Raw genomic sequence first — 230,686 nt, 5'->3', positions numbered from 1 at the left:
TTCTCGAGCCACGCCATTTGATACATATAAGGTTCAAGCATGCCGTCTATCGGAACAAATTCCAGCGGTGAGGTATAAACTTCTTTGCCACCCATGCTCCGACTCGCTCCAAGTAAGGTCGGTGGTAAGGCATCTTTATTGAAATTAGGGGGAGTTGAGAATTTATAGTTACCTTGGGGATCGTACAGTGCAATGCCGAGTAACTCAGGAATATGTTTTACTAGATCTTGCCAGTTTTCCTGCAATTTAAGTTGTTGCTTGGCGGTAGGATTGCTTAAGTATTGTTTTAGCAGTTCCCCATTGGCGAAAATTTGGGTTCGAAATTGCTGAAAAGACACTTTATCTGCGATCAATGAGCCTATGGTTTGCAGTTCACTGTATCTTTGCGTTGCCCACTCTTCTTGCAGGCGTCGTTCACCTAAAGTAATGATTAAGTGAGTTAAAATAATCATGCCAATCACCAGCATAGAAAGCTGGCTTGCAATAGCGAGTAAGCGTTGATGCGACCAATAGATCCCTTGAGTTAAAGAGAGCAGTGGCGCAGCGGGATACGTGCTTGGGTTATTCTTCAGCATGAACCGATTATGAGTGGGTGAACTGTTAATTTCGCTATGTTAACACGAAAGAATTGTTACGACAGTGCCAAGTTACTCAGCAAGATTCCTTGAGTAAAAGTTAAGACGATTCACACATGTACCACTCACGTAATCGACAGTGTTATCTGCTTGGGTGTTTGAGTCGATTTTGGCTGTATTAGAATGCCGTTTAGCCTAAGGCGCCTAATATGCGATGCTTGAATTCGCAGCCGTAGGACTCAACTTGTTCACGACAGATGTCGATATCAACACCCGCTAATCCTTCGATGGCCGAAACTTGTACCGTTTCAATATAGTGTGGCGCTAATGCGATGAAAGCATGTACGGCGGCATAAGAACCGGCGAGTTTGGGGCGACAATGTTCCATATAGGCGGCTTCATTATCCGCATTAAGGGAAATGGATAAACTATCAACGCAGTTGGCCAGTTCCGGCAAAATATTGCGCCTATGGACTAAATTACCTAAACCATCGGTATTAATACGTACTCGTCCGCCTCTTTGCTTAATTTCTTTCGCCACCGCCAGCAAGGTTGGAAGATTTAAGGTCGGTTCGCCATAGCCACAAAACACATATTCTTCGAAGTCTTTAACATCGCCAAGCAGTGGAATAATTTCTTCGGGCTTAGGTTGGTGACACAGTGCCAGTTGATATTCGTGGATCTGTTTACTGCCATTATGTTTTGGACAAAACGCGCAGCGCAGGGTGCAGCGACCCGTAATATTAAGGTAGCGACTGCGACGAATATCATAGACAAGCGTTTCAGTCGCACAGGTTTCATTTGTGCAAACTTCATCTGTTATGTGACCGTTCGCTAGGGTTTCTGTGGTGACAACTTGTGGTTTATCAATATTTTGCTTGTGCAGATGCTCAGACATAATGATGGGTTTCATTTTAACGATAGCTGACGACTTAAACACAGTGTAGCGAAAGCCTGATGCGATAACTGTCAACTAGATCGCAACTTGAAAGCTCAAGCCACTCGTAGCAGACTCAAAATGACATAGATGATTAAGAGGTTATTGACTCGCACAGAGGATTAAAAAGAGAGCCTAAGCTCTCTTTTTAAGGTTCAAGACATTGATTAACTGCTTCTAGTTAACTTCCTATAGATAGTCTTTTTTATAGTCAGTGGGGACCGGCGGCTCTAAATGCTCAGGTGTAAAGTCCACTTCATGGTCTTTTTTAGGCTGCCACCACCAATGGAAGAAGCGGCTGCTAGTGCGCTTAATGTCGTCGAGTATGATGTACAGCAAGGGCACTAAAATTAGCGTCACAAGGGTCGAGAACAGGATACCGAAGGCGAGGGATGTCGCCATAGGGATCACTATTTGCGCCTGCAAACTACGCTCGAGAATAATAGGCACTAAGCCGACGAAGGTGGTGAGTGACGTCAGGATGATCGCCCTAAAACGATAACAGCCTGAATCGACCGCCGCCTGCCTGACCGATTGCCCTTGCTCCCGCGCACGGTTCACAAAGTCCACCAAAATCAAGGAGTCGTTCACTACCACTCCCGCTAATGCCACTATGCCGCAGAGACTTAACACGCTCATCGCGAGTCCCTGAATTAAGTGACCAAACAGGGCGCCGATAATCCCGAAGGGGATCACAGACATGATGATTAACGGCTGACTGTAGGATTTAAGTGGCACGGCCATCAAAGCATAAATGGTGAACAGCGCAAAGAAGAAGCCTTGCATCAAACCGACCATGGCATTCTGTTCATCCAAACTGCCACCGTCCAGTGCAGTTTGGATTTTAGGGTACTTGGCCTGCAATTGTGGCAGGTAATCTTTTTGGATTTCTTGCACTACTTTTGAAGGTTCAACGATGTTTTTGTTGGCATTTGCCGTGATGGTGATCGCTCGCTTACCGTCAACACGGGTAATTGAGGCGTAGGATTCACCTTTTTCAATTTGTGCCACAGTCGAGAAGGGAACCGAAGTGCCCGTTGGCGTGCGGATCAGCATATTTTCCAGATAACCCACAGTACGGCGCTGCTCTAATGGATAGCGCACCATTACCTTGATTTCTTCTTTATTACGTAAAATCCGTTGGGCTTCGTAACCGTAGAAACCATAACGTACTTGGCGGGCTAAATCGGAAAGGGTCAGGCCAAGGGCTTCTGCTTCTGGGCGTATCTTGAGGCGAATTTCATGGCTGCCCGATGAAAAGTTGTCGGCAATATCGTACACGCCTTCATAGCTGGCGAGTTTTTGCTTCAACTCTTTAGAGGCTGCGGACAGCTCATCGAGGTCACTCGAGGTCAGTCTGAAGGAAATATCGCCACCAGCATCGTTTGTGCTCGCGTTAAAGCTGAGTTTTTTAACCGACAAAAGCTCGGGTAATTGTTCACGCCACGCGGCAGCAATCGTCACGCCATCGACTTCCCGGTCTTCACCTTTCGTCAGTTCGGCAAAAATGAAGGCTGAGGTACGGGAGCTCATATTGATAAAGCTGTGCTTCACCACTTGATAACCGTTATCTTTCTCCATTTTTTCGTTCATCTTGTACAGGGCTTCTTCTATGCTCTGTACCACTTTTAAGGTGTTACCTTCGGAGCTGCCTTCATCCATTTCAAGTTCAACTTGAATAAAGTCTGAGGGAATGTCTGGGAAAAATACCCAGCGCACTTTGCCACTGGCGACTAAGGCAATCGACAGAATCAATACACCGATAAAGGCCGCGACCACGTTGTATCTGTGTTTGATACAGCGCTCGAGGAAGTTGCGATAGCTGTGGTGAATAAAGTATTGCACTCTGTCGTTAAAATTGGCTTTTAGGTGGCCAAAGAATCCCTTTGGTGCGCCAGGTTTTTTAAACTTCATGTGCGCTAAATGCGCTGGCAGAATGAACTTAGACTCTACCAATGAGAAGGCTAAACAGAGGATGACCACCATACCGATGGATTTCCAGATAATCCCCATAGGGCCAGAAACCATTAACATGGGAATAAATGCCGCAATTGTAGTTAAGACCCCGAAGGTCGCGGGCATCGCCACTTTTTGCGCGCCGCGGATCACGTTCTCAACCGAGTGACCGTGGCGTTCGACCTCTGTGTAGGCACTCTCGCCGATGACAATGGCATCATCCACCACTATTCCGAGCACCAAGATAAAAGCGAATAGGGTCAACATGTTGATCGTCATGGAGAAAGGTTCGAGCGGCATGACCAACATAGTGCCGAGGAAACAAACAGGTATTCCCATCATGACCCAAAATGCTAACTTCAGATCGAGGAACATGGCTAAGATGATAAACACCAACAAGGCACCGTAAAACATGTTTGACATCATCATGTCTAAGCGGCCCTGGAGATAGTGGGTCATATCACCCCAAGTATCGAGTTGAGCGTTAGCTGGCAGTGTGGCGCGGCGCTGCTCGACGTACTGTTTAACTTGGTCTGCAATGTCTAAGGCGTTTTGATCATCAATGCTGGTGACTTCAATAATCGCAGCGGGCTTGCCGTTAAAGCGGGTATATTCCAAACGTTCTTCAAAATCATCTTTGATGGTCGCCACTTGTGGCAGCATCACGCGGCTACCGTCGGCGCGAGTTGTGACGACTATATTGGCAAAGTCATCGCCCGTGTAGGCTTGGCCTTTGGTGCGCAATAGGATATCGCCATCTTGAGCACGAATAGAGCCACCTGGTAAGTCTAAGGAGGAGTTTTGCACTGCTAATGCGACCTGCGAGAAGGTCAAACCGTATTCTCTTAACTTATTCTCAGAAACTTCAATACCGATTTCATAATCGCGCACCCCTGTGACTTTCGCACGGGTTACAGCGGGGAGTTGGGTTAAATCGTCACGCACCGACTTAGCCAATTCTTTCATATCGTGGAGTGTCATATCGCCATAAACAGACACCCAAATGACGTTATTCTCTGGCTTGATTTGAGAGATATTCGGTTTTTCGATGTTCACTGGGAAGGTTGAAATTGCATCTAACCGCAGTTTGGCTTCATCGAGAATGGTCTGCACTTCGTAACCGTCTTCAACTTCAACGGTAATCGAGCCAACGCCTTCGCTAGCCACAGAAGTCACTTTCTTGATGCCGTTGATATCTTGGATGGCTTCTTCAATCTTGATATTGATGCCTTCTTCGATTTCCTGTGGCGCCGCACCTGGATAGGCGACGGAAATATTTAATAAATTGAGTTCGAAAGAAGGAAAAACTTCTTTATTAATCAAAATACTGCTGAACAGGCCGCCGATGAGCAGAACACACATTAATAAGTTCGCGGCCACACTGTTGCGGGCGAACCAAGCTAAGATCCCTTTTTGAGTGTCCATTATTTGACTCCAGCGGTCGCAAGACTCGATTCAGGAGTATTTTCTTTTGGTGTCTCAGTGGGCAATGCCGCTTCACCTAAGATTTTGACCATTTGCCCATTTGCCATACTGTTAAAGTGGGTCGTAGCGACGCGTTCGCCCGTTTTTAGACTGTCTTTGATGAACACATTTTCTAAATCACTACGAACCACATTTACTTGGCGCATTTCAATGATATTTTTGTCGCTGACTAGGGCGACTTGGTCGTTACGAACCACATGGCGGGGTAATTTAACTATGCCATCGACAGTGCGGCCCTTGATGACTGCATTGACGAAGCTGCCGTATTTAAGTGGTAAGCTACCTGGCACTTTATTCGCGCGCAGATAGGGATCTTTGATTTCTGCGACTAAATACACCATGCGATTTTCGGCATCGATAACACCTTCACTGCGGATAATATTGCCTTCCCAAGTATTTTCTTTGCCCGCCAAAGAGGCGCTAAGCGTGACTTGGGTATCGGGATTATCGACAGACTCTAAATAGGCTAAATCATCATTAGAAATGGGTAAGCGGATTTCGGCAACGCGAGTATCGTAGAGTTCACCTAGATTAGTGCCTAAGCTAACGTATTGACCTAAATCGACATTTCTAACTTTGATTATGCCGTCAAAGGGCGCACGAATAACTGTGCGCTCAAGATTACGTTGGGCGCGCGCCAGTGCTGCTTGTGCATATTTTACGTTAGCTTGTTCTTTTTTGAGTTGCGGGATACGTAGACCTAACTCAGGGGGCAAGCCCTTGTCGTAGCCTTTGAATTCGATTTTAGCGACTTCACCACGGGCTATTTCTTCGTTCAGTGCGGCGGTGGCTTGGGCCAGCGTCGCTTCGGCTTGCATTAAGTCAGCCTCGTAATCTGAGGGCTCGATTTGCGCTAATTGGTCGCCTTTCTTGACTATGCCACCTGCAACAAAATGAGGGGAAATAGTGAGCATTCTGCCTTGAACTTCGGTCACTAGTTGGGTTTTATACTTTGGGGTAACCACGCCGTAGGAAGGTAAGTTTAGCGATACTGTTTGCTGAGTCACTTGCGTGACATCAACGATAGGAATGGGCATCTCTTCAGGTTTTTGTTCTGGCGCCTCCTTCGTTTGCATTAATAAGGCTGCGCCAAATACAAACAGCAGCAGAATAAGAAAAGGAGACAGTCTCCTCAGTAGGGTCTTCATCATATAATGGTTAAATCCATGCTAATCGCGTAATGGGGTTAAAGTAGCAGAGTCGGCCACGCCAATAAATTTATTTTTGTAAATTAAATGTTTCTAAAAGTGATGCCGCGACAGATATGCTCATCATGCATCGATATTTGGGCGAAAATTAGAGCAGAAAGGTGATGAAAGGTTCAGTTAGGTAATTGGAATATATTGAAATAAGAATGAATACGTATTGGGGTTAACGGCTCTAAATCCGCCGCATTTCATTCTATATAATTAAACATAGCAGGATATTTTTAGTAAAATCACCCATGTAAGTTATATTTTGGTAATAAAAAAGCCGCATATAGCGGCTTTAGTTTGGTGAATTTAAGCGGGTGTTACTTTTTCTTACGGGCGATTTTACTCGCTTTCTTTGCCGCTTCTTTCTTGCTCGTTTTCTTCGCAGCTTCTTTCGCTTTCACTTTGGCTTTTTTCTTACCCGGTGTGCGCGCTTCTTTATTCTTTGGACGCAGCTCTTCGATCACGCGGCGTTTCAACGGTTGCTCGATATAACGCTCGATTTTACCAACGATACGCATGTCGTGGGCTTCGGCAAGCGAAATCGCGGTACCTTTTGCGCCAGCGCGGCCAGTACGGCCAATGCGGTGGATATAAGTGTCGGCAGAACGTGGCATATCGAAGTTGATCACATGGGTGATATCGTCGATATCGATACCGCGTGCAGCCACATCGGTCGCCAACAAGACATTGACTTCACCTTTAGTAAAGCGACTTAAGGCTTGGAAGCGTTTCTTCTGTTCCATATCGCCACGCATAAAGGCGCAGGGAATACCGACTTTAAGTAACTGGCCTTCTAGGCTAGAAACGATGTCGCGGGTTTTCACAAATACGATAGTCCGTTTGACATCCTCTTGGCGTAGCAGATGACACAACAGCGCAAATTTATGCTCTTTATCATCGGCTAAGTGGATCCATTGGTGGATCTTGGCTTTTTCACTGCGAGGGGCTTCAACATCGATTTCAATCGGGTCGTTTAACACTTCACGGGCAAAACGTTGTACACCGCCGCCTTCTAAGGTGGCAGAAAACAGCATGTTCTGTTTGCGGCCTTGGGCCTCAATAGCAATGGCTTGCACCACAGAAGAGAAGCCCATGTCTAACATGCGATCGGCTTCGTCGATAATTAAGATATCGACTTCTTGTGCGTTGAAATTGCCTTTGTCTAAATATTCCATCAGGCGGCCTGGGGTCGCGACCAGAATATCGACGTTGCCTGCTAAGGCTTCTTCCTGTGGTCCATAAGGAACGCCACCAGTAACGATAGCAATATCTAAACCTTGGCCCGTGGCTAGGTGACTCGCATAACGGTGGATTTGGCTGGCTAACTCACGGGTTGGCGTGAGGATTAGCACTCTTGCTTGTCCAGCAAAACGACGGGGAAAATCGATCAAATGTTGTAGCGAGGGCAGTAAAAAGCTCGCTGTTTTACCTGTTCCTGTCGGGGCGCGCGCAAGAATATCTTTTTGCTCTAGGGCGTAAGGAATCGTTTCTTGCTGAATCGTAGTGGGTGAATGATGCCCCATGGCATTAAGCGACTCTAATAAGCTAGGGTCAAGCTGGAAATCTTCAAATTGCATGCGCAGCGTCTCGACGGATAATAGCGAAGCATTATAAAGGTTATGGCGGTTAACTTAAATAACTTATCTAGATCTCCTGTGTTTATCTTCTGTGTCAGTAAAGTTTTATGGTAATTGGCATAAGTTAATTACTTTTAGGTCAATGTATTAGCATTTAATTTGTGGGAAATTGGACCTTTCGTTAAATTTGCCAAACTTAGCGAGCTTTACTTAACTTGTCAGGATTGGACTCGATATCAGTATTTAAGGTAAAAATCTTGGATCAATTGCACCATGGTTTGTGTGTATTGGCCAGAACGTTCACGAATAGTGATATCACTGAGCTTTGGAGCCATTTGTGGATGAGTCTTGTGGGCGAGTACGCAGAGTACTCGATTAGCGCTTTTCCCTACAATGCTGATAAGGTTGGTTATTTCAATCAAATTGAGCTGAGAGTGCGTTAATATTTCGTCGAAACGGGCCATACTCTGCATTGGTAATATGAGACTTGCCTTTCCTTGCGGTGCTAGGCACACATGAATGGCATCGAGTAGTGCGGTAAAGCTTAAGCTATCTGTGTGACGGGCCATAGCGCGCTGGGATTGTATCGCTTGCGTGCCTTGCTCAAAATAGGGGGGATTACAAATTATGTGATCAAAATACCCTTGATACTCAGTTTGTTGGCAAAAGTCTTGGATGCTGCAATTAACTAAGGTCAGTCGATTGGCCCAAGGACTATTGTGGAAGTTATGTTGGCAAGCATGGGCGGCATTGGTGTCTAATTCGACACTGGTGATATGTGCTTGACTGCGCTGAGCTGCCATTAAACTGAGTAAGCCGCTGCCTGCGCCTATATCTAAGATTGATTTCGCGGTGGTCAGTTGTGCCCATGCCCCAAGGACGACGCTGTCTGTGCCTACGGCCATGCCGCAATTCATGTCATCGATATGAAATTGTTTAAAAGTGAATGCCATGGGGAGTTAATTTTGCCGTTCTAAAGTGATTTAGGCCCAATATTGGGCGCGCAATATTCTAATTCTAGCCTTCGTTTTTAGCTAATGTTTTTAAACAGTCGCATCTGTCCTAGCTGTATGAATTTGTGTCGCCAAATCATTTACTATTTTACGTGGCAATACTTATTTCACTTAATTAACGCTTTAATTTATTGCCTTAGAAACCTTTTATTAGCAGTTAATTAGCATTATTTCGCTTTTTTTGCCTGAACGGACTTGTTGTCTTGTATTGATGCTTTAAGTCTGGTATTAGTTTCGCCCCCATTTTTAATCACTTTTAAGATTAACGGATAGGTAAACGAGTTTGTTGGTGAATTAGTCGTCAGTTAGGCTACATAAACGTTCGCCATCGTTTATAAACTCGGCAGATATCGAACATATTTACCACGGAATTGTGTAAACATAGATTTGCACTCCGGATGGGCTTTGTTTTAGCTATGGCTAATCGACACATAATCACTTAAGTTTGTAAAAAAACAATAAGACAAGATGGGGCTTCCAGTGCAAGACAATCAGATGAGTATCGGAGATACATTAGGCTTAGGTTTTATGACCTTTGCGTTCTTTTTAGGTGCGGGAAACCTAATTTTTCCACCATTCGCGGGTATGTTAGCGGGCGAAAATATGCCCCTCGCCATGTTGGGTTTTTTGATTACCGCCGTAGGTTTACCTTTAGTTGGACTGATTGCTGTCGCTAAGGCTCAAGGTAAGGTTATGGCTATGCTGCCAGTATTTGCAGCAACGACATTGGCCGTCGCGATTTACATTATTATCGGCCCTGCTTTTGCTGCGCCGCGTACGGGATTAGTGGCTTACGAGATTGGCGCTAAGCCATTTATCGATGACACCACGGCAACGTTTTTGCTGGGCAGTTTAGAATTAAACCTGACGCAACTGCTATACACATTAGGTTTCTTCGCTGTCACTATGTTGCTGGCGCTTTTCCCTGGTAAGTTGCTCGATAGCGTAGGTAAAGTATTAACGCCTATTTTATTGATTTTGTTGGTCGGATTAGCCGTTTCAGTGCTGTTTTTACCTGCATCCGAAGTAGGCCAAGCTGTGGGGGATTACCAACAGCATCCGCTGACCAAAGGTATTTTGGAAGGCTATAACACTATGGATACGTTAGCATCCTTGATGTTTGGTATGTTGATTATTGATATCCTGCGTAAAAAGGGCATTGACCAACCCAGTGATCAAACTAAGTATCTAATCCGTGCAGCCTTTATTGCCGCCGCTGGTTTAACTTTTGTGTATGTGTCCTTGTTCTTTTTAGGTGCAACCGCTGGCGACATCGCTATCGGCACTAAAAATGGCGGCGAAATATTAACAAATTACGTGACCCGCGAGTTTGGGGAGCTAGGCTCAGTCTTGTTGTCATCAGTCGTGACTTTAGCTTGTTTGACCACTGCGGTTGGACTGGTGAGTGCGTGTTCTGAGTTCTTTAATGAGCTAATGCCTAAACTGTCTTACCGTTTCCTCGTGATCTTTTTAAGCTTGATATGCGCTGTGATTGCGAACGTGGGCCTAAGTCAGTTGATTGCTATTAGTATTCCCGTATTAATGACGATTTATCCTGTGGCTATTGCTCTTGTGGTTGTGACTTTCCTGACCGCTTATTTTGCGAATCCACAGTTTGCACATCGTGCAGTACTGAGCGTGGCACTGTTTTTCGGCATCTTCGATGGTCTTAAAGTGGCAGCGAAAAGTTTGACTGACGCTGATGGTCAAGCCATGAATGGCTTAGCACAGGGCTTTATCCATATAGTGAATGTTATGTCTCCAGTGTTATCTAAGCTGCCACTCTATGAAGAAGGTATGGCTTGGTTATTGCCGACCATTGCGACGATTGCACTGTGTTTAGTATTCGGTCGTGGCCGTGGTCAAACGGCTGCAGCCTAGGCTTTGCATTCGAGTTCTCGTCTTTATGCTTAACTCAGTTAAGCTTATGCAGGCTTAGACATATTTAAATTAATATCAACGGCGTATCATTTGATTACGCCGTTTTTTTATGGAGTATTTGTGCCTAAAACCTATATGCCAGATCCACTTATCGATGCTTTTCTTGATGATCTTTGGTCAAGCAAGGGACTGAGTGATAACACGCTATCGGCCTATCGTACCGATTTACGCCATTTTGATCGTTATCAAGGTCAGCAAGGCGTGACGTTACTCGCGGTTTCTCAGGCCGATGTTAGGGCATATCTGGCCTTTAGAGTTGAGCAGAATTTTGCGCGTACCAGTAGCGCTCGGCTGCTCAGCAGCTTACGGCGTTTCTATACTTATCTGGTGCAGACCAAGCAGATTTCAGCCGATCCTATGGCCTTAGTCGAGTCACCTAAGTTAACGCGCCATTTGCCGGATTCTCTGAGTGAGTCGCAGGTTGACCGTTTACTGTCTGAGCCCAATGTGGATGATGCCGTCGAATGCCGTGACAAGGCAATGCTAGAGCTTTTGTATGCAACTGGCCTCAGGGTGAGTGAACTTGTCGGCTTGACCATGGAGCAAATGAGTTTGCGCCAAGGCTTAGTACGTATTGTGGGCAAGGGTGGCAAAGAGCGTCTTGTGCCGCTGGGGGAATTGGCTATTACCGAAGTGGAGGGCTACATGAAATTTGCTCGCCAAGAGTTGCTCGGTAATAAACAATCTGATGTGGTATTTCCGTCGAAACGCGGGCAGATGATGACGCGGCAAACTTTTTGGCATCGGATTAAACTTTATGCTCTGCGTGCGGGGATTGAAACTGCATTATCACCGCACACTTTACGACATGCTTTTGCCACTCATTTGCTCAATCACGGTGCCGATCTGCGGGTTGTCCAACTGTTATTAGGTCACAGCGACTTATCGACGACACAGATTTATACCCATGTCGCACGGGCAAGATTGCAGGAATTGCATCAACAGCATCATCCTAGAGGCTAAAAAAGGATTTAGTTACAGCATAAATTTGCTTTCCGCGCGGCTTGTCTGTAACTTTTTGCCCCTATACAGGGTCTATTGAATATCTCGAGTTAGAACGGCCCCAATATCTCGTTGTAGCGACACAATTTATAGGATGTCCCATGAAGTTGACCCCAGCATTATCCTTAGTTTTTGCCCTCCTAGTTGCACCACTTGCCAGCGCTGCCACTGCGACGTCTCCCGATACCGCTGCGATTAAGCAAAAACTCGGTGAGATGTTAGATGTTGAAGTCATTTCTATGCAGGACTCACCAATTGAGGGCTTGTATCAAGCCATGACTAACCGCGGCGTGCTCTATATTAGCCGTGATGGTTCAAAACTATTCCACGGTAGTGTGTATGATATCGATAAGGGCATGAAAAACTTAACCGAAGCCGCATTAGCGGGTCCGCGTTTAGAAATGATGAAGCCGCTTGAAGAGAATATGCTTGTCTATAAAGCGAAAAACGAAAAACACGTGGTCACTGTATTTACCGATGTTAGCTGTGGTTATTGCCGTAAACTGCATAGCCAAATGTCTGACTACAATAAACTTGGTATCACAGTGCGTTACTTAGCTTTCCCGCGAGCGGGTGTGCCGTCAGCTAATGCCGACGAGATGCAAGCTATCTGGTGTGCTAAAGATCCATTAAAAGCTATGACTGATGCTAAAGCGGGCAGCAAAGTTGCCGCGGCAACATGTGATGCTAAAATTGCTGAGCAATATGCTTTAGGCACAACCTTTGGTGTTAATGGTACGCCTGCAATCGTATTAGAAGATGGCAATATGATCCCTGGTTATCAACCGCCTGAAGACTTATTACGCACCTTAGAGGCACGTCAGTAACAGCCTAAAATGTAAAATTTATCCCACGAAAGGTGAGCTTAAGGCTCACCTTTTTGTTATCTTATTGCCACGATTTCATGAGAGTTTGAGTCCCTTGATCCATAAGATAGTCCGTCGCCCAACCGTTGATGATAGCCATTTACCCGCTCATCTTTCGCCGCTATTGAAACAGCTTTACGCTCGCCGTGGTGCGCTAACCCACGAATGCGAGCTTGTCCTTAAGGGTCTATTAAGACCTGAAACCATGAAAGGGTTGCCCGAAGCCGCGGCGCTTATCGCCGATGCAATGCAGGCGAATAAGTCGATTCTGATCGTGGGTGACTTTGACGCAGACGGCGCGACCTCAACCAGTGTGTGTATGTTGGCACTGCGGATGATGGGCGCGGTGAAAGTGGATTATTTGATCCCCAATCGCTTCGATTATGGTTACGGCTTAAGCCCTGAAATTGTTGCAGTTGCGGCTTCCAAACAGGCTGAGCTACTCATCACAGTTGATAATGGTATTTCATCAATTGACGGTGTTGCGGCGGCCAAAGCCTTTGGGATGCAAGTGGTGATTACCGACCATCATTTACCCGGCCATGAGTTACCCGCTGCCGATGCGATAGTGAACCCTAACCAACCGGGCTGTCCATTTGCCAGCAAATCGATAGCGGGTGTCGGCGTGGCCTTTTATTTGATGACGGCATTAAGGGCTGAATTACGGACGCGAAACTGGTATCAAACCCATGGTATTGCTGAGCCTAATTTAGGCACACTACTCGATATCGTTGCCCTTGGCACCGTTGCCGATGTGGTGTCACTCGATGCCAATAATCGTATTTTGGTTGAAGCAGGTTTGCAGCGCGTGCGAGCTGGGCGTTGCCGTGTGGGGATTACTGCGTTGCTTGAAGTGGCGAAGCGAAATCCGGCGCGCATTGTCGCATCTGACTTTGGTTTTGCCGTGGGCCCAAGACTGAATGCCGCAGGCCGGTTGGATGAAATGGCACTTGGGGTCGAAACCTTACTCTGTGAAGACATGATGTACGCGCGGCGTATGGCGGCCGAGCTCGATGGGTTAAACCAAGAGCGTCGTGAGCTGGAAGTCGGCATGCAGCAGGAAGCCTTAAAAAGCCTAGAGCACTTAAAGCTTAACGAAGCCGAGTTACCTTGGGGGATTGCTTTATTTCAAGAGGATTGGCATCAAGGCGTGATCGGGATTTTGGCCTCGCGCATTAAAGACAAATACCATAGACCCGTGATTGCCTTTGCCGATGCGGGCAATGGTGAAATTAAAGGTTCTGCGCGTTCGATCAAAGGCTTGCATATGCGCGACTTATTGGAGTTAGTGAACACTCGCCATCCGGGACTGATTATCAAATTTGGTGGTCATGCAATGGCGGCGGGTTTATCGCTCAAAGCGGGCAGTTTTGCGACATTTGCTAAAGCCTATGATGATGCGGTGCGTGAGCAGCTTAAACCTGAGTTGTTAACGGGCGAGCTTTGGTCCGATGGCGAACTCACTCCCGCAGAGTTGAATCTTGAAATGGCTCAGTTACTGCGTAATGCGGGGCCTTGGGGACAAGCTTTCGAAGAGCCGTTATTCGATGGTTACTTTACGATAGTGCAACAACGTCTTGTCGGTGAGCGTCACCTTAAGCTCGTACTCGAAACCCAATGCGGCACTGTGATGCTCGATGCCATTGCCTTTAATGTGGATTTGCATACTTGGCCAGATGCGACGATTAATCATGCCCGTGTTGTGTATAAACTCGATGTGAATGAGTATCGCGGCAATTTTTCGCTGCAACTTATGGTTGAGCAAATCGAAGCTATGTAAGCTTCTGATGACAAGGAGTGAAGTTGAAATCATTATCCGATAAAAAAATCCGCCAGCTACTTAAGCGTTTTGCTTGGATATATGTTGTCTGCTTAAGCATACCGTTTATCTCAACCTTACTCACCACTAAGGCTCAGGGGCAAATGCTACTTATGGGGATTTGGCCAGCAGCCTCCTTGTTTTACTTTCTCGCTTACCGTTATTTAGCTAAATCCTTTAAGTATGAAATCAATCGTCACTTAGCCTTTAGTTATCATGGCGGTGGCACTTTAGCGGGGGCTTTGTATTCGTTAGCTAAAGTGGTGTTATTAGCGATGGCATTTATGATATTTATGAGTGCCAATAACACCTGAACTGACGTTAACGGAAAATTTCGGAGAAAGGAAAATGCAGCAGGAAACAGGATACAGAGTCAGTACAGACCAAGCTGAAATGAATCTTGAGGTTATCCATGGCTTTATTAGTAATAGCTATTGGGCGCAGGGCATGCCAAAGGCGCTGCTACAAAAAGCGTTAGCCAATAGCCTGTGTTTTGGGGTATTTGATAAGGACAATCAACAAGTGGCTTTTGGCCGCTTAATTACAGATAAAGCCACTTTTGCCTATCTTGCCGATGTGTTTGTACTTGAGTCGCACCGCGGCTTAGGTTTAAGCAAGTTGATGATAACAGCGATTCTTGAACATCCTGAATTACAAGGTTTAAGACGGATAATGTTAGCCACCCGCGATGCCCATGGACTCTACGCCCAGTTTGGATTTAAAGCGGTCGATACGCCTGAAATGCTAATGCAAATTAGGCCTGCTAAGCCTTATCAATGCCTTAGTTAACATCAAAAAAATAGCCAGCAAATGCTGGCTATTTTTGTGCGTTAGCTTTGATGTCTGTTGACGAGTTAAGCCTTAAGCGGCTTTGGTCGCGGCGGTTTCTTCATCGCTGTGGCGAATTAAGTAATCAAATGCGCCCAGTGATGCGGTCGCGCCGCTGCCCATGGCAATGATAATTTGTTTGAAAGGTGAGTTAGTGACATCACCTGCGGCAAAAATACCTGGGACTGAGGTTTGTCCGCGCTCATCGACTATGATCTCGCCCCTTGGGGTTAAATCGATCGTGCCCTTCAACCATTCCGCATTCGGTACTAGCCCAATCTGCACGAAGATACCTGCAAGTGCGACATGGTGACTCTCGCCAGTGGCTCTGTCTGTGTAGTTCAGGCCATTAACCCGAGTACCATCGCCTGTCACTTCAGTGGTCATGGCTTGGGTAATGATTTTAATGTTACCCATAGAAGCCGCTTTACGTTGCAGTACATCGTCGGCGCGCAGGGTTTTATCAAATTCCAGCACAGTCACATGTTCTACTATGTTCGCAAGATCGATAGCCGCTTCGATACCTGAGTTACCGCCGCCAATCACCGCCACACGCTTGCCCTTAAATAACGGGCCGTCGCAATGCGGGCAGTATGCGACACCTTTGCCGCGGTATTCTTTCTCGCCGGGGACGTTCATTTCACGCCAGCGTGCACCTGTGGCTAACAATACGGTACGGCTACGTAATTTCGCGCCGCTTGCCAATTCAAGCTCGAACAAGCCATCGGTGCCTAACGACACAGCTTTTTGGTTGTCCATGATGTCGACTTCGTAGTCTCTTACATGGGCTTCAAGGTTTGCTACTAGTTTTGGACCTTCGGTCGCTTTGACCGAAATAAAATTCTCGATACCGACGGTTTCAGCGACTTGTCCGCCAAACTTGTCGGCAACAATACCGGTGCGAAGTCCTTTACGTGCTGCATAAATGGCTGCTGCTGCGCCGGCTGGGCCACCGCCAACGACTAAGACTTCGAATGGCGCTTTTTCATTAATTTCATCGGCCTTACGGCTTGCGGCATTGGTATCCAGTTTATTGAGGATCTCGCCAATGCTGATACGGCCGGCTGCAAACACTTCGCCATTTAAGTAGACAGAAGGCACAGCCATAATGTTTTTGCTGGTTACTTCTTCTTGGAACAGGGCACCGTCGATCATCACGTTGGTGATATTCGGGTTAATAGCCGCCATCATGTTCAGTGCCTGTACTACGTCTGGGCAGTTTTGGCAGGTCAGTGAGACGTAAGTTTCAAAGGCATATTTGCCTGGCAGATTGCGGATCTGCTCAATAATATCATCGCTGAGTTTGATTGGGTGTCCACCCGTGTGCAGTAATGCCAGCACGAGTGAGGTAAATTCGTGACCCATAGGCAGACCAGCAAAGCTGATTTGCGTATTAAGCTCTGGGTTAATCACTGTCATCGCTGGGATGCGTTCGCCCTGAACTTCTTTCAGGCTCACCAGAGAAGATAGGCTGACAATGTCTTGCGCTAAGCTTTTTAATTCTTGAGACTTTCTACTTTCATCTGCAGACACGACAAGTTCAACTGGTCTCTTGAGGTTTTGCAGATAGGTTTGCAGTTGATTTTTTAAATTCGCATCTAACATGTGATGACTCCAAAATCGCTTAAAAGGGAGAAAGAGGGGGCCAGTCTAGGCCCTTGCAGGGGCGGGCTTAATCCTTTGCTGCGTGGCGCTACAACTGTGTCCGCTGTAACGCCAATCAGCTTGGGACGCTAGACTGGCGGGGTTGACGCTTTGCAGGCTAAATTAGATTTTGCCAACTAGGTCTAAAGACGGTGCTAATGTTTCGTCACCTGGTTGCCATTTAGCTGGGCAAACTTCGCCATCGTGAGTAGCAACATATTGAGCTGCTTGAATTTTACGAACTAGCTCTTGAGCGCTACGGCCGATGCCTAAATCGTGAACTTCGCTGACCTTGATTTGGCCTTCTGGGTTAATCACGAAAGTACCACGTAGTGCTAAACCGTCTTCTTCAATCATCACGCCGAAGTTACGGCTGATAGTGCCTGTTGGGTCAGCCAGCATTGGGAAGTTGATCTTCTTGATGGTGTCTGACGTGTCATGCCATGCTTTGTGAGTGAAGTGAGTGTCAGTTGATACTGAGTAAACTTCAACACCCATTCCTTGCAGTTTTTCGTAGTGATCAGCCATGTCGCCTAATTCAGTTGGGCAAACAAAGGTAAAATCTGCTGGGTAGAAGAAGACAACAGACCATTTACCTAACAGGTCTTGTTCAGTTACTGGAACGAACTCACCATTGTGGAATGCAGTGGCTTTGAATGGTTTGATTGTGCTGTTGATAATTGATTGAGTCATTTTATGCTTCCATTTAGTTGATGATGGCTTAAGTTCATAACGAGGACATTTGCTTGCGTCCTGTCGATGTGAAGCATATTACCGACTCGATTAAAATTAAGATAACGGATAAAAACTATTATCTTAATCGGTTTAGTCGAATGACGATGCGATTAGGTCGGACTCAATCGGTTTTTCTGCGACTGCTGCGGGTTTGGCGTGACTGGGTGTAGTTTGGGTTTAGCCTGCTGGTCTTTGGTCTTTGGTCTTTGGTCTTTGGTCTTTGGTCTTTGGTCTTTGGTCTTTGGTCTTTGGTCTTTGGTGATTGAGATAAGATAAATTTCGAGCATAAAAAAGGGATATCAATGATATCCCTTAAAGTGTAAATACAATTAAAACAAGATACTGAGGTTCTAGGTTCTAGGTTCTAGGTTCTAGTTTCTAGTTTCTAGTTCTGTGCTTTGGGTTGAGTTAACCAAGTGCTGAGTAAGCGCACGCCGTAACCTGTTGCGCCCGCAGGCACAACAGCGGTATCAGTGGCGGTTAAGGCATTACCTGCGATATCGAGATGTGCCCAAGGCTGTTCGCCCGCAAAGCGTTTTAAGAACATGGCCGCAGAGGAAGCCCCCGCGCTGCCTTCTTTACCTGTGTTTGTGAGATCCGCGATAGTGGATTTAAGCTCATCCGCATAGGCTTGATCTAACGGTAAGCGCCAGACCTTTTCGCCAACCTGTTGACCAGCATAAGTTAGCTGCTGCACTAAAGGCTCAGAATCGGTAAACAAGCCTGCGTAAACATTGCCTAACGCACTCACTTTTGAGCCTGTCAGTGTCGCAACATCGATAATCACTGATGGCTTATAATTTTCTCTGGCATACCAGAGGCCATCGGCCAGCACTAGGCGACCTTCGGCATCGGTATTGAGCACTTCAACGGTGAGACCTTGGGCGGTTTTAATCACATCACCTGGGATCATTGCATGACCCGATACCATGTTCTCCGCCATGGGCATAATCGCCACTACGTTGACTGGCGCTTTTTGAATCGCCATGGCTTTAATAGTGCCAAGCACAGTGGCTGCACCTGCCATATCTGACTTCATCCGCGCGATTGAAGTACCTGTCGCCTTAATATTGTAACCACCCGAGTCGAAGGTGATGCCTTTACCGACCAGTGCGATTGGCACGTCTTTGCTACCAGGCCAATGGGCGACCACTAACTTAGGTGGGCGCTCGCTGCCTTTACCTACAGCAGCTAAGGCGCCCAGTTGTAGACGTTCGATATCTTTGGCTTCTAATACCGTGACTTTAACGCCGAGGGATTTGAGCTTTCTGGCTTCGTTAGCAAAGCTGTCGGGATACATAATGTCTGCAGGTGCGTTTGTCAGATCGCGCGCTAAAAACACACCTGCTTCAACCGCTTGCAGATTTTTATGGTGTTTTTGGTTGCGACTTAAATCATCGACAGCGATTTGGTAATTCTTCTCGGCACGGGGGCTCGCTTTGAACTGAGTGTAGCGATAACTGCGTAGTTCAATTCCGTGTGCAAGCTCAGAGGCAAATAGCGGCGCGGCAGTTAAGCCTTGGGTGAGTACACGCACTGTAGCTTGGGGAACCGTATCGAGTTTGGCCGCAACATTGCCACCGATGGTATTAATGTCACCGGGCGTTAAGTTTTTTGCATCGCCAATGCCGACCAGTAAGACCCGTTTAGCATCAATTTCGCTGGGTACCAAAATCTCGAGGATTTCCCCCCGTTTGCCGGAAAAAATATTATCCGCCGTTGCTAGGTTTAATTGATCTTGGGTCGACTGAGGTAAAAAGTCGATCCCATAGGTAGTGGAGTCAGCACTTTGGAATAGCACTAATGTATCTGAATTCAGTGAGCTACGAGTGTCAAAACTAAAACTTTCGGCGTTAGCATTGAGAGAGTTAAGGCACGCCAGAGCCATAACGCTTAACATCAATTTATTATTATTTTTCATGGTGACAGCTCATATCATGGAAGTGTGAGAAGAATATCAAAGCTCAGCCTTAGGGTTAACTAATTTACGCTATTTTGCTGATATTAGTATTAAATCCAAGGCCCAAAGCGTGTCAATGATCGATCAAGGGCAAAACCCAATTGTTGCGATAAAGATTGAGCACTACTTTTAAGGGCCGAGGTGCCTAAAAGCTGTGGCGATTGGCTCGCAAAAATCACCCAATTACCGCCGCCTGTGAGACAAGCGTTCACATGGGCAAAGTGTTGTTGTAAGTCGGCTAACAACTCGCGATTTTGGCTATGTTCTTTCCAGCAGTTCAGCACTAAATACCCATTGGGTTTGATGAGGTTAGTGCATTGCTCAAGGAATATTGGCGAAAGCTGCCCTGTTTCAACGCCTTTGGCTGTGTAAATATCGGCAAAAATTACATCCACTTTTTTATGATCGCCAGCAGCTAAAAAAGCAATAGCATCATCATTGATAAGATTGAGCTTTTTACCTATCGGCAGCTGAAAATAGCGCTTAGCTAACTCAATCACCGCGGGGCGTAATTCCACTGCTGTTAACTTTATTGCCGCATCGAAATTGCGCAGTGAGTGAATAATCGAGCCGCCGCCTAAACCTAAAACAATAGCGCTCTTGGGCTTACAAAATAGTAAAACCAACAACATGGCTTGCACATAAGTGTGCTGGGGAATATGGGGCGCCGCCTTGAGGATCTTACTCTGCTCATCGTTATCCCCAAAGGACAGGATCCGTGAGTCGTCGTAATCGATTACACGAATCGGGCCTAGTGCGTCTTGGGTTTCATGTAAGAGGGTCGAATCGGCCATATTGGATTAATTACTCGGTTTAGCTGTTTGGCTTGTTTGCACGGGCTATAACTGCTCGCGCAAAAAAGTTAGAATTCAGACAGTTTTAGTTAATTGAGCCGCTATTATGACAAATCAAATCCTGCTTGCCTGTATTTATCTTGCAGTGTTTCTCTTTTTACAGCGCGCCTTAACCCATTGGGTTAGAAAACTCGCGCAAATGAAGCAAGTGAGTGTTGCACGGACCAGTTTAGTGACCCGTTTTATTTCCTATGTGATGTTTTTTATTACCTTGTCACTGATGGCGGTCTCGCTCGGACTGGGCTATCAGGATGTGTCGCTATTTGTGTCATCCGCCTTTGCAGTAATGGGCGTAGCATTGGTTGCTCAATGGTCGATATTGAGTAATTTAACCGCTGGCGTGCTGATCTTTTTCGTGTTTCCCTACCGTATCGGTGAACGTATTAGAGTGGTCGATAAGGATGAAGATATTAGCGGCGTGATCATCGAAATCGCTTTATTCCATGTGCTGATCCATCGCGATAACGGCGATACCATCACTTATCCTAATAACCTCATGCTGCAAAAGGCAGTGTTAAAGCTGGCCGATCAAACCCCCTTAGCCGAACGTCAGGCGTTACTCGAAGGCAAAAAGAAGTTTGATCCTGAGTAACAAAGGATATAGATACATGGTCATTGAAGAAGATGTTGGCAAATTGATTGATACTGAACTTTATAGTTCATTACTCGTCTATGCAAAAAAGAATAGCAAAGTAAATGTGAATGAATGTGATCTACCTAAAGTGTTATTAGCCTATGATGCACAAAAAATAAACGCCGCCGAGTTTTCTATTTTAGAGATGGAGAAGATAGTGTCATCGAACATGCCACTATTTACTCGTTTCTTCGATAAAAAAATAGATACTTTTATTGATGCACCAGATGAGCAAGAGAGCAATGATGATGTTATCGCAACACTGCCTTTTTATAAAAATTTCTTGGTGATATACATTATTGAGTTCTGCCTCTTAATTGAAAAGCAAGATGAACTAGAACGTTATCTTAAAAAAATAAGAGTACCAGGCAGCAAAAAATATTCACGAAAATTAAAGGAGATAATGACTGCTTTGTAATTGAGAACAGTCAGAGTAATACGTGTATATAATTTTGAAAAAACTTGATAGATCTGACCATGGTTGGCAACCTTAGTTATTTGGAGTTCGCATGTTTGCAAAGTCAATAACCATTTTTCCTTTTGGTGATATTTCAGGAAAAGGTCAATCAAAAATCTGGGAAAGGAAGTTAGATATACCTTATTTAGGGGATGGCTTTCTCATACGTATTTGGGGGACAAAAGAGGGACCAACAGTATCCCAATGTGAGGCATTCGATAAACTCATCAATAATGCAGAGCAGATTAGAAAAGATGCAACTGCTAGGATTATTTATTTCCTTACCTCTTCTGACATTGTTCCTGCAGAAATCCAACTCTCCTCATCCAATGTTTGGGCATTTTTGTTGCCATGCTTGATCGAAGTTCATGCAAATAATGAATACAGCCTTGGTGTTGGTAAGCTAGGTTCAAATGCCATTACTATTGGATATGATATTTCTTGGGGTGAAGGTTTTCCCCTTTTACAGATAGGTGTTTTAGATGGCTTTATCGATGAAATATATTCCGAATAGTGATTATCTGCTTTTTACTAGCAGTTTAATATATGAAAGGATGAATCACTAAAACCATAATATTAGTTAAGGTTTTAGTGATTCATTTGATTTTAAAAAGTTAGATCGTTAGGTGTATTTTTGGCAACCCTAAACGCTATTTTAACGAGGCGATAAAGGCTTCAGACTTTTGGCGGTAGGATTCTTCAAATGCAATGATAGCAGCTATGATACCAGAGCCCAAAAGCACTTGTAGAGAGGGGATAAGAGTAGCTATGCCCACTGTCGACCAAAAGTTAAGGCTAAATCCACGTGTCATCCAAAACTGACTCGCTAGGCCAATTAATGAAAGCACGACGGCTAATAACGAAACAACGGTTGTTACTCGGGTAATCATTAATAGTAATGCTAAGTTTTTTGAGGATAAATTTTTATAGGGTTTCATTTTTTACTCTTTCCTTAAGTATTTAATATCTTGTATGTTTAATTTATAAACTAGTGAAGCACTCTTTGAAAAAACGCTACCGCTTGCAGGTACATTTGCAGTGCGAGTGCGGGATCATAGCGTTCGCCTTCATCACGCATAAAGGCGTGTTGGGCGTTGACCTCAAGCCAAGTGAAGTTACGGTTCAGCGCCATTAATTGCTGGTGGATTAGAACACGGCCTTCCGCGGATACGTGGGGATCTTGCTTGCCGAACACTAACACTAATTCCCCTTGAATATCACCGCTGCGGCTCAATGAGTCATTGCCGTAAGCGCAGGGTAGGGTGTTGGAATGAATGTCGGTAGGATAAAGGCAAAATGCACCTAAAATAGCGGGGTTGAGTGCGGCGCGGTAGGCTAAGTGGCCGCCGATACACACGCCCATAGAGCCAACTTTGCCATTGCAGTAAGTTTGTTGAGTGGCAAAATCGATCAGTGCTTGGGTATCGCTATCGTGGTGTTCTAGGGGTTTGGCAAATTTATCAGCGTTACCTTTGTCTTTACCCGGTTCATCGTAGGCGAGCACTGTGCCTAAAGGATTGAGCTCATGGAACACTTCGGGTACTAACACCACAAAACCGTGGCCAGCAAGAATAGTAGCGGTGCGGGCGATGGGCGCAGTTTGCTGAAATATCTCGGAATAAAAGATGATACTTGGGAATATTCCCTGTGCTTCTGGGCGATAGATATAGGTGCGCATTAGCCCTGAAGGTGTGGAGATATCCTGAATTTCCTGAGTCACTAACATATTTATATTCCTCTATGAGGCTTCAAACGTTGAAGCCTCACTTTAGCAGTCAGGATTTTATCTGTCAGTTAAAACAATTCGTTACCAGATAGCTCACCTGCATATAGTGCTTTTATATTGCTCAAGGTCGTTTTGGCAATGGCGCCTAGGGCTTCTTCGGTGAGGAAGGCTTGGTGACCCGTGAAAATCACGTTATGGCAGGCTGATAAACGACGGAATACATCGTCTTGAATAATTTCATTCGATTTGTCTTCGAAGAACAGGCCCTTTTCGTTTTCATATACATCTAGCCCAAGCGAGCCGATTTGTCCCAGTTTTAATGCTTCCATTGCGTCGAAAGCATTGAGTAAACCACCGCGGCTGGTGTTGATCACCATGACACCGGGTTTCATCTTGGCGAAGCTGGCTTGGTTTAGTAAGTGACGGTTATCCGCGGTCAACGGGCAATGCAAGCTGATGATATCGCTGTTGGCATAAATAGAGTCGAGATCTTGATATTCAACATTCAGCGCGATGACAGCCGGATTGATAAAGGGATCGAAGGCAATGACTTTACAACCAAAACCGAGCAATACCTTGATGGTTGCTACGCCGATTTTACCTGTACCAATCACGCCGACGGTTTTGCCGAACATGTTAAAGCCGACTAAGCCTTCGAGGGAGAAGTTGGCATCGCGGGTGCGTTGGTAAGCTTTGTGGATTTTTCGATTCAGTGTCAACATCAGTGCGACTGTATGTTCGGCCACGGATTCAGGAGAATAAGCTGGTACGTTAACGACTTGCATGCCTAAGCGTTTAGCGGCAACTAAATCGACGTTGTTAAATCCAGCGCAGCGCATGGCGATAATTTTTGTGCCACCCTTAGCGAGTTCGACCAGAACTTCTTCACAGAGTGAATCGTTGACGAAGGCGCAGACAATTTCAAAACCTTCGGCAAGCTTCACTGTTTGCATGCAGAGGCGATAATCGAAGTACTCAATTTGTGCACCAAACGCAGCATTTGTGCGGTTAAAGTGCTGCATGTCGTAATGTTTTGCGCTAAAAAATCCAATTCTCATTTCAGTCACCTAACGGGTTTGCTGATGTAATTATCTGGCAAAGAGTGTAAGTGAGTTAGGGCTTTTTGTCCTTAGCCTTAGAAAATTCCCCGTTAAAAGAGTGAGCTTTATCATCAATTGGGAATAAAAAAAGCGAGCCCCTGACGGCTCGCTTATTGATTGACTGCTTTTACTTGAAGTGTTCAAGCTAGGGCTCTCATATTGAAAGTCGTACTATTATGAGCTGAGGGTTAGTCCTTTAACCCTCCGTTATTGCATTTTACTTTTTGTCTTTAGCGTATTTAGCTGCAGATGCACCCGCGATACGGCCATAAGTAACGATATCGGAAATAGCATTACCACCTAAGCGGTTAGCACCGTGAACGCCACCTGTGACTTCACCTGCTGCATATAAACCATCAATAGGCTTGCCCGTTTTTTCACTCTTCACTTCGGCTTTAGTATCGATCACAACACCACCCATAGTGTGGTGAACTGCTGGCGCGATTTCGAGAGCGTAGAAAGGTGCAACAACTAATTCACGTGGTAAATCAGGACGTTCAAATTGAGCATCTTTACCTGATTTAACAAAGCCATTATAAGCTTTCACTGTTTTAGCGAGTTCGGCTGCTGGAATATCCAACTGTTTAGCCAGATCTTCAATTGTTTTGCCTTCTTTAACAATTTTCAAGTGCACATAGCCTTCGATAGCTTTTAAGCTCTTACGGATAGAGTCATCGAATACCAAATAAGCACTTTCGCCTTTTTGTTGCAGAATCGCGGCAGACGCTTTGTCACGGGTGGTGATTTCGTTCATAAAGCGGTTACCTTCACGGTTAACCACGATCGCACCGTTACCACGTACCGCTTCGGTGATCATTACACCACCAGCAGGTGAATAAGTTGGGTGAGCTTGAATAAATTCTAAGTCACGAGTTGCAGCACCCGCTTGCAATGCCACGTCTAAGCCATCACCTGTAGCACCTGGGTGGTTAGTCGCTTTAAAGCCTTTTAACTTAGGATCGTACTTAGCTACACGATCGTTATTTTTCGCAAAACCACCCGCTGCGATAACGACAGCGTCAGCTTTGACAACGTAATAACCTGTGTATTCACCCTTCACCAATACGCCGGTAATTTTACCGCTCGCATCTTCAAGAATACGTACTACACGGCTGTTTAAGCGGATGTCAGTACCACGTTTCACTGCATTGTCCCATAGAACTTGTGCTACGTGTGCACCCACGCCTGCGCCGCCTGTTGGACGGTGACTACGGTTAACACTTGCGCCACCCATACGACCTACGTCAGTCATATCGGCACCCATAGAGGTTAACCAATCGATAGAGTCTGATGAGTTGTTGGCTAAGGTTTTGACTAATTCAGGATCGTTAATATTGCGACCACCTTTCATGGTGTCGTCGATCATGATTTGTTTCTTGTCTGCGATACCTAGTTTAGCCTGTGGCTTAGTTTCTGCAGCGTTCATACCGCCAGCAGCAAGTTTAGTGTTTCCGCCTGGGATAGGTTCTTTTTCAAGCAGGATAACTTTAGCGCCTGCATCACGGGCTGAAACGGCTGCAGCAAGACCTGCACCACCTGAACCTATGATCACGACATCAGTGGTTTCTTTTGCGCCAGCGGCAATGGCTTTATCTTGAGCAGCTTTGTCTGCATCAACAGGCACAAACTTACGTTCCCACTTGCCACCGTAAGGCATATCGAAGCCGAAGCTGTGACAAGCATCGCAATAGGTGACTGATTTTTCATGACCTTTATGGCAGCTAGTACAAGCAATTTCGCCAATTAGGTGAGATTTATGGGGTGATACTTTATCTTTAGGTGCAGCGGCGGCCAGTTCTTTTAAATCACCGTGGCAGCTAACACACTGAGCATTTTCATGGGTAAGGTTGTCGTTGGTGACGCCACCTTTGTCTGATACGTGGCAGCTGTCGCAGCTACCCATTTCACCGTGAAAATCGGCTAGCACTTCTGGTGCTGCATAGGCAGTACCTGCCATAGCGCCAGAGATCAGCATGGCTAGTGCTGTTTTTTGAATCTTTCTTGTGAACATGATAGTTCCTCCGCCGTACATTCATCTACTTAATAAGGGTTATTCATCGTGGCGTGATATTTATTTTTTACGCAGCTCACGCACTGTTAGAGCATTCTCCATTTGCAAATTTAGCACTATCTAAAGAGGTATATGTGTGCTCAGATCACATAACCTTTGTTACAGCGAAAATAACATATTTAAAATGTGCAATCGGATGGGAAATATTAATGAAGTTGAGACTAATCACTGCTTCAATACGGTATAACATGCGTTAGTTAACATATTGAATGGATTGATTTTAACTTTATAAAATAAAAATGGTATGAATTATGGTTTTGGTAGCGTGTTTTATCTATTTGTATTTTATAGATATTATAATTTAATCTTGTATATTGAGGTGATGGCTTATTTATTTTTATGTCTTCTATAAATAATGTTATTTCAAAAGCCTTTATTGTATAAAATTATATTATCATTTTAATTAAATGTTACGCAATTGATTCTTAAGGGGTTGTAATGCACAAACAAGGCATATCTGAAAAACGTTTTTGGTTTCAACGTTTGAGTAAAACCAGTTTAAGGGCATTACATATTTTAGGGATAGTAGGTGTCGGTGGTGGCATTTTATTAGATGTAAATAAAGTGCAATGGTTGAGTTATTGGTATCTCGCGATGACGACGGGCAGCATATTAATGTTGTGGGAAATCGCACGGGATTGGCGCTGGCTGATCCAGCTTAAGGGAGTGTTAACTTTAGTAAAAATAGGCTTGCTTGGCCTGTTTGTGCCGCTGGCTCATTACAAACCTGAGCTGTTAATCGTGATACTTTTTTTGTCAGTTATCGTGTCCCATGGTCCTGCAGGGCTCAGGCATTATTCTATTGTGCATCGTCGGCAAATTGACTCGAAAAAAGAAATTAAGGGCTAATTGATATGTCTGTAACCCATACGTCAACTTTAACGCCTGCTGCGTTAATCACAGAGTTCGCTTGGCCTAATCCATTTGTGTCTAACTTAGCCTTGAGTTGTTTTGATGGACTTAAGGTGCTCGATCTCGCTTGCGGTTCTGGGCGTAATGGTTTGTGGTTTTTAGCGCGAGGGGCTGAAGTGACTTTTATCGATCGAGATTTGTCAGCCATGTCACACATTGATCAGGCTAATGCTTACAAATTACAAAGGGATTTAGAAGCTGAGGTAGGACCATTATTGCTGGTTGAAGAGTACGATATTGTCTTAGTATTTAATTATCTGCATCGCCCATTACTGCCACAAATTGCTAAGGCGGTTAAGAGCACAGGCCTTATTGTCTATGAAACCTTTACAACGCAACAGGCGCAGATAGGTCGGCCACGCAACCCAGATTTCTTACTTACTGAAAATGAACTCAAATCAGTGTTTGCTAACTGGCAATCTTTACATTACTTTGAAGGTCGATTATGTGATCCGCAGTCCACTCAAAGCAGTTATAAAGCCCAGTTGATTGCGCGAAAACCTACAACGTAAATTTATTGATTGAGACTCAGAGGTCGTAGGATGTTTCCCTATCCAGAGCAATATCGCATTGCAACGCCGCCGTTGACGACCGCCTTTATGGTGGCGTGGGCTTTATTCAGTCACAGCTTATTTTCCGATGCAAATCCTGTCGCACTCTATCCGTTGTTAGCGCTATTTCCCTTGGTGATTGGATTACACTTATATTTGATTTTGTTAGCAAAAGGAATGGGGCGACTCGATCAGTGTTTCTATGCCTTAGTGCATATCCCACTGGCATTTGTGGTGTGGACATTTACTATTATGCACGTGAATGGTAACGCTTTTTCTTAAATTCGCCTGACGTTTTAGAGAAAATAACAAAAAAAAGCGCCCTGATAATCAGAGCGCTTTTTTTGATTTTGTATTGCTAACAATTAGGCCGTGGTGTTGATGTTGTGGCCTGCATTGCCTACGGGTTTTGGCGCCGCAGCTGCAATTAAATCTACCGCGATTTTACCTTCGGCTTTTTGCTGCTCTTTGGCTAACTGAGCAACCTTAACGCCAATTGCACCATTTTCTAGATTTGGTGCGATAGCTTGGGTATTCAGTGAAATTGACATAACTAACCTCGATTGTAAGCTGGATCCCTTTATCGGCAAACCCACGGTTAACTTTAGTCGTTACACATGAATTTGCCAATTTGCAATTATTTTGCCTTGGCCGTGAGCAGTTTGCGGCCGATAACAATTATTGCTGTAACGCCTAGCGAGCCTAAAATCAATCCGAGTGCCAGGCTCACATTTTGCAGTGCTGTTGGGTCAATAACTAGTGCGATACCCATACCTAACATCATCACGCCTGACATAAGTTTCAGGGTTTGGCCTTCTTTTTCGGTCAACTTACGTTTGCCTAAGGTCGCACTGAAAACGATAACAATAATAGCCAGCGGGATCACATAAACAATATTGTATAAAACCAAATACATATAGCGTTCAATGTCTGGCAGATTGTGCATAGATAGCACACTGGTGTAGATCATTGGGAAGCCTGCGGTGCAAAGTAATTCATAGGCGTTGGCGAGGATAGCTAATACGGTAGAACCTATGAGTAACGCGCCTAAGTTACTGGAATTGGATAGTTTCCCCATGCGTTTTATTAGACTCGTACGATTTTCTGCCGACATCGATAGTGTCACTTCTCCCTTAGTAAAGAAGTAATCTTTGATATTGATGACTCCTGCGATCAAAGCTAAACAACCCGCTGCTAAAATGATCATACCGCCATCACTGCCTGCCCCCAGCAGTTGGAAGATGTTTAGCCATGCCGTCATAAACAGGAAATAGATAAAGCCGGAGAAGAATACGAAAATCCCGCCGACGAGTAACATGCGGCTGCGACTCTTGGCATTAACCATTATCGACAGTAAAAATAGCAACACAAAGAAGGCACAAGGGTTAAAAGCATCGACACCTGCGAGCACTAAGGTGAGTAACGGCAGAGACATAGTCTCAGGTGTCACTACTCCCACTAAAGGTAATTCAACGGGTTGAACTTCTGGCTCTGCAACGGGCTCGCTTAAGCTGGTGGCATCACAGGTACCTTCGCCAGTATCTGTGCCACAAGTGCCAAAGAGCGGTGCATCTGTTTGAGCGCTTGTGGTTGTGCTGGTGGCTCCTTTGGTGGGGAGGTCAGCGTCGCTCAGTTTACCGCCAAGGGATAAATAACAATTCTTCAGTCGATTGACTAAAAATTCACCCGTTACCGCTTCATTTGAATATCCCACAATGGCTTTTTCACAACTTGCCATATAGGGCACTGAGCGTGCTTCTGTACTGGTTTTGGAGGCGATATTTTGCCAAATATCCTGCACGCCGGGATCTGACACCCTATGGGATTCGAGTTCTATCCAAGGGTATTTTTGCGGTAATGAATCAATGAAGGGATGGGCCTCTGCACAGTGCGGACAGGTTTTTGACCAAAAGAAATACAGCTTAATTTTGAGCTCACCCTGATCATTCACATAATGCCAGGTTCGATCCGCTGAGCTTGAGGGTGTTGTCTCGGCCCAGCTCGGGATAGAAAAGGCAAAGAGGAATAATAGCGAGCAAAAGAGAGATAATTTCGATAGATATTTTGTCATAGCGCCTCCCACAGAGAGTGGGTTTAAGTATCGTCAAACGGTTCGATTATCTCTTACTCTACTTAAATCAATCATTTTGATTAAATTAGATATTAAGAAGTGTTAGTTAACTCGCGAATAATAATTTTTTGGGAACTGAAACCAGTTTATCTCCCTGTGAAATGGGGTGATGCACACTCACTCTCAGCTTGAGTCGTTATTGGCTAATAAAGAATAAAGCACCCGAGGGTGCTCTATTTCTGACGTTATCAACAGGTGTCGATGATGGGTTATGGTTAGCCTAGCGTTACGCCATTTACGCTAAGTTTCACGTCGATATTATTGCGCGTGGCGTTCGAGTATGGACAAACTTGATGTGCATGACGCACGAGGGCTTCTGCGGCTTCTTGCGGTAAATCTAAGCTGACTTCTAAGGCAACCGCTAATGCAAAACCACCGGCGTCATTGGCACTTATGCCAACAACCGCACTGACTGGCGCTTCGGTAATATCCACTTTGCCGATTTTTGCGACGTGCAAAACGGCGTTTGAGAAACAGGCGGCATAACCTGCGGCAAACAGTTGTTCGGGATTCGTGGCGAGACCGCTACCGCCCATGGCTTTTGGATAGGCTAAAGCGACATCCAGTAAACCATCATCAGTGCTGACTTGACCTTGACGACCCGCTTTTGCTGTGGCACGTGTTTCATAAAGTGTTTTCATAGTATCAGACCTTCTGAGGTTAAGGATTAAGTAAAATAATTTAAATTGCGCACAATTCAATTGTGGTAAACTATAATTCGATCTTTGGTGTGAATGCAAGTATATTGTGCACAATATATTTAATTTGTCGGATCTTCCTATGGCAACGCTTCAACCCAATACCCGTATTAATCCTGTTGATATGGCCGAAAATGCCAGCACAGAGAATGCCTTATGTCTTGAGAATCAAGTGTGCTTCTCACTTTATAGTGCTGCAAATGCTATGGTGCGTGCCTATCGCCCTTTGTTGGACAAATTAGATCTAACCTATCCGCAGTACTTAGTCATGCTAGTGCTATGGGAAGAGCAGGGGATTAGTGTCAAAACCTTAGGCGATAAACTTTTCCTCGATTCAGGCACGTTAACGCCATTGCTGAAGCGGCTAGAATCTAAAGGATTAGTGACTCGTGGTCGTAGCGAGCAGGATGAACGCGTGAGAGTGCTGGCCTTAACGCCTACAGGACTTTCCCTCAAAACACAGGCAAGTGAAATTCCTCATTTGATGCGTTGTAAAGTCGGCGGCGAGGCGAGCGAACTAAAAGCCTTAAAGGCCATGTGCGATCAAGCACTTAAGCAATTGCATGCCAGTATTGATTAAACTCTTATCGTCGAGATTTGATCTAAGATTAACTTATTGACATATTAACGCTTATTAGCGGTTCGACTGAGTGTAATGGGTTGTATGCTTGAGGCTCAGCGGGTCAGTTGTCTATTGAAGGTTAGCGAGAGTAAGTTATGGCCTGTTTCGATGTAGCCATTATTGGCGGTGGGATCAGCGGTGTCGGCATTGCCCAATATGCAGCAGCAGCGGGCTATTCCACCTTGCTGATTGAAAAGGGCGAAATTGGCGGCCAAACCTCAGCGAATTCCAGCAAGCTTATCCACGGTGGTTTACGCTATTTAGAAACCGGACAAATTAATTTAGTTCGCAAATCATTGCTTGAAAGGCGACATTTACTCAATCTTGCGCCATCACTTGTGAAAGCTGTGCCCTTTTATATTCCCGTGTACGACAACGGTCAGCGCAGTCCTTGGACCATTCGCGCTGGACTGAGTATGTATGCACTGCTGAGTGAATTTGATCCTTTAGGCCAATTTGTGTCAGTGCCTGCCGTGCATTGGCATCGTTTCAAGGGATTAAAACTCTCTGGATTAAAAGCCGTATTTCAGTACTGGGATGCGCAGACCGACGATAAATTGCTCACTCAAGCGGTGGCGCGCAGCGCGCAGGCACTGGGCGCTGAAGTGTATGCCGAGGCTGAATTTCTTGAGCTGGAACACAAGCGCGAGACCTGTGAGCTGAGTTTTAGCCACAGGGGCGAAATCCATAAAGCCGAAGCGAAGCTTGTGATTAATGCTGCAGGTCCTTGGGTAAATGCTGTTTTAAGCAAAGTCTTGCCCCCACTTGCGGGTGTTGAACTCGATTGGGTACAAGGCGCCCATGTGTTACTGGATATTCCTGCGCCCGATGGCATCTTGTACTTAGAGTCATGCTTCGATAAACGGGTAATATTTGTGATGCCTTGGTATGGTCAAACCTTAGTCGGCACCACAGAAACTGAATTAACTTCTTTAGATAAGCCGCCTGAGGCGACCGAATCTGAAATTAATTATCTGCTGGGGATCTACAAACATTATTTCCCACTAACGCCGGATATTGATGAGCTCAAGGCGCTAATAACCAAAACTTTCTGTGGTATTCGGGTCTTGCCTAAGCAAAATAGCCAAGCCTTTGAGCGACCGCGAGATACCTTAATGCAAACATCGATTTCCCATCCGCGAATACTCAGTTTATATGGCGGTAAGTTAACGACGTTTCGCAGTACCTCAGCCGAAGTGCTTGAATGGATTGAAAAGGCCATAGGTAAGCGGCAGTCTATTGCTGATGTTGATAAACTCACCCTATCTTGAGTGCGCCGTGAATTATGCACTTGATGCTGATTTGAATATGCTTCAAGGTGATTTTTACCTGTAAAACCGCTACAGTGTGGCGCTTTTTTACTGATATCTAGGATCTGCCGTGAATGCTGCTATTGTAAATACCGTCAAGCAATGTGGTTATTTTAACCAAGGTCAGTGCCTTTCTTGCCGGCATATACAACAGCCTATGGTGCAGCAAGTGGCGGTTAAGACTCAAACTTTACAGCAACTACTCGCGCCTTTTATCCCAGCTAATTTGCCCGATATTTTTCAGCCGCCGGTAATTGGCGAGGACAGCGGCTTTCGTAATAAAGCTAAAATGGTGGCCTTAGGCGCCGCCCATGCGCCTGTGTTGGGGATTGTGGGCCCAAGTGGCGAGGCGGTAGATCTTTGCGACTGCCTTTTATATCCATCTGATATGCAAGATTTATTACATCGCTTAACACGCTTTGTGCAGCAGGCTGGACTTCCTCCTTATCGGGTAGATAGAGCCAAGGGTGAACTTAAATTTATTCTGCTGACCCGCAGTCAAGTGCGTGGTGAATATCTACTGCGGTTTGTACTGCGGTCCACCAATAGTATCGAACGTATCGAACGTGAATTACCTGCATTATTAGCTGAATATCCGCAAATAAAAGTGGTGTCAGTCAATATCCAACCGGTTCATATGGCAATACTTGAGGGTGATGAAGAGATTTTCTTAACTGAGAATACTAGGCTTGAAGAACGTTTTAATCATGTGCCTTTGTTTATTCGGCCTAAGAGCTTTTTCCAAACCAATCCACACGTTGCGGCGCAGTTATATCAAACGGCCCGTGAATGGGTTGCCGAGTTTTCACCTCATTCGTTATGGGATCTCTTCTGTGGTGTAGGCGGTTTCGGACTGCACTGTGCATCCAAAGACATTACCCTCACAGGGATTGAAATTGAAGCTGAAGCGATTGCCTGCGCGCAAATGTCAGCGCAAATGATGGGGCTCGAAAACGTGCAATTTATGGCGCTCGATTCCACCGACTTTGCTAAGGGTAAAAGCGCTGCTGATAAGCCGGATTTGATCATAGTTAATCCGCCGAGGCGCGGTATTGGCGAGGCGCTATGCCAGTCATTAAGCGAGTTTTCCCCTAAGGCCATTCTCTATTCAAGCTGTAATCCGCAAACCTTAGCGAAAGATCTCGAACATATTCAAGGCTATCACTTAACCAAAGTGCAGCTATTTGATTTATTCCCCCACACGGATCACTTCGAAGTACTAGTCATGTTGGTGAAGGATTAATTTTTTAGCTCATCAATTTATCACTAAGCATTTGTGTTCAATCGCTTTACGACTCTTGAAGTCCGCTCAAACAATCATAAGGACTCTACCATGTGGAGTCTTTGCAATACTTTTATCTGCGCTGCTCGCGTGAAACTTCATCAAAGTGTCTTTTTAGTGGCATAATCTTCAGCACTTTATGCATTGATGGACGGCGATTTATGCTACAGATTTTCCTACGCTTTTTTACCTTGGGCTTGATGAGTTTTGGCGGGCCTGCGGCGCACATTGGTTATTTTCGCCAGACCTTCGTAAATGAACTCGGTTGGCTCGATGATAAGCGTTACGCCAGTCTGGTTGCCTTAAGCCAATTTATGCCGGGGCCAGGGTCGAGCCAAGTGGGCTTTGCCATTGGTTATCAAAGAGGCGGGTTTGTTGGCGCGCTTGCTGCTTTTGCCGGTTTTACACTACCTTCCTTTATTTTGATGTACTTACTGGCAGTAACAACGTCGGCTTGGCTCGCTAATCATTATGTTCAAGGGATGATTTACGGGCTTAAATTAATGGCCGTCGTTGTGGTTGCCGATGCCGTTCTCGCCATGTTTAAACAGTTCTGCCAACGCAAATCCGCACGCCTATTAATGTTAGTCAGTACTGCTGCAATTTTGATTGCGCCATCTATGTGGACGCAAATCCTTTTGTTACTTGGCGCCGCCACTATCGGCATCTATAAATTGACTGCGAGCCAAGATGACACAGTAGCGCTGGCACCGATTCGATTGAATTACTTCTATTTGTTGCTCTTTTTCGTGTTGCTCATCGGCAGTTTTTTTATCGTGGATTTAGGCTCTGAAGCTTGGATCTTCGGTGAGTTTTATCGTGTAGGGAGCTTAGTATTTGGTGGTGGTCATGTTGTGCTACCTCTGTTGGAAACTGCGGTGGGTGATACTATAGGTGGCGATCGTTTTCTGACAGGTTATGCCTTTGCCCAAGCAGTGCCAGGACCTATGTTTACCTTTGCGACCTTTTTAGGCGCTGAAGTGATGTTAGATAAGCCCTTCATGGGAGCTTGCATCGCAACCGCAGCCATTTTCTTACCCGGTTTTTTACTCATGCTGGTGGGGTTGAAAAGTTGGCATACGATTGCCGCAAGACCAAAAATTGCTGGCGCAATAGCGGGAGTGAATGCCTGTGTTGTTGGCTTACTTGCCGCAGCACTTTATCAACCCGTGTTTTCTCAGGCGGTATTCTCAGGTAAAGATATGGCCTTGGTATTGCTCGGTTTTGGTGCATTAAAGTTATTTAAACCAACTATGCTACAACTGGTATTAGGCTTTAGTGTATGTGGTGTGCTGCTTAATATGCTTTGAACTGAGTCGTTATTAATCGAATGTTTATTGAGCAAGATTAAGATTTTGTTACTTTAAGCGCATAGAAATACAACAATCTTAGCTATACTCCGAAGATACAAGTTGTAATCCTTTGGAGCATTCAAGTATGTCTAAGTTGAGTTTGCGCAATAAATTATTATTGCTATCGCTGTTTCCTTTGATCCTCGCATTATTGGTGTTGATGTCGGTTTCTTATTATGTTGAGCAAGATGCGCTTGCCGATGAGGTGGTTACCTTTAGATCTAAGCTCGTCGGTGAACGTAAACAACAAATCAAAGAAGCTACCGAAATTGCCGCTGGTATAGTGAATTACCAATTATCGTTAAAAGAACAAGGGAATGTGAATCAAGCGCTAAGAGACATACGTTTTGGCAGTGCGGGTTATTTCTTCATGTATGACTCTCAAGGGAAAAATATTTTCCATGCCCTCATACCGAGTTTAGAAGGGCAAAATAAAATGGATATGACAGATCCTCGCGGCACTAAAATTATCGTCGGTCTGCTCGATGCCGCTAAACGTGGCGATGGTAGTTTCTCCTATTACTATCAAAAACCTAATACTAATGAACAGATTGAAAAAATCAGTTACGCCATGATGATCCCAGGTACTGACTGGATGTTAGGTACTGGGGCATATATCGATGATATTGAAGCTGTTGTTGAAGATTATCGTGAGACAGTGACTGAGCAAATGGCAGAAAAATCCTTCGCGATTTTGCTGATAGCGCTTTTCCTTACGGGTATTACTGGCTTTATCATTATGATTGCCGCCCACCGTATGGTCGTGCCAATCAAGAATATGGCCGATAACTTAAATGATATTGCTAAGGGCGAAGGGGATTTAACCAAACGACTTACCGTAAAAGGTGAAGACGAAATTGCCCAACTTGGGCGCTCCTTTAACCTCTTTGTCGATAAACTTCAGCATATTATCGGCGATGTTGCGACTGCGACGGCTAAAGTAAAAACGGCAGCCAATGCGATTCATGATCAAACTAAAGTCATGTCGAGCCAGTTGGTGAGTCATAACAATGAAACCGATCAGGTGGTGACTGCAATCACTGAGATGTCCTCCACTGCGAACGAAGTGGCTAAGAATACCACTCAAGTAGCCGAAGCGACTCACGCTGCTACTGGTGATGTGGCGAATGCACAGCGTTGTGTTGATGCTTCGCTTGAGGAGATTGCGTCTTTAATGTCGCAAATTAACAATGCGGCAGGCAGTATAAAATCACTCAGCGAGCAATCACAGAAGATCAACAGCGTGCTTTCTGTCATTGGCGGTATTGCCGAGCAAACTAACCTATTGGCATTGAACGCCGCCATCGAAGCGGCCCGTGCTGGTGAACAGGGTCGTGGATTTGCTGTGGTCGCCGACGAGGTGCGTAATTTAGCCAGTCGAACTCAAGCCAGCACGTTAGAAATCAACGAGATGTTATCGGCACTGCATAAGCTAGTGACCCAAGCCGTGAAAGCCATGGAAGAGAGTCAGCAAAGCTGTGTACGTTCGGTGGATTCTTCTCGTACGATTTCCGATAGTTTAGGCTCAGTCACTTCAGCGGTAACGGCGATTAATGATATGAGTACCCAAATTGCGGCCGCGGCGACAGAGCAAAGCTCAGTAACCGAAGAAATTAACCGTAACGTGTATGCCATCCAAGAGATTGTAAACGAGCTGCTTCATTCCAGCGAAGATGCCGCTAGGATCAGTATGACAGTCTCGGAAGAAGGCATTAACTTGGGCAAGTTAGTGGGCCAGTTTAAGATTTAATTGCAGCAATCTTGATTAAAACGGGAGACTTAAGGTCTCCCGTTTTATTTGGCTTATTTATCTTTTTGAAGAGCACTTAATCCATTTACTTTAGTCAATCCAGCCTAGTCAGTTCATTCTAATCAATTTTCTCGGCAACCCGCTCAACCCTTACCGAGCAGACCTTATATTCAGGGATAAAAGCGACAGGATCGAGCGCATTGATGGTAAGTTTATTCGCCGCAGCTTCCACAAAGTGGAAGGGCAGGAATAACACGCCAGCTTGGGCTCTTTTCGTCACAAAGGCGTCGATTTCAATTTCACCGCGACGGGTTGTGAGTTTGATTTTATCGCCATTGCCTATGCCGAGTTGCTCGGCGTCATAGACTGAAATCATTACTTTAGGCGAGCCGAGTAAGTCGAGTCCGGCCGTTTTACGGGTTAAGGTGCCTGTGTGGAACTGTTCCAGTAAACGTCCGGTTGAGAGGGTGAGCGGGTACTCACTGCAGGGCATTTCTGCGGGTAAGCGATAACTCACTGGCGTGAACTTACCTAAGCCGCGGGTGAATTGGCCTTGGTGCATAATGGGAGTACCTGGATGAGCTTCATCTGGGCAAGGCCATTGAATACCTTGGGGAATTTTACCGTCAACTCCAGTGCTTAATCGCTGCCAAGTAATGCCGCGATATTGTGGTATCAGCTCATTGATTTCCTGCCAAATCGCTTCTTCATTAGGGTAATCCCAAGCGGCACCCATCGCATTGGCAATGGCTTGGACAATTTGCCAATCGGGCAGGGCTTCACCTGGCGGTAGCAGGGCCTGTTCGAGTCGCTGCACTCGTCGTTCAGTATTAGTGAAATGACCGCGTTTTTCGACAAAGGCTGCGGCGGGCAGAACCACGTCGGCAAGCTCGGCGGTTTCGGTGAGAAAGATATCCTGCACCACTAAAAAGTCGATTGCATTAAGCGCCCTAAGCACATGGGCTTGATCTGGGTCGCTTAATACGGGGTTTTCGCCCATCACATACAACGCCTTGATTTTCCCTTTGGAAATATCATGCATCATATGGGTGGCGGTTACGCCAATTTCTCCCGATAACGGCGTTTGCCAATGTGCCTCGAAACGCATTCTGGCGTGAATGTCGGTGACTTTTTGATAACCACTGAAGAAGTTAGGCAGTGCGCCCATGTCACAGGCACCTTGCACATTACTTTGTCCCCGTAGTGGGTTAATCCCCGCTCCTTCAACTCCAATATTGCCGCATAGAAGTTGTAGATTAGATATGGCGGTGACATTGTCGTGTCCCGTCGTGTGCTGGGTAATGCCCATGGCATAGTAGACTGCGGTTTTGTCGGCCGTGCCTATGGTACGGGCGATGCGGGCGATATCTTCGGCTTTAACACCTGTTATCAAGGCTGCATTTTCTAGGCTGTAATCTACTTTTTTGAGTTCAGCATAGAGAGCATCCACGCCTTCGGTGCGCGCTGCAATATAGCTTTTATCCTGCCAGTCATTACGGATGATTTCCGCCATAATCGCATTGAGTAGCATGACGTCAGTGCCGGGTCTGTGGGCGACATAAAGCTGTGCACTGTCGGCAATGGCGACACGTTTAGGATCGGCCACCATTAATCTTGCGCCATGCAAAGCCACGGCTTGCTTAATTTTCGAGGCGATGATCGGGTGAGCACTGCTGGTGTCTGAGCCTATGATAAAAATCACATCCGATGCTTGAATGCTCGGAATGTCATTGGTCATGGCACCACTGCCGATACTTTGCTGTAGCCCAGTGACTGTGGATGAATGGCACAGACGGGCGCAATGGTCGATGTTATTGGTGCCGAGTATGCTTCTGACAAATTTTTGCAGGAGGAAGTTTTCTTCATTGGTGGCTTTTGCCGAGGCCAAGCTTGCCAGTGCATTGCTGCCATGTTGCTGTTTTATTTGCTGTAAATGTTCGGCCACATAGGCGATGGCTTCAGGCCAACTACTTGGCGTGAGCTGGCCATGTTTACGAATGAGTGGCGTGGTGAGGCGTTTTTCACTGTGAATAAAATCGAAACCAAATCGCCCTTTGACGCAGAGCATGCCTTGGTTAACCACAGACTCTTTATTGCCCTCAATATGACGGATCTGATTCGTGTTGGTATCGATTTTAAGGTCAAGCCGACAGCCTACGCCGCAATAGGTACAAATCGTTGAGGCGGTTTTGAGTGGCGTTTCATCGCCTTGGCGTTTATCCCGCGCATCGACGAGTGCACCCGTTGGGCAAACCTGCACACAGTTGCCGCATTGCACACATTTGCTGTCGGCCATGCTAGCGCTAAAGCCGACTCTCGGTGCGCGGCGCGTGGCGGTTTCGCTTATATCTTGCGGCAGTGCTTGATAGGAATCATGGGCAAATTGAATCGCACAATGGCCACTCTGCAACTGGCACACATCGACGCACTTACCACAGCTAATACAACGATTTGCATCAAATTGAATGAACGGACTCGATTTATCGACCGAAAACTTACGCACGCTTTGAGTGCTGAGTGACTTAGGTTCGACATGGTAGTCGGTCGCATAGTCCCTTAATTTACAATCAGTATTGGCTTGGCAGGCGCATTCGAGGCAGCGAGCCGCTTCTTGCATGGCGGCATCGGGAGCAAAGCCTAGCTCGACTTCGCCGTAATTGAGTAAACGTTGCACCGCGTTCAATTCGGGCATGGTTAAACGGGCTTTACGTGCGACAGAGGGGTAGAGCTCGGTAGTTGGCAAGCCTTGTTTTATTGTGTTACCGACTGCTTTTGATGAATTAAATTCAGTGGCATGCAGCTCACAGCTTAGGCCTTGTTTGAGTAATTTATCTATGGCGATGGCGGCTTTATGGCCATCGCCTATGGCGGCGACTGCGGTGGCAGGACCGCGGCGCGCATCCCCCACCACGAAGAGTTTTTCAACCCCTGATGACATAGTGTGCTCGCAGCCAATAAAGGTATTCCAGCGGCTGAGAGCGAGTTCACCATTACTTAAGTGGCTCGCGGGATCTTGCATAAAACTCATATCGGGAGTTTGTGATACTGCGGCTATCACAGTATCAAAATCTTGGGTAAAGGTTTCACCAGTATCAACGGGAGCGCGTCTGCCAGAGGCATCGGCTTCGCCGAGTGCCATCTTAGCGAAGGTGACAGAATGTACTCTACCTTGCGCATCGCTATGGTTTTCAAGCGGATTGGTTAAAAAATGAAACTTCACCCCTTCGACTTCGGCCTCGTGTACCTCGTAAGCTTCGGCGGGCATTTCTGCGCGGGTACGACGGTAAATTAGGGTGACATCACAACCTTCACGCACCGCTGTGCGGGCGCAATCAATAGCGGTATTGCCACCACCAATGACGGCGACTTTCTTACCTAAAATAAGTGTCTTTTCGAGACAATGATCTTTTAAGTAATCGACACCTAAGTAGCAACCTGCGAGTGTGCTACCTGGATAATCCATTGGCACAGCTTTTTGGGCGCCAATGGCAAGACAAACGGCATCGAAATCTTCAACTAATTGATTTAAATGTATCTCGTGACCGAGACGCGTTTCTGTGTGGATGGTTAACCCGTTATGGCACAAGAGTTCGATTTCTTTATCGAGTATCGCCTTAGGTAAGCGATATTCAGGAATGCCATAGCGCAGCCAGCCACCCGCCTGTGGCATAGATTCGAATATCTCAACGCTATGGCCTTGGTTTGATAAGTAATATCCGGCACTTAACCCTGCTGGACCCGCACCAATAATCGCGACTTTTTTGCCCGTGTCGGCTTGGCGTGGTGGCACATAACTCATGCCCCCATTTTCGCCATCAGCTAAGTCGAGATCGGCGGCGTGACGTTTTAATTGGCGTATGGCAATGGGCTCATCGACGAGTCCGCGGCGACATTGTGCTTCACAAAAAGCAGGGCAGACACGGCCAATGGAGAGTGGCAGCGGCAAAGTTTGTTTAATGACTTTAACGGCTTCAGTATGGTTGCCTTGGGCTATGTGATACAGGTAACTCTGCACATCGACGCCCGCAGGGCATGCTTGTTGGCAGGGGGCTTCGCAATCGGCAAAATGATCGCTCAAGATCTCAGTCAGCGCTTGTTTGCGTTTTTGACTTAATAATTCAGACTGAGTTATGACTCGCATGCCGACTGTGGCGGACGTTTCACAGGCGCGTACGCAGCGCAAACTGGCGTCGGAATTCTCAATTTGGACGACACACAAATTGCAGGCTTGCTTGTCTGCATGTTCGTGATTGCCTAATTGCTGCGAGGCTGCGCTGGGATCACATAAGCTGGGTATTGCTATGCCAGCAGCATGCGCCACTTGCAGTAGGTTATCGGTCGGATTAACCGACAACACTTGGTCATTAATTCGAAGTTCTATCATCCCATGGCCTTTTTATATGTAGGGTGCTTAGCTGCTATAGCGCGGGGCTGCAGGCTTAGGTTGTTTCGAGTATACCTAGACAGCTTTAGAAGACGCTTATGGGCGAGTGAAGTTTGCTGCAAAATTGCAGCTTGAATCACAAACCCGCCCAGACCGTGCGCTGGTGAATGTTTGTTCTGATTTAGTCGTGATGGGGTTGGCGTTATCAGGCCTTTTTAGTCGTGTTTCCTTTGATATTATGGGGATTTTTTAGGCAGGAGAGCGCTTGTGTGTCAGCCATTGGCCTCGCGCATAGCACTATCTTGGCTAAATTTAAGTAAGATCACAGTCTTAACTCATTGCTTTTTGTTAGTCTCGGCTTTAGTGCTGTGGTCTTTTAGCTTGGAAAATAATCCTTGTTATCCCATTTAATGAACAGTGCACCCCTAGGTTTACCAGTCTGGTTAGGTTAAAATGAGCGGTTGCAAATACTGTTAATCACCGCCCCTTTTAGTGGAAGATCAATTAAAGCGGCCAAATAAAGAAAGTTGAAAACTCATGTTTGAAGTTAATCCAGTAAAATTCAAAATTAAGGAGCTTGCCGAGCGCACGGAGCTTCTTAGGGGGTATCTTTGACTACGATGCCAAAAATGAGCGTCTAGAAGAAGTTACCCGTGAGCTTGAAAGTTCAGAAGTGTGGAACGACCCAGAGCGCGCCCAAGCCTTAGGCAAAGAGCGCGCCAGCCTAGAAGCTGTGGTCAAAACCATAGACGATATGGACTCAGGTCTTGAAGATGTTGAAGGCTTACTCGAGCTGGCTATTGAAGAGGAAGACGAAGATACCTTCAATGAAACCAGTAAAGAGCTGGATTATCTCGAAAGCCGCCTTGCCGATCTTGAATTCCGTCGTATGTTCTCCGGCCCGCAAGATGCGTCAAACTGTTATTTAGACATTCAGTCTGGTAGTGGTGGTACCGAAGCCCAAGATTGGGCCAACATGGTGCTGCGTATGTACCTACGTTGGGGCGAAGCCCATGGCTTTAGCCCTGAGTTGATGGAAGTGACCGATGGTGACGTGGCCGGTATTAAAGGCGCGACCATTAAGTTTACTGGCGAATATGCGTTCGGTTGGTTACGCACTGAGACTGGCGTGCACCGTTTAGTACGTAAGTCGCCATTTGATTCATCGGGTCGTCGTCATACGTCATTCTGCTCTGTGTTCGTTTATCCAGAAATCGATGACGATATCACGATTGATATCAACCCATCGGATCTGCGTATTGACACTTATCGCGCATCGGGCGCGGGTGGTCAGCACGTTAACAAAACGGAATCGGCGATTCGTATTACCCACTTACCGACGAATACCGTCGTGCAGTGCCAGAACGACCGTTCACAGCATAAAAATAAAGATGCTGCGATGAAGCAGCTGAAAGCAAAACTGTTTGAGTTAGAAATGCTCAAGCAAAATGCCGACAAACAGGCCGCAGAAGACGCTAAGTCTGATATCGGCTGGGGCAGTCAAATTCGCTCTTATGTATTAGACGATGCCCGCATTAAAGACTTACGCACAGGCGTTGAAACCCGCAATACTCAAGCGGTACTCGATGGCGATCTGGATAAGTTTATCGAAGCCAGTTTGAAATCTGGGCTGTAATTAATTCAAGGTATAGACGAGAAATAAGATGACTGAACAAGTAATTGATGAGAACAAACTGATCGCCGAGCGCCGTGCCAAGCTAGAAAGCATCCGCCCAAATTGTAGTGCTAATGCCCATCCAAATACCTTCCGTCGCACCCATAAAGCGGCTGAATTACAAGCACAGTATGGTCAAAGCACTAAAGAAGAACTCGAAGCCTTAGGTTTTAAGACCAGCATCGCTGGCCGCATCATGGCAAAACGTGGTCCTTTCTTAGTGATCCAAGACGTGTCTGGCCGTATTCAAGCCTATGCTGAAAAAAGCGTACAAGCTGATTTGAAAGAGCGTTTTCAAGGTCTGGATATCGGTGACATTATCGGTGTAACCGGTCAGCTGCATTTGTCTGGCAAAGGCGACTTATACGTCAACATGGAACAGTACGAGCTACTGACCAAGGCGCTGCGTCCATTGCCTGCGGACTATTATGGTCTAGCCGATCAAGAAATGCGCTACCGTCAACGTTACGTGGATCTCATCGTTAACGAAGATTCGCGCAATGCCTTTATCATGCGTTCTAAAGTGGTTTCTGCAATTCGTAACTTCATGATCAAAAAAGAGTTCATGGAAGTTGAAACCCCTATGATGCATGTGATCCCAGGTGGTGCTTCGGCGCGTCCTTTTATCACCCATCACAACGCCTTAGACATGCCAATGTACCTGCGTATCGCGCCAGAATTATATCTGAAGCGTTTAGTGGTGGGTGGTTTTGAGCGTGTGTTCGAAATCAACCGTAACTTCCGTAACGAAGGTCTGTCGCCACGTCATAACCCAGAATTCACTATGATGGAATTCTATATGGCTTATGCTGACTACAAAGATCTGATGGACCTTACCGAAGAAATGCTCAGCTCGATTGCTATCGAACTGCTTGGCAGTGCGCAAATGCCCTACGGTGAGCACACAGTCGATTTCGGTGGCCCATACGCACGTTTAAGCATGTTAGAAGCGATTCAGAAGTACAATCCTGATAACGCCACTATCCAAGCTATGACCTATGAGCAAGTGAAAGATGTTGAATTCATGCGCGATTTGGCGAAAAGCTTAGGTATGAAGATTGAGAAATTCTGGACTTGTGGTCAGCTGCTTGAAGAAATCTTCGGTGAAACTGCTGAATGGCAATTGATGCAACCAACGTTCATCACTGGCTACCCAGCGGACATTTCACCATTGGCACGTCGTAATGATGACAACCATTTCATCACTGACCGTTTCGAATTCTTCATCGGTGGCCGCGAAGTGGCTAACGGCTTTAGCGAGCTGAACGATGCTGAAGATCAAGACAACCGCTTTAAAGCACAGGTTGACGCGAAAGATGCAGGTGACGATGAAGCTATGTTCTACGATGCAGACTATATCACTGCACTGGAACACGGTTTGCCACCAACGGCAGGTCAAGGTATTGGTATCGACCGTTTAGTGATGTTGTTCACTAACACTCATACTATCCGTGACGTGATCCTGTTCCCTGCTATGCGCCCACAGGCGTAATGCAGTCGAACAAGATATTTCGGTTAGTCATTTTATCGACGATGAATGAGTGGGAATTGGCTAAACAGTAAAAGGTTTACTCATTAGCTGACAATCATAGTGATAAAAACCAGCCATTTGGCTGGTTTTTTGTTTTCTAGAACTTTTTAAAAGGTGTGATTATTAAAGATACAACTGGATAAGCTATGTTGTTACAGCTGAATTTTTATAAAAGCAAAAATTAGCTATAAACTATTTGGCAAGTTTACATTCTTTAACATTCTTCATGCCTTCACCGTCAGTTACTGACTGCAACCCCGCACCGCCAACAAAAACACCTATTTTTATATATTGCTCGATAAAGTAGTTTTTACCACCTTCTGTCGATAGTTTTAAATTATTTTCACTGAATTCTGATTCGGTAGAAAGTGTTTGCTCACCTGGTTCTACTTCCTTGTAGAAGTAGACTTTATTAGCAGATTCGCCAATCATCTCACCATTAATATAGATATTTTTCTTTAGAGCCTGACCCGCAAAACTATTGCGGTATATATAAATCCCTGTTTTATTGTCAGCTGGCTTCTGGAATGTCTTAAGCTTTGCATCTTCCTCTTGTGAAGCCATTGGTACTGTGGCACAACCTGAGAGTAGAAGGAAAATGGCCAGCATAGGCGTTAGAAGTTTTTTTAACATGATTTGTCCTTAAATAAGTGTCTTATTTTGATTGTAAAAATACAAGCTTTTGTTATTTAGATAAATTTATCTTGATTTATAACGCTTTAGTTTATTGAGCTTTTAAAGTTTTTAAATGTGTTATCTCCTTTGGGCTCGTTTGAACATTCAACATGAACGCCATAACATTGGCAGAATGTATGGAATGTCATGTTGGTAAAGTCAGCTATTATCATTTTTGCGCAAGAGCACTCGGCCAAAAATAAGTTATTATAAAGTCATTAAGAGGCAGATTAATGGTGTTTTTATTTTTGCTAAATATAACTTAAGTTTTATTGGTTTACTAATGATTTATTTTAAATTTTGTGATGTCAAATAGTAGTCTGCTTTGTTTGCTGTTATTTTTAAAAGCGAGTGATTATTTTATTTTTGGTCTTTGGTCTTTGGTTTTTTCTTGCAGTTTTACGATTTTTATAAATCGTAAAATGATTAAGTAATAAGTCGCTAGCGCTTAAGGTAGTTTTGTTTATGTTGCTGATTAACTAAATTAGACTCTATTGTAATATGAAGTTATAGAATGGATTAGGTTTATTACTTGGGTAGGGGTTAAGTGGTCTGATATTTAGCTCAATTTATAAAGAAGTTTTAAATCAGCAATGATTTAAGTATTCTACTTAAGGTTACTTGTATGTCCATGGTTAACTTAGTAGGTGTTGACTGACTAGCTTAGTACTACTAAATAGTGGAATGGAATAAGGACGATGAGAGGAACTCAGTTTTAGTATGATAAGTACTGTTGCAGATAAATTGAATACTTCATAGGGATTATTTTTAAACGCGTTTGTTCATCTATACCCACTCGTACGGCTGTTTCAGATAATCAACCCGACATTAGTCTAATAGTGTGTTGCTTGACCTCAGTCGCTAACTCAATGAAACTCTCCATTAAATCACCTCCTACTAAAGTATGGATAATTAAATAATGTTAATTTTCTTTATTTGTATCGCACTCTTAGTGCTTGCATACAAGTTCTATAGTCCCTTTGTTGAGCGGCAAGCGGGTATAGATCCTAAAGCGATAACACCACAGGCGAGATTCGAAGATGGCGTCGATTACGTTCCGGTTCATCCGGCTAAAGCGTTTTTGATCCAGTTCCTCAATGTCGCGGGTGTGGGGCCGATATTTGGCCCGATCCTCGGTGCACTTTACGGCCCAATAGCCTTAGTGTGGATTGTACTGGGGAATATTATTGGCGGCGCAGTACATGATTATTTTTCTGGCGTGCTCAGCATAAAAGAAGACGGTAAGAGTCTGCCAGAGATTGCGGGCCACTACTTTAATATTTACTTTAAAGGCGTGATGTTGCTGTTTACGGCTATGCTGCTGTTTTTTGTGGGCGTGGTCTTCATCATGAGCCCCGCAGGTTTGCTGAGTAATCTCGATTATTTTAAAGACACCATCTTTGGCAATAATACCTTCTGGGTGTTAGTGATTTTAGTCTATTACTTTTTAGCGACTATGCTGCCGATTGATAAAATCATCACTAAATTATATCCCGCATTTGGTTTGTTGATGATAGTCATGACAGTTTCTATCGCCGTTGCTCTAATGATCAATGCGCCGCAGTTACCTGAAATGGGTGATGTGTTTGCCTATTTCGACCACAGCCATTACAACAATGAGTTACTCGAACCAAACCCTGATGGGCTACCTGTTTGGCCACTGTTATTTGTGACTATTACCTGTGGTGCGATTAGCGGTTTCCATTCAACTCAAGCGCCTATCATGGCTCGTTGCTTGACGAATGAGAAATATGTTCGCCCTGTGTATTATGGCGCTATGGTTGCTGAAGGTATCGTTGCTTGTGTATGGGCAACGGCGGGTATTGCAGCTTTCCCTGGCGGTTATGTTGAGCTTAAGAGTTTGCTCGACCAAGGTGGCCCAGGTTTAGTGGTTAACCAAGTGGCAACTACGTATTTAGGTGTTGCGGGCGGTATTATGGCGATTGTGGCCGTGGCTATCTTCCCTATCACCTCTGGCGATACCGCATTTCGTTCGCTGCGTTTGACGATTATCGATGCCTTCCATATTCCGCAAAGTATGCGTAATCGCTTATTGGTTGCAGTGCCTATTCTGACCATTGCGTACTTTATGACGAAGATCGATTTCTCTTTGATTTGGCGTTACTTTGCCTTCTCAAATATGCTGCTATCAACCAGTGTATTGTGGTTAGCGACTAAGTATTTGTTCGATCGTGGGACCTTCCATTGGATTGTTAGCTTACCAGCGATTGGCGGCACCAGCGTTACTGTGTCTTATATTATGACTGCGGGCATTGGCCTAGGTTTACCGCAACCTTTGAGCCAGCCAGTGGGTATTGCTGTCGGGGTTATCTGTTTAGTTGCCCTGATCATTGCGCACAATAGACGCAAACCTGTGGCAGAAGTTAAATAGTCAGTTATCCCATAGTTTTACCCAATAAAAATCAAGGGCTGCATTTTGCAGCCCTTGTTTTTTTATGATTGGTATCATTCTACTATCCTTTAATAGCTTATTTTAGAAAGGGTAATTTTTGCTGAATATTTTTTAATGAGCGGATTCATCGCGTTTCATCTAGAGGTAAGGTAAGGTCGTTAGACTGGTTTTTATTTCTCTATTGAAACGATTAGTCTGTGGTAGAGAGCGTTAAGCAGTACAAACTTGCGGCAAAAGTCATTTAGATTTTATTTACTTGAATATTTTTTGCGAACAGAAGGAGAGCACGTTATGTCTGAGAACAAATGTCCTATGCACCATTCTGCTGGTGGCACCTCGAATCGAGATTGGTGGCCTAAACAGCTCCGACTCGATATTCTGCACCAACACTCTTCCTTATCTAATCCTTTGGGTGATGACTTCAATTATGCTGAAGCCTTTAAATCCCTCAATTTAGCTGCTGTAAAGCAAGATCTCCTCGCATTAATGACGGATTCACAGGACTGGTGGCCAGCAGATTTTGGCCACTATGGGCCGCTATTTATTCGTATGGCATGGCACAGTGCTGGCACCTATCGTACCGGTGATGGACGTGGCGGAGCGGGGAGTGGTAATCAACGTTTTGCACCGTTAAACAGCTGGCCAGATAACGTAAACCTCGATAAAGCACGCCGGCTCCTTTGGCCGATTAAACAAAAATATGGCAATAAAATCTCTTGGGCCGATTTGATGATCCTCACGGGGAATGTCGCGCTGGAATCTATGGGATTCAAAACCTTAGGTTTCGCTGGTGGGCGAGTCGATATTTGGGAACCCGAAGCTGATATTTACTGGGGCGCGGAAAATAAATGGTTAGACGATAAGCGTTACTCGGGAGAGCGAGATCTTGAAGATCCCCTCGCCGCAGTCCAAATGGGGTTGATTTATGTTAACCCTGAGGGACCCAATGGCGACCCAGATCCTTTCGCTGCCGCTGTAGATATCCGCGAAACCTTTGCCCGCATGGCGATGAATGATGAAGAAACCGTAGCCTTGATTGCCGGTGGTCATACTTTTGGTAAAACCCATGGTGCAGGTGACGCAGCATTAGTCGGACCTGAGCCAGAAGCCGCAGGTATTGAACAGCAAGGGCTAGGTTGGCAGAGTCGCTATAAAAGCGGTAAAGGGGGCGATACTATTTCCAGTGGCCTCGAAGTGACTTGGACTTCAACACCAACCCAATGGAGTAACAATTTTTTTGAAAATCTATTCGGATATGAATGGGAACTGACTAAGAGCCCTGCGGGTGCCCATCAGTGGATACCTAAAAATGGCGCGGGTAAAGGGGTGATCCCCGATGCGCATGATGCCTCAAAACGTCATGTGCCAACCATGTTGACTACCGACCTTGCACTGATCTTCGATCCTGATTACGAGAAAATATCACGTCGATTCTTTGAAAATCCCGATGAGTTTGCCGATGTATTTGCAAAAGCTTGGTACAAGCTGACACACAGAGATATGGGGCCATGCACACGCTATTTGGGTCCTGAAGTGCCTGCAGAAACGTTTCTTTGGCAAGACCCAATTCCAGCGGTTGATCATCCTCTGGTTAATGAGCAGGATGTCACGGATCTTAAACTGAAGATTATCGGTTCTGGATTAACGATTTCAGAAGTTGTATCAACCGCTTGGGCCTCGGCGTCGACCTTCCGGGGCTCCGATATGCGCGGTGGTGCGAACGGTGCGCGAATTCGACTCGCGCCGCAAAAAGATTGGCCAGTGAATCAGCCTGAGCAGCTCGCTAAGGTGCTCAAAGTGCTTGAGAGTATTCAGTCTGAGTTCAATCAAGGAGGTAAGAAAATCTCCCTTGCTGACTTGATTGTGCTGGCAGGCTGCGTCGGTATTGATCAAGCGGCTAGAAATGCGGGGGTTGAAGTGACGATTCCATTTACGCCGGGTCGTATGGATGCCACGCAAGCACAAACTGATGTGGAATCTTTTGCGGTACTTGAACCTGTCGCAGATGGCTTTAGAAATTATCATCCCACTCCGTTTTCTGTTTCGGCGGAGGAGTTATTGGTCGATAGGGCACAATTGCTGACCTTAACTGCGCCGGAAATGACAGTGCTTATTGGTGGTCTGCGGGTGTTAGATACGAACTCTGATCAGTCAAAAACGGGTGTATTGACTGCGCGTCCTGAGTTTTTGACCAATGACTTTTTTGTTAACTTGCTCGATATGGGGACGACGTGGAAACCCACTTCTAAAGCGGAGGATATGTTTGTGGGTGTTGATCGTGTCAGCGGCCAGCAAAAGTGGACAGCAAGTCGTGTTGATTTGATCTTTGGCTCTAATTCGCAGCTGCGTGCACTCGCAGAAGTGTACGCGAGCAGTGATGCACAGCTACGATTTGTCGATGATTTTATCGACGCTTGGACTAAGGTGATGAACTTAGATAGATTCGATCTTCGCTGAGCTTTTATTTATTAGTCTTTTTAGTGGTATATGGACCCAATTTAGGCGCCGCAGGGGTTAATGCAGACCGAGCGTTTAAGTGGATTTTCAGTTAAATGATCGCCTAATCCAAAGTGGTTAAGCGGTCATTTTTATTCATGTGCTTTGACGCTCATCAATTTAGGTGGAATATGAATATTCAGCAAATGTCGGGTTTAGCCATTTTACAGGCAATGGCAAGGGGTGAATTACCCGCACCTTCTATCTCTCTCACTATGCCAATGTCGCTGGTTCAAGCCGACGAAGGAACGGTGACATTCCATGCGACTGCCGATGATAAGCACCTCAACCCATTGGGCGGCGTTCATGGTGGTTTTGCCGCGACTGTATTGGATTCGGTTACAGGTTGCGCCGTGCATACATTGCTTGAAGCGGGTGTCGGTTACGGCACTATCGACTTGAATATTAAAATGATTCGACCTGTACCTAAACATCAAGTGTTAGTGGCTGAGGGCAGGGTGATCAATTTATCTAAGTCTTTAGGTATTTCGGAAGGTACGCTAAAAACGCAGGATGGAAAACTGCTCGCCACTGCTACGGCGACTTGTATGATTTTAAGGCCATAAACCGATTTTGCGGGCTGGCGATATTATCTCTTCGAGTTAACATGCTGAGCAGATAATTAACCTATGCCGAAGGTGCACTTTATCTTCAGATATTAAGTCGACGGCCCTCTTGCTGGCAGTGAAGTTTTTATGGGCGTGAATTCAGTAAATAACGGAATTTTTTAATCATATTTTCATAAATAGGCCTCAAGATTGAAAATAGCTAGCATGCCATATTCCATTCGACAGAAAGTATGCTAGATTCTGGCGAATTGTTGCTGATCGCTGTATTGTTACCTCTGTCATCAACAGTTCTCCACAGGGCCATCGCTGCAATTGAGTCAGATTTGCAGGGAAGTGTCAGGAAGTTACACCAATTCAGAGTCTGCTTATGCAACCCAATTTATTTCCCGAACAAAGAAACGTTTATCAAGAATCGAGGGTGACACTACCCTCGATTGAAGCCCAATCTTCCTCTCGTCGCGGCCGTTTGCAGCGTATGGTTGGCGGCGTATTGTTAACCTGTAGCGTATTGCTGAGTCTTTCAGCATGTGCGGCAGGTAAGCAGGCGTCACCAGAAGGTGAAGAGTTTAGTTACGCTTGGCTTAAGGGTTATGCACGTACTATGGCTGCACAACCCTATGAGAGTCATAAAGGCGAATTACCTAAAAGCCTTCAGGGCATGAGTTGGGATGATTACCAACAATTCCACTTCAAGAAGAAAGCCGCACTATGGCGCGATCAAGATTCGGAGTTTCGTGCCGAACTGTTCCATCTTGGGCTGTTTTTCGATACCCCTATTCATATTTATGAGCTAAATGAGGGTAAGGCTAAGTTAATCGAATATTCACCTTCAATGTTCGATTACGGCAAGTCAAAGGTCAAAGGTAGTCAGTTGCCTAAGGATCTTGGTTTTGCGGGTTTCCGCATGCAATTTAATACCGATTGGCAGCGAGACATTGTTGCCTTCCTTGGCGCTAGTTATTTCCGCGCCGTGGGTCAAGAAATGCAGTACGGTTTGTCGGCTCGCGGCTTAGCGGTTGATACTGCACTGCCAAAACCCGAAGAGTTTCCAATGTTCACCAATTTCTGGTTAGAAAAACCTAAACCAGGATCGAATATCACCACTGTGTATGCCTTGTTAGACTCTCCGAGTGTCACGGGGGCTTATCGTTTTGATATCGAACCGGGTGAACGTTTAAAAATGAAGGTGGATGTGGCTGTTTATCCACGTAAAGCGATTGAACGTCTAGGCGTTGCGCCACTGACAAGTATGTTTATGGTGGGTGAGAACGATCGCCGCACCGGTTATGACTGGCGTCCAGAAATCCATGATACCGATGGTTTAGCCATGCACACGGGGAATGGTGAATGGATTTGGCGTCCGCTAGGTAACCCTGAAAACCTGCGATTCAACGCCTATAGCGATGAAAATCCAAAAGGTTTTGGCTTACTGCAACGTGACCGTAACTTCGATCATTATCAGGATGACGGCGTGTTTTATGATAAACGCCCAAGCCTATGGATTGAGCCAACCAGCAGTTGGGGCAAAGGTTCTGTGCAGTTGGTTGAAATTCCAACACTGGATGAAACCTTTGATAACATAGTGGCTTTCTGGAATCCTGCTGAGCCGATTGTTCCTGGTCAAGAGCTGCTGTACAGCTACAATATGTACTGGGGTGGCATTCCACCGGTTCAATCACCCCGTGCTCGGGTTGTCGATACCTTCACCGGGATTGGCGGCGTAGTTGGCCAGAAACGCAAATACTACAGTAAGCGTTTTGTGGTTGATTTCGCGGGCGGAACTTTACCTATGATAGGTAAAGACACCCAAGTTAAAGCCGTGATCACAGCATCTGAAGGCAAAGTGGAAATTGAATCTGCCCGTCCTCTAGCCTCGATTAATGGTTACCGCGCTATGTTTGACGTAGTGCCCCCGGGAGATGGTACTGAGCCGATTAACCTGAGAGTCTATTTGGAGGTCGATGGTCAGCCATTGTCTGAGACTTGGATGTATCAGTGGAATCCGCCTGCAAAGGATGATCGTGAATTGCACAATGCAGGTCATCTGCAATAAGCGATTCGTGATTCATTAATCTAAAACGCCAGCTAACTTAGCTGGCGTTTTTGTTTTAGCTTGAGCCACTTTTTACTTTATACGGCTTGATAGGTTAGGACTAGATTATCTAAAAAATGCCCCAGTAACTGATTCATCCTAGCCGTTGATTGCCCCAGTATGAATTCAGGGCTTTGAATATATGGCATTTTCTGTATGCTAGAAAAAGCATTTTCTTGAGCAATTAATGGCGCTAATTGGCTACTAATAAATTCAAGATGGCATTGAAATCCAAAAACTAAATTTGTGTAACGTACAATTTGCCGCGGGCAGGCTGCACTTGTGGCGAGCACTTCGCAATCGGGAGTGAGGCCAGGCATGTCGTTATGCCAGTGGCCGACCACTTCAGTTGTCGAAAATGTCTTAAGGTTAATATCACTTTTTCCTGCCGCAGTCAGTTCAATGGGGAAGTAACCAATCTCGGTATGCGGGCTCTTTTGATAACGGGCACCTAATGACTCACCGATTAACTGTGCCCCAAGACAAACCCCCACAACGGCTTTATTTTTTTGGATAGCTTGTCTGATAAACCTTTGTTCTGCTTGGCTATCAAAATATGGACAATCGTTTTGGCATGTCGCGGGAGACTGAGGGCCACCGAGGATAATTAATAGATCAAAACCATCACTATTGTCGGGTAAAGCTTCATCTAGATAGATTCTGCTAAAGCTCATACTGTAGTTTTTGCTTGCAGCCCAATCGCTAAAATAGCCTGGACCTTCATAGCTTTCATGGATAATGCAATGAATGCGCATCGAGTTTTCCTGTGTCTTTTATGGGATAACGCTATGCTACAATCCTTTTTATTTGGCTGAATAACGTTATATGGACAAGTAATGATGCTAAGTCGCCAACTCGATTCGATTAACGCCATTATTGAGCAAGCGCCTAATATGCCTTCTTTTGTCAAAACGATTGAGATGCAGAAGGGTTATGTGGATGTTTTACACCAGCACTGTTGGCATCAGCTTATTTTTCCGCTTCAAGGCCTGTTACAGACAGAGGCAAATGAGGCACTTTTTTTGGTCCCCCATACCACAGCGCTTTTTGTGCCTGCAGGTGTCATGCATGAGTCTGTTGCGATTACAGATACCTGCTTTATTGGTGTCTATTTGAATCCTATGTATGGTCGAGATTATGGTGCCATGGTTAAGCCCGTCGCCATGAGTGCTTTTATAAGGGAGTTAGTGCTAACGCTCAGAAAACAATGTGCTTTTAATACCCCAACGAATGTTGATCCAATGGTTCAGGCGCCAATACTGCGTTTGCTTGAGGTGTTATATGATCAAATTAATAGTGCGGAAGGACAGACTTTCAAGTTACTGATACCGCAAGACAGGCGCCTAAAATTGATTTTTGAGCATTTAACCCAAACGCCAGCTTTAGATTTCTCTTTAGTGAAATGGGGTGAGATGGTTGGGGCATCGGAACGAACATTGTCGAGGCTATTTGTGAGGGAGTTTGGTTCTTCATTCGTATTATGGCGTCAACATTTACGGCTGATCTATTCGCTGTCGTTATTGGCCACTGACCTATCAATACAGAATGTGGCCCACCAAATTGGTTATCAAAATGATTCATCCTATATCAAAGCCTTCAAGGAGCGTTTTGGGATGACGCCACAGCGATTTCGGTTAGGCGATCATGGGATATAACCCTGTTACGGTTTATGGCGTTTAACACTGCTTTTAGTTGAATTATTTAACATTGAATCAATGTTTGCCCTTTTCGCAGCACAGATATTCATTTAGCCGAATAAAATCAAGCCAGTTGTAATTGCAAGCATGCTACTGAGTTATTGGGGGCTAATTCACTTTTTGACAATCTAAACAATTTTTCACTGTAAAAGACCCCAAACTTGGGCGTAATCTGTGGGCGTTCTCGCCATGGGTAAGTATTTTATGTTTGAAATGTTCACAACGTTAGGCTTTGCGTGGTCGGTGGGTTTAGTCCTTGCCGTACTTTTTGTACTGGCATACGAATTTATTAATGGCTTCCACGACACGGCAAATGCGGTGGCGACGGTGATCTATACCAAGGCTATGCCGGCAAATCTGGCGGTCGTTACCTCTGCACTATTTAATTTTGCGGGTGTGCTGTTAGGGGGGTTAGGGGTGGCCTATGCGATAGTGCATTTATTACCCGTAGACTCCTTGCTCGGTATGGACTCAATCCAAGGCTTGCTGATGGTGTTTTCCCTGCTATTTTCGGCAATTATCTGGAACTTAGGTACTTGGTATTTTGGTATTCCGGCATCGAGTTCCCATACCTTGATTGGTTCGATAATGGGCGTGGGTGGCGCGTTCGCTTGGATAAATCATCAGCCTATCCTACAGGGCATTAATGTCTCTAAAGCAACGCAGATCATGCTGTCCTTGATTATTTCGCCGACCTTAGGGTTTGTGATGGCAGGGATTTTTTTGCTCATCATGAAATACGTTTGGCAGAAACATAAAATTCACCGTACCCCAGATGAGCAGATGCAGATTAATGGTAAAAAACACCCTCCATTTTGGGCAAGGGCGAGTTTAATTATCTCCGCTATGGGGGTGAGTTTCGCCCATGGTTCTAACGATGGACAGAAGGGGATAGGTTTAGTGATGCTAGTGCTGATTTGTATGGCACCGGCTTATTTTGCCTTGGACATGGGCAGTCAACCCTATGATTTAGAAAGAACTCAAGATGCTAATCGTCGCATTATGGCGATTTATGACCGTAACCAAGCCGTTATTGCGGATGTTATCGACTTTAAAGCCTTGGTCAACGTTCCCGAATATATGCTGGCCCATTGCTCATCTGCCAATGTATTACCGGCGATGTCGTTGCTTGACCGTCGCTTAGCAAAAGTCTCAACTTACAAAGATATGGATGTAGAAGAGCGACGCGAGGTGCGACGTTTATTGTTGTGCATCGATGATACTGCTCGCCAAGTGGCTAAATTGGATCTTCCTGCTAAGGATTTGAGTTCATTGGCTAAATGGCGAAAAGATCTCACTAGAACTACTGAGTATGCGCCCATTTGGGTGATTATTGCCATTGCTACTGCGCTGGGTTGCGGCACGTTGGTGGGTTGGCGGCGGATTGTATATACAGTGGGGGAAAAAATTGGTTCATCGAGTATGACTTACAGCCAAGGCATTGCCGCGCAGGTCACCGCTGCCGTCTCTATTGGGATTGCCAGTATGACGGGGATGCCGGTATCGACGACTCATATTTTGTCTTCCGCTGTAGCGGGTACTATGGTGGCTAATCGTTCAGGGCTTCAGATCCAAACCATTAAGCAGATCATGCTCGCTTGGCTGCTGACACTACCTATTACTATGTTGCTCTCCGCGAGTGTGTTTATCCTTGCCAATGCACTTTGGGGTTAGCCAAGAATACTCAAGTTGAATGCTCACATAGCCAAGCCTTGAGGGCTTGGCTTTTCGGTTCAGTGCCGTTTCCCGCGATAATTACCTAAGCCATCTTGTTAGAGTTGAGCCTTCAACACCAACAAGGACATAAGATGGCTGAGCAATCTAGAATACTTTTCAAAGCACTACATCAACAATCAGAGCCGCTGATATTAACTAACGTTTGGGATGCCGCCAGTGCGGCCATCATCCAAGCATCGGGCGCCCGTGCGATTGCGACCAGTAGCGCGGCATTGGCTTGGTCGCTTGGTTATCCCGATGGGCAAGCGCTACCTAAAGCGGCTTTATTGGACGTAGTGAACAATATCCTACGACTGAGCCGAGTGCCCGTGACGATAGATATTGAATCTGGTTATAGCCAAGATCCCTATGAGGTTGCTGCTTTTGTTGCGAAGCTCGCTGAGCTTGGCGTAGCAGGAATTAATATTGAGGATGGCAGTGCAGGTGTTGCTGAGATGGTGGCAAAAATTAAAGCTATTCGCGCCCATCCTCGTTGCCAAGGATTATTTATTAATGCGCGAACTGATGTGTATTTACTGGGTTTAGCCAGTGGTGAGGCCGCTGTTGTTATGACTATCGATAGGTTAACTCAATATCAGGCTGCGGGTGCGGATGGTGGCTTTATCCCTGGCGCGAATCAGGTCGAGACCGCTAAGCGCTTGTCTGCCGCTGTGGATATGCCACTGAATTTTATGCTATTGAATGAGCAGATGGATATCGGCGAGTTATTTGCCGCAGGTGTGCAGCGTTTTTTCACTGGCCCAGCTTCATTTTTACAGGCCTATAGCACTTTGCTTAATCCAATTTTGTTAAATTCAATTAAGGCAAAACCGTTTCAGCGAGAGTCAAATGATGCGGTTATTGCCGTTGATAAGGATTCAATACCTAAAGCCATTTCCCTTGGTTTTGAGCAAATGAATAACTTATTTATCCCGAGTTAAAGCTGTTTTTCATCTATACCCAAGCTACCTGAAGATACGAGTTTCAGAGCGCTTAGGGTGCTTCAATTCAAGGCGCATCAATGACAGAATGTCGGCCACCTTCTGAATTGATGCAACACGGAAGTGGAGTGCCCTAAGCGCTCCGTCCCGGCGGGTTTTAACGCACTCTATGCCGTGTTGGCTATTTTTAACTTAGTCCACTAGGTCTGCAAATAGCCGCCTTGCCTAAAGTGCGTTAAATTCCCGCTGAATCCTGCATCTTCAGGTTGTTTGGGTATATACCCACGGCGAGTTTGCCGTGGGTTTCTTCTTACGTCCGTTTTACTTAGCGCCCGTTTTACCAAGAAAGTCCCATCTGCGTGCTTGTCTCCTCAGGTTTCTTATCAAGCAGGCGTAGCTCGGCGAGTTGAATGTGCGCTGCAATTTGGCTGCGCAATTTTTGATAGAGACGGATGGCTAGTTCAGGCGCGGCTTCATTGTCGGGAGTATGGATAAACAGATAGGGTTCTCGACCTTCTGCGAGCCACTGCGGGAGTTGGGTGAGCCAATTATCAAAAAAGGTATCGTTATCCTTAGGTAAAACAGCAACGCCTTGCTGTGCGAGTTGTGCGACGGCATCGTCTGGTTGGCCGATAAAGCGCACCACTGGATTATTGGCGGTGGCAATTGCATGCACTGGCACTCGAGGTTTTTTCTTGTGAGCGTCGATAATCGCGACATTGCAGGGCGGCAGTGCAAACAAGGGCCTACTGTCCATGATGATGCGATTCACTTTTTTATCGATGAGTAATCGATTAAGCGCACGCTCGGCATCTCCTTTAGCAAAAAACGCTGCATGCCTGACTTCGACGCCATAGGTTAACCCTTGGGGGATTTGATCTAGAAATTGCGCTAACGCAGGCAAGTTTTCTGGGCCGAAATGGGCGGGCAGTTGAATTTTCCAGATCCCTGTTTTATCGATTAATGGTGCCATTATCTGGAAAAAATCTTTCAATTCTTGGCCGCAGTGTTGCAATAATCTTTGGTGAGTGATGGTTTGCGGTAGTTTGAAGGTAAAACGAAAGCTATCGGGCGTGGCACTGTGCCAATTCATTACTGTTTGCTGTGCAGGCGTTGCGTAGAAGCTGGTGTTCCCTTCGACAGTATTGAATATTGTCGCGTAACGGGCGAGTCGCTCCGCTCGTTTAGTTCCGTGACCATACACACTTTCTTGCCAATTCGAGTGCGACCACATGGCAAGCCCAAGGCGAAAATGCTTGGGTTGATGTAACGGAGAGCACAATCGGTCCAAAAATAAATTCCTTTAATGCGATTTGCGCGTACCAAAGCAGCGCCCTGATGTTGACCAACATTTTAGGGCATTGTGCCGATATCTGTCGTCCAGAGTCAAATAGTGCCACCGATGGCCTTAAGTATTGTGTTTGATTTTGTTTGAATTTAACTCTGCAAAAGTCGGACTTAACTGAGCCAACTCTGGAATGACATTGAAAATTAACCTACTCTAATAGTGCGTTATTATTATTTTTATGCTTATGATCAAACTTAGGACTTAGCCAAAGACGGACGTTTATTGGAGAATTACGTGAATAATGATGGCTACACTTCCTTAAGCAATTTTATCGACCTTCTCTTGGATGCTATTTGTGTCGTCGATAAAGCGGGGAGGTTTGAATTTGTCAGTGCTGGGGCAGAACGTATTTTTGGCTATACCCCAGAAGAAATGATGGGTATGCAGATGCTAGATCTTGTCATTCCAGAGGATAGGGAACGCACTCTCGCAACGGCCAATGAAATTATGGCAGGTCGCTTTAAAGTCGATTTTGAAAACCGTTATGTGCGTAAAGATGGTGTTATCGTCGATATTCTTTGGTCTGCACGTTGGTCCGATGCTTATCAACAGCGTGTCGCAGTCGCTAGAGATATTTCTAAGAGCAAAAATGCCGAACGTAGACAAGCAGCCTTATATGAGATTTCAGAGGCTGTGCATGTCGCTGAGGACTTGCTAGCCCTATATCGTCGAATTCATGAAATTATTGCTAAATTATTGCCTGCAGCAAACTTTGCTATTGCATTGTACGATCAAGATTTAAATGAATTAAGTTTTCCTTATAAAGCCGCTACTGGCGAGGATTCGCTTATCGATATCGCAAGTTTCAGTGTGTTCACTGACCAAGTGATCCGCAGTGCTGAGTCTTTACTCCTGTGTCCCGTGACCTTAACTGATTATCCCCAAGCGATTCGTGAAGATTTGGGTAATGGTAGTTTAAGTTGGCTGGGTGTGCCGCTAAAGCTACAGAAAGGCGTTATCGGCGCTTTGATTATGCATAGCTTGCCCACTTCGGCTTCATATACACACCAAGACCGTGAGTTATTGGAGTTTGTTTCTACGCAAATAGCCTTTGCGATTGAGCGCCGACAAATGCTCGCGCGATTAGAGCATATTGCACTTTATGATCAGTTAACCTTGTTACCCAATCGTGAGCTTTTTTACGATAGATTTCAAAAGGCGCTATCTCGAGCCCATAGGGAATCAAGTTATTTCTCTTTGCTTTATTTAGATTTAGATAAATTTAAGTGGGTTAACGATACTTTTGGTCATAGCGTGGGCGATTTATTACTGCAAGTGACAGCGCAGCGAATAGTCAGTTGTGTGAGGGGCTCAGATACCGTTGCGCGTTTTGGGGGGGATGAGTTTGTCATCTTACTTGAACGAGTCGATTCAGCACATAATACCCTGCTGGCCGCACAAAAAATATTGCAAGTATTCGAGCAACCCTTCGAGCTTGCCGAACAGCAGATCTATATTCTGCCGAGTATCGGTATTGCTCTGTATCCAGAGCACGGTGAAGATGAGAAACAGCTTATTTCCTGTGCCGATACTGCTATGTATAAAGCTAAAAAGAATGGCGGAAATCGAATTGAAATGGGTTATCAAGGATTAAGAAACTTACATGCTGAGCTTCGGCCTGAGGCCAATATTCCTGAAAATAAAGCGATGAAGATTATTTAAGCTTGCTTTAGGTAAGCCATTGTAAGTCTTTGAAGAAATAATATGTAAAGAAATGCCCGCAAATGTCACTGACACTTGCGGGCATTATTGTATGGAATTGTTGATGTAATCTTTATATAAAATAAGGCTTTTGATTACAGTTTGAAGCGATTAACTTCCTGCTGCAATGATGCGGCTAAATGGGCGAGCTCTTGAGCTTGGACCATAGACGTTTGTGCCTCAATCGAGAGATTCTCTGACACTTCACGAATCGACTCTGTATTACGGTTGATTTCGCTGGTGACTGAGGTTTGCTCCTCGGCTGCTGTGGCAATTTGGCTCGCCATATCTGAAATATCATTAATGGCTTTGCTGATTTGCAACAGACTTTCGCTGGCTGAATTAGCATCGGCCACACTGGTTTCTGCCATTTCATGACTTTGAGTCATAGACTTAACGGCTTTGCCTGCGGTTTGTTGTAGGGTTTCGATCATCGCTTGAATTTCTTGTGTCGATGAATGCGTACGTTGTGACAGTACACGCACCTCGTCAGCAACTACAGCGAAGCCGCGACCTTGTTCTCCGGCACGTGCCGCCTCAATGGCTGCATTGAGTGCAAGTAAGTTGGTTTGCTCTGCGATGCCACTAATGGTCAACAAAATGCTGTTGATCTTTTGTGAGTGCTCGTTCAGTTCACCGATAATTCGCCCTGCAGTTTCGACTTCACTGGCTAAATTACGGATAGATTGCTGGCTTTGCATTACCTGTTTATGGCCATGGTTTGAAAGTCCGACCGCATTTTGAGCTGTCTGCGCTGTATGCTCAGCATTACTGGCAATTTCCTCGGTGGCGCTGGCCATTTCGGTCACCGCAGTGGCAACCATAGTCACTTCATCTTGCTGTACTTCAATGCGTTGGCTGTTATCCGTTGCCGACGCACTACTTCCTTTGGCTTGATATTCCAATTGACCCGCAATTTTGTGCATGCGGGAAATCATACCGTGTAGACGTTCTACAAAGCGGTTAAAACCCGAAGCTAACATACCAATTTCATCGTGACTGTTGGCAGTATGAATGCGCACAGTGAGATCGCCATCTCCCTCGGCAATATCATTGAGTGCTTGGGCAACGCGTTCGAGATCTTTGAATTGAATTTTAAAGATGGCGATTAAAATCAAACCAAACAGCACCAATAGTGCAACACCTACGGCAGACATCCACCAAGCGAGATCGGTTGCCTGTGACATGATTTCTTGCTTATCCATTACGAAAATCAGCGCCCAGTCTGTTGAGGGTATTGCCGCAACATAGACTAACTTAGTGGCACCATCGAGGTTTCGCTCTTCCATCGTATTGGCATTAGTGCGCTGTGATAACCAGTTATTACTAAAATTACTATCGATTTTAGTGAGTTGTTGAGTATTTAGCTGGCTATTGGGATGACTAATAATGAGCCCTGCATTATCGACCATCAGAGTGTAACCTTTGCCTGGTACTTGGAGGCGCTGCACTGCATCTGTTAACTGATCTATGGTTAAGTTCGCAGCCGCTACGCCTATGAGCTGGCCTGAGCTCATCACAGGTTCTGCTATAGTTACGACTTGTTTTTTCAATGTGGCGCTGACGTAGGGCGCCGTCATGATCATTTTACCCGCCGTTTTAGCATCCATATACCAAGGGCGAACGCGGGGATCATAATTTGCGGTATTCAGCGACGGATCTTGACGATACATGTTGCCTTGCTCGTCACCATAGTAGGTGAGGGCAAAGTCAACCGCAGTATGCGCTTGCAACAAATGAGGGGTAACGTTGGTACTAGGATCGGCTTCAATGGTTTGCTTTAGGCTCGTAATGGCCATTTTTCTGTCTTGTATCCACTGACCTATGCCGGATGAAAAAGTCTTCGCCAGTTGGTCAATTTCATGTTGGGTGTTTTCTAACGCATTATTTCTAATGAAATAACTAGAGATACTCACGAGTACAGCAATAGTGATCAGTACAGCGGAAAGACTGCTAAACAGCAGCCGCGTTTTGAGTGTCGATCGCATAATCTATATCCTTTATATTCCGTTAGCTCTCTAACGTTGTTTTAGTATAGCGGCAGTACGGGGCAAAACATTAAATCATTGAAGAATTATAGTAATAAATTTAGAAGTGACGCCCATAATTTATGAATTTAATAATTACATGATTTTTATATCAATAACGATTGCGTCAGCGGTTGTTTATTTGATGAGCTGATGGAACTTAGCAGACTAAACTGAAGAGATGAATAATATTTTACAGGTGATAAATAACATTAGTTATCGTCAGTAAGCCGTTAAAATACATAAGCTCAAGCTAACAATTTAATTAAATATGTCACTGGTTGTGAGTGTGATTAATTCATTATTCAGAATGCTGGCTTGTTTATATCAAAGGTTAGTGAGCTTAATTTTGCGCAGGTAGCATCTTGTGTGCTGGTTCAAGTTTAAGACTCATCTGTAATAGAACATAAAAAAGGGACTCCTAGGAGCCCCTTGTTAATTTTAAAATGACCTAAATATTAGTGGGTCATCTTATTTTTGATCAGCACACAACGCTGCTCTATTTGACGGGTTTCCAGTAGATTACGGCGGGTAAGGTTAGATAGCCCAGTTTGGCGATCAAGTACTTTGTCCAATGCCGCTATGCTAGTGTAATTACAATCGGTTGGGATGAGGAAATGGCTATAATTACGCATAAATACAGGCCCTTTTTTGTCCATATCCATTAAGCTCGCCAGACGCTCTTCCGCTGTAGCCGCGCTTAATAGTTTTTGCTCAGCAGGATAAAGATTTTGCATAATAATCCGCTGTTTGGAGAAAGGTAGGCTGTCTAGATGTACTTTACTTAACCAACGACGTTTTGCGGCCGCTTCAGGGCGGATCACTTGTGCCGCAAGTGCCGCTTTTTCACCAGAGTCTGAATTATCCTTGGCAGCTTCTTTGGTTAAGCGCTGCAGCGCGTTAGGAAAATCATAGCGATTAAGCTGGGTGATGATTGCCCATCGTAAATCTTGATCTAAAGTTAACCCCTTAATTTTTGTTTCACCATCAATGAGTTGTGCTAAATGACGCAGTGAATCTCTGTCGCTTGCTAAACTGACATAGGCATTGAACCAGATCCGTTGGAAATCATTATCGCCTTTATTTTCCATTGCTTTTCTCAGACTCATTTGGCTTAAGCCTTTAATTGCATTTTCAGCGTAGTTTTGCTGAATAGGGGCGATCTGCGCGAGATATTCCTTCGAGCGCAACATGCTATCGATGATCTGACCAACAATCGTGTAGTCCGTCTCAGCAGGCGCGTTAACAAACACTGTGCTTAGGTATTGATCTAAGCTCAATTTACCTTCGCGGACGCTGTCCCACAGACTTTGCCACAGCATAGATCGCAGTAGTGGATCGGAAATATTACTCAGTTGTTGTTTTGCGGTATTAAATGACTTGTCATCAAGCTCGACTTTCACAAAGCCCCAATCATCAAAGTTTGGATAGACTAGGTCAGGGCAGCGCTCACCAATCAGTTGTTTAACTTCAGTACGCTCGCCTTTGTAAGTCACTGGCACTGTAATGTCATTTCGCAGATCAAAGCGACCTTGGGTAAATAAAGCCACTTGGACTTTTTGTTCACGTAATGTGGGTAGCTCTGCGCTTGCAGGGAGCTGTCGTAGGCTAAATTCGCTGATTCGGTTGCCCTCACAACGATATTCCGCCTTGATGGTGTTAACGCCCGCGCTGTAGAGCCATTCTTGAGTCCATGCACTTAAATCGCGGCCAGCGGCTTTCCCTAGGCTATTGATAAAATCGTCTAACTCAGCGTTTTGATAACTGTATTGTTTTAAATAGTTACTGACGCCACGACGAAACACCATGTCCCCGAGTAAATGGCGTAATTGTTTCAGCGTTGATGCGCCTTTTTGGTAAGTGATAGCATCGATATTGTCGAAGGCGTTCTGGGTTGTTGCTACTGGTACTTCAATGGGGTGCGTGGTGACTAAGCTGTCTTGCTCATAGGCTTTTTGCTTGCCTTTAGCGTAGAAGGTACGCCAAGCATTGGTGAACTCTGTGGCTTCTTGAGTCGCAAGTGTGCCCATAAATGAAGCAAAACTTTCATTTAACCACAAGCCATTCCACCATTTCATGGTGACGAGATCGCCAAACCACTGGTGCGCCATTTCGTGCATGATCACGCCCGCAAGATTTTGCTTCTGATCTGCTGTCATAGCTGCTTTATGAAGGAAGATATCTTCGGAAAAGGTCACTGCGCCCGCGTTTTCCATCGCGCCATAAAGGAAGTCTGGCACTAGAATTTGATCGTATTTCTTAAAGGGGTAAGGAATACCAAAGTAATTATCGAAAAAAGTTAACCCTTGTTTTGTATAGGTAAACCAATCCTGCTCCGTGACTTGGTTAGCAACGGATTGACGGGCGAACAGGCGCATAGGATAGCGGCCTGAGTTGTCTTGCCACATGTGATAAGGGCCCGCGTGCATCGAAAAGTTATATGGGCTTAGCTTAGGTGTTTGTGGAAAAGTCCAACGATTGTAAGCACCCGCTGGGGTGATTTGGCTTTCACGCATCGAGCTAATGACTTGCCAGTCTTTGGGCGCTGTTACCGTAATTTGATAGTTAGCCTTGAGATCCGGTTGGTCGAACACTGCGAACATCTGCTGAGCTGCAGCGGGTTCAAAATGAGAGTAGAGGTAGACCTTGCCATCGATTGGATCTTTAAAACGGTGTAAACCTTCACCATTGGTGCTGTGGGCACGGCTAAATTGCACTTCTATGGTATTTTCACCTGAGGTGAGCAAACGCGTATTTAAGCTGATGTAAGCGCCATTGTAATTGGGGTATACGGCGGTACCGTTGATGATAAAGCGTTTTATCTGCGCCTTGTTTAAATCTAAGCTCAGTTGTTTTGGCACTTCACTTAATTGAAATGTCACTTTGGAGGTGGCGGAAAACTCGGCGTCCCCTGTGAGCTGAAAATCCAAGTCATAGTGAATATCGGAGATGACCTGCGAGCGAAGCGCAGCCTGATATTGGCTAATATAAGCGCTAGCATCACGTGGACCCGTATTGAGTGTACTTTGGGTTGCACACGACATTAATGTGCCGCAGGTAAGGGCAACGAGACTGGCTTTAAACAAGTTCACAACTTAAATCCTTCAACGATTTGTTTTGTTTTCTGCTTGGATGTTTGCATTCAATATCGTGTGTGTAGGTTTGCCTTTGTGGCAAATTATCCCTCGCGCCAGCGCCAATTTTGAGCATCATCATCGCAGTGTATTTTGGCCGAGTACACTACCTTATTTACCTTGGATTACCAATGTTAAAAATGTAAAAAAAAGCCAGCGTTAACGCTGGCTTCTTGAGATTACTGTTTGGCAGAATTAAGTGCCAATAGGACAATTACATGCCTAAGAAAGACTTAGACTTCATCTTACGGATTTCTTTTTCATCAGACCATTCGATAAGGCCTGTTTCTAAATCCATTAAACGCATTGTCATCTTATAGTAGACGTCTTTAGTGCTACCGTCTTGCTTCACTATGCTAGATAAATTGCCATATAACATGTATTGAGCGCCAATTTGACGACCAAACTTGATGGCGGTTGATGGGTCAACCATGCCAGTGTTGTTTTGGTAATCCAGTTGTTTACGGACTGAATCTACTTTAGTCATGTCGATAAAACGGAACTTGCCTGAGCGCAATAATTTGTTACTGATAGAGTCAGTGACAGACTCAGTGTCGATATGTTCTGAGGTTTTGTTTTTGATGCTATCAACAAATAAAATCGGGCGGTCATTGGCTGTTATTGCCACGATAGGAGGGAAAGTCATCATGCTATCCACCATCTTGGCTGCAATAGCTTGTAGATCCGTCGAGCCAAAGTTCTCATTGACGGTTTCAACTTCTGTGGCATCGCCATATTCGACTTTAGATTGACATGCAGCTAGACCCATAACGGCAGCCAGTACAAAAATCAGTTTAAATTGTTTCATAGTCAGTTCCATTTTGTGATTGTATAAACTTAATGACACACGTCTTATTCAAATACCACAACCGCTAGGCTAAATGATTATTGAATAAATTCGGGTGTAATTACCAGTATCAATTGCCCAGACTAAGGTGGTTTTGCCTGCTGCAACATCAATTTTAGCCGGTGGCGCTTTGTCTAACTGCAAAGTGTATTCACCTGCACTCAAATAACGCCGCCCGATCTGTGCTTGTTTAGGGAGCGTCAGCCAACTACGACGATCCGCTTGTTCTGTTACTACGTTAAAAATCTGCATCGCTATACTGCCAATATCGGCAGCATTGTTCCCTGGTTTACCACTCTTCTCAATCTGATAGGCCATCTCAGATTTAGCATAGACCCTAGCGACTTGGCGAACTAGCGTCGCGGGCAGATCTTCCTTGAGTGCTGTGATGGCTAAGGCATCGATATTGGCAATAGGTTCAGTTTTCAGCACTGTACCTAAACCTTGCACTTGCGTCTCTGGCACAAAAGTATTGTTTGGCATGTAGGTAGCGAGTGACACTGTCTGCCAGTTACCATGGATAGTAAAAGGTACCGTGAGAGCTTGTTTTGCTGGCACAAAGCCGCGCTCGACCATCAAAATTACTTGGCCATCTTTGGGGTTGGGCAATTTAGCATCGCCCCAACGGCGCTTAAACTCATCATACTGTGGCATGCCGAGTTGCTTGGCGAGGCGGACCAGATCTTGCTGTAAATAGGTGTTATCTGGAGTGATTTGTGCTGCTTTACGATAATCGATATAGGCATCGTTCGGCTCACCCAGCACTTCGTGCAGTACGCCAGTGGTGTAATAACTGTAAGCGTTTAAGAAAGAACTGGTGACTGTGCCCGCGGCTTGTCCTAGTTTGTTAACCTCGGCATCTATGGTGCCGTTTGCCATGGCTTGAACTGACTTTTGTGATTTTTGATAGCGTTCTTGCTCGCTGCTCTGTAGTTCGTTACTGCGACGAACTTCGACGAGAGCCCCCTGATAGTCGCCACTAAACAAATAGTTAAGAGCTTGGTATTGGTGCAGCATAATGCGTTCATACCCAGGGCCTCTGTACGGAATCGCATTGTCGTTTAACACTAAGCTGCTGGCTGTTGCGCCAATGTCACTAACGCTGACTTTGGCCTTATCATCAAAGGCGGTATAAGCATCTACTGCTTGCTGATAATATTTTTTACTGGCAGCAAAATCGCCGGCGACTTGAGCAATACGTCCCGCTTCTTGGGCATAGAGTAAGCCGTCATTGCCATTGATATTACTGGCAAGTTTGTCGATATCGGCCATGGGAGTCGCACTATTAAGCTCTTGTTTGAGTGGTTCGATCTGCGCAGGATAATTAATGAAAATACTGTTATAAGCGCAGCCCGATAAGTTTAAAACCAATCCCATTGCCAAGGTTGGTGCAATAAATGCGCGAGAAAAAGGTGTAACGAAGGACAGTTTCATTATTGCGCTTCACCTTTTTTGATGGATTGGGCTGAAATCGCCTGAGTCTGTTCTGGCATAAGTGAACGCTCGAGTAATGTGATCCCTTGAAGGTGATCAAATTCATGTTGAAAAATCCGTGCAATAAAGCCCGTTAATTCGGTTTTTTGCCACTCGCCTTGTAAATTTTGATAGCGTACTTCAATGGCTTGATGTCTTTGTATCGTAAATCTTTGCCCCGGTACAGATAAGCAGCCTTCTTCTCCGCTGACCAACTCGCTTGATGCATTAATGATTTGCGGATTAACCACGACCACAGGCGCCATATTAGGCGCGTCGGGATAACGCTCATTAGGGCGAGAAGCCATAATAAATAAGGCTAAAGGGCTGTGAACTTGGGGGGCTGCGATACCAACGCCATTGGCAGCGTCCATGCTGGCAGACATTTGCTCGGCAAGATGCACGAGCTCTGCATCGAAATGGTGCACTGTGATTGCAGTCTGCCTTAGAATGGGTTCATCCACTAACGCTATGGGTAATAGAGTTGGGGTTTCTTTTGGCATTAAATGTTTAAACATCGCATTCCCTGGATATTTTGCAGTAACTGTTTTTTTAATCAAAGTTAACATCTAAAGCGTCAGTGTTAATAATGTGGTGGTGGCGTTTCTTCAGCCTGAGTCGCCATATTACTCGGTTCCATGTCCTGCAACTTACCAATTAACATGTGAATTTGGTGTTGCTGGTGAGCCACCAGTCGATTTAATTTGATGACCTCTTGGTTTAATTCTTCGACTGTGAGCTCTTGAAAAGCCAATTTGGTTTCTAGATCTTCAATCTGTGCTTGTACGCCTTGCATGGCTAACCTCTATTTCTGCCAAGTTTCAACTAAGCCTTGGCTACTGATACTAACGACTTTATTGGTATCTCGAATTGCCACAGAGTATACAACGGCTCCTCGATTTTGGCTGTTTTTAGTGAGTGCAACCTGCCATTTTTCAATTTGTTTACCCGAGTCACGTTGCCAGAGTATAACTTCCCGCGCTGGCGTACCTGTTAATAGCTGGCTGTCTTGTTTGATAAACCTCACCGCTGAAAAGTTCATTTGGCGACGGGTAATATCCAGCTTGTTTAATAGCTTACCGCTTGTGTTATCCCAGATTTTTGCTTCATCTGTGCTGCCATTGGTAAAACTTAAACTACCACTGTCGTTGAGTGCCACTTTGGTTATACGGCTGCCGAGTGTCCACGTATGAAGCGGTTGGCCAGTTTGTGCCTGCCAGAGAATCGCCTGCATATCATTTGACCCCGTTAATGCTAATCGGCCATCAGCAGAGAGGGCAACACTATTGACGCGCTCTTTATGTCCAAGAAATTTGATTAAGGCAGATTTTTCGGCATTAAGCGACATGACTGAACCATCATTTAAACCAATAAGTAGTGCGCCATTATCGGCTACCGCGACACTTTCACCGGATGAAGGTAAGGACCACCAGCCCAAAGGCTTACCGTCGGCTATTTTCCACATAGCAACTGAATCTCGGCTTAACGATGCTGCAAATATCCCGTTGGGAGAAATCGCCGTACCTGTGACGCCAGTATTAATATCGCCATGTATCCATTGGTATTTGAGGGTGTGGGTACTGAGATCCCAGCATTGAACTCCACTACTTTGAGTGGCAACTAAGGCGAATTGCCCATTACTTGATAGGCTCGCGCTATAGCTGGGCTCTGTTGTGAGAACACTGATATCTTCTGCTTTGGGGTGGCAAGCGATTAGAAAAACTGTGCAAATTACCAGCAGTAGATTTTTCTTCATGAACTTGCTCCCTAAGTTGTTGTCTTTAGACTTGATCAAGTGACATTAATCACTGTTAACCCATAAAGAATCTAGTTGGTATAACCGAGATAACTAGTATAAAGTTGTCACGCTTAGGTTATTGTAACCGCTTGAGGATGCTGAGGAAGCTTTAATGAAATCGATTTATAAATTATCGTTAGTTGCATTGGCTATTATTGGCCTATCTGCTTGTAATCAAGAAGAAAAAGCAGCTACGAGTACAAATGTTGAATTAACGACTGAAGCTCAAAAAGAAGCTTACAGTGTAGGCGCTTCAATCGGTCGTTATATGTCTGGCCATATCAAAGAGCAAGAAGAATTAGGCCTGCCAGTTGATCGCACTCTGATCGTCACTGGTTTCACTAATGGTCTGAATGACCAATTAAGTTTAACCGAAGAAGAAATGCAAACCATTCTTCAAGGTCTAGATAAAAAGTTAAACGATAAACGTCAGGAACAAGCAACAGCGATTTCTGCGAAAAATATCGAAGATGGTAAAAAATTCCTTGAAGAAAACAAGGTTAAGCCTGGTGTAGTGACAACTGAGTCTGGCTTACAATATGAAGTATTAACTCCAGGCACGGGTGAAAAGCCTGCCGCAGAAGACACTGTAGAAGTGGATTATGTCGGTACTTTACTTGACGGTACTGAGTTTGATAGTTCTTATAAACGCGGCGAAGCGGCTAAGTTCCCTTTGAATCGCGTTATTCCAGGTTGGACTGAAGGCGTGCAATTAATGCCTGTTGGCGCTAAGTTCAAGTTTGTGATCCCATCGGAATTAGCCTATGGCGTACGTGATACTGGTACTATTCCACCAAACTCTACGTTGATTTTCGAAGTTGAGTTGAAATCAATCGAGAAAGCTTCTGCGGCGCCAGTAGCTGAACCTGCTAAAAAGTAATTGATTAGCTGCGACGTGTAATACGGCGCAATTGAAAATACCGCTCCTAAATGAGCGGTATTTTTTTGTCTGTAAAATTCGCATTATTGTTTTAATATTGAGCTCACTATCTTACAGCTGTTGGTTCTCAGACTGGCTCTGTGTTTCATTTTTATACCCATCATCAACATTAATCTGCTGCAATAACCAAGGGTATAAATCATCCATTCTAGCAGTTTGACTGTTATGTTTATTTCAAAATAATGAATGCTAAATTAAGTTTTAATTATATCCATTGCCTTTTAAGGACCCGTGTTCCTTATATTTTTATTGGGTATTGCATACTGAATAATATCATCGAAATATCACATTAAAATATTGATTGTTATTTAAGCAGGATGCCAAATGCTTTGAGCTTATGTGTATTGCTCTTACTGTTTGTTTTTACATGGCTAATACTTTTGATTTACCATCCTGTTCTGTTAGGTGAACAGTGAAGTGTCTATAATTAGTTACTCATCAATGTGTTACATTGGCAATGTGCGATCTTGCCCTCTTTTTTTACGCATTCAACTCTGAAATAATCCGCTCGCACGTTAATAGAAGTTAGCGGCAATATTATAATAATGGGGTTGATGATATGGATAATGTTAATAAATTAACGGCTATTTCTTTAGCTGTTGCAGCGGCTTTGCCTATGATGGTAAGCGCAGATGTGATGATCACCGAATATGTTGAAGGTAGCTCAAATAATAAAGCGATTGAACTGTATAACAGCGGCGATACGGCAATTGATCTCGCGGGTTATAAACTGGTTCGTTATAAAGATGGTGCTACTGTTGCGTCGGATATGGTGGCTTTAGGTGGTCAAACTATTGCGGCAAAATCGACAAAAGTTATTTTAAATACTAGCGGTACTATTACTGTTGCTCAAGGGGTTGATAGTTACTCTGGTAGTTTAAGTTTTAATGGCGGTGATGCGGTTGCCTTAATGAAAGATGATGCAGTCATCGATATTATTGGTGATGTGCCGACGCCAACGGGTTGGGGATTAGACGTTACCTTAAAACGTAAATTAGATGCGTTAGTGGCGAATACAGTATTTAATGCCGCCCAGTGGGAACAATTACCTAAAGATACCTTCTCTGGTTTAGGTTCTCTAGAAACGCCTGCTGAGCCAGAAGTGCCGCTCTTTAGCTGTACTGGCGCTAAAATTGTGCCTATTTATCAAGTACAAGGTGCGGGCGAGTCGAGCCCATTTGTACCAGCAGGGGCATTCGAATCTGAAGCCGAAGTGACTGTGCGTGGCGTAGTGACTGCCCGTGGTGAAAGCTTGTTTAAAGGTTTTTACTTACAAGAAGTTAAGGGTGATAACTCACCGTATACCTCTGATGGTGTATTTGTATTCTTAGGTGAAGCTGCACCTGAAGCGATTCAACCAGGGGTTGAAGTGTGTGTGCAGGGTAAAGTGAAAGAATACTTTGGCCTAACTCAAATCGATATTAAAGCCGATAAGAAATTTGATGTTGGCGCTAAGGGTGAAGTCCCTGTTACCGCACCTTTCTATGTGGCCGATGGCGAAACCTTAGCGCAAGCATTAGAGCGCTATGAAGGCATGAATGTGGCCTTAGATGCGGGCAGCGATCTTAAAATCAGCCGCACCTTCAGCTTCGACTATGCGGGTAGTCGCAATAACATGCTAGTGTCATATCAAGCACCTTTGATGAAGCCGACACAGCTGTATCCAGCGCTTTCTGCTGAAGCAACGGCATTAGTTAAATCTAACCGCGAAAACCAACTCTTTATCGAATCCGATTACAAGCCTGCCAATGGTGTTATTCCATACTTCCCTGATTTCAATGTGGAAACGGGTTACATCCGTGTTGGCGATCAACTGACTAACCTGCAAGGTGTGATTGGTTACAGCTACGGCGCTTATCGTTTAGTGGCGACTAATACTATTACAGCGGGTGATTTTATCCGTGGTGACGATAGAACCGAAGCCCCAAGTGTTGCAACTAAGGGAGATCTGCGCGTGGCTAGCTTTAACGTGCTGAACTTCTTTAACGATGTTGATGGTGGCGATACCAATCCATCAGGCAGTAACCGTGGCGCCCTAACGCTGGAAGAAATGGTGCTACAACGTACTAAAATCGTTAGCGCTATTACCGCCATGAACGCCGATATCGTCGGTTTGATGGAAATTGCTAACAACGGTTTTGGTGAGAAGAGTGCGATTAAGGATTTAGTCGATGCACTAAATGACAAGCAGACGCCTGAAAACGCCTATAGCTTTGTTGAAATCACCGATGCTGATAAGTATGACGGCAAGTACTTTGGCACAGATGCGATTACTGTCGGCATGTTATACCGTGGTGGTAAAGTGGCTTTAGCGGGGGCAGCACAAGTTATCGGTACTCCAGAACAGCACGCCAGTGCTGGCAGCGTGACTCGCACAAAAGATGGCAAAACTGAGACTAACCCTGGCAATGATGCTTATCAACGTCACAGCTTAGCGCAAACCTTTAAAATCCATGATGAGTCTCTGACCGTAGTCGTTAACCATTTGAAATCTAAAGGCTCAGGCTGTTTAGAAGATTGGGCTAACTTCGAAGAGTCAGTTGATCCGGCCGATCAACAGGGTAAGTGTAATGCTTTCCGCGTATCTGCAGCCAAAGTCTTGGGTGAAACGCTAAAAGACGTGAAAGGCGACTTACTGATCATCGGTGATATGAATGCCTATGGTATGGAGGATCCTATCCGTGTACTAACCGACTTCGATGCGAGCAAGTCAGAGCGTGACATCCTGACCGCTTCGTGGACGACGCTCGACGGCAAAGTGTTTGAACGCCAAGGCAGCAAGATTGAAAAAGGTTATGGCTTTATCAACTTGAACACGAAAGCCCACGGTGCAAGCACTTTCTCTTATAGCTATAACGGCGAGTTAGGTAACTTAGATCATGCTTTAGCCAATGCTAGCTTAGCCAAACGTTTAGTGGATATTGAAGATTGGCATATCAACTCAGTGGAATCTAGCCTGTTTGAATACGGTAAGAAGTTCTCTGGTGATCTGGCTAAATCTGAAAATGCTTTTTCTGCATCGGATCATGATCCTGTGATTGTTGCTTTAAGTTATCCTGCGCCAGTAGTGCCGCCAAAACCTGAGCCAAAGCCTAAAGATGATGGCGGTGCTTTAGGTTATTTAGGTTTAGCACTGATGTCCTTGTTTGGTTTGCAGCGTCGTCGCCGTTAACCTGTATATGGGGTTAACTCACAAGTGCAATTTGTGAGCTAGACTGAAACAAAGGGATGGTTAACCATCCCTTTTTTATCTCTTTTTTTCAGTTTTTATTAGGAGTGAGTATGGATACCACCTCAAATCCGCTGAAAACCATGAATATCAAGGCGCCACTGTGGTTTTACTTTGTCGCAACGCTCAGTTTGTTGTGGAATATCATGGGGCTGATGGCTTTTGTTATGCAAATGACTATGACGCCAGATGCACTGGCACAGATGAGCCCAGATCAAATTACACTCTATGAAACAACGCCAATTTGGATTGATGCTGTGTTTGGCTTTGCCGTAGTTTCAGGGGTTCTAGGATGTCTATTATTGTTATTCAGAAAATTAATTGCTTATAAAGTGTTGGTCGCCTCGCTTATCGCTATTTTGTTGCAAATGACCTATGTATTTTGCATTCAGCAAGCGGCTGTGGTGCTAGGAGCCGACGCGTTAATTATGCCAAGTGTAGTCGTGGTGTGGGGATTATTTCTTGTCTGGTTTAGTCAGCTAAGTACCACTAAATCTTGGTTAGTTTGAGCCTTATTTTTGCCGATATAGATGTGACTAGCTGAGAGTAAACTAGTTGAACTTCATCCACTTCACAGTAAACTGCTGATTGGTTTTATTGACTAGGAAGTTGCAATGAGTATTTGGTTTAGAGCTGTAACGTTAGAGGATTGCGCGCGTTTAGACGCCGGTATGGGTGGCAAAGGCACCTTGATGCAGACTTTAGGAATTGAGATCAGTGAGATTGGCGACGATTACATGAAGGCCACTATGCCAGCCAGTCCGGCGGTGCATAACCCTTTGGGCATAGTGCATGGTGGCGCGAATGTCGCGCTTGCTGAAACCGTTGCTAGCTATGCGGCAAATTTCGCGGTGGATTTTGAGCAGTACTATTGTGTCGGTCAAGAAATTAACGCTAACCACTTACGGGCTTCCCGTAATGGGGTATTAACCGCCACGGCTAAGCCTATCCACTTAGGGAAGCGCAGCTCTGTATGGGAGATTTTAATCCACAACAGTGCGGGTGAACTGACTTGTATTTCACGGATGACGGCGGCTGTCGTTAAACGCTAAATGCAATGAGCCAGCTTATTACCTGTGGTGTGATTGTCGTATCAATCGTTTGATTTAAATAATATATAGATAAGGATTGGATATGGATAACGCTACAATTTGGGAATGGGTTGGTTATTTAGCTTCAGTGGTCGTTGCAATATCACTGATGATGTCAAACATTAAGAAACTGCGCTGGTGGAATCTCATTGGTGCGGCTTTATTTGTGGCCTACGGTGTGGCAATTGGGGCTTATCCTGTTGCCTTAGTTAACTTTTTTATCGTGCTGATTGATACTTATTATTTGGTTAAGCTTTATCGTGAAGCTGACTTATCCAGCAGTTAATGGTGTATCAGCTTAACTCCGCTTTCTCGCACCGCACTTCGCTCCATTGTCCTGAGCAGCTATTTGGTTTTTCAACAGCATCTTAAGTGATGTGAGCGGACCATTGGCTGTGAGTCCGTGTAATTCATTAACTGTCTTGCCAAACCCATTCTTAATCTTTTTTTTAGATTATGAAAATCTAGTTTAATCGTTTTATTCTAAAGTGGTAATTCTCTATTCTTGCTCCATCGACAACACGTCGCAGCCAAGGAGATAAACCATGGCCACCATTTACGATTTAATTGAAACCTGGTTAACCAGCAATCAAGACTAAGGAGCAGGGCATGAGTCAACAACATCAAACAAGTCAGTACTTAACGAGCCAAAACGGTGCCCCAGTGGCCGATGATCAAAACTCACTGTCGGCGGGTGAACGTGGTCCTTTGCTATTACAAGATTGGCATTTAATTGAAAAGTTAGCCCATTTCAACCGTGAGCGTATTCCTGAACGTATCGTGCATGCCAAAGGTACAGGGGTTTACGGCACATTTACGCTGACTAAAGATTTAAGCGATTACACCATTGCTGACCATTTCAATGGTGTTGGTAAGCAAACCGAAACCTTTATTCGTTTCTCAACCGTAGGTGGAGAAATGGGTTCTGCCGACGCAGAGCGCGATCCACGTGGCTTTGGTTTACGTTTTTATACTGCCCGTGGTAATCACGATATCGTGGGTAACAATACGCCGACCTTTTTCTTGCGAGATGGGATTAAGTTTCCAGACTTTATTCATACGCAAAAGCGTAATCCTAAGACAAACTTAAAAGATCCGCAGGCTATGTGGGACTTTTGGTCATTGAATCCTGAAGCTATGCATCAAGTAACCATTTTGATGTCGGATCGTGGTATTCCGGCGAACTACCGTCAAATGCATGGTTATGGTTCACACACTTTCTCGCTGTGGAATGCCAAGGGCGAGCGTTTCTGGGTGAAGTTCCACTTTAAATCGCAGCAAGGCGTGGTCAACTTAACTAATGAACAGGCTGATAAATTAAAAGGGATTGATCCCGATTCATCACAGCGCGATATGGTGGTTGCTATTACTGATGGAAACTTCCCGCGTTGGACGGTTAATGTGCAGATTATGCCTGAGGCAGATGCCAATACTTACCATATCAATCCATTTGATTTAACTAAGGTTTGGCCGCATAGCGACTATCCATTACTTGAGATTGGTGTATTAGAACTGAATCGTCTGCCACAAAACTACTTTGCTGAAGTTGAGCAAGTGGCATTGGCACCTAGTAATTTGGTCCCAGGCGTCGGGGCTTCACCAGACAAGATGTTACAAGCGCGTTTATTTGCCTACGCCGATGCGCAGCGTTACCGCATTGGTGCTAACTACAACCAATTGCCAGTGAATTGCCCGCATGCCGCTAAGGCAAATCACCATCAACGTGCAGGTGCGATGGCGGGTACACAATGTCCTTATCATGGCAGTCAAACTGGTGGCGACGCTTCGGCAAACTATGGCCCGAACAGCACTGCTGATGCCTTGGTTGAGCCAGTAAACTTTAGCGAACCACCATTGCGTTTAGAAGGTGAAGCGGCGCGTTACAGTCGTTATAACCAAGACGATTATACCCAAGCGGGTAATTTGTATCGCATCTTCTCTGAAGCTGAGAAAGCGCGCCTAGTGGCAACAATTTCGGGTTCATTAAGTCAAGCGAGTTTAGATGTGCAGCAACGTATGGTGGCGCATTTTACTCAAGCCGATGCGGATTACGGACAACGTATTAAACTGGCATTAGGTCTTTAAACTATTGCTGTTGCGAATGTTTGAATAATAGTAGAAACGATAAAACTGAGTAGAAAGCCTCTACTCAGTTTTTATTATCAGCGACAATAATATTAACATTCTCGTTAATGTGCTCTTAGGCCGCGATGAGTGCCGCGTTAGGGCTATTTAGCTGCTTTAACAATCCAAATGCTTGCTGCATTTTATCCTCGGTTACGATAAATCCTATAAATGTTTCATCCACGTCGAATGCTTTAATACTGCTTCCTTGAGCATCAATATCGACTTGCCAGCGATGGACGCCATTCACTGTTATACCGCTGAGTTGCATAGGTAACAGTGGCGTTTTCACTTTAATGAGCATGGCGGGAAAATTCACTGCTGTCGGTTGGTTCAGTAATGTGTTCGCCAGCGCATTGGCGCTCAGTAACGCAGGTTGCAAATAGGCCCTATTTTGGCCGTTGATTTGGGCGCAATCACCTAGCGCATAAATATGGGCATCGTTGGTTTGTAAGTATTCGTTAACGACGATACCTTTATTGACCTCTAGCCCCGCATGCTGGGCAAGTTGGCTGTTAGGGAGAAGTCCCGCTGCACAGATAACCGCATCACAAATAAACCGCTGGTCATTATCTAGGCACACAGAGATACTGCCATCTTGGTGTTGCAGTTGGCTGACTCGGGTTTGCAATTGCACTGTGACGTTATGCTGCGTTAGTACAGCGGTCAGTTTGTGGCTTAACATTTCGGGTAGCATATTCGGCATTAAGCTCGCTTGTGGATCGACCAAAAATACTTGCTTACCTGCAGTTGCTAAGTCCATTGCCAGTTCAACTCCGACCAAACCAGCACCGATAACCAGTACTCTCCTCGCACCATGGATGTCTGCTTCGCAGGCCTGATACTCCATTAAGCTGTTAACTGTATGGATGATATCGACGCCATCCCCCTCTATAGGTGGAATAAAGGGCCGTGCACCTGTGGCAAGCACTAATTTTTTGTACGCAATTTCGCGTCCTTGATGGCAACATACTACCTGACGAACTTTATCTATTTTTATGACTTCACAGTGATTTATCACATCAATTTGTTGCTCATGTGCAAATTCAGTCGCGGTCAATTTTATGAGGTCTGACGCCATTTTTTTAAGGCTAAACACATGGCTTAAATCTGGTTTATGGTATTCGTCACCAGAGTCGGCTGTGATAACTGTAATCGGTTGTTCGCGGTTTAAACGTCGCAGTGTTTTGACTAGCTGATATGCCGCGAATCCACTGCCGATAATGACGATTGGCTTAGGCATTAGTCACCTCATTTTTTATGACAGCGAAAACGCTTTTACCTAGGCCACATTCGGGACAGAGGAAGTCTTCGGCCACTTGAGTCCAAGGTGTGCCAGCAATGATATCTTGATTAGGTTCTCCTTTTTCAGGGTCGTAAACCCATTGGCAAACGGTGCAAATCATTGATTGTGTATCATTTAATTCGCACGCTTTTGTTGCAATCGGTGCAGTCATAGGGACGTTATTAGTAGCAGTATTTTCAGCTGTTTGACTGGCCGTGGTGGCTTGGCTAGGTTTTGACATGACTTGATTAATGATAGAGCGACTATTAGCGCTATCGAGGGGACGCAATGCCCATTCTCGCGCGATTCGCTGGCCGTGCTGACGGCATTCTTGCATCGCATCACGATCGGGACGCCATTTGACTTTTAATCCCACTGAAGTTTCGAAACCAGCATCCATCAAACGAGTGTGAATTCTATCGACTGCGCCGCCATTCCAGCCATAACTACCAAAAGCTGCCGCCTTTTTATTGCGAAAACGCAGGCCCGTGATTTCTTCAAGCATGGCGGCAATTTTAGGCATCATCACATTATTCATGGTGGATGAGCCGACTAAAATACCTTTTGACCTAAATGCCTGTGCAAGGATTTCGTTTTTATCATGACGTGCGACGTTATACACTTTTACCGCTACATTGGGGTCAATATCATGGATACCTTGAGCAATACCGTCGGCCATCATGCGAGTATTATTGGACATAGAGTCGTAGAGAATCGTGATGCGGTCTTCTTGATAAGCGTCGGCCCAAGCTAAATATTGGTGAATAATTTGGGCTGGATTATCACGCCACACAATGCCGTGTGAAGTTGCGATCATATCTACAGGTAAATTAAAGCTTAATACTTCGTGAATTTTAGCCGTTACTAGGCTGCTAAAGGGCGTTAAAATGTTTGAGTAGTACCGTAGGCATTGCTCCATTAATTCATTTTGATCAACCTCATCATTGAATAAATGTTCATCGCAATAGTGCTGGCCAAAGGCATCGTTACTGAATAAAACCGCATCTTCGGTGAGGTATGTCATCATGCTATCTGGCCAATGCAACATAGGTGCTTCGATAAATATCAGTTGCTTACCATTGCCTATTGCTAAACTATCACCTGTCTTTACGGTAATGAAATTCCATTCTGGGTGGTGGTGATGTCCTACAATGGAGTCGACCGCATTTTCACTGCAGTAAATTGGTGTGTTAGGAATTTTGGCCATTAATGCAGTCAGGGCGCCTGAGTGGTCTTCCTCTGCATGGTTCATCACAATATAGTCTATGTCGGTTAAATTAATTTCAGCTTCAAGATTTTGTAAGAATTGCTGGCTAAACCGATGATCAACTGTATCAATTAACACGGTTTTTTCTTCACGGATAAGGTAGCTATTGTAGCTTGTGCCTTTAGTTATCTTGTACTCAGTACCATGAAAATCTTGCACTTCCCAATCGCGTTGACCCACCCAGTGGATATTGTTTTTTACATGAATAGTCATAAATACACCTGTGATAATTAATAATGAATGCGCTACGTAAATCTTGCTTATTTAGTTAAATCTCTTATTGCACTCACCATGCCAATATTTTAAGGTTTTGATTTTTATTGGTATTAGCGTATTTCAACATTTTAAATCACTTGCTGATGTCATAATGACAATTTGATATTAGTCAAATTGACATTACACTGTTGTCAATATGACTTTATTTGACTGTGGATGTGCTATGAGTGCCCATGCTGATTTAACTCAGTTAGCCTTAGATTTAACTGTCGGCGTGTCGACGCAAGACAGATTTGAGCGTTTGTTGGCAGTGGTCAGGCGGCGTGTCAATTGTGATGCTGCGGCATTATTGGCATTTCGGGAGCAGCAATTTGTCCCCTTGGCGATAGATGGGCTCTTTGCCGAAGTGTTAGGGCGGCGCTTTCAAATTAGTGAACATCCGAGATTAGAGGCTATCGCCCGTGCTGGCGATGTGGTTCGTTTCCCGGCCGACAGTGAACTTCCTGATCCGTATGATGGTTTAATTCCACATCATAGTGCGAACTTACATGTACATGCTTGCATTGGTTTACCACTAATCGCGAACGATCGCTTAATTGGGGCGCTCACCATTGATGGTTTCAACCCTCATCAGTTTGATGATTTTAGTGATAGCGAGTTGCGTGTGATCAGCGCACTGGCCGCAGCCAGTCTTAATACTGCGTTATTGATGCAACAGCTAGAATCCCAAGTTGTTGAAGTCTCCAATGGCACTGAGGTGCTCAATCGTCCTGCTAGTCAGCAGGAGATCATAGGGCAATCCACACAGATCCAATCGCTAAAGCAGCAGATAAGTGCCGTGGCAGGCACTGATTTATCGGTATTAATTACCGGCGAAACTGGCGTGGGTAAGGAGTTAGTGGCCGCGGCGATACATAATCAATCGACCAGAGCCGATAAATCACTTATCTATTTGAACTGCGCTGCATTGCCTGAGTCCGTCGCCGAAAGCGAGTTATTTGGGCATGTAAAAGGGGCATTTACGGGGGCAATCAGTCATAGGCAAGGCAAGTTTGAACTCGCTGACAAGGGGACTTTGTTTTTAGATGAAATCGGGGAGCTTCCCTTGGGGCTGCAAGCTAAGTTATTGAGGGTTTTACAATACGGAGAATTACAGCGAGTGGGCAGTGATAAGAGCCTAAAAGTTAATACTCGGATTATTGCCGCCACTAATCGAATTTTGCACCAAGAGGCAACGGAAGGGCGCTTTCGTTTCGATCTTTACCATAGGTTGAGCGTATTTCCTATCCACGTAGCACCATTAAGAGAGCGTGGGCAAGATATTGTTATGCTGACAGGTTTTTTTCTTGAACGTTGTAAAGCGAAGTTAGGACTCACCCATATCAATATCACACACGCAGCGCAGCAGTTATTAGAGCAATACACATGGCCGGGTAATGTGCGTGAGCTAGAGCATGCGATACACAGGGCTGCGGTGTTGGCGAAAGCCGAGCTAAAAACGGCTTATATCAGCTTAAGTGATAAACATTTTCAGCTCGATTCTTTGATGAATCAAGCACACAAAACAGTCGACGAAGATAGGCCATCAGATGCCGCAACGCCAGCCAGTGAATTAGCATTTAGGTCTGAGTCGGCCTGTCGTGAGCGACAATCGCAAGATAATTCCAGTGTTATGCTGGGGCTTAAGGCTGCGACTGAGAGATATCAGCGTCAACTTATTCGCCAAGTTTTAGCCGCGAATAAACAAAATTGGGCTGCGTGTGCAAGAATATTGCAAATCGATACAGGTAATTTGCACCGACTTGCAAAACGGTTAGGTTTAAAAGAATGAAATATTGCGTGAAGAAATTTTATTCTGCAGCAAAACCCCAGTCTCGATTCTTAGAAGAACAGTGTTGCTACGCCTAAGAGTGCGAACAATACGGCGCAGCCACGGTGTATCCACAACATAGGCAATTTTTCGGCGCTGAAGTGGCCTGCGATCACTACGGGTACGTTAGCAAGCAGCATGCCTAAGGTTGTGCCAGCAACCACCATAGTTAATGAATCGTATTTTGCGGCTAATACCACAGTTGCTATTTGCGTTTTATCCCCCATTTCGGCGATAAAAAACAGGATAAAGGTGGCGAGAAAGGGGCCCATTTTATAGAAACGGCTCTCTTCTGCATCGACTTTATCGGGGATTAACACCCAAAGAGCGATCGCGAAGAAGGACGCGGCCACTAAATAACGTGCAAGATCAGGGCTTACCCAGTTAATGGCCCATTGACCAATCCAAGCTGCGGCAAAATGGTTAAATAATGTCGACAGCAAAATACCTAAAATAATGGCAGTTTTATTTTTAAATCTTGCGGCGAGGATTAGTGCAAGTAATTGAGTTTTATCACCAATTTCGGCGATAGCAACCGTAAAGGTTGAGGCAAGTAGGGCTTCCAAGTGTAATCCTTTAGGGGTGGTTATGACATAAGCACAATAAACCGTCCACCCCTAGGTGCGGTCATTGTGCTCAGGTCTTGCTGGGCAAATCTATGATTTGCTGTGAACACCATGGCATGTTGCCAAGTATGTTGATGTTCACCCTAGATGACGATGGCTCGAAATCCAGTTAGCTACTCCCCCGAAGCGAGGTGGGCATTATACCTAGGTAAGATTTAGTTTCAAGCACGAGTTTATAACAGTAGGTGCTGATAAATGTTTGACGGGTGTCAGAAAAATACCGATTCACATTCTGTAACTTAATGAATATAAATGAATTATTTTTTGACAACGTTGTCTTTTGTTGCTAATTTAGCCAAGTCATTTCTACTTGGTTACATACTGTTAACTCGTAGTGACTCAATGATAACGACTGTATTTGGCAAACTAATTGAAAAGTTAGGACGCAAAGCTTCCGGTCTAAGGTTGTAAATGGATTTTTTAGTGAACTAAGATAGCGGAGTTGCCGCAGAATTCGATTTCTGTGAAAGATAAACGACTGCTGTTTAATGCTGTTGTTTGCCCAAATACCACTTTTATATCTAAGCCTATCATTATGTTTAGGATGATAGGCAATCAATGGAGTGCATTAAAGTGGCAAATTCTACTGTTTTTTCCCCTATTTCTAAATTGAGTTTATTGGCCGCGGCAGTAATGGCGACGAATGCGTTTGTGAGTATCTCTGCGCAGGCGCACGGTTATGTTGTGGCACCAGAATCGCGTTCATATGCCTGTAAAACAGGTAAAAATGCCAATTGTGGCGCGGTGCAATGGGAGCCGCAAAGTGTTGAGGGGCCATCGGGTTTTCCTGAATCAGGTCCTGCTGATGGCAAATTGGCGAGTGCTGGCAATGGTGCTTTTTCACCTTTGGATGAACAAAGTCCGAGCCGTTGGGCAAAGACGGATATTAAATCGGGCTGGAATAAATTCAGTTGGCAGTTCACAGCAAATCATGTCACCCGTAATTGGCGTTACTATTTAACTCGCCAAGATTGGAACCCAAACCAAGCTTTGAGCCGAGCGAGCTTTGACTTAGCTCCCTTTTGCGTAGTTGATGGTGGTATGGAACAGCCGCCTAAGTTAGTGACCCATGACTGCTACGTGCCAGAAGGTCGCAGTGGTTATCAAGTGATCTTGGCCGTGTGGGAAGTGGGCGATACTACGAATAGTTTCTACAATGCTATCGATGTGAACTTGGGCTCGGGTCCTGTTGTGCCGAGTGAATGGCAAGATGTGGGGGATATCAATCCGTCACTCGATCTAAAAGCAGGCGATAAAGTGATGACCCGGGTGTTTGACGCCAATGGTGAGCAAGCGGCTAAGCAAACAGTCATTACCATTAGTGATGCGACTCAAGGTGATAAACAAAATTGGCCTTTCCTATTAGCGAGCGCGATTAACGCCCAGCAGTCCCAGTTAAAAGCGGGACAAAAAAATGCATCGGGTGTGATTGAGCCTGTGTATGGCAAAAACGACATTTTTACAGCGAAAAACTCAGGTATTGAGCGTGTCGAAGTGGGATTTGATTTAGCTCCTGCTCCGGGCAACAGCTTAGAAGTCACTTCACTTGCTGACGATTATCAAATTATCGATGGTGCGGCGAAGGTCAGCTTTGATGTGACCAGTAACGCCGAGATGCTAGTGTCAGCGTATTTGTTTAGCCATGATGGCACAGCGGCAGGTTTTGTGAGCCAAACTGTTAACAATACCAGCGCGAGCTTAGTGTTAGACGTCGTTGAGCCTAAAGCTGGGCATTATCATTTGCAGGTAAAAGCTGAGCCTAAACAAGGTGATGTTATTCAGCAGAACTTTGATCTCTTCTTAAAGGATCAAGCTCCTGCACCAGAAGCTGATTTTGTATTCCCAGCAGGCGTGAAAGGTTACGTTGCAGGTACTACAGTGTTACAGCCTAAAAATGGCAAAGTGTATCAATGTAAGCCATTCCCTTATAGCGGCTATTGCGTGCAGTGGTCGGCTTCTGCCACAGGATTTGAGCCAGGTGTTGGCGCTTCTTGGGCTATGGCGTGGACTGAGCTGTAAATTAACATTTTGAGTTAATCAATTCTCAACATGATGTGATTGGGCTTAAACATATTCACTGTGTTTAAGCCCTTTTTGTCTGCATCGGATGGAAAAAGACCGGCTTTATTTTGATTCGAGCCTAATACAAGATTACAGGTATTCTCAACAAAGGTAGCGATTTTGTTGGCTTGTATATTTTCGTTTATCACAGCGCTATTAAGTTGTTACCGTATCGTTTGCTACCCTTCTTTGTTCACAACTGGCTTGCCCACTGGGTTTGGCTCTGTTAATGTCCCAAACTATCTATTTAATCGATGCTTATATCGGTACATTAATTTGGGCTATCACAATTGAAAGTCATGCCATTTTTCAATAATCGATTTAGTTAGCCTCAATGGCTACTGGGTTGAAACATTCAAAAGCTATTGGGGCCAATTGATCTGCTAGGTCGAGATCTGATTGGATGCTTTAAGTGATGTGTCGCTTATTTCGATTTAAGACGCAAGGCTTTATCGGTTCAAATCTTACTCAAATAAAATAATAATTAATTATTGAACAGGACTATTGTGTGAATTCAAAAATGTTAGGCTCGATCGCCATCGTTGCCGGGACGGCCATTGGCGCAGGTATGTTAGCGTTACCTTTAGCCACAGCGGCTTTAGGTATTATCCCTGCTTTAGTGTTACTCGTCGTTATTTGGGGCGTGTCCGCCTATACCTCATTACTTATGCTCGAAATTAACTTACGCACTGGCGTGGGGGATAACGTGCATGCTATTACGGGTAAGTTACTGGGTAAAAAAGGTCAAATAATTCAAGGTGCTTCTTTCCTGAGTTTATTATTTGCCTTGACCGCGGCTTATCTCACCGGCGGCTCTTCGTTATTAGTGCTTAAAGCGAAGAACATGTTCGATATCGTGCTCGATAATCAAGTCGCAGTGTTGTTATTTACACTCGTGCTCGGTGGCTTTGCGGCGCTAGGTGTCGCTTGGGTCGATAAAGTTTCACGTTTCCTATTTTCGTTAATGATTCTATTGCTCGTGGTGGTGGTATTATTTTTATTGCCCGAAGTCAGTATTGCTAGCATGGCAACTGGCGCGATTGCCGAGTCTATGACCAGCAATTGGATGGCGGCAATTCCCGTGGTGTTTACTTCGTTTGGTTTCCACGTCTGTATCGCCACTTTAGTGCGTTATCTCGATGGCGATGCGGTATCACTGCGTAAGGTGTTGTTAATCGGTTCGACTATCCCACTTGCTTGTTATGTTCTGTGGTTATTGGTGACTTTAGGCACAGTAGGCGGATATGAGGTGAATAGTTTTGAAGGTTCACTACCTTCACTCGTCACGGCATTACAGGATATTGCTCATACACCTTGGATCAGCAAATGTATTTCATTATTCGCTGATTTAGCTTTAGTGACCTCATTCCTCGGTGTGACCTTAAGTTTATATGACTTTATCGCCGAATTAACTCGCGCCAAAGAAACGTTTGCCGGCCGTATTCAAACTTGGTTACTGACCTTTATTCCGCCTGTTTTGTGTGCCTTGTATTTGCCTGAAGGCTTTGTGGCGGTACTGGGATTTGCGGCCGTACCATTGGTTGTGATGATCATTTTCTTGCCAATTGTTATGGCACTGCGTCAACGTCAGTCGCAGCTCGGTGGCTATCAAGTGTCTGGTGGATCTGTTGCGTTAGTCATTGCAGGTTTGTTAGGTGCCGTGATTGTGGGTGCCCAGCTATTTGTTGGGATCTAATTCATTGCAATAGGTGGGGCTTTTTAGCGAACGCGGCTGAGTAACTTTGATTAAATGTATTTGCTTTGTAAGCGAGTTTTTCAGAGTCTGTTATAGAGAGTGTCGCATGTGATAAAGTCAGGCCCCGGCCTGACTTTTTGCTTTTTAGGTTTTAAAGCGAGTGATGCTGGGTTTTAGCACAGTTATTTAAAATTAAAACAACGCTATTAAAACGAGAAAATGGCCCAGCTTGCGCGTGGCTTCATTCACATAAAACGGACTTAACACAATGAAAAAATGGTTACTCACAGTTGCCGTGGCCGCTAGTTTTGGCGCACAGGCTGACGAAGGTATGTGGCAGCCCCATCAACTGCCTGCAATGGCTGATGAGCTAAAAGCAAAAGGCCTTGAAATTGATGCAAAATCGATTTCTAAACTCACCGAATTCCCGATGAATGCCGTGATAAGCCTTGGCGGTTGCACTGCATCATTTGTATCGCCAAAGGGCTTAGTCGTGACTAACCATCACTGTGCCTATGGGGCAATTCAATACAACTCCACTCCTGAGAAAAACCTGTTGCAGGATGGTTTTTTAGCTAAGACCTTCGCCGATGAATTACCTGCGACCCCTGGCTCACGTGTCTATGTGACTGAAGATGTCACGAATGTCACTGAGCGAGTTAAAAACGGGCTTGAAGGTAAAGTGGGCAGCGCCTTCTATCAAGGCGTTGAAAGCCAAGAAAAAGCGTTAGTTGCTGAATGTGAAAAAGAAGATGGTTACCGTTGCCAAGTGTATAGCTTTCACGGTGGTCTCGAATATTATCTGGTTAAACAACTGGAAATCCGTGATGTGCGTTTAGTCTATAACCCAGCCGCGAGCGTGGGTAAATACGGCGGCGATGTAGACAACTGGATGTGGCCACGTCACACAGGCGATTTTTCTTTCTACCGTGCTTATGTATCTAAAGCAGGTAAACCCTCAGAATTTAGCAGCGACAACGTGCCATACGAGCCAAAAAGTTTCTTAAAAGTATCGGCTAAAGGCGTGAGTGAGGGTGATTTTGTGATGGTTGCAGGCTACCCAGGTCGCACCAACAGATATCGCACAGCCACTGAAGTTCAAAATGAGTTTGAGTGGGCTTATCCCGAAGGCAAAATGCTGCGTGAACGCTTTATAGAGATCATTAAAGAAACCGCGCCAGAGGGCAGCGACGAGCGTATTAAGTACGAGAGTCAAATTGCTGGCCTTGCAAATTACGCGAAAAACTTCACTTCTATGATCGAGTTTTACGGTAAATCAACCATGTTGGCTGACCGTAAAGCCCTCGAAGCTAAGCTTGCGGCGTGGATTGCCAAAGACAGCAGTCGTGAAGCGAAATACGGTAAAACCTTAGCGGAATTAGATGCCTTGATTGCCAAAGGCAAGACGCATCAAGAGCGTGACATGATCTTAAGCTACATAGGCAGCACGACTATGTTGCCGACGGCGCGCAGCTTATATCGCCTCGCGAACGAGAAACAACTGCCAGATATGCAGCGTGAACCGGGCTTCCAAGATCGTGATATGACTCGCCTCAAAGCGAGCATGGAGCGTATTGATCGTCGTTATGCGCCAAGCGTTGATAAAGCGGTATTGCTCGACATGCTAAAACGCTACGCCGCACTGCCAGAAGATCAGCGCCTCCCCGCATTGGATAAAGCCTTTGGTATCGATAAAAAGTTTAGTGAAGCTAAGCTTTCTAAAACCTTAGATAAAATGTACGCCAAAACTGAGTTAGGTAAGAAAGATGTTCGTCTGGCGTGGATGGACAAATCCGTTGCCGATTTTAAAGCCTCTAAAGATCCTTTCATTCAATTCGCTGTCGCTATGTATGACACAGATATGGCTGAAGAAAAGAAAGAAAAAGAATTAGCGGGTGAACTAATGAAGGTGCGTCCGCAATATATGGATGCCATTATTGCTTACAACCTAGAGCAAGGTAAGCCAGTGTATGCCGATGCTAACTCTAGCCTGCGTGTCACAGTTGGCCATGTGAAAGGCTATTCGCCAAAAGACGGTTTAGTGGCCGTGCCATTCACTCGCCTTGAAGGCATAGTGCAAAAGGACACGGGTGTTGACCCATTCGATGCACCGAAGAAAGAGTTAGAGCTGATTAAGCAGAAGCAATATGGTGATTTCTATATGAAATCAATAGATTCTGTACCGGTAAACTTTTTATCAACTTTAGATACTACTGGCGGAAATTCTGGCTCACCGACCTTAAACGGCCGCGCTGAACTCGTCGGCCTATTGTTCGACGGTGTGTATGAAAGCATTATCGGCGGTTGGGCATTTGATAATGAAATTAACCGTTCTATTCATGTCGACAGCCGTTATATGCTGTGGGTAATGAAGTATTTAGATCATGCCGACAATCTTTTAGCTGAGATGGAAATCGTTAAGTAATCGATTGCCGCATCAGCAATGGTGCGGCCTATAATGGCATAGTGAATTTGGATTATCAGCATTCAAGTGCGATTTAGTGCTTTAAGAATGCTGAAATAACAAGACAGCAAAATAGCGATAAACTCACTGGGTTTATCGCTTTTTTTGTAGCTGTAATGGCCTGCTGACGGCTGTTAAGATAGCTATCCGTGATAGGCGCGTCAGGGCATTAGCTCACTTTTTTAGCATTAGCGTAACCAGTGGATTGAAAATATATACGCAACATATTTTTTAGACTGAAATGTGTTGGAAAGTAGTGCCGGAGGACCTGCATCTTTAGTTAGATTTTTTAGTGGGTTAGCATTGGCAGGTATCCACGCATATAGGCTCGCCATGGCATTGACTCGTCGACACGGTAAATAGAAACCTAGGGTTTCTGAGCTTATGAACGAGAGCCATGGACGGCGAACTGGCAGTTAAACAGGGATGTTGTTCAAGTCCATCCTTGGATGCTCGACCACCCCGTCTGGTGTGAATGGACTCGCGAATGCCGCGATGGCATGGATAATGGAATGGACCCATCCACTTTTAATCGGCCTCGCAATGGGCCACGATGTAGTCGCTAAAACTCATCAGAAAGAGGACGGGTCCACCTATGAAGATTACTACAATCGGTTTAGATATCGCAAAGTCTGTTTTTCATGCTGTTGGCGTCGATAAAGCGGGCAAGTTAATTAAAAAGAAAATGCTTAGACGCAAGGACTTGCTTCCCTTTCTCGCTCAAATAGAGCCGTGTCTGATTGTGATGGAAGCCTGTGGTGGAGCAAATTACTGGGCCAGAGAGTTTGAGCTGTTGGGTCATAACGTCAAGTTGATCGCCCCTCAATTTGTGGTGCCTTTTCGGCAAGGTAATAAAAATGACTACAACGATGCCTTAGCCATCGCAGAAGCGGCGCAGCGACCCAACATGCGTTTTGTGAAGCCAAAAGGCGTCGCGCAACAAGATGTACAACTTCTCCACCGCATGCGTGAGCGTTTAAACAAACAATCAACCGCCTTAATCAATCAAGTCAGAGGGATGTTAGCGGAATACGGCATTGTGATAACCAAAAGTAAATCGGCTTTTAAAGTACAGTTCCCAGATATTTTAGCGGATGAAACCAATGCGCTGACCACCAAAGGTCGGGCCATTTTTTATCAGTTATATGAAGAATTTAGTGATATAGAAAAATGGCTTAAGGGTTGTGACGTTCAAGTGCTAACTGAAACTAAAAACAATGTGATTTGCCAGCGGTTAGAGACTATCCCTGGTATTGGCCCTGTCACCGCTACGGCGATTTATGCTGCAGTGGGTGACGGTAAAGACTTTAGCAATGGCCGACATTTTTCAGCTTGGTGTGGCTTAGTACCTAAGCAACACAGCAGTGGAGGTAAAGATAACCTCCTTGGAATAAGCAAGCGGGGAAATGCTTACTTACGTACCCTGTTCATCCACGGTGCAAGAACGGTGTTGCAGCACAGTTGTCATAAACAGGATAAATTTAGCTGCTGGGCAATCCAGTTAGCAGAACGCCGCGGTTTTAACCGGGCCTGTGTGGCTGTCGCTAATAAGCTCGCGAGAATGGCATGGGTTATCGCGGCGCATGACGAAGAATATCGACTTCCAGTATAGTGCTGAATAGATTCAATAAACGTTAATAATTAACCAACCAGCAAGTTGCTAAGACACTTGATTTGATGATGAGACAGTCAGACTGATCTACTGAAAACCTTAGTCGGGCATAGGCTCATAATGAAGCCGCAAGGATGATAAGGACAGTAGAAGCAGATATCCATCAGGGCCAGAGGAATCCCTCAATAACAGGCCGAATATATGGGTGCAATGAACTCTTCTCAAAATCGCTATCGAATGTCTTGCAAACTGGATGGGTCCATATATGCCAAAAAGCGGCCATGGGGCGGACTGTCGTCTCGCAAATCACCATGGCTCACCTTTTTAGCGTTAGTGTAATCTGTAGATTTAAAAGCCTTACGCTGCACGCTTTGGGACAATTCCGAGTTAGACTTTTAGCTCGAATTAGTGAGTTTCGGATAAATATTTCTATGGGGTTACGCCGCGCACAGCGGCGCCTTTGTAGCGCAGCGAAAAAGGCGTCCGACGCCGAAGGCGAGAACTGCTGCACTTGGTTATGTGTTTAATTGGCAACAAGGTAAGTTACTAGAACGCCCGCGGCCGCAACAATTAAAGCGCCAATTCCTAATATCCAATTCTTTTGGCTTTTACGTCTTTCATACTCAAACATAAGCCATTTATATGGGGAACCGCCGTCGTACCCAACGAATTGCGATTCACGTATAGCATTAACGAGGCGACTAGTTTTTATCTTGCTTATAGTTTTATGATTTCTAGTTCCAAGATTTACATAGACGTCTTTGGCATCTTCACTAAGTCCATCCCATTCAGCCATGGAGACTCCTATAAATTCGATTCATGCATAAACACATAACATTTGTTTATGCCTATATGTCACTGAGCTCTCTCCTCATTTGATTCATTAGAGCTTTCGTTTGATTTTGTATTTCAGATGCCAGCTCCGCAGCCTGCCTTTGAAAAATTTCAGTTTTTTCGTTTTGTTGATGAAGTATTATTTCGGTGAAGTTTTTCATATATTCGTTGGTGCAGTCCATTGATTCTTGCGTAAGCAGTTCCAATTTATCAAAGGTTTGCAGCATCTCGTCTGTTGCTATTAGTTTCAATCGATTGGACTCACTTTTGAGTTTCAACACATCTTTTAGCCCTTCCTGCATCAACGCGGAGATTTGAGAGCTAAACCAACCGATAACCTGCCTTACTCTCTCTTTATCGCCTACTTCTGTGGCTGCAAGATAATTCTGAAGATACTCTTCAAATATTGGCTGCATACGCTCTGGCATTTCAATTTGATTCTTCTTTCCAAAGCGGTCCAAGTCTGTAACGTACTTAGCGTATTCAGATGCCTTTAGATCGAATATTTTTAATCGCCTATCTGCTCTGAATCTAAGATCTTGTTCCAACTGTTTTAGGTTTCTTTCATGTCTCTGCTTATTGAAGTACGCGAACGCAACCCACAGTAAATTTACAATTCCAAATGCCCATGCATAGAATTTAGGATTCCCTTGTATTAGATCATAAATTTCCTGCATATGACTCCTTTAGGCATAACCTTTATATAGTGCGCATGCGCGTTTACCTCATTAGACCAGTAAAGACGCGCATAGTTAACTACATGTATTAAAAAGAACTTATCAGCTTTCCATCAAGTATACCATCCGGAAAAACGCGCATGCGCGTTTCCCAAACCCATTATCTAATCGACATGATATTTAAGTCATTAAATTTTAATGATTTTATATTTACAATATTGGGATAACGCGCACGTATATGGACTACAAACAACTCAAAACCAAGTATTTTGAATACGACTGTATAACCGTCCAGTTTCGCTCGAATCAGTTGAAGAGTTAAACACTGAGGCACTAGATGAAAATTTGTAGGTCAAGTCATTCGTCAATTTACAATTAAGCAAAGCTGTTCAAACATGCTTTGGGGCAATAGCTTTTTAGCTAAACGAACAGCAGAAGTGTTAGTTAAGATTGGCATTGTTGTACCAGTGACCGTTGGCGGTATGGATGCCGCCGTCGAGCCTCAGGGATGCTTATTTTGAAAGAAATAGACGGCGAGTCACTGGGGAAGCAATGACAATGCATGCTGCAAACGGACGACAAAATTATCTTGCTTTGGGGCAATAGCTTTTTAGCTAAACGAACAGCAGAAGTGTTAGTTAGGATTGGCATTGGTGTACCAGTGACCGTTGGCGACATGGATGGCGCCGTCGAGCCTTTGGGATGCTTATTTTGAAAGAAATAGACGGCGAGTCACTGCGGAAACAATGACAATTCATGCAGCACAATTGACGATACAATTATCTTTCTTTGGGGCATAAGAGAGTTAACAGCAGATGGCTGCTATTGGCAGAAATCAGAAGGTCTAATGTAGATATTCCATCCGTAATTATCTTCGGTTTTTTAGTTTACGCTGTAACCAGTGCCGCTTTAAGCGCTGTGGTTTCCTGTGGTGTTAGTGGCCGCATTTGACCTTCTTGTAACTCACCAGATGCTAATTCGCGTAAATTCAGTGTCATTATGGCGACGCGCTCAAGATCGATAACGCGATATCCGAGTGCTTTGGACATCCTACGAATTTGTCGATTTAATCCCTGAGTCAGCACGATTTCAAAGCTGACCGAACTGAGGTGGTGGACTTGGCAGGGCAGGGTTTGCAGGTCTTTATAACGCACTCCACTGGCCATTTGTTCAACAAAATCATCAGTGAATGGCCTATCGAGGCGCACATGGTAGGTTTTGCTGTGGGCAAAACTGGGGTGCATCAGTTTATGAGTCAGCTCACCATCGTTAGTTAACAGCAACAGGCCGCGGGAGTCTTTATCGAGTCTGCCGACGGGGTAGAGTCTTGGCGCTTTGGGAAGTAGGTGTATAAGGCTCGCTTCATCCTGCTCAAGCAGACGGCAATCCGTGCCCACAGCTTTGTTAAATACCCAATAGGCGAGCGTTTCGGCTTTAGTGATAGGTTTGCCATCAAACTCAATACAGTCGAGGCAGTTTAATGACTCGTCCAAACAGATGGGATCTGTGTGGCGGGCGATACCGCCATTGAGTGTGATGCGCCCGGCCTCGATCAAACGGCAGGCTTCACGGCGTGAGCCTATGCCACACTGGGCGAGGTATTTTGCTAAGCGCATGGATTACCCTAAAGTATTTGGCGTTCTTGGGCGCGATGATACAGTATTTTTGATAGGCGCCGCATTGCAAAGGCTAGGCTTAAACACCAAATAATACTCAAGTTAGTTTGGAGCCACATATTGGCTGAAACAGTACAAAAGTGTGTTTGGGGCACACAGGGAGGGAAATCCAATATGGTCCAATCTAATTGCAGGGTTAAACTCACTGCACTACAAAAGCTGATCAGGCTCAAATAGAACAGTGGCTTTGGGCAAATAAACCGAGGCACTATCCCCGCTATAATCACAAGGCTGTGTAAGATGAGGGTGCTTAATAGATAACTCGTTGAAACTATTCTGTGTATGCTCAAAAAATTAATGGGGAATATTCCCATCAAAATCACAGAGACTCCTACCCAAGCACCTGTAAGTGCTATGCATTGGCTGAACGTATCCAGTTTTAGTAAGTAGAGCCCGGTCATTGAAATGAGTATGCAGAGCCCTGCAGCCAATAAGCTTAAATTAAACACATAAGCGAGGGGTGAGTTGATATAGTTACCTAAAAAATCAGCTCGTATTTGTAAGACTTGAACTCCAACGTTTTGATATTCAGCATAAATAGCAATTAAAACTCCAGAAGCGCTAATAAAGGCTGCGCCTACAATCAACCATGTAATAAGACGATGTAGATCGTAATAACTTGGTTCTTGGTGATAAAGAGGATTCATGGGGGACTAAAAATATGCTGATAGGATATGACCACATTGAATGCGGTAACTTGCCTGAATTGTTTAATGAAGGCAAGCGAGTTAATGCTTTTTCGCCAAAAGAGGGCTTTAAAATGACAAGGAACGCCTAGTGCGTCCCTTGTCATAAACGTTAGATTCTACTCATGCGACTCAAATATCATTTAGTGTCGTTTGCGGAAAATTACAATCGCAACAGCCACTACGGCTAAAATCATACAGTACCAAGCGTGTGATACCGCTGCTAATGGCGTGATGCTAAAGGTCGAAGCAATTAAGAGTGCCTGTGCACCATACGGGATTAAACCTTGGATAATACAGGCGAAAATATCGAGTATGCTGGCGGCACGTTTTGGACTCACGCCATGTTTCTCTGCTAAGTCTTTTGCAATATCACCCGTCACCACGATAGAAACTGTGTTGTTAGCCACACAAGAGTTAGTCACTGCGACTATACCTGCCATGCCTAGCTCAGCAGCGCGGCATGAAGCTTCACCTTGCGCCTTGGAGAAACGAGTGATCAGCTTTTCAATCTGTTTACTCACAAAGGCAAGACCACCTTGCTGCTGCATGAGTGCGGCTAAACCACCCACTAGCATAGACAGAATGAAAATCTCCTGCATATTGCTAAAGCCAGCATAAATATCTTTACCGAATTGGATCACGCCGTAATCCATAGTAAACAGGCCAGTTGCGCCCGCTAATAAGATACCTAAGGTTAAGACCACAAATACGTTCAGACCCGCCACGGCTAAGATCAAAATGGTCAGATAAGGAATGACCTTAATAAGATCGATATTCTGCGTTGCTAATTCTGCTTGGCCTTGTCCGGCAAATACAAAGGCGATTAAAGTTAGCAGTGATGCGGGAATAGCGAAAATCAAATTTTCACGAAATTTATCTTTCATATCACAGCCTTGGGTGCGCGTAGCTGCAATCGTGGTATCGGAAATAATCGACAAGTTGTCACCAAATAGGGCGCCAGACATCACGGCTCCCGCCATCAGTGCATAGTCGATTTGCGCTTGGTCGGCTACGCCTAGGGCGATTGGAGCGACAGCCGCGATTGTCCCCATAGAGGTTCCCATGGCCGTTGCGATAAAAGCGGCAATCACGAAGAAACCAGGTAGTAACAGGTTCGATGGTATTAACGATAAACCAAGAGCAACAGTAGCATCGACGCCGCCAGTGGCTTTCGCGACTGCAGCGAAGGCGCCTGCAAGTAAGTAAATTAAACACATTGCAATAATATTGCTGTGACCAATACCGCCAATAAAGGTATCAATCGATTGATTTAATTTCTGTTTTGATAAAATCAACGCCAGAATGATTGCAGGTAAAATAGCGATAACGCTGGGTAATTGATAGAAGGCAAAGTCGACACCTTGGCTTTGGAAATACACACCCGCGCCAATGAAAAGACCAAGGAAAACAAATAATGGCAACAGGGCAATAAAAGATGCCGGGCTGTGCTGTGCTGCTGTTGGATTGCTCAAATGTTATCTCTCTTTCGCTTAGGGTTTTTCCGCAGGATCCTTGGCAGTCAAACTCGCTTAAATTCAGTGTTGCCTCGGCATCGTATCCTAGCAACTTGAGGCAAAGCATATTTGATCCCTGATAACCTGTCAATTTAGACGTCTAGATGTTTTTACTTCCGCTGTGATCGCTAGGTTATTAATAGGTTGTATAAGATGAAAACTAGTCTTTATTTTAATTACTAATCAATATCTTACCTGTTTTCATTTAGATTGAGTTAGAGGGTTTATATCTGATTTAGCGTGTATTTCAACTGAACGGAATTGCATGAAATTTAAGCGAATGACTGGTGTGATGGAGTAAGCCGGCTATTTATTGCTCCATTTAGTGTGAGTTGTTGGTGGGTAAGCTAGCATAAATAACGTAAATGATGAGTGGCATTAATCAATAGGGCTCATTTGGGGACGTATTGACTTAGTTCGCTTGTGCAGCGTTGTGATAGCAATGATACGTCAAATAACTTTAATAAAACCTTAATAAGCAATCTATTGTTTTTAAATGTAAAACAGTTTCAAGCATCTAAAATCCCCATAAAAACTAATGGCAACAATTTGTATTGAAGTAGAGACTTTAATAGAATCCGCACAAATTATGTTAATTACTCTTAGTGCTTTGTTTAAATTTAACTGGATGAAGCGTTTATTGCTGATCCCTCAGATCTTCCTACTACAGTGGGTATTATCATGATACGTCGCGCTAAGCCATTACTCGGAACGCTGGTGGAAATCGCTGCCGAGTCACTGCCAAATCAAAGCGGTGAGGTACAACTTAAAGATAAAGCATTGGAAGCGGCGATTAGCGCGGCTTTTTCGCGTGTGACCCATATTGGGCGGTTGCTGAGCTTCCATCAACAGGACAGCGAGTTAAATCAGTTAAATCGGCACCCGGGAATTTGGGTAACGTTAAGCCAAGATAGTTTACGAGTGCTCAAGTTGGCTAAGGGGCTGGGTAAGGCGAGCAACAACTTATTCAATTGTACCGTTGGCGGCGAAATGATGTCTCGCGGTGCATTGCCTGCCTATCTTGGTATGCCTTTACTGTTGCAAGGCGAGTGGCAAGATATTGAAATAAAAGGTAATCAAGCGCGATTAGCTAGACCGCTAATTTTAACCTTAGATGGTATAGCTAAAGGTTATGCGGTCGATATGGCAGTGAGTGAGCTGCGTCGCGCTGGCGTGAGCGGAGGTTGGGTCAATGCGGGTGGCGATTTAAAAGTTTTTGGCAGTGCATCTTTAAATGTAGTGTGCCGCGGTCCATTAGGAGCGAGCCAAAAGCTCTGCGTTAGCAATATGGCGCTCGCCAGCTCAAGGGTCTCACAAACCTTAAGTCATGATTACCCTGCACTATTACTGCCAACTGGCAATGTTGCCGATACGAACATCGATGCTGAAAGCGAGCGTATTGTTAGTGTGAGAGCCTCTTTTGCTTGGCGCGCCGATGCGTTAACGAAAGTCGCAGGCTATCTTAATCCCGACTTGGCCGCTGAAAAAATTGCTCACTTGGGTGGTCAATTAGTCAGTTTTGATTGATGTATCTTTTGGTTGTTTTACAGCTTTTGCAGATGATTGAATTAGAAATTCAATCATTACTGTGAGTTAACATTAAACAGTTAGTACTGTTATTCGCACTTTAACGGGTGAATCGATACAACTTGGGTTCAGTATCGTTACCGTTATTTGCAACTTGCATACGGTTGTGGGCTTTTATTGTCTTCAAGCTTTGCTTGGTATTATTTCCATTAAAAAGAGTGCCTACATTGAGCACTCTTTTCGTTTCAATAGTTTATCGCTAACCATGTGTCGTTAGTCATTTATCTTAAGCGACTTTAAATCGCGCAACTTCTTTTTGTAGATTGCTGCAAATGGCTTTAGTGTTGACGACTATTTGCTGCGTTTCTTGGATCACTAAGTTGCAGTATCTTGTTTTATCGGATAATTCGGTCAAGTTACGATTAATTTCTTCGGTCACATGGGTTTGCTCTTCGGTCGCAGTCGCCGTTTGAGTGGACATCTCACTGACCTTAGAGGTGGAGTTTAGAATTTCATCTAATGCATCTTGGGTCTGGCTGGCGAGGGTGACGGTTGATGTGGTCAGGCTAGCTCCCGATTCAATGCTTTTAACCGCATCATTTACACCGCGTTGCAACTCTTCAATCATGCGCTGAATATCTTGGGTTGAGGTTTCGGTACGACTCGCCAGTGTACGTACTTCATCGGCAACTACGGCAAAGCCGCGGCCCTGTTCGCCAGCGCGCGCAGCTTCAATGGCCGCGTTAAGTGCAAGGAGATTAGTTTGCTCAGCGATTGAGCGGATCACATCAAGCACTGAGGCAATATTGGCAGAATTGACTGAAAGTTTTTCAATAACTGTCACGGCATTTTTAACTGATTCAGACAGTTGCTGAATATGATTAACGGACTGGGCGAGGATATTCTTACCCTCTACTGTTTGGTCATTCACCTTAGTGATTTCGGTGGCAGTATGAAGAGCGTTACTGGCGACTTCTCTTACGGCTGCACTCATTTCATTTACTGCTGTGACAATAGTATCGACAAACTGCTCTTGTTCATGGCTGATGTTGATTGTGGTGGCTGACTTAGTTGCAAGACTTTCAACGGTTTGGCTCACATCTTTAGTTTGACCAATAATCGAGATAACCATTTGCTGTAGCTGCTCTACAAATAAGTTAAATGCATGGGCGAGCTCGCCGATTTCATCTTGACGTGTGATAGGGATCCTTTGGGTTAAGTTACCGTCACCATCGACAATGTCATTGATCCTGCTAGTGATATCTTCAATTGCATTGACTATGATTTTAGGGCCGAAGTAGGCAATCAACAGCGCCACAATGGCGACTAAGCTCGCTATCGTTAAGGATATTTGGGTTTGGGTGGTTGCCTGTTCCGTTGCTTGTAAATCTAGCTCTTTTACTCTGTTATCGGCGGCTTCGCCCGCGGCATTGTAGATATCTCTTAATGCCTTAAATTCTTGCTTGGATTTGGTTTCGTGGAGTTGTTTCGCGCGTTCAAAGTCATTACTTTTGACTGCATTAATGACCTCTGATGAGGCTTGATACCAGAGCGAAAACTGCGCCTCAAAGCCACTGGTTGATTGCAGTACTTGCAGGTGATCTGTCAGGATTTGTTTAAATTCTCCCATTCTGTCACGGGCTTGATCGACATTCTCTTGCCAGTTATCAATCTCACTTTTGCGATTATCGGCAGATAATTCTTCCCTGAGTAACACTTCTTCACTTAGCTGCGCTTGATAAAGGTCGCGATCTGCATTGAGAATTGCCGAAATTGCGGGATTAAATAACTGACTAAATTCCTGCATCTGTTTCACAGTGGCACGGCTTTGCATAGCGTCGGTGACCGCCATGACAATGAGGGCTGTCGCCATAATGGCAAACATCAGTGAAAACTTAACGCGAATACTGTTAAACATAGGACGATCTCCATTAATAACTTAATAAATAGCTTAGCCGTTATTTATAGAATTGCCTTTGCATGCAGCAGATTGCGATGGGATTTTGTACACATTGAAATAAGCGAAACCGCCTTGGTCACAGTTACCAAGGCGTTGACGCATTACTTTGGATTATTCAGGACAAGCTAGGGTAGGGATGACTTTAGGCTTAGGTTTTATCTGCACTAGCATGACGCCAATAATGACCATAGAACCGCCAATATAATGATAAATGGCTAAGGTTTCATCTAGGATGATGGCCGCCAGTATCGCCGCAATAATAGGCATTAAATTAAAGAATACGCTGGTGCGATCGGCGCCGAGTTTGCTTATGCCATTGATCCAAGCCCACGGCGCTAAAAGTGAGGCAGCGATAGCAGCGTAAAGTATCAGTGGTGCTGATTGGGCACTGATCGCTATGCTGGGACTCGTAAACAGCAGTGGCGTCAGCATGAATACGGCTATGAGTCCTTGAATATAAACCGATTCCCAAGTCGGTAGTGGCAGTTGCCAGCGTTTCAGTAATACGCCATAGAGCGCATACACAAAGGCGCTAAAGAGCAACAGTAAATCACCTTGAGTCACACCGATGGCAAGGTTCATCATATCGCCGTGACTGAGCATAAAAATCAATCCAAATAGCGAGATTAAGGTGCCACCAAAGGCTAACGGTGATAATTTTTGCTTGAGTAATGGCACGGCTAAAAACAGACTGATCATCGGCACGAGAGAGGTGATTAATGCCATATTTGTTGCCGTGGTGGTTGCCGCCGCAAAATAGGCCAGACTTTGGTTAAGCACCATACCTAACAAAGCCAAAGTAGCGAACTTAGGTAACAAAGGTAGTATCACTTGGCGTTTTTGCCAGACGCGACTTGCGACAAAGGGGGTTAACAATAACATAGCGAAAAACCAACGGTAAAATGCTATGGCTTCAGGATCGATAATCCCAAATGAGAGCTTGTTGACTATCGAATTGCCTGCCCAAATTAATACGGCCAACAGGGGGAACAAATACAGCATGGTCTTGCCTTTAGGTACTGGCTAAAGTGACTGGCCATAGCTTATGGCTTATCACTTAAGCATCCAGATAATAGATTAGTGGCTATTATCCATGGTCGGTTATGATATAAATATCGCTTATCAGACAAGGTCAGTTCCTCTACGGACAAGCGTAATCTGGGTTAGCGATTTCGTTTGAGTTTTTGGACCACCATAGCTTTGAGGGCATCAAAATGCGCACGGTTTACCATCCGCTCACGGCAGAGCAAGAGCCTGCTGCAGATATCTTCTTCAACTATGAAGCTTTCTTGCCAAATACGGTAACGCCAAAACATCAACATGTTTGGGGGCAACTGCAGTTAATCAGCGGTGGAATTATGGAGTTACATGCTGCAGGGCAACGGTTTTTATCGCCGTCACAATATGCGATTTGGGTTCCTGCGGGGATAGAACATGAAAGTTATACTCGGCGTAGTATTCATTATTGCTCGATGAATATAGTTGCCGAGCGAGCTGCGGCTTTTCCCATAGAGACCTGTCTTTTAGCCGTGACATCCATTGCCCAATCGATCGTTAACGATCTGCGGGAGCGGCAAGTCACTGTGGCAGAAACTGCGGCGGATAAGCGACTGGTTGAGGTTTTGCTCGATCAGCTGACCTTGGGTAAAGCTCTACCGCAATTTCTGCCCACCGTTTCAGATAAACTGTTACAGCCGTTGTTGCTGGCACTTGAAGCCGACCCTGCGAGTTCGAAAACCTTTAAATCTTGGGCCAGTGAATTACATACCACAGAGCGTACTTTAGCTCGTCGCTGCCAAGAGGTTCTGGGGATGAGTTTTACTGAGCTAAGACAAAGGCATAAGTTTATCTATTCCTTACAACTATTACGTCAGGGACTTGCGATCAAAGAAGTGGCATTGACACTCGGCTACAACCAAACTTCGCCTTATATCGTGATGTTTAAAAAATATGCTCAGTGCTCACCTGAGCAGTATCGCCGCCGATTGTGATTGAGTGGCTGATGGAGCAAGGCTTAATAAAGGCGAGATAATGAGATCCTATGCGAAAGTCGCGCTAGATGATGCACTAAAAATATTGGGGGAAGCTGTAAAATAAGATAGGGTGCTAAAGTATTAACACCCTATTTTCGGCCTATTTAAAGAGAGGATTTAAGGTTTTTTACAGAGTTAGATAAGTTAGTCGGAAGCCTTTTGGCGGTTCCGTTTATCTTGACGCTTCTCTTTTAAGGTTTTCATTGGCGGTTTTTTGTTTTTTTCTTTACTCATAGATATAAACTCCAAAGTGAAGGTTACTATCCTAACCCGCGCCGCAAATCGGTTTCGATAGTTGGGCTCAATTTTTTATTTCAGGCTTTAATTGAGACGGTTTATTTATAAAGAGTATAAAAATAAATTTAACGATTGAGGCGCCGTGCTAAACCTCTTAACCCCTTTGCTGTTTACTCTAAAGCGCTGCCATGACTTATACGTAAATAGTTGCAAAGAGTCGTTAATTGCAGTGTTAAAATTATTTAAAGTGTCTCTTTAATAAATATCGCGGCCAGTTAATGACTTCAAAATAACATTCCCTCTTATTATATTATGTTGAAAATGCCGCTATAAGCCGCCGCTAATAGCGAGTTCAAAGCATGTTGCCACTGAATTGAACATGCTCTATTTTAAAATGCTTACAACCTTATAATCATATCTTTAAAATTTTCTGAAATGTTATCAAGTAGCAATACTCAATAGCCATTTACAAAAAGTATGCCCAAATGATTTTTTCCTATACAGACTTTTTAGGTTGTTTTTTCGTTAAACTGACATCTTTAATCATAAACAGAACTGGTTTGCCTAAAATGCTCACCTCTGCCAGTTCGCCCTTTGATAACCCAAGTAAGCTGACGCCTAAATCTGATATGACAGAGAAACGTCCTGCACTGGGTTTATGCCTTGGTGGATACACGAGTTCAATTTGGTACTCTTGCTGATCCTGCAGATTAACTAAGTGAATTTCCCGTCCCACAGTCACTTTATCACTCGTCGTATCATGCTTTAGCTGCTCAAGCTTACTAATCACGCCTGCCAAAGCCGTTGGGCGTAGAGAGGCATTAAAACTGTTTTGTAAATAATAGGTTTCAGTTTTTAGAATAAAATTCTGGAAAAGACCACTAAAAAAAGAATATGCCATTGCCGCCTCTGAAATAACAAAGTTAAAATATAAGCATAGAAATTAAAATGAGTATTACTCTGTGCTTATTTCACAAGAAGTTATAATTCTGCCGAGCGCGAGTGACGCTCGGCTTAGACTGGGAATTTGAGCGAGAGGCGGATTGAGCTTACTGAACTAGATGTGTTAGCTAACACATGGGAAAATAGTGATGAAAATGCAGTGCTAAACATAGTGTTACATCTCCAGTCAAAAGTTGATATTCGATTGATTATTTATTTTTTGTATATCGATTTAGTATATCGGCCTTGCTGTTAACTAAATCTTGCCATTAACTAAATAAGTAATTGCTTGGCTGATACCATAGGTCAAGTAAAAATATAAAGCAAGCCTAACTAAGCTAATCTTGCTGAATATACTGATAACAGTAAAACTGGATTTAACATAGCTTTAACCTTGCTACATTGGGGCTAGTCTTCGTCAATTTAATGCTAGCACTCGTAAAGTAAACTGAGCACTTGTTAATTTGGCTGAACTGAAAGCCAAATTAATTCAACCATTGAATGTTCTAGTGCATTGTCGCTAGATGCTATGGGCACTAACTGAATTAAGCCTTAATATAAGCTTCTAAAGTCAATATTTACTTAGGTTGTTAAGCCCGCACCTTTTAAAAGTATTTTGATACACATAGAGACGAGGAACAGACAGCTTACGCTTGTACACCAAATCAGCACTAACCAGCCGAGCCGATAGGCGAGGGATTTCGTTTGGGTCGTCATGTTGATCTCCTGCATATGTAAAGTCATCTAAAGTGAATCAGCGACCTAAGCCAAGTTAGCTTCAGTCGCGTTTTGGGAACTCTCATCTAAAGTCATGGCTAGTGATAGCCAGCATCCTTGGTTACTTTGCCGCGGAACACGTAGTAGCTCCAAAAGGTATAAACCAAAATCAGCGGGATGATCATCAGGGCGCCGACGAGCATAAAGCTTAGACTGCTGTCGGGGGCTGCTGCCTGCCAAAGGCTGATGTTGGGTGGAATAATGTGCGGCCAGATACTGATCCCTAAGCCACTAAATCCTAAGAAAATCAGCCCTAGAGTGAGTAGGAATGGTTGATAGTTATCATCACGATTTAGGGATTTTATCAAGGCCCAACTGCAGGCTAATACCAGTATTGGCACTGGGGCGAAGTAGAATAAATTCGGTAAACTAAACCAGCGCAGGGCAATATTGGGTTGCACAAAAGGCGTCCATAAACTGACTAAACCTATGGTCATAAGCAGGCATAAGGTCAGTGCTCTACCGAGTTGTTGCATGGTCGTTTTAAGCTCGCCTTGGCATTTTTTCACCAGCCAAGTCGCGCCGAGCAGAGCATAGGCCAGCATAAGGCCAAATCCACAGAAAAGTGAGAAGGGCGTTAACCAATCGAAACTACTGCCGCTAAATTGTTGGTTACTCACCGAAATGCCGGAGATAAACGCCCCCAGCACTACGCCCTGTGAAAAGGTGGCCGTGATAGAACCGAACATAAACGCTTTATCCCAGAATGGTTTAGCTTCTGCGCCCGACTTAAATCTAAACTCAAATGCCACGCCGCGAAAAATCAATGCCAGCAGCATGATGAGCAGCGGTATGGTTAGCGCTTCGAGCACTATGGCATAGGCGAGGGGAAATGCACCGAGCAGGCTGGCGCCGCCAAGCACTAACCAAGTTTCGTTTCCATCCCAAACAGGGGCGACGGTATTGACCATAATATCCCTGTCGTCCTCGTCGTGAATGAAGGGAAACAGTATGCCGATGCCGAGATCGAAGCCATCCATCACGATATACATTAAGGTGGCAAAAATGATGATCCCGAACCAAATCAAGGGTAGATCGAATTCCATGGTGAGCCCTTAAATATGTTTTAGATTGAATAAGTAAAACTAGATTCATTTACTTTAAAATTAATGGCTTGTTGCCGCGATATCTGGCCCTTTGCGGATGAGTCGCATCATATAGCGATAACCCACGCCGAAGATGCCGCAGTAACTGACGATGAAAATCCCTAGGCTGATACTCAAGTGGGTAACGCTGTGGGAAGACACGGCATCCTGAGTGCGCATCAATCCTTGGATCACCCAAGGTTGACGGCCAAGCTCGGTGGTAAACCAACCTGCTAGTGTGGCGAGCAATCCGGCGGGGCCGAGCACGAGTACAAATCGCAGAAAGTGTTTGTTGCTGTAGAGGCTGCCTTTGCACCTGAGATAAGCACTCCACAGTCCAGCAAAAATCATCAATAAGCCTAAGCCAACCATGAGCCTAAAACTCCAGAACACTAACAACACATTGGGTCTGTCCTCGGCGGGATACTCAGTCAAGGCTGGCACTTGTTTGCTTAAATCATGCTGTAAGATCAGGCTCGCGAGCCCTGGGATTTCGAGACTGAAGTGGTTTTTCTCTGCGTCCATATCGGGAATCGCAAATAAGATAAGCGGTGTGGGTTTGTCACCCTCATTACGCCAATGGCCTTCCATTGCCGCGATTTTTACAGGTTGATATTCAAGGGTATTTAAGCCATGAAAATCACCAATTACAGCTTGCAGCGGCGCGACAATTAACGCCATCCACATCGCCATAGACAACATCTTACGGATCGCGGGTGTGTCGTTACCTTTGAGTAAATGCCAAGCCGCCGATGCGCCTACAAAGAAAGCCGATGAAATAAAGGCCGCCACTGTCATATGGGCTAAACGATAGGGAAATGAAGGGTTAAACACTATCTGAAACCAATCCACAGGAATGACGCGATTGTTCACGATTTCAAAACCTTGGGGCGTCTGCATCCAGCTGTTTGAAGCTAAGATCCAGAAGGTCGAGATAATAGTGCCCGTGGCGACCATACAAGTGGCGAAGAAATGCAGGTTTTTACCTACCTTCTGCTGACCAAATAGCATGACCCCCAGAAAACCCGCTTCGAGGAAGAAGGCGGTGAGGACTTCATAGGTGAGTAGCGGCCCAGTTACGCTGCCCGCGAAGGCGGAAAAAGCACTCCAATGGGTACCAAATTGATAGGCCATCACTATACCTGAGACCACGCCCATGCCAAAGTTTATGGCAAAAATCTTCGACCAAAATTGATAGAGTTGTTGGTAAACCTCATTCGCTGTTTTCAGCCATAAGCCTTCTAATACTGCTAGATAGGTGGCGAGGCCGATAGTGATGGCAGGGAAAATAATGTGAAAAGAGATGGTAAAAGCAAATTGGATCCTAGCGAGTACTGTGGCATCAAAATCAAACATAATTTCCTCGAGCGATACGCATTTCTCGTTACAAAGGCATTGTTCTAGTCGCGTTCACTGAACCCTAAATTGGCTTGACGGTGAAAGCTTGTGTGCTATTAGACCATGGGATATGCTGGCTATAACAGACACAGAATATCTTGGCTTGGCTATAACAGATGACGAAGTATGAGCAGTTAGCGCAGGAATTAAAGACACGAATAGCCCAAGGTGTCTGGCAGGCGGGGGACAAGTTGCCGTCGCTGCGTCAAACTGTGGCCGATTCGGGTTTGAGCCTGATGACAGTGCTCAATGCTTATCAGCTATTGGAAAGCCAAGGTGTGATCTCGGCGCAGGCTAAGTCTGGCTATTTAGTGGCGCCAAAGCCGGAATTAATCGCGCGGCAGGGAGAAGCCTTTCGTTATCCCGAGCGACAAAAGCCGATTTATCTTTCCGATAGCGTGGATATTAATGAGTTTGTATTCAATGTGCTGCAGGCTTCAAAGCAGGCGGACATAGTGCCCTTTGGCTCAGGATTTCCCGATCCTAGTTTATTCCCGCAACAAGCACTGGCGCGATCTTTGGTTAAGGTGACTCGGCACATGTCACCTTCTTTTGCCGCCGATAATTTACCGCCAGGCAATGCGGGATTACGTAAGGCGATCTCCCAACGTTATGCCAAATTGGGCATGAGCATTTCGCCCGACGAAATCATCATTACCTCGGGTGCTATGGAGGCGCTCAACTTGAGCTTAGCGACGCTGACTCAAGCGGGTGATTGGGTTGTCATTGAATCACCGACCTTTTATGGTGCGATGCAAGCCATTGAACGGCTTAAACTCAGGGCCATTGCGGTCGCGACCGATCCACAACAGGGGATTGATCTCGAGGCGCTGGCAGAAGTGTTAAATACCTATCCAGTGAAAGCCTGCTGGTTGATGAGCCAACATCAAAATCCCTTAGGTTGCAGCTTATCGGATGCTAAAAAACAGGCGCTTTATCAGCTACTAAATGAGCATAAAGTCAGTCTGATTGAGGATGATGTTTATCAAGAACTCTATGTCGACTCCAGCGCGCCAAGGCCAGTAAAAGCCTTCGATACCGAAGGACGGGTGTTGCACTGCGGCTCATTTTCTAAGTCTTTGATTGCTGGTTATCGTGTCGGCTGGGTGGCGGCGGGATGCCATGCACCGCAGTTACAACGTTTACAAGTCATGTCGACGTTATCGACCAGTGCGCCGATGCAGCTCGCCATCGCCGATTTTATTCAGTCGGCGCAATATGAACGCCATTTGAAACAGTTACGTAAAAAGTTAGCCAGCCGTAAATTGGCCATGTATCAATTATTGTGCGCGCATCTGCCCGAATCTGTGGGGGTCAATTTCGCGCAGGGCGGCTATTTTCTCTGGTTAGCGCTGCCATCACACATGGACGCTACACAAATTTATTATCAGGCGATTGAGCGTGGGATCAGTATTGCACCCGGAAATCTCTTTAGTAATCAGGTCGAATTCCGCCATTTTATGCGTTTGAATGCCTCATACGAGTGCTCGCCAGAGATAGTCTCTGCGGTCGTGGTGCTGGCCGAACTTATCCGCAACAATTTGCGCCGAAGTTAAAGGCTGTGGTTAAAAAGTTTTAGACTTCTAGATGTCTATCTGCTAGTTTGTTGAACATGCACAAATCTTGTGCAATTCTCAATGTCGATTGAATACTGGGCTGCTACGGATAAGGAAGGGAAAATGAAATTAGAGTCACTGGCATTACACCATGGTTATGAGTCAGAAGCGACCACGAAGGCGGCCGCAGTACCTATCTATCAAACGACCTCTTATACTTTCGATGATACCCAGCATGGTGCTGATTTATTTGACTTAAAAGTCGCTGGTAATATTTATACTCGGATAATGAATCCTACCACTAGCGTGCTAGAGCAACGTCTGGCGGCCATTGAAGGCGGCATAGGTGCGCTGGCCGTAGCATCGGGTATGGCGGCGATTACCTATGCGATTCAAGCCTTGACTCAAGTTGGCGATAACATCGTCAGTACCAGTCAGCTCTATGGCGGCACCTATAATCTGTTTGCCCATACGCTGCCGCGCCAAGGCGTTGAAGTGCGCATGGCGGCCTTCGATGATTTTGAAGGCCTCAATGAGCTGATCGATGACAAAACTAAAGCCTTGTTCTGCGAATCGATTGGTAATCCAGCCGGCAATATTGTCGATTTACAACGTTTAGCCGAGATTGCCCATAAGCATGGCGTGCCTTTAATTGTCGATAATACGGTCGCGACGCCAGTATTATGTCGCCCCTTTGAGCATGGCGCCGATATCGTTATTCACTCTTTAACTAAATATATTGGTGGCCATGGCACGACAATCGGTGGCGTGATTATCGATTCAGGCAAGTTCGATTGGGTGGCGAATAAGGAAAGATTTGCCTTACTCAACCAAGCCGATCCTTCCTACCACGGCGTGGTTTACACAGAAGCCTTTGGTCCTGCTGCATTTATTGGTCGTTGCCGTGTAGTACCGCTGCGTAATACCGGCGCCGCACTGTCACCGCACAGTGCATTTTTACTGTTGCAAGGCCTTGAAACCTTAAGCCTTAGAATGGAGCGCCATTGCTCAAATGCCTTGGCATTAGCTGAATATCTGGTGCTGCATCCGGCGGTCAGTTGGGTGAACTACGGCGCCTTGCCGAGCAGCCCTTATCAGGATAATTGCCACAAGATCACTGGCGGAAAAGCTTCTGGGATCATCAGCTTTGGGATTAAAGCGGCCACAGCTGAAGAGGGTAAGCTTGCTGGCGGACGTTTTATCGATGCACTGCAGATGATCCTGCGTTTAGTGAACATTGGGGATGCGAAATCCTTGGCCTGCCACCCTGCGAGCACTACGCACAGACAGCTCGATGCCGATGAACTGGCAAGGGCGGGCGTGTCTGAGGATCTTATCCGTATCTCGGTTGGGATTGAGCATATCGACGACATCATTAACGATGTGGCGCAGGCGCTCGATAAGGCACTGGCGAGCAAATAGCTCGTATCGAATAGTCCATATTAAATAGCCGATACCTCATCGCTTTATTAAATCGTTAACAGTAAAAAGCCGCCATCGATTCAATTCGATAGCGGCTTTTTTAGTGCTTTAAAAACGATGTTAATCTTGCTGCAGTCGATTTCTCGCCTTCTGATAGAAGTAAGAAACAGTCAGCAAAATGACCCCGATCAGCATAAAGGCAATCACCTTTTGCACTAGCTCGAATGAAGCCATATCCAGTAATAGCACTTTAAGCGTCGATAAGGTAAATAGCCCAGCAGCGAGGCGGATCATATCGGCATTTTGTGGTTTTAAGCTGATAAACATCAACACACTGCCATGGATAACCAATAAAATCGCGCTGAGCGGTGCGGCAATAATGTTATCGAAACTATAACTCCACACAAAGTAACTCAAGGCGAGTAACAGATGCCAACCCCACTTAAGCCCTTGTAAAGGTAAGATACGTCTATGTAAGCGTATTGCTGCGCCGTGCTGCAAGATAAGCCTTGCTAGGAGTGCCAGTGATAAAAACTCGATTAACACAAACGAGGCATTATCACGATTAAGCCCGAGTGTTAGCTCAAAATGGAACATGATGGGCAACAGGGCTAAGCCTAAAGTGAGACCATAGGCGAGATGGTAGCTTTCCTTTATTGCGGCTTGGATTTCGGCGGCGAGGGGGAATTTTGCGCTATATGAGGCTTGGCCTACAGATGTCTGACTTACACCTCTCAGGCTTAAACCTCTTTGGATTAGCAACGCAAAATAACCACTTAAGGCTAATGCTGTCATGGCTATTCCTACTAGCTCAGAATGATTAAAACCATAAACGATCACGGCCAATACCAGTGCAAAGTAATAAGGGCTCAATTGCCATTGTAGTTGCAGCAAGGGGCGCCAATGCTCGGGTAATTGGCGATAACGAAGCAGGGTGAAGCCCATAAAGAGGGCGCCAACGGCTAGCGCCGCGAGTCCTTGCCAAGCGTGAATAAGGCATAGCGAGGCTGTCATCAGAACCGCTAGCCAAGTGAGGATTTTGGCTTCTATGTTCAAACTCTTATGTTTAACAAAGTAGGCTAAACCTAGGCTCATAAAGGTGCTCAGCCAGAGTGCAATAGCGGTATATTCCCAATGGTTGCGGATGACTTTGGGCAGCAGAATAAGCGGCAGCAGCAAATAGCAGAAGATTTGCATCGTATAAGCGGCTTTGGCAAATAAGGCATCTTTATAGTGGCGACGATACCAATAATGGGCCAAGAGTAGGGCGATAAATAACTCAAACCGTGCCAGTTTTGCCATAAGCGGCTGGGCACTAAAGCTAAAACTGCCTGTGAGCGTTATGCCTTCAACAACCTTAAACAGCAGCGGCAATAGTAAGAGCCAAGCAGCAAACTCGCTGATAACGAGTCTGTCCTTTGCGCTCAAATACAGCAGTAATAGGCTGACCAGTGGCAAGATTGCGAGGTAGTAATCGCTGCTCAAAAGGTAAGCCGCGAGGATAATTGTCGCCACATAAAAACCGCTTAATAGCTCTTTTAACACTCTGTTTAGCTGACTTTCTAGGGTCGAAAGTAACGTATGATGGAGTGTTAATAGCCGAATCACTAAGACTAAGGCGGCGCAACTTAAAGCCAGTGCCAACAGTGGAAAGCCAAAAGCTGACAAGGGAGAAATTGGCGCACCATCGATAAAGCTTGATTCTAAAAGGCTCATGCTCGTCAGTACACTAGACGCATTGAGCCCTAATCCCATCAGCAGCAATACATAGGCTTCGGCGCGAACGGAAATTAGTTCTTCTTTGGTGCCAATCCACAAGAGTAATAAGGCTTCGAGCAGTAATACTAATCCAAGGAAATCGTGGCTGAGTAAATACAGTGCGGCAAATCCCGCAAAACTCCCAGCAAAGACTAACAATAAGCCGTTGCGGGCTTTTTCTAGGTTGCCTGTGCGCTTCCAATAGAGGGCTGCGCAAATCAGTGCGTTGGCCGCAAAGATTTCCCCTGCGAACTCAGTAAATTGCGTCAACTCTAATAACACAAAGGCGAGCAATACTATCGGTAGGGCGAGTATGCGATGGCTCAGTGCATTATGTTTTTCATTCTGATGGGTAAACTGCTGGGTAAATAGTAGGCCTGTGATGCCGTAGAGATAAAAGAACGCATTAATACTGATAAGCGCGAGCAGACTGACGCCGCCAATGTCGCCAAGTGGCAATTCAATGAAATGGCTAAAAGCTTCGATGCAGCCTATGTGCAACAGGGCGGTGATTTCCAGTAGCAGCGGCCACTTAAGTTTGCGACTCTGGGCAAGGGCGCCGGCACCAATAAGCAGTAAATAAGGCAGATACAATAGCGGCGCATAGCTTTGGGATAACAGCATCATAGGCGCGGTCGAACCACCGACTAAGGCGATCACGGCGATCACTTTGGCATCTAAGCGCATCGACAGGCCATAACCTGCCAAAGTGATCAATAACAGTAAGATAAAACTCGCGCTATTAGGTATTAACTCAAAATACGGCCCAATAAAGTACGCGCAGAGATAATTAAGTATGAGTCCGAGTCCGACAATACCTGAGCCAAAATCCGCCATACCCGCGCGTTTTTGGCGAATAAAAATCCCGCCCACTATGATAGCGTTCGCGCTGGCAAACCCGAGTAGCGCTTTGCCAAGTTCTGAAAACCAATGGTTGATTGAATATTGCAGTAAATAACCAAAGCCTAAGGTCAGGGTGATGATCCCTGCGACAGTCATTAAAAAGACAGGTCCTAATCCCTTAGCCTGATAATGATGGTAGAAAGATTTGACTTGCTCGTTGACTGCCGCAAAGGGTGCCATGACGGCCGCGAGTCCTTGGGATAACAACTCATCAAATTGACTAGCCGCTTGCACGCTTGCCTGCAATTTGACTTCATCACTCAGCTGTTGATTTTGCGCTTGAGAAAGGTGTTCGGTTTTAGCGGTTTGTTCTGTCGAGGTATTTTTCGTTTTTCTTTGCCAAGGGTCTTCTTGCCGAGGTTCACTTGGTATAGGGCCTTGCTGCCATGGGTTGGGTTCTGCTGGGGCTGGCTCTACGGAAGCTGGCTCAAGGGTTGGTGTTTGTGCCGCATAGGTTAATGTAGGCGCGTTATCGGCGGCGGTGGGCACAGATGCAATTGATGAAGCGCTCGCTGCCATATTCAGAGTGGTTTCAGCGGCGTCTTCAGCCGCAATTTGCTGACTTAACGTCTCGAGCTTAGTGGAGAATTCTGCTAATTGACGACCGAGCGAAGATTGCTGCGATAAATGCAGCGATTGTAACTGTGCCAGCTCAGCTTTTAGTTGGGCAACGTCATCCTTTAACGGCATATCTCATTCCTAAGTGTTTAAGTGCTTAACTCATAAACCTTTGTCGGCAAGAAGTGTACTTGTATGTGTATTTTTCGGCTAGTTGTTGTTGATTTTTAGGAAATCTCCGACTGCTGCTTTTCCAACATGTCATTGCTCAGCATAAAAAGAGCCCTGTATAAAAAAGAGCCAAACATTGCTGGCTCTCATTTAACGTGTCAATTTCGATGAGGTTATTTTTTCTGTGCCTGCAGGATCACAAATTTACCGTTGGAGGCGACTGTGGTGCAGTTCTTAAATAAGCGCTGTAATTTTACATGGTAAGCCAGATGACGGTTACCGACGATATGTAAGATCCCCCCCTCTTTCAAGCGGCGGCGAGCATCTAAAAACATCTGCCACGCGATATGATCGGTTATGGCTTCACCTTGATGAAACGGCGGATTACACAGCACCAGATCCGGTTGCACTTCTTCTGGCAGATGCGTCATGCAATCGTCCCAATAGAAGTGGCCTTTGTCTGTGGGCAATTGGTTGCGTGCCCAGTTTGCCTTGGCTGATGCGACTGCCATTTCAGAATCGTCGATAAAGTGGATATCGGCCTCTGGGAATAACTGGGCGGTGCGTAACCCCAGCACGCCATTGCCACAGCCGAGATCGACAATCGACTTAAAATCCCCTTTGGGCAGATTCTCTAGCATGATGCGTGCGCCAATATCGAGTTTGTTGGCGGCAAACACATTACTTAAATTGCTGATCTCAAGTTGATATTCGGGTATGGCCCAAGTCACTTCTTTGGCTAATGGTCTTGGTTTGCCATCACTGACACAGATGATCACTCGGGTGTTTTTCCACGCTAAACTGGCGCTTGCGAGGCCTAAATGCTTAGCAAAGATGTCGAGTAAGGCGCCATTAATCGATTTGGATTTGGCGGCCACTAATACACGAGTGCCTGCGGGTAACACTTGCGACAAGCGCGTTAGCTGGTGGGCAAAGTAGCTTAAGTTCTTAGGCAACTTCATCAATACTAAGGCTAAGTTTTCCGGCAAGGTATCGCGGCTGGTAAACCACTGCAGATTATCCATTGGCAACTGATTGCGGCCATGGTTTTGCTCTGTGCCTAAAAAGCTGGTTCTAGCATCGGTTTCAACAAATAGTGGCCAACTTGGATGCAATTTAGATAAACCGCAGCTTAAGGCGCCGAAACTGTCGTTGATAATGGCGGTTGGCACGGCGGCTTGCTCTGACTCAATAAGGCTTTTGAGTAAGTGTTCATCGGCGGCATCCCAAGCTTGAAGATTAGATTCCTGCTGAGCAGGATACCGTAAGAGTTCGAGTTCAACACCCGCTACTGAAAATTGTGTTGTCATGTGTCACACTGCGCCAATAAATTTAAGGCGCAGATTATCGCAGATTTCATGGCGCAGTGCGACGGCTCGCATGGAGGACGTCAATGCAGCAAGGTAAGTTAGGGTTTGATACAGAGGGTGAGGCTCAAATTAAACCGCCCATCACCTTAGTGCGGGGTTATCTTAATGCTGAGCAGCAAGCGGCGCTAATGAAAGAAGCGCTGACCTATCCCTTAAGCCGCCCTGAAATCCAAGTCTTTGGTCAGTTTCACGCGATTCCCCGCCAGCAAGTGTGGTTTGGCGATTTGGGCTGCGACTATTTATATTCAGGACTGTTTATCCGCGCCTTATCTTGGCCTAAATATGCTCACAAGTTGAGGGATAAGTTAGCGCGGGATTATGGTTTGGAGAGCAATGGGGTATTAGTGAATCGCTACGCCGATGGTAAAGATTGTATGGGCGCCCACAGTGATGATGAACCTGAAATTGCTCAGGGGAGTCATATTGCTTCTATTACCTTAGGCGCCACGCGGGATTTTGTGCTTAAGCATAAGCACAGCCAAACCAAGTACAGCATAAGTTTGCACAGTGGCGATCTACTGATCATGCACTGGCCTATGCAAAGTGACTGGTTACACAGTTTACCTAAACGTTTGAAAGTAAAAGAGCCGCGTTGGAACTATACCTTTAGACAACTCATCGTTAATTTCCATGGTTAATTGCCTCCCGCTAACTGTCTATGGTGAAGCACTGCGAAATATGGCTGATATAAAGTGGTGGGGCATCAACAAATTGAAAGCGTGAATTTGATCTTTTCAATTTGAAGCAGTACTCTGCGGCAACTGGATTTTCCCATTCTGAGACTCGAATATGTCCAATACTCATGTGCAGGGCACTGTGGCTAACACTATTTCGCAGAAATTAACCGAATGCTTCTCGCCGACCCATTTAGAAGTGATTAACGAAAGTAATCGTCACCATGTACCACCGAATTCAGAAACCCACTTTAAAGTTGTGCTGGTAAGCGAGCAGTTTGATGGCTTACGTTTATTAGCCCGTCATCGATTGGTCAACACTCACTTAGCCTATGAGTTAGCCAATGGCGTGCATGCTTTGTCTATTCATACTTTCACTCAAAATGAGTGGGATGCGAATGCACAAGTACCTAATACGCCAAATTGTCGCGGTTAATTAATCGCTCAGCAATACTGTTTAGCTTAGATTTCAAGGCCACTCTTCATAGAGTGGCTTTTTGTTTTAGACCAACTTAAGACTATTTTTGAGTTTCCCTACCTTAGTTTCTGTGTTAACAATATGTTTTATTTTAAGAGGTTGGGCGATGTGATTGTCGATACCCATCCTGAGTGTATTTCCATGTCAGTTGGATCCATGTGCTCGTTTGACATCAGGGAGACTATTAAAAATGCGTAAGTTAGGGAGTTTGTTTATCTCAGTGCTGCTGATGGGACTGAGCGGTTGTAACCCCGTCTCCAGTGATGCGCAAAGCGTAGCCGCTTCCCATGCCGCAACTGATGTTCCCCACGCTTTACCTGCCATTGAATGGCGTCTTGCGACCTCTTGGCCGAAAAACTTCCCCGGTTTAGGCATGGCTCCTGAGCGTTTTGCGCATTTAGTCGATGAAATGTCTAACGGTCGGTTAAAGATTAGCGTTTATGGTGCGGGTGAGTTGATGCCCGCTTTTGCCGTATTTGATGGTGTGAGTCAGGGTAAAATTCAAATGGCCCACTCCGCTTCTTTCTACTGGAGAGGAAAAGCGCCCGCAGCGCAGTTTTTTTCATCGATCCCCTTTGGGATGACCGCGCAGGAAATAAATGGCTGGCTTCACTATGGCGGTGGTATGGAGCTGTGGACTGAAGTGTATCAACCCTTTGGGATTATCCCCCTCGCAGGTGGCAATACTGGGATGCAAATGGGTGGCTGGTTTAATAAACCCATCAATACTATTGCTGATTTTAAGGGATTGAAGGTCCGCATGCCGGGCTTAGGTGGTGAAGTGTTGAAACGCGTTGGTGCTGTACCTGTAAACATGGCGGGGCGTGAACTTTATGGTGCATTGCAAACGGGGGCGATTGATGCCGCAGAGTGGGTAGGGCCAGTTAATGATCTTGCCTTCGGTTTACATAAAGTGGCTAAGTACTACTATTACCCTGGTTGGCATGAGCCAGGTTCAAATATGGAATTCTTAATTAATACCGCTGCCTTTGAGAGTTTACCTGAGGATTTACAGGCTATAGTCAGAGTTGCTGCGAGAGCCATTAACCAAGATATGCTCGATGAATACACGACCCGTAACGTGACCGCCCTTGAAACGTTAGTGAAGGACGAAGGTGTGGAGCTTAAAGCGTTTCCACCGAACGTGTTGTTGGAGCTTGAGAAAATCTCCAAACAAGTGATTGAAGATCAAGCGAATCAAGATCCCTTAATGCGAAAGGTGTACGATGCTTATCACGCGTATGAGCAAGGTGTGCGTCAGTACCATAAAATATCTGAGGATGCTTACAGTCAACAGCGTCAACACTAAATGATGGTTTCTTTACTGCAAACTGTCACATTAGCATCTGATTTATATGAGATGATTTCATCTTAGATTATCTTGTTATCGGCGTAATTCATTTGGTGTTATGCTTGCAAGCCATAAATAGACAGTTACAGTGGCGTTGATGTCGCCCTGAGAATTTGGAGATCCCTATGCCATTACTTGATAGCTTTACCGTCGACCATACTCGGATGAATGCCCCTGCGGTTCGTATCGCTAAGCATATGAGCACGCCAAAGGGCGATGCCATTACTGTATTTGATTTACGTTTTTGCGCACCGAATAAAGAGATCCTCAGTGAGCGTGGTATTCATACTCTAGAGCATTTGTTCGCGGGTTTTATGCGTGACCATTTAAATGGCAGCGATGTTGAGATCATTGATATTTCGCCAATGGGATGTCGTACCGGTTTTTATATGAGTTTGATTGGTGAACCCACAGAGCGCCAAGTGGCCGATGCGTGGTTAGCCGCGATGGAAGATGTGCTTAAAGTGGTTGAGCAGTCTGAAATCCCTGAGCTGAATGAATACCAATGTGGTACGTATGAGATGCATTCATTAGAGCAAGCACAAGATATCGCCCGTAATATTATTGCGGCAGGCGTAAGTGTTAATCGTAATGACGATCTAAAATTAAGCGATGAAATTCTAGGTAACCTGTAATTGTTCGCACTCTTATAGTATGAGAGTGCTTCGTTAGTAAATTCAGTTTCCTGAAGTTAATAAGAGAAAGCGACGAGAGTCGCTTTTTTTTTCATTCAAATTCAGCTATTTTACAAGTTAATAACAAAAACACCGTACGCTAACAAAGTTTTTGGGAGCTTGGTATGCCTAGTCGTTACTTCACTGTATCACTTTGTGCAATTTCTGTATCTCTTGTCTGTTCTAGCACAACGTTCGCCGATGATCTTCACAGTCAAATGCTTGAATTGAACAAGCTCAATGACACATTTCATTCAACGTCTAATCGTTTAGCGTTAGGTCAATTGACGGCTTTGACGGTTTTGCCTGCGGATCTGAGTGGAAATCCCGCAAGCATCAGCATGCGTAGCGCGACTCAAGGTATTGCAGTATTACAAGATAGAGTGTATTTCTCTCCTGCGCCGTATTCGGCACCGCAATTACAACTCTTACCTAATCTGCTACAACAACAGAGTGTTACTGCCACCCCGATGGCAAATATGGCTGTCGGTGGGCAAGGTGCGTTTGGGGTGGTGAGTTATCAAACCTTACCTGTTGCTGAGCAGACCGAGAATAGTAAGGCGACTCTCGAGGGCAATACCGATTCAGAATACAGTGTCGATATGAATTGGGGGGTGAAGCAAAAAGAGTATGGCATGATACTCGCGGTTAATTATGCAGATAATAGCGGCGCCGATCACTTGCTCAATGGTCAAGACACAGACCATCAAACGACAGACATCTTATTTAAAATCAACGCCGCGAGTTTACTCGGCGCCAGAAGTCCACAGGTGACTGAGTTTACTTACCAGTTCCTCGATGATGATAGTTATCGCTCTCAGCTTGGGTTAACACAGGCCGATTGGCAACAAGATCCTATGAGTTTGTATTCGGCCACTGCGGCGGATAAACATCAGGGGCGACATCATAAGTACCAACTGTCTCACCAAGTTACGCTCAATGGTGGGCATAAGGTCACCACAGACTTTTACTACCAGTCTTATTCGCAGCAATTAAACCAACTCAATCAATTTGATGCGCAGATGCTCGATGCCCAGAGTCTTGCTGCGTTGGCCGCATTTGAACGTCAGCCGACAGTCGATGGCGTCTCACTGGCTTCTTTACAACAAGACAATGATTTCAGCTCCTTTGGGGCACAAACTGAATCAGTGAATCAGTATGGTGCCCATCAAATTATCTATAGCGCCCGTTATCATACGGATAAAGCCGAGATGCGCCTTGGCGATCAACAGAGTCTATGGCAGCAGGACTTGAGTTTAGTGAGTGATGCACAAAATGCATTATTGGCCTATACCGACGATGCAACAGCATTTACTTCGGCAATCGATTCTTTGTTTAATTGGGACGAATTACAGATAAAGCTCGCGCTTGCCTATGAACAAGTGAGCGTCAATCGCAAGGTCGATTTAGCTTATGTAGGACTGGATGCGGCTGATTTCTCCGACAGCGATTGGATGCCACAACTCGGTGTTTTATATGATGCTGGAGATTGGCGCTTTAGTACGGATATTCGCCGCTCATGGACCGCCGCAAGTGCGGGGAATCTTGAGCAAGAGGCGCAAGTATCATTGCAATATCAAGTCAGCGCCCAATATGCCAGTGAGCATTTTAGTGCTGACATCAAAACCTACGTTCAAGATTTTGATAACCGGCATGTCAATTGCGATGCGTATACCCAATGCGCCGACAGTCGTTTGTGGGTTCAAGGTAATGTTGTGGATGTACTGACCAAAGGAGTTGAGCTGAGTCTTGGCTACCAGTGGGATATCGGTAGTGTACAGTTACCATTAGTCTTAAATTATCAATATTCGGATTCGGAGTATCAAACCAATAGCTGTAACGAAATCCAAGGTTGCGTTGTGGCTGGTGATAGAGTGGCTTGGTTACCTGAGCAGCAATTGCATTTTAGTGCTGGAATGAAATATGCCGAATATGAATTGAATGCAAATGTCTTTTATCAATCCGAGAGGGAAATGGGCCAATTTGGCGCTGAATTACAGCCTATCGCAGTACAATGGCGGGTAGATTTAGCGGCTAATTATCATTTTGATCGCCACCATGAGATTTATTTTAGGGTAGAAAATCTCTTAGATGAGTCATTAGTTACGACAGCATCAAATAGCGGAATTCGATCGGAAAATGGACGTATTAGCTATTTAGGTTATCAATGGCGCTTTTAAATTGAGTTTTATTTTGTTTGAATTTAAATCAATTGAAACAAATAAGATCGATTTCGGCTGCGTTTAGTGGACGTTTCGACTTTTTGCTAAATTAAATCTTTAATTATTAATGCTATAGTACCCAGTGGCCGTAATATTCTCTCTTTCTGATCAGTCACTAGGTCGGAAGGTGAACGCCGTAGCGCATGATTCTTTTCAATCCGTATTTTAGGTTTGAAATCACCTATAATTTTCGTGGCGATGCCAAGTCAATTGGGGTAAAATGCGCGCGACCAGCGTGATTGCGATCGCATTTCTGTGATAAATCTGCGCTAGCTCAATGCAGTAGGTTTTGTTTAAAACCTAAGTATTTAGCAGGAACGCGGCGCATTGTCTTTCCTTCAAACGTAGTGCTTGTGGATATGATTACAATTAAGAAAGGATTGGAACTGCCTATAGCAGGCGGACCAGAGCAAGTTATCCATAATGGCCCAGCCATTAAACATGTAGCTACTTTGGGTGAAGAGTATATTGGCTTACGTCCAACGATGAAGATCAAAGTGGGCGATAAAGTACAAAAAGGCCAAGTTCTTTTTGAAGATAAGAAGAATTTAGGCGTTAAATATACGGCTTTAGCCAGTGGTACTATATTAGACATTAACCGGGGCGCCCAGCGTGTTCTGCAGTCTGTTGTCATTGAAGTGGAAGGAAACGACAGCGTTGCCTTTGCTAAATATGATGCCACTGCACTTGATACGCTCGACTCGCAGTTAGTCCGTGACAATCTGATTGAATCAGGTTTATGGACTGCTTTGCGTACTCGTCCTTTTAGCAAAGTTCCTGCTGTAGACTCTTCTGCTGCTGGTATTTTTGTAACCGCAATAGATACTCAACCTCTTGCCGCTGATCCCGTTGTGGTGATCCGTGAGCATAAAGAAGATTTTGCTAATGGTCTTAAGGTCTTAGCAAGACTTACTGACGGTAAAGTTTACCTTTGTAAAGCGCCTGGCGCTGATATTCCTGCCGCAAACGCCCAAGTTGAAGAATTTGCCGGTGTGCACCCTGCAGGATTAGTCGGTACTCACATTCACTTCTTATTGTCTGCCTCTGCAAAACGTACCGTTTGGCATATTGGTTACCAAGATGTAATAGCAATTGGTCAGCTATTTACGACGGGTGAACTCAATACCGAACGTGTTATTGCGATCGCAGGCCCTAAAGCGGCTAAGCCAAGACTCGTACGCACTGTTGTGGGCGCGAGCATGACTGAATTAACCGCAGGTGAAGCCTTAGATGGCAATGTTCGTCTGATTTCAGGCTCTGTTCTGAATGGTCGTACAGCCGTTGGCCCACAAGGGTATTTAGGTCGTTACCATGTTCAAGTAAGTCTGTTAGAAGAAGGTACAGAGAAAGAATTTTTAGGCTGGGTATTACCAGGCTCAGACAAATATTCTATCACTCGTGCATTCTTAGGACATCTTGCTCCTTCTCGTCTGTTCAGCATGACGACCAGTACAGGTGGTTCAGACCGCGCTATGGTGCCAATTGGTAACTATGAGCGTGTAATGCCATTGGACATTCTTCCTACTATGTTGTTGCGTGACTTGATTTCAGGTGACTTTGACGGTGCTGCTACGTTAGGCGCGTTAGAGTTAGATGAAGAAGATCTCGCACTGTGTACGTTCGTATGTCCAGGCAAGTATGACTACGGTTCATATCTGCGTGACTGTCTAGATACGATCGAGAGGGAAGGCTAATGAGCTTGAAAGATTTTTTCGAACGTATTGAACCCGACTTTGAAAAAGGCGGTAAATACGAAAAGTTTTATGCCCTATTCGAAGCGGCATACACGATTTTTTATACCCCAGGTAAAGTGAACAAGGGCAAAACCCACGTTCGCGATAACCTCGACCTAAAACGTATGATGATTACGGTTTGGGCTTGTGCTTTCCCTGCGATGTTCGTGGGTATGTACAACGTAGGTTTACAAGCTCAATTAGCTTTAGTTGCTGGTTTTGCTACCCCTGACGTATGGCAAGTGAGTTTGTTCAGCATGTTCGGTACCGAACTGACGGCAAACTCTGGCTGGCCTGCGCTGATGTGGTATGGCGCCTGTTTCTTCCTACCTATCTACGCGGTGACCTTTGCCGTCGGTGGTATCTGGGAAGTGCTGTTTGCCTCTATCCGTGGTCATGAAGTCAACGAAGGTTTCTTCGTTACCTCTATCCTGTTCGCTTTAACGCTGCCAGCAACTATCCCATTATGGATGGTGGCGCTGGGTATCACCTTCGGTGTGGTCGTGGCGAAAGAAGTGTTCGGTGGTACAGGGCGTAACTTCTTAAACCCAGCACTAGCGGGTCGTGCCTTCTTGTTCTTCGCTTATCCGTTGAACATGTCAGGTGATACCTCATGGGTTGTGGCTGACGGTTACTCAGGTGCAACTGCACTGAGCCAAGCGGCGTCTGGCACTTTAGATTACGCAATTAACCAAAACTGGTGGGATGCGTTCTTCGGTTTCATTCCAGGTTCAGTGGGTGAAGTGTCTACATTAGCGATTCTGTTAGGTGGTTTGGTCATCATCTACACGCGTATCGCTTCATGGCGCATCGTTGGTGGTGTAATGGTGGGCATGATTGCCATTTCTACGCTGCTTAACGTTGTCGGTAGCGACACTAATCCAATGTTTGCAATGCCTTGGTACTGGCACTTAGTGTTAGGTGGTTTTGCGTTTGGCATGATGTTTATGGCGACAGACCCAGTGTCAGCGTCATTTACTAACCAAGCTAAATGGGCATACGGTATCTTGATCGGTGCAATGGCTGTGTTTATCCGCGTGATTAACCCTGCATTCCCTGAAGGCATGATGTTGGCAATTTTGTTTGCTAACTTGTTCGCGCCATTGTTCGACCACTTCGTGGTTCAGGCAAATATCAAGCGGAGGATTGCCCGTGGCTAGTAATAAAGATTCGTTCGGCAGAACCTTATTTATCGTCGTTGGCCTGTGTCTAATTTGTGCGATATTTGTGTCTACTGCAGCAGTGTTACTGAGACCGACTCAAGCAGAAAATAAACTGCTTGATAAGCAAAAGTACATTCTGGAAGCCGCTGGTCTTATCGATACTAAAGCTGGCAAAGTGACCAAAGCGCAAATTCTGGATACATACGGCAAACACATCGAAGCTAAACTGGTCGATTTGAAAACGGGTGCTTGGGTTGAGGGTGTTGATGCTGACACTTATGATCAACGTAAAGCTTCTCGTGATGTGAAAACCTCATTTGTACCTGAGAATGACATCGCTTCAGTGAAACGTGTCGCTGATAAGGCTGTGGTTTATCTTGTTCGTGACGGCCAAGGTAAATTAACCAGTGTCATTCTGCCAATCCATGGTTATGGCCTATGGTCTACTATGTATGCCTTCCTTGCTATGGATGCTGACCTAAACACAGTGCAAAGTTTAGTCTACTACGAGCACGGCGAAACGCCGGGCTTAGGTGGCGAAGTGCAAAATGCTCAGTGGAAAGCGAAATGGCATGGCAAAAAGTTATTTGATGAGCAAGGTAAACTCGCTATCAGCGTAACGAAAAACCCAACTGTTGCTAGCACTGAGTACGGTGTAGATGCATTATCTGGCGCAACCTTAACGAGTAACGGTGTACAACATTCACTGACATTCTGGTTGGGTAAAGAAGGTTTTGCGAGTTTCATTGAAAAAGCACGCAATGGAGGTCTCAACTAATGTCTGACGCTAAAGAACTGAAACAGGTTCTGACCGGACCTATAGTCAACAACAACCCGATTGCTTTACAAGTACTTGGTGTATGTAGTGCATTAGCGGTAACGAGCAAGCTCGAAACTGCACTGGTAATGGCGTTGGCGTTAACTGCGGTAACTGCGTTTTCGAACCTGTTTATCTCAATGATCCGTAATCATATTCCAAGCAGTGTGCGTATTATCGTACAGATGACCATTATTGCCTCTTTGGTAATCGTGGTTGACCAATTGCTGCAGGCTTATGCTTATCAGATCTCTAAGCAGCTGTCGGTATTCGTCGGTCTGATTATTACGAACTGTATCGTAATGGGTCGTGCCGAAGCCTACGCGATGAAAACACCGCCAATGATGAGCTTTATGGATGGTATAGGTAACGGTTTAGGTTACGGTGCAATTCTGTTAGCTGTTGGCTTCGTACGTGAACTGTTTGGTAACGGTTCTCTGTTCGGTGTTGAAATCCTGCACAAGATCTCTGATGGCGGCTGGTACCAACCAAACGGTCTGCTACTACTGCCTCCGAGTGCGTTCTTCCTGATCGGTGTTTTGATTTGGATTATTCGTACCTATAAGCCAGAGCAAGTTGAAGCAAAAGGGTAAGTGCGATGGAACATTATATTAGCCTGTTAATTCGCTCTGTTTTCATTGAAAACATGGCACTGGCCTTCTTCCTAGGTATGTGTACTTTCTTGGCTGTGTCTAAGAAAGTCACTACAGCCATGGGCCTAGGGATTGCGGTAGTTGTAGTGTTAACTATCTCTGTCCCAGCAAACCAAGTTATCTATCAAGGGCTGCTAGCTCCTGGTGCACTTGCTTGGGCTGGCGCACCTGAAGCTGACTTAAGCTTCTTGAAATTCATTACCTTTATCGGTGTGATTGCGGCTTTGGTTCAAATTCTGGAAATGGCACTGGACAAGTACTTTCCACCTTTGTACAACGCATTAGGTATTTTCTTACCTTTGATCACAGTGAACTGCGCGATTTTCGGTGCGGTATCATTCATGGTTGAGCGTGACTACAAGCTGGGTGAGAGTGTGGTGTTTGGTTTCGGCTCAGGAGTGGGTTGGGCATTAGCTATCGTATTGATGGCCGGTATCCGTGAGAAGCTGAAGTATGCCGACGTGCCTAACGGCCTACGTGGTTTAGGGATTACCTTTATCACCGCTGGTTTGATGGCCTTAGGTTTCATGTCGTTTTCAGGTGTGTCTCTGTAAGAGACACATAACGGCTTCTTGAATTGGACCTTCTAAGGATAAGTTAATGGATATTCTTGGTATTTTTAAATCTACTCCGCTCGAGGTTTACCTCGGTGTGAGTATGTTTACTGCTATCGTCCTCATCTTGGTATTAGTGATTTTATTCGCTAAGTCTAAGTTAGTGGCTAGTGGTGACATCACGATCGGCATTAATGACGATCCTGAAAAAGCGATTACAACCGGTGCGGGCGGTAAGTTGTTAGGCGTTTTGGCTAACAGCGGTATCTTCGTATCGAGTGCGTGTGGTGGCGGTGGCTCATGTGGCCAATGCCGCGTGGTGATTAAGTCTGGCGGCGGCGATATTCTGCCAACGGAACTTGACCACATCAGCAAAGGTGATGCCCGTAAAGGTTGTCGTCTTTCTTGTCAGGTTAACGTTAAGAACGATATGGAAATCGAGCTTGACGAAGAAATCTTCGGTATCAAGAAATGGGAATGTGAAGTTATCTCTAACGATAACAAAGCCACTTTCATTAAAGAACTGAAGCTGCAAATTCCTGATGGCGAGTCTGTACCATTCCGTGCTGGCGGGTATATTCAAATCGAAGCACCAGCTCATCATATTAAATATGCAGATTTTGATGTACCTGCACAATACCGTGGCGACTGGGAACACTTCGGTTTCTTCAATATTGAATCTAAGGTTGATGAAGAAACTATCCGTGCATACTCAATGGCTAACTACCCAGAAGAGTTCGGCATTATTATGCTGAACGTGCGTATTGCTACGCCTCCACCACGTAACTTGACTCTGCCTTGCGGTAAGATGTCATCTTACATTTGGAGCTTAAAAGCTGGCGATAAAGTGACAATTTCTGGCCCATTCGGTGAATTCTTCGCGAAAGATACCGATGCAGAAATGGTGTTTATCGGCGGTGGTGCGGGTATGGCGCCAATGCGTTCACATATCTTCGACCAACTGAAGCGTCTTCAGTCTAAACGTAAGATGAGCTTCTGGTACGGTGCACGTTCTAAGCGTGAAATGTTCTACGTAGAAGATTTCGACGGCCTAGCGGCTGAGAATGATAACTTCGTATGGCATGTGGCACTTTCAGATCCTCAACCAGAGGATAACTGGGATGGTTACACAGGTTTTATTCATAACGTATTGTATGAAAACTATCTGAAAAACCATGATGCTCCAGAAGATTGTGAGTTCTACATGTGTGGACCTCCAATGATGAACGCTGCGGTCATTGGTATGTTGAAAAATCTTGGTGTCGAAGACGAAAACATCCTGTTGGATGACTTCGGCGGCTAATGTTCATTAGTCCTAGATAGAAAAGTTGCAGATGTTGAGGTTAACCTTTCATCTGCAACTTTTGCATTTAAGGGCCCAAATAAGAGTAGTAGGTCACTATGTTTCAGACCTTAAAGATCAATACCTCAGCGTTAAAGTATTCATTTAACTGGCTAGTCCTCGTGGGACTGGCCTTTTTTGTTTCAGCCTGTTCAAAGCAAAACGAAGTCATTTCGTTGGCCGGCAGCACTATGGGCACGACTTATCACATTAAAGTCGTCCCGAATGAGCAGATGCCGACGGCGCAGTTACTTCAAGCGGAAATTGATTTAGCCCTTGAGCTAGTCAATGACCAGATGTCGACCTATCGGCCTAATTCAGAATTATCCCGTTTCAACCAATTGCCATTGGAGCAAAGCGTTGAAGTCTCACCGGATACCATAAAAGTGGTGCAAGAGGGAATACGTTTATATCAAGTGACGGATAAGGCACTTGATATTACCTTAGGTCCTTTAGTTAATCTGTGGGGTTTTGGACCTGATAAGCGTCCAACGAAAGTTCCGACACAGGCTGATATTGATGCGGCTAAAGCCAAAACAGGGATTAGTGAACTTTCCATTGAAGGCAATCGTCTAAGTAAGCACAACACCCATTTATATGTAGACTTATCATCAATCGCGAAGGGATTTGGGGTTGATAAGATCGCTTCCATTCTTGATAAATACCACGCGACAGGGTATTTAGTTGAAATCGGTGGCGAACTGAGTATCAAAGGTGCCAAAGGTGATGGAAGCTCTTGGCGTGTTGCTATAGAGCAACCGACCAATGATGGCTCTGAAGCCGTACAACAGGTTATCGCACCTGGTACTATGGCGATGGCGACCTCTGGTGATTATCGTAATTATTATGAAGAAGACGGCCAACGTTTTACGCATATAATCGATCCGCGTACTGGTTTGCCGATAAATCATAAGTTAGCATCCGTGACGGTATTGCATCAAAATTGTATGACGGCCGACGGTTTTGCGACGGCCATGATGGTTTTGGGCACAGAAGCATCATTGGAGCTTGCCAAGAAGGAACACTTGGCGATAATGCTAATCGAAAAGCAAGGCGACGGATTTAAGGTCTATTACAGCGACGCCTTCAAGCCTTTCCTTATTTAGTTTTTGGAGTAAACCATGACCTCTTTTATTGCGGCATTTGTGATCTTGTTAGTCTTCTTTTTGCTCATGTCGATTGGTTATCTCATCAAGCGCAAAGCCGTTGAAGGAAGTTGTGGCGGTTTAGGTGTTCTAGGGATTGAGAAAGCGTGTGATTGTGATGACCCTTGTGACAAACGTAAACGTCGTATGGCCGCTGAAGAAGCGCGTCGTGAAAAGTTAACGAAAGACCGCATTATCTAAATAGTCTTGATTCGATCATAGCCTCCGATTTAGGGGGCTATTTTTTTGCCTCGTATTTTCTTACACGGGTTAATCATTTGAGATTTATCCTTGGGATTAGAGTGGGATAGCAAGTTAATCTAAGCAGGAATGAGAATGCTTTTCATCATTAAGTGAGTGAAATATAAAGATAATTTGAGTTGGTCGATAAATTGTACTAGGCTAGAAGCTTGATTTAGATCAATCTTTTCACGCTTACCAAGGATAGTAACTTATGAAAGGTCATCCTAAAGTGGTTGGGCAACTGAATCGGGTGCTTACCTGTGAGTTGACCGCCATCAATCAATATTTCCTCCATGCCCGCATGTTTAAACATTGGGGCTTAGAGAAGTTAAACCACGTCGAATACAAAAAATCCATCCAAGATATGAAGCACGCCGATAAGCTCATCGAGCGAGTGCTGTTTTTGGAAGGTCTGCCTAATCTGCAACAACTCGAAAAACTTCGCATTGGTGAACATAGCCAAGAGATGCTCGACTGCGATCTGGCCATGGTGCAAGAGCAGCTTACATTGCTGCGTGATGCGATCAGCTTGTGTGAAGCCGAACAGGACTATGTGAGCCGCGATCTGCTGGAAGATATTCTCGAAGACGAAGAAGAGCACTTAGATTGGCTCGAGTCGCAGCAAGAGCTCATTACGCTAACCGGTATTCAAAATTATCTACAATCGCAAATTAGCGACCAATAGGAGCAAGATATGAAAGGCGATAAAGACGTCATCGATGCGTTAAATCGACTCCTAACGGGAGAACTCTCGGCAATGGATCAGTATTTTGTCCATGCCCATATGTATGAAGATTGGGGCCTGAATGAACTCTATGAGCGTATCGCCCATGAGTCAGATGATGAGAAAGCCCATGCAGCCAAATTAGTGCAGCGCATTTTATTCCTCGAAGGTACACCCAATGTTGCCGCCCGTGAGGCATTGAACATAGGTAAAGATGTAGAAGAGATGCTACGTAATGATCTCGCCTACGAATACAAGGTCGCGGACGATTTGCGCAAAGTGATTGCACTGTGTGAGCAGAAGCAAGATTACCAGACCCGTGAAATCCTTGAAGTATTACTCGACGATACAGAGTCTGACCATATGTATTGGCTCGAAAAACAACTTGGGCTTATTGATCGTGTTGGATTGCAAAACTACCTGCAAACTAAGATGTGAGCCTTAGATTGTTAGGTTGAGTAAATACCTAGGCCACTGAGTGTAATGGCCTAGGAAACTCAGTTATTAAGCATGTCTGTTGTTCCTCACACTTGTCTTGTTCTCTTTTCTAGCGCTAGGCCACATCTTATTGGCCCCAAATCTATCAGGAACACTTGATTACTGTTTTTATATACAGTATTTTGGCGTTGGAGGAATTCAACGTGCGAAAAATTATTCATATCGATATGGACTGCTATTTTGCTGCTGTGGAAATGCGCGACTTTCCTGAGTACCGTGGCAAGCCTTTAGCTGTGGGTGGCAGTAGCGACCGTCGCGGTGTTATCAGTACTTGTAGTTACGAGGCACGTAAATTCGGTGTACGTTCAGCAATGGCAACGGCTTATGCCTTTAAGTTGTGCCCTGAGCTGATTTTAGTACCAGGCCGGATGCAGGTTTACAAAGAAGTGTCGCTACAAATTCGTGAAATATTTTCCAGATATACCCAATTAATTGAGCCGCTTTCCTTAGATGAAGCTTATTTGGATGTGAGTGAGTGCCAACAATATAAGGGCTCTGCGACCTTGATTGCGCAGGCCATTCGTCGCGATATCTTAGCCGAAACGGGTTTAACCGCATCGGCGGGTATCGCGCCAGTAAAATTTTTAGCTAAGGTCGCCTCGGATCTGAACAAGCCAAACGGCCAATATGTCATTACGCCAGAGACGCTTTCTGAGTTTGTTAAGACCTTATCGCTGCGTAAAATTCCCGGTGTTGGTAAAGTCACCGCCGAAAAGCTCTCTTTGCTCGGGCTCAATACCTGTGGTGATGTGCAAGCTTATTCTAAACCTGAGCTCTTAGCGCGATTCGGTAAGTTTGGTGGCGTGTTGATTGAGCGTTCCCAAGGCATAGATGAACGGGGTATTTCTGCCGACAGAGAGCGCAAATCAGTGGGTGTTGAAACCACGTTAGCAAAGGATATTTATAGCTTAGAGCAGTGCCAGCAGGTGATGCCGAGTTTGATCCAAGAACTGTCGTTGCGTTTAAGTCGCAGTGCTAAGGAACGCAAAATACATAAACAGGTGGTCAAACTTAAGTTTAACGATTTCAAGCAGACTACAATTGAGCACCGCAGCGATGAAGTCTCGATTGTAATGTTCTATGAGCTACTCGCACAGGCTATGGAAAGGCAAGAAGGCCGTGGCATTCGTCTATTGGGTATTTCGGTCGGCCTTACCGATTCTACTCTTGTCGTCGCCACAAGCTTAAACGGCCAGACTCAGCTGGATTTAGCACTCTAGCCGTTTATGGTGCCGATAAGCCGCAGACTCATGCCTGCATTGGCTCAATAAGCCTCGGGTGGATTCGCCAACATAAAATCAATTAACAGTCTGACCCGTAAGGGCAGGTTGTCTCGATCGCGATACATCAAGTAGGCGGTGCGCGGAATACCTTGCCACTCGGGCAGTATTTGAATGAGTTTGCCACTTCGTATCTGTTCACTCGCCATGCTGATGGGTATGAGTCCAATCCCAAGCCCCGCCACCACGGCCTGACAGGCAATCGCCATATCATCGACGGCTAGTTTGATATTCCCCCTTGGTTCAAACTCGACATTTTGCCCTGTGCTATTGTGCTGTAAACGCCACGTTTTTGTGGGCTTGGCGATGATAACCGGATGCTGATCCAGCTCTTCAATGGATTGCAGCGCATGCCACTGCGTTGCCGATGTGCTGGTGCAAAGTACAAAGCTAATCGTGGTAAGTGGCCTTGCAATCCAATCGGGATCTTTAGGTTCGCCCACTCGAAAGGCGATATCGATGGCGTTTTCACTGACATCGATATTCATGTTCGACAGACTTAAATCGATATCAATATTGGGATAATGCCGTTGGAAGGCGTTGAGTGATTCACCTAGCCAGCGATAGGTTGTATTGATGGGCGCCGAGATCCGCAATTTGCCAACCGCTTGATGTTTATCCGCATGCAACTCACCAGATACCTGGTTTAACTCGATAAACAGCGGGCCGCAGCGTTCGAGATACCGCTGACCTGTGGCGGTAAGGTTGACTTTATGGGCGTCTCTGTGCAGTAAACGCAGACCTAAGGATTGTTCTAACAGATTGATTCGACGGCTTAAGGTTGAAGGTGGAATGCCTAAATGCTGCGCCGCGAGCTTAAAACTCCCTTGCTGTGCCACCACCCAAAATAAGCGCATATCGTCTAAGGAATAATTAAGTTTCATATTTGGAATTTAAGCTCTCAATATTGTGTGTTTTAATAATATATGAAACTTATAAACTAAGCTCAATCCCAATTACCTCCCTAGAGGCCGATATGAAATCCCATACACCTTACATGACATTCGTTTGTCTACTGATTTGCGTTTTTAGCTGGGGCAGTGTGTTTCCGATTGCTAAGCGAGTGCTGGAGGAGATGTCAGGAGAATCCCTCGTCTTCTGGCGTTTTACCATTGCGGCTGTGACTCTAGCGTTATATATCGTTTTTACTCGTCAGGTTTGGCCCAAATTGAGTTTGGTGCAATATATTGTCATAGCGTTAGTGGGTGTGATTGGTGTGGGCGGCTTAAATCTGGCGTTATTTAATGGCCTGCAGCATACCTCTGCTGCCAATGGTGCCTTGATTATGGCGCTCAGCCCGCTGGTGACTTCAATCGTCAATGCGCTATTACAGCGTGAATGGCTCAGCAGACAACAAGTGTTTAGCTTAGTGGGTGGATTGGCGGGCGTACTGCTAGTGATCACCAACGGTAGTGTTCAGCAGTTGCTCAACTTTAGTTTTAACCAAGGTGATGTGATGATTGCCGCCGGCATGTTGGCGTGGAGTGGTTATACCATTTGTTCGCAACGGGTCGGCCATCGGTTGCCTGTGTTGCCATTTACCTTGCTGAGTATGATAGCTGCCAGTGTGTCTATGTCCGTGGTTGGGCTTGGCCGAGGTGAGTTTCACCCTTGGCTGGAGTTGATGGAAGTGTCGGCAACGGCTTTTTCTAGCGTGCTCTACATAGGTTTGTTCGCCACTGTGCTCGGTTATCTGTTTTGGATTAACGGCGTTAAAGCGCTTGGCCCCGCTAAGGCATCGATCTTTTTTAATCTCGTGCCCGTTTTTGCAGCATTAACGGCGTTAGCCATGGGGCAGGCGGTGACGGAAATTCAGTTGGTAGGGATGCTGATAGTGATCCTTGCGTTGATGTTACCTATGTTAGTCAACCTGCGCGCGGCAAGAGGCTTAGTGGTTAAGCGCTGCTAATCAGTGCTAGCTTTGCTGTTTAAATATAAGGGAGCACCTGAATTCAGATAATCACTGCGACAGGTTTATGCTCCCTTATTCGTTAGAGGGGACTTTTCAAACATCACTGATTTACAAAAGGTAACTTATATAAAAGCTTTCACCCTCAACAAATTACAGTTTAAAGCGGCTGACCAGCGCAGTGAGATTACTCGCCATTGACGAGAGTTGTACGCTTGCTGCGTAGATTTCATCAGTGGTTCGTAGACTCTCCTCCGACTGTTCGGCAATGTGTTGAATATTTTGATGACTCTCGTTGGCCATAGTGGTTTGCGCTTTAGCTGCTAGGGCGATTTGATTATTCATCTCACTAATTTGGCTGACCATTTCTGCAATATGCGCTAAGGCTTCACCGGCATTACTGGCGGCTTCTACGCTTGAGATAGCCTTTTCATTACCGATATTAATCGCCGCCACAGCGCTTTGAGTGCCATTTTGCACATTGGCGATCATTAATTTAATTTCTTCGGTGGATTGGTGAGTCTTAGAGGCAAGGGATCGCACTTCATCGGCAACCACTGCAAAGCCGCGTCCTTGTTCGCCCGCGCGCGCCGCTTCAATTGCAGCATTAAGGGCTAATAGATTCGTCTGTTCGGCAATGGCTTGAATCACCTCAAGCACGCGGCCAATATGTTGGCCTTCCTGTTCGAGTTTATTGATCTGCATTTCTGCCGTGCCTACATCTCCCGCAAGTTCACGAATCACATTGATGGTTTTTTTCACTCTTGCCTGACCGTCGGCGGTAAATACGTCGGCTTGTTTAGCGGCATCGGCGGCATGACTGGCACTGACTGATACTTCTTGTACTGAGGCGGCAATATGATCGCTGGCATCGGCGATTCTGTGGGTGGCAGCTTGTTGATCCATCAAGTTATGTTTTGCTGATGCGCTGGTTTTGGCTAGACCTTCGGCAGCGGTGTTGAGCTCTGATGTAGACTGTTTAAATTGCGAGATAATACCGTGTAAGTTATCGAGAAAATGATTGAATGCCTTGGCGAGATCACCAAGCTCGTCTTTAGAGGTTAAGTGGACTCGTTCGGTCAAATCGCCATCACCATCGGTAATGTCGTGGATTTTTGCGAGTAAAACCGCCAGCGGTTTGCTGATGAGTTTAGGCAGTGCAACGATAAAGAGTATGCAGATCAAGAGACTGATGGCTAAGGCAATTAACTGCATCTGTTGTCCATGATTGGCATCATCATCTACTTGGGCTATCGCTGCGGTAGTATTACTGTTTAAATCATTGATTAAATGATTAATGTTCTGGTGTAGTTGCTCGAATTGCGTTGCTGCTTGACCGAAACTAAGATCAATCGCCGTTGTTCTACCGTTACGGCCATTTTGGGTGCGTTGATTACTGATTTCTGTGGTTGTCGCTCGCCAAATATCGAAACTGTGATTCAATTCATTGAGCTTATCTTTAGCGAGGGGACTTGTGGTCACATCGGCAAACTTATCAATATGTTCTTTAACGAGAGAGATACTATTAGTGTGCTGCTTTAAAAGGTCGTTGTAAGAGTCTGTGCCCACGTTAACAAACATCAGGCTGCGCTCGGCCACTTGAGCTTGATAAAGCTCTTTATCGGCTTGTAGTAGTTCAGATTGGCTAGGTAAGTATTCAAGCGCGAGTGTATTCGCGCTGTGATTTAAGGCTTTGAGTCCTAAAATGCCAGTTGAAGAGGCGAAGATGACTACGCCAGCGAGTAGCAGACTTGGATAAGTCAGTTTCTGATTAACGGATAGATCTTTATACCATTCCATAGTCACGCCCTCCTTGATTGATACACTGAAAAGGTGAGAGCCGCAATAACCTCTGTGGTAAGAGTGCAGCCCATCACTGGCGTTCTCTGGTAATTAGAGTCCAAATTGATCTAGGTTGATCCCAATCGTGATAGCACCAATTGCAGCATCGCCATCCATCACTGGAATAGAAATTTGTACTAGATAGGCTTGGGAGCTCTCGTCAAATTTGACCGGACCTATGTGTTTATCACCTTTGCCATTGGCGAAGGATTTTTGCCATTTATCTTCATCACCCTGCCAATAATCTGAAGTTTTACTGATCATGGCGACGTTTGCGCCTTGATTGTCCATGAGGAAAATTTCTTGGTAGTAAGGTTTGCTGGCTTCGAAGGTCGTGAGAAACTTAGCCGCTTCGTTGTTCATCAGGGATGACATAAAGTCATCAATACCTGCGGTGGCAATCCATTTTTCATCTAATGTTTTGATTGAATCTAAGCTTTTGCCTTGGGCGTTTTGCGCTTTAACGGCATTCACCAGTACCACTTCTCTGCCTAATGGCATCAGTGAATCGGCTAGGTCGATAACGGCTTTGGGGACTTCTTCGGCGAAACTGAGGTTACTGCTGAGCAGTAGTGCGGCGGCTGACAAGATTTTACCAAATTTCATGATCTCTATTCCTTAAGGTCACAGTATTGAAGGGGAAAGCGGTTATCTCTAAAAGCGCGATAAGCAAAAATACGTTAGGGTAAGACAGAACAACTATAGTAGAAAATTCAAGTTATTCAGTTCTTTCATAAAAATTTTATCGATGGCATTTCTACACACAAATAGAAGCCGTGGTAAAAAATAAGGCCACATCTGACTTGAGCAGATGTGGCCTTGAATTGAGTGAGCTTGGGTAAGGTTAGAACATTAAGCCTTGACTGGAATGCGCTCGAGTACGGCTAATAATAATGTCCAATATTGGCCTACTGTGGTGATGTTTACCATTTCGTCTGGACCGTGTGGATAGCGAATGGTGGGACCAATCGAGACCATGTCCATGTCTGGATAGGGTTTCTTGAATAGGCCGCACTCGAGACCAGCATGGATCACCATGATCACTGGCTCTTTGTGGTAAATGTCTTGATAGGTTTCGCGCACTATCGCCATTACAGGTGAGCTGTTATCTGGCTTCCAGCCTGGGTAAGCACCGCTTAAATCGATATCGGCTCCGGCTAAGTTGGTCAGCGCAGTTAACATGCCTTCGACTTGAGTACGGCCAGAATCGATCAGCGAGCGGATAAGGCACAGGATAGTGACTTCTTCATCGTTAGTGCTGATAACGCCAACGTTGAGCGAGGTTTCAGTCACACCTTCGACTTCATCACTCATGCGGATCACGCCGTTCGGGCACACATGCAGCAAATCGATCAGGGTATTTTGGCTGTTTTCGCTCATCACACGTTTTGGCGTGGGGATAGTGTTTAACACTAAACGCATATCGGGATCGGCAATGGCGAGTTCGGTGCGGATAAGCGCTTCAAACTCAGCGACTTTTTCGTTTAAGGCGCTGACGTTTTCTTCTGGCAACATAAAGCTGATGTTGGCTTCACGTGGGATCGCATTACGCAGTGAACCGCCGCTAAATTGGGTCAACTCCAACGCTAAATCATCTGCGTTTTCAAAGAGGAAACGCGCCAATAGCTTGTTGGCATTACCACGACCTAAGTGAATGTTCACACCAGAGTGACCCCCTTTTAAGCCAGATAAGTGCAGGCTAAAGGCTGAGTAACTTTGCTCAGAGGCTTGCCACACCATAGGCAGGGTGATTTGAGCATCAACGCCACCGGCGCAGCCCATGTAGATTTCACCTTCTTGCTCTGAGTCGGTATTGATCAGAATATCAGCGTCTAACATGCCAGCCTGTAAACCGAAGGCGCCTGTCATGCCCGCTTCTTCATCTATCGTCAGCAGCACTTCTAATGGACCGTGCTTGATATCATCAGAGCCTAAAATGGCTAAAGCCGATGCCATGCCAATACCGTTATCTGAACCTAAGGTTGTACCCTTGGCTTTAACCCAATCGCCATCGACATAAGCTTCGATAGGATCTTTAGTAAAATCATGCACTTTATCGGCATTTTTTTGTGGCACCATATCGATATGAGCTTGAATAACCACTATTTTACGATCTTCCATACCCGGCGTCGCAGGTTTACGGATGATCAAGTTGCCAACGGCATCCTCAACGACGGCAAGTTGTTTGCTTTTAGCCCACGCTTGAATGTGCTGGCTTAAGGCTTGCTCATGCTTAGATGGATGGGGAATCGCGCAAATTTGTTCGAACCATTGCCATAATGGCTGCGGGTATAACTGACTTAAGGCTGTCACTTGAGTGTCCCTCATAAGGTCTTGTGGGTATAGGGCAAATTTGCGGCCATTCTACCACATTCTGTGCAGCCAAATAATCTCAGCGTCACAGGCTTTTGGTGAGCTGGCAGCCAAAGTTTCCAGTTCGATTTTTTCTGGGAGTGTCGGTACCACTTTTAGATTGGTAATTAAGCGATAGAGCGGGAATAATGCAGGCACAATAATGAAAAAGGATGGGTCATGTTTCAAGTTAACTTCGTTGATGTAAAAGCAGAAAATGCCATTTTTGATGGTGAAGGCTGGGATGCGGTTGTGGTGGTGACGCCCGATCTGGATTCTATCGGTTTTGATGAGATAGGTTTATTGGCTCAGCACGGTGCCCACGTGGATAAGCGCGTGGGTAAGAGCCCGACATTACTGTTTGCCCCAGGGCTTGCGGGAGGGCGTTTGATCATTGCCCCTGTCACCCAAGTGAATGACGAGTATGTGGACGTGCGAGTCTATGCCAATGCTGCAAGGGCGGCGATTGCCATTGCAAAAGACGCAGGTGCAAAACGTCCATTGTTATATGTAGTGCCATCGAAGGACTCACGTTTTAGTTTTGCCTCTGAAGTCGCAGCATTAGCCTGCGGTCAAGAACTGTGGCAAACCTTAGAGCTGCGTGAAGCGACTGGCTTAACGCCTGCATTTGAGGCCATAGGGTTATTATCTTCATCAACCCATAACAGCAATTTGCTCAATGCCTTAGAAGCGGGCCGCGTATTAGCGCGGGATTTGTGTGGTACTGAACCTGAGCGCATGTCGGCTAAAGCCTTTGCCGATTATTGTCTGCAATCCTTAGCGGGCAGCGTGATCAAAACCGCAGTGGTAGAAGACAGAGATATTTTAGAGCGTGATTATCCGCTACTCAGCGCCGTGGCGCGTTCTTCTTTTGCCGTCGGTCGTCATCAGCCTCGCGTGGTGAAACTAGAGTATCTGCCAGAGGGTCAAGTGACTCGCACTTTCCTGTTTGCGGGTAAGGGCGTGATTTACGATACCGGCGGCGCCGATCTGAAAGTCGGCGGCGCTATGGCGGGTATGAGTCGTGATAAAGGTGGCGCTTCTGCCGTGGCGGGTTTATTTAAAACTCTGTCAATGCTCAAGCCTAAAGGTATTCGAGTGATTGCCGAGTTAGGTTTAGTGCGTAACAGCATAGGCAGCGAAGCCTTCGTGACCGATGAAATTATTACGAGCCATGCGGGTGTGAGGGTACGAATTGGTAATACGGATGCCGAAGGGCGCTTAGTGCTGGCGGATTTACTGAGCCATTTACGTATCAAAGCCGTGTCAGCGGTGAAGCCTGAGATGTTTTCGGTAGCAACACTCACAGGTCATGTCGTACGTTGTTATGGCAGTTATCCTGCGGCGGTGGAAAACTCAGTAGCGAGTTCACAGCAATGCGCTGTCACTTTACAGCAGCAGGCGACTCAATGGGGTGAGCCCTTTGAAGTGTCTACATTACGCCCTGAAGACTTCGCTAAGATCCGCGATGTGTCAGGCGCTGCTGAAATATTATCTTCCAATAATGCGCCATCATCGATTACCGCCCGTGGACATCAATATCCCGCGGCATTTTTACTGAAAGCATCGGGGCTATTTGACCATGGTGTAACAGCCCCTATTCCCTTGGCTTACACACACTTAGATATTGCAGGCAGTGCAACAGAAGGTGATCCGCTCTACGGCAAACCTACAGCGAGTCCGCTGGTGGGCTTGTATCAATATCTGATCAATCGCTAACGATTTGTGGTAACAAATAGAAATAATTCTGTAATATCTTATTTATTAGATATTTACAGGGTTATTTCTGTTTTTCTGTGAAGCAGGTCGCCATTAACCTCACTATAATTGTGTAATTTAATTACATTAAAAAGCCTTAATCAAAAAAAATACAAATAAAGGTTGTAATAAAACTACAAATCCATATAATTGCTTTCGTGGATTAGGCACTATGCCTTTCCTCTCTAGTCTATCCAGGATGGATATTTTTCTCCAAGGACCTGAGTGACAAGTCGTCTCAACGGATATGAGAATCTCTAGTTCCAAGGAACCGAGCCAAGCTTCACTAGAGTACTTAATCACAACTAATTTAGGAGTATTGACTATGTCTTATACAGGCAACAACCATATTTATTGGCAAAACACTTGGTTTAACACTGATGTTTTGCGTGGCGGTTTATTCGCCATGAGCTTTAAGGCCTAACCCTCCTTAAAGTTTAAGTTTCCATCATCCATCAACCTTTGTATCGCCTTTTTTGGCGTGTTTAGACTCAAGTAGCATATTGATGTTTTTGCATGAATATGCCAGGTTTTTCCCGCTAGCGCGGTAATGTACTTCCCCGAAAGGGACGCTTGAAATATGTCTTTGCCTGCTCATTGAGCAGGCTTTTTTTTGTCTTTTTTTTTGCTTAAGCGTTTAACGGTTTTGCCTGATGGTAATGAGCGTAAATGGTTCGTGTTAGAAGTGATGCGGTATGGACAACAAATGGATATGGGGTTCAATATACAAGCTATCGGCCTATCGCTTGTGATACTTGTTACTCAGGGACTGTTTATGGACACTAAGCTGTTTTTTCAAAATGGTAAGTTAACACTGGATATCAACCCCAGTGAGATGCGAATGTCGCATTGGGTTTATGCGCCAGTGTTAATCAATACTGAAACGGCGGAAGTGCTTTTTGATTTATCAGGGAAGGGCTGGGATTTTCGGTCTGCAGAAGAAAATGGTGATGACATCATTTTAAAGCTTGCCCGTTATCCTGATGCGAACAACGTATTTAGGCTTGTTCTGAATATATCAAAAGACAGAGCAAGCCTTAACGGTAATATTTTTTCAATTAATGATGTGTGTAAGGTATTAGAGGATATTGCCTAACAAGTGATATATAGATTTTTTAATTTTTATATATAAATCATAGCCTTTAATCTGCAAAGATATATGCGGCAAACCCTACCCAACTTAATAGTAAAAGCGTTATTGCAATCCAAGTCGCGGTGGTGAACTGACGTTGAGATTCGAATAATGCGTCTGAATCCTCTAGTTCATCAGTGTCATTAACTGTGCGAGATTTTGCTCTCAACTGTTGTTTACGTGCTTTATCCCGTTCGCGAGCTTTGGCTTTTTGCAGCTTTTTATATTCAGCTATACCTTTTTCAATCCCTTGGGCAATGAGTTTAGTTTGCTCTTTGGTTTGGCCCGGCTTTTGGGTGGCTTTGGCTGCGACCAGTGCTTCTTGTTGAGTTTCTGTCGAGATAGTGGGTTTCATCTGGGCTCTGCCTAAATTAATGCGGCTGTGGCTAAAAGGTGACAGCTAAAAGTGTAAACGCAGCGATTATACCTACATTAGGCCTCAAAAACGTAAGATGAATATCTTCTTTCCATTAAAAAATCAGTGGGTGTCCACCCTCTGGGGCGGGGATATATACGGGCTCGTAGTCCCATACTTCCCTAATGGTATCAACCGACAAAGCATTGGATGGCGTGCCTTCACTGACGATTCGCCCTTGTTTTAACACAATTAATTGATCGCTATAGCGCGCGGCTTGGTTTAAGTCATGCAGTACCACTATTACAGTGTAGCCTTGTTGGTGAGCTAAGTTTTGGGCTAATTCAAGTACTCTGTGCTGCTGGGCAAGATCTAACGCCGATGTTGGTTCATCCAGTAATAGTACGGGCGGAAACGGCGATTGCCTGAGTTGAGTTAAGACTCTGGCGAGTTGGACTCGCTGTTTCTCGCCGCCAGAGAGGGTTGGATAGCTGCGCTTAGCCAGATGGGTTAAGCCCACTTGCGCCAGTTGCTCGGTAACTAACGCATCACCTTCTATCTTACTGATGGTTAAGGGATATAAGCCCATTGCTACGACTTCTGACACAGTGAAAGGAAAGGTGAGGCTGGCGTGTTGCGGCAGTACAGCTAAGGATTTTGCCAGCTCGCTCCTAGGCCAATCCGCCAGCTGGCTATGGCCTAGTCGTATACTTTGCCTTGGTGTGCTGATTTCTTGGCAAAGGGCTTTAAGCAGGGTGGATTTACCCGCACCATTTGGGCCGAGTAGGGCGGTTACCGCACCCGATTGAAACTGTACATTAATATCACTGAGCACGGTTTTTGGACCGATGCTGACATCGAGCTGACAAATGCTGAGCTGGGTGCGATCAAATTGCGCCTTGGCTGAATAAGTTGTCGATTGTGTTGGTTGATTTGCAAAGGATGTTGCAGCCATAAAAACTCGCTTAGATTAGCTTACTGCGTTGTTGCAGTAGTAAAAAGATGAAGAAAGGCGCACCGATGAGCGCGGTGACGAGTCCAACGGGTAACTCGGCAGGCGGTAAAAAAGCGCGCGCGCCGATATCGGCCAATGCCAATAGGGCTGCACCTAAAAGTGCGCTGATGGGCAGCAGTTGGCGATGATCTGGCCCTAACATCATGCGCACTAAATGCGGCACGACGAGGCCGATAAAGCCGATAATTCCTGTTGCAGCTACACTTACGCCAACCCCTAAGGCGCAAAGCAAAATAAGCCTAAGTTTGAGCCTATCGACATCTATCCCTAAGTGGCGTGCTTCGGATTCGCCAAGCAGCAAGGCATTGAGTGCCGCCGCATCTTGGTGAAATCGCCAACTCAGTAGCGCTAAGGTCACAAGACACAGACTGACATATAGCCACTGCGCACCTGCAATCGATCCCATTTGCCATAGGGTTAAGTCACGTAGCGCCATGTCGTTGGCAAGATATGTGAGAACACCTATTCCTGCGCCTGCCAGCGCAGCTATGGCAACACCCGATAAAAGTAATAATACGACCGATGTACCTGTTGGGCTGCTGGCGAGTCGGTAGACGATAAGGGTGGTCACTAATCCCGATGCAAACGCACTGATGGGGATCATCAATGGATTCGCGTTGGGTAGCAGCACGATACAGATGGCTGCGCCAAGTGCTGCGCCGGATGACACTCCGATAATACCGGGATCCGCTAAGGGATTGCGAAAAAGCCCCTGCATTACCGCGCCGCACTGTGCGAGCGTAGCGCCTACTGCTAACGCCAGTAATGTCCGCGGTAAGCGCACATTGTTGATTACCAGTTGCTCGTGGGGCGCAATATTGCCGATATTTTGCTGGGTAGCCCAATTGAACACTGCATTTAGGGCGTCGATAAAGCTGATGCTAACGGGGCCAGTGCTGACCGAGAGTAAGCCGCTTAGGGCTAACAGTGTGACTAGACTCGGCCAGAGCCAGCGGTTGAGGCACATCTCAAATATCCTTTCTATTTTTATCTGGGGTTAATTAGTGCTAACTGTACTCATCGCTGTGTTTGTTAATGGTTTTGCTTGAGCAATGTGCTGGCGAGCGTATCCGCGGCGCTTATGGCACTGATGCCTAAACCACCGAGAAGGGCTTGCGGTGCTAGTGTTTGAATATGGCCGTTTTCCCCTGCTGGGGTATGGGCGAGTAGTGGCATCTCTTTCAACAGTTCTTGGGCAATTTGTGCATTAGTTTGATCTGTGGGTTTATCGCTACGCTTTGACAGCAAAATAATGTCGGGCTGTAAGGATAGAATCCCTTCTTGAGACATGCTTTTGTAGCCATCAAACTCGGCGATATTTTGTGCCCCAGACAGCTCAATAATAGTATCTGCGGCTGTGCCTTTACCGCCAACACGTGCACCGCGGCCTTCTTGTAACAGCATGAAGAGAATTTTGGGCTGAGAGCCAGCATCGCGCACTTGTTGTTTTTTACCCGCTAAGCTTTGCAGTTGTTGATGTAAATCTTGTTTTAATTTAACCGCATGTTCTTGGCGATTGAGTAAGTGACCTAAGGTATCCACATTGTTCATCAGTTGTGGTTCATCATTTGTTGCGGGTAATTGCACAACTTGGATATTCGCCTGTTTTAATACCTTTAGTGTGGTTTCTGGTCCCATCACATCTGAACCGACAACCAGCGTTGGGGAGAGGGCAATAATGCCTTCGGCGGAGAGCATTCTGTGATAACCAAGCTTAGCCACATGGCTCAAACTTTCAGGCACATAGCTGGTGGAGTCGATGGCGACTAGCTCATTGCCTGCGTCGAGGGCGAGTATGAGCTCTGTGACTCCTGTACCCGCACTCACGAGTCTTATCTCTGGCTCGGCACTCAGTTCAGCGCTAAAAACGCTTGAGGATAGTAAGGCCGTAAGTGCTGATGTGAAAAAAATAAATTTTTTCAATGCTTTATATGTGCGTCTATGTTGATAACGTTGAGCAATGGAACCTTTGTTTACTGGTATTTTAGTTGCTTGAAACAACATGGTTAAACTCCTAATACAACTTGTTCGCGACAGGCTTAGATGCCGTTTTTTGATGTCAGACTTTTGCTTTCTCGTTTAAATGGCTGGTTCGGATACGCTAATGCTCCATCAAAATTTGGGTCTGACTGATGGACTGCGTCTGCAACAGTGCAAGCAGTTGCATCAAAGGTTCCACTGGCGCGGCTTTGTCGGCGGCAATGACAACCGTCGCCTTCGGCATAGTCTGAAAATGTGCAGTAAATTCAGTGGTAAAAGTGGCTAAGTCATCAAACTCTTTGCCATCAATAGCCCAATAAGGCGCTGTTGCCATGATATTGATGGCAATTGTTTGTTTGTTGTCGATTGCCGTGATGGCCGAGCTTGGGCTTTGTGGCACATCTACCGGCAAACTTAATAATTGGCTATTTGCCGTCAGCAGTAAAAACACCAGCACGATAAAAATAATGTCGATTAACGCGGTTAAATCTAGGCTCGGAAGTTGCTCAGGCGAAGCAATGCCAGCCTGCGATAAGAATGGTTTATCTGCACTTATCATGTCTGTGGCTCAATTTGAGAATGGGGCTTGGATGCCAATTTTTGCTCGACTCTGGTTTTACTGACTCGGGTGAATGCATGGTAATGATTGGCATCAATTGAAATATCTTCGATACCCGCTAACCAGAGATTGAGTTGATTGAGCACATGCCCAGCACGCAGGCATTGGCCTTGAGCCCAGATCCCAAAAAGATGGGCGGCGGTAATGGCGGGCACGGCGATCATGAGTCCGGCAGCTGTGGTGTTCATCGCAAGGCCCAGTCCAGCACTGAGTTGTGCTGGAGTGACGGGGCCTTGTGATTGCCCGAGTTGGGCAAACATTTCGATGAGTCCCAATACTGTGCCGAGCAAACCGAGTAGTGGACTAATGATGCCAATCACTTGTAAAACCTTGAGTCCGGCTTGCAAGTCGCGTTGTTGCTTATTGAGCCACAGACTGAGTAATTCTTCCCTTAGCACTTTTGGCTGGTGGACTTGTTTGAGTAGCAAGGTCGCGCCACGGGCGAGTAAATCTTGCTGTGCGCTGGTTTGCGCTAGCAGCGCGCTGACGTTTTCAGTGGTTGCCGCTGAGCTTGATTGACGCAATGCTTTTACCCAGGCCTGTTTTTTGGGCCAGATTGATAGCAAAGTTTGATGCAAAAACAAGGCGCTACGTTCAAGGCAGATCATCAAAGCTAAAAAAGCACATAACAACAAGGGCCAAGTCAGCACGCCAAGCTGAGTCTGTAGGGTTGAAAAATCAGTTACGGGCATTAAGCCTCTCCAATCTATTGAAAAAAGTAGTTTTATATGTAAGTTAGTAAAACAAAAATCAGGCTAGTTGTGCGGTGGCTAATTCCCTACGAGCTAACTCTCCACGGGCTAACTTTTCAGTGGCAACATTGGGCCTGTTAGTTGAGCGCGAAGCGAATAGGCACTCTGACCTTATAATGACTCGCTAGCCTTTGCGCTGGCGCCGCAAATTGCCAGTTTTCAACTGCATCTAACGCGGCTTGATCTAACAGACTGAACCCTGAGCTTTTTACTAACGTCAGTGCAAGTTGCTCACCAAGTTCGTTAAACATCACTTCTATGGTTGCGGTGCCTTCTAGCCCTTTTTTACGCGCTATCTTTGGATAAGTCGGTTGCGGTGGCGCTGCAGCGAACAGCGGTTTGGCTAATTCCACTATGTTAGTTTGGGCACTGTCAGCTGTTTCACTGGCCACATTTGGGGTCGCTTTTGCATCAACTTCGGCTGCGTTAGTGATTAAATCCATTTGTGCAGTTTTGGGTTCTGTTTGATGTTCAATTTGTTCGAGTCGCTTATGTGCTAAAACGCTTGGATTTAAAGCACTTGGTTCTAAAGCGTTCGTCGCTAAAGGGTCCGTATTCGGATGATTGTTAGCCGTGGGTTTTGTTGCTGAAGATTTTTTGGCGAGTTGGCTGTCAATTCGTTGATCAGCTTTAGTTTTCGGGATAACCGCCTTATTGACAGATTCTGCTGTTGATACTTTTTGCGCTGTACTGTTTTTTTGCACTGTACTGTTCACAGTGGCTACTTTGGCGTCTGTTTGCTTGATGGGCTCTGCACTCGTGTTGCTTGCAGCGCTAGTCGCGGTAGAAAAATTAAGGGTGACAGTATTCGCGCTGGGAGTGAGCGATGCTTGGTTTACGCTCGATGATTGGGCGCTTGGCTGCATAGTCATAGCGGGTTGGGAGGCGATAACACCCGTCTGGATGGCAACCGTTAACGCGCCAAAGGCAAGATATCGTTTTGGTGTCACAGCAACCTCTTTTTCCAATGAAAGCCATTTTCCTAATTAAGATATCTCAATATAAACAAGATCGCAAATGATAATGATTTGCATTTGATCTATTTTGTTGTCTCAGGTAGAGTGCCTGCAATAGCTCGAATGAGCGCTTTAAAAAGCAGCTAAACCGACGATTTATCCTACTTTATGGGTACTGATTGCCTTGGGCTCGATCTGGAAGAGGCTCAATCTCGAAAGAGCCAAATCTGGAACAGACTTAATCTCGAAAGGATTGGCGTCTGGAAAGAGAGTCTAGGCTCAGTAATAAATTGTACGGAAACAGCTGAATATCACTTGAGGATGAAGAGATGAAAAAAAAGCCGTTAGTGATCGCCATGGCGATAGCACTGAGTGGTACGGCCCTAAGTTTTACGTTAGCGGCAGAGGAAAGTGTTAAGCCTGTTGTTCAACAGGATGCGGATAAAAAACTGGTCACAACAGAGTTTGATGAAGTATTAGTGAGTGCAACACGCATCAGTGAAAAAGCCTCCGAAACCAGCCGTAGCGTGGCAGTGGTGGATGAAGAGCAACTTACGGTCGCCCAAGCATCATCAGTTGCCAATGCCCTTAAAAATGAGGCGAATATTACGTTGACCAATGGCCCAAGAGCTTCATCTCAAGGGGTTGAAATCCGTGGTTTAAGTGGCGATCGTGTGTTGCAAACAATTGACGGCGCAAGACAAAATACCAGCTCTGGTCACAGAGGTACCTACTTTATGGACCCTGAGTTGCTCAAATCCATCGAAGTGCTGCGCGGCCCTGCCAGTAGCTTGTGGGGCAGTGGTGCCCTCGGTGGTGTCGTAGCGCAGAATACTAAGTCGGCACAAGATTTTTTAGCGCCAGATGAGACCTTTGGTGGCTATTTCAAACAAGGTTATGAGACCAATGGCTCCCGCACTAAAACCAGTGGCGCTATCTATGGTCAACAAGACAGCATCGATTGGTTACTCAATGGTTCCTATTACGATTCAAACAATATAAAAACTGGTAATGACGAAACTCTAAACAACAGTGCATCCCAAGGCAGCAGTGGTTTAGCTAAATTCGGTTGGCAAGCCGACGAGGCATCACGGTTAGAGTTATCTGCAAGAGCCAGCAAAAACAATGAATTAGTACCGAGCAATCCTTCTGCTGCTGTGAGTAGTTCAGTGCCTTTGGTGCGCCGCAAGACTGACGATAAAAACCTCACCCTAAACTACAGTCTCAATCCTGCTAATAACCCGTATCTGGATACTAAGATGCAAGTGTATTGGAACAGTACCGACTACGATGAAGACCGTATTACGAAAGGTCAGCAAGACAGTACTGAGTTCCGCACTGTGGGGATTAACCTTAATAACAGTTCGCGTTTAGGCAATACTCTGTTGACCTACGGGGTCGATGGTTTTCGCGATACCATAGAAACGACGCGTGATGATTCGGGCCAAGTGGGCCAGCGTCCAGATAATATCGATGGCGAAACCACAGTATGGGGCGCTTTTACGCGGGCAGATATTGAGTTGACTAAGACGTTAAATCTTGATGCGGGTCTGCGTTATGACAGCTTTAAAAATGACAGCCATAATCTCAACTTATCCTCAGATGACAATGAGTTATCACCATCGCTTGGCTTGGTGTGGCAGACTCAGCCTTGGTTGACCTTAAGCGCACGTTACGATCAAGCCTTCCGCGCACCTACGGTAGAGGAAATGTTCTCCAGCGGCACCCATTATTGTATCCCGCCAATCCCCGGATTTTTACCCCAAGGTTTATGTAACACCTTCGCGGTGAATTCGGATCTAAAAGCAGAGACTGCGCGCAATAAAGAAATCAAAGCGGACTTACGTTTCAGTGAGTTAGCGGGTGATGATGAACTGGCGCTAACGTTTAACGTTTTCCGTAACGATGTGGACGATTTTATCGTGCAGCAAGTGTCTAATCCTTGGCGTGGCATTCCTGGATTCGAGCAAACGACCTCATGGAATAACGTTGAAGATGCACGTTTAACAGGTTTTGAAATTAGCGGTCGTTACCGTATTGGCCAAACTCGTTTAGCGATGAATTACGGCCAAACCCATGGCGAAGATCGTCAAACGGGCGATGATATAGAAAATATACCCGCCAATAAGTTCAATGTCGATTTATCCCAAGGCATTATGGAAGGCGACATGAAACTCGGTACTCGCGTCACTTATGTGGCGACTCAGTCGAATACGCCTGACGGCTTTAAAGTGGCGAAATACGACGATTACACCCTATGGGATGTGTATGTAGCGTGGGAGCCGACTATGGGCGCGATGGCGGGTGTGAGAGTGGATTTCGCAATCGAAAATATCGGTGATGAGAAGTATCAACAAGCGTGGCAAACCTTGTATCAACCGGGTCGTAATATGAAGTTATCGGCGCGCTATATGTTCTAAGCCACTCAATAGTCACTACCGCTGGAGACAGTAAAATGAAGATGACACTCGATACCGAGCTCAATGTCGCGCCAGATTTAAACTCTGAGCAACGTCAGCTAAGTGAGCAACAGGCGCAATTGCGACAACGATTTGAACAACAAGCTGATTTAATGCCAGCGCAGCTCGCCAGTGAATTAGGCATTGCCGAGCTCGAAGTGGTTGCAGCGCTGCCGCCCGAACAAGTGGTGTTTGTTCCGTTAACTCAGCTCGATACATTACTGCAAGCCTTACCCAAATGGGGAAAGTTAACCACTATTGTGATGTTATCTGGCAGCGTATTTGAATTTAAAGGAGATTTCCCCGAGGGAAAATACGCCCACGGTTATTACAACCTCTACAGCAAGGGGGACGGTTTGCATGGTCATCTCAAATTAGATGCCATGAGTGGTATCGCTTTGATCAGCAGACCTTTTAGAGGCAGCGAGAGCCATTCGATTAACTTTTTCGGCAGTGAAGGTGAGGTGGTGTTCAAAGTGTATTTAGGCCGTGATAAACAAAGAGCACTGTTTCCTGAGCAAGTTCGCCAATTTAAAGCGCTCGCGACAGCCTTTGCCTCGGTGCAATCACACCTCTGAATTGCAGCATTAACAAAAGTATTAAGGAAAACAGTAAATGAAGCCTGAAATTACCGAACAAGAACAGCGTTTAAGAGACAAACTCTTACCCGAAATCGAAGCCTTTAAACAGCAGCGCGAGACCTTGCAACTAGCCACCATTGGTACAGATGGCCAGCCGAATGCGAGCTATGCGCCCTTCGCACTGGCAGATGATGGTTTTTATATTTTGGTGAGTGACTTAGCCCGTCACGGTCATAATTTAAAGCACTCATCTAAGGTCTCTGTGATGTTAGTTGAAGACGAAACTGCGGCCAAATCGGTTTTTGCCCGCAAGCGTTTAACCTTCGATGCGATTGCCGAGGCAGTGCCCCGCGATACGCCCGACTTCAGCAAAGGTGTTGGTGTGTTATCGGCACGTTTTGGCGAAATGTCCGATAACCTTGCGGCGTTAACCGATTTTAACTTATATAAGCTCGCGCCTCATCAGGGTCTTTACGTCAAAGGTTTTGGCCAAGCATTTAGCCTGAGCGGCGCAGAGTTGTTAGATGTGGATTGGAAGCGCGATGGCCACCACGGCACGCCAAAAACGCCGGAAAACAAGCAAGTCGCTTAAGCCGCGTCAAGCTATTGTAATAAAACAAACCCGCACTCGCTGCGGGTTTGTTTTATGCTTTTCTTTTGAGTAAAACCACACAGCCCTTGAATTCCACTGCAAGAGGTAGCATCTCACTTATATGCTTTAAGTAATGCTGCGCGGTTAACGGCTGCAGATGATCCCATTCATGCTGATGTTATATTTGAATTGCCTTACCTACCTCAAGGATGCCACCCGTGACCGAGCCTACAGCTGAACTCGCCAAATCTTCCGAACCCATTAAAGCGGGGGCTGAGCCATTGCCCGAAAAGTTAATTCCAGTCACGTCTACAACAAGCGCTGATACATCAAAGGCTAAATGGACCTCGGCGCAGCAAAGATCGGTATTGCCTTGGATTATGGGTTTTCTTAAACCCTACAAACTGAAAGTTGTCGCGGCGATTATCTGCTTGATGATAGGGTCGCTCGCTTGGTTATCATTGGGCCAAGGTGTGCGCTTGATGGTCGATGAAGGCTTTGTAAGGGATAATGCGCAGCGGCTGAATGAAATCATACTGTTAGTGCTCGGAATTACCGCCGTCAGTGGCACAGCTGTGTTTTGCCGCTTCTACTTGATGACTTGGCTTGGCGAGCGGGTCAGCGCCGATATTCGTCTAACGGTTTACAATCAACTGCTTAAACTCTCTCCCGCCTTTTACGCTAAGGTGCGCACTGGTGAAGTGATCTCCCGTTTTACCGCCGATTCTACTTTGCTACAAACTGTGGTGGGTTCGAGTCTGTCCATGGCGCTGCGCTCTAGCGTAACTGTGCTTGGTGGTTTAGTCATGATGGGTATCACTAGCGTTAAGATGACATTGCTGGTGTTGTTGGCTGTGCCCTTAGTGTTAGGGCCGGTGATCTTTTTCGGCCGTAAAGTCCGTACGCTGGCGCGAGAAAGCCAAGATAGGGTTGCCGATCTCGGCGCTTATGTTGATGAAACGCTTCATGAAATCCATACGGTGCAAGCCTATGGGCATGAAGATAAAGACCGTAGCTTGTTCAATCGCCGCGTCGAAGATGTCATGTCTGCGGCCAGTGGCCGGATCCGTTACCGTGCCTTGCTGATCTCAACTGTGATGTTTTTAAGTATCGCCGCGATTGCTATGGTGACTTGGGTTGGTGCCCACGATGTGATGGTGGGTAAGATGACGGGCGGTGAGTTATCTGCCTTTATGTTTTACGCTGTGATGGTCGCGGGCGCAGTGGCGACGATTAGCGAAGTGATAGGCGAAATTCAGCGGGCTTCTGGCGCCGCCGAACGTTTAATCGAACTGGCTGAAACACAAGTGGATATTCCCGTTGCAACTCATCCTGTGACTTTGCCCGCCAAGGTCAGTGGCGAGTTAATGATTGAAGGACTCAATTTTGCCTATCCAGAGCATGATGCCTTAGTGCTAAAAAAGCTCAATATGGCTATTGCCGCGGGTGAGCGGGTTGCCTTAGTCGGGCCAAGTGGCGCGGGTAAAAGTACCTTGTTCCAGTTATTGCAACGCTTTTATGCGCCTAGCGCTGGCAGTATTCGACTGGAAGGTATTGATATTGCCAATCTTCTGCCACAGGAGTTGCGGTCGCAGTTTGCTCTAGTGCCGCAGGACTCGGTGATTTTTGCGACTAGCGTACTTGAAAACGTGCGTTATGGTCGAGTCGATGCCACCGAGCAAGAAGTGATAGATGCCTGTATTGCGGCCCGTGCCCACGAGTTTATTAGCGAGTTTACTGAAGGTTATCAAACCTATTTAGGTGAGCGTGGTGTGCGGCTTTCTGGTGGACAAAAGCAACGTATTGCCATTGCGCGGGCTATTTTAGCCGACAGACCGATATTGTTACTCGATGAAGCAACCAGCGCCTTAGATGCGGTAAGCGAGCAGAAAGTGAAGCAAGCGTTGGACGTATTGATGGCGGGTAAAACCACCTTGATTATTGCCCATCGCTTATCGACGGTAATCAATGCCGATAGGATTTTTGTATTTGATAAGGGTGAGGTTGTCGCCTGCGGTCGCCATCAAGAGTTAATGCAATCTAATGCGTTATATCGTGAATTTGCCAGTCTGCAATTGTTAACCGAAGAGGCCAATGCCAGCACCTTGAATGAGACCATTTAGGTAAAATAAAACCCAGTTGCTAGCTGAAACGCTCAGGCTAGCTTACTGGGTCTTTTATTGTGTTTTTGTTTCTTAGCTTTGCCTTTAAATGCGGTTTTTAAGCTTTATCTTTTAGCTCGCGGCGCAGAATTTTGCCTACGGTACTTTTAGGTAATTGCGTCATAAATTCAATGACTTTTGGCAATTTATAGGCGGTTAACTGCTCGCGGCAATAGGCTAGAATGGCCTCTTTAGCTTGTTGATGATCTTGGCTATCATCCTTTAGCACAATAAAGGCTTTAACCGCTTCGCCCGAGTGCTCATCTTTTACTCCCACCACGGCGCATTCGATCACATTAGGGTGGCTTGCTAGGACGTTTTCCACTTCGTTGGGATAGACATTAAAACCTGAGACTATGATCATATCTTTTTTACGATCAACTATTTGGTGGAAACCTTCTGCTGTTGCTATGGCAATATCCCCAGTTTTAAAGAAGCCCTCTTGAGTCATAGCATTGGCGGTTTCCTGCGGATTATTCCAATATCCCCGCATGACTTGTGGGCCGCGTGCAGCTAATTCTCCGGCCTTACCTAAGGGCACTTCAATGTCGTTTTCATCTAAGAGTTTAACCTCAGTGCCAATCACAGGTTTACCAATAGTGCCTAGTTTTTGATAACCGGGTGCATTGAGTGAAATCACCGGCGAAGTTTCAGATAGCCCATAACCTTCACTGATCATGTTGCCTGTCGTCTGTTGCCAAATGTTGGCCGCAGCGGCCGTCAGTGCTGTGCCGCCCGAGATGGTGATTTTTAAATGGCTAAAATCGAGTGCTTTAAACTCGGGTTGATGGCATAGGGCGACAAACAGAGTATTGAGTCCTGCAAATCCAGTGAAGGGATATTTGGCGAGTGTCTTAATTAAGCCGCTAATATCCCGTGGATTTGGAATTAATACCGAGCAGCCGCCACACTCGAAATACAGCACTAAGTTCACCATAAACGCATAAATATGGTAAATCGGTAGCGGTGCAACGAAGATATCTTCTCCTTCGGTGATCACGCTCGCGATGCGGGATTTTACCTGCGCCGCATTAGCGAGCATATTGCCGTGGGTCAACATGGCACCTTTAGATAATCCAGTGGTGCCGCCCGTATATTGCAACGCCGAGAGGTCGTCGAGATTTGAGATAAATCGGCTAAAGGGGAGTTCTGCGCCTTGTTTTAAAATTTGGCAAAACTCCACATTCTTCAGGCCTGTCTTAGGCTGTACGTGCGGATCGATCAAATCTAAAGGGTGGGTTGAAATGACGTATTCTATTTTGGTGCTGTCGATGACTTTGGCTAAGGTCGGTAATAGATCGGATAACACCACGATCGCTTTGGCACCAGAATCATTGAACTGATGGATGAGCTCACGCTCGGTATATAGGGGATTAGTGTTAACTAAGATAAGCCCAGCCCTGATTGCGCCGTAGGCCGCGATGACAAATTGGGTGATATTAGGCAATTGAATGGCGATGCGATCGCCCGGTTTGAGTGTGGTCGTATTTTGTAAATAGGCGGCAAAGTAACGAGAATCGCGTTCTATCTCGTTAAAACTGCTGGTTTTACCGAGACAGGCATAGGCGGGTTTATCACCGTAACGCAGGCTGGTTTTCTCGATCAGATCGACCAGTGATGAGTAGTTTAGTTTGAGTTGAGAGTCTTGATCGTATGCCATGCTGAACTACCTCAAAGATGATGTTTATTAGTTGTTATTATTTTGGAGTTAAACAGGTGTTTAGATTAGAGGGTGTTAGCACTAGAGGTCAATGCTTATCGCGAAAAACATCTTTATGCCAATAACGGTATCTTTATGTAACAAATAGTATTTTTACTCTAAAGCTAAGTGCTTAACTATAGCTTAGTTATCTTAGAATCTTAGTTATCTAATGAACCACAAAACCTAAATAAGAGTTGAAGGAAAGACAATTTAAAATTTGTAACCGTTATGTTTCTAAGGATTAAGATTAAATGTGCTCAATTTGCTTTGTCTATGCGCCGTTTAACGGGGAAATTTTCAGCTTTGTAGGCGTTTAAGGTTTAATTCCGATGTATGAGACGTTAAAGATCTGGTTGTCTTTGGGGATGAATATCTGCCTTTAACCGGCGCTTGAGTTGATTCCTCAAGCGCCGATTGGCTAGTTAATTTGATGATGACCAATGTTACGGTAACTCATATTAAGCGCTAAAAGCTTAGTGCTAAGGACTGAAGAATCCGGTTTCTTGGCTCACTTGTTGTGTTGGCTGTTTAACATCCGTCACCGAGAATTGGATAATTTTGCGCCCCGAGGGGATGGCATCCTTATCGGCTAATACTGTGACGGGATAGTCCACTTGTTCACCCGCTGCCAAGGTAATAATAGGATCGGCAATCAAGCTAAAGGGCATTTCACTGTCGACGGCGAGTTGATATTGCTTAGTATCTTGTGTCTTGTTGCGGATCTTCAGCTGATAGGTATTTTCAACTTTATTATCCGAGGTTTCACGGTACAAGCTTTGACGATCACGGATCACGTTAAGCTGGATCTCGCTGCGGCTATTTAAGTCTAACCCTATGACGATAAACATGATAATGACCGCTGCACCGTAGCCTAAGAAACGCGGCGAGCGCCAATAGGAGTAATTCACTCCCTTAAGATCATTTTCACTCATATAGCCGATAAGATTCTGCTTGTAATCGAACTTCAACATAGTCTCATTACAGGCATCGACACAGGCGCCACAGTTAATGCACTCATATTGCAAGCCGTTACGAATATCTATCCCTGTCGGGCAAACTTCGACACACAAATTACAGTCAACACAGTCACCTAAAGTATGGTTATCTTGATTGTTCTCTTGTTTACGTTTGCGAGGGCCACGGGCTTCACCGCGCTGTGCATCATAGGTCACGGTTTTAGTGTTGGCATCGAACATCACAGCTTGGAAACGTGAATAGGGGCAGCAATGTAAGCACATTTGCTCGCGCATCCAGCCCGCATTGAGATAAGTACAAATGGCGAAAAACCACACCCAGCTTGTCACCCAGAAGCTGGCATTACCCGTCAAGATGTCCACATAAAGTTCGCGGGCGGGAATAAAATAACCGATAAAACCACAGCCAGTGAGCAGAGCTGTTAGACCCCAAAGTAAGTGTTTTGCACTTCTTTTACCGATTTTACTGCTAGACCAAGGGGCTTTGTCGAGCTGCTTACGTTTATTACTGCTGCCTTCGATGCGCGTTTCTATCCACACATAGATAAAGGTCCACGCCGTTTGTGGGCAAAGGTAACCGCACCAAACACGGCCCCAAAATACGGTAATGAAAAACAGACCGAAGGCGGCGGCGATAAAAATCCATGCCAGCAAGGTAAAGTCCTGTGGCCAGAGCGTGATACCAAAGAAAAAAAACTGTTGTTGGCTGATATCTAACAGTATTGCTTGGCGGCCATCAATAGAGATAAACGGCAAGGCGAAAAACATCACGATCAATAGGCTATTCATCATGGTTCGCAGGCGCTGAAAATCACCTTTTTGCTCACGGAAATGGATATTGCCAGAGGGGAGACGACTCTTTGCTGCGGTTTCAGTAGAGAGGTTTTTAACCGGAATGTGTAGCTCTACTGAGGCAGGTTTCGCGCCCACACTCTTATTTACACTTGGAGAATTTGGGGTAACTTCGCTCTTGGGCATAAAGGGTCCTAACGGCTTAAATAAGATTCGCCTCCCTATAGCAAGCGCTAGGCCAAGTTTTGAATGATTCAACCTTATGATATATATGGTTATTTTGTGATTAAAGCCAGATAAAGATCACGATATATCACACATTGGCGATATATCGCGTTTTTAGTGTGCTCGTTTTGAATTAGATTTCACTCGATTGACGCTGGATCCCCAGTTTTTTCATTCGCGATCTCAGTGTACTTGCGGGCACACCGAGGACATTCGCTGCGCCGAGTGGGCCGGATATGCGCCAGTTTAAGCGCTTAAGGGTTTGTTCTATATGCAGCGCTTCCGCTTCCGCTAAGGTTTGCCCTTGGGTTTGAGCTAAGGGATTATTGCTCGGCATAGCGTGGATCTGCAGAATATCTCCTTGGGATAGAATGGCTTCGCGTTCGAGGATATTTTGCAGTTCGCGCACATTGCCGGGCCAAGTATAAGCCATGAGTTTTTGTAGCCCTTTTTGGCTCACTCCACGAATTTTTTTACCTAGTTTACGATTCAAGTTGTGCAGAATATGGCTGACGAGTTCGGGAATATCTTCGATTCTTGCGCGCAGTGGTGGTACTTGAATAGGGAATACATTCAAACGGTAATAGAGATCCATCCTAAATAATCCCTGTTCGACTCGCTTGAGTAAATCGTGGTGACTGGCGGCGACTAAGCGAATATCCACTTGAATGGTTTCGCTGCCACCGAGACGTTCAAAGGATTGTTCTTGGATGACTCGCAGTAGTTTTGATTGGGCTTCTAAACTGAGTTCAGCGACTTCGTCGAGGAACAGTGTGCCTTGATGAGCAAGTTCGAAGCGACCTTTACGGCGGCTTGTGGCGCCAGTAAATGCCCCCTTCTCGTGACCAAAGAGTTCACTTTCTAGTAAAGATGCCGAAAACGCGGCACAGTTGACACTGATCATGGGTTTATCTTTGCGGCGACTGAGCTGATGTAAGTTACGGGCAACGAGTTCTTTTCCTGTGCCATTTTCACCACAAATGAGCACAGTACTGTCGGTATTGGCCACCATGTGCAATTGCTGGATCATATGGCGGATCACTGTACTGGCACCCGAAATATCCACATCACCCGTTTTGTCTGCCAACTCTGCCTGTAGATAATGATTTTCAGAGGCGAGTCGCTCCGAGAGCGCTTGTACTTGGGCTAGGGCTTGGCGTAATGACTGCTCTGTTTGTTTTTGAATACTAATATCGCGAAATATCGCGACTACGCCAATCAGTTGATTGTCACGGTAAACAGGGGTGGAACTGTAATGAACGGGGAAGCTACTGCCATCTTTACGCCAAAATACATCGTGAGTGATTTCTCGGGTGATCCCATCCTTTAAGGTGTTGTAAATTGGACAATCCTCTTGGGGATAATGACTGCCATCTGCATGGCTGTGATGATGACAGTTATGGATGTTTTTACCGAGTAGCTCTTCATTCTTCCAACCCGTCATGCGTTCGGCTGCCGGATTGATAAACACCGCATTACCGCTGAAATCAAATCCATAAATACCTTCGCCGACAGCGTTGAGCAGTAACTGGTTTTCCGGTAAGAAATGCTTATCTATCGATTTTTCATTATTGACTGAAATCTTATTGGTCATCTGTCTTACTCTGGTTTTGGCGGTATTTTCTGAGTATACCTTAAGTACTGTGACGCGATATATCGTGTTTTTGATTATGCCCTTTAAGCATTTTTTCTTTGGTGATTTTTCTGCTCACACTTTTTGCCGTTCGAGTACATTTTACTTGGTTCCATACTCTAAAAAATATTTTCATCTAAGAAATTGATATAAAAGATAAATGACTAATATTCATTCAAAAGTCTGATTTAACATTGGATATTGTTTAATTTATGTTATAAAAATGTTTGTGTAATGTGATTTTGCGTTGACCGTGGTAGCAAGGTTTAGGGACGAGAATCGCACAAAGCAGGTCAGGTATTCTAAAAATAATAAGCAGTTGGGATGAATATGATGACCTCAAAGAAGCAGAAGTTTGGATTAAGTGCAGTGAGTTTGGCGATTACTCTAGCCTTGTCTGGTAGTTTAATCAGTCCGCAGGCAATAGCAGAAGAAGATGAGACGGCTGTTAAAAATGAGAACGTTGAAAAAATTGCAGTTGTAGGGTCCCGTGCTGCGCCACGCTCAATCGGCGATTCTCCCGTTCCTATTGATATTATTAGTAGTGACGACCTTAAAAAGAATGGCTCAACTGACATGATTGATATGTTAGTGACTTCGGTGCCATCGTTTAACTCACGCGCTCAACCCATTAGTGATGCAGCAACCTTAGTTCGTCCCGTTAATTTACGGGGTTTGCCATCAGACAGTACGCTAGTGCTAGTCAACGGTAAGCGTCGTCACCGTGCATCTGTGATTGCGTTCCAGGGTGGTGGTATTAACGATGGCGCTCAAGGTCCTGATATCTCAGTTATTCCTGGTTCTGCATTAAAGCAAGTTGAAGTGTTGCGCGACGGTGCTGCTGCGCAGTATGGGTCGGATGCGATTGCCGGAGTCATGAACTTTGTTTTAAAAGATAATTCCGAGGGTGGTTCCATCACTGTGACCCAAGGAGAATATTACGAGGGTGATGGTGCTACCACCACGGTCGAAGGTGATGTCGGTTTACCTGTGACTGAAAATGGCTTCGTCAATTTAAGCTTCCAGTATAAAAATGCTGACTCCACTAGCCGTAGTGTGCAGCGTCCTGATGCGGCTAACTTAGCCGAGCAGGGTAATACCGCGATTAATGACCCCGCACAAGTGTGGGGTAATCCTGAGATTAATGATGACTATTCAGTGTTCATCAACTCAGGCTTAGACATTAATGCCAACATGCACGCCTATGCCTTTGGTAATCTGTCTTCCCGTGATGCCGTGGGGGGCTTCTATTATCGTTACCCACAAAATCGTAGCAACGTGTATTCCAATGATGGTGGCCAGAATTTACTTGTGGGCGCTGTAAATGGTGATCCATCAACATGTGGACTCGTACCTATCCCTAAAAATGCTGATGGAAGTGACGGCAACGTACTCGACACTGATGCATACAAGGCGATGGTTGCCGACCCAAATTGCTTTGCTATGAACCAGATATTTCCAGGTGGCTATACGCCGCAGTTCACCGGTACCATTGAAGATATGTCCTTCTTCGCAGGTGTAAAAGGCGATATCGGTGAATGGAATTATGATTTCAGTGCTGGTACTGGGGCGAACAAAGCCAGTTTTGGTCTTAAAAATTCGTTGAATCCATCACTGGGATTAGATACCCCGACGGATTTCGATACGGGGGCTTATGAGCAAGTTGAAACTACAGTTAACTTAGATTTCTCGCGCTTCATAACCTTAGGAGGCATTGAAGACATTAGTTTTGCTTCTGGTTTTGAATGGCGAAATGAGTCGTTTGAGATTTCTCAAGGTGATGAAGCCTCGTGGATTGCAGGCCCTTATGCTAGCCAAGGTTTCAACATTGGTGCGCATGGTTTTAAAGGCTTTGGCCCAGAGTCTGCGGGTAAAAACTCACGTCATAACATAGGTATTTATACTGATTTAGAAGCTTATTTAAGTGATGACTGGTTACTCGGTTTAGCACTGCGCTACGAAGACTTTTCAACCTTTGGTGATACGTTAAATTACAAATTGACGTTGCAGTATTCTGCAACGGATGAATTGTCGTTCCGCGCATCACACAGCACCGGCTTTCGTGCACCAACGGTTGGCCAAGAAAACGTGGTGAATACCCAGACATCGATCATCGATGGTGAACTGATCCAGACCTTTATTGCGCCACCAACCGATCCGCTTGCGGCATTTTACGGTGGTGAAGTATTAAAGCCTGAAGAGTCGATTAGTTATGCGATTGGTGCTGTATATGAGTACGAAAGCTTCTTCTTAACGGTCGACTACTACAACATTGGCGTAGAGGGCCGTATTGCACAGTCGAGTAAGATTGATGTTGAGGCTAAAGATTATGATGCTTTACGTGCCGCTGGGGTTGAGTTCCCTGAGTTGATCCAAGGTGTGAGCTATTACACCAATGACTTTGATACTACGACTCAAGGTATCGACATCGTCGCCTCCTATGATGCAGAAATCCTGTCGGGTAATGCTAAATTCAGTCTTGCCTATGGTTGGACCGATACCAGCGTTGATAAGTTTGATCTTAAAACGACCGATGCGGGTAAAGTTCGTCGATTAGAAGATGGTATCCCAGCGCACCGTGCCACCTTAACTTGGGCACAGTCATGGGACAAGGTAACCCTGTCACTACGTGGTAACTATTTTGGTGAGTACTATGCGACTCACGCTGATGATACCTCTGACTGGGGCTCTGAAATGGCTGATGCTGCAGTGACCGTCGATCTTGAAATGAGCTATCAATTACTTGATGGCTTAACCCTGGCGGTGGGGGCTAATAATCTATTTGATCAAGAAGCGCAAAAGCTGAAAGAAGGGACCTTGGGTGAACTTGGTGGCGTTTATTATGAAAGTGGGCCATTCGATTACAACGGCGGTTTCTACTATGGTCGAGTGAATTACCGTTTTTAATGAGTAAGCCAATTTATAGAAGCGATTTCTAACCCACCTTTCAAGAAATTTGGCTTTTATAAATAGAAGTGAAGTAAGCAAAAAGGCTGCAATGCAGCCTTTTTTATTCGTATTTGACTCGTCCTAAATATGGTTTAGGGCTTAGTTACGATTCGTTTGCGCGGCAACTAAACCATTTAACACATCACTCATACTGAGTTTTGACGGCAAGAGAATCCCATTAGGGGCGCTTGGACCATAAATTTTATTGTAGGGCGTGCCGGGCACTCCTTCATGGCGCATATAGGTTTCAATCGTTTTATTCGCCTCACTCCAGTTACCTTGCATCAGGATGATATTGTCGGCCATCAAGGCATTTACAATTTGCTCCCTGTGGGTGACTTCCGCTTTATTCGTTTGGCAGATGGTGCACCAATCAGAGGTTATATCGACAAAGACGGTATAGCCTTGGGCAACCAGAGGCGCGATTTTCTCTGGGGCTAAGGTGTGCCATTGTAGTTTTTGATAGGCTTGGTAATCCTCGCTTTTGTGCACAAATCCAATAATAGCACTGAGTCCTAAGGCGAAAAATCCCAGCACAAAAATCACCGTCAGCGGTATGGTTTTACCTTTTTGTCTTTGCCAAAGCAGTAATAAGATCGCACCTATTAATAGGCAAAGAATAAAAATACTGATCAGCGTTATAGTGTTCATAAAATTTCCTGATTGAGAATCGCCTTTGTGATAATAGCGATGAAGGCTTAGGTATTAAGGTTTGGCTATAAAGACTTAGGTTAACGCTAATCTTAGCGGTTAACGGCTTAAATCAGTGTGAATTTATGGGATTATCGCGTTTGGGATTCTCTTAAATGACTGTTCATTTATTGAAAATGGATTTATTAGCGTTAACGCCTTGATGACGCGATGTTAGAATAGCAAGCAAGTTTAAGGCCCAGCAGTGGGCATTTTTATTCGGCGAAAGGTGTCATCAATGAGTTGGAGTACTTGGTTAGGTTTATTGGCTATTTGTTGTTTGGGGGCTATGTCGCCGGGCCCAAGTTTGACTATGGTAGTACGTCATACTTTAGGTGGTGGGCGGGGAAAGGGTATCGTTTGTGCTTGGGCACACTCGATAGGGATTGGGATCTATGCGCTGGTGACGTTACTGGGCTTAGCCGTAGTCCTTAAAAAGGCGCCCTTAGTCTTTAATGGCATTGCGATTCTCGGTGCCTTATACCTTGCTTGGATGGGAGTTCAAGCGCTGCGTTCCAATGGCGGTATGCAAGCTAAATTGGCTGCAGGGGAGGCGACGGATACCTTAACTGCAGCCCGTGATGGGATTGCTATTTCTTTATTCAACCCTAAGATAATGCTATTTTTTCTTGCGTTATTCAGCCAATTTGTGATGGTCGCCGACAGCATGACGGCTAAAGCATTAATTGTTTTTACACCGTTAGTGGTCGATGGTCTTTGGTACACCTTGATAGCCTTATTACTATCCCACTCGAGTGTGTTGCCTAAATTGAGAGAGAAAGCGGGGTTAATTGATAAGTTGTCCGGCGTAGTATTAATATTGCTGGCGATTCGTGTGGTGTACACGCTTTAGTGATCTATCTAAAATCATTGGTTTTAAATAACAAACACGCCATCAATCGATGGCGTGTTTGTTGATGGCTATGCATTTAAATCAAGGCGTGATTAGCCTTTAAACATTTGCACAGAATTATCAGCTTCTTCTGCCACACTTTCTTGGATAATGGGTGGATTGGCAATGTGGTCGTCTAAGTTGTCACTCAGCATTTCTTTGAATTCATTGCTAAACCATTCTAATGCGCTCTCTTTTTCTGCACCGAGATCCGCTGATTTTATCGCGGCTTCGAAGGCATTAAAACGTGCTGCGGCAAAACGGAGTGCTGTGCCAACTTTACCTACATCTGCTTCTTGTTGGCTTAGCTGATTGGCTAAGGCAATAAACTGATCGGCAAGTTCGTAAATGGTGGTGCTGCTCGTGTCGGTCATGGCGTTCACTCTAAAAAAGTAACAGATTAAAGTTCGATTCTAACTTAATTGGTGTAAGAAGGAATCGTCAGGCATTAACTATTGGGATCTGTGTCGGTAATGACGACTCCTGTGTGGGAGTCATAATTAATCGACAGTTTATCGTTTGTTCGATACAAATAAGTACACTGGCCAGGATCGGTATAACTGGCTTTATAGTCGGTTTCAGTCGCATCAATATTCAAGCGCGAGACACTCGGCTGGGCATTTTGGAATAATACTTCCCATACCGATATACAGTCTTCAACATTATCGAGTGCCGGAGAGGCCTCATTGCCATGGATATAGTGTTGTGCTGGCCAACCGAAGGCGTTGAAATCTATTTGTTCGGATTGTGCCGTACCAAATACGGGTAAATCCTCTTTTGGACCTGAGCCCACTTTTACAGCCCATACGGAACGTGCCAGATTGATGGCTGATTTAAAGCCTCCGCCTGCCGCTTTAACGGTTGCAATTTGCGCATCTTGTTGCACATTGATAAATTTTGGCAGGGCCACTACGGCTAAAATACCGAGCACTATGATGACCACCACAAGTTCAATTAAGGTGAAACCCGTTTGATGTCTTTGAATTGATTTATCAGAATGTTGGATCATCATTACGTATCAGAGTGTGCGAGAATGGGCGCACTATATCACTTAATTTCGAATGTTTTAAATTGAAAGTCTTAACGTGAGACCTAGCAGGTTTAGTGGTATTACTTAGCGGCAAGTAAGGTCTGCAAACTTGCCATACCACTTTAGGACTTTTAAGCTAACCCGATTATAGAATTGAGGAAGTAAAATAGTGACTCAGGTGACATGGCAAACATTTATCGATGTGCAAAGAGCTTTGCCTTATTTTCAGCAACTAAGCGCATTTGTTGATAATGAACGCAGGGCTGGGAAAGTGGTTTATCCCCCCGAAGTTGATGTTTTCAATGCTTTTAGTATGACGCCCCTTGAACAAGTCAAAGTGGTTTTGATTGGCCAAGATCCCTATCACGGCCCAGATCAAGCCCATGGTTTATGTTTTTCGGTTAAACGCGGGATAAAACCACCGCCATCTTTAGCCAATATGTACAAAGAGTTAGCGACGGATATTGAAGGTTTTGTTGTGCCATCCCATGGTGATTTATCCGCATGGACGGAGCAGGGGATATTGATGCTCAATACTGTGCTGACGGTTGAGCAAGGCAAGGCGCATTCCCATGCCAAAGCTGGGTGGGAAGTATTTACGACTGCGGTGCTGGAATTATTAAATCGGCAGACTCAGCCGATTATCTTCGTGCTTTGGGGCAGTCATGCCATCAAAAAAGGTCAAGTGATTAACGCACCGCAACATCAAGTGCTCACAGGACCACATCCTTCACCTTTATCGGCTTATCGCGGTTTTTTTGGTTGTGGGCATTTCTCTCAAGTGAATCAATTATTGCTTGAGCGAGGCGAAACGCCGATCCTTTGGCAGGTTTGATTTTAGGATTGCGGTTAAAGCAATAAAAAAGGTCTTACTGAGTAAGACCTTTATTTTTTGGGGCGAAACTACATTAGTTAGCAATCAGTGGTTTCTGTCGACCGAAATCTTAGCTAGCGTTACTAAGGCTTGCTTATAGTCGCTATCGGGTAAAGCAGATAATGCCGCGATGGCTTTCTCTGATTCTTCAATTGCTTTTTGTTGGGTGTAGTTTAACGCGCCGCAATGGTGCAGTGCTGCTACGATTTTATCTATGGCCTGAGTACCATCACCTTGCTCAATTGCTTGACGTATGAGCTGTTTCTCTTCGTCTGTGCCATGGGCAATGGCATAGATGAGTGGCAGAGTCGGTTTACCTTCGGCAAGGTCATCGCCAATATTCTTTCCTAGCTCGTCACTGTCGGCGGTATAGTCGAGTAAGTCGTCGGTAAGCTGAAAGGCGGTGCCGAGATACTTACCATAGTTGCCTAAGGCGGTTTCTTGCTCAGGCGTTGCACCTGCTAGCACGCCCGCGAGTAGCGTCGCGGCTTCAAATAACTTGGCTGTTTTGCAATAAATGACCCGCATATAGCTTTCTTCAGTGGTGTCTGGGTCATTGCAATTCATCAGCTGTAAGACTTCGCCCTCGGCCAACACGTTAGTCGTATCAGCTAACACTCTGAGCACTTTCATGTTGTCAAGTTCAGTCATCATCTGGAATGAGCGGGTATAAAGGAAATCCCCGACTAGCACACTGGCACTATTGCCAAACAGTGCATTGGCGGTTTCTCGTCCGCGGCGTAACGTCGATTCATCAACGACATCATCGTGGAGCAATGAGGCTGTATGGATAAACTCAATAATCGCCGCTAGCTTAAGATGTGCTTCGCCTTCGTAGCTCACCGCACGTGCGGCTAAAACCGACAGCAGAGGACGAAGACGTTTACCACCACCATTAATAATGTAAAAACCTAATTGATTAATTAGGGCGACATCTGATTCAAGCTGTTTATATATCAGCTGATTGACTGCTTGCATATCAGTGTCAGCCAGTTGACGAATAGCGTTTAAATCCATAATAGACTCTGGTTGTGGGGTCATTACGTACCCGGCCCCTGTTTAGGCTCACGTGTTATAATGAAATGAATTTTACCTAAAATTCTGACATATGACAGCACTAGCTCAACTAATGTGAGAGTTAATCCGGTCTTTTTTTATTCTTTCCTAATTAGGGCTTGCCAGAGTTAGATTCTTCGCGTAGACTCCGCGCCCATTGTCAATAAAGTTTTTGTAGCACCCTGCCTCATCCAAGAATGAGCCCGCGTGTTAGGAATTGGAGTAAAATAGCTATGTACGCTGTTTTTCAAAGTGGTGGTAAACAACACCGTGTAGCTGAAGGCCACACAGTACGTTTAGAAAAGTTAGAAGTTGCAACTGGCGAAACTATCGAGTTCGATCAAGTTCTTTTGATCGCTGATGGCGAAACAGTGCATGTTGGTGCTCCTTTAGTAGCTGGCGGTAAAGTCGTTGCTGAAGTTGTAAGTCACGGTCGTGGCGATAAAGTTACTATCGTTAAGTTCCGTCGTCGTAAGCACCACGACAAGAAAATGGGCCACCGTCAGTGGTTCACTGAAGTTAAAATTACTGCTATCAACGCATAATAGGAGTCTAACTCATGGCACATAAAAAAGCTGGCGGTTCTACTCGTAACGGCCGCGATTCAGAAAGTAAACGTCTAGGTGTTAAGCGCTTTGGCGGTGAATCAGTTCTAGCTGGTAACATTATTGTTCGTCAACGTGGTACTAAATTCCACGCTGGTGTAAACGTAGGTATTGGTCGTGACCATACTCTGTTTGCTCTGACTGACGGTAAAGTTAAATTCGAAGTTAAAGGCGCTAATAACCGTAAGTTTATTAGCATCGAAGCTTAACTTTCGAACCTAGCTTATACTGTTAAAGCCCCGCCATTGGTGGGGCTTTCTGTTTTTTGTGCTTCTATTTACGCCGTGTAGATGCTTGAGTTGGTAAATGATTACCAAGAATGAGCATTGACAGGTAAGATTGGGAGCAAAGTATCTCGAGTTTTTTGGCGACCAATGAAGTTAGACGGTATAATTGCTTCATTCAGTGGTGCCAGGAGTAAGTATGAAGTTTGTCGATGAGGCAGTAATTAGGGTCGAAGCAGGCGACGGCGGTAGCGGTTGTGTTAGCTTTAGGCGCGAAAAGTATGTACCTGATGGTGGTCCTGATGGTGGTGATGGTGGCGACGGTGGCAGTGTTTTTCTGCAGGCTGACGAAAACTTCAACACTTTGATCGAGTTCCGTTTTGAACGTTTTCACATGGCTGAACGTGGCGAAAATGGTCGTGGCCGTGATTGTACTGGTCATAGCGGTAAAGATCTGATCTTAAAAGTTCCTGTTGGTACTCGCGCGGTCGATCATGATACTGAAGAAGTCCTTGGGGATTTAACAACCCACGGTCAAAAGCTATTGGTTGCCAAAGGTGGTTTCCATGGTTTAGGTAACACTCGTTTTAAGAGCAGTACTAACCGTGCCCCACGTCAAAAGACGTTAGGCACACCCGGTGAAGTTCGTAGCCTTAAATTAGAGTTGTTACTGCTGGCTGACGTTGGTTTGCTTGGCATGCCTAACGCGGGTAAGTCGACATTCATTCGTGCGGTTTCCCGTGCAACGCCGAAAGTGGCTGATTATCCGTTTACAACACTGGTGCCTAACTTAGGTGTGGTTAATCCACGTCCTGGACAAAGCTTTGTGATTGCGGATATTCCTGGTCTCATCGAAGGCGCTGCCGATGGTGCGGGTTTAGGTATTCGCTTCTTAAAGCATCTTGAGCGTTGTCGTATTCTGCTGCACATCATAGATATTGAGCCGATTGACGGAACCGATCCGGTTGAGTCTGCGCGCGCTATCGTAGGTGAGCTTGAGAAATATTCTCCAAAGTTGGCGAGTAAGCCGCGTTGGTTAGTCTTTAACAAAACCGATCTGCTGCTTGAAGAAGAGCTGCAAGAGAAGGTTGATCGTATCGTTAAAGAAATGGGTTGGGAAGGCGATGTTTATACTATCTCCGCCTATAACCGCGACGGTACCAGTGAGTTGGCATTAAAACTCCTCGATTATATTGCGAGTCTTCCACCTGAAGACAATGAAGTCGACCCAGATAGTGAAGTTGAGTTCAAGTGGGATAATTATCATCAAGCAAACCTTGATTCATTGAATGAAGATTATGTTGATGAAGATGATGACGACGACTTTGATGATGACGACTACGACGTAGAAGTTATTTACCAAAGATAATAGTAATCTTTGAGTTTTGAGAGTTCTGTGTACGCTGATACTCAAAATGATATTACTCGGCAAGTTGTGCGTGCTGCACAATTGCTACTGGCCTACGGCGCGGAATCTGATTTAGTTGAAGAAATCAGCCAGCGTCTAGGTCAGGCTTTAGGTCTTGCCAGCGTAGAACTCTCTATTTCCTCTAATTCCCTCGTGTTAACCAGTTTGGTTCATGGTCGCTGTATCACAACTACTCGTCGTATTCGTGAGCATGGCATTAACATGACAGTCGTCTGTGAATTGCAACGTATCTGTTTACTCGCGGAAAAGGGGCTGTATGGCCCAAATGAAGTGCGTAAACGTTTGGCGCGGATTGAACCTAAAACCTATCCTCCTAGCTTAGTGGTATTAATGATTGGCCTGTCGTGCGCTAGCTTCTGTCATTTATTTAATGGTGATCTCACTGCATGCGTGATTACTTTTTTTGCCGCGGCAGTGGGTATGTCGGTACGTTTAGCAATTGCTAAGCGGCATTTTAATTTATTAGTCAATTTTGCCATCACTGCTTTCGTCACCAGTATGCTGGCTCAAACGGGTTATTTGTTTGAGTTAAGCGAAACTCCTAAGGCTGCTATGGCAGCGAGTGTGCTGATGTTAGTGCCGGGTTTTCCGATGATTAATGCGATTTCCGACATGGTAAAAGGGCACATGAATGTCGGTATATCCCGCTGGGGTCATGCTACTTTGCTGACCGTTTCTTCTGTGATTGGCATTACGATTGCGATGCAGATCGGCGGAATTTTCCTATGATGGAATTATTGATAGCTCTTTTGCACGATGCTTTTTTCTCTGCCATCCCCGCCGTAGGATTTGCTATGGTATTTAATGTTCCTAAACGATTTCTTCCTTACTGCGCTTTAGCGGGAGCCATTGGCCATAGTTCCCGTACTTTAATGTTACAGTTTGGTCTGCCAATCGAGTGGGCAACCTTCGCCGCAGCGGCATTAGTAGGGATTATTACCATAGGGTTTGGTAAGCGCCACTTAGCGCCACCTTTAATGTATGCTGTCGCCGCGATTATTCCTATGATCCCTCGGCACTTATGCATTTAATACTGTGATTGCCTTAGTGCAATTGACCGCTCAATCTCAAGTCAGTCCTGAACTGACGGGGCAAGTGATTAGTAATGGCCTCAAAACTGTCTTTATTCTAGGGGCGTTAGCTGTGGGTTTGGCCATGCCGAGTTTGCTGTATTTCAGGACCCGTCCCGTCATTCAATAATTCTATTTCTATAAAACAGGAGTGAGCATGCGCATTGCTATGATAGCCGCGATGGCAAACAATCGAGTCATCGGAAAAGATAATAAAATGCCATGGCATCTTCCAGAAGATCTACGTCACTTTAAAGCGATGACCCTAGGCAAGCCTGTTGTGATGGGACGTAAGACCTTTGAGTCAATCGGTAGGCCCCTTCCTGGTCGACATAACATAGTGATTTCACGCCAAACGGATCTTGTGATTGAGGGGGTGACCTGTGTGACCTCGTTTGATGCAGCCAAACAAGCTGCTGGTGAGTGTGAAGAGTTAGTGGTGATAGGTGGTGGCCAGCTTTATGCCGAGTTATTGCCCTGCGCCGATATCTTATATTTGACGCAAATCAATCTTGAGGTGGAAGGCGATACATTTTTCCCCCACTGGGACGATGGGACTTGGAAGGAAACTGAATCTTTGGCGAGTATAAATGCGGCTGGTTTGGAATATCGCTTTATCAATTTGGTAAAAAAATGTTAAATTGCAGCTTCTGTTGTGTACCCTGTGTGTATGGGGCGTCAGTTTATCTAACGTATTGCATCATATCGGACATTTAGTTTTCACGGAAAGAGATAGCCTATTTCGTTATCCTAGATTTCGAACGAGAGCTAAAGCCAAGAGGTCAATATCATTTAGACAATAGATGCAGCCCATACAGAATTGATAATAAAACTATAAGAAAGTATTAAGGAGTATCGGATGCGTCTTATGCCTGTGGCCTTGGCTGCGTTGATTGGATTTAGTTCTATTGCTGTACCAACCTCTGCCGTTGCGGGGGAAGATCCACTCGTAGCGAGTCTTTGTGATTATGTAAAAGCTAATGACAAAAACCGCTTACGTAAAAAGTTAAAAGAAAGCCGCGTTAAGTTACGTCAGATTTACAGTGGTATCAGTTGCGATGGTGCAAGTCTATTGCGCACCGCTTACGGTGCGAGTGCGAACGATACCGGTGAGTTTGTGGCTAAGCGTTTGTCGGCGACTGAATTGAGTGTTGCTGAAGCTGATGGGATGACTATCCAAGCTTGGGCTGAAGCAAACGGTCATGGTGCTAGCCCAATTACCGCTGCAGTGAAAGAGCGTCTTGGCGCTGCTGCTGGCGGTGAAGAAGAGTAATGCGGATTTGAACTTAGCGGCACTTTAGCCCTATTTGCTGCTACGTTATATTAAACGTCTAATATCAAGTATCTAGCATTAAGCTAGATAAAAATGCCAAACTTAAGTTTGGCATTTTTTATGGTCTTAATTTGTGCAAAGGCCGGACAGTTCGAGTCGTCAGTAAGATAGGCAAGTGAATTCGTCTCAAAAGAAAGGGCCGCTAAGCGACCCTAGGTTTTAGTGGTGATAAACATTAGACTCTAAATTCACCGACCGAAGCTTGGAGTTCTTCGGCTAATTTGGCGACTTGATGGCTAGACTGAGCCGTTTGATCTGCACCGATAGCGGTTTCTTCTGAAATTGCTGCAATATGCTCTAGTTTTTCAGAAACTTGCTGGCTTACTAAATTCTGTTCCTGCGCAGCATGGGCGATATGGGTGCCAGAATCATAGGCCTTATGCACAGATTGGCTAATGGTCTCGAGGGCAATGTTGGCTTGCTCCGTTTTTTCAACACAGGCGTTGGCTTGAGCACGCCCCATATCCATGGCGGCAACGGCTTGCTCTGCACCTTGCTGCAACACTTCGATCATCTGTTGGATCTCTCGGGTCGACACTTGAGTGCGTGAGGCTAAACTACGCACTTCATCGGCAACTACCGCAAAACCACGACCTTGTTCACCCGCACGGGCGGCTTCAATAGCGGCGTTAAGGGCGAGTAGGTTAGTCTGTTCTGCAATACCACGGATCACATCCAAAATTGAGCCAATAGAGGCGCTGTCCGACTGCACTTTATTAATCACAACACCCGCTTTGGCCACTTCATCGGCTAAAGCCAAAATAGTCAGTTTGTTCTCTTGTGCAATGGCACGCATGTGCTGAGTTTCTTGATCAGCCTGTTTGATTTGCTCAAGGGCTTGATTGGCACTTAAAGACACCTGCTGAGCACTAGAGCTAAGTTCAGTTGTCGCAGTAGCCACTTGGTCAACTTGGCTTTTTTGTTCTTGTATGCCTGAGGTGGTTTGCGCTGTGATTGCTGATGTTTGTTCGGCTGCCGCGGCAAGTTGATTTGACCTATCTAGAATACCTATGATTAAACTGCGTAAGCTATCGACGAGACGATTACAGTTTTTTGCTAGTTCGGCAAATTCATCGTGTCCAGAATCATCTAGTTTATGGGTAAGGTTGCCTGAGGCTAAGACGTTAAGGGCATTGTTCACTTGGCTGAGTGAGCGTTTTAACGGATTCACCACAGCAAAACTCACAATCACTGCGACAACGATTGCTATTAACACGACAATCATGGTTTGTATGCTGGCAGAGTCAATCTTGGCTATGGTGTCATTGCTCATGTTCGCGGCAACAAGTTCGATGTTATCGCTGACATCATTCATGTTGGAATTGATGACTTTCACATCTTTTTCGATAATGCCTAGTTTTATCACAGCTTCTTTGGAGTGGGAGAGCTGACTCGATTTTAGCTGCAACATAGATTGCGGACCTGTGACGAGCGCTAATACTTTTTCGATATCTTTAGTGACCGAGCTTAAGGTATCCGCTTCGACAATACCTTGACCGTGACGATTCACATATTCAAGTTTGTTCTTGGTTTCGCTGATAATGTAGTCAAGTTCCTTTGAGATCAGTTCGTGCTTACTGTCTTCGTCATTCGTTACTAAATCTGCAATAGTAGTGATGATATTTCCGAGACTAGTATCAATAGCGCTGGCTGATGCAGCAAGACTCTGCTCATCGGGATTCTGACTGCTTTCTAAATCAACAATATCGAGCAGTTCTGATGAGGCATCATCGGCGGCATTTTCGAGCTTTTTCTTTAGTTCAACGAGCTGTTCTTGCTTGCTCAATGAGGCCTCACGTTCGGCGATCATGGCAATACTATCTCGCTCAAAGGTGGCAAAGCTGCCGCTTAATTGGGCAATTAAAGAAGATAGATTCTGCTGGCTCTTGACTAACTGAGTGAGGGTGGCAATTTCGTTTTTGAACTGAGTCCCGTGGTCTTCGAACACTTTACGAATATTCGGGATATTTGCCGATCTAGGGGTGTTATAGGCAATGAGGATTTGTCTTTGTTGCTCACTCAATGCTTCACTAAGGTGGTTTGTCGATTTCAGCGCGGGCAAGCTTAACTCTTGCATCATAGCAGAGCTGGCTTTTAGGCTATTGTTGGTTAAATAAGATGTAAATCCTAGTAACACGAGTAAAAGTGTGACAATACCAAATCCGCCAATCACTCTGGTGGCTACATTAAATTTCATAGGATACTCCGATTTTTATTATATTTTTCCAAATGAAAACAGGGTGATATTCAGGGTTAGGCGGCTCAGTCTGTTATCGACTTTAAGCTGTTTTAGTTTAACTCTTTTTTAACTTTTTTTGCGTAATTTTTTGGTCTTTTTCAAGATGCCATAAGGTTAAGTGCTCACCCCAACAACAGCCTGTATCTAAAGCCTTTAATTTAGTATCGTCGACTTTGCCCATCAGCGCAGCCCAATGGCCAAATACTAAGGTATGACTCTGGCGCAGCGGCGAAGCAAACTCAAACCAAGGTTTGAGTTGTGGATTAGTACAGTTTTCAGGAGGTTGTTTGCAATCAAAATCAAGTCGGCCATCGACATAAAGATAGCGCATGCGTGTTAATGCATTGATGCAATAACGTAAGCGCTCTATGCCAATTGCACTTGGATCCCATTGCTCGGCGGTATCTGAATACATTTGGCTTATTAATGTCTCAAGATAATCATCGTGCTTGAGGGCGCGACTGACGAGTGCGGATTCTTCTCTTAATACCTCCAGCGACCACTGGGGTGGTACACCCGCATGACTCATAATGAGTTGGTGTTCAGGTAATTCACGCATAAGAGGTTGTTGTCTCAGCCAGTCAATTGAGGCTGAGATATCGGGGGATTCTAGAATTTCAGTGAGATTATCGCTGGGCTTAGCGCGCTTGAGCTTACCGTGTAATGCCATTAGATGGAGATCGTGGTTACCTAAAACCGTTTTAGCGGAATCACCTAAGGAGCGAAAAAACCTTAGCGTAGCTAAGGAGTCAGGTCCACGTGCAACAAGATCACCTACAGCCCAGAGTTCATCGCGGGAAGGATTAAAATCGACCTTAGCTAGTAATTTTTGTAACTCAGCGAAACAGCCTTGAATATCACCAACAAAATAATGCGCCACAGTACCCCTTTCCTAACGATATTAATGTAGTAAGCCTGGGGTCGCTAAACGGAAGGGACGGATTGTCGCCTGGAAACGCTCACCCGATTCGCTGACCATACCATAAGTGCCGTGCATTATGCCAAGTGGCGTATCGAGCACAGTACCACTGGTGTATTGATAGGCAGTATTCGGCGCTATGGTTGGCGTTTCACCGACAACACCGGCACCTTGGACTTCACTGGTGTTGCCATTGGCATCAGTGATTATCCAGTGACGAGTTTCAAGTTTAGCCGCTTGCTCACCTAAATTGATGATAGTGATGGTGTAACTGAAGAGGTACTTTTCATCCTCGGGCGAGGACTGCTGCTCTATATACTCAGTTTTGACTTCGACCCGAATGGAGGTGTCCAATGCGCTCATTCTTGTTCCTAGGCTCTGGTCTAAGGGCACCTAAGTGCCCTGACATATTTATGCTTTCTTATCGCAAACCATGTTAGCCATAGCAACATACTGCTGCACGCTAATCTGTTCTGGGCGTTGACTTGAGTCAATCCCTAACTGCTCGAACTCATCGTCAGATAACATGTGCTTTAAGTTATTACGCAGAGTCTTACGACGCATGTTGAATGCGGTAGTACAAAGGTGGCGTAGTACGGTCACATCTTTACAAGGGAACGGCTTTACGGCGTATGGCAATAAGCGTACGACTGCTGAGTCCACTTTAGGCGCAGGGGTAAAGCTGTGGGGCGGCACTTCGAGAACCGGAACTACTTGGCAGAAGTATTGTGCCATGACCGTTAAACGGCCATAGGCTTTACAGCCTGGGCTTGCCGATAAGCGCAGTACCACTTCTTTTTGTAGCATAAAGTGCATGGTTTCAATCTGTTCGGCAAATTCGAACAGGTGGAACATCAGCGGCGTTGAAATGTTGTAAGGTAAGTTACCAAATACTTTCATCTTTTTGCCAGGCACACTCAGTTGGCCAAAATCAAACTGCAGTGCATCACCTTGGTGAATAGTCAGTTTATTTTTAAGGACTGGGTGTTGATGTAAGCGTTCAACCAGATCGCGGTCGAGTTCGACGACAGTCAGATTATCCACAGCATCGGCTACAGGTTCTGTTAAGGCACCAAGGCCAGGGCCGATTTCGACCATCACATGGTGATTATCGGGTGCAATTGCACCCACAATGCGGTCAATCACATTGCCGTCGGTAAGGAAGTTTTGTCCGAAACGCTTTCTGGCCGTGTGGCCTAAATGTACTTTGTTGCTCATTAATAATGTAATCGTTTAGTTCTTTGAGGATAACTCAATGGCTTTATTCAGAGCACAGACAAAACTGCCAATATCGGCCTTGCCTGTACCCGCGAGATCGAGCGCCGTACCATGGTCAACCGAGGTACGAATATAAGGTAAACCTAAGGTGATGTTTACCGATTTGCCAAATCCTTGTGACTTGAGAACGGGAAGTCCTTGGTCATGGTACATGGCCAAGACGACATCGGCGTCCTGTAAATATTTAGGTTGGAACAGAGTATCGGCCGGTAATGGGCCGACAATATTCATTTGGAACTCTTCACGCAACTCGTTGAGTGCAGGAATAATCACGTCGATTTCTTCACGCCCTAAATGGCCGTCTTCACCAGCGTGTGGATTGAGACCACAGACATAAATTTTCGGTGAAACTATGCCAAATTTGCTGATGAGATCGGCATGTAGAATCTTGATAATATGCTGTAAGCGTTGGCGTGTTATGGCTTTTGCAACATAGGCCAGAGGAATATGGGTGGTCACGAGTGCCACTTGCAAACCCGGCGTTGCCAGCATCATCACTACATCGGGGCAATTTGCTTGATGGGCAAAAAACTCAGTATGGCCACTAAAGGAAATACCTGCTTGATTGATAATGCCTTTATGCACTGGGCCTGTCACGACAGCATCAAACTCGCCGCTCATGTTTTTTTCGCCCGCATAACGCAAGGTTTCAACTACATAAGTGCTGTTTTGCTCATCGAGCTGACCGCAAATCGATTCGCTCACTAATTTAAAGGGCGCTATGGTTAATGTGCCCGCTTCTTGTGGCTTAGGAGCTTGATTTGGCTGGTAAGGGCGGAAAGTCACTTGCAAACCGAGTCGTTTCGCACGGCTCGCAAGTAATTCTGGATCCGCACAAACGACTAACTCAGCAGGCCAAGCCTGCTGAGCGAGTTGTACGACTAAATCGGGGCCAATACCTGCGGGTTCGCCAGGGGTAACGGCAATACGTTTAGTGCTCAATTAGAATTAACCTCGATTGGTCTCTGGCTGGAAGATTTCAATGTATGCGTCTGAACGCATTTCGTCTAGCCAGTTTTGCAGTTCTTCGTTAAATTTGCGACGGAAGATCAACTGGTGCGCACGGTTGCTATTGAACTGATCCGTGGCGTCGGTTTTTCTGCGTTCTTCTAATTGAGTGATATGCCAACCGTGAGTCGTACGGAATGGCTCACTAATTTGGTCGTTTTTCAAACTATTGAGCGTTTGAGCAAACTCAGGTACGTAAATGCTTGGTTCTGCCCAACCTAATTCACCACCTTTTGTGGCCGAACCAGGATCTTCTGAGTACTGACGCGCTAGGTCTTCAAACTTAGCTTCACCTGAGCGGATTTGCTTCAGGAATTGCTCAAGCATGGCTTTAGCGCGGTCTTCTGACAGGATCGGCGATGGCTTGAGCAAAATGTGGCGCGCTCTAACTTCTTCGATTTCTTTGGTTTGTAGGCCGCGAGCATCCATGATCTTAATAATATGGAAACCTGCACCACTCTTAATCGGGCCGATAATGTCACCCATTTTCGCACCGTTAATCACTTCGGCGAACAGAGTTGGCATTTCGTTGATGTTCATATAATCCCAAATACCGCCTTCGAGTGCCTTAGGACCTGAAGAAGAAGCGATAGCGGTACGACGGAAATCCTCACCACTCTTCAAACGTTCTAATACGATATTGGCGCGTTTGCTTGATGCTTCGAGTTGTTCACTGGTGGGGTTATTAGGCACGTCAATCAGGATATGGCCAATTTGGTATTCCACATCTTTCATCCCTTGTTCTTGGATGAGTTTGACTAGGCTAGTAATTTCCTGTGGTGATACTTGAATACGGCGTTGTACTTGAATACGTTGAATTTCACCTAGAGTGATTTCTTCGCGCAATTGTTCGCGGTATTGGCTGAAACTTAAACCTTCGCTTTCAATTTTTTGTTGCATCTGCGCGACAGACATTTTTTGTTCACGCGCGATGTTTTCAATCGCTTGGTCTAGTTGTAAGTCACCAATATTCAGCCCTATACGACTGGCCATTTGCAATTGTAGGCGAGTTAAGATTAAACGCTCAATCACCTGAGTGCGCAGGGCACTGTCAGAAGGTAACGATTGGTTTGCTGCTTTGGCATTCGCTTTAACAGTGTCAATCATGTTAGTGATTTCACTTTCGAGCACTATGCCGTCGTTAATTTGGACTGCAACGCGGTCGAGCGGCTGGGGTGCGGCCAATGTAGGTTGGCTGATCGCGAGTGCAAATAAAGCAAAAATCAGATGTTTACTGGGTTTCATCCACAAAATCCTTGGCACGTTCTAAGGTCAGGTTCGACGGCTTAATTGAAATAACTTTACCATTTATATCGAAATTACAGTGAGTTGCCCTAATGTAATTTTTTGGCGACGCATTTGAGTGCAAGGTTAGACCTTAAGATCCGCTTTTATTCGCTTTAGCAAAAGGTGAACGGTAAAGCACTCATTAATCTGTTTGGACTCTGAGTCCTTGTTGAGGTTCAGCAATCTATCACAATTCTTTGCTAATTCCTCAGATAAAGCGGTTTTCTGTAGTTAAACAGGCCGTCATTGAGCATATCGGATACGCCTAATGGGCCAGAACCACCGAGTCCCTTAATGATTAAGTTCAGGTAGACACCACTATCAAACTGCTCACGAGGATCAATTGTGGCAGAACCTATATTGTCGTCATAGTTGGTTTTAATGCGGTAATGATAACTAAGTCTTACTGCGTAACAGCATGATTCGTACTGGATACCTGTGTAAGTTTCAATACTGCGACTTTCGTTAAGGTCATAATACCAATTACCAACAAAGTAGAGGTCATCACTGATTGGCCAAGCGCCACGAACGCCCGCTTGGGAGATGTTCACTGTATCATTGGTATTTGAGTTCAATAAATCTGGGACATAGCGATAGCTAAATTGCAGCAATTTATTCGCTTCAGGTCTGAAATCTAAGGTGACTTCGGATTTTTTATTGTCACTGGTGTTGGTATCGTACTGAATCGCAGCCCCCATATACCAATCATGGGACAAGCGGGTATCTAACTCTGCAGCAAGTACTGAAGTTGATTGATTAGACTCAAAAATACTGTCTTCGTAACCGACTTTACTGTCTTGCAGGTAAAAAATTTGTCCTAGGCTGAATTTAGTGGCTTCTTGGTTGTGACTATCAAACAGGCGTGTGGTAACTCCTAGAGTGACTTGATTTGCATCGGAAATCCGATCCAGACCCGAGAAGCGACGATCACGGAATAGACCAAAGTAGTCGTCCTGTAATTGAGCCGTATCATAAATGCCTATGTTGCGTTGGTCTTCGTAGCCGACATAAAGATATTGAAATTGTGGCTCGAGCGTTTGGCGGTAGTTTTGATCGAAAAGCTCAGTAAAACGTTCGAAGTTGATTTGACCATTAATCCGTACCTGCGGGATGGTGCGATTCACTGTGTCGTCAACAACTATGTCTGGATCTTCGTTATGCTGCCAATAATTGGTCTGCATCAACTTAACTTGACTGGTGAGCGAGCCTGAAGGCCCATGTATTGGCAGAGTTACGCTTGGTGACATGTACAAACGAGTCGCCGTATTAACATTGTTGTCCTGATGGGCAAAATTCGTTAGCTCCGAATTGAAACCAAAATCTAAATTGTTCCAAAAATCAGCAGCGCGATAGTTAAAGTTAACCTGAGGCATGACTTGATATGGTTTTTCATCCTCACCCAGTACTTTAATATCTTGTACTCGGGTGCTTAGATCCCAGTTACTTTCGAAGTAGCTGATTTCACCTATGCGTGATAACTGGTTATCGGTTGCACGGTTAACATCTGACTTTAAGTCATTGAAATAATTGTTATCTGATACATCGGTAAAATTCGCTAATACGCGCCAATTTTTGTCGATCGCCCCTTGATGCTGCCAGTTATATAAGTAGCGATTCGGGCTACCATCGATCAATTTGTCATTGCCTAGATATTCTAAATTGACTCGGCCATTTTGGGCCTCACCCGCCAGATAACCAAACTCTGTTTTAGTGAATAAACCACGGTTTGACATATAGCTAGGTGTAAATGTTAAATCGTACTCTGGGGCAATATTCCAATAATAGGGTGCGGAAATTTCGACACCATCAGTAGTGCTAGTGCTAAAACTAGGGTAGAGAAAGCCAGATTTACGTTTGTCTGAAACGGGGACTGTCATGTAGGGAATATAGAATACAGGTACACCGCCAATTCTTAGTTTGGCATTCCAAATTTCGCCCCATTCTTCTTCACTGTTGATCTTGATCTTTTCGGCCTCGAGTAGCCAAGACACATTGTCAGGAGGGCAAGTAGTGAAGTTGGTATTCGTTAAAATTAAATTGTTATTGATAGTAATTTGCAGTTTTTCGGCATCACCGTGAACTTGTTGGCCATGGATCCAATATTGTGCGCCTTTAAGGGTGGCACGGTTTGTCCGCATTTGAGCTTGTAAGGATTCGGCTGTAACGGTGAAGTTACTGTCTTGAAAGACTAAATTACCATTGGCATCAAACTGTTCAGTAGCTTGATCTAAAATCGCCTCATCGGCTGCTATGTGCCTATCGCCTTGGCTAAAAACCACATCGCCACGGAAAATCGCCTGCTTCCCCATTTCGGCATTGGTGTTATCAGACGCAATACGAATTTTGTTGAGTTCAGCCGCACTCATCCCTTGGGTTTGAGATACGATACGGGGTACTGGCGGTTCGATTAAGCATTGGGATGCCGAAGCGGTTAGAGAGTCGTCTGCCAGGACTAATTGCGGTAACAGGCTCAGGGCCAGAAGGTATCGGATCTGCATCTTTAGGTCAGTAATTATGATTTCTTATTCTGGACAAGTATGGATGGGGAAAGTTGCAATTGACAAACGCAACATCGCTTAATAAATCTCTCAATTTCTTAGCTGTTTCCAAATTCTATGCCAGCTATAATAAAGCAATTTTTCTTTAAGAGCCATGAAATGACTTTATCCGATCCGAGATTTCTTTCCCTTAATCAGTGGCTGAATGCTTATTTTTCCTGTGAGGTGATGCCTGTGTTGATTTCCGGAGACGCAAGTTTTAGGCGTTACTTTCGGATTTCGATGCCTGATGCTACCTTTATCGCCGCCGATTCTCCGCCTCAGTTAGTGCCTATCGCCCCCTTTATTGCACTGTCGAATGCTTATTCAGCCGTGGGACTGACAGTTCCAAAAGTAATCCACGCCGATGCCGATTTGGGTTTTATGTTGATGAGTGATTTGGGCGATACCCAACTCTTATCTGTATTGACGGTACAAAATGTGGAACGGTTTTACCGTCAGGCGCTCGATTTATTACCGCAAGTGGCCGCGGTAATTGAGTGCAAGAATCTTGATAGCGGTTTAGTTCAGGCATTACCTAACTACGATGAAGCCTTTGTGCGCCGTGAATTACACATCTTTACTGAGTGGCTGTTAGGAACACATCTTAATTTGTCTTTGGACGCTGCTGAGTTGCAATTGCTGAATGATACTTTTGATCGCCTCGTCGGCAATGCGCTATCTCAACCTAGTGTGGGAATGCATAGGGATTTCCATAGCCGTAATCTTATGCTGCAAGCGGACAAGCTGTGCGTGATTGATTTTCAGGATGCTGTCGTTGGTCCTGTGACTTACGATGCGGTATCACTACTACGCGATTGTTATATTCGTTGGCCACAGCCGTTAGTCGCAGACTTGATGCGGTATCATTATCAGCAAGCATTAGCGCTTGGTTTTATTCCCGCACAGACTCATTTTGAGCAATATCAAACTTGGTTTGATCTCATGGGCTTACAGCGTCACATTAAGGCGGTAGGGATTTTTGCACGGTTAAACTATCGCGATAGTAAACCTGCGTATATGGCGGATATTCCACTGACATTAACGTATATTGTCGACATCTCGCTGCAGTATCCCGAACTCGTGCCATTTGCACACTGGTTAACTCGTCGTGTGTTACCTGCGTTTAGTGTGAGTCAGTCTTCATCTGAGGTTAAGTAATGAAAGCCATGATCTTGGCCGCTGGACGAGGGGAAAGGTTACGGCCGTTAACGGACAGTTTGCCTAAACCTATGGTGCCAGTGTTAGGTAAGCCGCTGATTGTTTATCATATTGAAAAACTTGCCGCGATAGGCATAGTCGATATCGTCATAAACCATGCTTGGCTAGGGCATAAGTTAGTTGAAGCACTGGGCGATGGTAGCGCTTTTGGGGTGCGCATTCGGTATAGCGCTGAAGAGAGCGCGTTAGAAACCGGCGGCGGCATTAAACGCGCTTTGCCTTTATTGTGTGAGGACGGAAGCGACGAACCTTTTTTAGTGATTAATGGTGATGTGTTTATTGATGCTTTACCGCCAATCACGCAACTGGCAGCGGATAGGCTCGCTCACTTATGGTTAGTGCCTAATCCTGAGCAGCATCCAAATGGCGATTTTGCTTTGAATGGTCATCAAGTGCAGGAGCGTGGCGATGTTAAGTACACGTTTTCGGGCATAGGCATTTATCACCCTGCACTATTTCATGACACGCCGCAGGGCGCCTTTGCACTGGGTCCGTTGTTGAGAGCGCAAATGGCTCAAGACAGAGTTAGTGGTGCCTTGTTTAATGGATTTTGGTGTGATGTCGGTACCATTGCACGATTGCAAGCGCTTGAACTAAGGTTACAAAGTAACAAGTAAATTTCGGTGCTGGCATATCCATAGGATTAAGCTAGTGCATCAAATTCATAATAGAAATCAGGAAATAAGATGCGGCTTTGGGGTAAGTTTTTTGGATTTGTCATTGGCTTTATGTTCGGCCGTATTTTTGGGGCACTGCTAGGTTTGTGGCTCGGTCATCTTTACGATAAGCGTGCGGCATCGGGCGTGGGTTTTCGACAGATCCTAGGGCAGGCTAAGAATCGCCAAGCCATTTTCTTTAATACCACATTTGCAGTAATGGGGCATGTGGCGAAAGCATCAGGACATGTTACCGAAACCGATATTCGCATTGCGACCTTATTAATGGATCAAATGCGTTTAACGGGAGAAGCCCGTAAAGAGGCGCAACAGGCATTTCGTGAGGGTAAATCGGCGGATTTTGATCTGCGCAGCAGCTTACAAGCTTTCCGTGTTATTACGATGGGACGCAAAGAGTTAGTGCAGATGTTCATCGAAATCCAGATCCAAACGGCACTGTCTGATGGTGAATTGGATCCCGCTGAGCACGCTATCTTGATGACGATTGCTCAAGAGTTAGGTTATGGTCGAGCGCAGTTAGATGAATTACTTAAACGCTGGCAGGCGGAGTTTCGTTTCCATCAAACATCGAGTGGCAATAAAACATCGATTACTGATGCCTACAGTTTACTTGGCATTACGAACGAAGCTAGCGACCAAGAAGTTAAACGGGCTTACCGTAAATTGATGAATGAACATCATCCCGATAAGTTAGTGGCGAAAGGGTTGCCACCGGAAATGATGGAGCTCGCTAATCGTAAGGCTCAGGATATTCAAGCAGCCTATGACAGAGTCAAGTCTGAGCGCGGTATGCGTTAGCCTTGATAAAATTGGTTTTTGTAAAAGATAAGGAATTCATTATGAAAAACACTTACCGTTTGTTGCTGTTGGCGAGTTTGTTACCTGTGGCTATGTCTACACAGGCCGAGGTGTTTATCGCTCCTTTTGGTGGTTATAGTCTGGGGGGCGGTCAATTTGATGTGAATCAATATGAGGTCAACACAGATCAAACTGGTGATAAGGCCGATGTGAAGGTCGAGGAGTCGAGCCATTACGGTTTGATGGTGGGTATTGGCACCAATGATCCCGGTAATATTTATCTTTTATATAGTCATCAAGCCTCTGAACTGAAAAGTGGCGGCTTGTTTACGCCAGACTTTCTTACCTCGTTAGATTTAGATTACATCCACTTGGGTGGCACTTTATATTTCCCCCGTGGCGATATCCAGCCCTATGTCACCGCCAGCGCGGGGATCACCCGCATGCTGCCTAGCGGTTGGTCGAGCGAAACGCGTTTCTCCATGGGGATTGGTGGCGGGGTAGAGTATCAAGTGACGCCACACTTTGGCCTGTTTGCGGATATTCGGGGTTATGCGACTTTTATCAACAGTGACACTTCGCTGTTTTGCAATGAAGATGAATGCCTATGGCACATTACGTCGGATGTGATGTGGCAGGCTCAGGCTAACCTTGGGCTCAAAGTCAGTTTTTAGATTTAACGCATCGTCTTAAAAGGAGATTTAGTGGCATGAAAATAGTCGTACTTGATGGTGAAACCTTAAATCCTGGCGATCTCAGCTGGCAATCCTTAAATGAATTAGGCGAGTTTGCGTGTTTTCCCCGCACAAGTGGCGCTGATATTGTCGCGCGAGCCCAAGGTGCTGAAGTCATTCTCACCAATAAAACGCCGTTGACTGCAAAGACGCTAGCACAACTTCCTAGTCTCAAATACATAGGCGTATTGGCCACGGGCACGAACGTTGTCGATATCGCGGCAGCTAAAGCGCAAGGTATAGTGGTCACTAATGTGCCCGCTTATGCGCCTGATGCCGTTGCGCAAATGGTGTTTGCCCATATTCTGCATCACACCCAAGCCGTGGCCGCCCATCATCAAGCTGTGGTCGATGGCCAGTGGGTGAACTGCCAAGATTTTTGTTTTACTTTAATGCCGTTGCAATCTTTAAAAGGCAAGACTTTAGGCTTAATAGGTTATGGCGATATCGGTCAGCAGGTGGGAACGCTCGCCCTCGCATTCGGGATGAAAGTTCTTGTCAATACTCGTTCAATCATCAAGGATTTACCCCAAGGCGTGATGTGGGCGCAACGTGATACTGTGCTTAGCGAATCAGATATTATTTCGCTCCATTGCCCGCTAACACCAGAAACTGAGCAATTTATCAATCAACAAACCCTCGCCTTGATGAAGCCTAATGCGCTGCTTATTAATACAGCGCGCGGTGGATTAATTGATGAAGCCGCGCTTGCTGCTGCGCTGGCTCAAGGCAAGTTATTTGCCGGCGTGGATGTGTTATCGACCGAGCCGCCCACTGCAGATAATCCCTTACTGCATGCGCCTAATATCAGCATCAGCCCGCATAATGCGTGGGCGACGAAGGAAGCAAGACAAAGTCTACTCAATATCGCAGTGGCGAATGTGCACGGTTATTTGAAGGGGGAAGTGATTAACTGCGTGAACAAGTAAAGCGGTATGCGTCTTTCTCTCTTTTCATCATGTCGATGTTGAGAGAGAAAGACGTAAATGGTTATTTATTATTGAGTTTTTCTTCTACGCATCCACCACACACCCAATAAGCCTGTGAGGGCTAATACGCCAAATACGACGGGCTTTTTCAGCTTGTGGTACAGGGCGTTCCATTCTGCCATTTCATTCGCCTGCGCTCGTTTTACTGCACCGTCAAAATCGGGCGCTTCACACTGCAAACCAAAGTTCTCGGCCCAAGGCACAAAGGGGCCGTTGGCGACGTATTTTTTGTAGTAACGTAGGGCAAGTTCTTGATCTCGATACAAGACCCAACCTGTGGCTTGGCAGAGTAGCGCTGCATAGGCTTGGCTGTTGTGGGGTACATGATCCGATGCCTTGTTGGCTAGTTCTGCTGCCGTGTAGCGATAATGGAAGCGTTTATCGGGAATTGCTTGGCTGGCGCTGATCCGCAGTTGTTCTTTCTCAGCCAGTTTGCTCGGCTCATTCCAATCACTTAGATCGAACACACCTTGGTAAATAGTGTAATCCGGGGCTAATTCAAATCCTAAGAGTTCCATGCCTTGGTGGCGAGCAAGTTCGGCAACAGCCCAATAGGCTTTCGCGCTATCAATGCCTTTTGTTTTTTTTGCTGCATTCAGCTCTGTGCCGTAGGCAAGGGCGCTGGCATTCAGTTTAGGATTAGGGAAGTAAACCGGCGCTTCAGCTATCGCGCCTTCGCGTAATAGCCTGCGACCTAACAAGTAGCGCAAGCGGTTGTTAATTGGCTCAATATTATCGTACCAGTCGCTGTCTTTAGGGTATTCAAAGGCGATAAATGGCACATGTTCGTCGATAAATAGCTTAAGTTCAGCCGTGGTGAGTACGCGCTCCGCCACATAGGCGATGTCTTGCCAGTACTCATCACCGCTGGCGAGTAAGTGATTGAGCGCATCGACATATTCGCCACGCTCTAGTGACAACACCCCTTGCTCGGCACGAATACGGCAGTAAGTGGCTGTATCTTCATCGGCATTAATGGCTTGTTGCTGAGTTTCTTTAGCGTCAACAGTGGCCGAGATCTTATTGAGCTGCTCAGGGAAGTGACGCGCAGCCTGAGCATAGGCCTTGGCCGCTTCTGCTTGATCGCCCTTTTGTAGCATTAATTTTGCGTTGAGCCACCAAGTGAGGCCGCTCGGTTTCGCTAGCGTTAATAGGCGCTCAGCACTGGCATAATCCCCTAACTGGTAATAAATCGCCGCTAATCTATCGCCATGGTTGAGCTGTAAGCCATCGGTTGGAAATACTTTAAGGAGCTCAGCAACCTTTAATCCCATTTCTGAAAGCTGGCCATTATAGGCAAATTCATTAGTGCTGCTTTGCCAATAGGCAATCAATAACTGCTGCACGCTCGCCTGTTGCAGTAGCGGCTTAAGTTCAGCAATCTCTTTACCCATCAAAGTGCGGCTTAACATCAATAAGGAATCATAACCGCCGCTATCGCCCTGTACCGATTGGGTGGCATAGAGCTCAATAGCTTTATTCAGTGCATCAGGGGTGAGAGCCATTTGCAGCTCTGACTCAGTTTCACCTGTAGCTTGATTGGTCAATTGCGGGAGCGGCTGGCCTTGGTGTAGCAGGATATAGGCTTGTTCACCTAAGCTCGCTAAACTCAAACGCAGGGGATCGGCTGCGCCTTGTGCGACTTCGGTTTGTAATTGTGTCAGGTAAGCATTGGCACGATTAAAATGTTCAGGATCAGCCGAAGTTTTGCTTAAGATAAGCTCAATACGCGACAGCGAATAGAGTGCCCACAGGCTACGAGATGCGCGTTCACTTTGTGGTAATTTGATGATTTTGCTGAAATAGTTACTCGCCCTCTCATAATCTTTTGCTTCAAACGCTACGGCACCTAAGGTGTACCAAGTTAGCGCTTGTGGTAGATCTTTGTCTAACTTAGCGGCCATTTGCTCGGCTTCAATGGGGCCCGTTGCATCCCGCAAAGTGTTCACTAAGGCTAAATGGGCGTCACTTAACTCGCTGTTTTCAAAGGCGCGAGTTTGTGAAAGATAACGGCTATGCACTTCATCCCAGAGATATTCCTGTGCAGCGGGTGCATCTTGATACTGCCAAGGCAAAGGTTTTGCGAGGGCGGTGAGCTGCTGGCTGAAAGAGGTTTGCGGTAAATAACTGAGATTGCTCTGCCTATCCTGAGTGAGTTGCAAAGGAAAATCGGGGCCGCAGGCCAATAGCATAGGGGAAAATAAGCTTAAACAAATGAGCGTGGTCTTTTTAAGCATAAAAGCCCGATTGGGTATTGCCATGGTAAATGATAGTTTTGGCTTATGGCGCATAAATTCCCTGTAAATATAATGACTCACAACGTGCCCAGCCTATCACTTTTTGGCCGCCAGGGTTGAGCATGTGTGTTTGAATGTCTCTGTTTGATTGCGGCATAGGCATGATTGCAGTGCGTGAAACTGTTTTGGTTGGTGTCAACGCTGCTGTATTCTCAGCTCGCCATTGCCACGTTAACAGCCCATCTTTTTGTATTACGCTATAGCCATTTTGCGCATCATACCCGCTGCAAGCTTGTCCCGCTAGCGACAAAAGAGGAGGAATTTCACCTGCAATATTACCGTGATTCATTAAGCTCAGTTGAAATAGCTGTGGCCTGTGGATTTCCAGATTTTTTGGCTTATTTTCAGCGGCTAATGTCGTTTGGGTTGTGGCCTCGTTATCGCTTGAGATCACTAATTCAATCTTGGCGGCAAGTTCACCTTGCTGTGCAACGGCGATTAAGGTGTTGAGTGGCCAAACCCTTTTATCCCCTTCCAGCGGCAGCCTAAACCAGATAATGCCTCTGAGTTTGGCATCTTTTTGAGTGTGTAGTTTTTGCACAAAGGCTTGTAATACTAGAGGATCGGCCATCAGTTCCTGTACTACATTGGCTGATTTGAGTTGATCGCGCAGCGGTGTTTCACTTTCAACTTTATAACCTGAAGCTGTACTGATGACCGCCGAACCATAGGCGGGGAGCGCAATAAGGTAAGGAACAGTGCTGATATTTGAGAGTTGCTGCACCCACTGCCAACCTTGAGTCGCATCGAATAGTCCGAGGCGTGGATCGCTTACGCTGTGAATTTGTAGCACCAGTTCATCAATACTGGTGAGTAACACGGGAAAATCGGCGCTACTGAGCCAAGCGGGCAGTGCAGTAATGCTGAGTTTGAGTTCTGCGGGTAACTGCGCTTTAAGCTTTTTAAGAAAATCCCGATAGGCTGGCAGTTTACTGTTGGCACTGTCGTGGTCGATTTCAACCCCCGCGATGTGCGTGCCTTTTGCCTGCCAATTTGCTAGTACTTGGCTGATTTTATTGATCACTTGTTCATCATTTAAATGCGCGAACTGACCATCTAAGCGAATCACGGCAATTTTTGGCCTAGGATCTGCCTGCAACCAAGCATGATTGACCGCAACTTCAAACCAAATGTCTGCGCCATTGGTTTTGGGATGTGCTTGCAGCGCTAAAATACGTAATCCTTGGAATGCACTTTGGCTTTGCACTAATGCCGTTTGATTGGCGGGGCGCCATTGGCGCTGCCAGATATAGACTTCCTGCGCGAGTGGCGCTCGAAGCGTTGTTGCTTCTGTAGCGGCTTTTACTGCGACACTGGTATTTGGGCTAGCCGTGGTTTCATTAGCGTTCGATGCTGGCTGACAGGCGCTCATAAATACGGCGGCGCTCAACAAAGCAAATAAGAACCATTGATTTTGGCTTATGTTTTTAACCAGATTGCCTATGCCCATACTACTGCTGTCGATTCCGTTTTGAGTGAGACATTACTATGCCTGAAAAATGCCACTTATACATCGCGGTCAAACTTCTGATAATGCCCACTAAGCTTGGTTTTCCTTTTGGTGCCTTGCTAATCAATATCAGAACTCAGATCTCAAAAATCAGGAGCGACTTGAAAGCGCATCTGTTCACGGGTGACGGGATGTTGAAGTATCAATAAATCTGCATGCAGATGCAGGCGATTGGCACGAGTGCCGTACAGATCGTCACCCAAAATGGGCGTATTTAGCCCTTCTGAGTGGGCGCAGTGAACTCTGAGTTGATGGGTTCGGCCCGTTTTTGGGGATAGATATACGCGGGCTGTACGTGCCATTTCATCGATATGGCTTAATTCCCAATAGGTTTGGGCCGCTTTGCCAAACTCGTGGCAAACGAGTTGCCTCGGTCTATCGTCTAAATCGCCACGTAGGGGTAAAGAGATTTGTCCTGCTGCCTGCTTATCTGCCATTGCTGTAGGGATCCCTGCTAAAAGTGCCACATAACGCTTAGTCACTGTGCGCTGGATAAACTGTTTTTGCAGCTGTTTATGGGCGTCTTTTGTCAATGCGATCACCATTAATCCCGAGGTCGACATATCGAGCCTGTGGACGATAAGTGGTCCAGTGGCATTGGGAAACGTTTGCCGCATGCGCGAATACACTGAGTCTTCAATCTCTTTGCCGGGCACTGATAAAAATTCGGCGGGTTTGTTCACAATCGCCATCGCCTCGTCTTGGTAGAGGATGTTTAAGGTTTTGCCTTCGGCAGGGTTCGTCAGCAGGGGATTATCATCGACAACAAGCCCTTCGAGCATATGCCCCAAGATAGGCTGGCATTTACGCAGACAGGCAGGATAAAACTGCTTATGTTGGCGAATTTCTGATTTTGGCGGCGCCCCCCACCAAAATTCGGCAATCGCCAATGGTTTAAGACCGTGTTTAAAGGCGTAATGTAGCAACTTAGGGGCGGCACATTCTCCCGAGCCTGCTGGCGGCGTTAACTCAACCGTCCCGTTAAATATGCCGTTAAGGCTTTTTTCTGAGCCGCGAATATTCAAAAAACGATACTGCTCAAACAGCTTTTGCTGCAGCGCCGCCGAGAGCTGTTTACGCTGTAGTCTTAATGCGTCACGCTTATCAGTGAGCAGAGTTAATGCTTGGCTGATGGCATGGATACGTTCATCCCAATAGCGTTTAATATCTCTTAACTGATTCTTTTCATTAATGCTTTCTTGGCTGAGTTTAGCTTCGATTGCCGTATTTTCACGTAAAGTCTCATCAGTCGGATTGGCAGCCCATTGCACTGCGAGTTGATTGCGCTGCGTCTTGCGGGATTGACGGCCGTCGATCATCACTTGCCTGTGGGCGGCAAGCTTGGCTTGTGCTTGAGCTTGCTCAGCGTTGAGTTCGCTCGATAGCCGAGGAATATCGGGATGATTTTCTACTGCAAGTAGCTGCTCGTTAATTTGGTTGATTTGCAGATTTTCGGCGTGGAAAAAATTGTCCTTAGCCAGCATATCAAACACAGGTGGAACGAAGCGTGGCCAATGGTTCTGCTCAGCTAACTTGCCCGAAAATGCCGACAAATAGCCCACATCTCCCTGCGGATCTTGCACTAAAAGTACACCAAACATTTTACCAATGGCACCGGTTAACTCCCCCGTGAGGCCAAAGTTATGTTGCCAATCGTTTTGAGTCTCAAGGTGGCGTTGTAATTCGTTGGCTGCGATCACGCATAATGGATGCGGTTCGTAATAGAAAGGAAAGGTAAAACGTTGCGGCAGGGCATAGGCATCAATGGCTTGTGTGAAAGAGGTAAAGCAAGAAGGCTGAAGATGCATATTGGGGTCTACTGTTGGTTTTACTTATCTGGGTTAATTATCGGAGTTAATTATCTGAGTTAAGCCACAACTTAGGATGATGGCTAGCAAGAAAGGGCGCTAGTTTACTCTGTCGATTTGGGACTGTCGATTTTGGGCAGTCACTTTTTATTGGTACGGATTTTAGATACGGCTCTGTGTTGAAAAAGGGAAATGGCATTAAAGCGCATTTCCCTTTGATGTGTCGCTTGTACTTAAAGCCAATTTTAAACGGTTAAACCCGCTTAAAAGATGACTTTTACTTTACTGGCGCTATCGAGTGCTTTGCTGATTGCGCTGTCGATATCGATATCACGGGCAAGCGCGACACCTAAACGGCGGCGACTATCAATATCGGGTTTGGCGAATAATCTAAGCTGAGTGTTGACCGCTTCTAATGCCGCACCAATCCCTTGATAGCGGATATTGTTTGAGGTGCCTTCGGCCAAAATAACCGCCGAGGCACTTGGACCATGCTGATGGATATTGGGAATAGGCAGGCCGAGAATCGCTCTCACATGTAGGGCAAATTCTGATAAATCTTGGCTGATGAGTGTGACTAAGCCTGTGTCGTGGGGTCTTGGCGAGACTTCAGAGAAATACACTTCATTGCCTTTAACAAACAGTTCTACGCCAAATAATCCATAACCGCCAAGGGCTTCGACGACTTTGCTCGCAATTGCTTGGGATTTTGCTAACACTTCATCGGACATGGCTTGTGGCTGCCATGACTCGCGATAATCGCCATCTTCTTGCCTGTGGCCAATGGGCGCACAAAAATGAATGCCGTTGACTGCGCTGATGGTTAACAGGGTGATTTCATAATCGAAGGGAATAAAGCCTTCGACTATCACGCGACCGCCGCCGGCGCGTCCGCCTTCTTGGGCGTATTGCCACGCTTTATGGCTGAGGGCGATATCGCGAATAACGCTTTGGCCTTTGCCCGAGGAACTCATGACTGGCTTCACCACACAGGGAACGCCAATTTCACTAATCGCTTGATTAAATTCGGTTTCGGTATCACAGAAAAAATACGGAGAAGTCGGTAAACCTAAGGTTTCAGCGGCGAGACGACGAATACCTTCCCTGTCCATAGTGAGCTTTGTTGCCCGAGCTGTTGGGATAATATTCACCCCTTCGGCTTCCATGTCCACTAAGGTTTGGGTGGCGATGGCTTCAATTTCTGGGATGACTAAGTGCGGTTTTTCTAACTCGATAACCGCACGCAGGGCGTTGGCATCGAGCATATTGATCACATGGGAGCGATGCGCGACTTGCATGGCGGGGGCGTTGGCGTAACGGTCAACGCCAATCACTTCAACGCCTAAGCGTTGCAGTTCAATGGCCACTTCTTTGCCAAGTTCACCGCAGCCGAGCAACATGGCGCGTCGTGCGCCCTCAGTGTAGGGAGTGCCTATCATGTGTGGGTACCTTTGAGATTGTAGGGATGATGAGTTTTATGCTTGCGTTCTATGTCGCAATGATGTGGCTAGTTTAGCCTGAACAGGCTTTAGGGTCATGGAGTAAATCGACAAGTGTGTCCCGGATCACTGGGGGCAAAAACGAAACAGCATATCTTTGGTTAATATTGGGGCTGAGGTTGAGAGTAAACTCAAATGTTAATGTCATGTTGGTAGCATGTTTGGGGACCATCCACTAATCTTTGGGATGGAATACATATTATTAATACAAGGAGATGCGGATGTTCTTAGATTACTTTGCGTTAGGTATTTTATTTTTCGTCATCATTATCATGTTTTATGGTGTCATTGCCATTCATGATATCCCCTATGAAATAGCCAAAAAGCGTAATCATCCCCAGCAAGATGCATTGCATATCGCCGGGTGGGTGAGTCTATTCACCCTACATGCAATTTGGCCATTTTTATGGATCTGGGCGACTTTATACCGTGAAGATCGCGGTTGGGGGTTCAATACTGTAATGAAGCGAGAATTAGTTTTAGAGGAGGATGTGAATTCATTGCGCGAGACGGTCAGAGGGCTTCAGACTCGGCTTGAACAGTTAGAGCAAATAACTCCCATGAATATAGCGCCTGCTGTGGATGCGATAAAAACAGACAAAGTTGAGGTATAACATGGATTTATTACTCATACTCACCTATGCGGCCGTGTGTATTGCTATCTTTAAAGTCTTTAAAATTCCGATGAATAAATGGACTGTTCCTACTGCAGTGCTGGGTGGAGTGTTCATTATTGGTACCTTATTGCTCGTGATGAATTACAACCATCCTTATTCTCGTTTTGCCCGTGAATATTTTGTCACTATCCCTATCACACCCGCAGTAAAAGGCTTAGTGACTTCGGTGGAAGTGCAGCCTAATGTGCCTGTTAAACAAGGGGATGTGTTATTTCGTCTCGATCCTATTCCCTTCGAGGCCGTTGTTAAACGTAAACGCGCTGCTTTGATGGAAGCAGAGCTCCAAGTGCCACAACTCGCCGCGGCGTGGGAGTCGGCTAAGGCTAATGTAGAGCGCGCTAGGGCCGATAAAGACCGTAATAAATCTGCCTTCGAGCGTTATGAGTTAGGCCGCAAGAAAGGGGGCGCGAATTCGCCTTTTACTGAACTAGAACTCGATAATAGGCGTCAATTGTACTTAGCCTCAGAGGCACAACTGACCGTCGCGAATGCTGAAGAACTGCGTGTCAGGCTGGCCTATGAATCTAATATTGATGGTGTTAATACCAAAGTGGCTGGCTTGCAAGCTGATTTAGCCAGTGCACTCTACGATTTAGAACAGACAGTCGTGCGGGCACCTGCAGATGGTGTGGTAACGCAAATGGCACTTCGTGCGGGAGCGATGGCAGTGCCTTTACCATTACGTCCAGTAATGAGCTTTACTCCCGACGAGCAACGCTACTTTGCGGGGGCATTCTGGCAAAACTCGTTAATGCGTTTGCAGGAAGGTGATGAAGCTGAAGTGATATTGGATGCCGCTCCAGGACAAATCTTTAAGGGAAAAGTGGCGAAAATATTACCCGCTATGGCTGAAGGTGAAGTTCAAATGGGCGGCGCGCTGCAGTCATCGGCTCGTTTATTTCAAAATGGTCGCGTTATTGTGCTGATTGATATCGAAGATGATGCCATCCGTAAGCAATTTCCTGCGGGTGTTTCTGGGCAGGTTGCAATTTATACTGAACATTTCCATCATGTCGCTGTGATGCGTAAAGTATTGCTGAGGATGCAAGGTTGGCTGAATTACTTGTTTTTTGATGGACATTAACCCTTAATCGGTTAACTTTTGTCTGTTGTATCAAGTCCAGTTCGCTGGACTTTTTTGTGACCCATTTGGGGTGAATAAAAAGGAATTTGAAAGCATGCAAGATATTCACGATTTAACCTCAGTGCTGCGCTCCAATACGCCAATCGTAGTGATTGAAACCTATGAAGAATATCGCGTGGTTGAGTTGCTTAAGCGGGTCGCAAGTGTGCTCTATCAACCTGTGTTTACATGGAGCATCACCCAAGGCCTAGCACGGGTCGATAAGCCCTTGGCGGCGCAAAAGTTTAATAGCGAACCCACAGATCTGCTCGGGCAAATTAAATCAACCTCGCAGCAGGGAATTTATGTGCTGTGCGACTTCCATCCCTTTGTGATTGATGCACCTAAGAATGTCCGTTTGCTTAAAGAAATCGCCCTTGAGTACGAGACGCTGCAACACACATTAGTGCTGGTGAGCCATGCCTTTGAAATTCCGCCTGAAATCAAACGTTATTGCGCTTATTTTCAATTAACCTTGCCAAGCACAGTGCAATTGCAAAACCTGATTTACCTTGAGGTCGATAAAATTCGTCATCAAGGCACGCCTCTACAGGTCGATGATGCTGCTGTGGTCAAATTGGCGGAGAATCTGCGGGGCGTGACCTTAGACGATGCTCGCCGTCTGGTGCGCAAAGCCATAGTCGATGATGGCGCTATTACCTTGTCAGATATCGATGCCATCAATAAAGCCAAGTTTCAGTTACTCGACTTAAACGGTGTGCTGCAATTTGAATACGACACCAGTGATTTTTCGCAGGTCGCTGGATTGCATAATCTAAAAAAATGGCTCAAGCAACGCTCGCCCATAGTGGCTGTCAGCGCCATTGACCAAGACGGTCAGCCGACTCCAGTTCAGCACGTCAAAGCGCTCGATGCGCCCAAGGGGGTTTTACTGCTGGGCGTTCAGGGCAGTGGTAAGAGCCTCGCGGCTAAGGCGGTTGCGGGCGTTTGGCAACGACCTTTGCTTAGGCTCGATATGGCAGCCTTATATAACAAATACATAGGCGAAACCGAGAAGAACCTGCGTAACGCACTGGATCTGGCTGACATGATGTCGCCCTGTGTGCTTTGGATAGATGAAATTGAAAAAGGCTTAAGCGGGAGTAGCAGTGATGAGGGAACATCGACGCGGATCCTCGGCACCTTACTCACTTGGATGGCGGAGCGTAAATCTGAAGTGTTTGTGGTGGCTACCGCTAATGATATTCAAGTTCTGCCGCCAGAGTTGATGCGAAAGGGTAGGATGGATGAAATCTTTTTTGTCGATTTACCCGACGAAGCTATTACGCAAAGCCATCTTCTTAATCCACTGTAAGCGCCGTGGAATCGATGTGGCGAGCTTAGATCTCGCCCAGTTATCGGCGCGTAGCCAAGGATTTTCCGGCGCCGAAATCGAACAAGCGGTAATTGCTGCCATGTATACCGCAAGAAGTGTCGAGTGCAGTGTCGACCAAGTGTTATTACTTGAAGAACTTAGTAAGACACGGCCTTTATCTGTGGTCATGAGCGATAAAATCAATGCGCTACGACAATGGGCTGCAGGCCGAACCGTGAATGCCCATGAGTAAGATTTTTGCTTGGTTCCATGAGTGCTAACTAGCATTTTTAAAAGCTATATTGGCTTAGTTATTTTCGAGATTCCCAAGGTACTGTTATGAATGATGAGTCGTTTTACTGGATATTAGTGATACAAGGATAAGAGATTGAAAAGTATATATGAACTGATTGATATCGAAGACTCTGGCATAAAAGTAGTCAATGAAGTGGTTGCTGGTGCTGAGCATTGTGTAGAGATACTGCCGCCTTCAAAGGATCGGGTTGAAGTACTTGAATCCCTTCAGGTATCGACTCGTTCGGTATTAGGGGCTATTGCCTACGAAACCGGTGGGATTTTGATCGACAATGGATGGATTCGATTTTTCGGCTCTGGACATGAAAGATTGTCTAGAAACCTTACTGATTGGAATAGAAGTGCACATTATCTTTTAGTGGCTAATGACGTAGTTGGTGGATTTTTTGCTATCAACGGCGGCGGTTTAGGCGCAGATGTTGGGAATATATACTATTGGTCGCCAGACTCAATTCATTGGGAAGGGTTAGAAATCGGGTTCACAGATTTTTTTCAATGGTCAGCTACAAAGAGAATCAATGAGTTTTATGCGAGTTTAGGTAAAGAGCGCTTTCAAAAAACCTATTCACAGATAGCTACAGATAAATGCCTGAGCTTTTATCCATTTTTATGGGCGAAAGAAGGTTCTATTGAAATAAGCAGCGTGAAAGTGGTGTCAGTTGATGAAATGTATAGGCTGAAATTGGAATTATTAACCTCGGTTAGTTAATTCGTTTACCCGCTGATTTTATGAGTACTTCTGCAATAATTATTTGTTATAAACATCTAATATATTGATTGTTAGATGTAAATCTGCTTATCAGCTCTATTGATTCAACATGGATGGGCTGTATATGCCATCCATAATTAACTTCGGAGGGGACAGCGCCAAGATCTAGCTGACGTTTTGGCGGTATCTTGGGCTTTCTCGTTACCGCTTGCATCAAAAATCAAAGCTGTCGCTATCACCAAAAGTTGTCGCGGCAATGCCTAATGAGTGCTTCACTGTTTGGCGTGACAATATCTCTCTAAATGGTTTGAATCTTAGCGGTATCCACTCCCTGTGGTACCGCTAATGCTGCTTATTCCTATTATGATGACATTAGATATCAAAGGCGAGACTGCCCGGAGTCAGGAATGGCCAGTTAAGACGCGTCGGTGAACTCTCACCCTGCGCACCAAAGAAGTAAGCTGTTCTTGGGGTAGCGTAAACTACACTGCCTTTTTGCAACCCGAGTTCCTGCAGATTATGGTGGGTGAATTTGGCTTCCCACAGTTCTTCGCTATGCCAGCCGTGTGGGGCTAATTCCAGTCTTACTTCGGCGCCAATGGGGGTCATGGCGACAATATTGAACGGCAAATTGGCCTGACTATTAGGCTTATTTGACAGCGCTAATTCGTGACTGCGTACGTAGAGAACACCATCTTGCTGCAGTGTTTGCTGTTCTGGAGGTGTTAAAAATGCTTGACCATTTTCCCAACGTTTTTGTTGCCAACTGGCTTCAAAGACATTGACGTTACCAAGAAAATCAAACACAAAGCGACTATTGGGGTGCGAGTATAGCTCAGCAGGTGTATTAATCTGCTCTATATGACCATTACTCATCACTACCACTCTATCTGAAAGCTCAAGCGCCTCATCCTGATCGTGGGTCACAAACACGCTGGTGAATTTCAATTCATCATGCAGGCTGCGTAGCCAGCGGCGTAGTTCTTTACGCACTTTAGCATCTAAGGCGCCAAAGGGTTCATCCAGTAGCAAGACTTCTGGTTGGGTTGCGAGTGCACGGGCCAACGCAATGCGCTGTTTTTGTCCACCCGAGAGTTGTTCAGGATAGCGCTGTGCGAGATGGCCTAGTTGTACTGTTTCTAGCAGTTGTGTCACTCGCTTATGAATTTCTGCCGCCGAAGGCCTTTGTTTTTTCGGCATGACTTCGAGTCCAAAGGCGACGTTATCGGCGACCGTCATATGGCGAAACAGCGCGTAGTTTTGAAACACAAAACCTACGCGTCTTTCACGCACATGCACTTGAGTGACATCTCGGTTGCCGAATTGAATTTGGCCGCTATCGGCTCCTTCAAGACCGGCAATAATCCGCAGCAGTGTGGTTTTGCCTGAACCTGATGGTCCCAGCAGACCAATCATTTCCCCTTCTTGAATATCGAGATTAAGTGGGGAAAGCGCCTGAAATTGGCCAAATTTCTTGGAAATATTAGTAAGACGAATACTCATAGTTGGCTCTGCTCTTTATTGTCATTGGCGGTTAAACTGCGTTGTTGCCGCCATTCCACTACGGCTTTTAACATTAGGGTAAATAGGGCGATCAGGGCCAGTAATGACGCGCTCGCGAAGGCGGCTTCGGCCTGATAATCTTCATACAATAATTGCACATGTAAAGGTAAGGTATTGGTTTCGCCGCGAATGTTGCCAGATACGACAGCAACGGCACCAAATTCTCCTACGGCTCTGGCATTGGTGAGGATCACACCGTAAATCAGTGCCCATTTGATGTTGGGTAGGGTCACGCGGCGAAAGAGTTGCCACCATGACGCTCCAAGGATCACTGCAGCTTCTTCTTCCGATGCGCCCTGTTGTTGCATCAATGGGATCAGTTCTCTGGCCACAAAGGGGCAAGTGACAAAAATGGTCACTAATAGTATTCCTGGCCAAGCAAACATGATCTGCAGATCGTGCTCATATAGCCATTCGCCAAGCCAACCACTGTTGCCATAGAGCAGCAAATAGAGCAAACCTGCGACGACAGGGGAGACCGCAAATGGAATATCAATTAGCGTGATCAGTAACTTGCGACCGGGGAATTCAAAACGAGTCACGCTCCACGCCAGCATGATTCCGAACACTAAATTGATCGGTACTGTGAGTGCTGCCACCATCAGTGTTAAACCAATCGCATGCAGCGAATCCGGTTGAGTTAGGTGCCCAATATAACGCTCCCAACCTCCGACAAACGCTTGCTGAAAAATACTCACCAACGGCAATAGCAACAATAGCAAGCCCAAGAGCACGGCGAGGGTAATAAGGCTCCATTTGATCAGGGGCGCTTCACCGACTCTTAAGGGTTTAAATGAGTTCATATTCGCTCCTTATCGTCCATGAATGCGGCGCAGATAACGCGCCTGCCACAGGTTTATCAGCAGTAATAGCAGTAACGAGGTCATCAGAACCACTGAGGCAATGGCGCTGGCACCTGCAAAATCAAATTCTTGCAGGCGGACAAAGATCATTAACGAAGTGATTTCACTGATATAAGGCATATTGCCAGCGATAAAGATCACGGCACCAAACTCACCCAGACTGCGGGTAAAAGACAGTGCCGTTCCAATCATTAATGCTGGCCAAAGGGAGGGCAAAATAACCCGCCAGAATACCGAACGATCCGAGGCGCCAAGCGTCATTCCCGCTTCTTCTTCCTCGTGGGATAACTCTTCGAGAACGGGTTGTACCGTACGAACCACAAAGGGAATACTGGTGAAAATCATCGCGACCACTATGCCTAGCGGGGTGTAGGCGACTTTTATGCCCCATTCAGCTAATAGACTACCGATTTGGCCGTTTTCCGCATAAAGGGTGGCTAAGGTGATACCGGCAACGGCGGTCGGCAAGGCAAAGGGCAAATCTACCAAGGCATCTAAAATGCGTTTGCCGGGAAATTCATAACGCACGAGTACCCATGCGAGTAATAATCCGAAAAGGCAGTTAAATAATGATGCCGCGAGCGCCGATAGTATGGTGACTCGGTAACTGGCAACCACTCTGGGATCGGCAATCACGCCCCAGTATTCGGACCAGCTCATTGAACTGGTCTGCATGATTAAGCCTGTGGTTGGCAATAATAGGATTAGGCTGACAAACAGCAGGGACACACCTAAGCTGATGGTAAAACCGGGAAGAACCCGCTTATGGCGTAAACGCCCGTTATTAAAAATCACAGAATAATCACCCGATCAGGTTAATTGCGTTAAACCAATACTATTTATACGGTTCGCTCGTTGTTGGCTCAAGCCATTTGTTGGATGCAATCTTTACGGCTAACACTGATTGATAAATGCCAATTAGCGATAAACCCGAGACTTTGCTCGGGTTCAATGTTGATATCTTACTACATTAAGGACGATATCAGCGCTTTAATAGCTCATCGAGTTTTGCACCGTTAGCAAACTGCGTTTTCATGGCATTATCCCAACCACCGATGATTTGCTCAACAGTCAGCAGGTCAACGGTAGGGAACTGCTTAGCAAACTCAGCTTTTACCTTTTCGTTGTGTACACGATAGCTGAATCCTGCCAGTAGACGTTGCGCTTCTTCGCTGTAGAGATAATTCAAATACTCAGTTGCGAGTTCCTGTGTACCGTTACGCTTAGCATTTTTCTCAACCACAGCGACGGGGAACTCTGCCAGAATCGAGGTTTTTGGTACAACCACTTGGTAATCGTCCGTACCATACTGCTGGCGGATATTGTTCACTTCCGATTCAAAGGTAATTAATACATCACCGATCCCACGTTCAACAAAGGAGGTGGTCGCACCGCGGCCGCCTGTATCAAATACTGCGACATTACCGAGGAATTTTTTCAGGAATTGATCCAGTTTAGCCTGATTATCCTTACCATAGTTTTTCTGAGCATAACCTAATGCGGCTAAATAAGTGTAGCGAGCATTACCAGAGGTTTTTGGGTTAGGAAAGACCAGTTTAACGTCATCTTTAGCTAAATCGCCCCAGTCGCTGATTTGCTTTGGGTTACCCTTACGCACCAAAAATGCAATGGTGGAATAGTAAGGTGAACTGGCGTTAGGGAGTAATTGTTGCCAATTTTCTGGGATCAATTTACCGCGATCGTGCAGAACTTGTACGTCTGTCACTTGATTAAACGTTACCACATCTGCGGGTAATCCCTGCAGAATCGAGCGTGCCTGTGCAGATGAGCCTGCATGGGATTGTTTAATTTCGACGGTTTTACCTGTTTTCTCTTCCCAATGTTTGGCAAAAACGGGGTTGTAGGCATTGAATAATTCCCGTGCGATATCATAAGAGGAATTAAGCAGGGTTTGATCTGCGGCAGTCACATTGAGTGAGGTTCCCAGAATGAGGGTTCCTAGCAGGGCCTTTATCAATTTTACGGACATTTTTAACTCCTTAATCTGGCAATTTTGTCAGCGTTATGGCACCTAGAGTAATAGAATTAATTGTTTATAAAAAGCCAGTTGAATAGAACTTTTTTGAATAACTATGAGCGATTTATTTTATGTTATAAGCAGTATTCACCGTGTTTGTCAGTGGTAACCGACTTAGAATAGGCTATCGCTTAGTTGTTTTTATCAAGTAAAGGATAATCCTAGTGTCTGACTTTCCGACAATTGAAGCCTGCATCGGGCAAACTCCGCTGGTTCGCTTGCAGCGGCTTAACTGTGGTACTTCCACTGTACTGTTAAAATTGGAAGGCAATAACCCCGCGGGTTCAGTAAAAGATCGTCCTGCACTCAATATGATTATTCAGGCCGAACTTCGCCAAGAAATAAGCCCTGGTGATACGCTTATTGAGGCAACGAGTGGCAATACTGGGATTGCGCTGGCGATGGCGGCGGCAATCAAAGGATACAAGATGATCCTGATTATGCCGAATAATTCGACTCAGGAGCGTAAGGATGCGATGCAAGCCTATGGCGCAGAGCTCATGCTAGTGGATAATATGGAGACTGCGCGGGATTTGGCGCTGCAGTTACAAAGCGAAGGCAAAGGTAAGGTGCTGGATCAATTTAATAACCAAGATAACGCTAATGCCCATTTCCTCACTACAGGCCCTGAGATCTGGCAACAGAGTCTAGGCAAAATTACCCACTTTGTGTCAAGTATGGGGACGACAGGTACCATAATGGGTGTGTCCAAATACCTTAAAAGTTGTAATCCAGACATTACTATCGTCGGCCTTCAACCCGCCGATGGCAGTGCTATTCCTGGGATTCGGCGTTGGCCGCAGGCATATTTGCCTGGGATTTTTGATGCTTCTTGGGTTGATTTAGTTATGGATATTGAAGAGCAAGATGCAAAAGCCATGGCGAGAACCTTAGCGCGAGAGGAAGGGATTTGTGCAGGAGTCAGTTCGGGCGGTGCCGTGTTTGCTGCGCTGGAGATTGCTAAACAATATCCGGGTTCTGTGGTCGTGGCGATTGTCTGTGATAGGGGCGATCGTTACCTTTCGTCAGGGCTTTTTTCCTGAGTCCTAGATTTTTACTCTAAGCATATTGAGCGATATGAATGTTTGATGGGTGAAAATGGGCGAGACGCGCCCATTTTTACCCTTTAAAACGTGATCATTTTTTCGGTGGGAATTGCGCCAAAATTCGGTTGACGGCTTTGGCGGTATCTTGGGCTTTCTCGTTACCGCCTGTATCGAAATCATAGCTGTCGCTGCCACGCCAAATAAGAGCTTTGGTCTTAGGATCGACAATATCTATCTGAATGGTTTGAATTTTAGCGGTATCACTCCCCAGCGGCACGCCAACACTGGTGCCTATTCCAATCCCGCCCGAATTTCCGAATGTGCCTGTGCCTAATCCAATGGATAGCCCTGAATCTTTGGGCTTATCTTGGGTGAGTAAGGCGTAGGCGACGTTAAAGTCCGGCGACGCTGTATTTTCTACAAACCCTTTTTGAGTCAATTGGTTGTTAATTTCTACTTGAATACGCTGGGCGCTTAACGGGTCATCCGTCGGCTGTGGTGTTAACTGGGTAAAGCTGCGTAGTGCGGTGAAGTCGTAATTGAGATCATAATCGTTTTTCGGTTTACTGCTGCAAGCGCTTAATAAGGCAACAGCGACGAGCAGACTGGCAAAGTGACGGTATCCCATGATAGTGCTCCAAGTTGTACAAACTCTGTTCAATGTGCCTTGATTAAGGTTGTTTCTGCAAGTACTTTAGATAAGTGTGTTGTATTTGAATCGCTTTGAATGCAATCCAACGGTATCTTTTTTAGCGCGGGTCGTTTTGAGTATGGTTTATTTTTAGATAGGAATAGCGGCGGGTTATGGAACAGTTAGCCTTTTTTGATATCCCGAGTCCCTGTATCGGTGTGTGTGTTACCGATGCGCGTGGTTACTGTAATGGTTGCCTGCGAAGCCGTGACGAAAGATTCAATTGGTTAACGTTTTCAGATGCGCAAAAGTATGATGTCATTCGCCTGTGTACTCAACGTAAACGTCGTCGCCAGTTAGCGATGATGAAAGCAAGGCAAGCACAAATAGAGCAAGAAAGGGCAGCGTTAAATCCACAGTTGAATTTTGAGCCTGAGCCCGAAGCCGATCTGGATTTTGGTGGCTTCGAGCTAGACTAATAGGTTGAATACTTTGTTAAATAGTCTTATTTAACTGACTTGTAGAATTAGCGCGTTAGATGAATAACAGACCCGCAGTCGTTTAATCCCTATCCCAATCCCTATTACAGCTTACGCTTCTTCGGCCAGATTAAACTAAATCGAGTATGTTGTGCATCACTGGTAACACTTACATTTCCTTGATGTCGTTGCATAATCCGTTTGATGATCGCAAGGCCTAAACCATGTCCTTTATTGCCATTCTGTACCGATTGGCTGCGATAAAATGGCTCGAACACTTTCGGTAAATCCACCGCAGGGATAGGTTCGCCGTCGTTACTCACACTTAAATTGACCCTATGCTGGGTCTGCTTAACTTCAATGATGATTTCAGTGCGGGCAAAGCGTTGTGCATTGGTCAGTAAATTCTGTAGTGCCCGTTCGATTAATGCGGGTTCTCCGAATAAGGGCAGTTTTTCGACTTCGGCCTTGAGTGTTATAGGCGTTGGACTTAAGGTTTCTAGGCGCTTAATACTTTGATTGATGAGATTAATTAAATCGTACTCATCCAACTGGATACCTTCTCGCTGTGACTCTAAGCTGGCGTAGGTCAGCAGTTCTTGAAGTAAGTCTTCCATTTCTTTGATGTCGAGCTGCATTTCGTCGAGAAAATCTTGTCGCTTCTGTTCGTCCGAATCTGGCTGACAATACATAGGCATAAGTGCAAGAGCGAATTTGAGCCTCGCCAGTGGCGTGCGGATCTCATGGGATACCGCATTAGATAGGTGTTTCTGGTTCTCAATCAAGGCGCTGATATGTCGCGCCATTTCGTTAAAGGTATTGGCTAAGGGTTTGACCTGAGAGCGATTTGACAGGGTAATCCGCGTGTCCCATTTGGCTTCGCCAAATTCTTTGGTGGCCTTACGCAGTATGCTCAAATCCCGTGAAAGCGGGCCGACCCAAATTAGCGCAACGAGGGCGAGTGATAAATAAAAGAACAGGGTGAACAGGCTGCGAAGGTTAGCTCTGGGATCTATGTCCAGCGGCCCCGCCATTAAGACTTGATCGTCTACTCGAATAAATTGCAGCAGGCTATCATCATTGGCCGTGGTGGTGAACACCTTGCTTGTGCTTAACGCTTGATTATCTGCCAGCGCGACTTGATCTGCATTGAGTAATTGCAGTGGCATCACAGGGTTCGCTGGGATCGCCTCCAGATACCGTTGGCGGGCATCGGGAGGTAATTCCGCTAATAATTGCGCCAATGCCACTAACGGCGCATCGAGGGCATTATTGTCATCAACATTCTTCTGCCACAGGCTGTCGAGTGTCCAGCCAATCCCAAGCACGCTGAGACTGAGTAACAGATATAAACTGATAAAGAGACGTTTCACTGTATTTGTGCTTAGTTATTCCAAGCTTCAGGAGCAAAGAGATAACCTTGTCCCCAAACGGTTTTAATTCTGAAAGGTGTCTCAATATTATCGTTGAGTTTTTTACGTAATCTAGAGATCCGCACGTCAATTTTTCGATCTTTACCATCGAAATCAATATTGAGTAACAACTGATAAATATACTGACGGCTGAGCACTTGGCCCGCTTGCGAGGCCAGTAACCACAGCAATTCGAATTCATGGCTGGTGAGATCGATTTCAGTTTCATTAAGACGAATCGCATGGGTATGCGGGTCGATACTCAATTTACCGAAGGTTAGACAATGTGATTCTGCCTGTGGTGGCTGATTCTGACGGCGAAGTAAGTTGTTGATCCGCGCAACTAACAGAGCAGGATCGACGGGCTTGACCACGTAGTCATCGGCACCGAGTTCTAGTCCTTTGATTTGATCTTCACTTGAACCAAGTGCGCTCATCAATAGGATTGGACCTGCGAAATAATCGGGCAGTTTCTCACACAGAGTGAGGCCATCCATGCCCGGTAGCATAATGTCTAACAGTATGATATCTGGCTTGTAATTGATTAATCGTGTTAGCACTGTATCGCCACGGCGTTCAACTTCAACATGCATACCATGGGATTTTAGGTAATCTACAATCAAGTTTGCTAGGCGAACGTCGTCTTCAACCAATAATACTCTGTGGTTCGATTGTGGGCTTGTCATTAAAATAAACTCCAAGGGTTGCGGTAACGTCTGCGAACCTGAGGTTGTGATGCAGAAGTGATTTTAAGTTTGGCACCAGCCAAAGTTTGGTTACTGTCTTTACTCACCATGACAAATTGAATATCCGTCATAGTGTGGATTTTCATGCTTAACGTATGGGTTGAAACTGAATCACTGCACCATTTGGGGTAGGCAGCGTTGTCGGACAAGATACAGATAAGCTCATCTTTAGCGAGTTCCCACTGTAGTTCTATATAGACGTCACAGGCCTCAGTTTCTGAACTTGTGATGCAAATTTCGGGTGTGAGTTTGAGTGCCGAGTCGCGAGTTTTGGCTTGTGCTGAACTTTGGCCCATCAAGCCGAGGCTTAGACCTATAAAGCAAAGCAAGCTTAACTGAGGCAGTGTCACTAACGTTAGAACCTATAGGCAGCGCCGATAAAGTAGGTGCTGCTATAGTCTTGGTCTAACAAGGGACTGGCGGCAATCTCATCGGCAATTAGAGTGTAACGAACTGCCAACAGTAGATCCCAATTGTCAGTTAATATGTAACGGGCCGTCATTTCCGCACCTTTATCCCAACCTGATTTTGCTTGATATCTTTCGCTCCAATAGGCGTTTTCACTGGGTCTAACGCTGTAATAATAATCCACTACATCTTGGCTTTTCCAATCAAATACCAATGCAAACTCAAAAATGAAACGGTCGTAATCCCAGCCATAGGTCCATTTTATTTGTGCTTCTGAACCTTGATGCACATTAAACATATCATGGGTGTACGCCAATCTAATAATACCGAGCCGCGTATAGATGAATGCTTCGGCACCGCCAAGTAAGGTGAAGTTCCGAGTCTCTAAGGAATTAAACTCAGGCTCTGGCTCAGTCGACAAAGCCATACTATTTATGGCTTTGGCTTCAACTTGAGTGCCACGATTCAAAAAGATATTCGATGGGTCCCATTGATAGAAGTAGGCTCTATCTAAGCTATAACTTGTTACTAAGTTAATTGTAAAGCTTTCTTGCTCGGCTAAGGTATAACCTAAATTACCATTGTCGAAGAACCAGTGTTCGCCGTAATAGGCCACTGTTGGAATAAAGAACAATGGAATATCGTCAAAATCCCTAAGTGGATTGCTTTTTTGTCCCCAGCCTATGGCGATGCCTAGATCCCAGTTGTTCATCTCAATACATTGATTTTCTGGTGCACAGGCTTCTTTCGCCATTCCGATTGCAGGCAAAATATTTAAACTTGTAATGAGGACAAAAAGAATACGATACATGATTTAACGATTAAGGGCTGAGGTTAATAATACAGGAAAACAGATTAGCATTTTATGCTCAATTCAACAGTGGTTTCATTCACGGAGATGCAAAATGATACAGCTATCAATTAAATAATAAATTTATGAATTGCACAATATGTTGATAGTCATGCTAAAAGCTTATCTTGGCAGCTTTCGTACGGTTAATTGTGGATGTTAAATTTTGTGTTTTATAAGTTTCGAGTGTAACTGAAATGATGTTAATTATGATGTAAAAGCTGTGTTGCTTGGAAATAATAATGCCATTCGCAAGTGTGAATGGCACAGACTGAAGCCGAATAACCTACTTTGCGGTAATAACACAGAGATTAGAATGAAGATTAATTGACCTCAGTAACTGACTTGTAGCCCATTTCTGTCAATTGATCGTTTACACAATCAAGCACATATTGTTTTAGCTCAGCATTTTCGACTTGATCTTCAGAGGCCATCTGTTGGCACACTTCTTTCAACTGAGCGAGATCGGCAGCTGGTGCAGGCGGTAAAGAGGAGTCGTCAGCAAAGGAAGTGAAACTTACTAATGCCAATAGAGTAAAAACAGCTGATAACTTATTCATTTTATTTCCTTTAGTTATGTATTGTTAACCACAGATTAAGAAGCATTCTCTTAATACCACTGTGCCAACATTAGCAATTTATCACTGCTATTCTGTTTTAGATATAAATAATTTTTACCTTTCTTGATTAAGGTTTTTTACCTTGTTTTCCCTTGATTCGCTTCAAGTAAATGGGCTGGATAAGTGTACTTTATTTGCTCTAGTTTGATTCATTCTTAGCAGCCTTTTGGCTGCTTTAGATTGGTTCACAACCCTCCCTCTGAACTTATGCGTGCTAAGTTGGCTCTTCTGAACTTGTGTTTGAAATTAATTGATGAAACTCTGCACTAAACTTATGCGCTTAACTTATGCGCTTAATTGTGCGTACAGTAGAACTTGGATTTCTTTCAAAAGTGCCGCTTACATCACTTTAACGGCTTATTTGCGATAAAGTGCATTATTATCACTGTTTATGGTCGATTTTTAATGAAGGTTTAATCGCCGCTGTTAACTGAATTATGCGGTAGTTATAAGAAGTCATATAAAATGAGATATGACGCATGTTGTAGGCCGTTTTTTTCTAGAATATTGAATTAAAAAGAATTAATTTTTATGTGTTTTTTAGTTTAAATTTTATTATACAGTTTATTATTTTAACTTTATGTTTTTATTGTTTATTTTTATGTGTTCGTTTGTTTTTGATGATTACATTGCTAAGATTATAGCTATCCTCTAGAATGCGCCGCTCTCGCAGGTGCGCGTGCATAAGATTAATGGCAAATGCTATTGATTTTTATTGAATTGTTGATTTTTCTCTAGGGGAACTCTGTGTCTACAAAACTGGCTAATCCAGCGCCATTAGGTTTAATGGGCTTTGGTATGACAACAATTTTGTTAAACATTCATAATGCGGGATATTTCCCTATTGATTCTATGATCTTAGCCATGGGGATTTTTTACGGTGGCATTGGTCAAGTGATTGTGGGGATTATGTGTTTCATGCGCGGCGATACTTTCGGTACGACGGCATTTACCTCATACGGTTTGTTTTGGTTAACGCTAGTGGGCCTCATTTTAATGCCTAATGCTGGCATTGCGGCGAGTCCAACGTATTTTATGGGCTGGTATTTAACGCTTTGGGGCATATTCACGGCATTTATGTTTGTGGGTTCTTTGCGTTATCCAAGAGCCAAACAGTTTGTGTTTGCTTCTTTAACTATCTTATTTTTTCTGCTGGCGGCGCGTGATTTTACGGGTAGCGCCTTGATTGGCACTATTGCGGGCTTTGAAGGGATACTTTGCGGTGCGAGTGCGATTTATTTTGCGATGGCGCAGGTGCTTAATAATGAGTATGGCCGTACGATTTTACCGGTTGGTGAATTGAAAAAGTAACGATTCAGCAATGCAGAGTTGTAAAAAAGGCTGATGAAGATCAGCCTTTTTTATGGGTGTTTTTAGCTGTATTACATTTTAGTTTTAATATAGGCCACAGCTGCTTCATCTAAGCTACGGAGAGAAACATAACTCGTGCCTGCCTTGTGGGTGATCAAGAAGCCTTTTTCAGTTTCTTTAATTCGGTAAATGTCGGTCCATAAAATTTGGCTGGTCACAGACATGGATTGAGTATGAATTCCTTTCTCATCAATAGTGAGTGTGACCTCATTGCTGGCCGCTTTACTCATCATCTGACGCATCAACCACCATGCCTTGTGATACTTCACATTGAGTGCTTCGATAACACCTAACCCAACAAAAAAGTAAGCTAAATACAGGCTAATATCGGTGAAAATAAGCGCGATACCTATCAGGGTTAATCCAATGGCTTTGTAGTAAGGTTTGAGCGTGGGATCTGGTACCACTGATTGCGTATAGCATTCATCGAAATGGGCTTTATCTAAAATATACGTTGTGGAATATGAATAGGGCGTTGGCATCATGTCATCTAATTGAGGTGGCACTTAATGCGGGCTAGTGTAGCGATTACAGTGATGAAAGTAACTAACCTTGCTATTGCAAGCATGAATGAGCACTTTGGTGTTTTCAAATTCGACGTTCAAACCCGCTCGTTAATACAGGTCAAGATATGAGTTGGACAGAAATACGGCAACGGCTATATTAGTCTTGCCGTAAGCATTGTTCGATTTTCGTGATTTGACACAAGGAGTGCAAACATCATGGCCTTAGTCCCCAAAGATTTTGTAAATTACAAATCAACGCCGGTTTTCAACCATGACAACGTCCCTAAAATGTTGCTGCACATGCACAATACTAAGGCTGGCGTGTATGGGCAGATCCAAGTGTTAACGGGCAGCTTAAAGTTTTATGGCTATACGGGTAGCAGGGGCGAATTAGATAAAGAAGTTATTATTCGCGCAGGTGAAACCGCCATATCACATCCTGAATATTGGCATAAAGTGGAGCTACTGACCGAAGATACTCAGTTTAGACTCCACTTTTATGCCCATAAGGATTCGGCCATAGTGGCGCAGCAACAATCCGAGCGAAGCGAATAGTACCTAGCTCCTAGCAACTAATACTCTGTCCAATTCGCGCGGTTAGCAGCTGCTGGCAACTTCTCGCTAATAACCGATTTACGCTAATAGCAAATGGCACTAATAGCGATTTCGTTCCGTTGGAATATCAGTTAAATACTCCACAAATTCCACTTCAAAACCATGGGCATCGAAGAAGTAAATATTGCGTCGATAGGGATCTTCCATGCCATCTTTGGCAATAGGGAAACCTGCTTGGGTCAGTCTTGCTATCACAGCATCTAAGTTGTCGGTCACAAAGGCAAAATGCGCCAGTCCAATTTGATGACCAGCCAAATCGCGGTTTTCACCTTCACCATTGTCACTAAAAGCAATGTATTGATAATCATCGCCAAAATGAATCCAATTACGGGGTTTGCCGTACCAAGTGCCTTTATCACCACCACGAATACGCCAATTGGGGAAAGCCGCTTGATAAAAGCGCAGTGCTGCGGGGATGTCGTCTACCACTAAATTGATATGCTCTAAATGAATCATAATGCGTTCCTTGTAATGATTTTAGTCTGTTGCTGGTGGTTAAAATCTCAAGCCGCTTACATACCGTAACAGTATTCCTGCTGTTTTGGGTACGCTTGATTGGCATGTTGTTCACGAATGGGGGCTAATGCTTGGGCGTATTGATGCAGCATATATAAGCTGTATTGCACTCTTTCCCTAAGCGCGATATCGCGGGCACTCTCAGGGATTGCATTGAGTACATGGCTGACATTGCGGATGATTAAGTGATCGGGTATGGGCACTAATTTATTGTTTTTAAGGGCATTCATCTTCACTTCAACGATAGGATAGGTACCGCTAATACCATCCGATATCGAAACTAATAAGGCGGGTTTATGGGCGGTTTCTTCGCGAGTACACATCAACAAAAAGTTCTTCAGTAATGGTGATGCCATGCCGCCCCATTCCGGGGTGATCAGCACTAGCGCATCGGCTTCATCGACTCTGTGCTCTATTTCGGGCCAGTGTTCACCTTTGTTGTCTTCTTCTCCGTCCCAAAAGGGCAGATTAAATAGGCATAGTTCTAAGTGATGTATCGTGTCGTAACCCATGTTGTGGGGAGATGAGAAACTGCTTTCCGCGATATAACGACCGACTTTAGCACTTTGTGAATCGGGTCTTTGGCTGGTGCTGATGATGAGTAATTTCATTAAGTAAACCTATTTGTTTATAAATTATTTGTAAGGTAATTGCTTTATTTAATCTTGTAAAGGATAAAGTAAATAAAAAAGTTTATTTAATCTGTTAAAGCTGCGGAGATTGGGAGATAATGCTTCGGCTGAAATCGGGGAGACTCAATGAAAACTACTGATAAGATTATTCAATTACTCAAGTTGCATGGCCCGCTTACCGCTAAAACCTTAGCGGAGGAATTGGCGTTAACGACTATGGGGGTGCGTCAACATCTGCAAGCTTTGGAAGATATGGGTGATGTGGATATTGAGGATCGAGTTGAAGGCCGCGGTCGCCCAACACGTTATTGGGGATTGACCGAACAAAGCCGTACTCACTTTGCCGATCGCCATGAGGAATTGACGGTACAGCTGATTGACTCGGTAAAAATGATCTTTGGCGACCAAGGCTTGGATAAGCTTATCGGTCACAGGGAGCAAAGTGCGTTAGTCCAATATCGTGCGGCAATGGAAGGGGCTACTGATATTCCGACACGTCTGGCCATACTTGCGAAATTACGCTCGAACGAAGGTTATATGGCGACCATGGAACACATCGATGGCGTGTATTTTTTACTCGAAAATCATTGTCCAATCTGCGCCGCAGCGACTAAGTGTTTGAACTTTTGCCGCTCAGAGTTGCAACTTTTCCAGCAGTTATTCGCTGATATTGCCGTGGTGAGCCGCGAAGAACATATCATCGAAGGTGCTCGCCGCTGTGCATATAAAATTGCGGCAATTAAAGTTGCGGCGATAGCCTAGTCGTGCACTTAAGTTGTTTGCTTGAGGCGTTTTATCTGTGGGATAAAACGTCACTGAAAGCTAACGCTATATATTAAGCATTCGTTCTGGGCTTAAACCTCGGAGCTTAGGGTTTATCAGGTTCGTGATAGGCCAATAAGGTTTCGAAACGAGGATGCCCTTTAAGTTGTGAGAAATCAGCTTCATCCAACGCTAGCTCTTTGAAGGATGCGCTGTTATGGATGGCACGTTCCAAATCAGAAATTGCCCTATCTTCAACACCTAAACACGCAAAGGCGCAGGCTCTTTGATAAAAAGCATGGGCGTTCGTTGGGTCAACCTCTAAAACACGATTACATAGGCTTTGTGCCCAATTAAATTCGCGCATTTCCATTGCGGCATCGGCCTTGTAGGTCAGCGCTTCCAAGTCTCCAGGTCGAATCGTGAGGATTTCATCGTAGACTTCAATTTTTTGTTCGGGTGTCTGGGCACTTTGGGCGCGTAGCCACAGATTATGAATTTCATTAATCACTTCTATTTCACGATTATTATCCGTGATAGTACGACTCTTATGCTTGAGTTCTTGCTCGAGTAATTTGAACTTTTCTTCGTATTGTTCGGCAATACTCTGCAGCTGATTCGCGGCCAGTTTGGCGGTATGTGTCTTGATTTCCCGTAGGGATTGCCAGCCGATAAAGGCAACTAAAGAGGCGACGCCGGCGATCATATAAAAGAAGTAAGTGACAGTGACATTGGCGTAATTCATCGACTTGTCGGCAACGGCCAGTTCGCGATCTGTGATATCTATGGTGAGGCGCCGCTCAAGATCCTGTTGATCGTATCTGAGGGATTTGAGTTCATCGAAGACGTAGCGCTCTATCAGCGGTTTATCATGGATGGCGAAAGGTTGAGGCGCTTCAGGGGGATTTTCTGCATCGCTCGCTTGAGTGAAGAATGAGCTCGCGAGTATCACTAAAAACAAGACTAAAAATAGCAGGTTCGAACGTATCATAACGGGACTTGCAGATAAGTTTTTGATGCGGTAACCACTCACAATAAGATGAATTGAACGCCTAGCTTAACAAATTTTGCCTAGTTTGAGCTAATTTTGCTCTAAATAACCTCTGTGATGCTTACAGTATTAGCTCGCTATGACCTGAACTCGCATCCTGCTAGAATGGCTATCCCATTCATATTTCGTCATTTGTGGTGTTATGCAGTCTAAGCGCGGCCGACTCGATCGTTATCTCTGTACCCAGTTACACACTCACCGTAAAGCGGTGCGTGAACTGTTACTCTTGGGCCGAGTTCGTGTCGATGGATTGATAGTGAAGGACATGGATAGGCAAGTGGATGAGTTTTCTCACATCCAACTCGATGGGCAAATATTACAGGCCAACACGCCAGTTTATTTGATGTTGCATAAGCCGATTGGCGTGGTGAGCGCGACTAAAGATACTCAGCATAAAACCGTGATTGATTTGCTCGATTGTGAAGCCCGTGATGAGTTACATATCGCGGGTAGACTAGATTTGAATTCTTCGGGTTTATTATTACTGACCAATGACAGCCGCTGGTCTGATGCACTAATGTCACCAACGCATAAGGTCGATAAAGTGTATCGCGTCACCTTAGCTAATCCCTTAACTGAAGAATATATCGCCGCATTTGCCGAAGGTATGTATTTCAGCTTTGAAGATATAATGACTCAGCCTGCTAAATTGGTGATCCTTGCTGATCATGTTGCTGAAGTGACTTTAAAGGAAGGTAAGTACCATCAAATTAAGCGGATGTTTGGTCGCTTTCGAAACCCAGTTGTTGGTCTACATAGATTATCAATAGGTGATATTGTGTTGGATGAAGCTCTGGCATCAGGCGAAAGTCGTATGCTGAATGCCGCAGAAGTGGCTTGTATTCGCTGCAAACCGGTAGCTTAGAGACATAGGGTAATTCAATTTATCAGCCATTATTCTGCGTATTCTAAATCTAAAAATGGACTTGAGAGTCAAGTGTCCCAAGCCCGTGACATGGGATTAGAGATCGGCGTGGGGGCCGAATACTTCATAGTGCATGTTTTCAGCTGAGACACCCAGAGCGAGTAATTGTTGCTTGATGGCTGACATGAATCCAATAGGCCCGCAGAAATAGTAACGTGCATGGGGAAGCAGTTGATCTGCGACTTTGCTTAATTCCATTTGTCCTTCGAAATCATAATCTGTACCAACCACATCGGTTGAACTCGGCTTGCGATACCAAACATGGCTCTTCAGATTATGATGTTGCTGGCGCTTGGTGTGAATAGCCTGTTTGAAGCCATGTACATCACCTTGCTCACAGGCATGTAGCCAAGTAATAGCACTTGGATGTTGCAACTTGATCAATTGATTCAACATGCTTTTCATCGGTGTTTGACCCACTCCAGCTGAAATGAGCACTACGGGGATGTCCGCCCCGACTTCTAAGATAAAATCTCCCGCCGGCGGCATAACTGCAATTTTGTCACCGATATGCATGGTATCGTGTAGCAGATTAGACACTTGGCCACCTAATTCACGTTTCACACTGATGCGGTAGCTGTTGCCATTCGGTGCATCGGATAGGGAATATTGGCGGATTTCTTCATATGCTAAATTGGGATGTTTTAGTTTCAAACTTAAATACTGACCAGGAATGAAATCTTTAACTGGTTTACCATCTTCGGGCGTCAATATGAAGGAGGTAATGACTGTGGACTCAGTCTTTTTCGCGCTAATGATAAACTGACGCTCACCCAACCAACCGCCATCTTGTTCTGCATGTGCCTGATAAATTTGAGCTTCTCGTTGAATAAAGATATCTGCTAAAAATCCATAGGCCTGCGCCCAAGCTTCTAATACTTCTTCTGTTACTGCATCGCCGCCTAACTCTTTAAGGGTGGCCAATAAGTGGCTGCCGACAATCGCATATTGCTCAGGTTTGATCAGAAAGCCTGTATGTTTTTGGGCAATGCGCTCGACAGTCGAACTTAGCACCGCTAAGTTTTCAATATTTTTAGCATAAGCCGCGACGGCGTTGAACAGGGCAACAGGCTGGCCACCAGAATGCTGGTGTGCCAAGTTAAATACATCTTTTAGTTCAGGATTATGTTTGAACATACGTTCATAAAAATGGGTCGTCAGCGCAGGGCCTGCGGATTCGAGTAAGGGGATAGTGCTCTTGATAACTTGGATTGTACGGCTGTCCAACATAGAAAATCCTTAACGTGCAAATATTATGAATGTTAAATAAGTTTAAAGATCTATTTGATTTGGATCAATAGTGATGATCGCAATTCGTGCTACCGACAAGCGTGATTAAGGTCATTTGAAGTGCTTTATCAAAGCGGGTATGAGATAGGGGAATGATAAATAAATATTTTATTTCAATGTATTACAGAGGTGGAGGGAGGTTAACTGCAACAGCAAAGCTTATTGCAGTCATAGTGTGGTTTTTTGACTTAGAGTTTAAATGCACTTACTTGATTGCGCATGCTGTTGGCGAGTTTGGTTAAATTAACCACAGATTCACTTAATTCAGCCGCCGATGCGGTGGAATGTTCGGCGATATCGCTGATGGCAATAATACTGCGATTAATGCTCTCGGCAACGCTACTTTGTTCTTCGGCAGCGGTCGCAATATGAGTATTAAGTTCTGTGATGCTATCTACCGAGGAGACGATTTCTTTTAGTGCTTGGCCTGCTTGATTGGCTTTATCATTAGCATCATCTACTTGATTTATACCGATTTCCATAGCATTAACTGCTTCTTTAACGCCTTGTTGTAGTGTGGCAATCATGGCCTCAATTTCTTGGGTTGACTTTTGGGTGCGCTGCGCAAGGGTCCGCACTTCATCTGCAACGACTGCAAAGCCGCGGCCTTGTTCCCCCGCGCGGGCCGCTTCAATGGCGGCATTTAATGCCAATAGATTGGTTTGCTCGGCAATGCTTTTTATCACATCGAGTACGCGGCCGATATTTTGGCTCTCATTAGACAGAAATCCAATGACTTGTGCCGTTTTTTGAATTTGATCAGATAATTGCGACATACTGCTAATCGATTGCATCACAATATTATTGCCATTGGCTGCATAGGTGTCGGCATCTTTGGCTGAATCTGCCGCCGCAGATGCGCTTTGGGCGACTTCTGCGACCGTTGCCGTCATCTCATTCATGGCCGTTGCTGTTTGCTCCGTTTCGGCTTGCTGCTGTTGCATACGTTTATTGGTTGCCTGCGTGAAGCTACTTAACTCATTTGCTGAACTATTAACGGTATTTGCCGCTTCGGCAATAGAATGAAGAATGCCCCGCAAGTGTTCAATAACTTGGGTGAGGCTAGTGGATATTTGTCCTAGCTCATCGTGATTAAAAGTAGTGAATTTGACGGTAAGATCTGAGTCTTGATGGATCAGCTTAAGTTTATTGAGAATGTCATTAATAGGATTCATCACGCTGCGATTGACCCAGAGCCCAATCACAATACTGATAATCATGGCGGCACAGGCTAATGCTACAAAAATAGTGATTGAAGATTGGTAAATGGCATTCACACGATCTTTTTCTTCGCCTGCCACGCGAATTTGCAGTGCAATCAGTTCAGATATTTGGTTACTGATGGGGTCTATTACTTGGTAAAGCGGCAGGATATTGGCCGATAATTGGCTTGATACATCACCATTTAATCCTCTTAAGCGTGAGACCAGAGTGTCAATCTGTTGATTCGCGGGTAAGAACAGCACTTCGGCTTGTTTTACGAGTCGGGATTCTTCTGAGGTAAGTTCAGTGGCTAAGTATTTTTGCCAATGCTGGGTAATGGTAGATTTGGCACTGTCTAGTGCTTCAGCTGCTTGAGAGGCGGTGAAACCACCCGCGTTTGCCTTATTGACCGCATCGATAACATCGACCGCGTATTTATCAGCAATCACTTTTAAATCGTCTAGTGGCACAACTCTATCGCCATAGATACGTTCAACACCCGATTCAATTTTACCCATCATATTAATGGCGAGAAAACCAATCGTCATTAGCATTACAAGGGGAACCAGAATGCCGATAAACATTTTTTGTTTTATTTGTAGACCGTTCATATGGATAGCCTCAGTGAACTAAAGAGTCCTTTAGGCAGAACTCTATCTATCCCTATGATGAGTCTGTAACAATAGGTATAGCAAATCTGAGGAAAGAGGGGAGAGTTACAGAAAATTTATTTTGCTTTAGATACAAAAAAACCTCGCTTGGCGAGGTTTAAATGTTGGTACAGATGAGAGGACTTGAACCTCCACGCCCTTGCGAGCACCAGCACCTGAAGCTGGCGTGTCTACCAATTCCACCACATCTGCATGGCTATTCGATATTTCATCGAATTGACAATCTTAACACTGTGAATCTTAACTTTTGAACTGCAATTTGGTACAGGTGAGAGGACTTGAACCTCCACGCCCTTGCGAGCACCAGCACCTGAAGCTGGCGTGTCTACCAATTCCACCACACCTGCACTGTACCTATCGCAGTTCTCTAACATAAGTCGCTATCGCAACCCATTTAAAGATGGTGCCCGAACCCGGAATCGAACCAGGGACACGAGGATTTTCAATCCTCTGCTCTACCGACTGAGCTATTCGGGCGACGGGCGCAATTTAAAGGCTTTTCGGGTTTTGAGTCAATAGATTTTTACTAAATAACGGAAAAAGTGACTCAGTTGGATAAGATTTACACGAAAGTGTCATTTGTGTTGGTATTGAGGATATAAAAATAGCCAAACCACTATCCACACTGAGAACTTAGCGTTATCTATTTATGGCTTATCTAGGGTCACCAAGCAAAAAAATGCCCCTATTAAAGGGGCATTCTCGGTTAGTTTGATAAGATTTCATTGTTTGGGAAGTTAGCTTGCATTACCATGAGCACGTTTTGCTTCAGCTTGCTCTGACCTAATTCGCCATAAGCTTCTATCATTATCTCTAATGCCCGTTCATTTGAAGGGGTGCCAGGGTATGTTTCCATTACAGATTGTGCTCGGATTGCTGCGGCGCTCCATGCATTCATCTTGAGATAATACTCGGCAACTTGAATTGAATATTTTGCTAAGCGATTCTTCAACGCTAACATGCGTTTTTGCGCATCGGCGGCATATTTGCTGTTAGGGTAGGTTTTGATAAGACGATCAAAATCTTTGAAAGCATCTTGAGCATTTTTAGGGTCACGATCGGTTCGGTCGATATTAAGCATGTCGTGGAACATGTAATTGTCGGCTTGCATGTTCACTAAACCGCGCATATAGAACACATAGTCTACATCTGGATGAGTTGGATTAAGACGGATAAATCTGTCTATGTTCGCAATACCAGAAGCGACATCGTCCATTTTATAGTAAGCATATATCAGGTCTAACTGGACTTGAGTTTTGTGAGGTCCGAAGGGGAAGCGTGAGTCTAACGCTTCCAAAGAACGGACAGCTTTAGAGTAATTGCCAAGCTCCATAGAGGTTCTTGCCTGAGTATAAAGTACATCAGGTGACGTTTTGGCGGCAATATCGTTATCATCAGGGCTGCTGCTACAGGCTGATAACGCTAGTGAAAATAGGACTAAGGTAACGCCTTTGGAAAATTTATACATACTTGAATTCAATTCTTTTTAAGTTGTAGTTAAGAATTTTTCCATTTCACTATAAAATAGAAAACATCCGATTGTAACAGATAGCACACATTTTTTGACCCCTAAATGGGGATACGGTTCCTATGACACAAGAGATTAATCTAAAAAGCGAGATTTCGGCAACACAAACTGGACTGAGATTAGATCAGGCCCTAGCAGAGTTGTTCCCAGATTACTCGCGCACGCGCATCAAGGAATGGATCCTATCTGATGCAGTTTATGTTGACGGCGTTGTCGTTAATAAGCCCCGAGAGAAAGTTTATGAGCTGCAACAGATACTCATAGATGCCACTCTTGAAGAAGAAGTTCACGCAGCGGCACAGGCCATTGATCTGGATATCGTCTATGAAGATGACGACATTATTGTGATCAACAAGCAAGCGGGACTCGTGGTTCACCCTGGTGCTGGTAATGCCGATGGCACTTTGATGAATGCACTGTTGCACCATTGTCCCGATATTGAGCATGTACCACGTGCTGGTATTGTGCACCGTCTGGACAAGGATACTACAGGTTTAATGGTTGTAGCCAAAACCGTTGAAGCGCAAACCCATTTAGTTGCCGCCTTGCAGGCCCGTGAAATCACTCGTGAATACGAAGCGATTGTGATGGGGACTATGACAGGTGGCGGTACTGTTGATGAGCCGATTGGTCGTCATCCAACGAAACGTACTCATATGGCGGTGCATCACTCAGGTAAACCTGCAGTGACGCATTATCGTGTGGCGGAAAAATTCCGTAACCACACTCGTCTAAGATTGCGCCTTGAATCTGGTCGTACTCACCAAATTCGTGTGCACATGGAATACATAGGCCACGTATTAGTGGGCGATCCTGTGTATGGTGGTCGTCCAAAACCGCCGAAATGGGCCAGCCCAGAGTTTTTTGATATTCTGAAAAACTTCAAGCGCCAAGCGCTGCACGCTGTGCGTCTTGAATTAGCGCACCCTGTGAGTTGTGAAATCATGAGCTGGCACGCGCCAATTCCTGAAGACATGGTGATTTTGACGAAAGCACTGCGTCAAGACACGGTCGAGCATCCGATCGAGTATTTGTAAGTGTTTAATCACGATTGGCCTGTTCCCGCTAATGTTGGCATCGCTATGACAAATCGTCATGGCGGTGTGAGCGTGCATCCCTATGACAGTTTGAATCTTGGACTGCACGTCGGTGATGCGCCTGAGCTGGTGATGGCTAATCGTGAATTACTCTGCAAACAATTAGCGTTAACCGCCGAGCCTGTCTGGCTCGAGCAAGTGCATGGTACTCATGTGCTTAATTTAGATGCGCTGAGCTTAGCTCCTGCTGTGGATACACCGATTGCCGATGCCAGTTACAGCCAAACGGCTAGCCAAGTTTGCGCTATAATGACTGCCGATTGTTTACCTGTGTTGTTGTGTAATCAAGCGGGAACAGAAGTGGCTGCGGCCCATGCCGGTTGGCGTGGTTTATGTGATGGCGTGATTGAGGCCACCGCGGCGCAGTTTAGTTCACCTATGGATGAGTTGATTGCCTACCTCGGCCCGGCAATTGGTCCACAAAAATTTGAAGTCGGCGTTGAAGTACAGCAAGCCTTTTGTACTTTACATCCGCAGTCGGCAGCGTGTTTTATTCCAAGTGGTAACAAGTATCTTGCCGATATTATTGGCTTGGCTAAATTACGCTTGAGTTTACTCGGTATAAACCATATTTATAGCGCAGATATCTGCACAGTCAGCGACACGGATTACTTCTCTTATCGTCGCGATAAGGTGACGGGACGCATGGCTTCATTGATCTGGCTTAAGTCTTAAGCTAATTCCCCTACAGTTTGTATTTATTTGCGCGTTATTCGCTTGAATTTGGCTAAATAGCCCCCATCTTTTAACTAACGAAATGTAATACCAATCCTATTTAGATCTCTCCATTAGCGGTACTGATTTTAAAGCCACTAAATTGGCAAGATGTCCTGTGGATTGGCATATCTCTACTATATGAGTGTTAGGAGGCTGTATGCGACTCGATCGTATGACCAATAAATTTCAGCTTGCCATCTCTGATGCCCAGTCACTCGCACTTGGGCGTGATCATCAGTTTATTGAACCGCTGCATTTGATGATGGCATTGTTGAACCAAGATTCAGGTTCAATCCATCCCTTATTGACCCAAGCTGGCATTCGAGTGAGTGCGCTGCGATCGCTCTTGAGTCAAGAGCTGGAACGCTTACCTCAAGTCGAAGGTACGGGCGGCGATGTACAATTATCCCAAGGTTTAATCCGTTTATTAAATCTGTGCGATAAATTGGCGCAAAAGCGTAAAGACAAATATATCTCTAGTGAATTATTTGTATTAGCTGCGTTAGAAGGTGTCGATGCTCTTGCGCAAGCGTTGAAAAAAGCCGGCGCGACCAAAGAGTTGATGGAGCAAACCATTGAACAAATGCGTGGCGGCCAAAAAGTGGATGATCCGAACGCTGAAGATCAACGCCAAGCGTTGAAGAAGTTTACTATCGATCTCACCGAGCGAGCTGAACAAGGCAAGTTAGATCCTGTGATCGGCCGTGACGATGAAATTCGCCGCACGATCCAAGTATTACAACGTCGCAGTAAAAACAACCCCGTCCTTATCGGTGAACCGGGTGTGGGTAAAACGGCGATTGTTGAAGGACTTGCCCAGCGTATCGTTAATGGTGAAGTCCCCGAGGGCATTAAAAATAAGCGTGTCTTATCCCTCGATATGGGCTCATTGATTGCGGGCGCTAAATATCGCGGTGAGTTCGAAGAACGTTTAAAAGCGGTATTGAATGAGTTAGCGCAGGAAGAAGGTCAAGTGATCCTCTTCATCGACGAACTGCATACTATGGTCGGCGCCGGTAAAGGTGAAGGCGCAATGGATGCGGGTAACATGCTCAAACCTGCGTTAGCGCGTGGTGACTTGCACTGTGTGGGCGCGACCACACTTGATGAGTATCGTCAGTATATTGAAAAAGATGCGGCGCTTGAACGTCGTTTCCAAAAAGTGCTGGTGGATGAACCAAGCGTTGAAGATACCATCGCCATTTTGCGTGGACTGAAAGAACGTTACGAGCTGCATCACCATGTGGAAATTACCGATCCGGCGATAGTGGCGGCAGCGACCATGTCGCACCGTTATGTGTCGGATCGTAAGTTGCCCGATAAAGCGATCGATTTGATCGACGAAGCGGCATCAAGCATCCGTATGCAGATGGATTCAAAACCTGAGTCACTCGACAGGCTTGAACGTCGTGCTATCCAGCTCAAACTGGAGGAGCAGGCGTTAGCCAAAGAAAATGATGAGGCGAGTCGTCGCAGGCTTGATCATTTGCAAGAGGAATTACGTGACGTTGAAGCGAAAGCTTCAGAGTTGAACGAAATCTGGCGTACTGAAAAAGCCGCATTAGCGGGCACTCAGCACATAAAAGCCGATCTCGAACAGGCTCGAATGGACTTAGAAGTGGCGCGTCGTGCGGGTGATTTAACTCGGATGTCTGAGCTGCAATACGGTCGTATTCCTGAGCTTGAAAAACAGCTCGATTTGGCATCGCAAGCCGAAATGCAGGACATGACGTTATTGCGTAACAAGGTTACTGAGTTCGAAATCGCCGAAGTATTGTCGAAAGCGACGGGAATACCCGTATCGAAAATGCTTGAAGGCGAGCGCGAAAAATTACTGCAAATGGAAGTGGCGCTGCATGAACGAGTGATCGGCCAAAACGAAGCCGTCGATGCGGTTGCGAATGCGATTCGTCGTAGCCGCGCGGGTCTGGCGGATCCAAATCGCCCGATTGGCTCGTTCCTGTTCTTAGGCCCAACGGGTGTAGGTAAAACTGAGCTGTGTAAATCACTGGCGAGGTTCTTATTTGATACCGAATCGGCTTTAGTGCGCATTGATATGTCTGAGTTTATGGAGAAACACTCAGTATCGCGTTTAGTGGGGGCGCCTCCTGGATACGTAGGTTATGAAGAGGGCGGTTACTTAACGGAAGCCGTTCGTCGCAAACCTTATTCAGTGATATTGCTCGACGAAGTCGAGAAAGCGCATCCCGATGTGTTTAACATTTTACTACAAGTGCTTGATGATGGACGCTTAACCGATGGTCAAGGTCGTACTGTCGATTTTAGAAATACAGTGATCATCATGACCTCGAACTTAGGCTCCGACATTATCCAAGAAGGATTTGGTCAAGTGACCTATGCAGAGATGAAAGCGGCGGTAATGAATGTGGTCACTCACAGTTTCAGACCCGAGTTTTTAAACCGTATCGATGAATCTGTGGTGTTCCATCCATTGGATGCTGCCAATATCAAACGTATTGCTTCGATACAAATTGCTTCCTTACGCCAACGTTTGGCTGAAAAGGACTATACATTGGAGATCACCGACGACGCATTATCACTGATTGCGGAAATTGGTTTCGATCCTGTGTATGGCGCAAGACCGTTGAAACGGGCATTGCAGCAAGAAGTCGAAAACCCGCTGGCGCAGAAATTACTGCGTGGTGACTTGTTACCGGGTAAACCGATCAAGGTCAGTTGTGCGGGTGGCGAGTTAGTGTTCGAGCAATAACCTGTGACCAGTAGCTAGTAACTTAGTGTGTTGTTTGAATGCGATACGTTAATCACAAGCTTGAAGTTGGATATGTTTAAATAGGCGAACTGAAATAAGCGTTCTTGAATGAACGAGCTTGAAATAAACTATCTTGCAATAAGAGATAGAGCTGTTTTAGTCAGTATCGCTTCCGCTTCAAGCACTAAAACGAAAGGAGCTGAGTTTTTAACTCGGCTCCTTTTTTATTGCATCAGCTTAATCGTTCTTCATTAATGTAGTGGCATAGTGAATTTGGCTACTTCTTATCACAGAAGAGTTTGATTCTTTCCTGCTGTTGGGCAATCGAGGCTTGGCGATCCTCCTCAGTCATAGCGACAGATTCACCCGAATCGGAAGTTTGGCGGATAAGCTTAGTGTGCGTAGTGAGTATTTCTAAATTGTGTTTTGCACTCTCACAAATGGAGTTAGCCTGTTTGGCGTCTTTTTCTTTAATCAGTGCCGCTGACTTTTCTAATTCATTGGCTTTAGAAGTTGGCTCAACTTTCTTTATCGGCGCGATAAAACCGACTTTCGCCTGCTCTAAATCTTCACTGTAGAGTTTTGATGTTTTGATGCTTTCTTGTTGTGGGGCTTGCTGGCTGTAATGTGTCACCCCATTTTCATCGACCCAAGTATAGATAACGCCCGCAGAAACGGGGCCAATGAAAAGGCTGAGCCAGAGCCATCGATACAGTATTGTTCTGAACATGTTCACTTTTAACATCGAAATTATCCCTAACTGGTCTCTCATCGACATGATAATAAAATATGTTATCTTGAAAGCTAACTTCTCTTCACTGAACTAGCGTAATAAGTGTATGCAAAATTCTTCAAATCAAACAGTAAAGAATAAAGGTATCTATTTACTGCCTAATCTTTTTACGACAGCAGGATTGTTTTCTGGCTTTTATGCTGTGATAGCTTCCATGAATGCTAACTTTGAAGCTGCTGCAATAGCCATTTTTATAGCCATGATCTGTGATGGTCTCGATGGTCGAGTGGCAAGACTGACTAATACTCAAAGTGATTTTGGTGCCGAATACGACAGTATGGCGGATATGGTGTCCTTCGGAATGGCACCAGCACTACTCGCCTACAATTGGGCATTAGCCGACTTAGGTAAAATTGGTTGGTTGGCGGCATTTATTTATTGTGCAGGTGCGGCACTCAGGCTCGCTCGATTTAATACGCAAGTTGGCGTCGCCGATAAGCGTTACTTTCAAGGTCTCGCCAGCCCGGCAGCCGCAGCTGTTATTGCCGGCAGTATTTGGCTTGGTAATCAATATAGTCTCGATGGAAGAAACATCAGTTGGATTGCGGCCCTTGTTACTGCGGCAACCGGTTTACTGATGGTCAGCAATTTCCGCTATCACTCCTTTAAAGAAATTGACTGGCGTGGCAAGGTTAACTTTATCGTGATCTTACTGGTCGTCGGTGTATTTGTGGTGGTGTCAGTTCAACCTGCATTGATCTTATGTGTCGGCTTCTACTTATATGCGATTTCAGGCCCGATCATTACTATCAGAACGGTAAGGAAACTCAAAGTCGCGCATATTGTCGGTGATGATACGGTGACGAATGTCGAGATCAATCACTCAACCCAAGCTGCAGCACAAACACAAAGCGCTACAAGTATCGAAAAAGAGAAACAAGAAGAGTATAAATCTTAGGGCTCGTGCTTTTGATCAGTGCTTATCATTAGCTAGGTGCAAACAAGAGTAAGACATCACACTGGGCATAACGCTTTTAGAGGTTTGCTGATAGATATTACGAAAAATAGCTATCAACTTCTGTTTATGCCCATTCAATCTATTAAAACTCCAGCAATAGGCTATTCCTTCTGCCAAACTTATCAACCCAAACAGCGATATTGCTCAGTATTGCAGTATATTTCTGCAGTTTGGTGGTTATTTATTCGCTTGGCGCAGATTGTTAAAAAAGCCCTTGCACAAAAAGTTTCACTGCCTATAATGCGCATCCACTGACACGGCAGACAGCGTTAAGCAGCCTGGTGTGACAGTTCATTGATGAGTTTACTGATTGATGAGTGTTGAGAAAGTTTGTAAAAACTCCTTGACGCGAAACGGGAAATGCGTAGAATGCGCAGCCCTAGCCAACTGGAAACGTTCGACGCTCAGTGTGGTACTCACCTTCTCTTATGAGGTTGAGTTGCTCTTTAACAAGATAAAACAAGAAATCTGTGTGGACACTCACAGGTGTTGAGTTAATCGAAACTGCTTAGCCTTCGGGTTGGCAGTCAAAAATTTAAATCAATGTTTTCAAGTCATTCTCCTTAATGGGAAGCATGATTGAGTGTTCATAGTAATATGTACATACAGTAATGTATGAATTGAAACGCGATGCTTATTAGTGAGCAAAGCGAATCAAAACAGTAGAATTCATTGAGCCGCTGAAGTCGCAAGACGGAAGCAACAAAACTTTAATTGAAGAGTTTGATCATGGCTCAGATTGAACGCTGGCGGCAGGCCTAACACATGCAAGTCGAGCGGCAGCACAAGGGAGTTTACTTCTGAGGTGGCGAGCGGCGGACGGGTGAGTAATGCCTAGGGATCTGCCCAGTCGAGGGGGATAACAGTTGGAAACGACTGCTAATACCGCATACGCCCTACGGGGGAAAGGAGGGGACCTTCGGGCCTTCCGCGATTGGATGAACCTAGGTGGGATTAGCTAGTTGGTGAGGTAATGGCTCACCAAGGCGACGATCCCTAGCTGTTCTGAGAGGATGATCAGCCACACTGGGACTGAGACACGGCCCAGACTCCTACGGGAGGCAGCAGTGGGGAATATTGCACAATGGGGGAAACCCTGATGCAGCCATGCCGCGTGTGTGAAGAAGGCCTTCGGGTTGTAAAGCACTTTCAGTAGGGAGGAAAGGATGTAGTTTAATACGCTATATCTGTGACGTTACCTACAGAAGAAGGACCGGCTAACTCCGTGCCAGCAGCCGCGGTAATACGGAGGGTCCGAGCGTTAATCGGAATTACTGGGCGTAAAGCGTGCGCAGGCGGTTTGTTAAGCGAGATGTGAAAGCCCACAGGGCTCAACCTAGGAATAGCATTTCGAACTGGCGAACTAGAGTCTTGTAGAGGGGGGTAGAATTCCAGGTGTAGCGGTGAAATGCGTAGAGATCTGGAGGAATACCGGTGGCGAAGGCGGCCCCCTGGACAAAGACTGACGCTCATGCACGAAAGCGTGGGGAGCAAACAGGATTAGATACCCTGGTAGTCCACGCCGTAAACGATGTCTACTCGGAGTTTGGTGTCTTGAACACTGGGCTCTCAAGCTAACGCATTAAGTAGACCGCCTGGGGAGTACGGCCGCAAGGTTAAAACTCAAATGAATTGACGGGGGCCCGCACAAGCGGTGGAGCATGTGGTTTAATTCGATGCAACGCGAAGAACCTTACCTACTCTTGACATCCACGGAATTCGCTAGAGATAGCTTAGTGCCTTCGGGAACCGTGAGACAGGTGCTGCATGGCTGTCGTCAGCTCGTGTTGTGAAATGTTGGGTTAAGTCCCGCAACGAGCGCAACCCCTATCCTTATTTGCCAGCACGTAATGGTGGGAACTCTAGGGAGACTGCCGGTGATAAACCGGAGGAAGGTGGGGACGACGTCAAGTCATCATGGCCCTTACGAGTAGGGCTACACACGTGCTACAATGGCGAGTACAGAGGGTTGCAAAGCCGCGAGGTGGAGCTAATCTCACAAAGCTCGTCGTAGTCCGGATTGGAGTCTGCAACTCGACTCCATGAAGTCGGAATCGCTAGTAATCGTGGATCAGAATGCCACGGTGAATACGTTCCCGGGCCTTGTACACACCGCCCGTCACACCATGGGAGTGGGCTGCAAAAGAAGTGGGTAGCTTAACCTTCGGGGGGGGCGCTCACCACTTTGTGGTTCATGACTGGGGGTGAAGTCGTAACAAGGTAGCCCTAGGGGAACTCGGGGCTGGATCACCTCCTTACCTATACGACTAACTTAATGTTTGTTGAGTGTTCACACAGATTGCTTGTTTAGCTTCTCTTAGGAGAAGTCAGAGCTAAATGCGCCGCGAGCCGGTACGCATTGTTCTTTAACAATTTGGAAAGCTGATAGTATTTAATTGCATGAGTCTGTCATGTGATTAATTACAAAACGTTTAATGCGAAAGCATTGAACATGAGTTCTCAAACACTTTATTAAGTGTCTTGAATATTCAAAAGTAAATTATTCTTTATTGAATAGTTTACGTCTAAGGCGCGTCCACTTCTTTGGTCAGAAGTGAGACAAGTAAAACCAAGCTGGTCGCAATGCGACTCAGGTGAGTGAAACTCATTTGGGTTGTATGGTTAAGCGACTAAGCGTATACGGTGGATGCCTTGGCAGTCAGAGGCGATGAAGGACGTAGTAACTTGCGAAAAGCGTTGGCGAGCTAGTAACAAGCATTTGAGCTAACGATGTCCGAATGGGGGAACCCAGCAGCATAAGCTGTTATCGCAACATGAATACATAGTGTTGCGAGGCGAACGAGGGGAACTGAAACATCTAAGTACCCTTAGGAAAAGAAATCAACCGAGATTCCCCTAGTAGCGGCGAGCGAACGGGGATTAGCCCTTAAGTCAGTGGGGTGTTAGTGGAATGCGTTGGAAAGCGCAGCGGCACAGGGTGATAGCCCCGTACATGAAAAACTAACCATTGATGAAAACGAGTAAGGCGGGACACGTGACATCCTGTTTGAATATGGGGGGGACCATCCTCCAAGGCTAAATACTCCTGACTGACCGATAGTGAACCAGTACCGTGAGGGAAAGGCGAAAAGAACCCCTGTGAGGGGAGTGAAATAGAACCTGAAACCGTATACGTACAAGCAGTGGGAGCGGTTCTTGAGACCGTGACTGCGTACCTTTTGTATAATGGGTCAGCGACTTACATTTTGTAGCGAGGTTAAGCGAATAGCGGAGCCGTAGGGAAACCGAGTGTTAACTGCGCGTTTAGTTGCAAGGTGTAGACCCGAAACCCGGTGATCTAGCCATGGGCAGGTTGAAGGTTGAGTAACATCAACTGGAGGACCGAACCGACTAATGTTGAAAAAATTAGCGGATGACTTGTGGCTGGGGGGTGAAAGGCCAATCAAACCGGGGAGATATCTGGTTCTCCTCGAAAGCTATTTAGGTAGCGCCTCGAGCGAATACCATTGGGGGTAGAGCACTGTTAAGGCTAGGGGGTCATCCCGACTTACCAACCCTTTGCAAACTCCGAATACCAATGAGTACTACTCGGGAGACAGACGGCGGGTGCTAACGTCCGTCGTCAAAAGGGAAACAACCCAGACCGTCAGCTAAGGTCCCAAAGTACTAGCTAAGTGGGAAACGATGTGGGAAGGCTTAGACAGCTAGGATGTTGGCTTAGAAGCAGCCATCATTTAAAGAAAGCGTAATAGCTCACTAGTCGAGTCGGCCTGCGCGGAAGATGTAACGGGGCTAAGCTAGTCACCGAAGCTACGGGTGCACAGTTTACTGTGCGCGGTAGAGGAGCGTTCTGTAAGCCGTTGAAGGTGAAGGGGTAACCCACGCTGGAGGTATCAGAAGTGCGAATGCTGACATGAGTAACGATAAAGGGGGTGAAAAACCCCCTCGCCGAAAGACCAAGGGTTCCTGTCCAACGTTAATCGGGGCAGGGTGAGTCGACCCCTAAGGTGAGGCCGAAAGGCGTAATCGATGGGAAACAGATTAATATTTCTGTACTTCCGCTAACTGCGATGGAGAGACGGAGAAGGCTAGGCTAGCGCGGCGTTGGTAGTCCGCGTTTAAGGTGGTAGGTGGTGTTCTTAGGCAAATCCGGGGACACGTACTTTAATGTACACACTGAGAGCTGATGACGAGGTCCTAAGGGACTGAAGTAGTTGATGCCATGCTTCCGGGGAAAATCTTCTAAGCTTCAGGTTAGTGGGAATCGTACCCCAAACCGACACAGGTGGTCGGGTAGAGAATACCAAGGCGCTTGAGAGAACTCGGCTGAAGGAACTAGGCAAAATGGTACCGTAACTTCGGGAGAAGGTACGCTCCTGTTGGTGATGAGACTTGCTCTCTAAGCTGACGGGAGTCGCAGATACCAGGTGGCTGCAACTGTTTATCAAAAAACACAGCACTGTGCAAACTCGCAAGAGGAAGTATACGGTGTGACGCCTGCCCGGTGCCGGAAGGTTAATTGATTGGGTTATCGCAAGAGAAGCTCATGATCGAAGCCCCGTAAACGGCGGCCGTAACTATAACGGTCCTAAGGTAGCGAAATTCCTTGTCGGGTAAGTTCCGACCTGCACGAATGGCGTAATGATGGCCACGCTGTCTCCAGCCGAGACTCAGTGAAGTTGAAATTGCGGTGAAGATGCCGTATACCCGCGGCTAGACGGAAAGACCCCGTGAACCTTTACTATAGCTTGGCACTGAACATTGAACCTACATGTGTAGGATAGGTGGGAGACTTTGAAGTTGTGACGCTAGTCATGATGGAGTCGTCCTTGAAATACCACCCTTGTAGTTTTGATGTTCTAACCTAGGTCCCTTATCGGGATTAGGGACAGTGCCCAGTGGGTAGTTTGACTGGGGCGGTCTCCTCCCAAAGAGTAACGGAGGAGCACGAAGGTTGGCTAAGTACGGTCGGACATCGTACGGTTAGTGCAATGGCATAAGCCAGCTTAACTGCGAGACATACACGTCGAGCAGGTACGAAAGTAGGTCATAGTGATCCGGTGGTTCTGAATGGAAGGGCCATCGCTCAACGGATAAAAGGTACTCCGGGGGATAACAGGCTGATACCGCCCAAGAGTTCATATCGACGGCGGTGTTTGGCACCTCGATGTCGGCTCATCACATCCTGGGGCTGAAGTCGGTCCCAAGGGTATGGCTGTTCGCCATTTAAAGTGGTACGCGAGCTGGGTTCAGAACGTCGTGAGACAGTTCGGTCCCTATCTGCCGTGGGCGTTGGATGATTGAAGGGAGCTGCTCCTAGTACGAGAGGACCGGAGTGGACGAACCGCTGGTGTTCGGGTTGTCATGCCAATGGCATTGCCCGGTAGCTACGTTCGGAATCGATAACCGCTGAAAGCATCTAAGCGGGAAGCGAGCCCTAAGATGAGTCATCCCTAGGAATTTAATTCCTCTAAAGAGCCGTTCGAGACTAGGACGTTGATAGGCATGGTGTGTAAGCGTTGTGAGGCGTTGAGCTAACATGTACTAATGACTCGAGAGGCTTAACCATACAACCCAGATGGGTTTTACTGAAAATGTTCCAGACATTTTCTAGCACTTCCTCCTTCCATGGAGGTCGTACGAAAGCCTTAGACAGAATACAGATACTTGATAAAGTTTGAACTCAAACAAAGCAAATCAGCTTTCCGAATTATTATTAACGTGGTCCAGAGATGGACACGGTAATAAACAGAATTTGCTTGGTGACAATAGCCTTGTGGAACCACCTGATCCCATCCCGAACTCAGAAGTGAAACGCAAACGCGCCGATGGTAGTGTGGGGTCTCCCCATGTGAGAGTAGGTCATCGCCAAGCATCCAAATAAACGCCAAAGCCCTAGCCTAAACAGTTAGGGCTTTTGTGTTTATACGCTTTGCGAAAACCTATCTCGATGTCGGTCAATAAATGTTCCTCCAATATTGACACTTCCACCATCCATGGCGGTCGCCCGCCGCTAAGCGGACTCCCCAGCTACGAAGACAAGCTTCTTCGCGTTCAATCATGGCTAAATACTCCGTATTTATAGCGCGATGATTTCACCCCCATGTGAGAGTAGGTCATCGCCAAGCGCCTAATTATCTCATTGAGATGTAACCAAGCCAGCTGAATAAGCTGGCTTTTTTGCGTCTGCAATTTGTAGAAACTAGTCCGTTTTTCTTTCAGCTTGCATGTTTCTCCGCTATTTTTACTCACCAACTCACCAACTCACCAACTCACCAACTCACCAACTCACCAGCTCACTAGCCATTTCAATTACTGAATTCTTTGTCGATCCTAGGATTTCTCATTTTGTTCTCGTCCTATTGCTTAATCCTGCGCATAACTAGACGCCTGAGGTCTACCTCAGGTAGCACTGTTACTTATCTTTTAAGATAGCTGTTCCATACACCAACCGTATTGTTAGGCACTTCTCTGTGTTGGTATCTAGGGGGCATTTAAGTTGTCAAAACCGATGATTTAATTTGCTGAATTGAACCCATTCCTCTTCTTCAAACAATGTCTTTAGAACAATATTCCTTTTTATTTTGCCACTTAGTCAGATGGTAGTAGCTTGGGTTGTTAAATTTGCATATTTTTCACTTGGTTTATTCCTATGCTCGTTGTTTTCAATTTAGGAATCATTTTTTAGCCTAAGACATCACTTCAGCTTAAATCCAACATTATGCTTGTTTCATTATGGAATATTGAATTAATCGCTCGATTTATGAGGATTAATAACTTGTTGCCTGTGGATTTACTTAATATTGGTAAGACCAATTTACACTGATATGGTTTTTTTGTTATCAATTGGTTATGTTCTTAGCAGGTTGAGTTCAGCTGATTTTCTTGTTGTGTGATTAGTTAGCTTTAAAATGTGATTTTTTATTCGATTTTTTCTGATTGGTGATTGCTATGTGTCTGTTTACGGAAGAACCATAGTTTGTGAGCAGTTCATTTGATGAATTTTGAACTTGTAATGCGATAGCGATGATTTTGGGGCAATCGCGTTGTTGATAGGGAGCTAGAGAGTAAGGGGTAGGGGAGCTATGGAGGATGTAACGCAATCTTTATTGGATGCCGTTGGCATTATGTTTTTGGGGATGGGCTTAGTTTATTTATTTTTAAGTGTACTAATCCTTGGGATTCATTTGGTTGCGCGTTGGTGTGCGGTGGATGCTGCATCTGCACGTTTTGCTAAAAATCATGCTAAAAGTCAGCAGAGGGTAGCGCAATCTGATGCTAAACCTTTAGATCCAAACTTGGTCGCTGCGATTTCACTAGCGGTAAAGCAGTATCGTTCACAGATTAAGTAATGGGGAGCAGTATGACTTTTGTATCTAATTCTACGACAGCAGTGGCTAAGCCATTATTTTTAACTGATGTCGTATTGCGGGACGCACATCAATCCATTTTAGCGACGCGCTTACGCATTGATGACATGTTACCTATATCGCCGTTACTCGATAAGATTGGTTTCTGGTCATTGGAATCTTGGGGCGGGGCGACTTTTGATGCCTGTATTCGTTATCTTGGTGAAGATCCCTGGGACAGAATTCGTGAGTTGAAAAAGGCAATGCCTGATACGCCGCAGCAAATGCTGCTGCGTGGCCAAAACTTATTAGGTTATCGCCATTATGCCGATGATTTAGTCATGCGTTTTGTTGAGCGTGCCCATACCAATGGCGTCGATGTATTTCGTATTTTTGACGCAATGAATGATGTTCGTAATCTCGACACTGCGGTGAAAGCGGTGCGCCAAGTTGGTGGCCATGCGCAGGGGACGATCTCATACACCACAAGTCCAGTGCATACCATAGAGACTTGGGTTGATATGGCAAAACGTCTCGAAGATATGGGATGTGATTCTTTGTGTATCAAAGATATGGCTGGCTTACTTAAGCCTATGGAAGCGTTTGAGCTTATCAGTCGACTAAAATCCCAAACGCAACTCGTGTTATCTATGCATTGTCATGCGACGACAGGATTAAGTACCGCCACTTATCAGAAAGCCATTGAAGCGGGTATCGATGTGCTCGATACGGCAATTTCGTCGATGAGCCAAACCTATGGACATACTGCTACTGAAACCGTTATCGCTATGGTGGAAGATACTGAGCGTGCAACGGGTTACGATATGGTGTTGCTTGAGGAGATTGCCGCTTATTTCCGTGAGGTGCGCAAGAAGTACGCTAAGTTTGAAGGCGCGCTGAAAGGCATCGATTCGCGGATCTTACGTGCACAAGTGCCTGGTGGCATGCTGACCAATATGGAGAGCCAACTAAAGGAACAAGGCGCGGCCGATAAGATGGACTTGGTCTTGGAAGAAATTCCCCGCGTGCGTGCTGACTTAGGTTTTTTGCCCTTAGTGACACCTACATCGCAGATTGTCGGCTCGCAGGCGGTCATTAATGTGTTGATGGGGGAGCGTTATAAGTCACTGACTAAAGAGACTGAAGGCGTGCTTAAGGGCGAATATGGCACGACACCTGCGCCAGTCAATGCCGCATTGCAAGCGAGAGTCTTACAAGGAGCCGAAGCCATTACATGTCGCCCTGCTGATTTATTAACGCCAGAGCTGGCTAAATTACGGCTTGAGTTAGCTGATAAAGCACAGGAACAAGGCATTCGCCTATCTTCAGAGCATGACGATGATGTGCTGACATATGCACTCTTCCCACAAATAGGATTGCAGTTCTTAAAGAATCGTGATGATCCGAGCGCCTTTGAGCCTAAACCTGAATTGACTTCGGTACTTGCTGCTTCTAATGCTGCGGATCGTGGCCCTGAAACTTACACGGTAACAGTCGAAGGGCAAGAGTACATAGTTGAAGTCGCCGCAGGCGGTGAGATCTCGCAAATCCAGCTACAGGGACAAAGTGTTCATGCTGTGCAAGCTGTGACTGAGAGTACAACGCCAACTGCGAGCCATGGAGAGATCCGGCTTGAAATGAGTGCGCCTCTGTCGGGCAATATCTTCAAAGTGCATGTTTCTCCTGGCGATAGAGTGTGTGAAGGCGATGTCGTGATCATCCTTGAGGCGATGAAGATGGAAACTGAAATTCGTGCTCAGGGCGATGGCATTATCGCTAAGATCTGGGTGAAAGAAGGTGACTCAGTGTCTGTGGGTTCTCAATTACTGGCCTTGGCGTAGGAGTCATTATGGAAGGTTTAATAGCTTTTTGGGCCGAGACAGGTATCGCTCACTTTACTGGCGGGCAAGTGTTGATGATGGCAGTGGGCGCTTTGCTCTTGTATCTCGCCATAGTGCGTGGATTTGAGCCTTTGCTATTGTTGCCCATTGGTTTTGGTGCAGTGCTGGCGAACATTCCCCATGCGGGATTTACCGAAGAAGGTGGCATGCTGTATTACGCCTATCATGTGGGGATTGAGACTGGAGTGTTTCCGCTATTGATCTTTATGGGTGTTGGTGCGCTGACCGACTTTAGCGCCTTGATTGCGAATCCTAAAACTCTGTTATTAGGGGCTGCTGCACAGTTTGGGATTTTTGCGACACTGATTGGTGCAATCGCGCTGAACTTAGTGCCGGGATTTGAGTTCACCATGAAGGATGCGGCGGCCATTGCGATTATTGGCGGTGCCGATGGACCAACGGCGATTTTCCTTGCCTCAAAACTGGCGCCTGAGTTATTAGGTGCGATTGCGGTCGCGGCCTATTCCTACATGGCGTTAGTCCCTATTATTCAACCGCCGATCATGCGTTTACTGACAACTCAAGCCGAGCGCGAAATTAAAATGGAGCAGCTGCGCGAAGTCAGTAAGAAGGAAAAGATCATTTTCCCTTTGATGGTACTGGGATTAACGATTCTCTTCCTACCTGCAGCCACGCCGTTAGTGGGTATGTTTTGTCTTGGTAACTTGATGCGCGAATCGGGCGTAGTGGATAGATTATCGAAAACGGCGCAGAACGAGCTTATCAATATCGTTACGATTTTCTTAGGGTTAGCTGTCGGTTCTAAGTTATCAGCCGACCAATTCCTGCGGCTTGAAACCTTAGGGATTTTGGTATTGGGAGCGTTAGCATTTGGCATTGGTACTGCTGCAGGTGTATTGATGGCAAAACTGATGTGTAAGTTGTCGGGTGGTAAGATTAATCCGTTGATTGGTGCCGCAGGGGTGTCGGCTGTACCTATGGCAGCGCGAGTCGTTAACAAAGTTGGATTAGAGGCCAACCAACATAACTTCTTGTTGATGCACGCCATGGGGCCCAATGTGGCGGGAGTGCTAGGTTCTGCTGTGGCTGCGGGGATTTTACTTGCTGTGCTGGGTTGATGACAGAGTGGGTAAATTAAGCGGGTTTATCTTCGAATTTATTCTAGTTGTTAACGCTGTTTTAGCACTAAGGCCAACTCAGTATTGAGTTGGCTTTTTTGTTAAGTTACTCATTTATAGTATGAATCCTTGGTATTAACCTAAGCCGTTAACCAGAGTAATCCCATAAGGATTAAAATCAGCCCGCCACCTATACCGATAATGTAGATAAAACCTCGTCGGCCTTGTTTTAGTGTGAGTTTGTTGGCTTTTAAAAATAACGCCCAAAACAAACATAGGATCAGCGGGATAAGGAAGAGTCTCGTCATTGTCTGTTCTGCTAAAGTGTGAGTTAGAGTGGTTTTAGAGTCTAACAGCTTGATCTTATTTGAGTAACCTATTTTGCAGTTAATAGAGACTGTCGAAGTCGATTGTGGTCTCTAAAGCCAATAGATTAAAGACTGTTTGCAGGATAATAAAAGAGACCGCCGAAGCGGTCACTTACTGTGGTCAATGGTACTGATTATTTAGCTTAATACTTTTTATACAGTATTGTTATTGCTACGAACTCACAGGTGTAACGTCTTGATTGTCGTTCGAATAGAACTGTGCTTCATCGAGTTCATTTTCGGATTTACCAATCACAACAGCAGTCATCATATCGCCCGTTACGTTAGTTGCTGTGCGGATCATATCGATAATACGGTCAATCGCGGCGATAAAGGCAATGCCTTCAAGTGGCAGACCAATCACACCTAAGGTGACAGTTAACATCACCATCGCACTTCCTGGTACGCCAGCGGTACCAACAGAAGCCACTGTCGCAGTCACGGCGATCATCACATAGTCCAGTGTGTCGAGCGGAATATTGTAAATCTGGGCGATGAAGATAG

Annotated in this window: 189 protein-coding genes, 3 tRNA genes, 3 rRNA genes, 2 pseudogenes and 1 riboswitch (2 of these 198 only partly in view); of the genes and pseudogenes, 101 read left to right on the top strand and 96 right to left on the bottom strand. The window is 45.4% G+C overall.

Annotated features, from left to right (window positions below):
- The 6 genes from HQQ92_RS15530 to HQQ92_RS15505 form a co-directional block, all read right to left on the bottom strand.
- A protein-coding gene (locus HQQ92_RS15530; protein ID WP_173246598.1) for a PAS domain-containing protein crosses the window boundary here: on the bottom strand, positions 1-575 show its 5' end (the start). 1,663 nt of this gene lie to the left of the window's left edge; 575 of the gene's 2,238 nt are visible here — the first part of the coding sequence; it begins with the start codon at positions 573-575; its stop codon lies off the left edge, out of view.
- Between the two features lie 190 nt (positions 576-765).
- Complete coding sequence (locus HQQ92_RS15525; protein ID WP_105250090.1) at positions 766-1,473, bottom strand: TatD family nuclease-associated radical SAM protein; 708 nt, start codon at positions 1,471-1,473, stop codon at positions 766-768.
- A gap of 228 nt (positions 1,474-1,701) precedes the next feature.
- Positions 1,702-4,893, bottom strand: a complete 3,192-nt coding sequence (locus HQQ92_RS15520; RefSeq protein ID WP_173246595.1) for an efflux RND transporter permease subunit — start codon at positions 4,891-4,893, stop codon at positions 1,702-1,704.
- Positions 4,893-6,104, bottom strand: a complete 1,212-nt coding sequence (locus tag HQQ92_RS15515) for an efflux RND transporter periplasmic adaptor subunit (RefSeq protein ID WP_173246592.1) — start codon at positions 6,102-6,104, stop codon at positions 4,893-4,895. Before HQQ92_RS15515 ends, HQQ92_RS15520 begins: the two co-directional genes overlap by 1 nt.
- 362 nt (positions 6,105-6,466) lie before the next feature.
- The gene (gene srmB / locus HQQ92_RS15510) at positions 6,467-7,726 is read right to left on the bottom strand and encodes an ATP-dependent RNA helicase SrmB (RefSeq protein ID WP_173246589.1); all 1,260 of its coding nucleotides are present in this window, start codon (positions 7,724-7,726) and stop codon (positions 6,467-6,469) included.
- A 236-nt stretch (positions 7,727-7,962) separates the two neighbouring features.
- Positions 7,963-8,679 carry a tRNA1(Val) (adenine(37)-N6)-methyltransferase gene (locus tag HQQ92_RS15505; protein WP_173246586.1) on the bottom strand — a complete coding sequence of 239 codons (717 nt, stop codon included), beginning with the start codon at positions 8,677-8,679 and terminating at the stop codon, positions 7,963-7,965.
- Positions 8,680-9,207: 528 nt separating this feature from the next.
- On the opposite strand from HQQ92_RS15505, the gene brnQ reads away from it, so the two are divergent.
- The 6 genes from brnQ to HQQ92_RS15475 all read left to right on the top strand — a co-directional run bounded on the left by brnQ (position 9,208) and on the right by HQQ92_RS15475 (position 15,156).
- Positions 9,208-10,620 carry a branched-chain amino acid transport system II carrier protein gene (gene brnQ, locus HQQ92_RS15500; protein ID WP_173246583.1) on the top strand — a complete coding sequence of 471 codons (1,413 nt, stop codon included), beginning with the start codon at positions 9,208-9,210 and terminating at the stop codon, positions 10,618-10,620.
- Between the two features lie 120 nt (positions 10,621-10,740).
- The gene (xerD, locus tag HQQ92_RS15495) at positions 10,741-11,643 is read left to right on the top strand and encodes a site-specific tyrosine recombinase XerD (protein WP_105250086.1); all 903 of its coding nucleotides are present in this window, start codon (positions 10,741-10,743) and stop codon (positions 11,641-11,643) included.
- 140 nt (positions 11,644-11,783) lie between these two features.
- Complete coding sequence (gene dsbC / locus HQQ92_RS15490; protein WP_105250085.1) at positions 11,784-12,509, top strand: bifunctional protein-disulfide isomerase/oxidoreductase DsbC; 726 nt, start codon at positions 11,784-11,786, stop codon at positions 12,507-12,509.
- A 94-nt stretch (positions 12,510-12,603) separates the two neighbouring features.
- Positions 12,604-14,328, top strand: a complete 1,725-nt coding sequence (recJ, locus tag HQQ92_RS15485; RefSeq protein ID WP_173246581.1) for a single-stranded-DNA-specific exonuclease RecJ — start codon at positions 12,604-12,606, stop codon at positions 14,326-14,328.
- Positions 14,329-14,351: 23 nt separating this feature from the next.
- A complete protein-coding gene (locus tag HQQ92_RS15480; RefSeq protein ID WP_113939820.1) occupies positions 14,352-14,681 on the top strand; it encodes a hypothetical protein in 330 nt (109 codons plus the stop codon).
- A 34-nt stretch (positions 14,682-14,715) separates the two neighbouring features.
- Positions 14,716-15,156 carry a GNAT family N-acetyltransferase gene (locus tag HQQ92_RS15475; RefSeq protein ID WP_113939821.1) on the top strand — a complete coding sequence of 147 codons (441 nt, stop codon included), beginning with the start codon at positions 14,716-14,718 and terminating at the stop codon, positions 15,154-15,156.
- Between the two features lie 72 nt (positions 15,157-15,228).
- Here the strand turns inward: HQQ92_RS15475 and ahpF are convergent, their stop codons facing one another.
- The 4 genes from ahpF to HQQ92_RS15455 all read right to left on the bottom strand — a co-directional run bounded on the left by ahpF (position 15,229) and on the right by HQQ92_RS15455 (position 20,328).
- Positions 15,229-16,800 (bottom strand): alkyl hydroperoxide reductase subunit F, encoded by a 1,572-nt coding sequence (ahpF, locus tag HQQ92_RS15470; protein WP_173246578.1) that lies wholly within the window; start codon positions 16,798-16,800, stop codon positions 15,229-15,231.
- A gap of 162 nt (positions 16,801-16,962) precedes the next feature.
- Entirely contained in the window at positions 16,963-17,532 is a 570-nt protein-coding gene (gene ahpC, locus HQQ92_RS15465) for an alkyl hydroperoxide reductase subunit C (protein WP_105250080.1), read from the bottom strand.
- Positions 17,533-17,959: 427 nt separating this feature from the next.
- Positions 17,960-19,495 (bottom strand): leucyl aminopeptidase, encoded by a 1,536-nt coding sequence (locus HQQ92_RS15460; RefSeq protein ID WP_173246576.1) that lies wholly within the window; start codon positions 19,493-19,495, stop codon positions 17,960-17,962.
- Positions 19,496-19,584: 89 nt separating this feature from the next.
- Positions 19,585-20,328 (bottom strand): spermidine synthase, encoded by a 744-nt coding sequence (locus HQQ92_RS15455; protein WP_113939824.1) that lies wholly within the window; start codon positions 20,326-20,328, stop codon positions 19,585-19,587.
- A 106-nt stretch (positions 20,329-20,434) separates the two neighbouring features.
- Here HQQ92_RS15455 and HQQ92_RS15450 point away from each other — a divergent pair, with 106 nt between their 5' ends.
- The 3 genes from HQQ92_RS15450 to HQQ92_RS15440 all read left to right on the top strand — a co-directional run bounded on the left by HQQ92_RS15450 (position 20,435) and on the right by HQQ92_RS15440 (position 21,993).
- Positions 20,435-20,980, top strand: a complete 546-nt coding sequence (locus HQQ92_RS15450) for a mechanosensitive ion channel family protein (protein ID WP_006080363.1) — start codon at positions 20,435-20,437, stop codon at positions 20,978-20,980.
- A gap of 16 nt (positions 20,981-20,996) precedes the next feature.
- Positions 20,997-21,440 (top strand): hypothetical protein, encoded by a 444-nt coding sequence (locus HQQ92_RS15445; RefSeq protein ID WP_131525118.1) that lies wholly within the window; start codon positions 20,997-20,999, stop codon positions 21,438-21,440.
- Positions 21,441-21,531: 91 nt separating this feature from the next.
- Positions 21,532-21,993: a hypothetical protein gene (locus HQQ92_RS15440; RefSeq protein WP_173246573.1), complete on the top strand. Its 462-nt coding sequence runs from the start codon at positions 21,532-21,534 to the stop codon at positions 21,991-21,993.
- 136 nt (positions 21,994-22,129) lie between these two features.
- Here HQQ92_RS15440 and HQQ92_RS15435 read toward each other — a convergent pair whose 3' ends face one another.
- From HQQ92_RS15435 to fccA, 4 genes are all read right to left on the bottom strand, one after another.
- Positions 22,130-22,417: a hypothetical protein gene (locus HQQ92_RS15435; protein WP_173246570.1), complete on the bottom strand. Its 288-nt coding sequence runs from the start codon at positions 22,415-22,417 to the stop codon at positions 22,130-22,132.
- 50 nt (positions 22,418-22,467) lie between these two features.
- Positions 22,468-23,205: a dienelactone hydrolase family protein gene (locus HQQ92_RS15430; protein ID WP_173246565.1), complete on the bottom strand. Its 738-nt coding sequence runs from the start codon at positions 23,203-23,205 to the stop codon at positions 22,468-22,470.
- 68 nt (positions 23,206-23,273) lie between these two features.
- Positions 23,274-24,263 (bottom strand): 2-hydroxyacid dehydrogenase, encoded by a 990-nt coding sequence (locus HQQ92_RS15425; protein WP_173246561.1) that lies wholly within the window; start codon positions 24,261-24,263, stop codon positions 23,274-23,276.
- A gap of 259 nt (positions 24,264-24,522) precedes the next feature.
- Positions 24,523-26,316, bottom strand: a complete 1,794-nt coding sequence (fccA, locus tag HQQ92_RS15420; RefSeq protein WP_173246558.1) for a fumarate reductase flavoprotein subunit FccA — start codon at positions 26,314-26,316, stop codon at positions 24,523-24,525.
- A gap of 498 nt (positions 26,317-26,814) precedes the next feature.
- Here fccA and HQQ92_RS15415 point away from each other — a divergent pair, with 498 nt between their 5' ends.
- Genes HQQ92_RS15415 through HQQ92_RS15405 form a run of 3 tightly spaced genes read left to right on the top strand, consistent with a single transcriptional unit; the run spans position 26,815 to position 28,121 of the window.
- The gene (locus tag HQQ92_RS15415; protein ID WP_105250071.1) at positions 26,815-27,225 is read left to right on the top strand and encodes a hypothetical protein; all 411 of its coding nucleotides are present in this window, start codon (positions 26,815-26,817) and stop codon (positions 27,223-27,225) included.
- Between the two features lie 5 nt (positions 27,226-27,230).
- On the top strand, positions 27,231-27,800 hold the full coding sequence (locus HQQ92_RS15410; protein ID WP_173246555.1) for a bifunctional 2-polyprenyl-6-hydroxyphenol methylase/3-demethylubiquinol 3-O-methyltransferase UbiG: 570 nt from the start codon (positions 27,231-27,233) through the stop codon (positions 27,798-27,800).
- Positions 27,801-27,830: 30 nt separating this feature from the next.
- Positions 27,831-28,121 carry a hypothetical protein gene (locus tag HQQ92_RS15405; protein WP_105250069.1) on the top strand — a complete coding sequence of 97 codons (291 nt, stop codon included), beginning with the start codon at positions 27,831-27,833 and terminating at the stop codon, positions 28,119-28,121.
- 83 nt (positions 28,122-28,204) lie between these two features.
- On the opposite strand, the gene HQQ92_RS15400 is transcribed toward HQQ92_RS15405, so the two are convergent.
- The 3 genes from HQQ92_RS15400 to HQQ92_RS15390 form a co-directional block, all read right to left on the bottom strand.
- Positions 28,205-28,390, bottom strand: a complete 186-nt coding sequence (locus HQQ92_RS15400; protein ID WP_028759392.1) for a hypothetical protein — start codon at positions 28,388-28,390, stop codon at positions 28,205-28,207.
- Between the two features lie 86 nt (positions 28,391-28,476).
- Entirely contained in the window at positions 28,477-29,910 is a 1,434-nt protein-coding gene (locus HQQ92_RS15395) for a cytochrome C biosynthesis protein (protein ID WP_173246552.1), read from the bottom strand.
- Between the two features lie 275 nt (positions 29,911-30,185).
- Positions 30,186-30,611 (bottom strand): organic hydroperoxide resistance protein, encoded by a 426-nt coding sequence (locus HQQ92_RS15390; protein WP_173246549.1) that lies wholly within the window; start codon positions 30,609-30,611, stop codon positions 30,186-30,188.
- 139 nt (positions 30,612-30,750) lie between these two features.
- Between HQQ92_RS15390 and HQQ92_RS15385 the strand changes: the two genes are divergently transcribed.
- The 5 genes from HQQ92_RS15385 (at position 30,751) to HQQ92_RS15365 (ending at position 36,984) form a co-directional block, all read left to right on the top strand.
- Positions 30,751-31,248, top strand: a complete 498-nt coding sequence (locus HQQ92_RS15385) for a MarR family transcriptional regulator (protein WP_173246546.1) — start codon at positions 30,751-30,753, stop codon at positions 31,246-31,248.
- 137 nt (positions 31,249-31,385) lie between these two features.
- Positions 31,386-32,561, top strand: a complete 1,176-nt coding sequence (locus HQQ92_RS15380) for a glycerol-3-phosphate dehydrogenase/oxidase (RefSeq protein ID WP_173246543.1) — start codon at positions 31,386-31,388, stop codon at positions 32,559-32,561.
- A 109-nt stretch (positions 32,562-32,670) separates the two neighbouring features.
- Positions 32,671-33,843 carry a 23S rRNA (uracil(747)-C(5))-methyltransferase RlmC gene (gene rlmC, locus HQQ92_RS15375; RefSeq protein WP_173246540.1) on the top strand — a complete coding sequence of 391 codons (1,173 nt, stop codon included), beginning with the start codon at positions 32,671-32,673 and terminating at the stop codon, positions 33,841-33,843.
- Positions 33,844-34,043: 200 nt separating this feature from the next.
- Positions 34,044-35,192, top strand: coding sequence for a chromate efflux transporter (chrA, locus tag HQQ92_RS15370; RefSeq protein WP_173246537.1), 1,149 nt, complete (start codon positions 34,044-34,046; stop codon positions 35,190-35,192).
- A gap of 127 nt (positions 35,193-35,319) precedes the next feature.
- A complete protein-coding gene (locus HQQ92_RS15365; RefSeq protein ID WP_105250062.1) occupies positions 35,320-36,984 on the top strand; it encodes a methyl-accepting chemotaxis protein in 1,665 nt (554 codons plus the stop codon).
- Between the two features lie 118 nt (positions 36,985-37,102).
- Here HQQ92_RS15365 and fdhF read toward each other — a convergent pair whose 3' ends face one another.
- Positions 37,103-41,368 (bottom strand): formate dehydrogenase subunit alpha, encoded by a 4,266-nt coding sequence (gene fdhF / locus HQQ92_RS15360; RefSeq protein ID WP_173246534.1) that lies wholly within the window; start codon positions 41,366-41,368, stop codon positions 37,103-37,105.
- 537 nt (positions 41,369-41,905) lie between these two features.
- Between fdhF and prfB the strand changes: the two genes are divergently transcribed.
- Both prfB and lysS read left to right on the top strand, forming a co-directional pair.
- Positions 41,906-43,004, top strand: a protein-coding gene (gene prfB / locus HQQ92_RS15355; RefSeq protein WP_168824900.1) for a peptide chain release factor 2 whose coding sequence is annotated in 2 segments (ribosomal slippage) — positions 41,906-41,980 and positions 41,982-43,004 — 1,098 coding nt in all. Because the reading frame shifts where the segments join, the coding sequence is not laid out codon by codon here.
- 28 nt (positions 43,005-43,032) lie between these two features.
- The gene (lysS, locus tag HQQ92_RS15350; protein ID WP_168824901.1) at positions 43,033-44,535 is read left to right on the top strand and encodes a lysine--tRNA ligase; all 1,503 of its coding nucleotides are present in this window, start codon (positions 43,033-43,035) and stop codon (positions 44,533-44,535) included.
- A gap of 231 nt (positions 44,536-44,766) precedes the next feature.
- Here lysS and HQQ92_RS15345 read toward each other — a convergent pair whose 3' ends face one another.
- Positions 44,767-45,207 (bottom strand): DUF2846 domain-containing protein, encoded by a 441-nt coding sequence (locus tag HQQ92_RS15345; protein WP_105250059.1) that lies wholly within the window; start codon positions 45,205-45,207, stop codon positions 44,767-44,769.
- Between the two features lie 961 nt (positions 45,208-46,168).
- On the opposite strand from HQQ92_RS15345, the gene HQQ92_RS15340 reads away from it, so the two are divergent.
- The 4 genes from HQQ92_RS15340 to HQQ92_RS15325 all read left to right on the top strand — a co-directional run bounded on the left by HQQ92_RS15340 (position 46,169) and on the right by HQQ92_RS15325 (position 52,780).
- On the top strand, positions 46,169-47,641 hold the full coding sequence (locus HQQ92_RS15340; protein WP_105250058.1) for a carbon starvation protein A: 1,473 nt from the start codon (positions 46,169-46,171) through the stop codon (positions 47,639-47,641).
- Between the two features lie 312 nt (positions 47,642-47,953).
- Entirely contained in the window at positions 47,954-50,119 is a 2,166-nt protein-coding gene (gene katG / locus HQQ92_RS15335; RefSeq protein WP_173246531.1) for a catalase/peroxidase HPI, read from the top strand.
- A 170-nt stretch (positions 50,120-50,289) separates the two neighbouring features.
- Positions 50,290-50,724, top strand: a complete 435-nt coding sequence (locus tag HQQ92_RS15330) for a PaaI family thioesterase (protein WP_173246528.1) — start codon at positions 50,290-50,292, stop codon at positions 50,722-50,724.
- Between the two features lie 370 nt (positions 50,725-51,094).
- A complete protein-coding gene (locus HQQ92_RS15325) occupies positions 51,095-52,780 on the top strand; it encodes a glucan biosynthesis protein (protein ID WP_173246525.1) in 1,686 nt (561 codons plus the stop codon).
- Positions 52,781-52,857: 77 nt separating this feature from the next.
- Here HQQ92_RS15325 and HQQ92_RS15320 read toward each other — a convergent pair whose 3' ends face one another.
- Complete coding sequence (locus HQQ92_RS15320) at positions 52,858-53,574, bottom strand: type 1 glutamine amidotransferase (protein ID WP_173246522.1); 717 nt, start codon at positions 53,572-53,574, stop codon at positions 52,858-52,860.
- A gap of 84 nt (positions 53,575-53,658) precedes the next feature.
- Between HQQ92_RS15320 and HQQ92_RS15315 the strand changes: the two genes are divergently transcribed.
- From HQQ92_RS15315 to HQQ92_RS15305, 3 genes are all read left to right on the top strand, one after another.
- On the top strand, positions 53,659-54,474 hold the full coding sequence (locus HQQ92_RS15315) for a helix-turn-helix domain-containing protein (protein ID WP_173248684.1): 816 nt from the start codon (positions 53,659-53,661) through the stop codon (positions 54,472-54,474).
- Between the two features lie 246 nt (positions 54,475-54,720).
- Positions 54,721-56,190 (top strand): inorganic phosphate transporter, encoded by a 1,470-nt coding sequence (locus HQQ92_RS15310; RefSeq protein ID WP_105252986.1) that lies wholly within the window; start codon positions 54,721-54,723, stop codon positions 56,188-56,190.
- Between the two features lie 134 nt (positions 56,191-56,324).
- Positions 56,325-57,173: an isocitrate lyase/phosphoenolpyruvate mutase family protein gene (locus HQQ92_RS15305; protein ID WP_173246519.1), complete on the top strand. Its 849-nt coding sequence runs from the start codon at positions 56,325-56,327 to the stop codon at positions 57,171-57,173.
- Positions 57,174-57,510: 337 nt separating this feature from the next.
- Here the strand turns inward: HQQ92_RS15305 and HQQ92_RS15300 are convergent, their stop codons facing one another.
- Positions 57,511-58,464, bottom strand: coding sequence for a DUF72 domain-containing protein (locus HQQ92_RS15300; RefSeq protein WP_173246516.1), 954 nt, complete (start codon positions 58,462-58,464; stop codon positions 57,511-57,513).
- A gap of 291 nt (positions 58,465-58,755) precedes the next feature.
- Between HQQ92_RS15300 and HQQ92_RS15295 the strand changes: the two genes are divergently transcribed.
- Positions 58,756-60,183, top strand: coding sequence for a diguanylate cyclase domain-containing protein (locus tag HQQ92_RS15295; protein ID WP_173246513.1), 1,428 nt, complete (start codon positions 58,756-58,758; stop codon positions 60,181-60,183).
- Positions 60,184-60,317: 134 nt separating this feature from the next.
- Here the strand turns inward: HQQ92_RS15295 and HQQ92_RS15290 are convergent, their stop codons facing one another.
- The 7 genes from HQQ92_RS15290 to HQQ92_RS15260 all read right to left on the bottom strand — a co-directional run bounded on the left by HQQ92_RS15290 (position 60,318) and on the right by HQQ92_RS15260 (position 69,459).
- Positions 60,318-62,210 carry a methyl-accepting chemotaxis protein gene (locus tag HQQ92_RS15290; RefSeq protein ID WP_173246509.1) on the bottom strand — a complete coding sequence of 631 codons (1,893 nt, stop codon included), beginning with the start codon at positions 62,208-62,210 and terminating at the stop codon, positions 60,318-60,320.
- Positions 62,211-62,707: 497 nt separating this feature from the next.
- Positions 62,708-65,341 carry an aminopeptidase N gene (pepN, locus tag HQQ92_RS15285; RefSeq protein ID WP_105250049.1) on the bottom strand — a complete coding sequence of 878 codons (2,634 nt, stop codon included), beginning with the start codon at positions 65,339-65,341 and terminating at the stop codon, positions 62,708-62,710.
- Positions 65,342-65,597: 256 nt separating this feature from the next.
- Positions 65,598-66,191, bottom strand: a complete 594-nt coding sequence (lpoB, locus tag HQQ92_RS15280) for a penicillin-binding protein activator LpoB (protein ID WP_173246506.1) — start codon at positions 66,189-66,191, stop codon at positions 65,598-65,600.
- A 69-nt stretch (positions 66,192-66,260) separates the two neighbouring features.
- Entirely contained in the window at positions 66,261-67,664 is a 1,404-nt protein-coding gene (locus tag HQQ92_RS15275; RefSeq protein ID WP_113939848.1) for a COG3014 family protein, read from the bottom strand.
- Entirely contained in the window at positions 67,664-68,221 is a 558-nt protein-coding gene (def, locus tag HQQ92_RS15270) for a peptide deformylase (protein ID WP_173246501.1), read from the bottom strand. Before def ends, HQQ92_RS15275 begins: the two co-directional genes overlap by 1 nt.
- A gap of 65 nt (positions 68,222-68,286) precedes the next feature.
- Positions 68,287-68,499 (bottom strand): SlyX family protein, encoded by a 213-nt coding sequence (locus HQQ92_RS15265; protein ID WP_006080410.1) that lies wholly within the window; start codon positions 68,497-68,499, stop codon positions 68,287-68,289.
- 9 nt (positions 68,500-68,508) lie between these two features.
- Entirely contained in the window at positions 68,509-69,459 is a 951-nt protein-coding gene (locus HQQ92_RS15260) for a WD40 repeat domain-containing protein (protein ID WP_173246498.1), read from the bottom strand.
- A 154-nt stretch (positions 69,460-69,613) separates the two neighbouring features.
- Here HQQ92_RS15260 and fkpA point away from each other — a divergent pair, with 154 nt between their 5' ends.
- The 6 genes from fkpA (at position 69,614) to katB (ending at position 76,846) form a co-directional block, all read left to right on the top strand.
- Positions 69,614-70,381, top strand: coding sequence for an FKBP-type peptidyl-prolyl cis-trans isomerase (gene fkpA, locus HQQ92_RS15255; RefSeq protein ID WP_131524662.1), 768 nt, complete (start codon positions 69,614-69,616; stop codon positions 70,379-70,381).
- A 619-nt stretch (positions 70,382-71,000) separates the two neighbouring features.
- Positions 71,001-73,613 (top strand): extracellular exonuclease ExeM, encoded by a 2,613-nt coding sequence (gene exeM / locus HQQ92_RS15250; RefSeq protein WP_173246494.1) that lies wholly within the window; start codon positions 71,001-71,003, stop codon positions 73,611-73,613.
- Positions 73,614-73,723: 110 nt separating this feature from the next.
- Entirely contained in the window at positions 73,724-74,179 is a 456-nt protein-coding gene (locus tag HQQ92_RS15245) for a hypothetical protein (RefSeq protein ID WP_168824920.1), read from the top strand.
- A 105-nt stretch (positions 74,180-74,284) separates the two neighbouring features.
- Positions 74,285-74,722 (top strand): PaaI family thioesterase, encoded by a 438-nt coding sequence (locus HQQ92_RS15240; protein ID WP_028761594.1) that lies wholly within the window; start codon positions 74,285-74,287, stop codon positions 74,720-74,722.
- A gap of 82 nt (positions 74,723-74,804) precedes the next feature.
- On the top strand, positions 74,805-75,047 hold the full coding sequence (locus HQQ92_RS15235; protein WP_028761593.1) for a YgjV family protein: 243 nt from the start codon (positions 74,805-74,807) through the stop codon (positions 75,045-75,047).
- 323 nt (positions 75,048-75,370) lie between these two features.
- Entirely contained in the window at positions 75,371-76,846 is a 1,476-nt protein-coding gene (katB, locus tag HQQ92_RS15230) for a catalase KatB (protein ID WP_173246491.1), read from the top strand.
- Between the two features lie 115 nt (positions 76,847-76,961).
- On the opposite strand, the gene norW is transcribed toward katB, so the two are convergent.
- Together norW and norV are read right to left on the bottom strand one after the other, a co-directional pair.
- The gene (norW, locus tag HQQ92_RS15225) at positions 76,962-78,128 is read right to left on the bottom strand and encodes an NADH:flavorubredoxin reductase NorW (protein ID WP_028761591.1); all 1,167 of its coding nucleotides are present in this window, start codon (positions 78,126-78,128) and stop codon (positions 76,962-76,964) included.
- On the bottom strand, positions 78,121-79,650 hold the full coding sequence (gene norV, locus HQQ92_RS15220) for an anaerobic nitric oxide reductase flavorubredoxin (RefSeq protein WP_028761590.1): 1,530 nt from the start codon (positions 79,648-79,650) through the stop codon (positions 78,121-78,123). Before norV ends, norW begins: the two co-directional genes overlap by 8 nt.
- 226 nt (positions 79,651-79,876) lie before the next feature.
- Here norV and norR point away from each other — a divergent pair, with 226 nt between their 5' ends.
- The gene (gene norR, locus HQQ92_RS15215; protein WP_254306332.1) at positions 79,877-81,484 is read left to right on the top strand and encodes a nitric oxide reductase transcriptional regulator NorR; all 1,608 of its coding nucleotides are present in this window, start codon (positions 79,877-79,879) and stop codon (positions 81,482-81,484) included.
- Positions 81,485-81,534: 50 nt separating this feature from the next.
- Here norR and HQQ92_RS15210 read toward each other — a convergent pair whose 3' ends face one another.
- The gene (locus tag HQQ92_RS15210) at positions 81,535-82,089 is read right to left on the bottom strand and encodes a TMEM165/GDT1 family protein (protein ID WP_131524629.1); all 555 of its coding nucleotides are present in this window, start codon (positions 82,087-82,089) and stop codon (positions 81,535-81,537) included.
- Positions 82,090-82,499: 410 nt separating this feature from the next.
- Positions 82,500-82,599: riboswitch (cyclic di-GMP riboswitch) on the top strand.
- Positions 82,600-82,722: 123 nt separating this feature from the next.
- Here HQQ92_RS15210 and gbpA point away from each other — a divergent pair.
- The 4 genes from gbpA (at position 82,723) to HQQ92_RS15190 (ending at position 89,982) form a co-directional block, all read left to right on the top strand.
- Positions 82,723-84,168, top strand: coding sequence for an N-acetylglucosamine-binding protein GbpA (gene gbpA / locus HQQ92_RS15205; RefSeq protein ID WP_173246484.1), 1,446 nt, complete (start codon positions 82,723-82,725; stop codon positions 84,166-84,168).
- 562 nt (positions 84,169-84,730) lie between these two features.
- Positions 84,731-85,906 (top strand): aromatic amino acid transport family protein, encoded by a 1,176-nt coding sequence (locus tag HQQ92_RS15200; protein WP_173248682.1) that lies wholly within the window; start codon positions 84,731-84,733, stop codon positions 85,904-85,906.
- 268 nt (positions 85,907-86,174) lie between these two features.
- Positions 86,175-88,331 carry a S46 family peptidase gene (locus HQQ92_RS15195; protein ID WP_173246481.1) on the top strand — a complete coding sequence of 719 codons (2,157 nt, stop codon included), beginning with the start codon at positions 86,175-86,177 and terminating at the stop codon, positions 88,329-88,331.
- Between the two features lie 634 nt (positions 88,332-88,965).
- Positions 88,966-89,982: an IS110 family transposase gene (locus tag HQQ92_RS15190; protein ID WP_173246478.1), complete on the top strand. Its 1,017-nt coding sequence runs from the start codon at positions 88,966-88,968 to the stop codon at positions 89,980-89,982.
- A gap of 523 nt (positions 89,983-90,505) precedes the next feature.
- Here the strand turns inward: HQQ92_RS15190 and HQQ92_RS15185 are convergent.
- Both HQQ92_RS15185 and HQQ92_RS15180 read right to left on the bottom strand, forming a co-directional pair.
- On the bottom strand, positions 90,506-90,778 hold the full coding sequence (locus tag HQQ92_RS15185) for a hypothetical protein (RefSeq protein ID WP_173246475.1): 273 nt from the start codon (positions 90,776-90,778) through the stop codon (positions 90,506-90,508).
- 52 nt (positions 90,779-90,830) lie between these two features.
- Positions 90,831-91,493, bottom strand: a complete 663-nt coding sequence (locus HQQ92_RS15180; RefSeq protein WP_173246472.1) for a hypothetical protein — start codon at positions 91,491-91,493, stop codon at positions 90,831-90,833.
- A gap of 562 nt (positions 91,494-92,055) precedes the next feature.
- On the opposite strand from HQQ92_RS15180, the gene HQQ92_RS15175 reads away from it, so the two are divergent.
- Complete coding sequence (locus HQQ92_RS15175; protein WP_173242457.1) at positions 92,056-92,208, top strand: hypothetical protein; 153 nt, start codon at positions 92,056-92,058, stop codon at positions 92,206-92,208.
- 172 nt (positions 92,209-92,380) lie between these two features.
- On the opposite strand, the gene HQQ92_RS15170 is transcribed toward HQQ92_RS15175, so the two are convergent.
- Positions 92,381-93,109, bottom strand: a complete 729-nt coding sequence (locus HQQ92_RS15170) for a 23S rRNA pseudouridine(2604) synthase RluF (protein WP_173246469.1) — start codon at positions 93,107-93,109, stop codon at positions 92,381-92,383.
- A gap of 889 nt (positions 93,110-93,998) precedes the next feature.
- On the bottom strand, positions 93,999-95,330 hold the full coding sequence (locus HQQ92_RS15165; RefSeq protein WP_105250033.1) for a Na+/H+ antiporter NhaC family protein: 1,332 nt from the start codon (positions 95,328-95,330) through the stop codon (positions 93,999-94,001).
- Positions 95,331-96,053: 723 nt separating this feature from the next.
- On the opposite strand from HQQ92_RS15165, the gene HQQ92_RS15160 reads away from it, so the two are divergent.
- On the top strand, positions 96,054-96,899 hold the full coding sequence (locus HQQ92_RS15160) for an FAD:protein FMN transferase (protein ID WP_173246466.1): 846 nt from the start codon (positions 96,054-96,056) through the stop codon (positions 96,897-96,899).
- A gap of 286 nt (positions 96,900-97,185) precedes the next feature.
- Here HQQ92_RS15160 and HQQ92_RS15155 read toward each other — a convergent pair whose 3' ends face one another.
- Together HQQ92_RS15155 and HQQ92_RS15150 are read right to left on the bottom strand one after the other, a co-directional pair.
- Positions 97,186-98,817 carry a methyl-accepting chemotaxis protein gene (locus HQQ92_RS15155; RefSeq protein WP_168824943.1) on the bottom strand — a complete coding sequence of 544 codons (1,632 nt, stop codon included), beginning with the start codon at positions 98,815-98,817 and terminating at the stop codon, positions 97,186-97,188.
- 153 nt (positions 98,818-98,970) lie between these two features.
- On the bottom strand, positions 98,971-99,861 hold the full coding sequence (locus HQQ92_RS15150) for a DMT family transporter (RefSeq protein ID WP_113939865.1): 891 nt from the start codon (positions 99,859-99,861) through the stop codon (positions 98,971-98,973).
- Positions 99,862-100,073: 212 nt separating this feature from the next.
- Here HQQ92_RS15150 and HQQ92_RS15145 point away from each other — a divergent pair, with 212 nt between their 5' ends.
- A complete protein-coding gene (locus tag HQQ92_RS15145) occupies positions 100,074-100,850 on the top strand; it encodes a helix-turn-helix transcriptional regulator (protein ID WP_028759458.1) in 777 nt (258 codons plus the stop codon).
- Between the two features lie 775 nt (positions 100,851-101,625).
- On the opposite strand, the gene HQQ92_RS15140 is transcribed toward HQQ92_RS15145, so the two are convergent.
- The 4 genes from HQQ92_RS15140 to HQQ92_RS15125 all read right to left on the bottom strand — a co-directional run bounded on the left by HQQ92_RS15140 (position 101,626) and on the right by HQQ92_RS15125 (position 105,289).
- Entirely contained in the window at positions 101,626-102,030 is a 405-nt protein-coding gene (locus HQQ92_RS15140; protein WP_028759523.1) for a GreA/GreB family elongation factor, read from the bottom strand.
- A gap of 623 nt (positions 102,031-102,653) precedes the next feature.
- Entirely contained in the window at positions 102,654-102,788 is a 135-nt protein-coding gene (locus HQQ92_RS15135) for a DUF2474 domain-containing protein (protein WP_105250029.1), read from the bottom strand.
- A 98-nt stretch (positions 102,789-102,886) separates the two neighbouring features.
- Positions 102,887-103,894 carry a cytochrome d ubiquinol oxidase subunit II gene (gene cydB, locus HQQ92_RS15130; protein WP_105250028.1) on the bottom strand — a complete coding sequence of 336 codons (1,008 nt, stop codon included), beginning with the start codon at positions 103,892-103,894 and terminating at the stop codon, positions 102,887-102,889.
- Positions 103,895-103,954: 60 nt separating this feature from the next.
- Positions 103,955-105,289, bottom strand: a complete 1,335-nt coding sequence (locus tag HQQ92_RS15125; RefSeq protein WP_173246463.1) for a cytochrome ubiquinol oxidase subunit I — start codon at positions 105,287-105,289, stop codon at positions 103,955-103,957.
- A 158-nt stretch (positions 105,290-105,447) separates the two neighbouring features.
- Between HQQ92_RS15125 and HQQ92_RS15120 the strand changes: the two genes are divergently transcribed.
- Together HQQ92_RS15120 and HQQ92_RS15115 are read left to right on the top strand one after the other, a co-directional pair.
- Positions 105,448-106,887, top strand: a complete 1,440-nt coding sequence (locus HQQ92_RS15120) for a PLP-dependent aminotransferase family protein (RefSeq protein WP_173246460.1) — start codon at positions 105,448-105,450, stop codon at positions 106,885-106,887.
- Positions 106,888-107,010: 123 nt separating this feature from the next.
- The gene (locus HQQ92_RS15115) at positions 107,011-108,309 is read left to right on the top strand and encodes an O-acetylhomoserine aminocarboxypropyltransferase/cysteine synthase family protein (protein WP_173246456.1); all 1,299 of its coding nucleotides are present in this window, start codon (positions 107,011-107,013) and stop codon (positions 108,307-108,309) included.
- A 120-nt stretch (positions 108,310-108,429) separates the two neighbouring features.
- On the opposite strand, the gene HQQ92_RS15110 is transcribed toward HQQ92_RS15115, so the two are convergent.
- A complete protein-coding gene (locus HQQ92_RS15110; RefSeq protein WP_173246453.1) occupies positions 108,430-111,660 on the bottom strand; it encodes a DUF2339 domain-containing protein in 3,231 nt (1,076 codons plus the stop codon).
- Positions 111,661-111,872: 212 nt separating this feature from the next.
- On the bottom strand, positions 111,873-113,009 hold the full coding sequence (locus HQQ92_RS15105) for a methyltransferase (protein WP_173246450.1): 1,137 nt from the start codon (positions 113,007-113,009) through the stop codon (positions 111,873-111,875).
- Between the two features lie 83 nt (positions 113,010-113,092).
- Between HQQ92_RS15105 and HQQ92_RS15100 the strand changes: the two genes are divergently transcribed.
- The 16 genes from HQQ92_RS15100 (at position 113,093) to dinB (ending at position 128,560) form a co-directional block, all read left to right on the top strand.
- Entirely contained in the window at positions 113,093-113,707 is a 615-nt protein-coding gene (locus HQQ92_RS15100) for an alpha-ketoglutarate-dependent dioxygenase AlkB (RefSeq protein WP_173246447.1), read from the top strand.
- Positions 113,708-113,858: 151 nt separating this feature from the next.
- Positions 113,859-114,179: a BolA family transcriptional regulator gene (locus HQQ92_RS15095; protein WP_173246445.1), complete on the top strand. Its 321-nt coding sequence runs from the start codon at positions 113,859-113,861 to the stop codon at positions 114,177-114,179.
- A gap of 232 nt (positions 114,180-114,411) precedes the next feature.
- Positions 114,412-115,530: a TRAP transporter substrate-binding protein gene (locus tag HQQ92_RS15090; RefSeq protein WP_113939872.1), complete on the top strand. Its 1,119-nt coding sequence runs from the start codon at positions 114,412-114,414 to the stop codon at positions 115,528-115,530.
- A 167-nt stretch (positions 115,531-115,697) separates the two neighbouring features.
- Positions 115,698-116,207, top strand: coding sequence for an S-ribosylhomocysteine lyase (luxS, locus tag HQQ92_RS15085; protein WP_028761570.1), 510 nt, complete (start codon positions 115,698-115,700; stop codon positions 116,205-116,207).
- 164 nt (positions 116,208-116,371) lie between these two features.
- A complete protein-coding gene (locus HQQ92_RS15080) occupies positions 116,372-118,426 on the top strand; it encodes a TonB-dependent receptor domain-containing protein (protein WP_173246442.1) in 2,055 nt (684 codons plus the stop codon).
- Positions 118,427-118,827: 401 nt separating this feature from the next.
- Positions 118,828-120,162 carry a Na(+)-translocating NADH-quinone reductase subunit A gene (locus HQQ92_RS15075; protein ID WP_028761568.1) on the top strand — a complete coding sequence of 445 codons (1,335 nt, stop codon included), beginning with the start codon at positions 118,828-118,830 and terminating at the stop codon, positions 120,160-120,162.
- Positions 120,162-121,361: an NADH:ubiquinone reductase (Na(+)-transporting) subunit B gene (locus HQQ92_RS15070; RefSeq protein ID WP_105250021.1), complete on the top strand. Its 1,200-nt coding sequence runs from the start codon at positions 120,162-120,164 to the stop codon at positions 121,359-121,361. The genes HQQ92_RS15075 and HQQ92_RS15070 overlap by 1 nt, the downstream gene beginning before the upstream one ends.
- Positions 121,354-122,142, top strand: coding sequence for a Na(+)-translocating NADH-quinone reductase subunit C (locus HQQ92_RS15065; RefSeq protein WP_028761566.1), 789 nt, complete (start codon positions 121,354-121,356; stop codon positions 122,140-122,142). Before HQQ92_RS15070 ends, HQQ92_RS15065 begins: the two co-directional genes overlap by 8 nt.
- Positions 122,142-122,774 carry an NADH:ubiquinone reductase (Na(+)-transporting) subunit D gene (locus tag HQQ92_RS15060; RefSeq protein WP_006080467.1) on the top strand — a complete coding sequence of 211 codons (633 nt, stop codon included), beginning with the start codon at positions 122,142-122,144 and terminating at the stop codon, positions 122,772-122,774. Before HQQ92_RS15065 ends, HQQ92_RS15060 begins: the two co-directional genes overlap by 1 nt.
- Positions 122,775-122,779: 5 nt before the next feature.
- Entirely contained in the window at positions 122,780-123,388 is a 609-nt protein-coding gene (gene nqrE, locus HQQ92_RS15055; RefSeq protein ID WP_006080469.1) for an NADH:ubiquinone reductase (Na(+)-transporting) subunit E, read from the top strand.
- Between the two features lie 46 nt (positions 123,389-123,434).
- Complete coding sequence (gene nqrF, locus HQQ92_RS15050) at positions 123,435-124,691, top strand: NADH:ubiquinone reductase (Na(+)-transporting) subunit F (RefSeq protein ID WP_173246439.1); 1,257 nt, start codon at positions 123,435-123,437, stop codon at positions 124,689-124,691.
- Positions 124,692-124,789: 98 nt separating this feature from the next.
- A complete protein-coding gene (locus HQQ92_RS15045; protein WP_105250020.1) occupies positions 124,790-125,836 on the top strand; it encodes an FAD:protein FMN transferase in 1,047 nt (348 codons plus the stop codon).
- 15 nt (positions 125,837-125,851) lie between these two features.
- Complete coding sequence (gene nqrM, locus HQQ92_RS15040) at positions 125,852-126,076, top strand: (Na+)-NQR maturation NqrM (protein WP_105250019.1); 225 nt, start codon at positions 125,852-125,854, stop codon at positions 126,074-126,076.
- Between the two features lie 253 nt (positions 126,077-126,329).
- Positions 126,330-126,803 (top strand): bacterioferritin, encoded by a 474-nt coding sequence (gene bfr, locus HQQ92_RS15035; RefSeq protein WP_006080475.1) that lies wholly within the window; start codon positions 126,330-126,332, stop codon positions 126,801-126,803.
- A gap of 9 nt (positions 126,804-126,812) precedes the next feature.
- On the top strand, positions 126,813-127,280 hold the full coding sequence (gene bfr / locus HQQ92_RS15030; RefSeq protein WP_011918791.1) for a bacterioferritin: 468 nt from the start codon (positions 126,813-126,815) through the stop codon (positions 127,278-127,280).
- A gap of 203 nt (positions 127,281-127,483) precedes the next feature.
- On the top strand, positions 127,484-128,560 hold the full coding sequence (gene dinB, locus HQQ92_RS15025) for a DNA polymerase IV (protein ID WP_173246435.1): 1,077 nt from the start codon (positions 127,484-127,486) through the stop codon (positions 128,558-128,560).
- A 44-nt stretch (positions 128,561-128,604) separates the two neighbouring features.
- Here the strand turns inward: dinB and HQQ92_RS15020 are convergent, their stop codons facing one another.
- Positions 128,605-129,504, bottom strand: a complete 900-nt coding sequence (locus HQQ92_RS15020; protein ID WP_173246432.1) for a LysR family transcriptional regulator — start codon at positions 129,502-129,504, stop codon at positions 128,605-128,607.
- A gap of 92 nt (positions 129,505-129,596) precedes the next feature.
- Here HQQ92_RS15020 and HQQ92_RS15015 point away from each other — a divergent pair, with 92 nt between their 5' ends.
- On the top strand, positions 129,597-130,529 hold the full coding sequence (locus tag HQQ92_RS15015) for a DMT family transporter (RefSeq protein ID WP_173246429.1): 933 nt from the start codon (positions 129,597-129,599) through the stop codon (positions 130,527-130,529).
- Between the two features lie 153 nt (positions 130,530-130,682).
- Here HQQ92_RS15015 and HQQ92_RS15010 read toward each other — a convergent pair whose 3' ends face one another.
- The 4 genes from HQQ92_RS15010 to HQQ92_RS14995 all read right to left on the bottom strand — a co-directional run bounded on the left by HQQ92_RS15010 (position 130,683) and on the right by HQQ92_RS14995 (position 134,912).
- Positions 130,683-132,329, bottom strand: a complete 1,647-nt coding sequence (locus HQQ92_RS15010; protein WP_173246426.1) for a methyl-accepting chemotaxis protein — start codon at positions 132,327-132,329, stop codon at positions 130,683-130,685.
- Positions 132,330-132,422: 93 nt separating this feature from the next.
- The gene (locus HQQ92_RS15005) at positions 132,423-132,977 is read right to left on the bottom strand and encodes a cache domain-containing protein (protein ID WP_028761558.1); all 555 of its coding nucleotides are present in this window, start codon (positions 132,975-132,977) and stop codon (positions 132,423-132,425) included.
- 246 nt (positions 132,978-133,223) lie between these two features.
- Complete coding sequence (locus HQQ92_RS15000; protein WP_028761557.1) at positions 133,224-134,684, bottom strand: aminoacyl-histidine dipeptidase; 1,461 nt, start codon at positions 134,682-134,684, stop codon at positions 133,224-133,226.
- Between the two features lie 51 nt (positions 134,685-134,735).
- Positions 134,736-134,912, bottom strand: a complete 177-nt coding sequence (locus tag HQQ92_RS14995; RefSeq protein WP_158682986.1) for a hypothetical protein — start codon at positions 134,910-134,912, stop codon at positions 134,736-134,738.
- Between HQQ92_RS14995 and HQQ92_RS14990 the strand changes: the two genes are divergently transcribed.
- Together HQQ92_RS14990 and HQQ92_RS14985 are read left to right on the top strand one after the other, a co-directional pair.
- Positions 134,904-136,442, top strand: coding sequence for a leucyl aminopeptidase family protein (locus HQQ92_RS14990; protein ID WP_173246423.1), 1,539 nt, complete (start codon positions 134,904-134,906; stop codon positions 136,440-136,442). The genes HQQ92_RS14995 and HQQ92_RS14990 overlap by 9 nt on opposite strands.
- A 715-nt stretch (positions 136,443-137,157) precedes the next feature.
- The gene (locus HQQ92_RS14985) at positions 137,158-137,577 is read left to right on the top strand and encodes a hypothetical protein (protein WP_254306331.1); all 420 of its coding nucleotides are present in this window, start codon (positions 137,158-137,160) and stop codon (positions 137,575-137,577) included.
- Positions 137,578-137,623: 46 nt separating this feature from the next.
- On the opposite strand, the gene HQQ92_RS14980 is transcribed toward HQQ92_RS14985, so the two are convergent.
- The 7 genes from HQQ92_RS14980 to HQQ92_RS14950 form a co-directional block, all read right to left on the bottom strand.
- Entirely contained in the window at positions 137,624-137,968 is a 345-nt protein-coding gene (locus HQQ92_RS14980; RefSeq protein ID WP_173246420.1) for a DUF2956 domain-containing protein, read from the bottom strand.
- 115 nt (positions 137,969-138,083) lie between these two features.
- The gene (locus HQQ92_RS14975) at positions 138,084-138,923 is read right to left on the bottom strand and encodes a heme ABC transporter ATP-binding protein (protein WP_173246417.1); all 840 of its coding nucleotides are present in this window, start codon (positions 138,921-138,923) and stop codon (positions 138,084-138,086) included.
- 10 nt (positions 138,924-138,933) lie between these two features.
- A complete protein-coding gene (locus HQQ92_RS14970; RefSeq protein ID WP_173246414.1) occupies positions 138,934-139,950 on the bottom strand; it encodes an iron ABC transporter permease in 1,017 nt (338 codons plus the stop codon).
- Between the two features lie 65 nt (positions 139,951-140,015).
- Complete coding sequence (locus tag HQQ92_RS14965) at positions 140,016-140,987, bottom strand: hemin ABC transporter substrate-binding protein (protein WP_173246411.1); 972 nt, start codon at positions 140,985-140,987, stop codon at positions 140,016-140,018.
- A 97-nt stretch (positions 140,988-141,084) separates the two neighbouring features.
- The gene (locus tag HQQ92_RS14960; protein WP_028761550.1) at positions 141,085-141,522 is read right to left on the bottom strand and encodes a biopolymer transporter ExbD; all 438 of its coding nucleotides are present in this window, start codon (positions 141,520-141,522) and stop codon (positions 141,085-141,087) included.
- On the bottom strand, positions 141,519-142,274 hold the full coding sequence (locus HQQ92_RS14955) for a MotA/TolQ/ExbB proton channel family protein (protein WP_173246408.1): 756 nt from the start codon (positions 142,272-142,274) through the stop codon (positions 141,519-141,521). Before HQQ92_RS14955 ends, HQQ92_RS14960 begins: the two co-directional genes overlap by 4 nt.
- Positions 142,275-142,411: 137 nt before the next feature.
- The gene (locus HQQ92_RS14950) at positions 142,412-143,284 is read right to left on the bottom strand and encodes an energy transducer TonB (protein ID WP_173246405.1); all 873 of its coding nucleotides are present in this window, start codon (positions 143,282-143,284) and stop codon (positions 142,412-142,414) included.
- 335 nt (positions 143,285-143,619) lie between these two features.
- Here HQQ92_RS14950 and HQQ92_RS14945 point away from each other — a divergent pair, with 335 nt between their 5' ends.
- The 4 genes from HQQ92_RS14945 to HQQ92_RS14930 all read left to right on the top strand — a co-directional run bounded on the left by HQQ92_RS14945 (position 143,620) and on the right by HQQ92_RS14930 (position 149,045).
- A complete protein-coding gene (locus HQQ92_RS14945) occupies positions 143,620-145,710 on the top strand; it encodes a TonB-dependent hemoglobin/transferrin/lactoferrin family receptor (protein WP_173246402.1) in 2,091 nt (696 codons plus the stop codon).
- Between the two features lie 35 nt (positions 145,711-145,745).
- The gene (hutX, locus tag HQQ92_RS14940; RefSeq protein WP_375539963.1) at positions 145,746-146,327 is read left to right on the top strand and encodes a heme utilization cystosolic carrier protein HutX; all 582 of its coding nucleotides are present in this window, start codon (positions 145,746-145,748) and stop codon (positions 146,325-146,327) included.
- Between the two features lie 37 nt (positions 146,328-146,364).
- The gene (gene hutZ, locus HQQ92_RS14935; RefSeq protein WP_173246400.1) at positions 146,365-146,922 is read left to right on the top strand and encodes a heme utilization protein HutZ; all 558 of its coding nucleotides are present in this window, start codon (positions 146,365-146,367) and stop codon (positions 146,920-146,922) included.
- Positions 146,923-147,140: 218 nt separating this feature from the next.
- Positions 147,141-149,045 (top strand): ABC transporter transmembrane domain-containing protein, encoded by a 1,905-nt coding sequence (locus HQQ92_RS14930; RefSeq protein WP_173246397.1) that lies wholly within the window; start codon positions 147,141-147,143, stop codon positions 149,043-149,045.
- 97 nt (positions 149,046-149,142) lie between these two features.
- On the opposite strand, the gene HQQ92_RS14925 is transcribed toward HQQ92_RS14930, so the two are convergent.
- The 3 genes from HQQ92_RS14925 to HQQ92_RS14915 all read right to left on the bottom strand — a co-directional run bounded on the left by HQQ92_RS14925 (position 149,143) and on the right by HQQ92_RS14915 (position 154,371).
- Positions 149,143-150,744: an AMP-binding protein gene (locus HQQ92_RS14925; protein WP_173246394.1), complete on the bottom strand. Its 1,602-nt coding sequence runs from the start codon at positions 150,742-150,744 to the stop codon at positions 149,143-149,145.
- Positions 150,745-151,265: 521 nt separating this feature from the next.
- On the bottom strand, positions 151,266-152,738 hold the full coding sequence (gene ccoG / locus HQQ92_RS14920) for a cytochrome c oxidase accessory protein CcoG (RefSeq protein ID WP_173246391.1): 1,473 nt from the start codon (positions 152,736-152,738) through the stop codon (positions 151,266-151,268).
- Between the two features lie 172 nt (positions 152,739-152,910).
- Positions 152,911-154,371: a sigma-54-dependent Fis family transcriptional regulator gene (locus HQQ92_RS14915; protein ID WP_173246389.1), complete on the bottom strand. Its 1,461-nt coding sequence runs from the start codon at positions 154,369-154,371 to the stop codon at positions 152,911-152,913.
- Positions 154,372-154,740: 369 nt separating this feature from the next.
- On the opposite strand from HQQ92_RS14915, the gene HQQ92_RS14910 reads away from it, so the two are divergent.
- Positions 154,741-157,317, top strand: coding sequence for a TonB-dependent siderophore receptor (locus HQQ92_RS14910; protein WP_173248678.1), 2,577 nt, complete (start codon positions 154,741-154,743; stop codon positions 157,315-157,317).
- Between the two features lie 141 nt (positions 157,318-157,458).
- Here the strand turns inward: HQQ92_RS14910 and HQQ92_RS14905 are convergent, their stop codons facing one another.
- The gene (locus HQQ92_RS14905) at positions 157,459-158,010 is read right to left on the bottom strand and encodes a thioredoxin family protein (protein WP_113939891.1); all 552 of its coding nucleotides are present in this window, start codon (positions 158,008-158,010) and stop codon (positions 157,459-157,461) included.
- 277 nt (positions 158,011-158,287) lie between these two features.
- On the opposite strand from HQQ92_RS14905, the gene HQQ92_RS14900 reads away from it, so the two are divergent.
- Positions 158,288-158,902: a LysE family translocator gene (locus HQQ92_RS14900; RefSeq protein ID WP_105250002.1), complete on the top strand. Its 615-nt coding sequence runs from the start codon at positions 158,288-158,290 to the stop codon at positions 158,900-158,902.
- Positions 158,903-158,994: 92 nt separating this feature from the next.
- Here HQQ92_RS14900 and HQQ92_RS14895 read toward each other — a convergent pair whose 3' ends face one another.
- Both HQQ92_RS14895 and HQQ92_RS14890 read right to left on the bottom strand, forming a co-directional pair.
- On the bottom strand, positions 158,995-159,315 hold the full coding sequence (locus HQQ92_RS14895) for a DUF3144 domain-containing protein (protein ID WP_173246386.1): 321 nt from the start codon (positions 159,313-159,315) through the stop codon (positions 158,995-158,997).
- Between the two features lie 74 nt (positions 159,316-159,389).
- Positions 159,390-159,953, bottom strand: coding sequence for a Tfp pilus assembly protein FimT/FimU (locus tag HQQ92_RS14890; protein WP_028761538.1), 564 nt, complete (start codon positions 159,951-159,953; stop codon positions 159,390-159,392).
- A gap of 187 nt (positions 159,954-160,140) precedes the next feature.
- Between HQQ92_RS14890 and ung the strand changes: the two genes are divergently transcribed.
- Positions 160,141-160,806 carry a uracil-DNA glycosylase gene (gene ung, locus HQQ92_RS14885; protein ID WP_173246383.1) on the top strand — a complete coding sequence of 222 codons (666 nt, stop codon included), beginning with the start codon at positions 160,141-160,143 and terminating at the stop codon, positions 160,804-160,806.
- Positions 160,807-160,890: 84 nt separating this feature from the next.
- On the opposite strand, the gene ispB is transcribed toward ung, so the two are convergent.
- The gene (gene ispB, locus HQQ92_RS14880; RefSeq protein ID WP_049821790.1) at positions 160,891-161,862 is read right to left on the bottom strand and encodes an octaprenyl diphosphate synthase; all 972 of its coding nucleotides are present in this window, start codon (positions 161,860-161,862) and stop codon (positions 160,891-160,893) included.
- Between the two features lie 272 nt (positions 161,863-162,134).
- On the opposite strand from ispB, the gene rplU reads away from it, so the two are divergent.
- The 7 genes and pseudogenes from rplU (at position 162,135) to HQQ92_RS14845 (ending at position 166,502) form a co-directional block, all read left to right on the top strand.
- Positions 162,135-162,446, top strand: coding sequence for a 50S ribosomal protein L21 (rplU, locus tag HQQ92_RS14875; RefSeq protein WP_006080526.1), 312 nt, complete (start codon positions 162,135-162,137; stop codon positions 162,444-162,446).
- 14 nt (positions 162,447-162,460) lie between these two features.
- Complete coding sequence (rpmA, locus tag HQQ92_RS14870; protein WP_006080527.1) at positions 162,461-162,715, top strand: 50S ribosomal protein L27; 255 nt, start codon at positions 162,461-162,463, stop codon at positions 162,713-162,715.
- 214 nt (positions 162,716-162,929) lie between these two features.
- Positions 162,930-164,099 carry an Obg family GTPase CgtA gene (cgtA, locus tag HQQ92_RS14865; protein ID WP_105250000.1) on the top strand — a complete coding sequence of 390 codons (1,170 nt, stop codon included), beginning with the start codon at positions 162,930-162,932 and terminating at the stop codon, positions 164,097-164,099.
- A gap of 27 nt (positions 164,100-164,126) precedes the next feature.
- Complete coding sequence (locus HQQ92_RS14860; protein WP_173246380.1) at positions 164,127-164,888, top strand: threonine/serine exporter family protein; 762 nt, start codon at positions 164,127-164,129, stop codon at positions 164,886-164,888.
- A pseudogene (locus tag HQQ92_RS14855) lies at positions 164,885-165,359 on the top strand (threonine/serine exporter family protein). The gene HQQ92_RS14860 and the pseudogene HQQ92_RS14855 overlap by 4 nt, the downstream one beginning before the upstream one ends.
- 27 nt (positions 165,360-165,386) lie before the next feature.
- The gene (gene folA / locus HQQ92_RS14850) at positions 165,387-165,869 is read left to right on the top strand and encodes a type 3 dihydrofolate reductase (RefSeq protein ID WP_028761532.1); all 483 of its coding nucleotides are present in this window, start codon (positions 165,387-165,389) and stop codon (positions 165,867-165,869) included.
- A 219-nt stretch (positions 165,870-166,088) separates the two neighbouring features.
- Complete coding sequence (locus HQQ92_RS14845) at positions 166,089-166,502, top strand: DUF3718 domain-containing protein (RefSeq protein ID WP_105249997.1); 414 nt, start codon at positions 166,089-166,091, stop codon at positions 166,500-166,502.
- 235 nt (positions 166,503-166,737) lie between these two features.
- On the opposite strand, the gene HQQ92_RS14840 is transcribed toward HQQ92_RS14845, so the two are convergent.
- The 7 genes from HQQ92_RS14840 to lptD all read right to left on the bottom strand — a co-directional run bounded on the left by HQQ92_RS14840 (position 166,738) and on the right by lptD (position 175,791).
- A complete protein-coding gene (locus HQQ92_RS14840; RefSeq protein ID WP_131523852.1) occupies positions 166,738-168,759 on the bottom strand; it encodes a methyl-accepting chemotaxis protein in 2,022 nt (673 codons plus the stop codon).
- Positions 168,760-168,856: 97 nt separating this feature from the next.
- Positions 168,857-169,681, bottom strand: a complete 825-nt coding sequence (locus HQQ92_RS14835; protein ID WP_113939897.1) for a symmetrical bis(5'-nucleosyl)-tetraphosphatase — start codon at positions 169,679-169,681, stop codon at positions 168,857-168,859.
- A gap of 21 nt (positions 169,682-169,702) precedes the next feature.
- Entirely contained in the window at positions 169,703-170,083 is a 381-nt protein-coding gene (gene apaG / locus HQQ92_RS14830) for a Co2+/Mg2+ efflux protein ApaG (RefSeq protein ID WP_028761528.1), read from the bottom strand.
- A gap of 48 nt (positions 170,084-170,131) precedes the next feature.
- Positions 170,132-170,938 (bottom strand): 16S rRNA (adenine(1518)-N(6)/adenine(1519)-N(6))-dimethyltransferase RsmA, encoded by an 807-nt coding sequence (gene rsmA / locus HQQ92_RS14825; RefSeq protein WP_028761527.1) that lies wholly within the window; start codon positions 170,936-170,938, stop codon positions 170,132-170,134.
- A gap of 15 nt (positions 170,939-170,953) precedes the next feature.
- Entirely contained in the window at positions 170,954-171,940 is a 987-nt protein-coding gene (gene pdxA, locus HQQ92_RS14820; protein ID WP_105249994.1) for a 4-hydroxythreonine-4-phosphate dehydrogenase PdxA, read from the bottom strand.
- Between the two features lie 6 nt (positions 171,941-171,946).
- The gene (surA, locus tag HQQ92_RS14815; protein ID WP_105249993.1) at positions 171,947-173,251 is read right to left on the bottom strand and encodes a peptidylprolyl isomerase SurA; all 1,305 of its coding nucleotides are present in this window, start codon (positions 173,249-173,251) and stop codon (positions 171,947-171,949) included.
- Between the two features lie 242 nt (positions 173,252-173,493).
- Positions 173,494-175,791, bottom strand: a complete 2,298-nt coding sequence (gene lptD / locus HQQ92_RS14810; protein WP_173246378.1) for an LPS assembly protein LptD — start codon at positions 175,789-175,791, stop codon at positions 173,494-173,496.
- 117 nt (positions 175,792-175,908) lie between these two features.
- Between lptD and HQQ92_RS14805 the strand changes: the two genes are divergently transcribed.
- The 5 genes from HQQ92_RS14805 (at position 175,909) to HQQ92_RS14785 (ending at position 180,189) form a co-directional block, all read left to right on the top strand.
- Complete coding sequence (locus tag HQQ92_RS14805; RefSeq protein ID WP_173246375.1) at positions 175,909-176,991, top strand: aminoglycoside phosphotransferase family protein; 1,083 nt, start codon at positions 175,909-175,911, stop codon at positions 176,989-176,991.
- Positions 176,991-177,668 (top strand): N-acetylmuramate alpha-1-phosphate uridylyltransferase MurU, encoded by a 678-nt coding sequence (gene murU, locus HQQ92_RS14800; RefSeq protein WP_173246371.1) that lies wholly within the window; start codon positions 176,991-176,993, stop codon positions 177,666-177,668. The genes HQQ92_RS14805 and murU overlap by 1 nt, the downstream gene beginning before the upstream one ends.
- 69 nt (positions 177,669-177,737) lie before the next feature.
- A complete protein-coding gene (gene djlA, locus HQQ92_RS14795; RefSeq protein ID WP_113939902.1) occupies positions 177,738-178,526 on the top strand; it encodes a co-chaperone DjlA in 789 nt (262 codons plus the stop codon).
- Between the two features lie 41 nt (positions 178,527-178,567).
- Complete coding sequence (locus HQQ92_RS14790; protein WP_028761520.1) at positions 178,568-179,200, top strand: outer membrane beta-barrel protein; 633 nt, start codon at positions 178,568-178,570, stop codon at positions 179,198-179,200.
- Between the two features lie 35 nt (positions 179,201-179,235).
- Positions 179,236-180,189 carry a D-2-hydroxyacid dehydrogenase gene (locus tag HQQ92_RS14785; RefSeq protein WP_173246368.1) on the top strand — a complete coding sequence of 318 codons (954 nt, stop codon included), beginning with the start codon at positions 179,236-179,238 and terminating at the stop codon, positions 180,187-180,189.
- Between the two features lie 68 nt (positions 180,190-180,257).
- Here HQQ92_RS14785 and HQQ92_RS14780 read toward each other — a convergent pair whose 3' ends face one another.
- From HQQ92_RS14780 to purT, 4 genes are all read right to left on the bottom strand, one after another.
- On the bottom strand, positions 180,258-182,540 hold the full coding sequence (locus HQQ92_RS14780; protein WP_173246365.1) for a hypothetical protein: 2,283 nt from the start codon (positions 182,538-182,540) through the stop codon (positions 180,258-180,260).
- Positions 182,530-183,996: a DUF3142 domain-containing protein gene (locus tag HQQ92_RS14775; protein ID WP_173246362.1), complete on the bottom strand. Its 1,467-nt coding sequence runs from the start codon at positions 183,994-183,996 to the stop codon at positions 182,530-182,532. Before HQQ92_RS14775 ends, HQQ92_RS14780 begins: the two co-directional genes overlap by 11 nt.
- 143 nt (positions 183,997-184,139) lie before the next feature.
- Entirely contained in the window at positions 184,140-185,864 is a 1,725-nt protein-coding gene (locus tag HQQ92_RS14770) for an RluA family pseudouridine synthase (protein WP_173246359.1), read from the bottom strand.
- Between the two features lie 263 nt (positions 185,865-186,127).
- Positions 186,128-187,303: a formate-dependent phosphoribosylglycinamide formyltransferase gene (gene purT, locus HQQ92_RS14765; protein ID WP_173246356.1), complete on the bottom strand. Its 1,176-nt coding sequence runs from the start codon at positions 187,301-187,303 to the stop codon at positions 186,128-186,130.
- Positions 187,304-187,584: 281 nt separating this feature from the next.
- On the opposite strand from purT, the gene HQQ92_RS14760 reads away from it, so the two are divergent.
- The 4 genes and pseudogenes from HQQ92_RS14760 (at position 187,585) to HQQ92_RS14745 (ending at position 191,502) form a co-directional block, all read left to right on the top strand.
- Complete coding sequence (locus HQQ92_RS14760; protein WP_028759246.1) at positions 187,585-187,977, top strand: DUF3302 domain-containing protein; 393 nt, start codon at positions 187,585-187,587, stop codon at positions 187,975-187,977.
- Position 187,978: 1 nt separating this feature from the next.
- Entirely contained in the window at positions 187,979-189,124 is a 1,146-nt protein-coding gene (locus tag HQQ92_RS14755; RefSeq protein WP_173246353.1) for an HlyD family secretion protein, read from the top strand.
- A 94-nt stretch (positions 189,125-189,218) separates the two neighbouring features.
- Positions 189,219-190,731: pseudogene (locus tag HQQ92_RS14750) on the top strand (AAA family ATPase).
- Between the two features lie 135 nt (positions 190,732-190,866).
- Entirely contained in the window at positions 190,867-191,502 is a 636-nt protein-coding gene (locus HQQ92_RS14745) for a DUF2625 family protein (RefSeq protein ID WP_173246350.1), read from the top strand.
- A gap of 372 nt (positions 191,503-191,874) precedes the next feature.
- On the opposite strand, the gene HQQ92_RS14740 is transcribed toward HQQ92_RS14745, so the two are convergent.
- From HQQ92_RS14740 to cysP, 4 genes are all read right to left on the bottom strand, one after another.
- Positions 191,875-193,005 carry a sulfate/molybdate ABC transporter ATP-binding protein gene (locus tag HQQ92_RS14740; protein WP_173246348.1) on the bottom strand — a complete coding sequence of 377 codons (1,131 nt, stop codon included), beginning with the start codon at positions 193,003-193,005 and terminating at the stop codon, positions 191,875-191,877.
- Complete coding sequence (gene cysW, locus HQQ92_RS14735; protein WP_028759251.1) at positions 193,002-193,868, bottom strand: sulfate ABC transporter permease subunit CysW; 867 nt, start codon at positions 193,866-193,868, stop codon at positions 193,002-193,004. Before cysW ends, HQQ92_RS14740 begins: the two co-directional genes overlap by 4 nt.
- Positions 193,869-193,877: 9 nt before the next feature.
- Positions 193,878-194,723, bottom strand: a complete 846-nt coding sequence (gene cysT, locus HQQ92_RS14730) for a sulfate/thiosulfate ABC transporter permease CysT (RefSeq protein ID WP_105249982.1) — start codon at positions 194,721-194,723, stop codon at positions 193,878-193,880.
- Positions 194,724-194,910: 187 nt separating this feature from the next.
- On the bottom strand, positions 194,911-195,918 hold the full coding sequence (gene cysP / locus HQQ92_RS14725; RefSeq protein WP_168825039.1) for a thiosulfate ABC transporter substrate-binding protein CysP: 1,008 nt from the start codon (positions 195,916-195,918) through the stop codon (positions 194,911-194,913).
- Positions 195,919-196,130: 212 nt separating this feature from the next.
- On the opposite strand from cysP, the gene cysM reads away from it, so the two are divergent.
- Entirely contained in the window at positions 196,131-197,009 is an 879-nt protein-coding gene (gene cysM, locus HQQ92_RS14720) for a cysteine synthase CysM (protein WP_105249981.1), read from the top strand.
- A 94-nt stretch (positions 197,010-197,103) separates the two neighbouring features.
- On the opposite strand, the gene HQQ92_RS14715 is transcribed toward cysM, so the two are convergent.
- On the bottom strand, positions 197,104-197,640 hold the full coding sequence (locus tag HQQ92_RS14715; protein ID WP_168825041.1) for a DUF4136 domain-containing protein: 537 nt from the start codon (positions 197,638-197,640) through the stop codon (positions 197,104-197,106).
- Positions 197,641-197,816: 176 nt separating this feature from the next.
- Here HQQ92_RS14715 and HQQ92_RS14710 point away from each other — a divergent pair, with 176 nt between their 5' ends.
- On the top strand, positions 197,817-198,122 hold the full coding sequence (locus HQQ92_RS14710) for a DUF1289 domain-containing protein (protein ID WP_028759256.1): 306 nt from the start codon (positions 197,817-197,819) through the stop codon (positions 198,120-198,122).
- A 104-nt stretch (positions 198,123-198,226) separates the two neighbouring features.
- Here the strand turns inward: HQQ92_RS14710 and HQQ92_RS14705 are convergent, their stop codons facing one another.
- The 5 genes from HQQ92_RS14705 to HQQ92_RS14685 all read right to left on the bottom strand — a co-directional run bounded on the left by HQQ92_RS14705 (position 198,227) and on the right by HQQ92_RS14685 (position 202,098).
- Positions 198,227-199,495, bottom strand: coding sequence for an ATP-binding protein (locus HQQ92_RS14705; protein ID WP_168825043.1), 1,269 nt, complete (start codon positions 199,493-199,495; stop codon positions 198,227-198,229).
- 11 nt (positions 199,496-199,506) lie between these two features.
- Positions 199,507-200,220, bottom strand: a complete 714-nt coding sequence (locus tag HQQ92_RS14700) for a response regulator (protein ID WP_006080570.1) — start codon at positions 200,218-200,220, stop codon at positions 199,507-199,509.
- Entirely contained in the window at positions 200,220-200,630 is a 411-nt protein-coding gene (locus tag HQQ92_RS14695; RefSeq protein WP_028759258.1) for a DUF3019 domain-containing protein, read from the bottom strand. Before HQQ92_RS14695 ends, HQQ92_RS14700 begins: the two co-directional genes overlap by 1 nt.
- 5 nt (positions 200,631-200,635) lie before the next feature.
- The gene (locus HQQ92_RS14690) at positions 200,636-201,499 is read right to left on the bottom strand and encodes a MipA/OmpV family protein (protein ID WP_173246346.1); all 864 of its coding nucleotides are present in this window, start codon (positions 201,497-201,499) and stop codon (positions 200,636-200,638) included.
- A 362-nt stretch (positions 201,500-201,861) separates the two neighbouring features.
- On the bottom strand, positions 201,862-202,098 hold the full coding sequence (locus tag HQQ92_RS14685) for a hypothetical protein (protein ID WP_028759260.1): 237 nt from the start codon (positions 202,096-202,098) through the stop codon (positions 201,862-201,864).
- Positions 202,099-202,905: 807 nt separating this feature from the next.
- On the opposite strand from HQQ92_RS14685, the gene HQQ92_RS14680 reads away from it, so the two are divergent.
- Entirely contained in the window at positions 202,906-203,469 is a 564-nt protein-coding gene (locus tag HQQ92_RS14680) for a GPR1/FUN34/YaaH family transporter (protein WP_113939919.1), read from the top strand.
- Between the two features lie 71 nt (positions 203,470-203,540).
- On the opposite strand, the gene HQQ92_RS14675 is transcribed toward HQQ92_RS14680, so the two are convergent.
- On the bottom strand, positions 203,541-204,011 hold the full coding sequence (locus HQQ92_RS14675; protein WP_173248676.1) for a YcxB family protein: 471 nt from the start codon (positions 204,009-204,011) through the stop codon (positions 203,541-203,543).
- 240 nt (positions 204,012-204,251) lie between these two features.
- Here HQQ92_RS14675 and HQQ92_RS14670 point away from each other — a divergent pair, with 240 nt between their 5' ends.
- Positions 204,252-204,590, top strand: coding sequence for a DUF1971 domain-containing protein (locus tag HQQ92_RS14670; protein WP_028759263.1), 339 nt, complete (start codon positions 204,252-204,254; stop codon positions 204,588-204,590).
- Positions 204,591-204,689: 99 nt separating this feature from the next.
- On the opposite strand, the gene HQQ92_RS14665 is transcribed toward HQQ92_RS14670, so the two are convergent.
- Together HQQ92_RS14665 and HQQ92_RS14660 are read right to left on the bottom strand one after the other, a co-directional pair.
- Positions 204,690-205,106 (bottom strand): VOC family protein, encoded by a 417-nt coding sequence (locus HQQ92_RS14665; RefSeq protein WP_173246343.1) that lies wholly within the window; start codon positions 205,104-205,106, stop codon positions 204,690-204,692.
- A 56-nt stretch (positions 205,107-205,162) separates the two neighbouring features.
- The gene (locus HQQ92_RS14660) at positions 205,163-205,777 is read right to left on the bottom strand and encodes an NADPH-dependent FMN reductase (protein WP_028759265.1); all 615 of its coding nucleotides are present in this window, start codon (positions 205,775-205,777) and stop codon (positions 205,163-205,165) included.
- Between the two features lie 147 nt (positions 205,778-205,924).
- Between HQQ92_RS14660 and HQQ92_RS14655 the strand changes: the two genes are divergently transcribed.
- On the top strand, positions 205,925-206,560 hold the full coding sequence (locus HQQ92_RS14655; RefSeq protein ID WP_028759266.1) for a metalloregulator ArsR/SmtB family transcription factor: 636 nt from the start codon (positions 205,925-205,927) through the stop codon (positions 206,558-206,560).
- 106 nt (positions 206,561-206,666) lie between these two features.
- Here HQQ92_RS14655 and HQQ92_RS14650 read toward each other — a convergent pair whose 3' ends face one another.
- The gene (locus HQQ92_RS14650; protein WP_105249971.1) at positions 206,667-207,593 is read right to left on the bottom strand and encodes a TPR end-of-group domain-containing protein; all 927 of its coding nucleotides are present in this window, start codon (positions 207,591-207,593) and stop codon (positions 206,667-206,669) included.
- A gap of 160 nt (positions 207,594-207,753) precedes the next feature.
- Between HQQ92_RS14650 and HQQ92_RS14645 the strand changes: the two genes are divergently transcribed.
- A complete protein-coding gene (locus tag HQQ92_RS14645; protein WP_173246340.1) occupies positions 207,754-208,476 on the top strand; it encodes a pseudouridine synthase in 723 nt (240 codons plus the stop codon).
- A gap of 96 nt (positions 208,477-208,572) precedes the next feature.
- Here the strand turns inward: HQQ92_RS14645 and hmpA are convergent, their stop codons facing one another.
- The 6 genes from hmpA to HQQ92_RS14615 all read right to left on the bottom strand — a co-directional run bounded on the left by hmpA (position 208,573) and on the right by HQQ92_RS14615 (position 213,168).
- Positions 208,573-209,766, bottom strand: a complete 1,194-nt coding sequence (hmpA, locus tag HQQ92_RS14640; protein WP_173246336.1) for an NO-inducible flavohemoprotein — start codon at positions 209,764-209,766, stop codon at positions 208,573-208,575.
- A gap of 248 nt (positions 209,767-210,014) precedes the next feature.
- Positions 210,015-211,640: a methyl-accepting chemotaxis protein gene (locus HQQ92_RS14635; protein WP_173246333.1), complete on the bottom strand. Its 1,626-nt coding sequence runs from the start codon at positions 211,638-211,640 to the stop codon at positions 210,015-210,017.
- A gap of 165 nt (positions 211,641-211,805) precedes the next feature.
- A tRNA-Leu gene (locus HQQ92_RS14630) sits at positions 211,806-211,892 on the bottom strand.
- A 68-nt stretch (positions 211,893-211,960) separates the two neighbouring features.
- A tRNA-Leu gene (locus HQQ92_RS14625) sits at positions 211,961-212,047 on the bottom strand.
- Between the two features lie 54 nt (positions 212,048-212,101).
- Positions 212,102-212,177 (bottom strand) — tRNA-Phe (locus tag HQQ92_RS14620).
- Between the two features lie 229 nt (positions 212,178-212,406).
- Positions 212,407-213,168, bottom strand: a complete 762-nt coding sequence (locus HQQ92_RS14615) for an outer membrane protein assembly factor BamD (protein WP_105249967.1) — start codon at positions 213,166-213,168, stop codon at positions 212,407-212,409.
- 122 nt (positions 213,169-213,290) lie between these two features.
- On the opposite strand from HQQ92_RS14615, the gene rluD reads away from it, so the two are divergent.
- The 3 genes from rluD to clpB all read left to right on the top strand — a co-directional run bounded on the left by rluD (position 213,291) and on the right by clpB (position 217,773).
- On the top strand, positions 213,291-214,265 hold the full coding sequence (rluD, locus tag HQQ92_RS14610) for a 23S rRNA pseudouridine(1911/1915/1917) synthase RluD (protein WP_105249966.1): 975 nt from the start codon (positions 213,291-213,293) through the stop codon (positions 214,263-214,265).
- Positions 214,266-215,000 (top strand): peptidoglycan editing factor PgeF, encoded by a 735-nt coding sequence (gene pgeF / locus HQQ92_RS14605; RefSeq protein ID WP_173246332.1) that lies wholly within the window; start codon positions 214,266-214,268, stop codon positions 214,998-215,000.
- A 199-nt stretch (positions 215,001-215,199) separates the two neighbouring features.
- Positions 215,200-217,773 (top strand): ATP-dependent chaperone ClpB, encoded by a 2,574-nt coding sequence (gene clpB, locus HQQ92_RS14600; protein WP_173246329.1) that lies wholly within the window; start codon positions 215,200-215,202, stop codon positions 217,771-217,773.
- Between the two features lie 277 nt (positions 217,774-218,050).
- Here clpB and HQQ92_RS14595 read toward each other — a convergent pair whose 3' ends face one another.
- Positions 218,051-218,518 (bottom strand): DUF4124 domain-containing protein, encoded by a 468-nt coding sequence (locus HQQ92_RS14595; protein WP_173246326.1) that lies wholly within the window; start codon positions 218,516-218,518, stop codon positions 218,051-218,053.
- Positions 218,519-218,612: 94 nt separating this feature from the next.
- Here HQQ92_RS14595 and pssA point away from each other — a divergent pair, with 94 nt between their 5' ends.
- The 7 genes from pssA to HQQ92_RS14560 all read left to right on the top strand — a co-directional run bounded on the left by pssA (position 218,613) and on the right by HQQ92_RS14560 (position 229,814).
- Positions 218,613-219,464, top strand: coding sequence for a CDP-diacylglycerol--serine O-phosphatidyltransferase (pssA, locus tag HQQ92_RS14590; RefSeq protein ID WP_173246323.1), 852 nt, complete (start codon positions 218,613-218,615; stop codon positions 219,462-219,464).
- A gap of 771 nt (positions 219,465-220,235) precedes the next feature.
- Positions 220,236-221,782 (top strand): 16S ribosomal RNA (locus HQQ92_RS14585).
- A gap of 362 nt (positions 221,783-222,144) precedes the next feature.
- Positions 222,145-225,054 (top strand): 23S ribosomal RNA (locus HQQ92_RS14580).
- A gap of 189 nt (positions 225,055-225,243) precedes the next feature.
- Positions 225,244-225,359, top strand: a 5S ribosomal RNA gene (rrf, locus tag HQQ92_RS14575).
- The 16S, 23S and 5S rRNA genes sit together here, the layout of an rRNA operon.
- 1,211 nt (positions 225,360-226,570) lie before the next feature.
- Positions 226,571-226,837, top strand: a complete 267-nt coding sequence (locus HQQ92_RS14570; protein ID WP_173246320.1) for an OadG family protein — start codon at positions 226,571-226,573, stop codon at positions 226,835-226,837.
- 11 nt (positions 226,838-226,848) lie between these two features.
- Positions 226,849-228,675 carry a sodium-extruding oxaloacetate decarboxylase subunit alpha gene (gene oadA / locus HQQ92_RS14565; RefSeq protein WP_173246318.1) on the top strand — a complete coding sequence of 609 codons (1,827 nt, stop codon included), beginning with the start codon at positions 226,849-226,851 and terminating at the stop codon, positions 228,673-228,675.
- An 8-nt stretch (positions 228,676-228,683) separates the two neighbouring features.
- On the top strand, positions 228,684-229,814 hold the full coding sequence (locus tag HQQ92_RS14560) for a sodium ion-translocating decarboxylase subunit beta (RefSeq protein WP_168823572.1): 1,131 nt from the start codon (positions 228,684-228,686) through the stop codon (positions 229,812-229,814).
- A gap of 140 nt (positions 229,815-229,954) precedes the next feature.
- Here HQQ92_RS14560 and HQQ92_RS14555 read toward each other — a convergent pair whose 3' ends face one another.
- Both HQQ92_RS14555 and HQQ92_RS14550 read right to left on the bottom strand, forming a co-directional pair.
- Positions 229,955-230,122, bottom strand: a complete 168-nt coding sequence (locus HQQ92_RS14555; RefSeq protein WP_173246315.1) for a hypothetical protein — start codon at positions 230,120-230,122, stop codon at positions 229,955-229,957.
- Between the two features lie 232 nt (positions 230,123-230,354).
- Positions 230,355-230,686, bottom strand: the 3' portion of a protein-coding gene (locus HQQ92_RS14550; protein WP_173246311.1) for a dicarboxylate/amino acid:cation symporter. The gene runs 922 nt beyond the window's last position; 332 of the gene's 1,254 nt are visible here — the last part of the coding sequence; its start codon lies beyond the right edge, outside the window; its stop codon occupies positions 230,355-230,357.

It is taken from the genome of Shewanella sp. DC2-4, from assembly GCF_013248875.1.
In the GTDB taxonomy this organism is placed as follows: Bacteria; Pseudomonadota; Gammaproteobacteria; order Enterobacterales; family Shewanellaceae; genus Shewanella; species Shewanella oncorhynchi.
This window is presented reverse-complemented; position numbering and strand designations above follow the sequence as displayed.

Coding starts and splice junctions, on each gene's coding strand:
- HQQ92_RS15525 (WP_105250090.1), bottom strand. CDS start 1,473: ATGTCTGAGCATCTGCACAAGCAAAATATTGATAAACCACAAGTTGTC.
- HQQ92_RS15520 (WP_173246595.1), bottom strand. CDS start 4,893: ATGGACACTCAAAAAGGGATCTTAGCTTGGTTCGCCCGCAACAGTGTG.
- HQQ92_RS15515 (WP_173246592.1), bottom strand. CDS start 6,104: ATGATGAAGACCCTACTGAGGAGACTGTCTCCTTTTCTTATTCTGCTG.
- srmB (WP_173246589.1), bottom strand. CDS start 7,726: ATGCAATTTGAAGATTTCCAGCTTGACCCTAGCTTATTAGAGTCGCTT.
- HQQ92_RS15505 (WP_173246586.1), bottom strand. CDS start 8,679: ATGGCATTCACTTTTAAACAATTTCATATCGATGACATGAATTGCGGC.
- brnQ (WP_173246583.1), top strand. CDS start 9,208: ATGGGGCTTCCAGTGCAAGACAATCAGATGAGTATCGGAGATACATTA.
- dsbC (WP_105250085.1), top strand. CDS start 11,784: ATGAAGTTGACCCCAGCATTATCCTTAGTTTTTGCCCTCCTAGTTGCA.
- HQQ92_RS15475 (WP_113939821.1), top strand. CDS start 14,716: ATGCAGCAGGAAACAGGATACAGAGTCAGTACAGACCAAGCTGAAATG.
- ahpF (WP_173246578.1), bottom strand. CDS start 16,800: ATGTTAGATGCGAATTTAAAAAATCAACTGCAAACCTATCTGCAAAAC.
- ahpC (WP_105250080.1), bottom strand. CDS start 17,532: ATGACTCAATCAATTATCAACAGCACAATCAAACCATTCAAAGCCACT.
- HQQ92_RS15460 (WP_173246576.1), bottom strand. CDS start 19,495: ATGAAAAATAATAATAAATTGATGTTAAGCGTTATGGCTCTGGCGTGC.
- HQQ92_RS15455 (WP_113939824.1), bottom strand. CDS start 20,328: ATGGCCGATTCGACCCTCTTACATGAAACCCAAGACGCACTAGGCCCG.
- HQQ92_RS15450 (WP_006080363.1), top strand. CDS start 20,435: ATGACAAATCAAATCCTGCTTGCCTGTATTTATCTTGCAGTGTTTCTC.
- HQQ92_RS15445 (WP_131525118.1), top strand. CDS start 20,997: ATGGTCATTGAAGAAGATGTTGGCAAATTGATTGATACTGAACTTTAT.
- HQQ92_RS15440 (WP_173246573.1), top strand. CDS start 21,532: ATGTTTGCAAAGTCAATAACCATTTTTCCTTTTGGTGATATTTCAGGA.
- HQQ92_RS15435 (WP_173246570.1), bottom strand. CDS start 22,417: ATGAAACCCTATAAAAATTTATCCTCAAAAAACTTAGCATTACTATTA.
- HQQ92_RS15430 (WP_173246565.1), bottom strand. CDS start 23,205: ATGTTAGTGACTCAGGAAATTCAGGATATCTCCACACCTTCAGGGCTA.
- HQQ92_RS15425 (WP_173246561.1), bottom strand. CDS start 24,263: ATGAGAATTGGATTTTTTAGCGCAAAACATTACGACATGCAGCACTTT.
- fccA (WP_173246558.1), bottom strand. CDS start 26,316: ATGTTCACAAGAAAGATTCAAAAAACAGCACTAGCCATGCTGATCTCT.
- HQQ92_RS15415 (WP_105250071.1), top strand. CDS start 26,815: ATGCACAAACAAGGCATATCTGAAAAACGTTTTTGGTTTCAACGTTTG.
- HQQ92_RS15410 (WP_173246555.1), top strand. CDS start 27,231: ATGTCTGTAACCCATACGTCAACTTTAACGCCTGCTGCGTTAATCACA.
- HQQ92_RS15405 (WP_105250069.1), top strand. CDS start 27,831: ATGTTTCCCTATCCAGAGCAATATCGCATTGCAACGCCGCCGTTGACG.
- HQQ92_RS15400 (WP_028759392.1), bottom strand. CDS start 28,390: ATGTCAATTTCACTGAATACCCAAGCTATCGCACCAAATCTAGAAAAT.
- HQQ92_RS15395 (WP_173246552.1), bottom strand. CDS start 29,910: ATGACAAAATATCTATCGAAATTATCTCTCTTTTGCTCGCTATTATTC.
- HQQ92_RS15390 (WP_173246549.1), bottom strand. CDS start 30,611: ATGAAAACACTTTATGAAACACGTGCCACAGCAAAAGCGGGTCGTCAA.
- HQQ92_RS15385 (WP_173246546.1), top strand. CDS start 30,751: ATGGCAACGCTTCAACCCAATACCCGTATTAATCCTGTTGATATGGCC.
- HQQ92_RS15380 (WP_173246543.1), top strand. CDS start 31,386: ATGGCCTGTTTCGATGTAGCCATTATTGGCGGTGGGATCAGCGGTGTC.
- chrA (WP_173246537.1), top strand. CDS start 34,044: ATGCTACAGATTTTCCTACGCTTTTTTACCTTGGGCTTGATGAGTTTT.
- HQQ92_RS15365 (WP_105250062.1), top strand. CDS start 35,320: ATGTCTAAGTTGAGTTTGCGCAATAAATTATTATTGCTATCGCTGTTT.
- fdhF (WP_173246534.1), bottom strand. CDS start 41,368: ATGATAGAACTTCGAATTAATGACCAAGTGTTGTCGGTTAATCCGACC.
- lysS (WP_168824901.1), top strand. CDS start 43,033: ATGACTGAACAAGTAATTGATGAGAACAAACTGATCGCCGAGCGCCGT.
- HQQ92_RS15345 (WP_105250059.1), bottom strand. CDS start 45,207: ATGTTAAAAAAACTTCTAACGCCTATGCTGGCCATTTTCCTTCTACTC.
- HQQ92_RS15340 (WP_105250058.1), top strand. CDS start 46,169: ATGTTAATTTTCTTTATTTGTATCGCACTCTTAGTGCTTGCATACAAG.
- katG (WP_173246531.1), top strand. CDS start 47,954: ATGTCTGAGAACAAATGTCCTATGCACCATTCTGCTGGTGGCACCTCG.
- HQQ92_RS15330 (WP_173246528.1), top strand. CDS start 50,290: ATGAATATTCAGCAAATGTCGGGTTTAGCCATTTTACAGGCAATGGCA.
- HQQ92_RS15325 (WP_173246525.1), top strand. CDS start 51,095: ATGCAACCCAATTTATTTCCCGAACAAAGAAACGTTTATCAAGAATCG.
- HQQ92_RS15320 (WP_173246522.1), bottom strand. CDS start 53,574: ATGCGCATTCATTGCATTATCCATGAAAGCTATGAAGGTCCAGGCTAT.
- HQQ92_RS15315 (WP_173248684.1), top strand. CDS start 53,659: ATGCTAAGTCGCCAACTCGATTCGATTAACGCCATTATTGAGCAAGCG.
- HQQ92_RS15310 (WP_105252986.1), top strand. CDS start 54,721: ATGTTTGAAATGTTCACAACGTTAGGCTTTGCGTGGTCGGTGGGTTTA.
- HQQ92_RS15305 (WP_173246519.1), top strand. CDS start 56,325: ATGGCTGAGCAATCTAGAATACTTTTCAAAGCACTACATCAACAATCA.
- HQQ92_RS15290 (WP_173246509.1), bottom strand. CDS start 62,210: ATGCGATCGACACTCAAAACGCGGCTGCTGTTTAGCAGTCTTTCCGCT.
- lpoB (WP_173246506.1), bottom strand. CDS start 66,191: ATGAAACAATTTAAACTGATTTTTGTACTGGCTGCCGTTATGGGTCTA.
- HQQ92_RS15275 (WP_113939848.1), bottom strand. CDS start 67,664: ATGAAACTGTCCTTCGTTACACCTTTTTCTCGCGCATTTATTGCACCA.
- def (WP_173246501.1), bottom strand. CDS start 68,221: ATGTTTAAACATTTAATGCCAAAAGAAACCCCAACTCTATTACCCATA.
- HQQ92_RS15265 (WP_006080410.1), bottom strand. CDS start 68,499: ATGCAAGGCGTACAAGCACAGATTGAAGATCTAGAAACCAAATTGGCT.
- HQQ92_RS15260 (WP_173246498.1), bottom strand. CDS start 69,459: ATGAAGAAAAATCTACTGCTGGTAATTTGCACAGTTTTTCTAATCGCT.
- fkpA (WP_131524662.1), top strand. CDS start 69,614: ATGAAATCGATTTATAAATTATCGTTAGTTGCATTGGCTATTATTGGC.
- exeM (WP_173246494.1), top strand. CDS start 71,001: ATGGATAATGTTAATAAATTAACGGCTATTTCTTTAGCTGTTGCAGCG.
- HQQ92_RS15245 (WP_168824920.1), top strand. CDS start 73,724: ATGGATACCACCTCAAATCCGCTGAAAACCATGAATATCAAGGCGCCA.
- HQQ92_RS15240 (WP_028761594.1), top strand. CDS start 74,285: ATGAGTATTTGGTTTAGAGCTGTAACGTTAGAGGATTGCGCGCGTTTA.
- HQQ92_RS15235 (WP_028761593.1), top strand. CDS start 74,805: ATGGATAACGCTACAATTTGGGAATGGGTTGGTTATTTAGCTTCAGTG.
- katB (WP_173246491.1), top strand. CDS start 75,371: ATGAGTCAACAACATCAAACAAGTCAGTACTTAACGAGCCAAAACGGT.
- norW (WP_028761591.1), bottom strand. CDS start 78,128: ATGCCTAAGCCAATCGTCATTATCGGCAGTGGATTCGCGGCATATCAG.
- norV (WP_028761590.1), bottom strand. CDS start 79,650: ATGACTATTCATGTAAAAAACAATATCCACTGGGTGGGTCAACGCGAT.
- norR (WP_254306332.1), top strand. CDS start 79,877: ATGAGTGCCCATGCTGATTTAACTCAGTTAGCCTTAGATTTAACTGTC.
- HQQ92_RS15200 (WP_173248682.1), top strand. CDS start 84,731: ATGTTAGGCTCGATCGCCATCGTTGCCGGGACGGCCATTGGCGCAGGT.
- HQQ92_RS15195 (WP_173246481.1), top strand. CDS start 86,175: ATGAAAAAATGGTTACTCACAGTTGCCGTGGCCGCTAGTTTTGGCGCA.
- HQQ92_RS15190 (WP_173246478.1), top strand. CDS start 88,966: ATGAAGATTACTACAATCGGTTTAGATATCGCAAAGTCTGTTTTTCAT.
- HQQ92_RS15185 (WP_173246475.1), bottom strand. CDS start 90,778: ATGGCTGAATGGGATGGACTTAGTGAAGATGCCAAAGACGTCTATGTA.
- HQQ92_RS15180 (WP_173246472.1), bottom strand. CDS start 91,493: ATGCAGGAAATTTATGATCTAATACAAGGGAATCCTAAATTCTATGCA.
- HQQ92_RS15175 (WP_173242457.1), top strand. CDS start 92,056: ATGCTGCAAACGGACGACAAAATTATCTTGCTTTGGGGCAATAGCTTT.
- HQQ92_RS15170 (WP_173246469.1), bottom strand. CDS start 93,109: ATGCGCTTAGCAAAATACCTCGCCCAGTGTGGCATAGGCTCACGCCGT.
- HQQ92_RS15160 (WP_173246466.1), top strand. CDS start 96,054: ATGATACGTCGCGCTAAGCCATTACTCGGAACGCTGGTGGAAATCGCT.
- HQQ92_RS15155 (WP_168824943.1), bottom strand. CDS start 98,817: ATGTTTAACAGTATTCGCGTTAAGTTTTCACTGATGTTTGCCATTATG.
- HQQ92_RS15150 (WP_113939865.1), bottom strand. CDS start 99,861: ATGCTGTATTTGTTCCCCCTGTTGGCCGTATTAATTTGGGCAGGCAAT.
- HQQ92_RS15145 (WP_028759458.1), top strand. CDS start 100,074: ATGCGCACGGTTTACCATCCGCTCACGGCAGAGCAAGAGCCTGCTGCA.
- HQQ92_RS15140 (WP_028759523.1), bottom strand. CDS start 102,030: ATGGCATATTCTTTTTTTAGTGGTCTTTTCCAGAATTTTATTCTAAAA.
- HQQ92_RS15135 (WP_105250029.1), bottom strand. CDS start 102,788: ATGACGACCCAAACGAAATCCCTCGCCTATCGGCTCGGCTGGTTAGTG.
- cydB (WP_105250028.1), bottom strand. CDS start 103,894: ATGGAATTCGATCTACCCTTGATTTGGTTCGGGATCATCATTTTTGCC.
- HQQ92_RS15125 (WP_173246463.1), bottom strand. CDS start 105,289: ATGTTTGATTTTGATGCCACAGTACTCGCTAGGATCCAATTTGCTTTT.
- HQQ92_RS15120 (WP_173246460.1), top strand. CDS start 105,448: ATGACGAAGTATGAGCAGTTAGCGCAGGAATTAAAGACACGAATAGCC.
- HQQ92_RS15115 (WP_173246456.1), top strand. CDS start 107,011: ATGAAATTAGAGTCACTGGCATTACACCATGGTTATGAGTCAGAAGCG.
- HQQ92_RS15110 (WP_173246453.1), bottom strand. CDS start 111,660: ATGCCGTTAAAGGATGACGTTGCCCAACTAAAAGCTGAGCTGGCACAG.
- HQQ92_RS15105 (WP_173246450.1), bottom strand. CDS start 113,009: ATGACAACACAATTTTCAGTAGCGGGTGTTGAACTCGAACTCTTACGG.
- HQQ92_RS15100 (WP_173246447.1), top strand. CDS start 113,093: ATGCAGCAAGGTAAGTTAGGGTTTGATACAGAGGGTGAGGCTCAAATT.
- HQQ92_RS15095 (WP_173246445.1), top strand. CDS start 113,859: ATGTCCAATACTCATGTGCAGGGCACTGTGGCTAACACTATTTCGCAG.
- HQQ92_RS15090 (WP_113939872.1), top strand. CDS start 114,412: ATGCGTAAGTTAGGGAGTTTGTTTATCTCAGTGCTGCTGATGGGACTG.
- luxS (WP_028761570.1), top strand. CDS start 115,698: ATGCCATTACTTGATAGCTTTACCGTCGACCATACTCGGATGAATGCC.
- HQQ92_RS15080 (WP_173246442.1), top strand. CDS start 116,372: ATGCCTAGTCGTTACTTCACTGTATCACTTTGTGCAATTTCTGTATCT.
- HQQ92_RS15075 (WP_028761568.1), top strand. CDS start 118,828: ATGATTACAATTAAGAAAGGATTGGAACTGCCTATAGCAGGCGGACCA.
- HQQ92_RS15070 (WP_105250021.1), top strand. CDS start 120,162: ATGAGCTTGAAAGATTTTTTCGAACGTATTGAACCCGACTTTGAAAAA.
- HQQ92_RS15060 (WP_006080467.1), top strand. CDS start 122,142: ATGTCTGACGCTAAAGAACTGAAACAGGTTCTGACCGGACCTATAGTC.
- nqrE (WP_006080469.1), top strand. CDS start 122,780: ATGGAACATTATATTAGCCTGTTAATTCGCTCTGTTTTCATTGAAAAC.
- nqrF (WP_173246439.1), top strand. CDS start 123,435: ATGGATATTCTTGGTATTTTTAAATCTACTCCGCTCGAGGTTTACCTC.
- HQQ92_RS15045 (WP_105250020.1), top strand. CDS start 124,790: ATGTTTCAGACCTTAAAGATCAATACCTCAGCGTTAAAGTATTCATTT.
- nqrM (WP_105250019.1), top strand. CDS start 125,852: ATGACCTCTTTTATTGCGGCATTTGTGATCTTGTTAGTCTTCTTTTTG.
- bfr (WP_006080475.1), top strand. CDS start 126,330: ATGAAAGGTCATCCTAAAGTGGTTGGGCAACTGAATCGGGTGCTTACC.
- bfr (WP_011918791.1), top strand. CDS start 126,813: ATGAAAGGCGATAAAGACGTCATCGATGCGTTAAATCGACTCCTAACG.
- HQQ92_RS15020 (WP_173246432.1), bottom strand. CDS start 129,504: ATGAAACTTAATTATTCCTTAGACGATATGCGCTTATTTTGGGTGGTG.
- HQQ92_RS15015 (WP_173246429.1), top strand. CDS start 129,597: ATGAAATCCCATACACCTTACATGACATTCGTTTGTCTACTGATTTGC.
- HQQ92_RS15010 (WP_173246426.1), bottom strand. CDS start 132,329: ATGGAATGGTATAAAGATCTATCCGTTAATCAGAAACTGACTTATCCA.
- HQQ92_RS15005 (WP_028761558.1), bottom strand. CDS start 132,977: ATGAAATTTGGTAAAATCTTGTCAGCCGCCGCACTACTGCTCAGCAGT.
- HQQ92_RS14990 (WP_173246423.1), top strand. CDS start 134,904: ATGTTTCAAGTTAACTTCGTTGATGTAAAAGCAGAAAATGCCATTTTT.
- HQQ92_RS14980 (WP_173246420.1), bottom strand. CDS start 137,968: ATGAAACCCACTATCTCGACAGAAACTCAACAAGAAGCACTGGTCGCA.
- HQQ92_RS14975 (WP_173246417.1), bottom strand. CDS start 138,923: ATGGCTGCAACATCCTTTGCAAATCAACCAACACAATCGACAACTTAT.
- HQQ92_RS14970 (WP_173246414.1), bottom strand. CDS start 139,950: ATGTGCCTCAACCGCTGGCTCTGGCCGAGTCTAGTCACACTGTTAGCC.
- HQQ92_RS14965 (WP_173246411.1), bottom strand. CDS start 140,987: ATGTTGTTTCAAGCAACTAAAATACCAGTAAACAAAGGTTCCATTGCT.
- HQQ92_RS14960 (WP_028761550.1), bottom strand. CDS start 141,522: ATGATAAGTGCAGATAAACCATTCTTATCGCAGGCTGGCATTGCTTCG.
- HQQ92_RS14955 (WP_173246408.1), bottom strand. CDS start 142,274: ATGCCCGTAACTGATTTTTCAACCCTACAGACTCAGCTTGGCGTGCTG.
- HQQ92_RS14945 (WP_173246402.1), top strand. CDS start 143,620: ATGAAAAAAAAGCCGTTAGTGATCGCCATGGCGATAGCACTGAGTGGT.
- hutX (WP_375539963.1), top strand. CDS start 145,746: ATGAAGATGACACTCGATACCGAGCTCAATGTCGCGCCAGATTTAAAC.
- hutZ (WP_173246400.1), top strand. CDS start 146,365: ATGAAGCCTGAAATTACCGAACAAGAACAGCGTTTAAGAGACAAACTC.
- HQQ92_RS14925 (WP_173246394.1), bottom strand. CDS start 150,744: ATGGCATACGATCAAGACTCTCAACTCAAACTAAACTACTCATCACTG.
- ccoG (WP_173246391.1), bottom strand. CDS start 152,738: ATGCCCAAGAGCGAAGTTACCCCAAATTCTCCAAGTGTAAATAAGAGT.
- HQQ92_RS14915 (WP_173246389.1), bottom strand. CDS start 154,371: ATGACCAATAAGATTTCAGTCAATAATGAAAAATCGATAGATAAGCAT.
- HQQ92_RS14910 (WP_173248678.1), top strand. CDS start 154,741: ATGATGACCTCAAAGAAGCAGAAGTTTGGATTAAGTGCAGTGAGTTTG.
- HQQ92_RS14905 (WP_113939891.1), bottom strand. CDS start 158,010: ATGAACACTATAACGCTGATCAGTATTTTTATTCTTTGCCTATTAATA.
- HQQ92_RS14900 (WP_105250002.1), top strand. CDS start 158,288: ATGAGTTGGAGTACTTGGTTAGGTTTATTGGCTATTTGTTGTTTGGGG.
- HQQ92_RS14895 (WP_173246386.1), bottom strand. CDS start 159,315: ATGACCGACACGAGCAGCACCACCATTTACGAACTTGCCGATCAGTTT.
- HQQ92_RS14890 (WP_028761538.1), bottom strand. CDS start 159,953: ATGATGATCCAACATTCTGATAAATCAATTCAAAGACATCAAACGGGT.
- ispB (WP_049821790.1), bottom strand. CDS start 161,862: ATGGATTTAAACGCTATTCGTCAACTGGCTGACACTGATATGCAAGCA.
- rplU (WP_006080526.1), top strand. CDS start 162,135: ATGTACGCTGTTTTTCAAAGTGGTGGTAAACAACACCGTGTAGCTGAA.
- rpmA (WP_006080527.1), top strand. CDS start 162,461: ATGGCACATAAAAAAGCTGGCGGTTCTACTCGTAACGGCCGCGATTCA.
- cgtA (WP_105250000.1), top strand. CDS start 162,930: ATGAAGTTTGTCGATGAGGCAGTAATTAGGGTCGAAGCAGGCGACGGC.
- folA (WP_028761532.1), top strand. CDS start 165,387: ATGCGCATTGCTATGATAGCCGCGATGGCAAACAATCGAGTCATCGGA.
- HQQ92_RS14845 (WP_105249997.1), top strand. CDS start 166,089: ATGCGTCTTATGCCTGTGGCCTTGGCTGCGTTGATTGGATTTAGTTCT.
- HQQ92_RS14840 (WP_131523852.1), bottom strand. CDS start 168,759: ATGAAATTTAATGTAGCCACCAGAGTGATTGGCGGATTTGGTATTGTC.
- apaG (WP_028761528.1), bottom strand. CDS start 170,083: ATGAGCGCATTGGACACCTCCATTCGGGTCGAAGTCAAAACTGAGTAT.
- rsmA (WP_028761527.1), bottom strand. CDS start 170,938: ATGAGCAACAAAGTACATTTAGGCCACACGGCCAGAAAGCGTTTCGGA.
- surA (WP_105249993.1), bottom strand. CDS start 173,251: ATGAAACCCAGTAAACATCTGATTTTTGCTTTATTTGCACTCGCGATC.
- lptD (WP_173246378.1), bottom strand. CDS start 175,791: ATGCAGATCCGATACCTTCTGGCCCTGAGCCTGTTACCGCAATTAGTC.
- HQQ92_RS14805 (WP_173246375.1), top strand. CDS start 175,909: ATGCCAGCTATAATAAAGCAATTTTTCTTTAAGAGCCATGAAATGACT.
- murU (WP_173246371.1), top strand. CDS start 176,991: ATGAAAGCCATGATCTTGGCCGCTGGACGAGGGGAAAGGTTACGGCCG.
- djlA (WP_113939902.1), top strand. CDS start 177,738: ATGCGGCTTTGGGGTAAGTTTTTTGGATTTGTCATTGGCTTTATGTTC.
- HQQ92_RS14790 (WP_028761520.1), top strand. CDS start 178,568: ATGAAAAACACTTACCGTTTGTTGCTGTTGGCGAGTTTGTTACCTGTG.
- HQQ92_RS14785 (WP_173246368.1), top strand. CDS start 179,236: ATGAAAATAGTCGTACTTGATGGTGAAACCTTAAATCCTGGCGATCTC.
- HQQ92_RS14780 (WP_173246365.1), bottom strand. CDS start 182,540: ATGCGCCATAAGCCAAAACTATCATTTACCATGGCAATACCCAATCGG.
- HQQ92_RS14775 (WP_173246362.1), bottom strand. CDS start 183,996: ATGGGCATAGGCAATCTGGTTAAAAACATAAGCCAAAATCAATGGTTC.
- HQQ92_RS14770 (WP_173246359.1), bottom strand. CDS start 185,864: ATGCATCTTCAGCCTTCTTGCTTTACCTCTTTCACACAAGCCATTGAT.
- purT (WP_173246356.1), bottom strand. CDS start 187,303: ATGATAGGCACTCCCTACACTGAGGGCGCACGACGCGCCATGTTGCTC.
- HQQ92_RS14760 (WP_028759246.1), top strand. CDS start 187,585: ATGTTCTTAGATTACTTTGCGTTAGGTATTTTATTTTTCGTCATCATT.
- HQQ92_RS14755 (WP_173246353.1), top strand. CDS start 187,979: ATGGATTTATTACTCATACTCACCTATGCGGCCGTGTGTATTGCTATC.
- HQQ92_RS14740 (WP_173246348.1), bottom strand. CDS start 193,005: ATGAGTATTCGTCTTACTAATATTTCCAAGAAATTTGGCCAATTTCAG.
- cysW (WP_028759251.1), bottom strand. CDS start 193,868: ATGAACTCATTTAAACCCTTAAGAGTCGGTGAAGCGCCCCTGATCAAA.
- cysP (WP_168825039.1), bottom strand. CDS start 195,918: ATGTCCGTAAAATTGATAAAGGCCCTGCTAGGAACCCTCATTCTGGGA.
- HQQ92_RS14715 (WP_168825041.1), bottom strand. CDS start 197,640: ATGGGATACCGTCACTTTGCCAGTCTGCTCGTCGCTGTTGCCTTATTA.
- HQQ92_RS14710 (WP_028759256.1), top strand. CDS start 197,817: ATGGAACAGTTAGCCTTTTTTGATATCCCGAGTCCCTGTATCGGTGTG.
- HQQ92_RS14700 (WP_006080570.1), bottom strand. CDS start 200,220: ATGACAAGCCCACAATCGAACCACAGAGTATTATTGGTTGAAGACGAC.
- HQQ92_RS14690 (WP_173246346.1), bottom strand. CDS start 201,499: ATGTATCGTATTCTTTTTGTCCTCATTACAAGTTTAAATATTTTGCCT.
- HQQ92_RS14685 (WP_028759260.1), bottom strand. CDS start 202,098: ATGAATAAGTTATCAGCTGTTTTTACTCTATTGGCATTAGTAAGTTTC.
- HQQ92_RS14675 (WP_173248676.1), bottom strand. CDS start 204,011: ATGCCAACGCCCTATTCATATTCCACAACGTATATTTTAGATAAAGCC.
- HQQ92_RS14670 (WP_028759263.1), top strand. CDS start 204,252: ATGGCCTTAGTCCCCAAAGATTTTGTAAATTACAAATCAACGCCGGTT.
- HQQ92_RS14665 (WP_173246343.1), bottom strand. CDS start 205,106: ATGATTCATTTAGAGCATATCAATTTAGTGGTAGACGACATCCCCGCA.
- HQQ92_RS14660 (WP_028759265.1), bottom strand. CDS start 205,777: ATGAAATTACTCATCATCAGCACCAGCCAAAGACCCGATTCACAAAGT.
- HQQ92_RS14655 (WP_028759266.1), top strand. CDS start 205,925: ATGAAAACTACTGATAAGATTATTCAATTACTCAAGTTGCATGGCCCG.
- HQQ92_RS14645 (WP_173246340.1), top strand. CDS start 207,754: ATGCAGTCTAAGCGCGGCCGACTCGATCGTTATCTCTGTACCCAGTTA.
- hmpA (WP_173246336.1), bottom strand. CDS start 209,766: ATGTTGGACAGCCGTACAATCCAAGTTATCAAGAGCACTATCCCCTTA.
- HQQ92_RS14635 (WP_173246333.1), bottom strand. CDS start 211,640: ATGAACGGTCTACAAATAAAACAAAAAATGTTTATCGGCATTCTGGTT.
- HQQ92_RS14615 (WP_105249967.1), bottom strand. CDS start 213,168: ATGTATAAATTTTCCAAAGGCGTTACCTTAGTCCTATTTTCACTAGCG.
- rluD (WP_105249966.1), top strand. CDS start 213,291: ATGACACAAGAGATTAATCTAAAAAGCGAGATTTCGGCAACACAAACT.
- clpB (WP_173246329.1), top strand. CDS start 215,200: ATGCGACTCGATCGTATGACCAATAAATTTCAGCTTGCCATCTCTGAT.
- HQQ92_RS14595 (WP_173246326.1), bottom strand. CDS start 218,518: ATGTTAAAAGTGAACATGTTCAGAACAATACTGTATCGATGGCTCTGG.
- pssA (WP_173246323.1), top strand. CDS start 218,613: ATGCAAAATTCTTCAAATCAAACAGTAAAGAATAAAGGTATCTATTTA.
- HQQ92_RS14570 (WP_173246320.1), top strand. CDS start 226,571: ATGGAGGATGTAACGCAATCTTTATTGGATGCCGTTGGCATTATGTTT.
- oadA (WP_173246318.1), top strand. CDS start 226,849: ATGACTTTTGTATCTAATTCTACGACAGCAGTGGCTAAGCCATTATTT.
- HQQ92_RS14560 (WP_168823572.1), top strand. CDS start 228,684: ATGGAAGGTTTAATAGCTTTTTGGGCCGAGACAGGTATCGCTCACTTT.
- HQQ92_RS14555 (WP_173246315.1), bottom strand. CDS start 230,122: ATGACGAGACTCTTCCTTATCCCGCTGATCCTATGTTTGTTTTGGGCG.